Source organism: Nocardiopsis akebiae (genome assembly GCF_018316795.1).
Taxonomy (GTDB): Bacteria; Actinomycetota; Actinomycetes; order Streptosporangiales; family Streptosporangiaceae; genus Nocardiopsis; species Nocardiopsis dassonvillei.
This window is the reverse complement of the sequence record NZ_CP074132.1, coordinates 4,990,758-5,221,443: the sequence shown is the minus strand read 5'-3', so window position 1 is coordinate 5,221,443 and position 230,686 is coordinate 4,990,758. Positions and strand designations below refer to the sequence as shown.

Below are 230,686 nucleotides of genomic sequence, written 5' to 3'. Positions count from 1 at the left end.
AGGCGGTTGATCGTGCGGCACAGCGTCGACTTGCCGGAACCGGACGGCCCGATGACGACTACCACCTCGCCGGAGTTAACCGTCAGATCGATGTCGCGGAGCACGTGCAGGTCGCCGAAGTGCTTGTTGACGTTCTCCAGCACGACGAGAGGAGTTGAGGTCATGTTGGGGAACCTAATGGGTCCATGTTGCCGTGTCATCACGAAATCGCCGTCCGTCTGTGGAGTAGCAGACTTGTTACGGCGTGATCGGCGAAACTGTTATGGGTTTGGACGGTTGAATGACCGTTTGTCGCTCCACGTCGCGGTTCCGTTCTCCAGCGTCTCACATCGGCCACTTCCGGACGCGCTCCGCCTCCCCGTCCGCCGCGGCGCCCCGTGGAAGGCCCCGGGCGGGGGAAGCGGGTTCCTCCCGGGGTCTCCGCGCGGTCCACGGCACCGGATAGCCTGGTCCCGTGAGCCAGAGTCGTACCTACCAAGTGCGGACCTACGGCTGCCAGATGAACGTCCACGACTCCGAGCGCCTCTCCGGTCTGCTGGAGGACGCTGGGTACGCGCGCGCAGCCGAGGACACCACCGCAGACATCGTCGTCTTCAACACCTGTGCGGTCCGGGAGAACGCCGACAACCGCCTGTACGGCAACCTCGGGCACCTGCGCCCGGTCAAGGACGCCAACCCGGGGATGCAGATCGCCGTCGGGGGCTGCCTGGCGCAGAAGGACCGCGGTGAGATCGTGCGCCGCGCGCCCTGGGTCGACGTCGTGTTCGGCACCCACAACATCGGCTCCCTGCCCGCCCTGCTGGAGCGCTCCCGCGTCCAGCGGGAGGCGCAGGTGGAGATCGCCGAGTCCCTGGAGCACTTCCCCTCCACACTGCCCAGCCGCCGCGAGTCCGCGTACGCGGCGTGGGTGTCGGTCTCCGTGGGCTGCAACAACACCTGCACCTTCTGCATCGTGCCCGCGCTGCGCGGCAAGGAGCAGGACCGCCGCCCCGGCGACGTGCTCGCCGAGGTGCGCGCCCTGGTCGACGAGGGCGTCAGCGAGATCACCCTGCTCGGCCAGAACGTCAACGCCTACGGCAGCGGCTTCGGCGACCGGCAGGCCTTCTCCAAGCTGCTGCGCGCCTGCGGCGAGATCGAGGGGCTGGAACGGGTGCGCTTCACCTCCCCGCACCCGCGCGACTTCACCGACGACGTCATCGAGGCCATGGCCGAGACCCCCAACGTCATGCCGCAGCTGCACATGCCGCTCCAGTCGGGGTCGAGCCGGGTCCTCAAGGCCATGCGCCGCTCCTACCGCCAGGAGCGCTTCCTCGGCATCGTGGAGAAGGTGCGCGCCGCCATGCCGCACGCCGCGATCACCACCGACATCATCGTGGGCTTCCCCGGCGAGACCGAGGAGGACTTCCAGGAGACGCTGCACGTGGTCCGCGAGGCGCGGTTCTCGATGGCGTTCACCTTCCAGTACTCCAAGCGCCCCGGGACCCCCGCCGCGACCATGGAGGACCAGGTCCCGCCGGAGGTGGTCAAGGACCGCTACCAGCGCCTGGTCGACCTCCAGGACCAGATCTCCTGGGAGGAGAACCAGAAGCTGGTCGGCCGCGAGGTCGAGCTGCTGGTCGCCGAGGGCGAGGGCAGGAAGGACGGCGAGCACCGCCGACTGTCCGGCCGCGCCCCCGACAACCGCCTCGTGCACTTCGCGGTCGGTGACGGCGACGACCCCCGCCCCGGCGACACGGTGACCGTGGAGGTCACCTACGCCGCCCCGCACCACCTGGTGGCCGACTCCGGTGTGCGCGCCCTGCGGCGCACCCGCGCGGGCGACGCCTGGGCGGCCCGCAACGGCCGACCGGCCCAGGAGGGCAAGCCGCAGGTGCTCCTGGGCATGCCCCGGATCGGCGTTCCGGCCGAGGAGCCGGCCCCGGCGGGCGGCTGCTGCGAGATCTGACCCCGAGACCGCACCGGCAGCGGCCCCGGCGCATCGGCGCCGGGGCCGCTGCCGCCCGCGCGGCCGGGCCGACGGCCGTCCCGCCTCGGCTCCGGCGGGAGCCGCGCGGAGCGGGCTTGCCGGCCGGGCCTCAGAGCTGGACGGGCAGACTGTCCAACCGCATCGCGCCCGGCACCCGTCCGGGCAGGGGCTCGCGGCCGGGGGCCGGGGACAGGCCGGGGTGGGCGGCCAGCAGGGAACCGACCGCCACCTCGCCCTCCTGGCGGGCCAGGGCCGCGCCCAGGCAGTAGTGGATGCCGTGGCCGAACCCCACGTGCTCCTCGCCGGGCCTGCCCTGGTGGCGGGTGATGTCGAACCGGTGCGGGTCCGGGTGGACCCTCGGGTCGCGGTTGGCGCCCGCCAGGACCGCTATCGCCCGCTCGCCCGCGGCCACGCGGCCGCACCTGAGTTCGACGTCCTCCGCCGCGTACCGCGCCTTGGAGATCACGGCGGTGCCCCCGTAGCGGAGCATCTCGTGCACGGCGGAGGGCAGCAGCCCGGGGTCGTGCCGCAGCATCTCCCACTGGGCCGGGTGGTCGAGCAGGGCCCGCACCCCGTTGCCCAGCAGGTGCGCGGTGGTCTCGTGCCCGGCGATGACGAGGGTGAACACCAGGGTGATCAGCTCGCTCTCGCTCATGCGCCCGCCGTCCTCGTCGCGCGCCCTGACCAGGGCGCCGAGCAGGTCCCCGCTCGGGCGGGCCCGGCGCTCGGCGAGCATCCCCTCGACGTGGCCGATCATCTCGCCGAGAGCGTCGTTCATCAGCTCGGGCCTGGTGGGGTCGAACCGGGACAGCTGGTCGCTCCACGCCCGCCAGGTCCCGCGGTCCTCCTCCGGAACGCCGACCAGGTCGCAGATGACCGCGATCGGCAGCGGATAGGAGAAGTGCGGCATGAGGTCCACGACCCCGTCCCGGTCGGCGAGGTCGGGCAGCCGCGCGAGCAGGTCGTCGGTGATGCGCTGGACCGCGGGCCGCAGTTCGTTGACCCGGCGCACGGTGAAGGTGCGCGAGACCAGCTTGCGCAGCCGGGTGTGGTCGCCGCCGTCCTTGTCCAGGAGGGACTCGGTCAGGTAGGTGATCAGATCGGGGCGGATGCCCAGGCCCCTGAGCGCGTCGGAGCGGGTGGTGGAGGCCCGGTCCCCCGGCACGTTCGCGGGGTCCAGCACGAAGCGCCGGTCACTGAGGATGGTCCGCACGTCCTCGTCGTCGACGAAGAGGACGGCCTCCCGGGTGTCCACGAACAGGGCCGGTGCCGAGCCGCCCGCGGCCCGGACCCGGTCGATCACGGAGAGGGGGTCGGCGGTGAACTCGGGGGAGCGCAGGTCGATCACTTCGTCGGACGGGGTCGCGGCTGTCATGGGCCCTCCTCTGGGGCTCAGGTGGAGCGTGTCGTCTGTTTCTGCCGGGTGATCTCCGAGTACAGGCGCTCGTCCAGCGCGGAGAAGAGCGCCAGGGCCCTGTCCCGGGCCCGACGGGTGTCCTCCGGGGAGGCGTCCTGTTCCAGGAGCAGACGGATGCTCCTGGCCATGAGTTCGGCGCGCGTGCCGTGGTCGGGCACGCGCATGCCCTGGCTCTCCAGCACCGGGGGTGTGACCAGGTGGCCCATGACCAGGGAGTTGTAGGCGTACAGCTGTTCGTCGGGGGAGCGGTCTCCGTTGAGCAGGCCGTGCCCGCGCAGGATGTCCCAGTAGGTCCGCAGGGCCCTCTGCCGCTCCCGGACGGTGTCGCCGACCAGGGCGGCAGCGTCGCGGGAGAGGTTGCCCAGGGTCTCTGTTCCGTTGGCGAACAGCGCTCGGATGGTCGGCGAGTCCAGGTGGAACAGGTAGAGGGCGCGCGCGACCTCGCTGGGCCGGACGTTCTCGGGTGAGGCCCGCATGGAGTCCAGGATCTGGCGCAGCACGCCGAGCTGCGCCCGCATGACCACCGTGAGTAGGAGCGCCTCCTTGGTGGAGAAGTGCAGGTAGACGGTCCCCTTGCCGATCTTGGCCCGCCGGGCGACGTCCTCGATGGTGATCTTGCGGTGCCCCCAGGCGACCATCAGCTCCTCCGCCGCGTCCAGGATGCGGTCGGCGCGCAGTTCGCGCTCGCTGGCGGTCGGGGGTGTGGATGGGGCCACGGTGTACTCCTGCGAGTCGAGGGCATGCGAGGTGCTGCTGACCACGCTTGTTGACGCCGATGACCATATCTCCACCTCCCCCTCTCTGACTGTGTGACCAGATTTCAAAACTGGTCACACAGTCAAATTAGGCCACCAGGGAGGCGGGGGCAAGGGTTTTCGGGAGGGAAGGCCGGAAGCGGGTCGTACAGGACCGACGACCGGGCCCTTGGCGGGCCCGGCCGTCACGTGCGGGCGGGTGTGCGGCGGACGCGGAACCGCCGCGGGGTCACCGCGCGGAGCGGGGCACCCAGGTCGACACGTCCACCAGCGCCTCGCCCGGCTCGTCCGAGGTCCCCGACAGCGCCCGCTCCACCTGGGCCAGAGCGCGTTCCACCAGGTCGGGGGAGTCGTAGGGGAGCCAGCGCACCCGCGGGTCGCGCCGGAACCACGACTCCTGGCGGCGGGCGAACCGGCGGGTGGCCTGTGCGGTGTCCGCCTTGGCCTCCTCCTCGGACAGTTCGCCGTCCAGCTGGGCGAGTGCCTGTGCGTAACCGAGCGCGCGCGAGGCGGTCCGGCCCTCACGCAGCCCGAGCTTGTCCAGCTCGCGGACCTCCTCCAGCAGGCCCTGCTCCCACATGCGGTCCACGCGGGTGCCGATGCGCTCGTCCAGTTCGGTGCGCGGAGCCGTCAGGCCGATCTGCGTGCACGGGTAGAAGGAGGTGTGGTCGGGCAGGTTCGCGGTGAACGGCTCCCCGGTCAGCTCGATGACCTCCAAGGCGCGCACGATCCGCCGCCCGTTGCCCGGCAGGATGGCGCGGGCCGCCGCGGGGTCGGCCTCGGCCAGGCGGGCGTGCAGCACGCCCGGGCCGACGTCGCCGAGCTCCGCCTCCAGGCGCGAGCGGACCGCGGGGTCGGTGCCGGGGAAGTTCAGGTGGTCCAGGACCGCGCGCACGTACAGGCCCGAACCGCCGACCAGGACCGGAATGACGTCGCGGTCGGCGCACTGCTCGACGCGGTCGCGGGCCATGTCCTGGTAGCTGGCCACGTCCGCGGGCTCGCTGACCTCCCACACGTCGAGCAGGTGGTGGGGCACCCCGCGTCTCTCGGCGCCGGTGAGCTTGGCGGTGCCGATGTCCATGCCGCGGTAGAGCTGCATGGAGTCGGCGTTGATCACCTCGCCCCGGCGTCCCGTGCGCTCCTCCAGCCGCAGCGCCACCTCGACGGCCAGGTCCGACTTGCCCACAGCGGTCGGGCCGACGACCGCGATCACCTTGATCATTCCTTCAGCGTAGTCAGCCCCGGGCCCGGCCGGACCGTCGAGCGGCGGACGGGGGAGGTGGCCGTCCGCGCCTAGGATGGTCGGCATGCGATTCGCCAAGGGCCACGGAACAGAGAACGACTTCGTGATCCTCCCCGACCCCGACGGGGAGCTGGACCTCACGGAGGAGGCCGTCCGCCTGCTGTGCGACCGCCGGGCCGGGATCGGCGCGGACGGCGTCCTGCGGGTGGTGCGCACGCGCGCCCTCGGTGAGGCCCTCGCCCCGGCCGCCCGCACGGCCGAGCGCTCCGAGTGGTTCATGGACTACCGCAACGCCGACGGGAGCGTCGCCGAGATGTGCGGCAACGGTGTGCGGGTCTTCGCCCGCTACCTGCTGCACGCCGGGCTCGTCGAGGGAGACCGCTTCGAGGTGGGCACCCGCGACGGGGCCAAGGAGGTCCAGGTGGAGGCCGACGGCGGCATCACCATAGACATGGGCCGCGTGGAGATGCAGGGGACCTCCTCCGCCAAGCTCGCCCGGCAGGTGGTGCACGGTGAGCAGATCTCCGTGGGCAACCCGCACCTGGCCTGCGAGGTGGCCGTGCCGGTCGTCGAGGTGGACCTGAGTGAGCTGCCGGTGCTGGACGTGGAGGCCTTTCCCGCCGGAGCGAACGTCGAGGTGTACCGCGAGGTGGCTCCGGGCGTGCTGGAGATGCGCGTGTACGAGAGGGGATCCGGGGAGACCCGCTCCTGCGGGACCGGGATCGTCGCCGCCGCTGCCGCCGCCACCCCCCGTGGGGAGAGCGCGACCTGGAGGGTGCGGGTCCTCGGGGGCGAGTGCACTGTTCTCCTGGACGCGGACGGCGCGAGGCTGAGCGGCCCGGCCGTCATCGTGGCCGAGGGTGAGACGAGCCTGATCTGACCCCCGGATGAGGTCGCGAGCCTCAGCCGGAGGGTTGAGGGCGCGTGGTCGCGCTCGACCACCACGGCTCGCCCCGCCGACCCCGAACGCTCACCGGCGCCCTAGCAGCTGCCCGATGGTCAACCCTCGCAGTGAGGCGTCCAGTACCCGGGCGGTGTGGGTCACCGCCACCGGCGAGCCCGCGCGGTCCATGGCGGAGGCTATCTGGAGCGAGCACCCCGGGTTCCCCGACACCAGGACGTCTGCGCCGGTGGAGGCCACGTCCCGCCCCTTGCGGTCGCCGAGCTCGCGGGCGGCCTCGGGCTTGAGCAGGTTGTACACCCCCGCCGAGCCGCAGCAGATCTCGCCGTTTGGCAGGTCGGACACGCGCAGCTCCGGAATCCCCGCGAGCAGGGCGCGGGGCGGCCGGGTGACGCCCTGGCCGTGGGAGAGGTGGCACGCGTCGTGGTAGGCCACGTGCAGGGGGAGGGGATGTCGCTCGGCCCGCGGTCCCAGCTCCACCAGGAACTCGGTGAGGTCCGCGACCAGCTCGGCCTGGGCGCGTCCCCGGCGCACCCAGGCCCGGTCCGCGCCCGCCTCGGCCAGGGTGCGGTCGAAGTGCTTCATGCCGGACCCGCACCCGGCCGAGTTGACTACGATCCGGTCCACCCGCTCGCGTTCGAACACCTCGATCAGGCTCCGGGCTAGGTCGGCCGACTCCTCCATCCGCCCGGCGTGCCCGGACAGGGCCCCGCAGCAGCCCTGGGCGCGGGGGATGACCACGTCACAGCCCTCCAGGGCCAGCACCCGCGCGGTCGCGGTGTTGACCTCGGGGAAGAACGCGCCCTGCACGCAGCCCACCAGCATGCCCACCCGCGTCCGTGCCCGCCCCACCGCGGGCACCAGCTCCGGCAGGGCGGGAGGGGGAGACGACAGCGGCGGCGAGATGCGCTCCATGGTGGCCAGGGCCGGGGAGACCCGCTCCAGCAGCCCCGTGCGCCGCACCAGCGAGGAGACGCCGCTGGCCTGGTAGGCGCGCAGCGGTCCGCGCAGCAGCCCCAGCCTGCGCCGGTACGGGAACAGCGCGAAGACCGCCCCGCGCAGCGCCCGCTCGCCCGCGGGCCGCTCGTGCTCCCTCTCCACCCGGTGCCGGGTGGTGTCGATGAGCGCGTCGTAGGCCACCCCCGAGGGGCAGGCGGACACGCACGCCAGGCAGCCCAGGCAGTTGTCGAAGTGTCCGACCGCGGCCTCGGTCAGCACGTCCTCGTCGTGCGTCTGCGCCATCAGGTGGATCCGCCCGCGCGGCGAGTCCATCTCCTGGCCCCACAGCACGTGCGTGGGGCAGGTGGGCAGGCAGAAACCGCAGTGGACGCAGTCGTTGAGCAGGTCGGAGAACAGCCGGTCGCGCTCGTCCGCGGTCGTCGGGTCGGTCACGGGCCCTCCAAGGGTGTGCGCACGTGTTCAGATGCCCCCCGCGAAGCGCCCGGGGGCCAGGCGGTGTCCGGGATCGAGGGAGTCCTTGACCGCCCGCATCAGCGGCAGTCCGGCGACCTCGCCCCACAGGTCCACACCGGCGGCGTGGACGTGCGGTTCCGCGCGCAGCAGGGTCATCGTCCAGCCGGGCACCGAGCGCACGCCGTCGAGCACGGCCGCCACCTCGGCGGCCCCGGCGCCCGGCGGGAAGGACGCGTACAGCGCGCCCGCCCGGGCCGAGCCGCTGACGTCCGCGCCGGACAGGTCGTGCACCCGCACCGCGGCCCGCACGCTCTCGGCGGGCGGCACCGACACCAGGGCGAGCGTGCCCTCGGCGGGCAGTACGCCCCAGCCCTCGGGCAGGGCGTCGGCCACCTCGGGCTCCGCGCCGGTGGCCGCGGCGATCTCGGCCACCCGCGACCCGACGCCGTCCGGGGTGCCCTCCAGCGCCACCCGCAGGCTCGCCGAGGGCCAGTCCAGCTCGACCGCCGCGGGCGTCGCCGTGCATCCGCGCAGTGCCTTCAGCAGGCTGTCGGCGTGTTCGGCGGAGGACGCGGGGAGGGTGAGCACGCGCAGGGCCCGGGGGAGCGGGTGCAGGCGGAAGGCCACCGAGGCGATCACGCCCAGGGTGCCCAGGCCGCCGGTGTGCAGCTTGGCCAGGTCGTACCCGGCCACGTTCTTGACCACCCGGCCTCCGCTGCGAGCCACCACGCCGTCGGCGCGCACCACCGTCATCCCGATGACCAGGTCGCGAAGCGCTCCGGTGAGCAGGCGGCGGGGGCCGCTCACGCCCGTGGCCACCATCCCGCCCACGGTGCCGCCCGTGCGCACGGGGTCCGCCGACAGCCGCTGCCCGGCGGCGGCCAGCACGTCGTACAGTTCGGCCACGGGGGTTCCCGCGCCGACCTCCACCACCAGGTCGCCCGCGATGTGCTCGATCCACGACAGGTCCGCGGTGTCCACGAGCAGGTCCAACCCGCGCGGGAGGCCGCCCCAGTCCAGGGCCGTGCCCCCGCCGCGCGCGACGACGGTCAGGCCCCGCCGGGCGGCGGACGCCATCACCCGGCCCAGAGCCCGGGTGTCGGCGGGACGCGCCACGCGCGCGGGGACGAGGCCGCCCACCGCGTCGGCGCCGGTCCCCTCCCGCTGGGCGCCGCCCCGGGCGTCCGGTCCCTCGACGAGTGTCACGCGTTCTCCCCCCGTGCCCGCGGTCCGCCCGCGCTTCAGAACTGCTCGGCCCTTCCCGCCTCCACCAGCGGGTGCACTCCCGTGCGCACCCCGGGCCGCTCGCCGCACAGGCGCGGGGTGGGCAGCAGCTTGTCCGGGTTGGCGATCCCGTCCGGGTCCAGGGCCCGACGGAACAGGTCGAAGGTGGCCAGGTCGTCGGGGCCGTACATGCGCGGCATCTTGCACGCCTTGTCCACGCCCACCCCGTGCTCGCCGGTGATGGAGCCGCCGTGTTCGATGCACAGGTCCAGGATGGCTCCGGAGACCTCCTCGGCCCGCTCCGCCGCGCCCGGCTCCGCGTCGTCGAAGAGCACGAGCGGGTGCAGGTTGCCGTCCCCGGCGTGGAAGACGTTGGCGACGCGGATACCCGAGGCCGCCGACAGTTCGGTGATGCGCCGCAGCACCTCGGGCAGGGCGGTGCGCGGCACGACGCCGTCCTGGACGATGTAGGCGGGGCTGATCCGGCCGACGGCGGCGAAGGCCGACTTGCGGCCCTTCCAGATCCGGGCGCGCTCGTCGGCGTCGTCGGCGGTGCGGGTCTCGAAGGCTCCCGCCTCCGCGCAAAGCCGGGTGACCTCGGCGAGCTGCGCCTCGACCTCCTCGGCGGGCCCGTCCAGCTCCACGACCAGCACGGCCGCGGCGCCCGCGGGGTAGTCGCAGGCCACGGCCCTCTCGGCGGCCTCGATGGCCAGCGCGTCCATCATCTCCACGGCCGAGGGCAGCACCCCGGCGGAGATGATGGAGCTGACCGCCCGGCCGCCGGCGTCCATCGAGGCGAACGCCGACAGCAGGGTGACGGTGCGTTCCGGCGACCGGGTGAGGCCGACGGTGATCCGTGTGGCCACGCCCAGGGTGCCCTCGGAGCCGATGAAGGCCCCGACGAGGTCGTAGCCGTGCGCGCCTGGGTTCTTGCCGCCCAGGCTCACCAGCTCGCCGGAGGGGGTGACGATGTCCAGGCCGCGCACGTGGTTGACGGTGAACCCGTACTTGAGGCAGTGGGCGCCGCCGGAGTTCTCTGCGACGTTGCCGCCCACGGAGCACACCTGCTGGCTGGAGGGGTCGGGCGCGTAGTAGTAGCCGTGGGGCGCGGCGGCGCGGGTGACGTCCAGGTTGGCCACACCGGGTTCGACGACCGCGCACTCGTTCTCGACGTCGATCTCCAGGACGCGGCGCATGCGCGAGGTGACCAGCAGGACGCCCTCGGCGTGGGGGAGCGCGCCCGCGGACAGGCCGGTGCCCGCGCCGCGCGGGACGAAGGGCACGCCGTTCTCGGCGCACAGGCGTACGACGGCGGCGACCTGGTCGGCGGTGGTGGGCAGCACCACGACGCCGGGGAGGGCGCGGTGGTGGGGCAGCCCGTCGCTCTCGTAGGTGCGGCGCCGGGCGGTGTCGGTGAGCACGCCGTCCTCGCCGCAGATCCGGCGCAGCCGCGGGACGAGTCCGGCCACGGCCGCCTGCGCCGTATCGGTCTCGGACATGGGCGCCTCCCGGTTCCACCTGCGCGGACACGGACGGTCCCGCCCGCTCGCGGACGCGACCTCGCAATGTGAACGTACGACTGCACCCCTCGCGTAGGCAAGGGGTGCAGTGGAAGTTGTCTTCCGTGTTATGAAATCAGTGTCGGGTCACGGCATGCGCTCGTAGGCGGGCAGCGTCAGGAAGTCGACGTACTCGTCGGCCAGGGCCACCTCGGTGAAGAGCTCTCCGGCCTGCTGGTACAGGTCCTCGTCGAAGTCCGCGCCCAGCTGCTCGCGGATGGCGGCTAGCTCCTCGTCGATGATTCCCCGGACCAGGTCGGCGGTGACCTTGGGGCCGTTGTCGAGCGTGATGTCGTTGTGCAGCCACTGCCAGACCTGGGAGCGGGAGATCTCGGCGGTCGCGGCGTCCTCCATGAGGTTGTGGATGGCCACCGCGCCGTTGCCGCCCATCCACGTCGCCAGGTACTGCAGGGCGACGTTGACGTTGCCGCGCAGGCCCGCGAGGGTGACCCCGCCCGGGGTCCTGTCCACGGCCAGCAGGTCCTCGGCCGAGACCTCGACATCGGGGCGCTGCTTGTCGATCTGGTTGGGGCGCTCGCCCAGGACGCCGTCGAAGACCTCCATGGCCACCGGGACCAGGCCCGGGTGCGCGACCCAGGAACCGTCGAAGCCGTCGCCGGACTCGCGGGACTTGTCGTCGCGGACCTTGGCGAAGGCGGTCCTGTTGACCTCTTCGTCCTTGCGGGAGGGGATGAAGGCCGCCATGCCGCCGATGGCGTGGGCGCCGCGCTTGTGGCAGGTCTTGACCAGCAGTTCGGTGTAGGCGCGCATCATCGGCGCGGTCATCGTGACGGCGTTGCGCTCGGGCAGCAGGAACCTGCGGCCGCGGGTGCGATGCGTCTTGATGATGCTGAACAGGTAGTCCCAGCGGCCCGCGTTGAGGCCCGCGGAGTGCTCGCGCAGCTCGTAGAGGATCTCCTCCATCTCGAACGCGGCCGGGATGGTCTCGATGAGGCAGGTCGCGCGGATGGTGCCGCGCGCGATGCCCAGGCGCTCCTGTGCCAGGACGAAGACGTCGTTCCACAGGCGCGCCTCGAGGTGGCTCTGCATCTTGGGCAGGTAGAAGTAGGGGCCCCTGCCCTTGTCGATCTGGCGCTGGGCGCAGTGGAAGAAGTAGAGGGCGAAGTCCAGCAGGCCGCCGCTGACGCGCTCGCCGTCCACGAGGACGTGCTTCTCGTCCAGGTGCCAGCCGCGCGGGCGGACGACGACGGTGGCGAGCTCGCCGTCCTCCTTCAGGGCGTAGGCCTTGCCCTGGGGGGAGGTGAAGTCGATGGTGCGGTCGAGGGCGTCGCGCAGGTTGAGCTGGCCCCCGATCATGTTCTCCCACAGCGGGGTGTTGGCGTCCTCGAAGTCTGCCAGCCACACCTTGGCGCCTGAGTTGAGCGCGTTGATGGTCATCTTGCGGTCGGTGGGGCCGGTGATCTCCACTCGGCGGTCCGTGATGCCCGGGGCGGGAGGGGCGACCCGCCAGCTGTCGTCCTCACGGATGTGCTTGGTCTCGGGGAGGAAGTCGAGGTCGGCTCCGGCCGAGATCTGCTCCTGCCTGGCCACCCGGGCCTGTAGGAGCTCCTGACGGCGCGCCTCGAAGGCGCGGTGCAGTTCGGCGACGAGGGCGAGGGCGTCCTCGGTGAGGATTTCGTCGAACCGTTCGTGGAGGGGGCCGGTGATCTCGACCCCGTGCGTGGCGCCCATGGAAAACCTTCCGCAATACGAAATAAGCTTCTGGTATGTGGAAAACGAAGCTACCGCCCGGTTCGCGGACGGTCAACGTCGCGCGTGTCTCACTGACCGGGGAGTTTCCCTGGACGGGAAGGTCGCGAAAACTTCTCCCGCGGCGTCGGCGCCCGTCGTCGGGACGGACACGGGACCCGGCTCGGGTCCCGTGGAGTGTCGTGCCCGCCGTGCCCTGCGATAATTCAGGTGCCCCCGTGGAGGCGAGATGCCACCATCGACAGGGCACCCGCCACCGCCCGGTCGCGGGAAGAATCGGGACGGCGGCCACGTTGACCCACCTGGAGGGATATGAATACAGCTGACACCCGCGGAAGCGTCCACGACGGCCACGAGGCCGAGGACGCGTTCCGCGAGGCGATCACCGTCGGGGACGGGGTCGACGCACACGACGCGTCCCGCGAGGCCGGGGCCACCGGCGGTGACCGCTACGACGACCCGGACAACGCCCCCGACCAGGGCGAGATGGAACTCGCCGAGCGCCACGCGCTGCGCCGGGTTCCGGGACTGTCCACCGAACTCACCGACGTCACCGAGGTCGAGTACCGCTCCCTGAGGCTGGAGCGCGTCATCCTCATCGGCGTGTGGACCAGCGGCTCACAGACCGACGCGGACAACTCGCTCACCGAGCTCGCCGCCCTGTCCGAGACCGCGGGCGCGCTCGTGCTGGAGGGGGTCACCCAGCGCCGCTCCAAGCCCGACCCCGCCACCTACGTCGGCAAGGGCAAGGCCGCCGAACTGCGCGACATCGTGGAGGCCACCGGCGCCGACACCGTGATCTGTGACGGGGAGCTCACGCCCGGCCAGCTGCGCCAGCTGGAGGACGTGGTCAAGGTCAAGGTGATCGACCGCACGGCCCTGATCCTGGACATCTTCGCCCAGCACGCGCGCAGCAGCGAGGGCAAGGCCCAGGTCGAGCTCGCCCAGCTCAGCTACCTGCTGCCGCGACTGCGCGGCTGGGGTGACGCCCTGTCCCGTCAGGCGGGCGGCTCCGGCGGCGGTGGCGCGGGCGGCGGCGTGGGACTGCGCGGCCCGGGTGAGACCAAGATCGAGACCGACCGTCGGCGCATCAACGACAAGATGGCCAAGCTGCGCCGCCAGCTCGCCCACATGCGCACCGCCCGCGACGTCAAGCGCGACGTCCGGCGCACCCGCTCGGTGCCGTCCGTGGCCATCGCCGGGTACACCAACGCGGGCAAGTCGAGCCTGCTCAACCGGCTGACCGGTGCCGGAGTCCTGGTCGAGAACGCCCTGTTCGCCACCCTGGACCCGACCGTGCGCCAGGCCCGCACGCCCGACGGCCGCGGGTTCACGCTCAGCGACACAGTCGGCTTCGTCCGGCACCTGCCGCACCAGCTCGTGGAGGCCTTCCGCTCCACCCTGGAGGAGGTCGCCGACTCCGACCTGGTCCTGCACGTGGTCGACGGGTCCCACCCCGACCCCGAGAGCCAGATCAGCGCGGTCCGGCACGTCTTCGCCGACATCGACGCCGGTGACGTGCCCGAGCTCATCGTGGTCAACAAGGTGGACGCCGCCGACCCCGACGTGCTCAAGGCGCTGCGCACCCGCTACCCGGACATGGTCGAGGTGTCGGCCCGTACCGGCGAGGGCGTCCCCGCGCTGGTGGAGGCGGTCGCCGCGGCGCTGCCCGAGCTGGCGCACGAGGTCCGGGCGCTCGTCCCGTACTCGCGGGGCGACCTCATCGCCCGGATCCACGAGGAGGGGCGCATCCTCAGCGAGGAGCACACCGCCGAGGGCACGGCGATCCACGCCTTCGTGCCTGCCCTGCTCGCGGGCAGACTCGACGAGTACACGCCCAGCACGGCCTGAGGCACGCGCGGCCCGCCGCGCACGGCCGGGGCGCCCCCTCACCGGGCGCCCCGGCCCCGCCGTGTCCGGAGGCGGGCCCCGGCGGCGCACGGACGCCTCCCCGTCCGGTCGGCGCACGCGAACACCCAGACCACCGGGGCCGCCGATGGCACCGGTCACCCGGTGCGCTCGCGGCCTTTGTCGGGCGACCGTCCTATTCGTCCTTCCGGGGAGGTGTACACGGAGTCCGCGGATGGACTACGGTTTTGGAGCACTGGCCGCCAGTGGCCGCTGTCCCGCGACAGCCGCCCCCTGTACCACTGTCACGGCACCGCGGCGGCCGCAGGCCGCCCCACCGGCTCCGTCGGACCGCTCCAGATACGAGGTCGCCATGCCCGCCCGTGTATCCCACGACCGTGTCCCGCAGTCGCACCGGTTGACCTGACCGGCGAGGGCGGACGACCCCATGACGGCGGTACTCCTCAGCAACATCGGTCGGCTGTGGACCGGGAGCGAGCTGATCACCAAGGCCGCGCTCCTGATGGACGACGACCGGGTGGCCTGGGTCGGGCCCGCCGCCGAGCTCCCCCAGAGCGTCCCGGGCGTGGTGGACGACCTCACCGACGTCGACGACGTCGTCAACATCGGCGGCGGCATGATCACCCCCGGGCTGATCGACGCCCACTGCCACCCCGTGTACGCGGGGGACCGCTACGCCGAGGTCAACATGTGGGCCAAGGGCGCCTCCAAGGGGGACATCTTCGCGGCCGGGGGCGGTGTCTCCACCACCGTCACCATCACCCGCGGTACCGACCCCTGGACCCTGTGCAACGCGGTCCGCGAACGGCTCCGGCACTGGGTGCTGACCGGTACCACCACCGTGGAGGCCAAGACCGGCTACCACCTGACCAGGGACGGCGAACTGGCCGACGTGCGCCTGCTGCGCTCCCTGGAGGAGGAACCGGGCATGCCGCGCCTGCACGTCACCTTCTTCCCCGCGCACGGGGTGCCGCCCGAGTTCTTCGGCAGACCCAGGGAGTACGCGGCCACCGCCGCCTCCTGGCTCAACGACGCCGCGCTGGCCGGTGCCGACGGGGTGGACGTGTACTGCGACAACCAGCAGTTCACCACCGAGGACGCCCGCATGCTGCTGGGGGTGGGCCAGACCGCGGGACTGCGCACCACCCTGCACGCCTGCTCGCGCCCCCGGCACGGCGCCGTGCGCATGGCCGCCGAGATGGGCTGCTCCTCCGTGGACCTGCTGCACGAGACCGACGAGCAGGACGTCCTGGCGCTGGCCGCCACCCGCACGCCGGTGGTGGCCTGCCCGACGACCTCGCTGCACGAGCGCCGCACACCGCCGGTGCGTGCGCTGCTCGACCACGGCGTGCCCATCGGTCTGGGCACCGACCACAACCCCGGCCAGTCGGGCACGATGTCGATGCCCCTGGTGATCTCGCTGGCCATCTCCATGTTCGAGATGACCGTGCAGGAGGCCCTGCACGCCGCCACGGTGGGCAGCGCACGCGCCCTGGGCCTGACCGACCGGGGCGTGCTCGCGCCCGGCAGCCTGGCCGACCTCGTCCAGTGGGACGCCGACCACGAGGGCGCCTTCGCCTGGTCGATGGGCCTCAACACCCTGCGGGTGTGGCAGGGCGGCAGGACCATCCGCTGAGGCGGCGCCTCCGCCGCCCGAAGCGGCCCTTCGGGCCCGCCGCTAACGCCTGCCGCGGGCCCGGGCGATCTCGATGACGGCCCGCTCCAGCGCGTACTCGGGGTCGCGTCCGGCGCCCTTGATGAGCGCGTCGGTCTCGGCGACCACCGCCATGGCGCGGGTGACGCCCGCCGGGCTCCACCCCCGCGCCTGCTGACGCAGGGTCCGCAGCTTCCACGGCGGGACCCTGGCGCGCTTGGCCAGGTCCGCCTCGGACATGCCGCGCGGCGGCTGGGCGGCCACGGCGATACCGCGCACCGCACCGGCCAACGCGCTGTTGATCAGCACCGGGGCCGTACCCACCGCCAGCGACCAGCGCAACTGCTCCAGCGCCTCGGGCAGGCGCCCCTCCACGGCGCGGTCGGCCACGGTGAAACCCGACGCCTCCGCCTTGCCGGAGTGGTACCTGGCCACCGCCGCGGCGTCCACCCGGCCCTCGGTGTCGGCGATCAGCTGGGTGCAGGCCGCCGCGATCTCGCGCAGCTCGCTGCCGACCGCGTCCACCAGCGCCTGCGCGGCGTCGGCGGTGATCTGGCGTCCCGCCTGGGAGAACTCGCCCTTGACGAAGGCCACCCGCTCGGCGGGTTTGCTCGGCCCCTTGCAGTCCACGCGGTGGGCACCCGCCTTGACCGCTGCCTGGAGCAGGGCCTTGCCCTTGTTGCCGCCCGCGTGGGTGAGCACGAGGTTGACGTCGTCGGCCGGGTCCCCGAGGTAGTCGGTGACGGTCGCCGCCAAGTCCTTGGTCAGGTCCTGGGACGAGCGCAGCACCACCACCCGCCGATCGCCGAACAGCGAGGGCGAGGTCACCTCGACGAGCGTGGACATCCCCACCTGGGCGGGCAGCAGGTCGTGGACGTCCACGCCGGGGTCGGCCTCGCGGACCGCCGCGACGACGGAGGCGACGGCCCGGTCGACGAGGAGTTCCTCGTCCCCGACGATGATCGTGAGCAGGGCGGGTGCAGGCATACACAGAGGATGCCACGCCCCACCGACCAGCCGGACGCCCGTCGCGCGCCCGGCGGGCACGCGACCGTCACATGGTCGGCGGGCGCGCTCCCGCCCCGTCGCCCGCACCGACCGTGACCGGTGAGCCCCGTACGCGGTGCCTCCCGCTCCCCCACCCCCTCACCGTGCCGTCCTCCGCCGCCCCGCCCCCCAGGGCGCCGCCTCCTACCGCGCGGGGTCGGGCCCGCGCACCACGGCCTGCCCGGGCCCGGAACCGCCGCCGTCCAGCACGGCCGCGTCCCCGTCCCGGTCGGTGCGCAGGTTCACCCGCGCCACCCGTTCCAGGATGTTCCAGGTGAACGGCGCCGGATGCCCGTAGGTGTTGTCCGCGCCCACCGAGGTCACCGACACCACCGGGGCGGCGGCCTCCAGGAAGGCCGGTTCCTGGCTCCCCGCCCCGTGGTGGGGCACAGCCAGCACGGTCACCCGCAACAGGTCGGCGTCCGGTCCCTCCAGCAGCCTTCTCTGCGCCTCCTCCTCGATGTCCCCGGTCAGCAGCACCGTCAGCGCCGCCCCGTCCGCCCGGACCACCACCGAAGTGTCGTTCACCGAGCCCGTGAAGCCGGGCACCGGCCACAGCACGCGCAGCAGCCACGTTCCCACCCTCAGCCGCTGGCCCCGTTCGGCCTCCAACAACCGCACCCCGGCGTCGGCCAGCAGCCGCCCCGTGGCGCTCTCCCCGAACCCCGGCGGCGCCAGCGCGGTCCCCACACTCCGGTGCCGCAGCACCCCGGGCGTGCCGTCCACGTGGTCGGCGTGGTCGTGGCTCAGAATCAGCAGCGGGACTTCGCGCACCCCCAGCCGCCCCAGGCAGTCGTCCACCCTGTCCGGGTCCTCCCCTGTGTCGGCGACCACCGCCGATCCCCGGCCCGCCGACAGCACGAAGGCGGTGCCCTGACCCACGTCGCACGCCACCAGCGCCCATCCCGGGGGCGGCCATCCGCCCGGCACGCACCGCGCGGCCAGGGCCAACAGCAGCACGGCCGCCACCACGGCTGCCACGACACGGCGCAACCGCCCGTGCGTGAAGACCAGCGCCGCCAGCACCGCGGCCAGTACCAGCCCTCCCACCGGATCCGACCGCCACGCCAGCGCGCCGTGCGGAACACGCGCGCCCGCACCGGCCACCGCCGCGATCCACGACACCCCCAGCCCGGGCAGGTGCGCGGCCACCGCCGCCGCCCCCGGCCACACCAGGGCCAGGGCCGCCACCGCGGTCCCCGCCACCGTCACCGCCGCGACCACCGGAGCGGCCAGCACGTTGGCCGGAACCGCGATCCACGACAGTTCGCCCGAGAGCAGGACCAGCACGGGGGAGACCGCCACCTGCGCGGCCAGGGCCACCGCCAGCGCCTCCGCCACCGGACGCGGCAGGCCCGCCGACCACGCCCGCGTCCACGGCGGCACCAGAAGCAGGATGCCCGCGGTCGCCAGCACCGACAGCGCGAACCCGAAGGAGGCGGCCAGTCCCGGGGCGACGAACAGCACCCCGACCACCGTGACGGCCAGCGCACCGAGTCCCGCGTGGGCGCGCCCGGTGGCCAGCGCCAGCAGACCCAGCGATCCCATGAACGCCGCGCGCACCACGCTCGGCTCCGGGCGGCACACCAGGACGAACACCCAGATCACCGCCGCGCCGCCCGCCACCGAGCACCACGGGGGCGCCCGCAGCAGCCGGGAGGCCGCCAGCACGAAGCCGGTGAGCACCGCCAGATTGGCTCCCGAGACGGTCAGCAGGTGCGTCATCCCGGTCTCCCGGAAGTCCTCGGCGGTCTCCGGCGGCACCCCGGACGCGTCGCCGACGATCAGCGCCGGGAGGAGCCCGTCCTCGGGCCGGGACAGCCCGGAGGAGGCCTCCCGCAGGCGCTCCCGCACCAGGTCGGCGAAGCTCTGCAGACCGCCGGGCCGCCCCACCTCCTCCGGCGGCCCGCGTACCAGGACCAGGGCGGCGGTGAGGGGGTCGTCCTCCGTGCCGAGGAAGACGCCCCGCGCCCGGAAGGTCTGCCCGGGCAGCAGTTCGCGCCAGTCCTCCTCCTGGGCCAGGACCACCACCGGCGCCGCGGACACGCGCTCGGTCCCCCCGGACCGCACCCACGCGGTACGGGCGTCGATCACCCAGGCCGCCCTGCCCGGCCGGGGAGTCCCCGACCGCGGCCGCGGATCGGACGTCACCACCGCCTCGAACTCCGCCTCGCGCCCATGCTCGGCGGCCTCCACGGCCGCGCTCCGCTCCACCCGGTGCACCTGCACACCGGCCACCGCCGCCACCGTGGCCACACAGGCCAGCGAAGCCGCCGCGGTGAGCGCCACCGCCTCCAGGGGCGCACGCGCGGCCGTCAGGAGCGCCACCGCAGCGCCCGCCCCCGCGATCCCGGCCAGGGACCAGGCGACCCACGGCGGGACGGCGAGCGCCGCCAGCGCGGCCACCCAGGCCGTCGCCGCGGGCGCCAGCAGGCGCGGATCGGGTGGCTTGTCCAGTCCGTAGGCGTCCGTCCCCAGCCATGTGGCCACCGCCGCTCACCCCACCGTCACGTGGGGTTGGAGGTCGGCGAGGATCTTGTCGCCGATCCGGTCCACGTTGACCAGGTCGTCGACGCTGCGGAAGGGGCCGTGCTCCTCGCGGTAGGAGACGATGTTGTCGGCGATCACCGTGCCGATCCCGGGCAGTGTCTCCAGTAAGGCCCGGTCCGCCCGGTTGATGTCCACCAGCCCTCCGGCGCCCTGGGGACCGCTTCCGGTGACGCCCGCGCCCGCGGGCACGGGGACGCCCACCAGGACCTGTTCGCCGTCGACCAGCGGACGGGCCAGGTTGAGCAGGTCGAGGTCGGCGTCGGGCAGCGCGCCACCGGCCTCCTCCACGGCGTCGGCCACCCGCGACCCCGAAGGGAGCGTGTACAGCCCGGGGTCGGACACCTCACCGCCCACGTGCACCACGAGGTCCTCCTCCGGGGCCGCGTCCCCGGCCCCTCCGCTGTCCGCGCCCCCGGCCTCCGTCCCCGCCTCCCGCGCCGGGGACTGCGCGCCGTCGCCCTCCGCCGCGGGTACGTGCTCGGGCGCGGCACGGGTGACCATCTCGGGGGCGGGCACCGTGGTCGGCCGGTGGTACAGGGCCAGCACCAGCACGACGGCCAGGGCGCCCAGCACGGCCAGGACGATGACCGCCCGCCGGGACAGCGCCGCCCGGGGCGGCCACCGCCGGGCCAGCCGTTCCAGGAGCGGGCCGGAGGGCTCGGGGCCGAACTCCGCGTACCCCGACGGCGGGCGTTCCGGGCGCCGGTGCCGTCCCCCCGCCGGGTCGGGCCACGGGCCCGGACCGGGAGTGCCCTCCGACGCGCCGACACGACGGGCGGACGGGACGGTTCCGCGGTCCGGGGCCTCCCCGGTGCCCCGCTTCGCGGACCCCCCGGAACCCGCGGGCCTTCCGCCCCGGTCATCCCCGCAGGTCCGCGGTAGGGGCACGGTCGCCGGTCCGGTCCGGTCCTCCCCGGACGGATTCCGCGCCGCCGTCGACCCGGCCGGAGAGGGGCGCGGGGGAGCGGCCGCGCCGAGCAGGTCGTCGGGGTGGCGCTCGGGCCAGGACTCCGAGGGCACGGGACCCGTGCCGGGAGCGGGCGGCGTGTCCGGAGGACGGCGGCTACCGGCCTCGGCGCCTCCCGGGGGCCGCCGCCTTCCGGTCGTCCCCCGGGCGGGCCCGGCCGAGAAGCGGCCTTCCTCCCCGGGGACGGTCGTGCCCGGGGCGTCCGGCCTGGTCCGGCTCCGGCCCGGGCGGTCACCGGAGGCGTTCCCGCCCCGGTGCTCTGGGGCAGGAGCCCGGGCCCCGGCGCCCTCCGGGGCGTCCGGCCACCGGCCCTCGGGGGCCGGACCCCCGCGCGAAGCGGCCTCGGGGCGGCCCGCGCCCTCCGGGCGGGGCTCGCCGCCGGACGCCGCCGACCGGTACGGGGCGTGCGTCCCGGCCACCGCGTACGGCGCGCTCGGGATCGGCGGGACACCGAGGGCAGGCGGCGCGGGTTGCGGGTGCGAGCGGTGGATACGCGCGCGCAGCCGCCGGGCGGCGGGTGAGGCGTCCAGGGTGAGCGCGCGGAGCCGGTCCTGCTGGTCGGTCGAGGGGGAGTGGCGCCGGTTGCGGCGCGGAACAGTCATAAGACCACGTTAGGAAGCCGGGAACGCTGTGTCAGCAGCCGATTCCAGGCTGTGGACAACCCTCGTCCGGGCTTCCGCGCCCAGCGCGGGGGCGGCGGGGGACAACGCCGGGCGCACGAGAAAACCCGGCCCGGTGCACGTGCACCGGGCCGGGTCGAGCCTCAGTCTCAGGCGGACTGCAGGGCGTGCAGACGCTTGGCGATCGCGCTCTTGCGGTTCGCGGCCTGGTTCTGGTGGATGACGCCCTTGCTGGTGGCCTTGTCCAGCGCGCGAGCGGCGGCGCGCTGGGCGACGGTGGCCTTCTCGACGTCCCCGGCCTCGGCAGCCTCACGGAACTTGCGGACGGCCGTCTTCAGCGAGGAGCGCACCGCCTGGTTGCGGACACGAGCCTTCTCGTTCTGCCGAATGCGCTTCTTCTGCGACTTGATGTTCGCCATGCGAAAACGTGCTCCAGTTGATCTTGGTCATCGCGCCGACCGGACCAGGCGGCCCGACCCGCGGGCAGCCGTTCCGCGAGGGGCCGGCGTGGGCGCCGACGCAGGGTGTGTGAGTCCACAGGGCCCGAGGCCAATGTGGAAGTCCGAGACACGGACTTCCAGTATGCCTCACACGGGGTACCGCTCAGGCACCACCTGCCCCCATGGAATCCGTGACGATGCCGGGAGGACGTTTGCGGGGGCTCTGCCACGTACCGTTGCGGTCCCGTGCGGCACACGCGCGGAGCGGCGGCGACTCCACCGCCCCGTCCACGGGTCTCCGGGGAGCGCCGCTCAGGACAGCAGCCACCCCTCCGTGTAGGCCGTCACGTCCTCCTCGGTCGCCTCGTCCCCCAGGTAGAAGGCCACCCCCAGGGTCATCCCCTCCGGCGGCCCGGCCTCGGTCACGCCCAGTCGGACGGCCTCCAGCGCGGTCGCCAACGACTCGTCCGACTCCTCCGGAGCCCACTCGCCGTCGCCGTACGCGGGCAGCCCGAACCGCACCGCCACGCCCTCGTGGGCGCGCAGGGCCGTCACCGCCTCGGTCACCTGCCGCACCATGAACCCGCCGTACAGCGCGTCGCCGGGCATCCCCGCGCCCACGCCCGGCAGCACCACCTCGTCGGCGTGCTCGGCCACCCGGTCCAGGTAGCCCTTGGACCAGTACTTCTCCCCGCGCTCCATGACGAAGGAGGGCACCCGTCCGCCCGGCACCAGCTCCACGTGGTGGGCCTGCACCGACAGCACGGGTTCCCCGCCGAGCTCCTCGCGCACCATCGACACGAGCGTGGGCATCGACGGGTCGTTCACGGTCACCGGACGGATCTCCAGGTGCACGCCCGCGAACCCGTCCGCGGCCACCTCGGCGACCGCCGGGGCGAGCGCCGCGCGGGCCTGTTCGCCGAGCCGGTCCCGCAGCAGCGAGGACCCGCTCTCCACGTGCCGCAGCCACGCCAGCGCGCGCACGTCGGGGTACTCCCGCTCCAGCCAGGACAGCAGGGAACCGGTGTCCTCCACCCGCTCGACCGCGCCCTCGGCGTCGATCTCGCCCGCGTACACGTACACCGTGTCCACCCCGCCGGTGTCGAGCACCCGCGCCAGGGGGCCGGTGTCCTCCCAGGAGCCCACCCACGCCGCGTCGGAGCCCCGCGAGGCCGCCCACGGCTCCGGTTCACCCGAGAACTGGAAGGCCAGCAGGGCCCCAGCGCCGACCACCACGACCGCGATCGCGGCCACACCCGCCAGCAACCGTGTCAACAGCCACTTCAACCGCCCGCTCCTCCCACGTCCGGACCGCGGGCGATCCCCGCCCGCCACCGCCCCCGACGGCGGCGCCGCGCGCCCGGCGCCCGCCCGCACGGCCCGTTCCCGGTCCCGGGTCACATAATCTGGACACCAGACCCGCGCCCCATACTGCCGCACGGGCCGCTGCCGTCACCGAGAGAGGGCACCCGGCCGCCGTGGGATGATGGACGACGCCGTCGGCCCCCGCCGCGGCGGGGCGACACCGCCGCCAGGCGCACACGACCCGGACCCGACCTGTGAACGGAGCACGGTGGCACAGCCGAACTGGACCGATCCCGCGCTGATCCGCAACTTCTGCATCATCGCGCACATCGACCATGGCAAGTCGACGCTGGCCGACCGGATGCTCCAGATCACCGGTGTCGTCGAGGACCGCCAGATGCGCGCCCAGTACCTGGACCGCATGGACATCGAGCGCGAGCGCGGCATCACCATCAAGTCGCAGGCGGTGCGCATCCCCTTCACCGCCCTCGACGACCGGACCTACACGCTCGACCTCATCGACACCCCCGGGCACGTCGACTTCACCTACGAGGTCTCGCGCTCCCTGGCCGCCTGCGAGGGCGCCGTCCTGCTGGTGGACGCCGCGCAGGGCATCGAGGCGCAGACCCTGGCCAACCTGTACATGGCCCTGGAGAACGACCTCACCATCATCCCGGTGCTCAACAAGATCGACCTCCCGGCCGCGCAGCCGGAGAAGTACGCCGAGGAGCTGGCCGGGATCATCGGCTGCGAGCCCTCCGACGTGCTCAAGGTCAGCGCCAAGACGGGCGAGGGCGTCGAGGAGCTCCTCAACGAGATCGTCAACCAGATCCCGCAGCCCGTCGGCGACGCCGACGCCCCGGCCCGCGCGATGATCTTCGACTCGGTCTACGACACCTACCGGGGCGTGGTCACCTACGTCCGGGTGATCGACGGCAAGCTCAGCCCGCGCGAGCGCATCCAGATGATGTCCACCCGCGCCTCGCACGAGATCCTGGAGATCGGCGTCAGCTCGCCCGAGCCCACCAAGTGCGACGGTCTGGGGGTGGGAGAGGTCGGCTACATCATCACCGGCGTCAAGGACGTGCGCCAGTCCAAGGTCGGTGACACCATCACCTCCCTCAACCGGCCCGCGACCGAGATGCTGTCCGGGTACCGCGAGCCCAAGCCCATGGTGTTCTCGGGCCTGTACCCGATCGAGGGCACCGACTACCCGGTGCTGCGCGACGCCCTGGAGAAGCTCCAGCTCAACGACGCCGCCCTGGCCTTCGAGCCGGAGACCTCCGCCGCCCTGGGCTTCGGCTTCCGCTGCGGCTTCCTGGGCCTGCTGCACCTGGAGATCACCCGGGCCCGCCTGGAGCGCGAGTTCAACCTCGACCTCATCTCCACCGCCCCCAACGTCATCTACCGGGTGGACATGGAGGACGGCACCGAGCACGTGGTGACCAACCCCAGCGAGTTCCCCGCCGGGAAGATCGACTCCATCTACGAGCCCATGGTCAAGGCCACCGTTCTCAGCCCCGCCGACCACATCGGCCAGATCATGGAGCTGTGCCAGGAGCGGCGCGGCGACCTCCAGGGCATGGACTACCTGTCCGAGGACCGCGTGGAGATGCGCTACACGCTGCCCCTGGCCGAGATCGTCTTCGACTTCTTCGACCACCTCAAGTCCCGTACCAAGGGCTACGCGTCACTGGACTACGAGCCCACCGGCGAGAAGGCCTCCGACCTGGTCAAGGTGGACATCCTGCTCCAGGGCGAGGCCGTCGACGCCTTCTCCGCCATCGTGCACAAGGACAAGGCCTACGCCTACGGCGTGGAGATGACCAAGAAGCTGCGCGAGCTCATCCCCCGGCAGCAGTTCGAGGTGCCCATCCAGGCCGCCATCGGCGCCCGGGTGATCGCCCGCGAGAACATCCGCGCCATCCGCAAGGACGTGCTCTCCAAGTGCTACGGCGGCGACATCAGCCGTAAGCGCAAGCTGCTGGAGAAGCAGAAGGAGGGCAAGAAGCGGATGAAGATGGTCGGCCGGGTCGAGGTGCCCCAGGAGGCCTTCATCTCCGCGCTGTCCACCGACACCGGCGGCTCCGACGACAAGAAGAAGAAGTAGTCCCGCCCGCACACGGCGGACGTGGAGGGGGCGCCCCGAGCCGGGGCGCCCCCTCCGCGTTCTCCTCGGTACCGACCGATCAGCCCTTGACCGCTCCCGCGGTCAGTCCCTCGGTGATGTAGCGCTGGAGGAACCAGAACACCGCCAGGGTGGGCAGGGACAGCATGATCGCGCCCACCGCGAACATCCCGAAGTTGGCGTTGCGCTGCGAGGCCACCAGCTGGTACAGGCCCAGGCCCAGCGTCTTGGCGTCGGTGTCGCGCAGGAACACGCTCGCCATCAGGAACTCGTTGATCGTGGAGATGAACACCAGCAGGCCCACGATCGCCAGCACCGGCGTGACCAGCGGCAGCATGATCCGGAAGAACACCTGCGCGTGCGAGGCCCCGTCCATCTGCGCGGACTCGTCCAGCTCCTTCGGCACGGTGTCGAAGAAGCCCTTCATCAGCCACGTGTTGATGCTCAGCGCGCCGCCCAGGTAGACCAGCAGCAGCCCCCACCGGGTGTCGAAGCCGATCGACGGGTAGTACTCGCCGATCGTGGAGAACATCAGGTAGATCGCCACGATCGCCAGGAACTGCGGGAACATCTGGATCACCAGCAGCCCGATCAGCCCCACCCGGCGGCCCCGGAACCGCATGCGGCTGAACGCGTACGCGGCCAGCGCCGACAGCAGCACCGTCACGGCCGCGTTGGCGAAGGCGAAGAACAGCGAGTTCGCGTACCAGGTGGTGAACGGGGTGTTGCTGAACAGGTCCACGGCGTTGTCCAGGCTGGCCCCGGTCGGCCACAGTCGCGCGCTGGACAGCGTGCCCAGCGGGTTGAGCGCCGCCGACACCACGAACAGCACCGGGAAGAGCGCGAACGCCACGACCAGCAGCATCACCACGTGGCGCCAGCCGTACCTGCGGGCCCACAGGCCCAGACGGACTCCGGTACCGCGCCGGTGGGGCGCGCGCACCGCGTCCGGGGTCGCGACCGCCATCAGTCCACCTCCTTGAGGGCCTTGCTCCTGCTGAGGCTGACCACCGACATCACCGACACGATCAGGAAGATCATCACCGACAGCGCCGCCGCGTACCCGTACTGGGCGGTGGCCTCGTTGAAGGCGAGCCGGTAGGTGTAGGTGATGAGCAGGTCGGTGGCCCCGGCCGTCGGGCTCTCCGGGGAGAAGGGCCCGCCCTGGCTGATCAGCCACACCGCGTTGAAGTTGTTGAAGTTGAACGCGAACGTCGAGACCAGGATCGGCGTCATCGCCACCATCAGAAGCGGCAGGGTGACGTGGCGGAAGGCCTGCCAGGGGCCCGCGCCGTCGATCTGCGCCGCCTGGCCCAGCTCGCGCGGGACTGCCTGGAGGGCTCCCGTGGCCACCAGGAACATGTACGGGTAGCCCAGCCAGACGTTGGCCAGGATCACCGCCGCCCGGGCCGACCACGCGTCGCCCAGCCAGTCCACCTCCAGGCCGAGCACCCGGTTGAACAGGCCGAAGTCGGTGTTGAACATGTCCCGCCACAGCAGGAACATGGCCAGCGAGCTCATCGCGTACGGCAGGACCACCAGGATCCGGTACACGACCTTGCCGCGCAGCCCGGGCACGTGCAGGGTGAGCGCGATCGCCAGGCCCACCACGAACACCAGGAAGGTGACGGAGGCGGCGAAGGCGATGTTCCACACCAGGATGCTGAAGAACGACGACGCGAAGGTCGGGTTGAACAGGAAGCGGGCGAAGTTGTCGAAGCCCACCCCGACCTGCCAGCCCTGGGCCAGCCGCTCCCCGTCCTCGTTGTAGAACGCGCCCCGCTCGTCGTCCGCGCGGTAGACGATCCCGGTCTCGGCGTCGGTGACGCAGTCGCACCCGGCGTCGTAGGCGCGGGTCGCGGTCCCCTCGAAGGCGGTGGACAGGCCGCTGGAGCGGATGCCCGTGCCGCTGCCGGTGGGCACCGCGAACGCCTGGAGCTCGTCGCTGCGCGCGTTGACCTGGGTGGGGGACAGGATCGTGTACCCGAAGGCCTCGGTGATCTTGCCCGAGGGCTCCACGGTCGCGCCGTCGAGCTCGCTGAGCCCCTCCTCGGTCCCGGCGTAGGCCTGTCCCTCGGGGTCGGTGAGCAGGAAGGCCAGCTCACCGGTCTCGGGCGAGCCGGTGACCGCCACGGTCAGGGTGTACTCCTCGGCCCCGTCCGGACTGCTCACCGAGTAGGCCTCGATGGAGGCGATGGCCTGTTCCTTGTCGCTCCGGTGGCCGTCGCTGAGGTTGGTCACCGAGGTGCTCATCGTGTAGAGCACCGGCAGGATCTGGAAGGCGGTCAGGAACAGCACGCCCGGGACCAGGTACTTGGCCGGGACGGTGCGCTTGGACAGGTAGACCCGGTAGACGAGGCCGACCACGGCCACGACCAGGCCGATGCCCCACCAGTTGCCCGCCACGTACAGGGGCAGCACCGCCCACACGCCCAGGGCTGTGAACAGGCCCAGCAGGGCGATCTTGACCAGCTGCCCGGCCAGTGAACCGTTCCCGGCGAACCGGCCGCCCGGGAGGGGCGTGCGGGCGGGCGCCCCCGGTGAGGGAGCGCCCGCTGTCTTGTTGGACGCCACCGCTACTCGCCGATCTGCGAGGCGATCGTTTCGTGGGCGGCCTCCATGGCCTCGCGCACGTCATCGCCGGCGACGACGGCGGCCTGGGCGATGCCGAGCGGCTCCCACGTCTCGCCCATCTCCGGGATGGAGGGCATCGGCATGCCCTCGGCCCCGGCCTCGGAGATCGCGGCGATGGCGGGGTCGTCCGCCGAGACGCTCTCCAGGGCCTCGGTCTGCACCGGCATGCGGGGGTCGGCCTCGTAGAGGCTGAGGACGAAGTCGGTGTCGGTGACGTAGTTGGTCACGAACTCCTGGGCCAGGGCGCTGTTGGCACTGCCCTCGGTGACGAAGAACGCCTGGTAGCCGATGTAGGGGCTGGCGGGCTCCTCGCCCTCGAAGCCGGGGATGGGGCTGATCTCGTAGTCGACGCCCGCCTCGTTGGCGTCGGCGACGTTCCACGGGCCCGCGACGAAGAAGGGGGCCTCGCCCTCGTAGAACAGGGAGGCGTCGTTCTCCAGGGTGATGGAGCGGCGCAGCACGCCCTCTCCCGCCTCGCCGTACTCGGCGACCTTCTCCATGGCCTCGATGGACTCGTCGGTGCCCACGCCCAGGTCTGTCGGGTCCCAGTTGCCCTCCTCGTCCTGGCCGAAGAGGTAGCCGCCCGCGGAGGTGAACAGGGCGTTCATGCGGTAGGGGTCGCCCTCCTGACCCACGGCCATGGACAGGACCTCGCTGGTCTCACCGGAGTCCTTGAGCTCGGTGCCGACCTCGACCATCTCCTCGAAGGTCGCGGGGGCGTCCGGTGCCAGGTCGGTGTTGCGCATGAGGAAGATGTTCTCCTGGGAGTAGGGAACACCGAAGAGCTGGCCGTCGTAGTCGAGGGCCTGCAAGGAGGTCTCGTCCAGGCCGGAGGCGCGGTCCTGGGGCAGCTCGATGGGCTGCACGGCGCCGTTGCGCACCAGGTTGCCCGTCCAGTCGTGGGCGCCGATGAAGACGTCGGGGGCGTTGCCGGCCTGGTGGGCGTTGAGCACGTCGCCCTGGATGTCGCCGAAGGTCAGGCCCTGGACCTCGACCTCGATGCCGTTGGCCTCGGCGAACTCCTGGGCCGCCGCCTCGATGGCGTCGGCGCGCTCGGGGTCGGACCAGATGACGAGGCTGCCCTCGGCGGAGGCCTCTCCGCCCTCGTCGCCGCCACTGCACGCGGTCGCCATCAATGCGATCGCGGCGATGCCCGTGACCGCTCGTGCGCTGCGGAATCTCATGCTGTCTTCCTTCCGGGAGGCCGTGCTGAGGGGGTCGCGCATGCGTTCCGGCCGTCGAGGGCATGCGTGGTGATGTGACGCTAGCAATAACTTGCAAGCTTTGAAAGAGTTTGCGGACCTCCCGCATAAAGATGTGGAAACGCCACGGAAACGGGGGCGTGACATCGTGCGCTGGGTAGCGGCGCGGTGACCGTTCGCTGATCGATCCTGTGATGGTCGGCGATTTCGTAACACCATTGAACACGCCGTAGTGGACCACTCGAACCCCGCTCGGGTCCGGTCCGCCCGGGGAGCGTTCCCGCCCGGGCGCACGGGGAGCGCGCATCTGCCCGCCGCTGGGGTCGGCGCGCGGCGGGCCGTGGCGTCGCGGCGCAGGGGGCGGGCCCCGCGCGGAGCGCGACCGCCCGCCCGCGGGGGTGGTGTGAAGCGTGCTTGCGGCGGCGACCGGGCGTCCGTGGAACCCGGGCCGCCGGAGGGTACGGAGGGGGTCTCCCGGAGCGCCCAGGTGTCAGCGAAGGGGTGCTGAACCGCGTCGGCCCGCGCCGCGGGCGGCGCCGGACACCGTGTCCGGGGCCGCCCGCGCGGGCTCAGCCGCGCAGCCCTTCAACCGCTCGGCTGCTCAGCCGCGCAGCCACACCGCCGTCTCGGCGGGCAGCGTCAGGGCGCCCCCGGAGGGCTCGCCCACCGGTCCGCTGGCCACGAGCACCTCACCGTCGGCCGCGAGCTCCACGGCCTCCCCGGTGAGGTTCACCGCGACGCGAACGCCCGGCTCGCGCTCGAAGTACAGCACGCCGTCGGGCGCGTCCAGCCAGGCCATCGAGCCGTCGCCGAGCGCGTCCAGCTCCCGGCGCAGTCGCAGCGCCTCCGTGTACAGCTCCAGCGTGGAGCCCTCCACCCCGCGCTGGGCGGCGCGCGACAGGGCGCCCCAGCCCTGGGGCATCGGCAGCCACGGAACGCTGCCCTCGGGGCCGAACCCGTACGGCGCCCGGTCGCCGCCCCACGGCAGCGGCACCCGGCAGCCGTCCCGGCCGCGGTCGGTGCGGCCCGAACGCTCCCAGGTAGGGTCCTGCAACGAGTCCTCGGGCAGGTCGGTGACCTCGGGCAGCCCCAGCTCCTCGCCCTGGTACAGGTACACCGAACCCGGCAGGCCCAGCATCAGCAGCGTCGCCGCGCGCGCACGGCGCAGCCCCTGCTCGCCGCCGCCGAAGCGGGTCACGTGGCGGGTCACGTCGTGGTTGGACAGCACCCACGTGGTCGTCGCGCCAACCGCGCTGTTGGCGGCCAGGGACACGTCGATGACCTCGCGCAGGCGCCCGGCGTCCCACGGCGCGGTCAGGTACTCGAAGTTGAACGCCTGGTGCAGCTCGTCCGGGCGCAGGTAGCGGGCCACCCGCTGGGCGTCCTCCACCCAGGCCTCGGCCACCAGGGCGCGGTCGCCCGGGTACTCCGCGGCGATCCGCGCCCAGCGGCGGTAGATCTCGTGCACGCCGTCCTGGTCGAAGTAGGGCAGCGAGGTGCTGCCGTCGAGCATGTCGGCCTTGGCGTCCTCGGCGATGTCGGGCATCGCCGGGTCCTTGACCATGCCGTGCGCGACGTCGATGCGGAACCCGTCCACGCCCCGGTCCAGCCAGAAGCGCAGAACGTCGTCGAACTCGTCGTGCACTTCCTGATTGGTCCAGTCGAAGTCGGGCTGCTCGGGATCGAACAGGTGCAGGTACCACTGCTCGGGGGTGCCGTCGGGCCGCTTGAGCCGGGTCCAGGCCGGGCCGCCGAAGATCGACTTCCAGTTGTTCGGCGGCTCCTCCCCGTCGGGTCCCTTGCCGTCCCGGAAGACGTACCGCGAGCGGGCGTGTCCGCCCGGCTCGGCGGCCGCGGCCTCCTTGAACCACCGGTGGGCGGACGAGGAGTGGTTGGGCACCACGTCGATGATCAGGCGGATGCCCATCCCGTGGGCGGTCTCCAGGAGGGCGTCGAAGTCCTCCAGGGTCCCGAAACGGGGGTCGACGTCGCGGTAGTCGGCGACGTCGTAACCGCCGTCGGCGAGCGGGGAGACGTAGAACGGCGTCAGCCAGATCGCGTCCACCCCCAGTTCGGCCAGGTGGGGGAGGCGCTCGCGGATGCCGGCGAGGTCGCCCTCGCCGTCACCGTTGGAGTCGGCGAAACTGCGGACGTAGATCTGGTAGATCGCCGCGTCGCGCCACCAGTGCGTCTGAGGCTCCATCAACGGGGGTCCTTCCCTGTGACGAGTGCAATTTCTTGCGCAAGATTACCGCCAATTTTCGGCCATGTGACGACGATCTCGACTAGAGTTGCGCCCATGGGTCCACGACTTGCCGACATCGCGCGGCACGCAGGCGTCAGCGAGGCCACCGTCTCGCGGGTGCTCAACGACAAGCCGGGCGTCGGCAGCGACACCCGCAAGGCCGTCCTGACGGCGCTGGACGTCCTCGGCTACGAGCGCCCCGCCCGGCTGCGGCAGCGCTCCGCGGGACTGGTCGGCATGGTCATACCCGAGCTGGAGAACCCCGTCTTCCCGATGTTCGCCCAGGCGGCCGAGGGGGCGCTCGCCCAGCGCGGGTACACGCCGGTGCTGTGCACCCAGACCCCCGGCGGGATAACAGAGGACGAGTACGTGGAGCTGCTGCTGGAGCGCAACGTCTCCGGCATCCTCTTCGTCTCCGGACGCCACGCCGACACCACCGCCCCCCACGAGCGCTACCACGCCCTGGTCTCGCGCAGGCTCCCGATCGTGCTGGTAAACGGGTACGCCGACGCCATCCCCGCCGCCTTCATCTCCTGTGACGACCGGGAGGCCGGGCACCTGGCCGTCAACCACCTGGTCGCCCTCGGCCACACCCGCATCGGCTTCACCAGCGGCCCCGAGCGCTACGTCCCGGTCCGCCGCAAGCTCGACGGGTACCACCGGGCCCTGGCTCAGCACGGCCTGGACGGTGAGGACCTCGTGGAGCTGTCGCTGTTCGGCGTGGAGGGCGGCCACGCCGCCGCCACCCGGCTGATCGAACGCGGCGTCACCGCCATGGTCTGCGGCTCGGACATGATGGCGCTGGGCGCCATCCGCGCCGCCCGCCAGCGCGGCCTGAGCGTCCCCCGCGACTTCTCCGTGGTGGGCTTCGACGACTCCCAGCTCATCGCCTTCACCGACCCTCCGCTGACCACCGTCAGACAGCCGGTCAACGCCATGGCGCTGGCCGCCGTGCGCGCCCTGTGCGACGAGATCGCCGGACACCCCGTCTCCCACACCGAGTACGTCTTCGACCCCGAGCTGGTCGTCCGCGGCTCCACCGCGATCGCCCCCGCCAGGAACCACGCTCCCCTCACCCGGGTCGACGCCGCCCCCGCGCACGCCCGGGCGGAGCGTCCCAGGGTCTGACCGGGCACTCCTCACCACGGCCCCCACCACCCGATCCACGCGCCCCGTTCTCCGTCCCCCGATCCCGTACCCCCGCCTCCCGGCCCCCGAACCCGCACCCGGTCCCGAGCGTCCGACGCGGGGGACCGGGGCACACCGGCCGGTCGGCGACACTGGAGGCATGCCTTCCGTTGCCCTCGACGGCGATCCCGTACCGAGCACCGGCGAACTGCCCGGGCCGTCCCTCGCCGAACTCGGCGGGCGGCCCCTCGGGTTCTACGTCCACGTGCCCTTCTGCGTCACCCGTTGCGGTTACTGCGACTTCAACACCTACACGGCCGAGGAACTGGTCTCCCGCGACGGCACCGCCACCGCCTCCCGCGAGACCTACGCCGACCAGGCGGTCGCGGAGGTCGCGCTGGCCGACCGGGTCCTGACGGGGGAGCGGCCGCCGGTCAGCACCCTGTTCGTCGGCGGCGGCACGCCCACCCTGCTCCCGGCCGAGGACCTGGGCCGCGTGGTCGCCGCCGTGCGCGAGCGCTTCGGGTTCACCCCCGACGCCGAGCTGACCACCGAGGCCAACCCCGAGACGGTCACCCCCGACTACCTCGCACGGCTGCGCGAGGCCGGATTCACCCGCGTGTCCTTCGGCATGCAGAGCGCCCGCGAGCACGTGCTGCGGGTGCTGGAGCGCGGCCACACGCCCGGACGCCCCGAACAGTGCGTGGAGTGGGCGCGGCGGGCAGGGTTCGAGCACGTCAACCTCGACCTGATCTACGGCACTCCCGGGGAGGGCGACGAGGACTGGCGGGCCTCACTGGAGGCCGCGGTCTCCGCCGGACCCGACCACGTCTCGGCCTACTCGCTCATCGTCGAGGAGGGCACCCGCCTGGCCGTCCACGTGCGCCGGGGCGAACTCGCCGAGCCCGACGACGACACGATGGCCGACCGCTACCTCATGGCCGAGGAGGTCCTCACCGCGGCCGGGTTCAGCGCCTACGAGGTGTCCAACTGGGCGCGCACCGAGCAGGGCCGCAGCAGGCACAACCTCCTGTACTGGACCGGCGGCCACTGGTGGGGAGTGGGTCCGGGCGCGCACAGCCACGTGGGCGGCACCCGCTGGTGGAACGTCAAGCACCCGGCCGCCTACGCCGCCCGCCTGGCCGCCGGGCACAGCCCCGGCCTGGCCCGCGAGGTGCTCACCGAGGAGGAGCGCCGCTTCGAGCGCGTCCTGCTGGAGCTGCGAGTGGAGGGCGGGTGCCCCCTGGACCTGCTCGAACCGCACGGCCGCGACGCGGCCAAGCGGGCCGTGGCCGAGGGCCTGCTGGACGCGGACGCCCACGAGGAGGGCCGCGCGGCCCTCACCCTGCGCGGGCGCCTGCTCGCCGACGCCGTGGTGCGCGACCTCACCTGAGCCCCTCCACCAGGGCGCGGACACGACGAGGGGGCCCGGCCGACGGCCGGGCCCCCTCGCGTTCGCCGAAGTGCCGGACTACTTGATCCAGCTGACGTTGAACGGGTAGCGGTACCACTCGCCCCGGTTGGCGGCCACACCGCCGATGATGCCGAGGGCGATGGCGGCGATCCAGCAGACGAACCAGGTCAGGAAGCCGATGATGACGATCATCAGGACGCTGGAGACCAGGTAGCCGATCAGGATCAGGAGCTGGAAGTTCAGCGCCTGAGCGGCCTGGTTGCGGACGAAGGGCGACTCGTCCTTCTTGACGAGGAAGATGATCAGCGGCACGAGCCAGCCGATGATGCCGCCGCCCACGTGGGCGAACATCGCCATCTGTCGCTCGTCGGGGCTGGGCTGGCCGGTCGTGGCCGAGGAGGGGCCGTAGGCGCCGTGCGGGGGCTGGCCGTAACCGCCCTGCTGGTAGTGGGACTGGTAGCCGCCGGTCTGCTCGTACCCGGGCTGGCCGGGGTAGCCGCCGGGCTGGCTCGGATATCCGCCGGACTGCTCCTGGTAGCCGGGCTGGTCGGGCGGGGGCGGGTAGCCGCCCTGCTGGTAGCCGGGCTGGCCACCGGTGGGGTGACCGTGCTGGGAGGGGTAACCGCCGGAGTCCTGGCCGGGCTGCTGACCCTGGCCGTAGGGGCCCTCGGAAGGGTTGTTGGGATAGGACATGTTGGGTTCCTTCGTGCGGATGCGCTCGGACTGCGTGCGGGAGCGGATCACTTCAACAGGCGGATGCTCACCGGGTAGCGGTACCACGTCCCCTTGTTGGCGCCGTTGGCGCCCAGGACGCCGAACACGATAGCGACGACCCAGATCAGGGCGACCAGGAGGGATCCGATCCAGGACAGCTCCGGGAAGAAGATACCCAGGCCGATGAAGGCCACCCACGCGAAGAGGTAGGGGATCAGCAGGGTGAGCTGGAAGTTGGCCGCCTCGGACGCGTGGTGGCGCACGAACGGCGACTGGTTGCGCTTGGCGAAGTAGACGGCCAGCGGCGGGATCCAGCCCAGGCAGGCGATCACGAAGCCCGACAGGTGGGCGAGCATGGCCACGAGCGTGCTGTTGTCGCCGCCCGGCACGCCCTGCTGGGGCTGACCCGGAGCGCCCGGCTGCCCGTACGCCGCGGGGGCGCCCGGGTAGGGCTGCTGCTGGCCCGGGACGGGCTGGCCGTAGACCCCCTGCTGGGGCTGTCCGTACTCGCCCTGCTGGGGCTGCGGCTGGCCGTGGGGCTGCTGTCCGTACCCGGGCTGCGGGGCGTAGCCGGGCTGCGCGCCGGAGGGCTGCCCGTAACCCGGCTGCGCGCCGGAGGGCTGCGCTCCCGGGGTCTGGCCGTAGCCCTGGTAGCCCTGCTGCGCCTGGTCGGACTGCGGGGCGTACGGGGACTGCGCGCCGGATGGCTGGCCGTAGGCGGGCTGCGCCCCCGGGGTCTGGCCGTAGCCCTGCTGCCCGTAGCCGGGCTGCTCGGGGGACCCCTCCGGCGGGGCGAAACCGGGCTGCGGCTGGCCGTGGGGCTGCTGTCCGTACCCGGGCTGCGGGGCGTAGCCGGGCTGTGCCCCCGAGGCCTGGCCGTACCCGGGCTGGGCGCCGGATGGCTGGCCGTAGGCGGGCTGCGCCCCCGGGGTCTGGCCGTAGCCCTGCTGCCCCTGCTCGAACTGCGGAGCGTAGGGCGACTGCGCTTCCGAGGACTGGCCGTAGGCGGGCTGGCCCTGGTCGGGCTGGGGAGCGTACGGCGACGGGGCGCCGGGCGGCGGTGCGAAGTCGGGCTGCGCTCCCGGGGTCTGGCCGTAGCCCTGGTAGCCCTGCTGCGCCTGGCCGGGCTGCGGGGCGTACGGGGACTGCGCGCCGGATGGCTGGCCGTAGGCGGGCTGCGCCCCCGAGGGCTGCTGGCGGTGGTCCTGGTCGGGCTGCGGAGCGTAGGGCGGCTGCGCACCGGACTGCTGCCCGTAGGAGGGCTGCTGGCCGGGTTCCGGCTGCGGGGGCTGCTGTCCGTACTCCTGCTGCCCGTCCTGCCCGTGGTCCGGCTGCTCTCCCCGGTGGGGATCCTCCGGGGGCGGGGGGTTCGTCGGGGTCTGGCTCATGCTCTTCCTTGGCTCCGCTGATGAGGGGGAGGTTCCTGTACTACCGTGCTGTACCGACGACCGCGCGGGCCGGAGGCGGGCGACCTCGGCGCCGGACACGGGGACCGGAGCCTCGCCCGGGTCAAATCCTAGGTCCTGCCGCTCCCCCCGCGCTCGGCGCTCGCTAGGGAGCGTCCGGGTGCGGCCCGGTGACGAAGTCGATCAGCTCCTCCACCCGGCCGAGCAGAGCCGGCTCCAGATCAGCATAGGTACGGACCGAGCCCAGGATCCGGCGCCACGCCTCTCCCGTCTCCATCCGCCAGCCCAGGGCGCTCACGACCCCCTCCTTCCAGGGGACGCCGCGCGGCACCTCGGGCCACGCACCGATCCCCACCGAACCCGGCCGGACCGCCTGCCAGACGTCGACGTAGGGGTGTCCGGCCACCAGCACGTGCTCGCCGCGCACCCGCTCGGCGATCCGCGTCTCCTTGGAACCCGGCACCAGGTGGTCCACCAGGACGCCCAGCCTCCTGCCGGGCCCGGGTGAGAACTCCGCCACGATCGAGGGCAGGTCGTCGACCCCCTCCAGGAACTCGACGGCCACCCCCTCCACGCGCAGGTCGTGGCCCCAGACCTTCTCCACCAGCTCGGCGTCGTGGACGCCCTCCACGTAGATCCGGCTCTCCCCGGCCGTGCGCGCCCTCGCGCCCCGCACCGCCACCGACCCGGAGGCGCTGCGCAGCGGCCCCCGCGCCGCCGGGGCGGGGCGCACCAGGGTCACCGGCTCGCCGTCGACCAGGAACGCGGCCGGGGCGAGGTCGAACACGCGGCGGCGGCCGTGCCGGTCCTCCAGCGTGACGGTGGCCTTGTCCCAGGCCACCACCGCCCCGCAGAACGCCTCCCCGGCGTCCTCGACGACCAGTTCCCGTTCCAGGTGCACCTCAGGGACCGCCTTCTTCTTCGGGCGGCGCCAGTCCCCGGCGAGCACGTCGCGGCCGTAACGGCCGGTTCCCTTGGTAGCCACGGTCGTGCAGTCTACTGGTGGCGCGCGCCGGCGCCCCGTCGACCGCGACGCGCGCCGCGGGCCCGGCGGGGACAGGGGCGACACCGCCGCGCCGGGGCCCGGCCGACCGCGGGTAACCGTCAGGGTTTGCGGCCGGGCATAGACTTAGCACTGAGGACCATGGAGTGCCAGGAGGTGGCGAGTGCTGGATGAGCGCAAGCTCGCGGTCCTGCGTGCCGTCGTCGAGGACTTCGTCAACACCAACGAGCCCGTGGGTTCCAAGGCCCTGGCCGACCGGCACAGGCTCGGCGTCTCCCCGGCGACCATCCGCAACGACATGGTCGCCCTGGAGGAGGACGGCTACATCGCGCAGCCGCACACCAGTGCCGGACGCGTTCCCACGGACAAGGGGTACCGGCTCTTCGTCGACCGGCTCTCCTCGGTCAAACCGCTCTCCAGCGCGGAGCGGCGCGCCATCGAGTCCTTCCTCACCGGTGCCGTGGACCTCGACGAGATCGTCGCCCGGACCGTGCGGCTCCTCGCGCAGCTCACCCGCCAGGTCGCGATCGTCCAGTACCCGTCGCTGACCCGCTCGTCGGTGCAGCACGTGGAACTGGTCCCCCTCGGGGGGCAGCGGATCATGATGGTCGTGATCACCAACACGGGCCGGGTCGAGCAGCGTGTCATCGACGGCCTGGGAGAGGTCCACGAGGCCGCCGTCGACGACCTGCGCGCGATGTTGAACCGGGCCATCGCCGGACGCCACCTCGGCGACGTGCCCGACGCGGTGGAGGACCTGCCTCCGCAGGTGCCGCCCGAACACCGCCAGATGGCGGTGTCGGTCCTCTCCGTCCTGCTGGAGAGCCTCGTCGAACGGCACGAGGAGAAGATCGTCCTCGCGGGGACGGCCAACCTCGCCGCCGTCGACTTCGCCGCCAGCCTCAGGGACGTCCTGGAGGCGCTGGAAGAGAACATGGTCCTCATCCGTTTGCTGGGAGAGGCCAAGGACCCGTCGATGCTCACGGTGCGCATCGGCGCGGAGAACTTCCACGAGGGCCTGAGGTCCACCTCCATCGTGTCGGCGGACTACGGTGTGGGAAACCAGTCGCTCGCCAAGATCGGTGTGGTGGGACCCACCCGGATGGACTACCCGGGGACGATGGGAGCAGTACGCGCCGTGGCTCGCTATGTCGGACAGATTTTGGCAGGACAGTAACCCAGTGGCCAGAGACTATTACCAGGTTCTCGGAGTGCGTCGCGACGCGTCCAAGGACGAGATCAAGAAGGCCTACCGGCGGCTCGCGCGCGAACTCCACCCGGACATCAACCCGGACCCCGCAACCCAGGAGCGCTTCAAGGAGGTGACCCAGGCCTACGAGGTCCTCTCCGACGAGAACAAGCGCCGGATGTTCGACATGGGCCAGGACCCCTACGCGCCCGGCGGCGGCGGGGCCGGGGGCTTCGGCGGCGCGGGCGGGTTCGCCTTCGACGACATCATGAACGCCTTCTTCGGCGGCGGCCAGCCCGGCGGGCGCGGCCCCCGGGAGCGGGTCCGCCGCGGGCGCAGCATCAAGATCCGCGTCGAACTCGACCTGGTGGAGACCGCGTTCGGCGTCAGCAAGGAGATCACCTTCCCCACCGCCATCCTGTGCGAGACCTGCCAGGGCGAGGGGACGGCGGCCGGTTCGCACCGCACGACCTGTGAGATGTGCCACGGTCAGGGCGAGGTCTCCCAGGTCACCCGCTCCTTCCTCGGCCAGGTCATGACCTCCCGTCCCTGCCCCCAGTGCTCGGGACAGGGCTCGGTCATCACCAACCCCTGCGGCGACTGCGCGGGCGAGGGCCGGGTGCGCGAGAAGGTCACCCGCACCGTCAAGATCCCCGCGGGCGTCGACGACGGCACCCGCATCCAGCTCGCCGGGGAGGGCGAGGTCGGCCCCAACGGCGGACCGCGCGGCGACATCATCCTGGAGATCATCCAGCGCCCGCACCCCACCTTCGAACGCCGCGGCGACGACCTGCACTGCACGGTGACCGTCCCCATGACGGCCGCCGCGCTGGGCGCCTCCTTCGCCTTCGACACCCTCGACGGCACCGAGAACATCGACCTGCGCCCGGGCACCAACTCCGGCCACGTCATCACCCTCCCCAACAAGGGCGTCAGCCACCTCGACGGCGGCGGCCGGGGCGACCTGCGCATCCGCGTGGACGTGGAGACCCCGAGCAGGCTGGACGAGGAGCAGGAGGCCCTCCTGCGCAAGTTCGCCGAACTGCGCGGCGAGGACCAGACCCCGGGACGCTTCAGCCCCGGACACGGCGGGTTCTTCTCCAAGATCCGCGACGCCTTCGGCGCCAAGTGACGCCGCCGGTCTTCCTGGTCGAGGCCGCCGACCTGGCGGCCGACCGGGTGACGGTGGACGGCGCGGAGGGCCGCCACGCCGCCGTGGTGCGCCGCATCCGGGAGGGCGAGACCGTCGACCTCTCCGACGGACGCGGCCTGCGCGCCCGCTGCACGGTGACCGCCGTGGGACGCGACCACATCGTCTGCGCGGTGGCGGAGCGCCGGGAGGAACCGGCGCCCCGCCCCCGCCTGACCGTGGTCCAGGCACTGCCCAAGGGCGACCGGGGCGAACTGGCCGTGGAGATGATGACCGAGGCCGGAGCGGACGCGGTCGTGCCCTGGGCGGCGGAGCGCTGCGTCACCCGCTGGAAGGGCGACCGCGCCGCCAAGGCGCTGGCCAAGTGGCGTGCGACCGCCCGAGAGGCGGCCAAGCAGGCCCGGCGTGCGCGGCTGCCCGAGATCGCCGACCTCGCCGACCGCACCGCCGTGGTCGAACTGCTGGCGGGGGCGGACCTGGGCGTCGTGCTGCACGAGGACGGCGCCGGCCGCCTGTCGCAGCTTGAGCTGCCCGCGGGAGGGGGCGCCGGAGTCGTGGTGGTGGTCGGTCCCGAGGGCGGCTTCTCCGACGCCGAGTTGGAGGCGTTCGACGCCGCGGGCGCGGTCCGGGCGCTGCTGGGACCGAGCGTGCTGCGCACCTCCACCGCCGGGGTCGCCGCCCTGTCGGTGCTCCAGTCCCGCACCGGCCGCTGGTAGGGCGCACGCCCCGGTCCCGAGCACGTGAGAAGAGGCGCCCGGATACGTCCGGGCGCCTCTTCTCATTCTCACGTGCTCTTGTGGCCGGCTCCCGCGCGTGGGGAGCGGGGCCCCGACGCGCGACGGTGACGGGCCGCCTCGGAGGGGCGTGTCAGCTGCCGGGAGCCGTCTTGGCGCCGTTGTCGCCCCCGGTGGTGCCGGTGCCGCCCGTGCCGGTTCCGTCGCCTCCGGTTCCGCCGCCCTCGCCGCCGGTGCCGTCACCGCCGCCGGAGGGCTCCTCGCCGCCGGTCCCACCGCCGTTGTCGCCGCCGCCCTCCTCACCCGTGGACCCGTCGCCGGCGCCGCTGCTGGGCTCGTCGGTGGGCTCGCACTCCTCCTCGGAGGCGGCCTTCTCGTCCTTCTCCTCCTCGGAGCTGGACGGGGTCGGGGAGACGGGCTCCTCGGGCGTCGGACACGTGGTGGCGGCCGTCACGCCCTCCTCGGAGGGAGCGGGCTCCTCCTCGTCGTCCTCCGGAGTGGGGGAGGAGGCCGGGTCGCGCGGCGGCTCCTCCCCCTGCTGGGTGGTGCCGTCCACGGAGCCGGTGGAGGGTTCGGGAGCGGCCACACCGCCGCCCTCGCCCTCCTCCCCGGCGGGCGCGCCCTCGCGGTCTGCGCCCGCGGGGACGATCTCCAGCACGTGGTCGCGGACCTGGGGGCTGGAGATGACCACGGATCCGGCGATCAGGGCGGCTCCCGCCACCGCCACCGCCGGACGTAGCCAGGGCATACCGAACCAGGCCGAACCGCGGTTGCGCTCGGTGCGCTCACGGATCAGGTTCAACGCCTCGGGAGAGGTCGTGACCGCGTCGGCCTCGGCCTTGAGCAGGTGGCGCAGCTGCTCCTCGAACGGGTCGTTCGTGGGGTTCGTGGGGCTGGTCATGTCGTTTGCTCCAGAACAGAGCGGAGCGCGGAGATACCGCGGGACGTGTGGCTCTTCACCGCGCCCCGGCTGATCCCCATGGCGTCCGCGATCTGTGCCTCGGACAGGTCGCCGTAGTACCGGAGCACGATGGCCTCTCGCTGACGGGTGGGTAGTTTGCGCAGGGCGCGGATGACGGCTTCGCGCTCCAACAGGCTCAGCGCGCCGTGTTCCGCGCTGGGGGCGTCGGGCAGGGCCTTGGGCGCGTGCTTCTCCACGACCGCCCTGTGGCGGAGCACGGACCGGGCCTTGTTGACCACGGCCTGGCGCAGGTAGGACAGGGCCTTGTTCGGGTCGCGCAGGCGGCGCCACGCTCCGTGCATGGCGACGAACGAGTCCTGGACGACCTCTTCCGCGGTCGCGTGGTCGCGGACCAGCAGGGCGGCGAGCCGAACGAGCGGACGGTAGTGCTCCCGGTAGAGCTCCGTCACGGCGTGGTCGGCGTCCCACTCCACCGAGAGCGGTGCCGTGGTGGCACCGGCCACCATGGTTTCTGTCGTCACATCAGTTCGACGCACACCCTTGTCGCGGGGTTTACGAAAGGGCATACCTCTTCTTTTCCAGGTAGACGTGCGTTTCAATCCGAACACGCGGGAATATGGCCGGGGCCGGACGGAGCCGACGACCTGGCGCGCACGGGTGGAAAGCCTATCGCGCCCGGGACGCCGGGCGTTGCCGAACCCGCTCGCCCGCGGTGCCCCGCAGGCCTTCCGCCGTCGGCCCGCCCGACGGCGACCTGCGGCATCATGGTCCCGGACGAAACCGGGAAGGCGGCCGTTCCCTCGGCCGCGCAGACGGAAATCAAGGTGAGCGATGGTCCAGGACGACTGCCTTTTCTGCAAGATCGTGAAGGGGGAGGTGCCCGCCGAGATCGTGCGCGAGAGCGAGCGCGCGGTCGCCTTCCGCGACATCAACCCCCAGGCGCCCACGCACGTGCTGGTCATCCCGCGCGAGCACTACGCCAACGCCGTCGAGGCCGCCGCGGCGGACACCGGCCTGCTCGACGAGATCGTCCGGGTGGCGCACGAGGTGGCCGCGGACGAGGACGTCGCCGACCAGGGCTACCGGCTGGTGTTCAACACCGGCAGCGGCGCCGGGCAGACGGTCTTCCACCTCCACGGGCACCTGCTCGGCGGCCGCGGGCTCAACTGGCCCCCCGGGTAGGAGGCGCGGAACCGGTCCGGTCCGGCCCGCGGACGCCCCCGACCCCGTCCCTCCCGGACGCCGTCCACAGGCGGAGATAACGGATCGAGTCGGGCGGAGACAGCTTGGTAGACTCGTCGTTGTGGGCTTCGAGGGTTCGGTGTGACCGTTGGGAACACCGGCGCGCAAGCTCCGACCGGGTGCCGTCCGCGGCGCCGGGACCGTCCACCAGGTGCGCCTCCCGCAGGGGTCGGGCAGGCGCCCGACCGAAGGGTAGGGACAGCGGCCGCACGGCCTCACCATGTCCGAGACAACGCACACGCACCCGCCGCGGGACACCCAGGTCAAGGTCGTGGTGCCCGACGAGCACACGATGGTCAGCCTGCTGGGCTCCAGGGACGAACTCCTCAGGGCGTTGGAGCGGGCCTTCGACAGCGACATCCACGTGCGCGGCAACGAGTTCACCATCAGCGGCTCCCCGGAGGAGACCGCCGTCGTGGTCCGCCTCGTCGAGGAGCTGATCGAACTCGCCAAGAGCGGCACCCACGTCACCCCCGACACCATCGAACGCATGGTCCACATGCTGCGCTCGCCCGGCGCCGAGCGCCCCGCGGACGTGCTGACCACCAACATCCTGTCCAACCGCGGCAAGACCATCCGTCCCAAGACGCTCAACCAGAAGCGCTACGTCGACACCATCGACCAGCGCACGGTGGTGTTCGGCATCGGTCCCGCCGGTACCGGCAAGACGTACCTGGCCATGGCCAAGGCGGTCAAGGCGCTCCAGGACAAGGAAGTCAACCGGATCATCCTCACCCGCCCCGCGGTGGAGGCCGGTGAGCGGCTGGGCTTCCTGCCCGGCACCCTCTACGACAAGATCGACCCCTACCTGCGCCCGCTCTACGACGCCCTGCACGACATGCTCGACCCCGACTCCATCCCCAAGCTCATGGCGGCGGGGACCATCGAGGTCGCGCCGCTGGCGTACATGCGCGGCCGTACCCTGAACGACTCCTTCATCATCCTGGACGAGGCCCAGAACACCTCGCCCGAGCAGATGAAGATGTTCCTCACCAGGCTCGGGTTCGGCTCCAAGATCGTGGTCACCGGCGACGTGACCCAGGTCGACCTGCCCGGCGGGCAGACCAGCGGTCTGCGCACCATCGAGTCCATCCTGCGTGACATCGACGACATCGCCTTCTGCCGCCTGAGCAGTGAGGACGTCGTCCGGCACAAGCTGGTCGGCAAGATCGTGGACGCCTACGGGCGCTACGACGCCGCCCAGGGCGACGCCCGGGACGGCAGGGGGTCCGCCGGGGGCGGCCGCTCCCGCCGCGGGTCCGCGCGCCGCGGTGCCCCCGACACCCCGGCGGAGCCGGGGAGCGCCGGTGACGGGGAACAGGCAGACTGAGACGGGGGGTGTCCCGCCGGAGCCGAGACGGCCCGGGGAGCACGACCCCACGGCGTTCGAACCGGTGGACCCGCCGCAGGCGGGTCCACCGGTTCGGTTGCCGCGGGCGCGCCGGACCGGCGCGCCGCACCACCGGCCGGGCGCGCCGCCCGGCCCCGCGATCCCTAGGTAAGGCAGCCGCAACCATGAGTATCGACGTCGCCAACGAGTCCGGCGTCACCACCGTGGACGAGGAGAGGCTCTCCCGTCTGGCCCGTCACGTGCTCGACGCCATGCGCGTCCATCCGCTGGCCGAGCTGTCCGTCGTGCTCGTGGACGAGGAGCCGATGGCCGACCTGCACGTGCGGTGGATGGACGAGCCCGGCCCCACCGACGTGCTCTCCTTCCCGATGGACGAACTGCGCCCCGGCGGCCCCGGCCGCACGAGTGAGCCGGGCGTCCTGGGTGACGTGATCATCTGTCCGCAGGTCGCCGAGCGCCAGGCCGAGAAGGCCGGGCACGGCACCGAGGCGGAGATCGACCTGCTGTGCACGCACGGCATCCTGCACCTGCTGGGCTACGACCACGCCGAGCCCGAGGAGCACAAGGAGATGTTCGGCCTCCAGGGCGAGATCCTCGCGGCCTGGCGCGAGCGCGAGGCGGCCGGGGCCGAGGGGGATGAGAGCGCCCGATGACTCCGTCGGCCTGGCCTGACATCGCCCCGCTGACCACCGGTGAGCCCGTGGAGTGGATCAGCGCGTTCGCGGTCGCCCTGGTGCTGACCGCCGTCGCGGGCTTCCTGGTGGCCGCGGAGGTCGCCGTCACCCGGGTGATGTCCGTGGGTCTGCCCGAGGCGAGCCCCGGTGAGCGCGTGGCCAAGGCCGGGCGCCGCTGGGAGCGGGTGTCCGCGGACCCCACCCGCCACCTCAACGTGCTGCTGTTCCTGCGCGTGGTGTGCGAGGTCTGCGCGGTGCTGGCCGCCGCCGTGGGCATGGTGTTCCTGCTGGGGCTCGGCTGGCCCGCGCTCGTGCTGACCGCCGCGGCGATGGTCGTGGTGGAGTCGGTGCTGATCGCGATCGCGCCGCGCATCCTCGGCCGCCAGTTCTCCGGGGCCTTCGCGCGCGCCAGCGCGGCGGTGGTCTACCCGGTCCAGGTCGTGGTGGGCCCCATCGCCCAGCTGTTCGTGGGGGCGGGCCGCGCGCTCACTCCGCGCGCCAAGGGCGACCGCGAGGGCCCCTTCAGCACCGAGGTGGAGCTGCGCCAGCTCGTGGACCTGGCCGAGCGGGGGGAGGTCATCGACCCCGAGGAGAGCCAGATGATCCACTCGGTGTTCAAGCTCGACGACACGCCCGTGCGCGAGGTGATGGTGCCCCGCCCCGACATCGTGTTCACCAGCCGCGGGGCCGACGCCGACGCGGTGCTGACCCTGGCGCTGGCCAGCGGTTACTCGCGCATCCCGGTGACGGGTGAGGACGAGGACGACGTGGTCGGCATCGTCTACCTCAAGGACCTGGTGTACCAGCTGCGGGACCGCTGGGCGGCGGCCGCGGGCACCGACGACGAGGTGCCGCTCACCGCGGGCGACGTGATGCGCCAGGCGAACTACGTCCCCGACACCAAGCCCATCGACGAGCTGCTGCGCGAGATGCAGCAGCAGCGCAACCACGTCGCCGTGGCGATCGACGAGTACGGCGGCACGGCGGGCCTGGTGACCCTGGAGGACATCGTGGAGGAGATCGTCGGTGAGATCACCGACGAGTACGACCACGAGATCCCGCCGGTGGCCTGGCTCGACGCGGACCGGGTGCGGGTGACCGCCCGCCTGCCGCTGGGCGAGCTGGACGAGCTGTTCCCGGACCGGGACCTGGACGTGGCGGACGTGGAGACCGTCGGCGGACTCGTGGCGTTCGTCCTGGGCCGGGTGCCCGTGGGAGGGGACCGGGCCGAATACGCTGGTCTCCGACTCACCCTCGAAGGCAAGAGCAGCCGCCGGAGCCGGATGACCACGGTCCTGGTGGAACGCCTGCCCGCCGACGCCGCAGCGGCGCCGGAGGAGGGCGACGACGACGTGAGGAGTACGGAGCAGTGACGGAGACGACGGGGCTCGGCCCCGAGGACGGCAAGCTCATCACGCTCGCGCGGGCCTCCAGGGCCCGCAACGCGGCGGCGGAGGGCGCGGCGGTGCGCGACGAGACCGGGCGCACGTACGTGGCCACGACGGTGTCGCTGCCCTCGCTCCGGCTGTCCGCGCTCCAGGCGGCCGTGGCCGCGGCGGTCTCCGGTGAGGCCACCGCGCTGGAGGCCGCCGTGGTGGTCACCGAGGCCGCGGAGCTGACCGAGGACGACCGCGCGGTGGCGGACGACCTGAAGACCCAGGTGGTGGTGATCGCCGCCCCCGACGGGGTGCCCGCGAGCATCACCCGGCGCTGAGAAGGACCCATGAACGAGCTCGACCTGGAGAAGCTGCGCGTACCGCTGGAGACGCCCTCCCACCCCGAGGGCTTCCGCAGCGGTTTCGCGTGCTTCGTGGGCCGCCCCAACGTGGGCAAGTCCACCCTGATGAACGCGCTGGTCGGGCAGAAGGTGGCGATCACCAGCAACCGGCCCCAGACCACTCGGCGCACGGTGCGCGGGATCGTGCACCGGCCCGACGCGCAGCTGATCATCGTGGACACGCCCGGCCTGCACAAGCCGCGCACCCTGCTGGGTGAGCGGTTGGACTCGCTGGTGCGGTCCACCCTGGTCGAGGTGGACGTGATCGCGTTCTGCCTGCCCGCCAACGAGCCGATCGGGCGGGGCGACACCTACATCGCCAAGGAGCTGGCGGAGCAGACCAACACCCCCGTGGTCGCCCTGGTCACCAAGACCGACCTGGTGGACCGGGACGCCGTGGGCCGTCACCTGATGGCGGTGAACGAGCTGGGCGACTGGGCCGACATCGTCCCGGTCTCGGCCCGGGGGGGCTTCCAGCTGGAGACCGTCACCGACGTGCTGTGCTCGCACCTGCCGGAGGGGCCGCCGCTGTACCCGGACGGCGACCTCACCGACGAGCCGGACGAGATGCTGGTGGCGGAACTGGTGCGCGAGGCGGCCCTGGAGGGCGTGCGCGACGAGCTGCCGCACTCCATCGCGGTGGTCGTGGACGAGATGTACGAGCGCGAGAACACCCGTCCGGGCAAGGAGCTGGTGGACATCTACGCGTCGCTGTACGTGGAGCGCTCCAGTCAGAAGGCGATCGTGATCGGCTCCAAGGGCTCGCGCCTGCGCGACGTGGGTTCGCGGGCCCGCAAGCAGATCGAGGCCCTGTTGGGCCGCCGGGTGTTCCTGGACCTGCGGGTGCGGGTGGCCAAGGACTGGCAGCGAGACCCCAAGCAGCTGCGCAAGCTGGGCTTCGACCAGCCCACCTGACGGGCTGACCGCGGGGCCGCCGGTGCCGCGTGCGGGCACCGCCGTCGGCCGGGTGCGCGGGGGCGCGCCGAACGGGCCGGGCCGGGAGGGACCCCGGCCCGGTTCGTCATGTCTGGTTGTTGAGGTCGGTGGCCAGCAGGGCGGCGCAGCGCCGCACGATGGGGGCGGCGCGGTCCACGAACTCCCAGCTCACCCGGGCCTCGGGGCCCGACACCGACACGGCCATCCCCGAGGGCGCGCCCGCGACGGGGACCGCCACGCAGCGCACGCCGACCTCCTGCTCGCCGTCGTCCACGGCGAAGCCCTGTGAGCGGACCCGGCGCAGCTCCGCGAGGAAGGCGTCGGGGTCGGTGATGGTGCGGTCGGTGGCGGCGGGCATGCCGGTGCGGCGGACCGTGGCCAGCACCTCCTCGTCGTCGAGCTGGGACAGCAGCGCCTTGCCCACGCCCGCCGAGTGCGGCAGCACGCGGCGCCCCACCTCGGTGAACATGCGCATGGAGTGTTGCGAGGGCACCTGCGCGACGTAGACGACCTTGTCGCCGTCGAGCATGGCGAGGTTGGCGGTCTCGCCCAGGTCCTCCACCAGCTGCGCCAGGTGCGGGCGGGCCCAGGTGCCCAGCATCTGCGAGGCCTTGTCGCCCAGCCCGATCAGCCGGGGTCCCAGCGCGTAGCGGCGGGAGGGCAGCTGGCGCACGTAACCGTTGCCGACCAGGGTGCGGATGATCCGGTGGATGGTCGGCAGGGGCAGCCCCGAGGAGTCGGCCAGCTGGCTCAGCGAGGTCTCGCCGCCCGCCTCGGCCATGATCTCCAGCAGTGAGAAGGCGCGGTCGAGGGACTGCACGCCGCCGGGGCGTCCGCGTTTGCCCTGTTCTTCAGGGTGTAGAGAGGTCTGTGGGGCTGACAAGGATCGTGCTCCCATGCTGAGGGCCGTGGGTTCGGGGTCCTGCCTCCGCGGGGGAGGACGGTTTCCGGCTCACTGTCTTCTATAGCACGTGGAACGGCGGTGTTCCGGTGGTCCGGAAACCTGCGTCCCGGGATCTTGGACACCTCGGGCTCCCTTGTTATTCCGGATAGCAAAAGTTAATATCCACGATAGGAAAAACTAGCCTGGGAGGGGACATACACGTGCAACAGGACCGGTCCGAGAACCGCCGCAGGGAACCCGATCTCGGCCTGGACGTGCTCACCGCCGGGCTGAACGCCCGCTTGGCCGACGCCGACGCCCGGCTCGTGCGCGACTACCCGGGCTCCTCCGGCGCCCGCCAGCCGGTGCACACCGTCTACGTTCCCGCGGACCGCGTCCGGGCCGGCCTGGTCCGGGAGTGGGGCGAGGCGGCCCTGCGCAGCCTGGACGAGTACGCGCCCGACGCCGCTGCACTGGCCGCAGCCACCGGTGTGGACGAGGACGCCGTGGCCGGGGTCCTGCCCCGCCTGCGGGACAAGCTCGTCCGCGAGCCGGTCGAGGACCTGCGCGTGGACCTGGAGGACGGCTACGGCGACCGGGGCGACGCGCGGGAGGACGGAGACACCGTCGCCGCCGCCCGTGCCCTGTGCTCCGACATCGAAGCCGGACAGGCCCCGCCCGTTCTCGGCGTCCGGACGAAGGGCATGGAGGCGGCCGGACGCGCCCGCGGCGCCCGCAGCCTCGCGCTGTTCCTGCACACCCTCCTGGAGGGGTTGGGCGGCCTGCCCGACGGGCTCGCGCTCACCCTGCCCAAGATCACCTCCGTGGAGCAGGTCGAGGCGATGGTCTGGCTCACCGAGGAGCTGGAGCGGCGCCTGGAGCTGCCCGAGGGGCGGCTGCGCTTCGAGTTGCAGATCGAGACCCCGCAGTCGGTCCTGCTCCCCGACGGCACGGTGGCCGTCGCCCGCATGATCGGCGCCGGACAGGGCCGGGTCAGCGCCCTGCACTACGGCACCTACGACTACAGCGCCGCCTGCGGGATCACCGCCGCCTACCAGAGCATGGCCCACCCGGTCGCCGACCACGCCAAGGCCGTCATGCAGGTGGCCGCCGCCGGAACGGGCGTGTGGCTCTCCGACGGCTCCACCAACGTGCTGCCCGTGGGCTCGGCCGAGGAGGTGCACGCCGCCTGGCACCTGCACGCCTCCCTGGTCCGCCGCTCCCTGGAGCGCGGCTTCTACCAGGGCTGGGACCTGCACCCGCACCAGTTGCCCACCCGCTACCTGGCCACCTACGTCTTCTACCGCGAGGCCTTCGCGCCCGCCGCCGTGCGCCTGCGCGCCTACCTCGGCGCCGTGTCCGGCGGCGTGCTGGACGAGCCCGCCACGGCCCAGGCGTTGGCCGCCGCCCTGGTGAGCGGGGTACGCTGCGGGGCGCTGGACGAGGCCGAGGTGGCCGACGCCGCCGGAACCGACACCCGCACACTCGTCGACCTGGCCGGCCGACGGGTGGGACAGGAGCAGTGACGCAGATGACCCAGCACGATCTCGCCGTCCGCGCCCGCCGCGCCCTCACCCCCGAGGGGGAGCGGCCCGTCACCGTCGGGGTGCGCGACGGGCGCGTGGTCAACGTCCTGGAGGGGGAGTCCGCGCCGCTCATCGCCCGCCGCGAGATCACCCTGACCGAGGACGAGGTGCTGCTGCCCGGCCTGGTCGACACCCACGTGCACGTCAACGAGCCCGGGCGCACCGAGTGGGAGGGCTTCGCCACCGCCACGAGGGCCGCCGCCCTGGGCGGGATCACGACCCTGGTCGACATGCCGCTCAACAGCGTGCCGCCGACCACCACCGTCGCCGGGCTCGACGCCAAGCGGGCCGCCGCCGAGGGCAAGCTCGCCGTGGACGTGGGCTTCTGGGGCGGGGCGGTGCCCGAGAACAGCCGCTCCGGAGCCACCAAGGAGCTCGCCGCGCTCTGGGAGCACGGGGTGTTCGGGTTCAAGGCGTTCCTGTCCCCGTCGGGGGTGGAGGAGTTCGGCCACCTGTCCCCGGAGGAGCTGTACTCGGCCGCGGAGGCGATCGGGGAGTTCGGCGGACGGCTCATCGTGCACGCCGAGGATCCCGGCGTCCTGGAGGGGGCGCCGCCCGCGGCCGGGCGCGACTACGCGGGCTTCCTGGCCTCGCGGCCCGACACCGCCGAGAACGAGGCGATCGCCCGGGTGATCGACGTGGCCAGGGCCACCGGCACCCACGCGCACGTGCTGCACCTGTCCAGCGCCTCCGCGCTGCCGCTGATCGCCCGGGCCAGGGCCGAGGGCGTGCCGCTGACGGTGGAGACCTGCCCGCACTACCTCACCCTGGAGGCCGAGGGCGTGCCCGCGGGGGCCACCCAGTACAAGTGCTGCCCGCCCATCCGGGACGCGGCCAACCGCGACCTGCTGTGGCGCGCGCTGGCCGACGGGCTGATCGACTGCGTGGTCAGCGACCACTCGCCCAGCACCCCCGACCTCAAGGACCTGGACACCGGCGACTTCGGCACCGCGTGGGGCGGGGTGTCCGGCCTCCAGGTGGGCTTCTCCGCGGTGTGGACCGAGGCCCGCCGCCGTGGCGGCTCCCTGGCGGACGTGGTGCGGTGGATGTCGTCCGGGCCCGCGCGGGTGGCCGGACTGCTCGGCAAGGGCGCCATCGCCGAGGGCGCCGACGCCGACTTCGCCGTGGTCGCCCCGGAGGAGTCCTTCCGGGTGGACGTGCGCGCGCTGGAGCACCGCAACCCGGTGAGCCCCTATGACGGGGCCGAACTGCTCGGGCGGGTGCGCCGCACCGTCCTGCGCGGCCGGGACGTGGGGCCCGGGGACAGGGCCGGGCGGATGCTGGTCCGCCGGTAGGAACGGCGACGGGCCGCCGCCGGGGCGTTCCCGGCGGCGGCCCGGTCGTTCGCGCGGGTGTCAGCCCCGCAGCTGGTGCCAGCGGTCGCGGAGGCGTTCGGCCCCGGCCGTGGTCAGGGAGCCGAAGACGTTGAGGCGTGCGATGCCGCCGTCGGGGTACACGTCGGTGCGCACGTGGGTGGCGGTGACCGGTGTGTCCAGGACGAAGCGGTGGGCGCTGTCGGGCTCCAGCCGGGTGCGGGGGACGATCTCGAACCACGCGTCGGGGGCGTCGGAGTGCGCGTCGCGCCCCAGGACCGCCACCCAGCCCGCCGCGTTGCCCTTGAGGTAGGCGGTGTCCAGCTCCAGGGCGCGGACGGTGGCCTGGGCGGTGAGGCGGAAGCGCACCCAGTCGTGCTCGGTGTCGCGGCGGCGCCGGTTCTCCCAGCCGTCGTCCATCTTCTGCGAGCGGCCGGGGGCGATGATGTTGTCCGGCGAGGAGTAGAAGCGGTCCGAGGCGTCCTCGACCATGCCGCCGTTGACCAGGGCGGCCACGTCGAAGCCGCCGAGGGCGGTGAGCCAGTCGGGGTCGGGCACGGGCTCGCCGTACACGCGCAGCCGGGCCACGCCTCCGTCGGGGAACTGCTTGAGGCGCAGGTGGGTCCACCGGCGCCCGGCGTCCACCTCGAAGGCGTTGGCGGCGTGCCCGTACACGAAGGCGCGGGGGACGATCTCGGTCCACTCCGCCTTGAGCAGCTCGTCGGTGGTGGGGGTGCCCTCCAGGTGGACGGCCTCGACGCTGACCTCGCGGGGGTGGTTGCCGCGGAAGTGCGCGGTGTCCACCACCACGCCGCGGACCAGGCCGGGCAGGCCGAGGCGGACCAGGGCCCAGTCGTGGTCGTCGGCCGCGGGGTGGGGCTGGTCGCCGCTCACGCCGCGGCGCCTGCGGGTCTCCCAGCCGTCCATCACCTTGCCCTTGTGCCCGAAGGCGTGCGGGTCGAACACGGCCGGTCCGGGCAGCAGCAGGTTCTCGCGCTGGGCGAAGAACTCGTCGTTGGCCGCCACGACCCCGGCGCCCAGGCGCCGGTCGGCCAGGTCGACCAGGGCCGAGAAGTCCAGGTCGGCGCCCCGGTAGTCGGCGTAGGGGTCGCCGCCCGCGTAGGGCCGGGCGTTGTAGGCACGCGGATCGGTGGGCTGGGCCCCGCTCATGTCTCTCCCGAAAAAGTGGACGTGTCGGACATGTCCAGAGTCCCAAGAGAAAATGATTACTTCCAGCGAAAGTTTCTGATCACTCTGTTCAGTTGAGCTGAACAGATGGGCCGCCCAGGTCCGCTGCGGTGTCGGCCAGGGCGCGCAGCACCACCGCGACCTGGGGGCGCCCGCCCGCCCCGGAGCGCACGGCGGAGACCACGTGGCGGCGCGGCTGGTCGGAGCGCAGCACCCGCAGACTGACCCCGGGGGTGCCGTCCGCGGCGGCCAGCCGGGGGACCAGCGCGACGCCCATGCCCGCCGCCACCATGTCCAGGATGGCCCTCCAGTCGGAGGCCACGTGCGCCTGCTCGGGGACGAACCCCGCCTGGGCGCACGAGGCGACGGTGATGTCGCGCCAGGGGCCCGACGCCCCGTAGATCCACGGCTCCCCGGCCAGGTCGCGCAGGCGCAGGGCGCGGGAGTCGGCCAGTCGGTGGTGGGCGGGCAGGGCCGCGTCCAGGGGGTCGGTGAGCAGCTCTCGCCGGTCGTAGCGCCCGTCGTGGCCGGTGGGGGCCTCGGCGGCCAGGGACAGGCCGACGTCGATCTCGCCCGCCGACAACAGGTCGTAGACCTCGGCCGCCTCGGCCTGGTGCACCCGCGTGGTCAGGCCGGGGTGGGCGCGCCGCAGGGCGCCCAGCGCGGGCACCACGAGGCTGGGGATGGCGGTGGCGAAGGCGCCCACGCGCACGTGCCCGGCCTCGCCCCGGGCGAAGCCCTCCAGCTCGGCCTCGGCCCGCTCCAGCTGGGCCAGGACGATGTCGGTGTGGCGCAGCAGTGCGTGCGCCGCGTCGGTGAGGCGGACCCGCCGCCCGTGCGCCTCCAGCAGGGCGACCCCCACCTGTTGGGAGAGGGAGGAGAGCTGCTGGGACACGGCGGAGGGGGTCATGCACAAGGCCTCCGCCGTGGCCCGGACGGTCCCGAACTCCTCCAGGGCGCGCAGGACGCGGAGTTTGCGAAGGTCCCAGTCGGTCACCCTCTCAGGCATACCATTCAGCCGCCCTGAACGGAACGCCGGTGTCCGCGGGTATCCCGCGGACACCGGCTCCGGAGGGCGGGGGCGCGGCCCCCGGCCCGGCGACGGATCAGGCCCGGGGCTTGTCCAGGGGTTCGGAGCCCCCGTCGCGGTAGGCCTCCCGGGCCTGGTCGGTGTACTTGGCCTCCCCGGGACCGGCGCTGCCTATCTCCTCGGCGTCGATCTCGGCCGGGGCGGCGGAGCCCCCGCGGCCGACCACGTTGAAGCACACGTTGAGCACGATCGCCACGACGGCCGCGCCGATGATGCCCGAGTGCGCCACCAGCTCCACCGACTCGGGCAGGAACGCGTAGAAGGTGGGGTAGGCCAGCGGGATGACCGCCACGCCCACGGAGGCGGCCACCAGCACCAGGTTGAGGTTGTCGGTGAAGTCCACCTTGGCCAGGGTCTTGACGCCGCTGGCGGCCACACTGCCGAACAGAACCAGGCCCGCGCCGCCGAGCACGGGCGTGGGGATGGCCGCCATGGCGCCGCCCAGCACCGGGAACATACCCAGCGCGACGAGGATGCCCGCGCCGGTGGCCACCACGTAGCGGCTGCGCACCTTGGTCAGGGCCAGCAGTCCGATGTTCTGCGCGAAGGAGCTGGTGGGGGTGGCGCTGAAGATCGGTCCGATGAGCGAGCCGCTCACGTCGGAGCGCAGGCCCGCCGAGATGCGCTTGGCGTCCACCTTCGAGCCGGTGATCTCACCGACCGCGATGATGTGCGAGGCCCCCTCGGTCAGGACCACGAGCATGATGACGCACATGGTGACGACCGCGGCGACCTCGAACCGGGGTGCGCCGAAGTAGAACACCGAGGTCGGGTCGAACACGAGGTCGGCCTCGCCCACCCGGCTGAAGTCGGCCATGCCCAGGGGGACGGCCACCAGGGTGCCCACGAGCAGGCCCAGGAGGATGGACAGGCGCCCCCAGATACCGGGCAGGACCCGGGAGCCGAGCACGATCACCCCCAGGGTGAGCCCGGCCAGCCCGAGGTTGGCCAGGGGCGCGGCCGGGACCGCGGAGCCGTCCTCCAGGTTGCGGACGCCGCCGTCCATGATCCACCGCGCCGCCACCGGCATGAGGCTGACGCCGATGACGGTGATGATGGTGCCCGTGACGATGGGGGGGAAGAAGCGGATCAGCTGCCCGAAGAACGGCGTCAGCGCCAGGGCGAAGAGCCCGGCGGCCAGGGAGGCGCCGAAGGCCACGGGCAGGTTCTCGCCGTCCTGCCCCGCGGCCAGGGAGGTGATGGCGCTGACGGGGACGAAGGAGCAGGCCACCACGATCGGCATCTGCGCGCCGACGCGCCGGTGGCCCACGGTCTGCATGAGGGTGGCGAACCCCGCCACGAGGAGCGCGCCGCTGACGAGGATGCCCATGGCGGCGGGGTCGTTCGCGAGCCCGGCGGCGGCGCCGATGACGAGGGCCGGCGCCACCGCGCCGGCGTACATGGTGAGGATGTGCTGGAGCCCGTAGACCAGGAGCAGCCGCGCGGGCAGCTTCTCGTCCTCGGGGCGGGGGGAGGAGGCGGCGTTCGTTGTGGCCGAGTCCTTCGCGGACGGACTGTTCGACATGGCCAGTTTCCAGCCTTTGCGATCGGCGGCCGCCCCGGAGGGGGCCGAACTCTCGGGCACGCGGCCCGGTGGTGTCGCACCGGCCCGACACCTCCGTCAGGGGGCGCCGGGGCCGGGGAGGGCCCGCCGCGGCGGGCCAGGGCCCGTGGCACGGCTGTGCGCGCGGGTCGCGGGAGTGTCGGTGCGCGTGCCCGGCGGGGTGCCGGGGCCGCGGACGGGACCGCGAGGAGAGGGCGGTCCCGCCCGCGGGGCACCCGACGGAGCGCTCACCGGGGAGCGCCCGGACACGGGGCGGGACAGGGCTTGTCCGGGGCGCCGGGAGCTGCCGCCCCGATGGCGTCGTCCGGGGGCTGTTCTTTGAACCCGCCTCAGCTCGTGGGGGGTGGTTCGGGCGCTCGGACACGGACCGAAGCGAAGCGGGGGTCCAAAGAACACTGCCTAGACGAAGCCGGGGACGGTCTTCCAGGCGTCGCCGGGCTCGGGGGCGTCGTCGCGCTCCACGGTGGCCTCGATCTTGCCGTAGGGCCGGTCGGCGGCGAAGAAGACCTCGTTCGGGTTGTCCAGGCCGAACGGGGACAGGTCCACCAGGAAGTGGTGGTTGTTGGGCATGGAGAAGCGGATCTCGGCGATCTCCGGGTGCGCCTCCAGGACGGCCTTGCCCATCTCGTAGAGGGTCTGCTGCAGCGCCAGGCTGTGGGTCCGGGCGAAGGCGTCCAGGCACAGGGCGCGCACCGAGGCGTAGGCCTTGTCGAAGTCGTGCTCCACGCCCACGTAGCGCCAGCGGGCGGTGACGTCGGTGGCCAGGATCCGGTCGGTGGTCTCGGGCAGCGTCGTGTACCTGGTCTTGGGGAAGCCGTGGAACTCCGAGCCGGTGGACTTGAGCACGGACAGCCCCTCGAAGCCCGAGACCACCCACTCCCGGCCGCCCGTCTTGGTGACGACGGCGGTGCGGGTCTCCGCGCCCCTGCGCGAGAACGCGTGGTCGTGCGGCCCGGAGGAGGTCTGGATCCGCTCCCAGGAGTACTCCTGCACCTCCTGGCGGGCCCCGTGCACGTACTCGTGCTCGTCCACGAAGTGGCGGGCCAGGCGCAGCGCGAAGTCCTCGACGGCGCCGACGCCGCCCCACTCGCGGGCCTTGGCGTAGACGGTGTTCTTCTGGGTGTCGGTCGGCAGGCAGGTGCTGTTGTCGCCGAGGGTGTGCACCGTCTCCAGCTCTCCGCGCAACTGGGAGGTGACGTTGACGTCCTTGATCCGGTGCACGTCGGTGTCGCGGTCGACGTGGACGAGGCGGACCTCGGCCTTGCCGTACTGGTTGTCTCCGAGTCGGATGCCCATCAGGGTGAACTCCATCCGTGTGATGCGTGAAGTCGTCATCGTTCGCGCCGTGGCGCAGTGCTACGAGGGAGGACCGCTGTGGTCGTGCGGAAGGACCTGTCGCGCACTCGAAGATTCAGGCTTGCCCTGGCCGGCGAGGATCTCCTGCCCGCCGCTCCCTTCCCGGTCGGCCGTGCCGCCGCGGTGGTCTGTGTGGGTGGTGCCCAGGGGGAGGACGCGTGGCGCCCGCCGGTCTAGGAACCCCGGTAGGTCGAGTAGGCGAACGGGCTCAGCAGCAGCGGGACGTGGTAGTGGGCGTCCTCGTCGGCGAGGTCGAACACGATGGCGACCTCGGGGTAGAAGCCGTGCTGGCCGGTCGACGCGAAGTAGGCGCCGGTGTCGAAGACGATCCGGTGGAAGCCCGCGGGGAGCCGGTCGGGGCCCAGGTCGGGCACGCGCCCGTCGTCGTCGGTGCGGCCCTCGGCGACCGTCCGCCAGGACCCGGCGCCGTCGGCGGCCTCAAGCCGCACGGGCACGCCGCGGGCGGGGCTGCCCAGGGCGGCGTCCAGGACGTGGGTGGTGACGTGGCTCATGCGTCCTCCAGGAGTTTGACGAGGCGTAGTCCGGCGATCCGCCGCAGCTCCCCGCCGACCACGGCCAGTTCGGTGCCGCGGTCGTTGGACAGGCGTGCGACCAGGTCGGCGAGGAGTTCGCGGCTGGAGCGCCCGCTCGCGCAGACGAGGTAGATCTGCCCGAACCTGTCCTCGTACTCGCGCTGGGCGTGGGCGAAGATCCGCTGGACGCGCACGGAGGCGTCGTCGGTGCCGGAGGCGAAGGCGGACTGCTCCCCGCGAGACCAGGCGGCCTCTGCGCCGGCGCCCTCGGCCTTCTCCCCGATGCGGGGGTGGCGGGCCAGGGCGGAGGCGACCTCGTCGGCGGTGACCGCGCGCGCGTGCCCGTCGGCCGAGGCCAGCAGGGCCGCGCGGTCGGGGAAGGGCGCCTCGGACGCGACGGCCGCGACCCAGCGGTCCACGTCCAGGCACTGCGCGAGCGCGGCGCGCAGCTCCTGTTCGGGCAGCGCGTTCAGGCGGGCCAGGCCGGGGTCGGACCCGCTCTGCGGCTCCTCCGGGGTGCTCATGTGGTCTCCCCTGACTTGGCGCGGACCCCGGGTTCCCGTCCGTGGGACTGCGTACCGCCGTGGCCCCGCCAAGGATTTTCGTAGTGCAGATAGCTAATTCCGTATTACGGATTGGGGGGACTCTAGTTGATGCGAGTGTGACCTTGTCAACACTCGCAAGGGGAGATCTGCGAAAAATAACCCGATCTGTGTCCGAGCACAAAGAAGGTCCGACCTTCTTGTCGTCACCCAGGGTTCGGGCCGGGCTTCGGGGGGTTCGCGGGGCCGGTGGGGTCGGGGCGGCGTCGGGGGTGCGAGGGGGTCGGTCTCCGGAGTGGTTGACAAGCGGGGGTGGCCCGGCACACACTTCAATCATTCCTTAAAGCGAAAACTACTTTCCATATTGTGGAAGTAGATGCTGGAGGCAAGGTATGAGCCACACCCTGGGGTACACGGTGAACTGCTCGCTGCTGTTCACCGAGCTCCCCCTCAACGACCGCCCCCGGGCGGCGCGGGAGGCGGGCTTCGACGCCGTCGAGTTCTGGTGGCCGTTCGAGAGCCCGACCCCGCCCAAGGACGAGGTCGACGCCTTCGTCTCCGCCCTCGACCGGGCGGGTGTCCGTCTCAGCGGCCTCAACTTCTTCGCGGGCCAGCTGCCCGGCCCCGACCGCGGCGTGCTCTCGCACCCCTCGCGCAGCGCCGAGTTCCGCGCCAACATCGACGCCGTGGTGCGCATCGCCGAGCGCACGGGAGCCACGGGCTTCAACGCCCTCTACGGCCTGCGCCAGCCGGGTGTGGACCCCGGCGAACAGGACCGGACCGCCCTGGAGAACACCGTCGCGGCGGCCGAGGCCGTGGCGGCGGTCGGCGGCACCGTCCTCATCGAGCCCATCAGCGGGGCCGAGAGCTACCCCCTGACCACGGCCGCGGACGGGCTCGCCTTCGTCGCCCGGGCCGGGGAGGCGGGCGCGGACAACGTCGCCCTCCTGGCGGACCTGTACCACCTCGCCGTCAACGGCGACGACTTCGCCGCCGCGGTCCGCGACCACGCCGCCGAGTTCGGACACATCCAGATCGCCGACACCCCCGGGCGCGGCGAGCCCGGCACGGGACGGCTGCCCATCGAGGAACTGCTCACCGCAGCCCAGACCGGGGGCTACGGGGGGCTCGTCGGCCTGGAGTACAAGCCGACCGTGCCCAGCGCCCAGAGCTTCGGCTGGCTCAACTGATCCCCCAGCCGCGAACCCCGCCACCAGCCGCACGGCACCAGCAGCACAGCACCAGCCGCACACCAGTCACGAAGGGGGCCCTCGTGCCCGTCAAGAAGATCGCCTTCATCGGCCTGGGGATCATGGGTCTGCCCATGGCCGTCAACCTCGTCCGCGCCGGGTACACCGTGACCGGCCACAACCTCAGCCCCGAGCGCGTCGACGCGCTGGTCGCCGAGGGCGGCCTGCGCGGGGGCAGCGTCGCCGGGGCCGTCGCCGACGCCGACGCCGTCATCACCATGGTCCCGGACTCCCCGGACGTGGAGGAGCTCATGCTCGGCCGTGGCGGTGTCTTCGAGAGCGTCAAGCCCGGCACCCTGGTCATCGACATGAGCACCATCCGCCCCGACGTGTCCCGCTCGGTGGCCGGGGCCGGGGCCGAGCGCGGCCTGCGCGTCCTGGACGCCCCCGTCAGCGGCGGCGAGGCGGGCGCGGTCGAGGCCAAGCTCTCCATCATGGTCGGCGGCGCCGCGGAGGACTTCGAGGCGGCCCGGCCGCTCTTCGACGTCCTGGGCACCACCCCGGTCCTGGTCGGCCCGAGCGGCTCCGGCCAGACCGTCAAGGCGGCCAACCAGCTCATCGTCGCGGGCAACATCCAGCTCCTGGCCGAGGCCCTGGTCTTCCTGGAGGCGCACGGGGTGGACACCGAGTCCGGCCTGGAGGTCCTGGGCGGCGGGCTCGCGGGCAGCACCGTGCTCCAGCGCAAGGGCGCCGCCATGCGCACGCGCGACTTCACCCCGGGCTTCCGGATCGCCCTGCACGACAAGGACATGCGCATCGTCACGGACTCCGCGCGCGCCGCCGGGGTCGCGATCCCGCTGGGCTCGCAGGTCGCGCAGTACGTCGGCGCGCTCAAGCACCAGGGCCACGGCGGCCTCGACCACTCCGCGCTGCTGAAGATCGTCGAGCAGCTCTCCGACCGCTCCGAGAAGTAGCGGACCGTCCCTTTCCGGACGCGAGCGCCCGCACCCGGCCCCGAGCCGTCCGTCCCGGTGTTGGCCGCACCGGCGGACACGGCCCGCGCGCCGTCCGGGCCCACCCGCGGGCTCTCCCGCACCCCAGCGGCACCGCGGCACCACCCCTAGCACCCAGCTTCACCACCACACAGCCACCAGCACCCCTAGCACTGAAGGGTTCGCTTCCCATGCCACAGATGCCCGCGATGAACGCGGTCGTGGAGGTCCTCAAGGACGAGGGCGTCGACACGGCCTTCGGCTGCCCCGGCGCGGCCATCCTGCCCCTCTACAAGGCGATGGAACAGGTCGGCGGCATCGAGCACCTGACCGTCCGCCACGAGGAGGGCGCCACCCACATGGCCGACGGCTGGTCCCGGACCACCGGCAAGGTCGGCGTGGCCATCGGCACCTCCGGCCCCGCCGGGACCAACATGATCACCGGCCTGTACACGGCCATCGCGGACTCGGTCCCGATCGTGTGCATCACCGGCCAGCAGCGCACCGACCTGCTGGACAAGGAGGGCTTCCAGGCGGTCGACATCGTCGAGATCGCCAAGCCCGTCACCAAGTGGGCCGTCCAGGTCAAGGAGGCCGCCACCGCTCCCTGGATCTTCCGCGAGGCGTTCCGGATCGCGCGCGAGGGGCGCCCCGGCCCCGTCCTGGTGGACATCCCGGTGGACGTCGCCCGGCGGCTGATCGACTACGACCCCGCCATCGACGCCCCGCTGAAGGTCAACGCCGTCGAGCCGCACCAGCCCCGGGTGGAGCGCGCGCTGGACATGCTGCTGGAGGCAGAACGCCCCCTGATCCTGGCCGGAGGCGGCGTGATCACCGCCGAGGCCTCCGACGACCTGCGCGCGCTGGCCGAGCACCTCCAGGTTCCGGTGCAGGTCACCCTCATGGGCAAGGGCTCCTTCGACGAGGACTCGCCCCTGTACTCGGGCATGACCGGCGTGCAGACCTCCCAGCGCTACGGCAACGCCTCCTTCCTGGAGTCGGACCTGGTCCTGGCGGTGGGCGCGCGCTTCGCCGACCGCCACACCGGGCAGATCGACGTCTACCGGGGCGAGCGCAGGTTCATCCACGTCGACATCGAGGCCACCCAGATCGGCCGGGTCTTCGAGCCCGACCTGGGCGTGGTCTCCGACGCGCGGCTGTTCCTGCGCGAGCTGCTCGCCGCCGCGCGCGCCCGCGGCGCCAGGGCCCGGGTGCGGCCCTGGATCGACCGGGTCGCCGAACTCAAGGCCACCCTGACCCGCCGCGAGGACTTCGACACGGTCCCGGTCAAGGCGCCGCGCGTCTACAAGGAGATCAACGAGGTCTTCGGCGAGGACACCTACTTCGTCACCGCGATCGGCCTGTACCAGATCTGGGGAGGCCAGCACCAGAAGGCGTACAAGCCGCGCCACTACCAGATCTGCGGCCAGGCGGGCCCGCTCGGCTGGGAGATCCCCGCCGCGATCGGCGTCAAGAAGGCGCTCAAGGACACCGAGCCGGACGCCGAGGTCGTCGGGATCGTCGGCGACTACGGGTTCCAGTACATGGTCGAGGAACTGGCCGTGGCCGCCCAGTACGACGTGCCCTACGTCATCATCATGCTCAACAACGAGTACCTGGGCCTGATCCGCCAGGCCTCGATCCCGTTCGACATGAACTACCAGGTGGACATCCACTACGACGAGTACGGAACCGACAACGTCAAGCTCATGGAGGCCTACGGGTGCTCCGGGCGCCGCGTCGTGGAGCCCGGTGAGATCCGAGAGTCCCTGGAGTGGGCGCGCAAGCAGGCCCAGGCCACGTCGCGGCCTGTGCTCGTGGAGATCATGATCGAGCGCGAGGCCAACACGCCGCACGGGCCCGCGATCGACGCGGTCCGCGAGTTCGAGCCGGTCCCGGGGGCCTGACCGCGGGTGTGCCCCGTGCGGAACGCCTGCCACAGTGGACCAAACGGGGCACACCGGACACAGGTGAACCCGCCGTTACAGGTTTGTGTCCGGAGTGTTTCGCGACGTGCGTTTTCTCCCGCCCGCACCTGCGCAAACGTGGAGTCACCTTGACGACGGAGCCGCCGTGCCAGGGAGCGGGAGAACGCAACGGAGCCGTCGTCGGCACTCTCGGAAGTTGGAAAAGCATGTCCCCCCACGCGCGTTTCCTCTCTGCGGCCGCCCTCACGGCCGTCGCGCTCGCCTCCTCCGCCTGTTCCTCCCAGAACGGGTCCGAGGAGGAGTTCCAGGAACTCCTGGCGGAGAGCGGTCTGCCCGGTGACGAACTCAGGATCACGCCGCCGGACTCCGAAGGGTTCTGGTGGGCCACCTACGAGGCCACGCAGGACTGCCAACTGCAGTTCAAGTGGAACGGCACCGACCCGGTGCTGGTCTACGGGGCCCAGACGGACGGCTACCTGGAGCTGGCGCCGGACGAGACCTACGTGGAGTCCTTCGGCCAGGGCAAGGTCCAGCAGGCCTGCCAGGGGGATTTCTGACCGCCCCGGCCCCGGGCGCGCCGCCCGGGGCCGGAGGCCTCAGCAGCATTGGGCGTCCCCTCGCCGACACGGTGCTGGTGCGCACGCCACCAGGTGGTGAACCAGGTTCCGGACTTGGGGCCGGTACGACAGGTCCTCCGCCCTGTCACGCGGGCGATCGTCTCGAAGCCGTTGTCGCAGTGCACCAGTGTGAGCCGGGGAGTTCGGAACAGGCGGCCACCAAGAGGTCCACGGGGCCAGCGCTGCGGTGCTCGTCTCGTGAGGTGAGGACGCGTTGGACCTCCCACGTCCGTCGATAGTCCCTGTCATCCAGATCGACAGGAAGGAGCATCCTGTTGAGCAGGGACACGATGCGATCTCGGTGACTGACGGACCGCGCACTGTACAGGAACTCCAGTTCGGTCACGGGACAGACCGCGACCACTCCGTTCGTGATCGCGTCGTCCCACTCCGGAGAGCCTGCCTGCTCGCAGACACGCGCGAGGGCACTCGTGTCCACGAGGTAGCGGGCTGGGCTCACCGGCGACAGTTCCTCTTGTCGGAGAGGGCCTCCAGGTCCACTCCACCCTCGGCCGCGAGCTCGCGCATCTCGGAGAGCGCCGCGGAGCGGCCAAGTCTCTTCACGGCGTCCCGCAGGGCTGTGTTCACCGTGTCTTTCCCGGTCTTCGTCCCGTACAGCTCGGCGGCTCCGGTGAGTGCCTCGTCATCGACATCGATGAGAACCTTGGTCACGGCAGCCTCCGTATATATCGACGTGAGAAAGGCATGTCTTTCTTGTGCGGCCGTGCCCCGGATTCCGGGAACCCGGACAGTCGACACCGGCCCCGGGGCGGCGGCGCGCGTGCTCGACCTGGCGAAGTGCGTACCCGGTCGACGGCCCCGCGGCGGTTCCTCCTAACGTGAGTGCGTTCCCGAGGGCACGGCCCCTCCCGACCCGCACACCACGGAGTCCGCCTTGAGCGACCTGTTCGATCCCGTCCGGATCGGCCGCCTGCACCTGCCCAACCGCCTGTTCATGGCCCCGATGACGCGCTCGCGCTGCCGCGGGGGCGTGCCCGGTGACATCACCGTCGAGTACTACGCCCAGCGCGCCTCGGCCGGGCTGATCATCACCGAGGGCGTCCAGCCCAGCGTCCGCGGGCAGGGCTACACCGACACCCCGGGCCTGCACAGCGACGAGCAGGTCGCGGCGTGGCGGCGCGTCACCGACGCCGTGCACGAGCGCGGCGGGCACATCTTCGCCCAGATCATGCACTCGGGCCGGGTCGGCCACCCCAGCCTCTACCCCGACGGCGGCCTGCCCGTCGCTCCGTCCCCCGTCGCCTCGGGCGCGTCCATGTACGACGGCAGGCAGAAGCTGGCGCACCCGGTGCCGCGCGAGATGACCGCCGCCGACATCGCCCAGACCCTCGCCGACCACGCCGCGGCCGCGCGCAACGCGATCGCCGCCGGTTTCGACGGGGTGGAGCTGCACGGCGGCAACAGCTACCTCATCGAGCAGTTCCTCTCCGACGGCAGCAACCGGCGCACCGACGGGTACGGCGGCAGCGCCGCCAACCGCGCCCGCTTCGCCCTGGAGGCGGTGGACGCGGTCGTCGAGGCCGTCGGCGCCGACCGCGTCGGCCTGCGCGTCTCCCCGGCCAGCAGGCTCAACGGCATCAGCCAGAGCGACCCCTTGGAGCAGTACCTCGCGCTCCTGGACGGGCTGCGCGGCCGTCCCGGGCTCGCCTACCTGCACCTGACGGAGTCGGCCTCGGCCGAGTACACCGACGCGCTGCGCAAGGAGTGGCCGGGGACCTTCGTCCTCAACCCCGCCTCCGGCACCGACACCGGGCCCGCCGCCGCGGTCCTGGCCGAGGAGCGGGCGGACGCCGTGGCGATGGCCTCGGCCTGGATCGCCAACCCCGACCTGCCCGCCAGGATCAGGACCGGCGCTCCCGTCGCGGTTCCCGACCGGGCAACCTACTACGGCGGCGACCACCGCGGCTACACCGATTACCCGGTCCTGGACGCCTGACGCGAAATCCCGTCGACGGGACCGGCCCGGCCGCCGGCGCGCGGTGACCGCGCTGCCGGCGACGGCCTCGGGTGTTGGCCGCACCCCGGGTCCCGTCGACGGGATCTGGAACAACCCCCCTAGCACTGAAGGGTTCACCGAAAATGTTACAGACACCCCGCCGTTCTCTTGAGGTCGAGGTACCGGTAAAGGGACGGATTCCGCCCGGCGCGCCCTCCGTGACGAGGATTCCCAGGTCATGTGACGCGCATCCCGACATGTGGACACCGGGTACCAGTTCCGGCGGGCCGTCTGCTAGCGTGAGGACCGTTATGCTGCGCGAGCTGCTTCTCCTTAGCGGCCGCGGCGGGGGTCGTTAAAAGGTCGGCTCCCTCGCCGCGGGACTTCGGCTTGTCCTGGTCGACCATGACCAAGCGCCAGATCCACCCGAGGAGCCACCGAGATGGTGCCGCAGCAGAAGCCCAGCCCCATGCCCTTCCACCGCTACAAGCCCTTCGCGCCGGTGGACCTGCCCGACCGCACCTGGCCGTCCAAGAGCATCACCGAGGCCCCGCGCTGGCTGTCCACGGATCTGCGCGACGGCAACCAGGCGCTGATCGAGCCGATGGACCCCGCCCGCAAGCGCGAGATGTTCGAGCTGCTGGTGCGGATGGGCTACAAGGAGATCGAGGTCGGCTTCCCCGCCGCCAGCCAGACCGACTTCGACTTCGTCCGCTCCCTGATCGAGGGCGACGCGATCCCCGACGACGTGCAGATCTCGGTGCTGACCCAGGCCCGTGAGGACCTCATCGAGCGCACCGTGCAGAGCCTGGTCGGGGCCAGGCGCGCCACCGTGCACCTGTACAACGCCACCGCGCCCACCTTCCGCCGCGTCGTCTTCCGCGTGGACCGCGAGGCCTGCAAGGACATCGCCGTCCAGGGCATCCGGCACGTCATGCGCTTCGCCGAGCAGTACCTGGGCGAGACCGAGTACTTCGGCTACGAGTACTCGCCCGAGATCTTCGTCGACACCGAACTGGACTTCGCCCTGGAGGTCTGCGAGGCCGTCATGGACGTCTGGCAGCCCGGCCCGGGCCGCGAGATCATCCTCAACCTGCCCGCGACCGTCGAGCGCTCCACGCCCAACGTCTACGCCGACCAGATCGAGTGGATGAGCCGCAGCCTGTCCCGGCGCGAGCACGTGGTCGTCTCGGTGCACCCGCACAACGACCGCGGCACCGGCGTGGCCTCGGCCGAGCTGGCCGTCATGGCCGGGGCCGACCGCGTCGAGGGCTGCCTGTTCGGTCACGGCGAGCGCACCGGCAACGTCTGCCTGGTCACCCTGGGCATGAACCTGTTCAGCCAGGGCGTGGACCCCAGGATCGACTTCTCCGACATCGACGAGATCCGCCGCACCGTCGAGCACTGCACCCAGCTGCCGGTCGCCCCGCGCCACCCCTACGGCGGCGACCTGGTCTACACCGCCTTCTCCGGCTCCCACCAGGACGCCATCAAGAAGGGCTTCGCCGCCCAGCAGGAGGCCGCCGCCGACGCCGGGACCCCGGTGGAGGAGTACGTCTGGGACGTGCCCTACCTGCCCATCGACCCCAAGGACGTGGGCCGCAACTACGAGGCGGTCATCCGGGTCAACAGCCAGTCCGGCAAGGGCGGCGTCTCCTACATCATGCAGCGCGACCACTCGCTGGACCTGCCGCGGCGCCTCCAGATCGAGTTCTCCCAGGTCATCCAGAAGTTCACCGACGCCGAGGGCGGCGAGTTCGCCGCCGGGCGCATCTGGGAGATCTTCTCCCAGACCTACCTGGCCGAGGGCGGCCCGGTCGCGGTGCTGGCGCACCGCTCCACCACCGACAGCGACGGCACCTACCGGATCGAGGCCGACGCCCGGGTCAACGGTGAGATCCGCGAGCTGACCGGCACCGGCAACGGCCCCATCTCCGCGTTCTGCGACGCCCTGACCGGCGTCGACGTCAAGGTCCGCGTCATGGACTACGTGGAGCACTCCATGGGCGGGGACGGCGACGCCCGCGCCGCCGCCTACGTGGAGGCCGAGATCGACGGCCGCGTGGTGTGGGGAGTGGGCATCCACAGCAGCATCACCACGGCCTCGCTCAAGGCGCTGTGCAGCGCCATCGCGCGCGTCTGACACGCGCACGCCAGAGGGAGCGCGGGGCCGCGACCGCCGGGTCGCGGCCCCGGCCCGTTCCCGGCAGCTGTGAAGTGTTCCGCTGAGGCTTTCGGATCAGCGAGCGGCCGTCCGGGCAATCTCTCGCAAGACTGTTCGCGCAGGTCGGCCTGATCGGCTTCTCAAGCCAAACCGGCGCAGCGAGAGGCAGCCCGGTGGTCGCGCGGGCCGGGAACGCTCCGAGGAACACGACCTAGAGCAGGCCGAACGGCCCGGGGTCGGGCAGGCCCAGGGTCGCGCACGACTCCCGGTGCGCGCCGGCCAGCTCGCCCAGCGCGACCGGTCTGCGCGAGGTCGCGGCCATGTCCTGGCGCGCCTCGGCCGTCCAGGGGGAGGGGCGCAGCGACAGCCCCCGCGCCAGGTCCAGCGCCTCGGCCTCCTCGCGCCAGCCCGGCCAGCGCAGGGCGCGGTAGAAGTCCTCCAGGTGGCCGTCCAGCAGCCACAGCAGCCAGCCGGAGTAGGCCGTCTCCAGCGGCTCCCACTCCAGGGAGTCGGGCGCGAAGTAGACCATCTCCCCGGGCCTGCCGGGATAGTCCCCGCCCTCCGCCGCGGGCCCGTTGAGGGCGAACACCCCGCCCAGCACGTCGTGGGCGACCACCAGCCGCGGCGGCGGGCCGTACACCACCGCCGCGCTCAGGTCGTTGACCTCGCCCAGACCGGGCAGCTCGGCTCCGCCGCCGCCGTGGACGCGCAGCCACCCGCCGTCGAGGATCAGGCCGCCGGACTCCAGCGCCATCGCGCCCAGGAAGGACCGCGCGGTCACCTGGAGGCGGTGCAGGCACGTGCGGCCCCGCTCGGGGTCGACGGGCAGGGCCCGTACGGCGGCCCCGCCCCGCTCCAGGCGTTCGGACAGCAGCGGCCAGGCGGGTTCGTCCACCTCGACCAGTTCACTCAGCTCGCGCACAGGGCCACCTCCCGTCGGGCCGCGAAGGGTCGCGACGGCGGTCCACACTACCGGTCGGCGCCGACGCGTCCGCCGAGGCCTCCGGGAGGGCGAACGGGGCGGCACGCCCTTCGAGCCGCTGACCGCGCGCGTGCGCCCGGCCTCCAGCGCGGCCCGGCAGCAGCACTCCGCTCGCGCACGCGGGGACGTCCTCCCGGGAGGGGAGGACGTCCCCGCGTGCGCGAGCCGGAGGTCACTCCCAGCCGAACATCTGGGTCCAGGCGCTGCCGGACTCGCCGACGCCGATCGCGACCAGGTCGCAGTTGAGGATGTTCCTGCGGTGCCCGTCGCTGTTCATCCAGGCGTCCATCACCTGCTGGGGGCTGGTCTGCCCCTTGGCGACGTTCTCCGCGCCCCAGGCGTCGTAGCCGTGGCGGTCGGCCCGGTCCCCGGGGCCCTCGCCCTCGGGGCTCTCGTGGCTCATGTAGTCGCGCCGGTCCATGTCCTCGCTGTGCTCCTGGGCGGCGGCGGTCAGCCGCGAGTCCACCCGCAGCGGGCCGCAGCCGGCGTCCGCGCGCTGGGCGTTGACCAGGGTCACGACCTGGTCGGTCGACCCGGCCGAGGGGGCGTCGAAACCGCTGTCGCCGCCACCGCCACCGCCGTTGCCTCCGCCGTCACCGCCGCCCGAGCCGCCGCCATCGCCGGACTCCGAGCCGCCGCCGTCACCTCCACCGGTGTCCTCGTCCCCGCCTTCCTCGGCCAGGGAGGAGGCCTGCGCGCTCTGCGGCTCGCCGCCCTCCCCGGAGGGCGCGGGCTCCCGCTCCGGCGCCGCGGTGGGCGAGGCGAAGAAGTCGGCGTCCTCGGAGGCCTCGGGCACGAGCGAGTCGTCGGTGACCGCGGTGCCGAGCCCTCCCTCCCGAGCCTGGCCGTCCGCCGCGTTCTGGAAGGGGCTGAGGCCGGTCTCCGCGCCGGTGAACAGCAGTGCGCCCGCCACGACCAGGCCGACGGGGACCGCGGCCATGGGCACCGCGAGCGGTATCGAGCGCAATCCGCGCCCGGTGCGGCGGTGTCGGTCGGCGCTCTTCCTGCGCCTGCCTCGGCGACCACGCGCCATGGGGCCCTCCTCGGGAAGTGGGACGTCGGGGCACGGGCGCGACGGGGCGCCGCTCGCGCGGGGTCCGCGCTCCGGGCGGCCCTCGCTCGTGCCCCGCGGGTCTCGGGTGAACCCGTGTCGGGGAGCGCGCGGGATGCGCGCGGCTGCTCCGGGAGAGTGCCGCGGGGGAAGGGCGGCGGGCCCGACGCGGAGCGCCTAGCGCGTGAGAGTAGAGCAAATGTCGCAAAAAGGGAAACCAAACTGTAATAAAGCTGGTCATAGAGGGGTTTCGTGCTGCACCGTCCGCGTGGACGGTCCGCGGCATCCGCGACAATGGGGGTGTGAGTCTCTACCGCGACGAGGGTGTCGTCCTGCGCAACCAGAAGCTGGGCGAGGCCGACCGCATCATCACCCTCCTGACCCGGCGCACCGGCCTGGTCCGCGCCGTCGGCAAGGGGGTGCGCCGCACCAAGTCCCGCTTCGGCGCCCGCCTGGAGCCGTGCACCCACGTCGACCTCCAGCTGCACGCGGGCCGCACGCTGGACGTGATCACCCAGGCCGAGACCGTGCGGGCCTACGGCGAGGCGGTGGTGTCGGACTACTCCCGCTACACCGCCGCCACCGCGATGCTGGAGACCGCGGAGAAGGTCGTCTCGGTCGAGAAGGACCCGGCGCTGCGCCAGTTCCTCCTGCTCATCGGCGCGCTGCGTACCCTGGGCGAGGGGAGCCACGACTCCCGGCTGGTCCTGGACGCCTACCTGCTGCGCTCGCTCGCGGTCGCCGGGTACGCGCCCTCCCTGGCCGAGTGCGCCCGCTGCGGCAGCCGGGGGGAGCACCGCGCGTTCGCGGTCCACGCCGGAGGTATGGTCTGCACGGTGTGCCGTCCCCACGGCTCCGTGCACCCGTCACCGGACACGCTCCGACTCATGTCGGCGCTGCTCGGAGGGGACTGGGAGAGCGCGGACGCCAGCGAGGACAGGCAGCGCTCCGAGTGCAGCGGGCTGGTCGCGGCCTACCTACAGTGGCACCTGGAAAACGGAATCCGATCACTGCGCCATGTGGAGCGTTCTTGAGTCTGTTCAGCTTCGACACCGGTAAACGGCGGGAGTACTCCGCGCCCGTTCCGCACCCCAGCGGCGCGCGTCCCCCCGAGCTCCCCGCCCAGCTGGTGCCCCGGCACGTGGCCGTGGTCATGGACGGCAACGGCCGTTGGGCCAAGGAGCGCGGGCTGGCGCGCACCGAGGGGCACAAGGCCGGTGAGTCCTCGCTCTTCGACGTGATCGAGGGCGCCCTGGAGATGGGCGTGGCCAACCTGTCCGCCTACGCCTTCTCCACCGAGAACTGGAAGCGCTCGCCCGACGAGGTGCGCTTCCTCATGGGCTTCAACCGCGACACCATCCGCAGGCGCCGCGACGAGCTGCACGCGCGGGGGGTCCGCGTCAAGTGGGCCGGGCGCGCGGGGCGGCTGTGGAAGAGCGTCATCCGCGAACTCCAGGACGCGGAGGAGATGACCAGGGACAACACCGCCCTCACCCTCCAGTTCTGCGTTAACTACGGCGGCCAGGCCGAGATCGTCGACGCCGCGCGCGAGCTGGCCCGCAGGGCGGCGGCGGGCCTGATCTCCCCGGAGAAGATCACCGAGGACACCCTCGCCCAGTACCTCTACGCCCCCGACGTGCCGCCCGTGGACCTGTTCGTGCGCTCCTCCGGCGAGCAGCGCACGTCCAACTTCCTCCTCTGGCAGTCCGCCTACGCCGAGTTCGTCTTCCTGGACACGCTCTGGCCCGACTTCGACCGCCGCGACCTGTGGCGGGCCTGTGAGATCTACGCGAGCCGGGACCGCCGCTACGGCGGTGCCGTGCCCAACCCCGTGGCGGAGGAGAAGAAGTGATGGCAGGTTCGGACGGTCCGCTGCTCAGGCCGGGCATGTCGCTCGTCTCGGTGGGGGACAGCTTCACCGAGGGCGTGGGGGACCCCTACCCTGAGCCGGGCGCGGGCTTCCGCGGCTGGGCCGACCGGCTGGCCGAGCACCTGGCGGACGACCTGGGCGAGGTCCTGTACGCGAACCTGGCGGTGCGCGGCAAGCTCATGCGCCAGATCGTCACCGACCAGCTCCCGCCCGTCCTGGAGATGTCCCCGGACCTGGTCACCCTGAGCGCGGGCGGCAACGACCTGCTGCGCCCGGGCGGGGACCCCGAGCGGATGGCCAGGATCCTGGACCACACGGTGGGCCGCCTGCGCGCCGCGGGGAGCCAGGTCGTGCTCTTCACCGGCGTCAACGTCACCACTGGTTACATGCGCGGCACCATCGGCCTGTTCGCGCGCTACTACATGCACGTGCGCGCCGTCGCCGACAAGCACGGCTGCCTCCTGGTGGACCAGTGGCCGATGCATGTGCTCACCGACCCCCGCGCCTGGGACGAGGACCGGCTGCACATGTCCCCCGAGGGGCACCGCCGCCTGGCGCTGCGCGTGGCCGAGGTGCTGGGCGTGCCGGTGACGGAGCGCTGGGACGAGCCGTGGCCGCACAGTGAACCGGTCGGCTGGGCCCGCGCGCGCCGGGAGGACCTGACCTGGGTCAGGGAGTCGCTCGGCCCGTGGATCGGCCGCCGCCTGACGGGGCGCTCCTCCGGTGACACGGTCACGGCCAAGCGCCCGGAGCTGTCCCGGATCACCAAGGACCGCTGACCGCGGCCGTCCCGGTGTGAGGTGGCTCCCAAAACGCCGGAAACGATCAACCTACTGTCGCGTAACCCTGGCGCGGAGTTGGATGATCGGGCACTATGAGCGGTTTTGGGACGAACTTGGTGCACCAGGACATCCTGTCCTACGTCGCCCTCGGTGACAGCTTCACCGAGGGCATGAGCGACCCCTACCCGGACGGCGGCGGCGCGCCCGACGGCCGCTACCGGGGGTGGGCCGACCGTCTGGCCGAACACCTCGCCGACCACGTCGCCGAGGTGCGCTACGCCAACCTCGCGGTGCGCGGCAAGCTCATCGGCCAGATCGCCGAGGAGCAGGTCCCCCGCGCGGTGGAGCTCTCGCCGGACCTGATCACGCTGTGCGCGGGCGGCAACGACATCATCCGCCCCGGCAGCGACCCCGACGCCGTGGCCGTGGCCTTCGCCGCGGCTGTGGAGGAGCTCAGCCGGACCGGCGCGCGCATCGTGGTCTTCACCGGGTTCGACACCAACTGGCAGCCCGTGATGCGCCACATGCGCGGCCGGATCGCCACGTACAACATGCACCTGCGCGCCATCGCCGACCGCTACGGCTGCGACGTCGTGGACGTGTGGAGCATGCGGGTCCTGGACGACGCCCGCGCCTGGAGCTGGGACCGCCTGCACCTGTCCCCGGAGGGCCACCGCCGTATGGCGCTGCGCGTGGCCGAGGTGCTCGGAGTGCCCGTGGAGGGCGACTGGAAGCAGCCGTGGCCGCCCGCCGACCCCCGCGACTGGCGCTCCGCCCGTCAGGAGGACCTGCACTGGGCGCGCGAGTTCCTGGTGCCGTGGATCGGCCGCCGCCTCACCGGTCGCTCCTCGGGGGACAACGTCAGCCCCAAACGCCCCAGCCTGGACCCGCTGCGCCGGGACTGACGCCCCGCGGGGCGCCTCGCGCACGACGCGTCGGCGCTCCGGGCGCGGACCCGCCGGGCGGGGGCGGCCCCGACAGCGCCCGGCCGCCCCCGCCTAGGAGCAGTTGGCGCAGGTCCCGAAGACCTCCACGGTGTGCGTCACACCGGTGAAGCCGTGCTTGGCGCCCATCTCGGCGGCCCACTTCTCCACAGTGGGCCCCTCGATCTCCACCGCGGTCGCGCACACCCGGCACACGATGTGGTGGTGGTGGCTCTCGGTACCGCACGCCCGGTAGACGGCCTCGCCCTCGTCGGTGCGCAGCACGTCCACCTCACCGGAGTCGCTCATCGCCTGGAGCGCCCGGTAGACGGTGGTCAGGCCGATCTTGGAACCGTCGGCGCGCAGGTCCGCGTACAGGTCCTGGGCGCTGCGGAAACCGTCGGAACCGGTCAGCGCCTCGCGGACCGCTTCGCGTCGTGTACTCATGGTCTCACCCTCCCCCGCTCAGTCTGGGGCATCGTACCGGTCGGACTCCCACCTGCGGGATCGAAGGCCGCCGCGGAGCGGCGCCCCGAGGCGCGGCGCAGCACGCCGCCGACCGCCACGGCCAGGCCGAAGGCGGCCAGTGCCAGCAGCACGATCGTCGCGCCGGGGGAGAGTTCGGCGTAGAAGGACGTGGTCAGGCCGCCCACCGAGGACAGCAGTCCGATCAGCACGGCCAGGACCATCGTCACCCGGAAGCTCCTGGTGAGCTGCTGGGCGGCGGCGACCGGGACGATCATCAGCGCGCTCACCATGAGCACGCCCACCACGCGCATCGCGATCACCACCGTCAGCGCGGCGGTCACGGCCAGCAGCACGCTCAGGAAGCGCACCGGCAGCCCGTGGGCCCGCGCCACCTCCTCGTCCTGGCACAGCACGAACAGCTCGCGGCCGAAGACCGCCACCACCGCGATCACCCCGGCGGTGAGCACGCCCACCACCCACAGGTCGGACTCCTCCACCGTGCTCACCGAGCCGAACAGGTAGGAGACCAGCGTGGCGTTGCTCGCCCTGGGCGTGAGCCCGATGAGCAGCACGCCACCGGCGATGCCGCCGTAGAACAGCAGCGCCAGGGCCACGTCCCCGCTCGTGCGGGCGCGCACCCGCACCAGTTCGATGAGCACGGCGCCCAGTGTGGCCACCACGGCCGCGGTGAGCACCGGCGAGGTGCTGGTGAGCAGGCCCAGCGCCACCCCGGTCAGGGCGACGTGGCCGATCCCGTCGCCCAGCAGGGCCAGGCGCCGCTGGACGAGGTAGGTGCCGATGATCGGGGTGACCAGGCCCACGAGCACCGCCGCGACCAGCGCGCGCCGCATGAACTCGTAGTGGAGCAGCTCAGTCACGGCCGGGTACCTCGAGTCGGATCATCTCCGCGGCCGTGGAGCCCGCGGAGTCGGGAGCGTTGGGGTCGGGGTGGGGGTGCTGGTGCTCGTGTCCGGGCCGGGCGCACGCGCCGGTGGGCGCGGGCGCGGCGCCGTCGTGCACCACGCGGCCCGACTCCAGCACCACTGCGCGCTCGATCACGTTCTCCAGGGGGCCCAGTTCGTGCAGCACCAGGACCACGGTCGCGCCGCGCCCGCGCAGGCGGGCGATGGTCTCGGCCAGCGCGCGCTGGTTCTCGGCGTCCACACCGGCCATGGGCTCGTCCATGACGAAGGTGTCGGGCCGACCGGCCAGGGCGCGGGCGATGAGCACGCGCTGCTGCTGGCCGCCGGAGAGCTCGCGCACCGCGTGGCGGCCCCGGTCGGCCAGCCCGACGGTCTCCAGGGCCTCGTCCACGGCCGCGCGGTCGGCGCGGGTGGGCAGGGACAGGCGTCGGCGCGAGGCGACCTGGCCGGAGGCGACGATCTCGCGGACGGTTGCGGGGACGGCGCCCCCGGCGGTGAGCCGCTGGGGCACGTAGCCGATCCGCCGCCAGGCGCGGAACCGGCGCAGCGGGACGCCGTGCACCAGGACCTCGCCGGAGGTCAGGGGCACGATGCCCAGCATCGAGCGCATCAGGGTGGACTTGCCGGAGCCGTTGGGGCCCAGGACGGCCATCGTCTGGCCCGCGGGCACGTCGAGGCTCACACCGTCGAGTACGGGGACGCCGTCGTAGGCCACGCGCGCGTCGACGGCCTGGAATGCGGGCGGCGCGTCGCCCGCGACGGCCGTGAACTGGTCAGACACGGTTCCATTATCACGAAAACGAAAATGATTGTCAAAATATGGCGGATTCGTGATCTTTTCGGTGCGGTCGTCTCAGTAGCCCAGGATTCGCGCCACGGCCAGCACCAGCACGACCACCACCATGAGCACCCGCGCGGCCCGCGGCTGGCCGCCGAGGGACGGCCAGGTCAGGAACGCCAGCCACGCGACGAACGCGGCGACCAGCAGCAGGCACACCGCGCCGACCGGGCCGGGCGCCACCAGCCCCGCGATGAACAGGGCGCCCACCACCAGCGGCGCCAGCCACCGGGGGCCCTGGTGCAGCCACACGAGGGGCACCGCGCTGCGCTCCTCCACCGCCCTGCGCAGTCCGCCCGCCCTCCTCGCGAGGGGGGATCCCCCCTCGCGCCGGGGTCGGTCCTGGTCTGGACGCCGCTTCTCGTCACCGTGTTCGGGAGGGGCCATGCTGTCCGTGTCCGCTTCTGGTCCGTGCCGCCGCCGGACAGGCCCGCGCGGGGGCGCGCCCATCCCGAAAGAGGTGGGCGGCGGGCCACCGGGCCTGTGATACTTGTGTCCTGAACCCTAGTGCAGGACCCCGGCCCGCCGCCGGGCGCCGGCGCTGCTGCGCCGAACACCCCCTCCCGCCTTCCGCGTGGCGCACAGCCATCGGTACCGTGTTGACTCTGAGTCACAAAATCCACACTCGCAGTCGTCAGTCGTCTGATGTACGCGGCCAGCGCGCCCAGTCGCCCGCGCGGCCCGTCGAACCCTCCGGAGGGTGTCAACTTCCGTGCCCGAAGCCACTGTCATCGTGACGTTCGACGTCACCGAGCCCCACCTGCAGCACTGCCTCGACTCCCTGGCCCGCCAACGCGACGACGGCGGGACCGGCGAGCACCGGGCGGACGCGCAGGTGGTCCTGGTCCCCGTACGCGACGGCGACCGCCTCAGCGCCGAAGGCGCCGGGACCGAGGACGGGTCCGCCTCCGAGAGCACCGACACCGACAACGGAGGCGACGAGGACCCCGCCGAGAACGCCGGGGCCGACGCCCGCGGGGAGGAGAACGAGCAGGGGGACGAGGCCGTCGAACCCGCCCGCGAGGACGCGCTCGCCCTGGCCGCCGCGTTCGCCGCCTCACCGCCGCCCGGCCTCACCGCCACGCTCCTGACCGGCGAGCCCGCCCCCGACCGCCCCGCCGCCCGCGCCCGCGGCGCCGCCGCCGCGCACGGCACCCACCTGCTCTTCCTGGAGGGCTCCGACGCCCTCACCGGCTACGCCCTGGCCTACCTCCTGCGCAGCGCGGGCGACACCCGCTCGGACCTGGTCGTCGGCAACGCGTACAGGTTCGACGAACTGGGCGCCTCCCCCTCCAAGGCGCACCGCAGGTACTGCGGAAGGCACCGCATGGCGGAGGACCCCCGCGCCGTCCCCGGACTCGCCGCCGACGCCACCCTGGGCAACAAGCTCTGGCGCCGGGAGTTCTGGAACTCCCTGCCCCACCACTCCCTGGACCCCGAGGACGCGGACCTGGGCCTGCGCCGGGCCGCCCTGTCCGCGGAGACCGTGGACACCCTGCCCGGCCCCGTCCTGCTCATGCGCCGCCGCGAGGCCGCCCGCCCGTCCCTGGACAAGGCCGCGCTCACCCGGCGCCTCACCGCCATGGGCGACCTCGCCGCCGGCCTCGCCAGCGCCGACAGGGAACTGTGGGACCGCACCCTGCTCGGCGGCGAGCTGCACCAGCTCCTGCTGCGCCTGGACGACGCCGGGGAGGAGGCCCGCGAGGCCGCCGTCGACCTGCTCAACGCCTACCTCGACCACGTGCCCGCGCGCATCCTGCGCGGCCTCAACGTGCTCGACCGCCTCCTGTACCACCTGGTGCGCAGACGGCGCACGGCCGACGTCCTGGAGGTCGCGACCTTCGCCAAGAGCGTCGAGATCAAGAAGGCCAGCGTCGTGCGGCGGGGCCTGGGCTACTACGTCCGCTACCCCTTCTTCGAGTCGCAGGACCCCGAACGGGCGGTGCCGCGCGAGGTGTACCGGCTCGGCGAGGACATCCGGGTCCGCCAGAAGACCGAGGACGTCCGCTGGTCGAACGGCCGCCTGCACGTCAGCGGCCGTGTCGGCATCCGCCACCTGCGCGCCCGCAGACGCTGGCAGCAGCACCTGGCGGCCTTCGCGGTCAACACCTCCACCCGCCGCCGCGTCCGCGTGCCCGTGCGCGTGCGGCTCGCCGCCGAGTACCGCCTCCCCGACGTCATCGACGCCGCCCGCCACGACCACGGGGGCTTCACCGTCATCGTCGACCCCCGCAAGCTGCGCTCCTCCGGCGGGTGGGAGCCCGGCGACTGGAAACTGGAGCTGGTCGTCCTCAACCGCGGGATCACCCGCCGCAGGATCGTCGCCAACCCCGTCCCCGGGCCGCCCGAGCGCCCCGGCTACCACCGCGTGGACGGGGACGTGTGGGTGCGCCCGCACTGGAGCAGGGACCGCCAGCTGCTGATCAGCGTCGAACCGGCCCGCGCGCGCGTGGCCGAGCACCGCTTCGACGCACGCACCGGTGTGCTGGAGCTGGAGGGCGAACTGGTGTCCGCGCCCGCGGCCGAGGCCACCGGGCTGCGCCTGACCCGCCGCCCCGGCACCGCCGCGCTCACCTACCCGGCCACCGTCCACGGCGGCCGCGTCACCGCCCGCGTGCGAGCCGACGAGCTCTTCGACCGCGGCGTCGCCGAGTGCGGCGGCGTGATCCGCCAGGAGGAGTGGGACGTCCACCTGGTGACCCCGGACGGCCAGGCGGTCGCCCTGATCCTGCCCGACGAGACGGACACCGCCGCCTACGCGGCCGAGGACGGCCACCGAGAGCTGGCCGTGCTGCGCACCGCGACCGGTCACCTCAAGCTGCGCGCGGGGCACGCCCGGCCCGTGGTCGACCGCGCCCGCTGGGAGGGCCGCGCCCTGCTGCTGGAGGGGGAGTTCTCCGCCGACGCCGACCTGGACCTGGTCGCCCGGGCGCGCGGCCGCGACGAGGAGCACCCGCTGCGGGTGGAGCGCTCCGGCAGCCGCTTCACGGCCCGCTTCGCCCCCGCCGACGTCCCCACCCTGTCCGGAGAGCTGTCCCTGCCCGCGGGCGCCTACCAGCTGTGGGGCCGGGTCGGCGACGCCGCCGTGGGCGGCGCCGACGCGACGGACGTGGGCGTGGAGTTCTCCGACGCGCTCTTCCCCGACCTGCCGCTGGAGATGCAGACCGGCGAGCGCTCCTACACCCTGTCCTGCCAGGGGCGCGGTGCGCCCGTGCTCCATGTGGGCAGCGACCTGCGCGCCGCCGAGCGAGGCACCTTCGCCCAGCGCGAGCTGCGCGAGAGCCACTACCCGGCCCGTCGCCGCGAGCCCGTCGCCGAGGGCGTGCTCTTCGACAGCTACACCGGCCGCCAGTACTCCGACAGCCCGCAGAGCGTCTACGCGGAGCTGCGGGGGAGGGCTCGCTGGGCGCGGTACCCGATGTCGTGGCTGGTCGCCGACGGCCAGGTGCGCCTGCCCGACGACCTGACCGCCGTGCGGCACCGGGGCCGGGAGTACTACGAGGCGCTGGCCCGCACCCGCTACCTGGTCACCAACTCCCGCCAGCCCCCGTGGTTCCACCGCCACCCCGACCAGGTGGTCGTGCAGACCTGGCACGGCTCGATGCTCAAGCGGATCGGCTTCGACGTCGAGAACATCCGCGGCAAGTCGCGCGACTACTTCGACAAGCTCGCCTGGGAGACCGCGCAGTGGGACTACCTGGTCTCGCCGAGCCCGTGGGCGACCCCGATCCTGCGCAGCGCCTTCCGCTTCGAGGGCGAGGTGCTGGAGACCGGCTACCCGCGCAACGACATCTTCTTCGCCCCGGACCGCGAGGCCGTCGCCGAGCGCACCCGGCGAAGGCTCGGCCTGCCCGAGGGCAGGAAGGTGGTCCTGTACGCGCCGACCTGGCGCGACGACAAGTACTACACGCGCGGCAGGCACAAGCTGGACCTGCACCTGGACCTGCGCCGGATGTACGACAAGCTCGGCGACGACCACGTGCTGCTGGTGCGCAGGCACCCGCGGGTGGTGGACAGCGTGCCCATCGTGGGCAGGGACTTCGTCCACGACGTGTCCCTCTACCCGGAGATCATGGAGCTCTTCCTCATCACCGACGTGCTCATCACGGACTACTCGTCGATGATGTTCGACTTCGCCAACACAGGGCGGCCGATGCTCTTCTTCACCTACGACCTGGAGAGCTACCGGGACAACCTGCGCGGGTTCTACTTCGACTTCGAGGAGACCGCGCCGGGCCCGCTGCTGACCGAGTCCGACCAGGTCGTCGAGGCCCTGCTGGACATCGACGAGGTGGCCCGGCGCAGCGGGGACGCCTACCGCTCGTTCGTGGAGCGGTTCTGCCCCCTCGACGACGGCCGGGCCGCGGCCCGCGTGGTGGACCGGGTCTTCGGCCGGGGGTGATCCGGGACCCGTGTCCCGGGGGCCGCGTCCCCCCGGGACACGGCGCCGGGTCGCGCCTCGGGCCTCCGGGGCCTCCCGGGGACCGCACCCCGGGACGAGGGCCGCCCGGATCGGGATCCGCGCCTGTGGACAACCGCCCGGCTGCCTCCCGGGTGGGCCACAATGGGACCGTGATCGTCATCACCCGCTACTCCGTGCCCGAGGCCGACACCGCGGCCTTCCAGACCGACGCCGCCGCCGCGATCGATGTGCTCTCCCGCCGCCCCGGCTTCCGCGGCCACCGGGTGGGCCGCGCCGCGGACGACCCCTGCCTGTGGACCGTGGTCACCGAGTGGGACGGCGCCGGCTTCTACCGCAGGGCCCTGTCCGACTTCGACGTCAAGGTCAACGCCGTGCCGCTGCTCTCGCGCGCCATCGACGAACCCACCGCGTTCGAACTCGTGACCGGGGGTGAGGCCCCGGCCTGAGCCCTCCGGTCGGTTTCCGCACGCTTGGGGGCGGTCTCCGCACCTCCGGGGACGGTTTCCGCACCCCTGAAGAGGGTTGCCGCACCCTCGAAACGTGCGTGCGTGCACCCTTAGTTGCTCTAGCCTGGACGGACGAGGTCGTCGCTGTTGCCGCTCCCTGGTTTCGGCGGCGCCGCGTTTCCACACCAACCGATGTATCGCGCACGCGATCCACCGACACCCAGCCGGATGGAGAGTTCCCCATGGCCGCCAAGTCAGAGGCAATGGACGCACTGGTCAACCTCGCCAAGCGCCGAGGTCTGGTCTACCCCTCCAGCGAGATCTACGGGGGTCTGCGAGCCGCCTGGGACTACGGCCCCCTCGGCGTCGAGCTCAAGAACAACGTCAAGCGCCAGTGGTGGCGCTCCATGGTGCAGGAGCGCGACGACATCGTCGGCCTGGACTCCAGCGTCATCCTGGCCCGCGAGGTCTGGGAGGCCTCCGGCCACGTGACGGCCTTCGTCGACCCGCTCACCGAGTGCCAGTCCTGCCACAAGCGCTTCCGGGCGGACCACCTCGTCGAGGCCTACGAGGAGAAGCACGGCCACGAGCCCGCCGAGGGCCTGGCCGCCATCGCCTGCCCCAACTGCGGCGCCAAGGACTCCTTCACCGAGCCGCGCATGTTCAACGGCCTGCTGCGCACCTACCTGGGCCCGGTCCAGGACGAGAAGGGCCTGGCCTACCTGCGCCCGGAGACCGCCCAGGGCATCTTCATCAACTACAAGAACGTCGAGCAGAGCGCCCGCCGCAAGGTGCCCTTCGGCATCGGCCAGATCGGCAAGTCGTTCCGCAACGAGATCACCCCGGGCAACTTCATCTTCCGGACCCGCGAGTTCGAGCAGATGGAGATGGAGTTCTTCGTCAAGCCCGGCAGCGACGAGGAGTGGCACCAGCACTGGATCGACATCCGCCACCAGTGGTACGTCGACCTGGGCATCGCCAAGGACAACCTGCGCCTGTACGAGCACCCGCAGGAGAAGCTGTCCCACTACTCCAAGCGCACCGTCGACATCGAGTACCGCTTCAACTTCCAGGGCTCGGAGTGGGGCGAGCTGGAGGGCATCGCCAACCGCACCGACTACGACCTGCGGACCCACTCCGAGGCCTCGGGCGCCGACCTGTCCTACTTCGACCAGGAGAGCAACGAGCGCTACATCCCCTACGTCATCGAGCCCGCGGCCGGTGTCGACCGGGCGGTGCTCACGTTCATGCTGGACGCCTACAACGTGGACGAGGCGCCCAACGCCAAGGGCAAGCTGGAGAAGCGCGCCGTCATGCGCCTGGACCCGCGCCTGGCCCCGGTCAAGGCCGCGGTGCTGCCGCTGTCGCGCAACGCCGACCTCTCGCCCAAGGCCCGCGACCTGGCCGCCAGGCTGCGCAAGCGCTGGAACGTGGAGTTCGACGACGCCGGTGCGATCGGCCGCCGCTACCGCCGCCAGGACGAGATCGGCACCCCCTTCTGCGTGACGGTGGACTTCGACACCCTGGAGGACGACGCGGTGACCGTGCGCGAGCGCGACACCATGTCCCAGGAGCGCGTGTCCCTGGACCGCGTGGAGACCTACCTGTTCGAGCGCCTGCCCGGCTGCTAGGCACCGGACCGAGGAGGGCCGCTTTCCCCCGCCGGGGAGGGCGGCCCTCGTGCTTTCCGGGGGCCGTCCCATCCGGCGGGGGCGGGCCAGGGCGCCGAACCGGCGGGGTGGGAGGCTCGGCGCCATGGGAAACATCCATGACGCCATCAATGACCGGCTCGCGCGCTTCCTCCTCGCGCAGCCGGTCTTCTTCGTCGGCACCGCACCGCTCGCCGGAGACGGCCACGTCAACGTCTCACCCAAGGGGATGAGCGGGACGTTCGCCGTGCTGGACGACCACCGGGTGGCCTACCTCGACTACACCGGTTCCGGTGTCGAGACCATCGCCCACCTTCGGGAGAACGGTCGGATCGTGCTGATGTTCTGCGCCTTCGACGGGCCGCCGAACATCGTCCGCCTCCACGGCACCGGCCGGGCCGTGCTCCCGGAGGAGCCCGGGTTCGACGGACTGCGCGCACACTTCCCCAAGGAGCGCACCCTCGGCCAGCGCGCGGCCATCGTGGTCCACGTCCGGCGTATCTCCGACTCCTGCGGGTTCTCCGTGCCGCTGATGGACCTGCGCGGCGACCGGGACCTGTTGGACCGCTACCACGAGCGCCGCGACCCCGCCTACTTCGACGACCACCGGCTCACCCGCAACTCCGCCAGCGTCGACGGACTGCCGGGCCTCCCGCCGACCGCCTGAGGGGCGGGCTCGGGGTTTAGGGCACGGCGAGACGGCCGGACCCGGGGGGATTGGATTCCGGCCGCCTCTTCGGCCCCCCGGCCGCACACGACCGCGGGAACCGGTTCTCAACCTAGCGGTAGGGGGTGCGCGTTACGCGGTCGTTTGGTGTGTCTTGTCCTGTCGTGTGAGCGAATCGTGACGCCGACGGAGACCGGACTCGATACCTCGTTCTTCTATGCCTAGCTCTGCTAGGGTAATTAACCCTAGCGGAACTAGGTATAGGAAGTGCGCGTGCACATCGACAAGGACCTGGTCGCGGCGTCGGCCACACCGCTCGTCCTGGGCATCCTGGCCGAGGGCGAGTCCTACGGATACGCCATCGTCAAACGCGTCAAGGAGCTCTCCGACGGCCGGATGCAGTGGACGGACGGCATGCTCTACCCCCTGCTGCACCGCCTGGAGCGCAACGGCTACGTCCGGGCGTCCTGGGGCGCGTCCGAGACCGGGCGGCGCCGCAAGCACTACGCGATCACGGAGGCCGGGCTGGAGACGCTGGCCGAGCGGCGGAAGCAGTGGGGAGTCGTCGCCGACGCCCTCCAACAGGTGTGGCAGGCCGCGTCGCGCCCACCGGTCCTCGGGGACGCCGCGGCGGGGGGGATCGCCTGATGAGCGGGAACACACGCGGTGGGGTTCTGGAGGAGCAGATCGACCAGTGGCGCGGCTTCGTGTGCCGCCGCCGGGCCATCTCCCCCTCCGACGTCGAGGAGATGGAGGACCACCTGCGCGAGCAGATCGCCGACCTAGGGGCGAGCGGCCTGGACGACGAGGAGGCCTTCCTCGTCGCGGTCCGGCGCATGGGCAACCTGGACGAGGTTTCGCGGGAGTTCGCGCGCGAGCACTCCCACCGGCTCTGGAAACAGCTGGTCCTCGTCCCCGAGGCCGAGGACGGGGCGGGCGGACTCGCGCGCTGGCGCGAACTCGGCACGGTGCTCGCGTTCGCGCTCGGCGCGGGGCTGGCGGTCAAGCTCCTGTTCACGGCGGTCGACGACGAGTTCGCGCAGTTGCGCAACGTCGCCTTCGTGGTGCTCCCGTTCCTGGCGGGGTGGTTCGCCTGGAAGCGGCGGGTCACCTGGCGCGTGTGCGCGGCGCTGGCCGCCGTCGCGGCGGTACCGGCCCTGGCCGTGAACCTCTACCCGTTCGAGGCGGCCTCCGGGCAGTTCCCGGGCCCCGGCATGACCGCCGTGCTCGCGTTCACGCACGCCCCGGTCCTGCTGTGGCTGCTCGTGGGCGTCCTGCACACGGGCGGGCACTGGCGCTCCCACGACCGGCGCATGGACTTCGTGCGGTTCATGGGCGAACTGGTGATGTACCTGGCGCTGATCGTGCTGGGGTCCGCGGTCCTGGTCGGCCTCACCTTCGGGGTGCTCTCCCTGGTGGAGGTCGACCTGGAACCGTTCATGGAGGACTGGCTGCTGCCGTTCGGCGTGCCCGGCGCGCTCCTGGTGGCCGCGTGGCTGGTGGAGGCCAAGAAGAGCGTGGTGGAGAACATCGCGCCCGTCCTCACCCGGGTCTTCACGCCTCTGGCGGTCCTGATGCTGCTCGCGGACCTGGTGGCGCTCCTGGTGAACGGTCCGCTGACCACGGTGGACCGCGAACTGCTCATCATCATGGACGCCGTTCTGGTGCTGGTCCTGTTCCTGCTGCTGTACTCGGTCTCCGCCCGCGCCCCGCTGTCCCCGCCGGGCGTGTTCGACTGGCTCCAGCTCGCGCTGGTCGGGGCGGCGCTCGCGGTGGACGCCGTCGCGCTGACGGCGATGCTGACCCGCATCGCCGAGTTCGGGTTCACCGCCAACAAGACCGCCGCGCTCGGCCTCAACCTCGTGCTGCTGGTGCACCTGGCGTGGTCGGCGTGGCTGATGGCGGGTTTCGTGCGGGGCACCCGCCCGTTCGCCGCGATCGAACGGTGGCAGACGGCCTACCTGCCGGTCTACGCGGTCTGGGCGGCTCTGGTCGTGGTGGTGTTCCCGCCGGTGTTCGGCTTCGCCTGAACCGGGCGGCGGCCACGCCCCCGCGCTGGTCCGGCCTCCTCCCGGAAGGGGCCCGGTGCAACGCGGGGGCGTGGCCTGTCAGCCCGTCGTGCGGACCGCGGACGGCAGCTCCGTCGCCGTGCCTGTTCTTTCAGCCCGTGGTGTAGACCACGAAGGACACCGCGACATAGTGGCAGACGAACGCCGCGATGGTCAGCGAGTGGAAGATCTCGTGGAAGCCGAACCAGCGCGGCGCAGGGTCGGGCCGCTTGAGCCCGTAGACCACCGCACCGACGCTGTAGAGCACCCCGCCCACCAGGACGAGGATCCACGTCGCAGGGTGGGTGCCGCCGATCAGCTGGGGGATGAACAGCACCGCCACCCAGCCGATGCCCAGGTACAGCGCGGTGGACAGCCAGCGCGGCGCGTTGAGCCACAGCATCTTGAAGCCGACCCCGGCGATCGCCCCGCCCCAGATCAGCGCGAGCATGGCGGTGCGCAGCGTGCCTTCGAGCACGAGCAGCACGAACGGCGTGTAGGTGCCCGCGATGATCAGGTAGATGTTGGAGTGGTCCATGCGGCGCAGCACCTTCTGCGCGCGCGGCGACCAGCGCCCCACGTGGTAGACCGCCGAGGTGGCGAAGAGCATCACCGCGCTGAGCGCGTACACGGCGCTGGCGATCATGGCGGGCACGGTGGGGGACAGGGACACCAGGACGATGCCCGCCGCCAGGGCGAGCGGAGCCGTCCCCAGGTGCAACCAGCCGCGCAGCCGCGGTTTGACCGCCTCCAGCAGGTCCTCGGCCGCCGCCGCGGCCCTCTCGGGCACGGACGCGTCCGAGGGGGCGTAGGACCCCGGTTCGCGCCCACCCTCGCGCGGGGCCCCGCGGTCCTTCCGGTCGGTCTCCGTGCGCCCGGTACCCCGCGCCTGTTCCTCCGACACGCTGCACTCCTCCATCCCGCGGTCCGCCCCGCTGCGGGCCCACCCGAAGCCTAACCTACGGCTCCGTAGGTTACTGACTGGTAGTCCTGTGTTTCGCGGCACAGGCATTCTCCCGTGGCGGGTGTGACGCAGGATTGGTCGTGTGTGCTCTCGGGGCGGCGTTCACCGGGAACGTGGGGTCTCCGGTCGCATCACCAACTCCGTGAACAGCGGTTTCGTCTCCGTCGGTGGATCCGCTCGCCGGATCGGAGCGTTCGGCGGCTTCTCTTTCTCTGAACCATTGGTATAGACCTCTTTGATAGCTGTGAACTGGGAATATGTAGAAAAAAGGGAGTTCATGGGCGAGTGATGATGCGGAGTGTGGATAGAGTCGCGCCCATCCGGGCACAGGCGCCGACCCAGCGCTGCGCCGCCGAGAAGCGAGGGAGCACCCCCGTGGCCAAGTACGTCTACGCGTTCACCGAGGGCAACAAGGACCTGAAGGATCTCCTCGGCGGCAAGGGGGCCAACCTCGCCGAGATGACCAACCTCGGCCTGCCCGTTCCCCCCGGGTTCACCATCACCACCGAGGCGTGCCGCCACTACCTCTCCCACGGCAGCATGCCCGCCGGACTCGACGCCGAGGTCGAGGCCGGCCTCCAGGAGCTGGAGAAGGCCATGGGGCGCCGCCTGGGCCAGGCCGACGACCCGCTCCTGGTCAGCGTGCGCTCGGGCGCCAGGTTCTCCATGCCCGGCATGATGGAGACCGTCCTCAACATCGGCCTCAACGACGAGTCCGTCGCGGGCCTGGCAGCCCGGGGCGGCGACGAGCGCTTCGCCTGGGACTCCTACCGGCGCCTGATCCAGATGTTCGGCAGGACCGTGCAGGGCATCGACGGCGAGCTCTTCGAGGACGCCATCGAGCAGGTCAAGGCCGCCAAGGGCGTCACCAGCGACCTGGACCTGGACGCCGCCGACCTGCGCCTGCTCGTGGACCGCTTCAAGGAGGTCGTGCGCGAGCGGACCGGCGGCCCCTTCCCGAGCGACCCCCGCGAACAGATGGTGCTCGCGGTCCGGGCGGTCTTCGACTCCTGGAACGCCCCCCGCGCCGTCCTCTACCGCCGCCAGGAGCGCATCCCCGCCGACCTCGGCACGGCCGTCAACGTCTGCTCCATGGTCTTCGGCAACCTCGGTATGGACTCGGGCACCGGCGTCGCCTTCACCCGCGACCCCGCCACCGGCCAGCCCGGCGTCTACGGCGACTACCTCCAGAACGCCCAGGGCGAGGACGTGGTGGCCGGGATCCGCAACACCGTCCCCCTCGCCGACCTGGAGGGGATCGACGCCCCCAGCTACGGGGAGCTGATGGGCATCATGGACACCCTGGAGAACCACTACCGCGACCTGTGCGACATCGAGTTCACCATCGAGCGCGGCAGGCTGTGGATGCTCCAGACCCGGGTGGGCAAGCGCACGGCCGCCGCCGCGTTCCGCATCGCCGACCAGCTCGTGGACCAGGGTCTGATCACCCTGGACGAGGCGGTCCAGCGGGTCACCGGCGACCAGCTCGCCCAGCTGATGTTCCCCCGCTTCGACGAGGAGGCCCTCTCCGGGACGGACGTCCACCGCCTCGGCCGCGGCATGAACGCCTCGCCCGGCGCCGCCGTCGGCAAGGCCGTCTTCGACTCCTACACCGCCGTCAAGTGGTCGCGCAGCGGAGAGAGGGTCATCCTGTGCCGCCGCGAGACCAACCCCGACGACCTGGAGGGCATGATCGCCGCCGAGGGGATCCTCACCAGCCGCGGCGGCAAGACCTCGCACGCCGCCGTGGTCGCCCGCGGCATGGGCAAGACCTGCGTGTGCGGCGCGGAGGAGCTCGACATCGACACCAAGAACCGGCGCATGACCGCGCCCGGCGGCGAGGTGGTCGAGGAGGGCGACGTCATCTCCATCGACGGCACCAGCGGCGAGGTCCTCCTCGGCGAGGTCCCCGTGGTGGACTCGCCCGTCGTGCGCTACTTCGAGGGCGAGATCGACCCCGCCTCGGACGAGGCCGACGACCTCGTGCGCTCGGTGGACCGCCTCATGCACTACGTGGACGCCGCCCGCCGCATGCGCGTGCGCGCCAACGCCGACACCGCCGAGGACGCCGCCCGGGCCCGCCGCATGGGCGCGCAGGGGATCGGACTGTGCCGGACCGAGCACATGTTCCTCGGCGACCGCCGCCAGCTCGTGGAGCGGCTCATCCTCGCCGATACAGAGGAGGAGCAGGAACAGGCCCTCGACGCGCTGCTGCCGCTCCAGCGCGAGGACTTCGGCGGCATCCTGGCGGCCATGGACGGCCTGCCGGTGACCGTGCGCCTGCTGGACCCGCCGCTGCACGAGTTCCTGCCCGACATCACCGAGCTGTCGGTGCGCGTGGCCGTGGCCGAGGCGCGCGGTGAGAGCCACGAGAACGACCTGCGGGTGCTCCAGGCGGTGCACAAGCTGCACGAGCAGAACCCGATGCTGGGTCTGCGCGGCGTGCGCCTCGGACTGGTCGTGCCGGGGCTGTTCACCATGCAGGTGCGCGCCATCGCCCGGGCCGCCGTCGACCGGATCGCGGCGGGCGGGCGCCCCCGCCCCGAGATCATGATCCCGCTGGTGGGCACGGTGCAGGAACTGGAGATCATCCGCGAGGACGCGCTGCGCGTGCTGCGCGAGGTGGGCCGGGAGAGCGGCGTCGAACTCGACTTCCCCGTCGGCACGATGATCGAGCTGCCCCGCGCCGCGCTGACCGCCGGGCAGATCGCCGAGAACGCCGAGTTCTTCTCCTTCGGCACCAACGACCTCACCCAGACGGTCTGGGGCTTCTCGCGCGACGACGTGGAGGCCTCCTTCTTCTCCGCCTACCTGGAGAAGGGCGTGTTCGGGGTCTCGCCGTTCGAGTCCCTGGACGTGGACGGCGTGGGCCGCCTCGTGCGCATCGCGGCGGAGGAGGGGCGCGCCGCCCGTCCGGGCATCAAGCTCGGGGTGTGCGGCGAGCACGGCGGCGACCCCGCCTCGGTGCACTTCTTCCACCGCGTGGGCCTGGACTACGTCTCCTGCTCCCCGTTCCGGGTGCCCGTCGCCCGCCTGGAGGCGGGCCGGGCCGCCGGACGCACCGCGCCCTGACCGGCCCGAGGACGCACGCGGGTGCGGCGGTCCCCGCGGACCGCCGCACCCGCTTTCCCCCACCGCGCCAAGGCGGCGGAAGTCCCTGCCCTGAGGGGGGAACGGCGCCTCCCCGACGCCCTAGACTCGTCCCGGTCAGCCGCACGCGCGGGAATGCACTGTGATCTGTTCGTGATGTATTCTGGCCGCCAGCCGGGCCACCACTTCCCCGCCCGCCTCCCCGTGTCCGCGAAACCGCGTACGGGGTGCGCTGACACCACCCTCCGCCACGGTCCTCTCACGGGCCGAACCGCTGAGAACCAGCGGTGGGCGGAGGCCGTCCCAGTGGGGGTGACACGCCCCCCCGACCAGAGAATGCGCGGAGGTGAGCCGGTGCGAACGGCGAACGACGGCCGCGGCGACGAGCCGTGGAGCGACCCGACCACCGCCCCCTCGTCCGACGACGAGGCCACCCAGGTCTTCTCCCGGGAGGCCCACGTCCCGGCCTCCTCCGGCGCCGAGGGCGCCCACGCGTTCTCCGCCGACGACACCACCCGCGCGTTCTCCCCCGACGACGAGACCACGAGGGAGTTCCGGCGCGACGAGGTCCTGGCGCCCGGCGCGACCGCCCCGCAGGGCGTGTCCGCCGACCGCCCGGCGGCCGAAGACGCCGTCTTCACCCGCCGCTTCGTCCGCGACCGCCCCCGGCCCCGCACCCGCGTGTCCCCGCCCCCGGAGCCCGCCCTCCCCGAGGAGGGGTTCCCGGAGGAGGAGCTCCCGCGCGCCCCGGAGCCCGCTCCCCGCCGCCGGCCCGAGCCGCCGTCCTTCTCCCGGCCGCGCCCGCGCCGCCGCGTCCGACGCCGCTTCCGCCTGCGCTGGCTTGTCAGCCTGCTGCTGGTCACCGCCCTGGCCGTCCCGGTCGGCACCTGGTCCTGGGTCTGGTACGTGGCCCGCCAGGACGAGCGCACCACCTCCGACGCCATCGTCGTGCTCGGCGCCAGCCAGTACAACGGCGTGCCCTCGCCCGTCTTCGAGGCGCGGCTGCGCCACGCCCAGGTCCTCTACCTGGAGGGCGTGGCCCCGGTCATCGTCACCGTCGGCGGCAAGCTGCCCGGCGACAACTTCACCGAGGCCGCCTCCGGGCGCAACTGGCTGATCGAGGTGGGCGTCCCCGGCTCCCAGATCATCGCGGTGGAGGAGGGGCGCGACACCCTCCAGAGCATCGACGCCGTCGCCGGGGTCTTCGAGGCCAACTCCTGGGACACCGCCATCCTCGTCTCCGACCCCTGGCACAGCCTGCGCTCCGAGCGCATGGCCGCCGACCACGGCATCGAGGCGGGCACCTCGCCCTCGCGGTCGGGACCCGCGGTCATCGAGCGCCGCACACAGCTGTGGTACATCACCAGGGAGACCGCGGCGCTCTGGTACTACTGGATCTTCAACGACAGCAGCGACATCCAGGTCGATGCCGCCTGACCAGCGCGGACGGCGCCCGGGTCGTGGCTGGGAAGTAGGCTGGCAGACACCATGACGAACAACCCCCGCGAGGGCGGAGCACTCGGCTACACCGACGAGGACACCGAGCGCATGGCCCTGGAGAACCGCAAGAACCGGGCCCGCGACCCCTTCGAACGGGACCGGGCCCGGGTCCTGCACAGCGCCGCCCTGCGCCGCCTGGCCGCCAAGACCCAGGTCGTCCAGCCCGGTGTGAGCGACTTCCCGCGCACCCGCCTCACCCACTCCCTGGAGTGCGCCCAGATCGGCCGCGAACTCGGCCAGGCCCTGGGCTGCGACCCCGACCTGGTGGAGGCGGCCTGCCTGTCCCACGACCTGGGGCACCCGCCCTTCGGCCACAACGGCGAACGCGCCCTGGACGAGGCCGCCGCCGACTGCGGCGGGTTCGAGGGCAACGCCCAGAGCCTGCGCCTGCTCGTGCGCCTGGAGGGCAAGGTCATCGACCCCGACGGGCGCAGCGCGGGGCTCAACCTCACCCGCGCCACCCTCGACGCCACCGTGAAGTACCCCTGGCTCCGGGGCGAGGGCGGCGACACCCACAAGTTCAACTGCTACCCCGACGACACCGAGGTGTTCGACTGGCTGCGGCGGGACGCGCCCCCGGGACGCACCTGCTTCGAGGCGCAGGTCATGGACTGGGCCGACGACGTCGCCTACTCCGTGCACGACGTCGAGGACGCCCTGCACGCCGGGCTGGTGGACCCCGCGGCGCTGCGCGGCTCCGCCGAGCGCGCCGAGGTCGTGCGGATCGCCGCCGCCGACTACTGCGACGCCGACCCGGCCGAACTCGACGAGGTCTTCACCGGCCTGATCGCCCACCCCGCGTGGCCGCGCGAGTTCACCGGCGACCTCGCCTCGCTCGCCGCGCTCAAGAACCTCACCAGCGGGCTCATCGGCCGCTTCTGCCGGGCCGCGGAGGAGGCCACCCGCGCCGCGTACGGTCCCGGGCGCCTCACCCGTTACGGCGGCGACCTCCTCGTGCCCCGCCGCCCCCTCCTGGAGTGCGCCCTGCTCAAGGCGGTCGCCGCCCACTTCGTGCTCTCGCGGGAGGAGGCCCGGGTCTACCAGGCAGAGGAGCGCCGCCTGATCACCGAGCTGGTCGGCCTCCTGTGGAAGAACGCCCCCGAGGGCCTGGACCCGCAGTTCCGCGCCGCCTTCACCGGGGCAGCCGACGACTCCGCCGCCCTGCGCGTGGTCATCGACCAGGTCGCCTCGCTCACCGACACCTCCGCGACCGCGCTGCACGCCGGTCTCACCGGCTGAGCGCGGAGCCGCGCCCGCGTGCCCGGACCCCTTCACCCTGGTTCCCCCGATCGGGGTGAAGGGGGGTTGACTTCACTGATGTGAGCGCTAACAATGTTGCGCACATCACAGAAGCCCCCCTTCCCGTGCCCGGAGGTGTCGTCCCGGTGAAACCCCCAGGTGGCCGTACCCCCGTCATGGCCGACGTGGCCCGGCTGGCCGGAGTCTCCCACCAGACGGTGTCGCGCGTGGTCAACGGCCACCCCAACGTCCGCGAGGAGACGGTGCTGCGGGTGCGCGACGCCATCGAGGAGCTTGGCTACCACCGCAACTCCACCGCGCGCGCCCTGGTCACCCGCCGCACCAACGTGCTCGGCGTCATCGCCTTCGACCCCACGCTCTTCGGCCCGGCGCAGACCCTGGCGGGGATCGAGCGGGCCGCGCGCGAGGCGGGCTACTTCCTGAGCATGGTCAGCCTCGACGACGTGTCGCCCGAAGGAGTGGTCGCGGCGGCCGACTACCTGATCCAGCAGTCGGTCGAGGGCTGCGTGGCGATCGCCCCCCAACGCGCCCTGGTGGAGGCGCTGGCCGCGCTGCCCGGCCCCGGCCCCCTGGTCGCGGTCGAGGGCGGCGAGGGCTCGGGCCTTCCCGTCGTCTGCGTCGACCAGGTCCAGGGCGCCCACGACGCCGTCCGCCACCTGCTCGACCTGGGCCACACGACCGTCCACCACGTGGAGGGCGATCCCCTGTGGCTGGAGTCCGCGGCCCGGGTGGTCGGGTGGCGCCGGGCCCTGGAGGAGGCCGGGGCGCCGGTCCCCGAACCGCTCCAGGGGGACTGGAGCCCCCGGTCGGGCTACGAGCTGGGTCTGGCTCTGGTGCGCAGGCGCGCCGAGGGGGAGCGGGTCACGGCGATCTTCGTGGGCAACGACCAGATGGCCATCGGCGTGCTGCGCGCGCTGCACGAGGCGGACCTGCACGTCCCCGGCGACGTCAGCGTGGTCGGCTTCGACGACGTTCCCGAGGCCGAGTACCTGACCCCGTCCCTGACCACCGTCCACCAGGACTTCGCGCAGGTGGGCCGGGAGAGCCTGGCCCTGCTGCTCGCCGAGATCGCCAGGGAGGGACCGGCCGACCCCTCCGGGGCCGAGCGCCGGGTCGTCCCGGCGCGGTTGCGGGTGCGCGGCAGCAGCGGGCCCCCGCCGCCGTGACCCCCTGAGACCTCCCTGTCCGCCCCCTCACGGAGGAGTTTTCCTTGGCCCAGAATGTTAGCGCTAACAATTCACGTTCGCCCGACCCGGTGGTCGTGGGCGTCGACTTCGGCACCCTCTCCGGCCGCGCCGTCGTCGTCCGGGTCCGCGACGGCGCCGAACTCGGCTCCGCCGACTCCGTCTACCGGCACGGCGTCATCACCGCGCACCTGCCCGGATCGGCCGACCCCCTCGAACCCGAGACCGCGCTCCAGCACCCCGGGGACTACCGCGAGGTCCTGCGCACCGCCGTCCCCGAGGCGCTGCGCGCCGCCGGGGTCGCGCCGGAACGGGTCGTCGGCGTCGGCACCGACTTCACCGCCTGCACGGTCCTGCCGGTGACCGCTGACGGCACGCCCCTGTGCGAGCTGCCCGACCTGGCCCGGCGCCCGCACGCCTGGCCCAAGCTGTGGCGCCACCACGCCGCCCAGCCCGAGGCCGACGAGATCAACGCCCTGGCCGCCGAGCGCGGCGAGAAGTGGCTGGCCCGCTACGGGGGGAAGATCTCCTCCGAGTGGGAGTTCGCCAAGGCCCTGCAGGTCCTGCGCGACGACCCCGGCGTGTACGAGCGCGCCGACCGCTGGATCGAGGCCGCCGACTGGATCGTGTGGCAGCTGTGCGGACACGAGACCCGCAACGTCGCCACCGCCGGCTACAAGGGCATCCACCAGGACGGCGCCTGGCCCTCGGCGGACTTCCTGGCCGCCCTCGACCCCCGCTTCGCCAGCTTCGCCGAGGACAAGCTCGCCCACCCCCTGTCCCAACTCGGCGACCGCGCGGGCGGCCTCACCGCCCGCGCCGCGGCCTGGACCGGGCTGCCCGAGGGCGTCCCCGTCGCGGTCGGCAACATCGACGCCCACGTCACCGCCGCCACCGCCCAGACCACCGGCAACGGCCGGATGCTCGCCATCATGGGCACCAGCACCTGCCACGTCATGAACTCCGACGTCCTCGCCGAGGTCCCGGGCATGTGCGGCCTGGCCCACGGCGGCATCACCCCCGGAGCGTGGGGCTACGAGGCGGGCCAGAGCGGCGTCGGCGACGTCTTCGCCTGGTTCGCCGACTCCTACGTACCCCCCGCCTACCACGACGAGGCCCGCGAACGCGGCCTGTCCGTGCACGACCTGCTCTCGGAACGGGCCGCCGGCGCCGCGGTGGGGGAGCACGGGCTCCTCGCCCTGGACTGGCACAGCGGCAACCGCTCGGTCCTGGTCGACCACGACCTGTCCGGCGTGCTCGTCGGCCTGACCCTGGCCACCCGCCCCGAGGAGGTCTACCGCGCCCTGGTCGAGGCCACCGCGTTCGGCACCCGCACCATCGTCGAGGCCTTCGCCGACGCCGGGGTCCCCGTGCACGACCTCACCATCGGCGGCGGCATGGTCCGCAACCCCTTCGTCCTCCAGGTCTACGCCGACGTCCTGGACCGGCCGCTGCGCGTCGTGGCCTCCGAGCACAGCTGCGCGGTGGGGGCCGCCATCCACGCCGCGGTCGCCGCCGGAGCCCACCCCGACATCCACGCCGCCTCCGCCGCCATGGGCGGGGTGCGCCGGGAGACGGTCGACCCCGACCCGGCCCGGGCCGCCGCCTACGACGGGCTCTTCGCCCTCTACACCGAACTCCACGACCACTTCGGCAGGGGCGGCAGCCGCAGCCTGCACCGCCTGCGGGCCCTGCGCAACGCCGCCCTGGCCGCCGCCAGCGGCGGGGAAGGAGAACGATGACCGCCCCCACCCCCACGGCAGTCCCCGAGGAGCACCGGGAGGAGGTGGAGCGCCTGCGCGCCCTGGTGTGCGCCCTGCACGCCGAACTGCCCCGGTGGAACCTGGTCACCTGGACCAGCGGCAACGTCTCCGCCCGCGTCCCCGGCGCCGACCTGATGGTGATCAAGCCCAGCGGCGTCTCCTACGACGACCTCTCCCCGGCCGACATGGTCGTCTGCGACCTGGACGGCCGCCCGGTCGAGGGCCCGCACAAGCCCTCCAGCGACACCTCCGCCCACGCCTACGTCTACCGCGCCCGCCCCGACGTCGGCGGCGTCGCGCACACGCACAGCCCCTACGCCACCGCCTGGGCCGCGCGCGGCGAGGCCATCCCCTGCGCCATCACCGCGATGGCCGACGAGTTCGGCGGCGACATCCCCGTGGGCCCGTTCGCCCTCATCGGCGGCGACGACATCGGCAGGGGCGTGGTCGCCACCCTGGAGGGCCACCGCTCGCCCGCCGTCCTCATGCGCGGCCACGGCGTGTTCACCGTCGGAGCGGGCGCCGGAGCGGCGGTCAAGGCCGCCGTGATGTGCGAGGACGTCGCCCGGACCGTCCACATCGCCCGCCAGGGCGGCCCCCTCCAGCGCCTTCCCCAGGAGCACATCGACGCTCTCCACGACCGTTACCAGAACGTCTACGGCCAGTAGGGCGCGTCCGGCCCCGCCCCGCCGCACGACACCCCCGGCACCCACCGAACACGCGCTAAGGAAGCACCGTGACCGTACCCACGCCCCCCGCCACCGACCACCCTCCCGTGCGCGCCCGAGCCCCCCGCGTCGGCCTGCTCGGCATCATGCAGCCGCTCTACGACGACATGATCCCCGGCATCACCGAGCACCAGGCGGCCTACGCGGCCCGGGTGGCCGAACGCCTCTCCGGCGTCGCCGAGTGGACCGTCGCCCCGCCGGTTCGCGGGCGCGCCGACGCGGAGGAGGCGATCCGCGGCTTCGAGGCCGCCGGACTCGACGGGGTCCTGGTCGTCATGCTCACCTACGGCCCCTCCCTGCGGGTCACCCGCGCGCTGGCCCGCGCCAACCTGCCCCTGGCGCTGGCCAACATCCAGCCCGACCCCGCGGTGAGCCCGTCCTGGGACATGGACGACATGACCTACAACCAGGGCATCCACGGCGCCCAGGACACCGCCAACGCCATGGTGCGGGCGGGGCTGCCCTTCGAGGTCCTCACCGGCGAGTGGCAGAGCCCGGAGTTCGCCGCGCGCGTGGACCGCTGGGCGCGGGCGGCCCGCGCCGTCACCGCCCTGCGCGGGCTGCGGGTCGGCGTGTTCGGCTACCCCATGAACGGCATGGGCGACGCCCGGGTGGACGAGACCGCGCTGCTGCGCAGGCTCGGCCCCGAGGTCCACGTCATCGCGCCCGGAGCCCTGCACCGGACCATGGCCGACCTGCCCGGACAGGCGGTGCGCGACCTCATGGCCTGGGAGGACGGGGCCCTGGAGGTGGACGGCCGCCTGTCCGAGGAGGAGCGCGAGGACCACGCCCGCATGCAGTTGGGCATCGAACGGCTGCTGGAGGAGGCCGGGTGCGGCGCCTACTCCACCCACTTCGACGCGATCGGGGAGGACGGCCGCTTCTCCCGGCTGCCGATGGCCGCCGCCTCCACCCTGATGGCCCAGGGGTACGGGTTCGCCGGCGAGGGCGACGTCCTGGCCGCCTCGATCGTCTACGCCGGGCACCAGCTCGCCGGGGACGGCCACTTCACCGAGATGTACGCGATGGACTTCCCCAGCGACTCCATCCTCATGAGCCACATGGGCGAGGGGAACTGGAGGGTGGCGCGCGAGGACGAGCCCGTCCGGCTGGTCAAGCGCCCGCTGGGCATCGGCGGCCTGGACGACCCGCCCACCATCGTGTTCCGCTATCGGCCGGGTCCGGCCACCCTGGCCTCCCTGGTCGCCCTCGGCGGAGAGGAGTTCCGCCTGGTCGTGGCCGAGGGCGAGGTCATCGACGCACCCGAACTGCCGTCCCTGGAGATGCCCTACGGCCAGTTCCGCCCCGACACGGGCGTGCGGGCATGCATGGACGCCTGGCTCCGCGCGGGCGGCACCCACCACATGGTCATGAACACCGGGGCGCGCGCGCAGGACTGGCGGGTCCTGTGCGAGCTGGCCGGAATCGAGTACGTCCGGGTCTGACCCGGACGCCCTGCACCCCGGCGCGCCCCGCCCCGACCAGCCGGAAACGACCGCAACCCCCCCGGCGCGCATCCGCGCCCGGACCACCCCCGGAAAGGCGAACGCATGACCCCCCAACCCCGACGCACACCCCTTCTGGCAGCCGCGCTGTGCGGCACGCTCCTGCTCACCGCCTGCGGTGGCGTCGGCGACGCCGCGCGGCCCGAGGGCGAGGCCGGCGTCGTCGGCATCGCCATGCCCACCCAGTCCTCGGAGCGCTGGATCAACGACGGCGAGAACATGGTCGCCGAGTTCGAGGCCCGCGGCTTCGGCACCGACCTCCAGTACGGCGAGGACGTCGTGGAGGACCAGGTCTCCCAGATCGAGAACATGATCACCCGGGGCGCCGACGTCCTGGTCATCGCCTCCATCGACGGAGAGGCCCTCGGCGACGTGCTGGACATGGCCGCCTCCAGCGACATCCCCGTCATCGCCTACGACCGCCTCATCCTCGGCAGCGAGCACGTCGACTACTACGCCACCTTCGACAACTTCCAGGTGGGCGTCCTCCAGGGCGAGTACATCGTGCGGGCCCTCGACCTGGAGAACGAGGAGGGGCCCTTCAACATCGAGCTGTTCGGCGGCTCGCCCAACGACAACAACTCCTCCTTTTTCCTCGACGGGGCGATGTCGGTGCTCCAGCCCCACATCGACGACGGCCGCCTCGTCGTCCGCAGCGGCCAGACCTCCATGGAGCAGATCGCCACCCAGGAGTGGTCCGGCGCCATCGCCCAGGACCGCATGGACAACCTGCTCAGCGCCCACTACTCCGACGAGGAGGTGCACGCGGTCCTGTCGCCCTACGACGGCATGAGCCTCGGCGTGATCGAGTCCCTGCGCGCAGTCGGCTACGGCACCGAGGCCCGTCCCCTGCCCGTCATCACCGGACAGGACGCAGAGGCCGCCTCGGTCCGGTCCATCATCGCCGGGGAGCAGACCCAGACCGTCTTCAAGGACATCCGGAGCCTGGCCACCCAGACCGCCGACATGGTCGAGGCCCTGGTCCAGGGCGAGGAGGTCCCGGTCAACGACACCGAGAGCTACGACAACGGCGTGAAGGTCGTCCCCTCCTACCTGCTCGACCCCGTCTCGGTGGACGCCGACAACTACCACGAGGTCCTGGTCGAGAGCGGCTACTACGAGGAGGCCGAACTCCAGTGACGGCGGAGGAGAGGCGGCCCGCCCCCGGCGGGCCGCTCCTGACGATGCGCGACATCAGCAAGGACTTCCCCGGGGTGCGGGCCCTGGACGGGGTGTCGCTGACCGTCGGCCACGGCCGCGTCCACGCCCTGATGGGGGAGAACGGCGCGGGCAAGTCGACGCTGATGAAGGTGCTCAGCGGGGTCCACCCCACGGGCTCCCACAGCGGCGAGATCCTCATGGACGGGCAGCCCTGCGCCTTCTCGGGCGTGGCCGACAGCGAACGCGCGGGCATCGCCATCATCCACCAGGAACTCGCCCTCATCCCGCAGCTGTCCATCAGCGAGAACGTCTTCCTCGGCCACGAGCAGGCCCGCTACGGCGTCCTGGACTGGGGCGCCACCCACGCCCGGGCCCGCGAACTCCTGCGCCGGGTCGGCCTGGACGAGAACCCGGCCACGCCCGTCTCGGCGCTGAGCGTGGGCGCCAGACAGCTCGTGGAGATCGCCAAGGCCCTGGCCAAACGGGTGCGGCTGCTCATCCTGGACGAGCCCACCTCCGCGCTGAACGAGGCGGAGAGCACCCGGCTGCTCGAACTCCTCCTGGACCTGCGCGACCAGGGCGTCACGTGCATCCTCATCTCACACAAGCTCGGCGAGGTGGTGCGGGTGTGCGACGAGGTCACCATCCTGCGCGACGGCCGCGCCATCGAGACCCTCGCCGTGGAGCGCGACGCCGACGGCAACCCCTCGATCGACGAGGACCGCATCATCCGCGGGATGGTCGGCCGCGCGCTGGACCAGCGCCACCCGCCGCGCACCGGCCAGGTCGGCCGGGTGCGCTTCGAGGTCCGCGACTGGACGGTGGACCACCCCACCCAGGCCGGTCGGCGCGTGGTGGACGGGGTCGGCCTGACCCTGCGCGCCGGGGAGGTCGTGGGCATGGCCGGCCTCATGGGCGCCGGGCGCACCGAGTTCGCGATGAACCTGTTCGGCCGCTCCTACGGGCGCCGCGTCCGCGGCACCCTGCTCAAGGACGGCGCCGAACTCTCGACCGCCAGCGTCGCCGACGCCGTCCGCGGCGGCCTCGCCTACGTGCCCGAGGACCGCAAGACCCTCGGTCTGATCCTGGACGACGACATCCGCCACAACACCACGCTGGCGGCCCTGGACCGCGTGTCCGCGCGCGGCGTCCTCGACCCCGGCCTGGAGGCGGTGGAGGCCGCCAGGACGAGCGAGAGCATGCGGGTCAGGAGCCGGGGCACCACCCAGACCGTGCGCACCCTCAGCGGCGGCAACCAGCAGAAGGTCGCCCTGGGCAAGTGGATGTTCACCCGGCCCGAACTGCTGATCCTCGACGAGCCCACCCGCGGCATCGACGTCGGCGCCAAGTACGAGATCTACCTCATCATCCGCCGCCTCGCCGCGGAGGGCGCCTGCGTGCTGCTGATCTCCTCCGAACTCCCCGAGATCCTCGGCATGTGCGACCGGATCTACACGATGTGCGAGGGACGCATCACCGGAGAGGTCCCCGGTGAGGGGGCCGACCAGGAAACCCTCATGAGACTGATGACGCGAACCGGGGGACACCCGTGAAAGAGCCCACCGCAACCTCCCGACTCTCCCGGCTCGGCGGCGCGCTGACCCGCGGCAACTCCCGCCAGTACGGCATGGCCGCCGCCCTGGTGGCCATCATCGTGCTGTTCCAGATCCTCACCGGGGGCCTGCTCCTCACCCCGCTCAACGTCACCAACCTGATCATGCAGAACTCCTACATCCTGATCCTGGCGATCGGGATGATGCTGGTCATCGTCACCGGCCACATCGACCTCTCGGTCGGCTCGGTGGTCGCCTTCACCGGCGCGGTGTCGGCCATCATGCTCACCTCCTGGGGGCTGCCCACGGTCGTGGTCGTGCCCGTGGCACTGCTGCTCGGCGCGCTCATCGGCGCCTGGCAGGGATTCTGGGTGGCCTACGTGCGGGTCCCGGCCTTCATCGTCACCCTCGCCGGGATGCTCGTCTTCCGCGGCGCGACCCTGGCCGTCCTGGGCGGGGAGTCCGTGGCGCCGCTGCCGCCCTCCCTGCGCGACATCGCCAGCGGGTTCCTGCCCTGGCAGACCGGGGACGGCCTCCACCCGCCCACCCTGCTGCTGGGCGCGGCGGGGGCCGCCGCCCTGGTGTGGATCCAGTGGCGCTCCCGGTCCCGCTCCATCGGGTACGGGCTCCCGGTCCAGCCCGCACCGGTCACCGCCGCCTCCTCGGCCGTGATCGTCGCGGCCATCCTGGCGTTCACCTACGTGCTCGCCGACTACAACGGGCTGCCCGTCGTGGGCGTGCTGCTCGTCGCGCTCATCGCCGGGTACTCGTTCGTCATGCGCTCCACGACCATGGGCAGGAGGGTCTACGCCGTCGGCGGCAGCGAGCAGGCCGCCGCGCTGTCGGGCATCCGCACCCAGCGCACCACGTTCTGGGTGTTCGTCAACATGGGCGTGCTCTCGGCGCTGGCCGGGCTCGTCTTCACCGCCCGGCTCAACGCCGCCACGACCGGCGCCGGGACCATGTTCGAACTCGACGCCATCGCCGCGGCCTTCATCGGCGGCGCCTCCGCCTCCGGGGGCGTGGGCACCGTCGTCGGAGCCGTCATCGGCGCCCTGGTCATGGGCGTGCTCAACAACGGCATGTCCCTGATCGGCCTGGGCGTGGACTGGCAGCAGCTCATCAAGGGGCTGGTGCTGCTCCTGGCGGTCGCCTTCGACATCTACAACAAGCGCCGCGTCAGCGCCGGGCCCGTCACCGTCTCCGTCCCCCCGCCCTCCTCCGGGGCGAGCCGGGGCGGGGACGGGTCCCAGGGCCCGCCGCCCACGGCGGACCGGGCCCGGGCCTCCTCCTGAGGAGACCGCCTCCGGGAGGTCCGGGGGCCTACTGGTACCCCCGGATCTCCCGGAAGACCTGCTCCAGGTCCTGCTCGCGGGCGTCGAACACCCGGCCGCCCGTCAGCTCCGCCAGCTCCGGTCCCACCCGCTCCACGTCCTCGGACCGCAGCGCCGCGCCCGTGTCGGCCATGGCCGAGGCCACCCCGATCAGCGCGGAGAAGCCCGAGTTGGAGGTGCCCGGGTTGGTCATCCCGTAGGTGAAGCCCTCCTCCGCGACCGCCCGGTGCACGTCCGACCAGGTCACCTCCGCGCCCCCGTCCCAGCCCAGTTGCCGTGCGCGGTCGGCGTCCACGCCCAGCACCACCGGGGAGAGCATGACCGGCGTCTCCTCGTGCATCGCAGACCGGCCCCCACCGTCCAGGTTGAGGTAGCGGTTGGAGGCGAACCACACCGCGTCGTACTCCCCGCCCTCGCCCTGTCGGTCGCCCGCGGCGATCCGGGCCATGCCGTCCAGCGTGCCGGTGTACTCCAGCTCCACCGTCACCCCGGTGCGCTCTCCGACCTCCTCCAGCAGCGGTTCAAGGTCGGCGATCTCGCTCCCGGCCAGGATCCGCAGCGTCGCGTCCGTGCTCTGCTCGGGCGCGGAGCAGCCCGCCGCCGCCAGGGCCGCGGCGAGCACCGCCGCGCACGTGCCGTGGCCGGACGTGTGGGGGAGTCCGCGCACCTGTGCCGAGCGTCTCTGATTAGCCTGGTGATCCGATAGAAGACATCGTGCCCGCTAACGGGATCTGCCACCGTGGTGGGGTGGCGTGGGCGTGCAGGTGGAAACCCGCGCCCAGCGCCGCCCCTCTCGGTCTGCGCCGAGTGATGGGTGGGCTGATCGTGTTCACGCCCTGGTGCCGGTGGGCCGCGCGGGGCAGCCGGGACCGGTCCGGTGGTGCGTGCCCCTCCGGACGCTGACCCGCCCGACCGTGTGGTCTGACGGGGGAGGGTGCCCTGCGTCGCCTGGGCGCGGGGCGTGTGAGTCGTCGCCGGGTCGGTCCGGTCTTGGACCGGTCCCCCCGACGGGTCTTCGTGGTGGCCGGTGCGGTGACCACCGCGCGGGTTTCGAGGGCCTCCACCACCGTACGGATGCCCATCGCCTCCGTGGCGCGGTCGGTGACGGTTCTGGCCTGGTGGGTCAGGCCGCGTGCGGCCACGCGCTGCCAGGCTCCGGCGTCGCGGTCGCCCTGCCACCCGCAACCGCCCCGGTCGGGACACAGGGCCCATCTCCACCCCGGTGCGGGCTGGTCGGGTGCTCTGCGGTGCTGAAGCGGGGCCAGACAGCGGGGGCAGCGCCTGGAGGTGTTCTTCGAGGGCACGGTGACCACCGCGATCCCCACCTCGGCGGCCGCATGGCGCATCCGCTCCACGACGCGTCCGCGCACCTGCTGGGACAGGCGGATGTTCATCGTGCGCCCCATGCCCCGCGCCTCCATCGAGCGCAGGTCCTCCACGAAGATGACCGTGGCCCCGGCGGCGATGGCCTGGTCCACCGCCCACCGGGCAGCGGAGGCGGCCAGGGCGTCGTTGAGACGGGAGCGCCTGTCGGACACCCGCCGGGCCTCTTCTGTCAGGACGGCGTGTTTGGTGTGCAGGGGATGTGCGGTGTCTCCGCCGGTGAGGCGTTGGTAGTGGTCGGTCTTGGCGTGCAGCAACTCGCCCTGGCGGCGCAGCCGGTGCTGCTTGGCCAACACCCCAGAGGCCCGGAACACCGCGCCCGAGCCCAGCGCGGTGATCGTGCCGTCGTGGTGGAGGCGGGCAGCGCCCCCGGACAACAGGGTGTTCATACCCCAGTCCACACCCAACGCGACCGTGTGCCCGCCGGGCTTGGCCTTGGGCACAGCGTGGCTGTAAGCGAGATCGGCCCGCACCCGGCCGCCCTGCGGGCGCAGGGTGGGCAGGTGCAGCACCGCGCCCGGGGGGACGGTGGGCGGCAGCGTGAGGGGACAGGCCACCCACGTCCAATCGGCATACGTGCGCGGGTCGGAGCGGGTGGGCAGCTTGAGCCGCAGCAGAACCCGGCCCGGATCGCTCTCATGGCGTTCCAGACTCGCCTGCTGGGCATCGCACGCCGACAGCACCAGCATCCGCGCGGTGCGGGGCACACCCTCCAACTCGAACAGGTCGACCGGCATTCGGCCGTGCTTGCGGGCGAACGCGGTGATCTGCCGGGTACGGGAACCGATGATGGTGGAGGGCAGGTGCTCTCCGCCGGGCACCCGCGCACGGACCCGGTCCCACTCGGCGGGGGTGCGCCGGGCGGGATCGGCGGGCCAAGCGGCCAGCACCCCCGAGGTCAGATCGACGCGCCACTGCGCCGAGCGCAAAGCCCGCCCGGCCATCTCCTGGGCCATGCGCACGATCCGGTCGTTGACCCGCACACCCTGCGGCAGTGCGACGGTCCAGCCCAGGCGGCGCAGCGCCATCCACGCGTTCGACGGCAGCGGCCGCCCAGCCGCGTCCACCCCGGACGCCAGCGCGCTCACGTCAACGGCGTTGAAGCGGGCCTGCAACAGTTCGGTCGCCATGGCGGAGACCAGGTCGGCGCACCAGTCCACCCGCTGGGCCACCACCTGGGCGGACACGAGTTCGCCGGTTCTCTCCTCCACCCCAGTGCGCAGCACGACCGGGGCGCACGCGGTACGTGAGATCTGACCCGGGGCGAGAGGCACCTTGCGGCTCACCGGGCACCATCTCGACCCACCAGGGCCGACGCGTCCCGTCCGGGACGGGCGGCCTCTACGACCGCCCACCGTGGAGGGGTCGGGCCGTGTGTCGGGAATCGGGTGCGCATGAGGGTGAGCATGGCACGGAGTACGAACACGCGTGGGAGGCTTCGGGGAATTCCCGTGCTGTGGTGGGCTCTGCGGCCTGCTGCGCTGGCTTTGGGTGGGGTGGTGGCTCTGGCGTTCTGGCCGGAGCCTGGTGCGTCTCCCGATCCAGGGCTCACCGGCGCGGAACCGACCGGAAGGTGGCCGCTCGGTGGCGCGGCGGGGAAATCCGGGCACCGGCGCCGCCGCGCCTCGGGGGAGGGCCCTCACGGCGCGGGGACGGGCGGGACCGCGGACCGGACCGCGGACGGCGGTCCGGGTGTCGGCGGGGAGAACTACCCTGGAGTCCGTGGCAGGCCGGATCAGAGACGAAGACATCGCCCTCGTACGCGAGCGCGCGCCCATCGCCGACGTGATCGGCGAGTACCTCCAGCTCCGCAACGCCGGGGGCGGGTCGTTGAAGGGACTGTGCCCCTTCCACGACGAGAAGTCCCCCTCCTTCAACGTCACCCCCTCCAAGAACCTGTTCTACTGTTTCGGCTGCGGGGAGGGCGGGGACACCATCTCCTTCCTCCAGAGGATCGACAGCCTCAGCTTCACCGAGGCCGTCGAGACGCTCGCCCGCCAAGCGGGCATCACCCTGCGCTACGAGGAGGGCGGGCGCAGCGCCGCCAGGCACGACACCGGCAAGCGCCAGCGCATGCTCGACGCCCACCGCGCCGCCGCCGAGTTCTACGCCGAACAGCTCCTCTCCCCGGGCGCGGTCACCGCCCGGCGCTTCCTGGACGAGCGCGGGTTCAACCGCGCGCACGCCGAGCACTTCGGCCTGGGCTACGCCCCCGCCGGATGGGAGAACCTCACCGCGCACCTGCGCCGCAAGGGCTTCACCGACGCCGAGCTGGTCGAGGGCGGCCTGGCCAGCCAGGGGCGGCGCGGCGCCTACGACCGCTTCCGCAACCGGCTGCTGTGGCCCATCCGCGAGGTCACCGGCGAGGTGGTCGGGTTCGGCGCCCGCAAGCTCGACCCCGAGGAGGACGGTCCCAAGTACCTCAACTCCCCCGAGAGCCCCGTCTTCCACAAGGGGCGGCTGCTGTACGGGCTCGACCTGGCCAAGCGCAACATCGCCCGGGAGGGCAAGGCGGTCATCGTCGAGGGCTACACCGACGTCATGGCCTGCCACCTCGCCGGGGAGGACACCGCGGTGGCCACCTGCGGCACCTCCTTCGGCGAGGACCACGTCAAGATCCTGCGCCGCATGCTGCTGGGCCGCACCAACCAGAGCGGCCGGGTCGTGTTCACCTTCGACGGCGACAAGGCGGGCCAGAAGGCGGCCGTGCGCGCCTTCGCCGAGGAGCACGGGTTCGCCTCCGAGACCTTCGTCGCCGTGCAGCCCGACGGGCTCGACCCCTGCGACCTGCGACTCCAGCACGGACCGCAGGCCGTGGTCGACCTCGTCAAGGACGCCGCCCCGCTGTACGAGTTCATGATCCGCAACGTCATGGAGAGCTACGACCTGTCCACCCCCGAGGGCAGGATGGCCGCCCTGGACGCCGCCGCCCCGGTGGTCGCCAGCATCCGCGACGAGGGCGTGCGCCGCGACTACGGCAGGAACCTGGACCGCTGGATCGGCATCCTGGACGAGGCCTTCGTGCTGCGCCGGGTCAACCAGCACATGCGCGGCGCCCGGGGCCGCGGCCCCGGGCAGCGGACGGCCCCCGCGCGGCCCCTGCCCACCCCGGACGCGCAGGAGGCGCCCTACAACCCGGGCGACCCCTCCGTGCAGCGCGAGCGCCAGGCGCTCAAGATCGCCCTGCAGTTCCCCTCGCTGGCCGTGGGCTTCGACGCGTTCACCGAGGAGGACTTCACCGTCCCCCAGCACCGCGCGGTGCTGGGGCTCATCACCGCCGCGGGCGGGGTGACCGCCGCGCACGACCCCGCCGCGTGGGTGAACGGCCTGCGCGAGGCCGCCCCCAATGACGCCCAGCGTGATTTCCTCACCCGTTTGGTTGTGGAACAGCTGGAGTTCTACGGAGAACTCGACGAGCATTACGCCCGGCAAATACTGGGCACAATCAAGACTCATTCCATCAACCGGCGCGAGTCAAACCTGAGATCGGAACTGTCCCGGCTGGAGGGAACTCCGCAGGTGGAGGAGCAACAGCGGCTACTGACCGAACTCATGGCGCTCCAACAGCAAAAACGCGCTCTCCAGGAGATGTGACGGAGCGGTATGTAGCACCGGGGTGACAATAGTAGTTCTCCCTTCCCGGGTGCCCTGAAGGGCACAATGGGCGCGTGGCTCCAACAGTTGTGACCAACGAAACGCCGTCCATTCGACAGGTGGTCCGGCTGCTCCCCGACACGGGGCCCATCAGCCGTGAAGAGGTGGCCTCGGCCCTGGACCGGCTGGACGCGCCCCCGGACTACCTGGACCAGGCGGTCGCACACCTGGCCCGGATCGGCGTGGAGGTCTCGGGCCCCGACGACACCGGTTCGGAGGACCCCGGCCCCGTCGTCGTCGACGGCGGTCGGCGCTCCGGGTCGGACCTGGTCCGCCTCTACCTGCGCGAGATCGGCCGGGTACCGCTGCTGAGCGCCGAGCAGGAGGTCGAACTGGCCAAGGCGATCGAGGTCGGCCTCTACGCGCAGCACTGCGCGCCCGCGGAGGGCGTGCGCACCGCCGAGGAGCTGGCCTGCCTGGTCGAGGAGGGGCTGCGGGCCAAGAGGAGCCTGATCGAGGCCAACCTGCGCCTGGTGGTGTCCATCGCCAAGAGGTACATGGGCCGGGGCCTGCTCCTGCTCGACCTCGTCCAAGAGGGCAACCTCGGCCTGATCCGCGCCGTGGAGAAGTTCGACTACGGCAAGGGCTTCAAGTTCTCCACCTACGCGACGTGGTGGATCCGCCAGGCCATCACGCGGGCGATCGCCGACCAGGCGCGCACGATCCGCATCCCCGTGCACATGGTCGAGACGATCAACAAGGTCGTCCGGGTCCAGCACCAGCTGCACCAGCAGCTCGGCCGCGAACCCAGCGTCGAGGAGATCTCCTCGGCCGCCGGGTTCGTCGGCCAGCGCGTCGTGGAGATCCAGCGCATCGCCCGGGAGCCCGTCTCGCTCCAGTCTCCCATCGGCGAGGAGGAGTCCGACTTCGGCGACTTCATCGAGGACTCCGACGCGGTCGCCCCCGTCGAGGCGGCGGCCTTCACCGTCCTCCAGGAGCAGCTGGGGGCCATCCTCGGCGGCCTGTCCGAGCGCGAGCGGCGCATCATCCGGCTGCGCTTCGGGATGGCCGACGGCCACCCGCACACGCTGGAGGAGGTGGGGCGCGAGTTCGGGGTGACCCGCGAGCGCATCCGCCAGATCGAGGCCAAGACACTGGCCAAGCTCCGCCACCCCTCGCGGGCGGGGAGCCTGCGCGACTTCATCCGCACCGACTGAGTGCGCACCGGCTGAGCGGCGGCACGGGGCGCTCGTCAGCGCACGACCGGGTCCGGACCGTCCGCGGTCACCACCAACGCGTGGGCCGCCCCCGGGGTTCCCGTCCGGCGGACGATCGGCCTGATGTGGCCGAACCGGTGTCGACCCGCCTCATCCGACGGGCTCGGCGTCTACCGTCGTAGGTGTGAGAACCACGCCAGCCCCGTTGGACGGCGCGCCGACCCCGCGGCGCCGACCCCTGCTCGTCCTGGGCGCGGTCGTGGCCGCCGCAGCACTGATCACGGGGGTATTCGTGGCCGCGACCGGAAGGAACCCCGAGCGCATCGGGTACTTCGCCGACTGGAACGTGGCCAACCGCGGCTACACCGTCAAGGAACTTGAGAACAGCGGGGCCCCCGAGCACCTGACCCGCCTGATGTGGGCGTTCGGCGACATCAGCTCCGAGGGCCTGTGCCACGTCCCGGGCACCCACGACCAGCCCTGGGAGCTGTACCAGCGGCGCTACGACGCCGACGAGAGCGTCAGCGGGCGTGCCGACGAGTACGAGCAGGAGCTCGCGGGCAGCCTCAACCAGCTGCGCCAGCTCCAGGAGGGACACCCCCGCCTGCGGGCCAGCCTGTCCCTGGGCGGCTGGAACTGGTCCACGCACTTCTCCACCGCGGCCCGCACCCCCGAGTCCCGGGAGGCCTTCGTGGCCTCCTGCCTGGACCTGTGGCTGCGCGGCGACCTGCCGGTGTCCGGGGGCGAGCCGCAGGGCGGCGACGGGGCGGCCGCCGGGATCTTCGACGGCATCGACCTGGACTGGGAGTGGCCCGGGGGAGGGGGCCACGCGGACAACGTGGAGCACCCCGACGACGCGGCCAACTTCACCCTCCTGGCGGCCGAGTTCCGCCGCCAGATGGACGAGCTGTCCCGGCAGACCGGCGAGGAGTACGTCCTGTCCGCCTCGCTGCCCGGCGGGGCCTCGGCCGGCGAGGCCTACGACGCGCGTGTCTTCGAGTACCTGGACTTCGCCACCGTGCAGGGCTACGACTTCGCCGGTCCGTGGAGCGAGCGGACCGCCTACCACTCCAACCTGTACACCTCCGACGCCGACGCCAACAGCGTCGACCGTGCCGTGCGGCGCTACGTGGACCTGGGCGCGCCGCCGGACCGGCTCGTGATGGGCGTTCCGGCCTTCGGCCGCGGCTGGCGGCTGGAGGACCCCTCCGAGCCCGGGCCGGGACAGCCGGTCGCGGGGCCCGCGGAGGACCGCTACGACGGCCCGACCATGGCCTTCTCCGAACTCCAGGAGATCGAGGGACCCCGCGCCCTGGACGAGGACGCGGGCGCCTCCTGGGTCCTGGACGGCGACGAGTGGTGGGCCTACGACGACCCCGAGGTGATCCGCCTCAAGGGCGAGTACGTGCTCGAACAGGGGCTGGGCGGGCTCATGGTGTGGAACCTGGACATGGACCCCCGCGGCGAGCTGGTGCGGGCCATGGACGAGTCCCTCGGGGGCTGACCTCCGGGGCGTACGGCGCGGGCACCGGTTCCGGAGGAACCCGGGCACCGGCCCCGACCCCGGGCTCCGACCCCACGCCCCCGATCCCCGTCCCCCGTGCTCCCGGCTCCGGACGGCGCGGCGCGGCGGGGCGGTGCGGACGGGCAGCGCGGCACGCTTGCGGCGCCGCGTCCGCAGCCGCCACGCTGGCACCATGGCCGACCCGCACAGCAGCACCACAGCCCGAACCGACGTCGCCGCCCTGCGCCGCGACCTGGAGAGCCGTGTCCGGGGCACGGTCGCCTTCGACGCGGGCACCCGCGCCCTCTACACCTCCGACGCCTCCAACTACCGCCGGGTCCCGCTGGCCGTGGTGGTCCCCGAGACCGTCGAGGACTGCGTGGCGGCGGTCCGCACCTGCGCCGAGCACGGTGCGGCGATCGTGCCCCGGGGCGGCGGCACCTCCATCGCGGGCAACGCCATCGGCACCGGCGTCGTCATCGACACCTCCCGCCACCTGCGCGCCATCGAGCACATCGACCCCGTGGCGCGCACCGCCACCGTGCAGCCCGGCGTCATCCTCGACGACCTGCGCCGCGCCGCCGCCGAGCACGGGCTCACCTTCGCCCCCGACCCCTCCACCCACAGCCGCTGCACCGTGGGCGGCATGGTCGGCAACAACGCCTGCGGCTCCCACTCGGTCGCCTGGGGCACCACCGCCGACAACATCGTCTCCCTCGACGTGCTGCTCAGCGACGGGACCCGGCTCACCGTCGGCTCCAGCGACGGCGACGAGCAGCACCGCGCCCTGGCCGCGCGCCCCGGACGCGAGGGGCGGATCCACGCCGCCCTGGCCCGCCTCGTGGACGCCCACCGCGCCGAGCTGCGCACCGCGATGCCCGACTTCCGCCGCCGCGTGTCCGGCTACTCCCTGGACCGCCTGCTGCCGGAGAAGGGCCGCGACGTCGCCGCCGCCCTCGTGGGCACCGAGGGCACCTGCGTGTTCGTCCTCGGCGCCACCGTGCGCCTGGTCGAGTCGCCGCCAGCCCGTGCCCTGGCCGTCCTCGGCTACCCCGACGCCCCCGCGGCCGCCGACGCCGTCCCCGACCTGCTCGGCCACGGTCCGCTCACCGTCGAGGGCATCAACCACCGCATGGTCGCCTCCCTGGACCGGTTCGGCTCCGGCCCGCGCGTACCGCTGCCCGAGGGCGGGGCCTGGCTCCTGGTGGAGGTCGCCGGGAAGGACCCCCAGGACGCCGCCGACGCCGCGGAGGGCATGCTCGCCGCCCTGTCGGGCGCCTCCCGCCCCCGTGACGCCCTCGTCGTCTCCGACCCCGCCCACCAGAAGGCGCTCTGGCGCATCCGGGAGGAGGGCGCCGGGCTCACGCAGCGCACGCCCTCGGGGGCCGAGGCCTGGTCGGGCTGGGAGGACGCCGCGGTGCCGCCCGAGAACCTGGGCGACTACCTGCGCGACTTCGAGGCGCTCATGGAGCGCCACGGCCGTTTCGGCGTGGTCTACGGTCACTTCGGCGACGGCTGCCTGCACGTGCGCATCGACTTCGAGCTCACCACCGAGCGGGGGCGGCGCGAGTACCGGGAGTTCATGGAGGAGGCCGCCGACACCGTGGTCCGGCACGGCGGCTCCCTCTCGGGCGAGCACGGCGACGGCCAGGCGCGCTCGGAGCTGCTGGCCCGCATGTACCCGGCCTCCCTCATCCGCGCCTTCGGCGAGTTCAAGCGGATCTGGGACCCGGCGGGTCTCATGAACCCCGGCGTCATCGTCGATCCGCTGCCGCTGGACTCCGACGTCCGGGTGGCCGCCGTCCCCGGCCCCTCCGGTCCCGGCCCGGTGCTGCCGCTGCTCTCGCGGGCCGAACTGGCCTACCGCGAGGACGACGGCGACCTCGCCAAGGCGCTGCGCCGCTGCTCCGGGGTGGGCAAGTGCCGCCGCCAGGAGGGGCCGGGCGTCATGTGCCCCAGCTACCAGGTCACCCAGGAGGAGAAGCACTCCACCCGAGGCCGTGCCCACCTGCTGTTCGAGATGGCCAGCGGCGACGTCATCACCGACGGCTGGCGCTCGGAGGAGGTGCGCGAGAGCCTGGACCTGTGCCTGTCCTGCAAGGGCTGCCTGAGCGACTGCCCGGTCAACGTCGACATGGCCTCCTACAAGGCCGAGTTCCTGCACCAGCACTACCGGGGCAGGGTCCGCCCGGCCGCCCACTACTCCATGGGCTGGCTGCCCCTCTGGGCGCGCCTGGCCTCGATCGCCCCGGCCGAGGCCGACCGAGCCGCCCGGATGCCCGGGGTGTCGCGCCTGGCCAAGAGGATCGCGGGCGTGGCCGCCCAGCGCGACCTGCCGTCGTTCGCCCGCACCACCTTCACCCGCGCGTTCCGGCGCCGCGCCGCGCGCGGGCGGGCACGCGTCGGCGGACCGAGGGTGGTGCTGTGGCCGGACACCTTCGGCAACCACCTCAACCCGAACGTGCCCGCGGCCGCCGTGCGCGTGCTGGAGGACGCCGGGTTCACCGTGGTGCTGCCCCGGGGGCCGGTGTGCTGCGGCCTGACGTGGGTGTCCACCGGGCAGCTGGACACCGCCCGCGCGGTGATGCGCCGCGCGGTGCGGGCGCTGGAGCCGCTGGTGGAGGAGGGGCTGCCCGTCGTGGGCCTGGAGCCCAGCTGCACCGCCGCGCTCCGCCACGACCTGGTCGAACTGCTCCCGGGGGAGCGGAGCGAGCGGGTGGCCGCGGCCGTGCACACCCTCGCGGGTTTCCTCAACGAGTACGCGCCCGACTGGCGGCCGCCCCGGATCGCGGCCTCGGCCCTGGCGCAGGTGCACTGCCACCAGCACGCGGTGATCGGCTTCGACGCCGACCGCGAGCTGATCGCCCGCGCGGGGATCGACGGCGAGGTGCTGGACTCGGGCTGCTGCGGGCTGGCGGGCGACTTCGGGTTCACCGAGGGCCACTACGAGGTCTCCGCGGCCATCGGCGAACGCGAGCTGCTGCCCCGCGTGCGCGGCGCCGCCCCGGACACGCTGGTGCTGGCCGACGGCTACAGCTGCCGCACCCAGATCGAGCAGGGGGCGGGCCGCCGGGCGCTGCACCTGGCCGAGGTGCTGGCTCGGGGGCTGGCCGAACGCGATGCGCGGGAGTCGGCCGGGCGGCCCGGCCGTGTGTGACTCCTGTCGGGTCCTGAGGCTTGTGTGACCCTGCCGACATCCCCGGCGGGTTCCCGCAGTTCCGGGCCCCCGGGGGAACGCTTCCGGCGGTGGCCCGGAGGCTGAGCCTTTCGCCGGACCGCGTCCGTGGCTAGGGTGACCGTGCGTTCTGGCGCGGGCCCCGCCCGTGACCCCCGGGTTCCGCGGACCGGGCCCCGCACCGGGCGCGAGCACCTACCGTAGGCGTCGTCCCGCCCGCGCGGCGGGACCGCCGACCACCAGGCGGCGGAACACCCCACCGCCGCAGAACGGGGTTCCTCCATGTCCACACCCACCGGACTCCGCGCCGCCGCGGCCGTCGGCCTGACGGCGCTCCTGGCCGCGGGCTGCGCGAGCCAGGGCGGCGGCGAACTCGCCTCGTCCACCTCCTCCACCGCGGACACCGCCGACACCGCCGCCGGGGCGGCGGCCTTCGAGGGCTTCCCCGAGGGCACGCTGGACTACCAGCTCGGCGCCTCCTACGCCCCGCCCTCCGGCGTGGGTACGGTGGTGCGCGACTCCACCTCCGAACCGGCGGAGGGGACGTACTCCGTCTGCTACGTCAACGGCTTCCAGACCCAGCCCGGCGACCTGGAGTGGTGGCTGGAGGAGCACGCGGACCTGATCCTGCGCGACGCCTCGGGCGAGCCCGTCGTCGACGAGGACTGGGCCGACGAGCGCCTCCTGGACACCTCCACCGAGGACAAGCGCTCCGACATCGCGGCCGTCCTCGGCGAGACCATCGCCGACTGCGCGGACAAGGGCTTCGACGCGGTCGAGTTCGACAACCTCGACTCCAACCTGCGCTCCCAGGGCCTGCTCACGATCGACGACAACCTCGCGCTGGCCGCCGAACTGGTCGAGATCACCCACGGACACGGCATGGCCGCGGGCCAGAAGAACGCCGCCGAGGACACCGAGCGCGGAAGGGACGAGGTCGGCTTCGACTTCGCCGTGACCGAGGAGTGCGCGGTGTGGAACGAGTGCGAGGCCTACACCGGCGTCTACGGTGACAACGTCCTGGCGGTGGAGTACCCCCACGCGCTGGAGGAGGCGGGGATGACCTTCGAGGAGGCCTGCGCCGCCCCGGGCGCGCCCTCCCGGATGATCCTGCGCGACCTGAACCTGGTCGGCCCCGGCCACGGGGACTACGTCTACGACGTCTGCTGACCGGTCCCGGTCGTCCGGTGCCGGGCGCGCGGGGCCTTCCCGCCGCCCGGTACCGGCCGGACGGCGAGGGGTCCTCGGACGCGGCTCACACGCCCATCTGGTCGTGGAGGGCGTCCAGGGAGCGGGAGACGGCGTCTGGCAGGCGCGGATCCCGCTCATCCACCCCCTCACCCAGGTGGATGCGCCAGGCCACCTCGGCGCCGCCGGGAGCCCGCCGCGCCACCAGGCGAAAGCCGGTGGAGGAGTCCGGGTCGGGGAAGGGCACGAAGCGGTTGACCAGGATGGTCGCGGTGACCCGCTCGGAGACGGTCTCGGCCAGGCGGCGGTAGTCCACGCCGCCGGCGCCGGGGTCCGAGCGCAGCCGCACCGTGTGCTCACCCGCGCCCTCCTCCAGGAAGGTGAAGGCGTCGGGGCTCCAACTGGCCCGGTCGATGTCCTGCCAGGGCACCGCGCGCCCGTCGGGCAGGTGCAGGGCGCGGGTGGTGGCGGCCAGGAGGGGCGCCGCCTCCCCGGCCGGAGAGGCGACGGGCGCGTGGGCCAGCACACGCTCGCCCCGCTCCAGCCGGGCGCGCAGCGCGGCGGGCACGCCCCTGGAGAACAGGGCCACTAGCGTTTCCCGCCGTTGCCGGGGGAGCCGTTCCCGTCCGGAGGCTGGGTGCCGTTGGACCTGTGGTTCTCCCACTCGACGAGTTCGACCTCCTCGTCGGTGGGCCGCGCGAGGAAGTCGCGCACGGACGTGACCGGCATCTTGTCCACGGCCTTGTCGTAGACGGTGCGGCCCGCGTTGCTGACCTGGGCGCCGACCAGCCCGGCGACCTCCTGGACGACCGGGCTGTCGGCCACCTTGCGCGCGGTGCGCGCGAGCTGCTCGTAGCGGGCCCTGCCCGCCCGTGCTCCCAGGACGTAACCGATGGCGAGTCCGGCGGCGAACGTGATCCGGTAACGCATGGTCTACCTCTTCACCCTTTGGAGACGATCGGCGTGATCCGTGCTCGACGTTACCCCGTCGCGACCCCGCCACACATGCCGACACCGGTCACGAGCACTCCGCGGGGACGCTAGGCTTGACGTGTCACCGCGGCCCGGCCGTGGGGCACACGCCATCCCGCGTAGCTCAATCGGCAGAGCAGCCGGCTGTTAACCGGCAGGTTATTGGTTCGAGTCCAATCGCGGGAGCGCTCGCAGGGCCCGTCGGAAGCATCCGGCGGGCCCTCGGCCTTTCCGCGGCCGGGCGGGCGACCGGAGCCGGTGCGCAGGTGCGAAAACACGTCGCGAGCACCCTTCGGAACGCGCTAGGCTAGGGGACGTCGCCGAGCCCCCGGGGTTCGGGGACGGGTGCTATCCCGCGTAGCTCAATCGGCAGAGCAGCCGGCTGTTAACCGGCAGGTTATTGGTTCGAGTCCAATCGCGGGAGCAGCAGGACAGGGTCCTTTCCCCACAGGGAAGGGGCCCTGTCGTTTTCGTACCCGGGCCTTCCGGTGCACGGAAAGCACTGGTGCCCGCACAGGGCGCCGCGGTCCCCGGAATCCCGGTCACCTCGGCTGTCACACGAGTCCGTGCGTCGGTACTTCGTTGCCGCAGGTTTTCCGGCAAACTTCCGTGTCTCCACGGGAAGTCCGCACGCGGCGGACGCGGCGTGCGCTGTGCTCCGGCCGGCCGGTGCCGACGGAGTGTTCTGCGGTGACGGCACGCCTGTGGGCTCCGGGTCCGGTCCGGCCGGTTGCCCGGTCGCCGGGACGGCGGCGTGGTGCGTTGGACGGGGCCGCGGTCGGAAGGCCACGGCCCGGGGCGGTATGCGCCCGGTCTTCGGCGAGGAGGGCGGCACCGGGTCCGCGCCCGTGCTCTGGGGCGCCATCCGTCGGTGCCGGGGCTCTGGGCCGGGGCGGCCTGGTCGTCCCGCCGGACATCCACCATCCGCGCCGGCGGTTCGGGGCCGCTGGAGTACTCCGAGGGTTCCCGTGGTCGGGACACGGGACCGCTCGGTGTCGGGGCCACTGGGCTGAGTGGCCTGGTGTGCGCGGTGGCGGACCTCGCCCGCTGCCGGTCCGGGCGGCTGCGACGCGGGGCGGAGGTGACGCCTCAGATTCCGGCGACTCCGCCGAGGAGCAGGCGGCGGTTGCGCTGGGGCATCTGGTAGCAGCCGGGTACCGGCGGGGCCACGGGCAGCGTGCGCCACCGCTGGACCTCGATCACGCCGGGCTCGGCGACGCGCCAGCCCTCGAAGAAGTCGAGGATGGCCCGCCGGGAGCGCCAGCGGCCGGAGCGCAGGCGCTCGGCGAAGACCTGCTCCAGTTGCTCGGCCCGCGCCGCGTCCTTGGGGAAGACGGCGGAGTCGGGTCGGCAGTAGTGGCTGAGGACCATGTGGCTGCCGGGAGCCAGGGCGTCGCGCAGGGCGGCGATGTGCTCGGCCGGGTGGTCGGCGTCGGAGGTGTGCGTGACGGCGCCGGTGAGCAGCAGGCCGACGGGCTCGTCCGGGTCGAGGAAGCTCCGGGTCTCGGAGCTGTCCAGGAGTTCGTCCGGACGGGTGAGCGAGGCGCGCACCGCGGTGGTGGTGCGCCGGTCGCGGAGCAGGGCGAGGTGGTGGGTCAGGACCACCGGATCGTCGGTGGCGTAGACGACGCGCGCCCGGGGGTCGCTCTCGTGTGCGATCTCGTGCGGGTCGCCCGGTGCGGGCAGCCCCGCGCCGAACTGGATGAACTGCCGGATGCCCAGGTCCGCGCACAGGTGGCGGACGGCGCGCTGGAGGAAGGCCCTCTCGCCCAGCACGAGGTCCTGGAACCCCGGCGCGGCTCGCTCCGCCCTGCTGGCCAGGTCCCGGTCCGCCTCGAAGTGGTCCTTGCCCTTGAGGTGGAAGGAGTGCAGCCGGGCCACGCTGGGCCGGGTCAGGTCAACGGCGGGCGGTGGGTGGGCGCGGACGTGTTTGCCCCCCGCCTGCCTCAGGAAAAGGGGGGAAGTGAATCGAGACATCGCCGTCCTCTTGTCTGAGGTGGGAAGAGTGGTCGACCACTGGATTGTATTCCGCGTGAGCGGTGTTGTTAACCGAGTCACAGACTCCGGTCATAAAAATCGGTGTTCGCGATGCCCGGGAAGTACTGCGGGGTGCGGCGAAGGGCGGTCCTGGGTGAGCTAGGGGTTATACACCTAATGTCCATTATGGGAGGAATCGGGATGTGCTCCGGAGGCCGCAAGCCCGTGACTACGGGCTTCCGGGGTTCCGCGAGCGCGCGTGTGTGTGGCGGTGGAGACGTGCGGGTAAGGGTGGTTGTGCCCCGCCCCGGAGCAGAGCCGCGGGCTCCTTCCCCGTGCGGGAACGGCGAAAAGCGCTCCCCGCTCATATCGGAGGGAAATTCCGCGCACGTAGTCGCCACCTGCGGAAATTCCTTGGCGCGCCCAGGAATGCGGCGCAACCGGTGAACGGCGGCGCGGCGGTCCGAAAACGCCGGCACACCGCTCGGACGCCGCCCCTTCCAGCCGCTGAACCCTCCCGTCACGGGCTCTCGCGGACGCGGGCACCCCTCGGACGCGGGCGTCCCCGGGCACGGACGGCTCTCCTTACGCGGGCACCCCTGTACGCGGACACTCTCCGGGCGCGGACCGCCAGGCCCCGCGCCGTGGCCTAGCCTGGTGCCATGGACCGCCCGTACACCATCCTCAGCTGCGCCATGTCGGTCGACGGACGCATCGACGACGCCGGGCCCGAGCGGCTGCGCCTGTCCAACGAGGCCGACTTCGCCGAGGTCGACGAACTACGGGCGGAGTGCGACGCCATCCTCGTCGGCGCGGGCACCCTGCGCGCCGACAACCCCAGACTGCTGGTGCGCTCCCCGCTGCTGCGCGAACGCCGCCGGGAGGGCGGGCGCACCGAGCACCTGCTCAAGGCCCTGGTCACCCGCAGCGGGAAGTTCGATCCCGCGGCCCGCTTCTTCTCCACCGGGGACGCGGGAGCCGTCGTCTACACCGGCGGCGCGGGCGTGGACACCGCCCGGATCGCGCTGGCCGACCGCCCCGCCGCCGACCCGCCCGCCGAGGTCGTGGACGCCGGGAACCCGCCCACGGCCAAGGCCGTGCTGGCCGACCTGGCCGCCCGGGGCGTCGTCCGCCTGCTGGTCGAGGGCGGCGGGCACATCCACACCCTCTTCCTCACCTCGGGGCTGGTCGACGAGCTCCGGTTGGCGGTGGCCCCCTTCCTGGTGGGACAGGAGGACGCCCCGCGCTTCGTCGTACCCGGGACCTTCCCTCAGACCCCCGACGCGCCGATGCGGCTTGTTGAGGCCAGGGCGCTGGGCGACGTGGCGGTCCTGCGCTACCGGCTGGACACGGGGGAGCGGGCGTGAGCGCCGGTCCGCCCCCCGCCGAGGGGGAGCCCGACGCCCGGTGGCTGCGCCGTACCGTCGAGCTGTCCCGCTCCTGTCCGCCCTCGGACACGGCGTTCTCGGTGGGCTGCGCCGTGGTCGCCGCCGACGGCACCGTCCTGGGCGAGGGCTACTCGCGCCGTGACGACCCGCACGACCACGCCGAGGAGGCGGCCCTGCGGGAGGTGGACGCCTACGACCCCCGGCTGGCCGGAGCCACCCTGTACTCGTCCCTGGAACCGTGCAGCTCCCGTGCCTCCCGGCCGCTGTCCTGCTCGGCGCTGATCCTGGCCACGCCCGTCGCGCGCGTGGTGTTCGCCTGGCGCGAGCCCTCCGTGTTCGTGGACTGCGACGGCGCCGAGCGCCTGCGCGCGGCGGGCCGGACGGTCGTGGAGCGGCCCGACCTGGCCGCTGGAGTGCGTGAGGTCAACGCCCACCTGCTGGGCTGAGCGGGAGCCCGGTGGACGGCGGCCGCGTCATCTGAGGTTGCCCGCGTAGGAGTACAGGCGGCGCGTCCGGGCCTTGGTCTCCTCGTCCTCGTAGGGGTTGGTGACGCGGGCGTGCACCGCCCCGGAGAAATCGTCCCACTGCTGGGCGCTCATCCGGGGCGCCCTGGCGTCGAGGTGGCGCATGGCGACGGGCTCCTCCATCTCCAGGAGTTCGTCGAGTACGTCGCTGGCCGACACCGACCTGCTCAAGGAGCCGGCGACCTCGCGAACCCTTCCGGCGAACTCCTCGTCCCTGGACATCCGGCGGGCGACGTAGGCGGCGGCCGCGGCGCCTCCCGCGGCGACGGCCCAGGCGATCAGGGGAAGGGGCATGGTCGAACCTCCTGTGTGTGAAGGTCCGCACGACCGCTGGAACGGGAGGGGTCGGCGGGTAGGGGAGCGGGTCCGGCGGCGCCGGACCCCGTGTCGTCCTTTCTACCCGCCGGAGGCGGCCCGACCCGGGTTGTCCACAGGCCGGAACCGGGGGTGGCGTCGCCCATGGCCGCGGGTGTCTGCTTGATACAGGGGCCCACCCCCCCGGACGGCATGAGCGTGCCCGGAAACGGCCGCTCCCGCTCGGCCAGCGGTGTCCGCGCGCCCAGCGGTGCCCGCGGCCGACCGCGTTCACCGCGGTGGCCGGTCACACCCTTCAACCGGTCGCACCCGTCAGCAGGCCATACCTGCCGACCGGTCGCACCCGTGAACCGTCCACCGTCCGCTGCCGCGGCCGGTGACGCTACCGCCCCCTACAGCCGGTCCACGTCCGCCACGTGCACCACCGCGCGCCCCTCGGCGTCGGACGCGGCCAGGTCCACCTCGGCGCTGATGCCCCAGTCGTGGTCGCCCGCCGGGTCGGCGAAGACCTGGCGGACCCGCCACAGCTCCGGCTCCTTCTCGATGAGCAGCATCGCCGGGCCGCGCGCGTCCGGACCGGTCCCGATCGCGTCGTGCTCCTCGAAGTAGGCGTCCAGGGCCTCCTCCCAGGCCTCGGCGTCCCACTCCCCGTCCTCGTCCAGCCGCCCGAGTTCGTCGTGGCGGCGCAGGGCGGCCAGCTCCACGCGGCGGAACATCTCGTTGCGCACCAGCACCCGGAAGGCCCGCTCGTTGGTGGTGACGGGCCGCACCTTCTCCTCGGCGGCGGCCGCGTCCTCCGGAACCTCCGCCTCGGGGTTGGTCAGCTGCTCCCACTCGTCCAGCAGGCTGGAGTCCACCTGGCGGACCAGCTCGCCCAGCCACTCGATGAGGTCGCGCAGCTCCTCGGTCTTGGCGTCGTCGGGCACCGTCTGGTTGAGCGCCTTGTACGCGCTGGCCAGGTAGCGCAGCACGAGTCCCTCCGAGCGGGCCAGCTCGTAGAAGCCCACGTACTCGGTGAAGGTCATCGCCCGCTCGTACATGTCCCGGGCCACCGTCTTGGGCCGGAGCGGGTGGTCGCCCACCCACGGGTGACCGCGCCGGTACACCTCGTAGGCGTGGCCGAGCAGCTCCTCCAGCGGCTTGGGGTAGTCGACCTCCTCCAGCCGCTCCATGCGCTCGTCGTACTCGATGCCGTCCATCTTCATCTGCTGGACGGCCTCGCCGCGCGCCTTGTTGAGCTGGGCGCCCAGGATCTGCCGCGGGTCGTCCAGGGTGGACTCCACCACGCTGAGTACGTCCAGCGGGTACGTGGGCGACTCCTCGTCCAGAAGGTCCAGCGCGGCCAGCGCGAACGTGGACAGCGGCTGGTTGAGCGCGAAGTCGGCCTGGAGGTCCACGGTCAGCCGCGCGGTGCGCCCCTGCGCGTCGGGCTCGGGGAGCGCCTCCACGATTCCGCCGTCCAGCAGCGACCGGTAGATGGCGATGGCCTCGCTGATGTGGCGGCGCTGCCTGGGGCGGTCGTCGTGGTTCTCGGTGAGCAGGTGCTTCATGGCGGGGAAGCAGTCGCCCGGGCGGGCGATCACGCTCAGCAGCATGGCGTTGCTGACCCTGAACCGCGAGGTCAGGGGCTCGGGGTCGGACTCGATGAGCTTGGTGAAGGTGGCCTCGTCCCAGGAGACGAAACCCTCCGGGGCCTTCTTGCGCACCACCTTGCGCCGCTTCTTGGCGTCGTCGCCGACCTTGGCCAGCGCCTTCTCGTTCTCGATGACGTGCTCGGGCGCCTGGGCCACCACGTTGCCCACGGTGTCGAACCCGGCGCGGCCCGCGCGCCCGGCGATCTGGTGGAACTCGCGGGCGCGCAGGCGGCGCACGCGCACCCCGTCGTACTTGCTCAGCGCGGTGAACAGCACCGTCCGGATGGGCACGTTCACGCCCACACCCAGGGTGTCGGTGCCGCAGATCACCTTGAGCAGCCCCGACTGCGCCAGGCGTTCGACCAGGCGCCGGTACTTGGGCAGCATGCCCGCGTGGTGCACGCCGATGCCGTGCCGCACGTAGCGGGACAGGTTGCGACCGAACTTGGTGGTGAACCGGAAGTTGCCGATCTCCGCGGCGATCGCCGCCTTCTCCTCCTTGGTGCACATGTTGATGCTGGTCAGAGACTGCGCGCGCTCGACCGCCTGCGCCTGGGTGAAGTGCACGATGTACACGGGGGCGTTGCCGCTGCCGAGCAGTTCCTCCAGCGTCTCGTGCAGGGGGGTGACCCGGTAGTCGTAGTAGAGGGGGACTGGGCGCTCGGCCGAGGCCACCACCGCGGTGGAGCGCCCGGTGCGCTTCTCCAGGTCCTCCTCGAAGCGGCTGACGTCGCCCAGGGTGGCCGACATCAGCAGGAACTGCGCCTGCGGCATCTCCAGCAGCGGCACCTGCCACGCCCACCCGCGGTCGGGCTCGGCGTAGAAGTGGAACTCGTCCATGACGACCGTGTTGATGTCGGCGTTCGCGCCCTCGGCCAGGGCGATCTGTGCCAGTACCTCCGCCGTGCAGCACACGATGGGCGCGTCGGCGTTGACGCTGGCGTCGCCGGTCATCATGCCGACGTTGTCGGTGCCGAAGATCTTGCACAGGTCGAAGAACTTCTCCGACACCAGCGCCTTGATGGGCGCGGTGTAGAACGCGCACTCGTCGCGGGCCAGCGCGGCGAAGAGCGCGCCGGTCGCCACCATGCTCTTGCCCGAGCCGGTGGGGGTGTTGAGGATGACGTTGGACCCGGAGACGACCTCGATGAGGGCCTCCTCCTGGTGCGGGTAGAGGGTGAGGCCCCGCTCCTCGGCCCACAAAGCGAACGCCTCGAAGAGGGAGTCGGGTTCTGGTTCGGCCGGAAGCACATCGATGAGACTCACGGTCTCTATACTGCCTGCTTCCCGGCCCCCTTGGGGACGGTGGCCGCCGCACGCGGGGCCTGGGGCCCGCGACGACGACGGGCGCACCCCGCGCGGGGTGCGCCCGTCACGTCACCGGTGTCCCGGTGCGCGTCGCGGTGCTCAGACCAGGCCGAGCTGCTTGACGGTGTCGCGCTCCTCGACCAGCTCCTTGACGGAGGCGTCGATGCGGGCGCGGGAGAAGTCGTCGATCTCCAGGCCCTGCACGATCTCCCACCTGCCGCCGCGCGAGACGACCGGGAAGGAGGAGATGATGCCCTCGGGCACGCCGTAGGAGCCGTCGGAGGGGATGGCCGCGGAGGTCCAGTCGCCCTCGGGGGTGCCGTTGACCCAGTCGTGGACGTGGTCGATGGCGGCGTTGGCGGCGGAGGCCGCCGAGGAGGCGCCACGGGCCTCGATGATCGCGGCGCCGCGCTTGGCGACGGTCGGGATGAAGTCGTTCTCCAGCCAGGCCTGGTCGCCGACGGCCTTGGCCGCGTTGGCGCCGTTGACCTCGGCGTTGAACACGTCCGGGTACTGGGTGGCGGAGTGGTTGCCCCAGATCGTGAGCTTCTTGATGTCGTTGATCGACACGTCGAGCTTCTTGGCGAGCTGGGTGAGCGCGCGGTTGTGGTCCAGGCGGGTCATCGCGGTGAAGCGCTCGGCCGGGACGTCCGGGGCGTGGCTCTGCGCGATGAGGGCGTTGGTGTTGGCGGGGTTGCCCACCACCAGCACGCGGATGTCGTCGGCCGCACCGGCGTTGATCGCCTCGCCCTGGGGCTTGAAGATGCCGCCGTTGGCCTCCAGCAGGTCGCCGCGCTCCATGCCCTTGCCGCGCGGGCGGGCGCCGACCAGCAGGGCGACGTTGGCGCCCTGGAAGGCCTGGGTGGCGTCGTCGAAGATGTCGATGCCCTGGAGCAGCGGGAAGGCGCAGTCGTCCAGCTCCATCGCCGTGCCCTCAGCGGCCTTGACGGCCTGCGGGATCTCCAGCAGGCGCAGCTTCACCGGGGTGTCGGCGCCGAGCAGCTGGCCGGAGGCGATCCGGAACAGCAGCGCGTAGCCGATCTGGCCGGCGGCGCCGGTGACGGTGACGTTGACGGGTGCTTTGGACATGACGTGAACTCTCCCTGACGACGTTTCGCGACCCGCGATGCTCACAACGGGTTCGACGCGGCTTCTGTACCGGGCGCTGGGGGCCGTCCAGGCGCGCGCCGCACCTCACCACCCTAGACCGCGCGCTCACGCGTGCTGTGACCCAGGTGCGCGGTACGTGTCTTCGCGCCGTCCCGGGCAGGCGGTCGGGAGACCCTGTCCGGTAACGGATTTAGGGCGGGGAAACGTCGGACCCACCCTGTTAGGATGGCGTTTGCCGATCACGGCGGGCCGGTAGCTCAGTTGGTTAGAGCAGGGGACTCATAATCCCTGGGTCGCGGGTTCGAGTCCTGCCCGGCCTACCCTCTCCGAACACGAAAAAAGCGCCTCCCACCTGTGCATACAGGCAGGAGGCGCTATCGCTTTCCCTACGGTTGGCTACGGGCTTCTACGGTCTGGTCCGGTTGCCCACGCTGAATACACGTTGAAGTTTCAGAAGCCCTCGAACCCGGCCGCGGCCCGGCGGCGCGCCTCCTGTTCCCGGCCCTCCAAACAGCGCGCATAAACACGAAGCAGGACATCGACGCTGTGTCCGGCCCATTTCGCCACCTGGGGAGGGTCGATTCCCTCGTTCAACCATGTGGAGACGCAGGCGCTGCGCAGGTCGTAGGGGCGCCGGGCCAGGGGAGTGTCGAGCTGGTCCCTGCTGAGGGCCGCCTGCCGGGCCCTGCGCCAGGCCTTGGAGTAGGTGCTGGTGGCCAGCTGCCGACCCCGCTCGCCGAAGAACACCAGACCGTTCGGCCCCCTCTCCTCCCGCTGGCCGTGCTCCCACAGGATGCGGCTCAGCAGCGGCAGGCAGGGGACCGGCCGGGTCTCGCCCTCCGCCCGCCCCTTGGGCGGCCTGGTGTCCCGCTGACAGCCGCTGTCCGTCCACCGGCGGCCTACGTCAGGGGCGACCTCCCGCACCGTGATCTCACCCCAGGCGTCCTCGGGAGCGACCCACCCACCCGTTTTCTGATCCCGGGTAAAAACGGGCAGCTTCACGTCGGACCAGAGCAGATTCACGGCTTCCTCGGGCCGCAGCGCGGCGAAGTACATCACCGCGAAGAAGGGCCTCAGAAGCTCACCGCTGCGGTTCTCCGCGGCCAACGCGTCCAGCAGCTTCCGGGCGAGCGCGGGGCTGGGCACCGACCGCTCGTCGACGACGTTGTTGACCTTCGGCGGCGTCCATTTGATCGCACCCGCGGGATTGCGGTGGAAGCTCACCGGATTCGCCTCCAGATGACGGCGCTCCACAGCGTAATCCAGGCAATGCGACAGGATCCGCTTGCCCTTCACCGCCGACTTGGCCCCGAGGCTTCCGCCGCCGTTCTCGGGCAGCTTGCTGGTCACCTCGGTCAGCGCCCTCCGGGCCACGGCCGGGTCGCTCAGCCGCTGTACGGGCAGAGTGTGATCTTTCAGCCATGTCAGCGCCTGCTCGATCTCCGGCGGGCGCTCCCCGTCCCGGTGCACCTTGTTGAGAGCCCAGTTCCGCATGGCCGTTCGCAGCAGGTCATCGGAGGGGCGGTCGGTTGCTTGGTCGTTCACCAGGGCGACCGTGGCCTTGGCCAGGTACTTGCCCCGGTCGAGGCGGTGACTCGCGGAGACGCCCCAGTGGGCGTCCACGTAGTCGCACACGAAGGAGAACCAGGAGACCTCTGAGATCTTGTCCGCCTCCGCCGGGTCCTTCCAGGAGGCGGGCCGCCCCGTGGTGAGGCTGAACGCCTCACCACGGTTGGTGGCGGCCACCAGCTCGGATCGGAAGGAGTCGGCCATGGCGGCGGTGCTGTGCGGTTCACGGAACCCGTTCTCCCCGACCCGCCAGCGCACGGTGTGCGTGGTCTTCCGCTTGCCCCTGTAGACCTCGATCTTCTTCCAGATCCGAACGTCGTAGGTGGTGGAGTCCATCAGGAGGCGTCCTCCAACGCGGCCATGTACTGCTCGAAGGTCGACCGGCGGATGCGGAGCTGGCCGTTGGGCAGCTTGGCGCACTTGGGTGCCCGCCCCTTGGCCCGCCAGTCGTTGAAGGTGGACCGGGCGATGCCCAGCTCCTCGCAGAACTCGTCCACGGTGAGCCAGTTCCGGGAGCGCTGCGCCGGGATGCGGAGGGCCTTAGTGCTCATTCGGGTGATACCTCCAGGTAGACGCGGACGTGGCCGGGGTTGTGGCGGCTCGGGTAGCGCCCAGAGGGGTCGGCGGAGGCCAGCGCGGTGGTAATGGCGTCCACGACCCGGGCCACGGCCTCCGGCGGTCCGATCACGCGGACCCTGGCCAACTCCAGGCGCGGCTTGCGGTGGTCGGTCATGCTGGGAGTGCCTTTCCTTCGGGTTGGGTGCGGCCCCGGCGGGTGCTTGGCGGTACGAGCCGGGGCCGCTTCTTGTGAGCGCGGTCAGGTGCGGTGGCGGTGTGCGCAGATCGTGCACACCGTCGGGTGCGTGGTGGCCTCGAAACGGCGGAACGTGGACCCGCAGGAGGTGCACCGGCCGCTCTCCACCGGTTCGCCGGGCGTCTTTTCAGAGAGTGCGGGGAAGCCAGCCTCCGCAGGCTCCGTAGCCTCCGCGACCTTCTGTGACCTGCGGTGATGCGCGGAGTCTGGTGCGGAGGCTGCGGAAGCCGGAGCCTGCGCGTCCGACGGGTCGGATGTGACTCGCTGGTCAAAAAAAGGGGCGTCCTGCCTGGTCACCGGGGTGGCCGGGGCAGGACTGGCGTGCGGAGCCTGCTGCGGAGGCTGTGGATCTGGGCTCTCCAGGCTGTGGGCGGTGAAGGTGTAGAGCTGGCGGCGGTGCCGGTCCTGCGAGCGCCCGGCCTCGGCCACTGTGATGCCGATGCTGCGCAGCACCGGAGCATCGCGCTTGAGCTGGCCGGAGGCGCGGGTGGCGTCCACCGGCCACGAGCGCGGCCGCGGGTCCGGCGCGTCGATGAGGGCCAGGAGCTGGCTGATGGAGCCGGTCCACTCCTGCTGCTGGTCGACGAAGTCGGCCACCGCGCTGGTGAACGGCTTGGCGTCCAGCAGGTCGGCGGTGGTGACCTGTGAGGCGGTCAGGTAGGTGTCCAGGGTGTTCCACCCCGTGACCGTGTCCAGGGCTCCGAGGATGCGCGCGAAGTCGGCCATGCGGGGCAGCTCGGCCAGGTGCGTGGTGGGCAGTTCGGCCAGCACCTTGCACAGCAGGTCGAGCAGTGCGGCCCGGATGGCGGGCGCGTCGCGGTGGTAGGCGGCGGCGACCTCGCTGTGGGCGCGGCGCTGCTCCTTCTTGATGGGCAGGAACTCCACCGTCAGCATCCGCTCGGACAGGTCCGAGGCCAGGGCGCCGGTGTCGATCGAGGTGAGCGCGATCAGCCGCCGGAAGCTGAGCACCGACACGTCGTCGTCGGAGTACAGGGCCCGGTCGACCAGGCCGTCGCCGGTGACGGCCTTGCACAGGGTGTCGGAGAGCCACATCGGGATCGTGGAGACGTTGTCCAGGCACACCGCCCAGGAGGCACTGGCCACGGTGGCCCAGGTCTTGATGTCGCGGGGCAGGGAGCGCAGCGCCGCCGGGCTGGGGTCGAGCAGGTTGATCAGCATCTCCAGCGCGGTGGACTTGCCGGTGCCCTGCTCGCCCTTGCCGCCCAGGATCGGGTGGGGCAGGTCGGGCATCATCCCGGCCACCATCCACCCGACGATGAGCCGGAACGAGGGCTCGTCCACGTTGAGCAGGTCCCGCAGCGCGGCCAGGCCCTGGTCGGTGTGCCCGGCCGGGCCGGGCTCGGACATGGGGCTGGTCAGCTTGGTGCGCCGGAACAGCACCGGGCTGTGTTCGGCGACGTGCCAGCCGCCGGGGCCGGCGACCACGCACCGCCCGTCCGGGGTGCCCAGGTCGATGACGACCTGTTCCGCGGTGTCGGTGCGGTGGGTGGCCAACCGCAGGTGGATGGGTTGGGGTTGTTGGTCCATGGCGCGTCCTTCCAGGACGGAGATGGCGTCGGTCAGCGCGGACTGGGAGGGCACCGAGTGGTGCTCTGCGTAGTACTGGCGGGCCAGTTGCACCCGCAGCCCGTCCTTGCGCAGGAGCGGGAAGGCGACCCGGGGGCCGCCGCGGCGGACCGCGTAGGTACGGCCGTCGTCTCCGGCCACGACGTCGACGTGCCGGTCAGCCAGTTCGATCAGCAGGGTGGCCTGGCTCGGCTTCTTGTCTTTGTCGTCGCTGGAGTTCATCTAGGCGGCCCTCCGGGGCGGTCGTCGGTTGCGGTTGGTGCGGCGGGCCTCGCGCAGGCCCTTGGCCAGGCCGGAGCGGATCGTGGCGTCGATCTCCCGGACGGGGTTGGGCTCGCCTGCGGCGTTGGCGTCCAGGGCGGCGCCTCGCAGCGCGTCCTGGATCCAGGCGGTCTCCAGCAGGCCTTCGCGGGCGAGCTGGCCCAGCGAGGCAGCGGCGATGTAAAGGCTTTCGTTGCGGGTGCCGGGCGGGGCGTCGCGAACCCTGGCTAGCTCTCCGGTCACCGCCGCCTTGACGTAGGCGACCCGGCGGCGGTCGTCGCGGGCCACGTCGGCGAACACGTCGCTCGCGGGCCCCGGAGACAGAACCGGCGCGGCGGCGGGCCGATCCGGGGAAACGGGCCTGCGCAGCAGGCTCCCTATCCATTCCGGCAGGTCGGCCGGGTCCTCGCGGTCGGTGACCTCGTAGCGGCCCGTGCCGTCTGCGGCTGTGACCGGGCAGCCGGGGCCGACCACGTACCCGCCGTGGGCGCGGGTGTCAATCAGCCAGCCCAGGCTTCCGGAGGTGTTGCCCAGCCGGGGCCCGGCGGGGTGGGTGAAGTACAGGTGCGTTCCGCCCCGGCGGGTGCGCACGGTGAAGGTGTCCGTGGGCAGGGCCTGTCCGGCGCGTTCGGCGAGCACGGCCAGGACGTCGGCGCCGTCGGTGACCCCGGGCAGCGCCCACTCGGGCGGCGGGGTCTGGTCGGGCTTGGGTACGTCCAGGTCGACCACGACCAGGCGGGCGGGGCCGGTGGCGATGCCGTAGTTCGCCCGGGGACACTCCCGCCACCAGGACCGGATCCGGTCGGGATCGGTGGTCGCGGCCTTCTCCCAGGCCCGCACCAGCGGGGGCTTCTTGGAGTTCGGGGTGAGCGGGAAGACGGGCCAGCCGCGGCGCGCGGCGGCCAGGGCGTAGTCGAGTGGAGTGAACGCAGTCATCTCTCTCCTCACAGGCGGGTGCTGTCATGGAGAAGGGGGCGAAACGCCAAGGTTGTGACGTCCCGACCCCTTCTTTTTCGCTCAGGTCCATCACGGCGGTGTCCCTGGCCTGCACAAAGGGGAAGGGGCCGGTCCGTCACCTCGTGACGCTCCGGCCCCGGTCGCCCTCGCAGGCGGTGGGTTCAGGACTGGTCGATGAGCCAGTCGGGGAGCTGGCGGGGTGCCAGGGTGACTGTCACCCGGTCGCTGGCCTGAGCGGCGGTGACCATGGCGGTGGCGACGGCGGCGGTATTGGTCGCGTCCAAGCCCACGAGCGTGTCCCGCAGGTCCACCGGCTCACCCGTTCCGAGGGAGGCGGCGATGCGCAGCACGGCAACCTCGGAGGAGGAAGCGGGCAGCGCGTCGGCCAGGGCCCGAACCGTTTCCTCCCAGTCGATGATGGCGACGGGCCGGGTGGGGTCGGACAGCTCCTCGGACGGGACGATGTCCACGCACCGGTCGAGGAAGTCCCGGCGGGCCAGCCAGGACTCGTGTGCGATGAGCAGTTCGACGGCCGCTCGGTCGGCGGCGAATCCGTCGGCCCAGTTGCGCAGGCTCTGAACCAGGTTGGGGTTGGTCATACTGGAAGTTCTCCTTCGGCATAGGGAGAGGTGGCCCCGGCCGGGCTTGGCAAGGCGTAGGCCGGGGCCGCTTGTATGGCGGACCGGGTGGTCCCCCCGATCCGTCCCGCAGGACGGGCGGGACGGACCAGAGGCACCAGGCGGTCAGCCGTGGATGTGCTTGTGGAAGGCGCGGAACGCCATGGCGAAGGCCTTTCGTGCAGGAGATGACGAACCCCCGCCCGGGGTGGGTCCCAGGCGGGGGTTCGGGGGTGGCCCTAGAGGCCTTAGAAGGCCAAGAGAGCAGGTCACATAGGGTTTTGGTGTCTAGTGGCAGGGCCAAGGATCTAGGCCCTGAGGGGCTAGTTCTAGGCCCCACCAAGGGGGTGTTCTAGACCCTCTCCAGGGCCGCCAGGACGGCCTCCTTCTCGTATCCCTGGCGGGTCGTCTTGGTGGCGGGATCCTCGATCTTGGCGGCCCACACCCCCTTGGACACGACTCCCAGAGGACGCAGCATCTTCGCCAGCGTTTCCTGGGTCAGGTCGGCGAACTCGTCGGTCTTGGCCAGCCGGGCCACGAGCATGTCGGAGTGGACCTTGTCCGCCTCCCCCATCGCTCCCAGGACCGCGTTGAGCAGACGCACGTCGGTGCGCTCATCGCTCTTGGGTAGGGTCCCAGCCTCCTTGCGCAGCGCCCAGGCGCGGTCCGCGATGGCCTGGAGCTCCCCGCGGTCGGGGTCGATGAAGGCCGCACGCGTTTGCACCGGGCTGCTGCCCTCAGCCAGGACGTAGCCGGCACCGCGCTGGTCGGGCTCGAACAACGCCGCGCTGTAGCCGCGCCCGGCCCACCCAGTGCCGAGGATGGTGTCGGAAGCGGCCGGGGTGGTGCACCGCAGCGCCCACCGGATGGACAGGATGTCGCGCAGCCGGGTCGGGACGACCTCAGCGGCGGGCCGCTGGGTGATGACGCCGGTGATGATCCCGGCCGCGCGGCCCCGACCCACGATGTCGGCCAGCGCGGTCATGAACTCCTTGTCGGCTTTGGTGTCGCCGGAGGCGGACCAGAACTGGACTTCGTCGATGTGCACCACGATCGGGTGCAGGTCGTACTTCTTGGCGATGGCCTCGGTGACCTTGGGGGCGCCGATCTTGCGCAGGATCTTGTAGCGGCGGTCCATCTCCGCGATGACCTCGCGCAACATCGCGATCATGGCCTCGGGGCGCTTGTCGGTGAGCACGAACTTGGCCATGGGCTCCCACACCATGAGGTCGAACCCGAACTTGCCGTCGGCCAGGTAGACCTGTGTCCTGGGGTCGAGGAAGAACCAGGCCAGCACGTTGTTGGAAGCCACGCTCTTACCGCCGCCCGGTTCCCCGCCGATCATGTAGGAGCGCTCGACCATCTTGAACTCCACAGCCCGGCCGCGGGCATCGCGCCCAGCGAAGAGCTTGTCAGTCCAAAAGTTCACCTTCTCCGGCGCCCGGGTGGCCAGCGGGTTCTCCACTCGCGAGCCCTGCATGGGGTCCTCATCAGCCACCCACAGGCGCACCCGGCCGTTGTGGCCCTTGACCGGGTCCAGGGCGACTTGGACCTCGTCCACACCGATCGCTCCGGCCAGTTCCCCGCGCTTCTTGGTGGCGTTCTTGTAGGTGGTGCCCGGGGGCAGCTCCAACGTCGCCTCCCACGCGCCATCGGTGCGGGTGACCGGGCCGACCACGCGGATCTGGTCGACCTGCTTGGCCAGCTTGGCGGCCACGAAGACCCGCTTGACCTCCTTGCCGGAGGGGGAGCCGCCCAGGGCGGCGTGCCCGGTCTCCGCGTCCCCCAGCGCGGCGCGGCGCCGCTCCAACCCTCCGGCCACGGCCAGGACCATGAGCAGCGCGATGATGGGCACGGCAGGGGTGAGTAGGAACCAGGCCGCGGTTCCGGCGACGGCGGTGGTGCCGGCCCCGGTGAGCACGACGTTGCGGCGCTTCTTGCGGGTGGTCAGCACCAGCTCGGGCTTGACGGCCAGCTGGGTGTCGAGTTCGGCGGCGGTCATCCACCGCCACACGTGCCCGGCCCCGCGGGCGGTGCCCACGCTGCCGTAGACCAGTTCGTGCTTGAGCACCGCCAGGGCGAGCTTGTCGGGCCGCTTGGCGACCTCCCCGGCCTTGTGGGCGGCGGTGCGCACGGAGGCGGGCATGGCCACGGCGCGGGATTTGGGGCGCAGGGCGACCTCGGTCGACGGTGCGGGCTCCTTGGGCTCCTCCTGGTCCTCGTTGTCGGTGACGATCTCGGCGTCCACGACCTCCGACTCCTCCCCGACTTCCGGCGACGGGCGGCCGGGGAAGGCGATGACCTCAGCGTCGTGGATCTCGGTGTCGTCGGGTTCGCGTTCGGGGTGGGTGGCGGACATGCTGGTGGTGCCTCTCTGGTGAGGTGCGGGCGGCGGCGGATCTTGGCGGTGAGGCCGACGCCCGCTTGGTGGTGGGTGGGTCAGTAGTCGTTGATGTCGAAGTCGGTGGTGAACTGCTCAGCGCTGTCCAGGCCGCCCTGGACGAACTCGTAGATGCCGATGAACGGCCCCGATGCGGCCAGCCACAGGCAGGGCACCAGCAGCGCTAGCCACGGGGTCAGGCCCCGGGTGCCGCCGTCCTTGAGCTCGAAGGTCACCCAGGCTGTGCCCACGACTGCGATGAGGGTGGCCAGGCCGTCGAAGGTGGCCGAGTCCAGGCTGCGCACTCCGGCCACGGCGTAGGGGGCGATGAAGGGCACCACGGCGAGCCCGGCGATGAGCGAGGTCAGGGTGAGCATCCGGCCCCGCTTGCCGAAGATCAGCAGCGTGATGGCGAGCCCGGTCGCGACCAGGGCGACGATCCCGCTGGCCATACAGGCTCCTTCCTGTGTAGGGCGGGCCCGGCCGTGCGGCCAGGCCCGGTGTGGATGAGGGTCAGCGGGAGCGGGTCTCGTCGCGGTGGCCGGAGATGACCAGGCCGATACCGAGGGCTAGAACCAGACCGAGGATGAGCAGCTCGAACACGGTGTGTGCCTTTCTGGTGAGGTGGGGTGGTGGCGGATCGGTTGGCGGTGAGGCCACCACCCCGGGATGTGGGTTGTGCTGGTCGGAGAAGACGGTGGTCAGAACAGGGGCAGCTGGTCGGCGCACAACGCGCACACATCCCAGCCCGCGACGCGGTGGCGCTTGTCTCGGCACCGTTCGGAGGGGTCAACGGTGGCCTCGAACTCCAGGTGGTAGCGGTAGCGGTCCTCGACCTTGAACCGGTAGTGGGACTCGAAGACCGGCATGTCGCAGGTGCACCGCATCTGGTACACCCAGGACTCGCCCTCTCCGAGGTCCCCGATGGTGCGGGTGATGCTCGGACGGTGGCGGATGGTCTCGGTTCGCGCGCTCACCGGTCATCTCCCGCAGCGGGGGCGCACTCGCGGCAGGGCGTGTAGCCGAACTCCCCCAGGAAGCTCCACCACAGGCCGCCCCGGCCCCCGCAGGCCACGCACAAGCCCTGTGCCTGGCACTGCTGGGGGCTCAGGCCGGAGTTGCGCCGGACCCATGCGGCGTGGTCGAACCCCGGCGGGGTCGGCCGCGACCAGGCGGCCGGGCGGGGATGACGCTGGATCATCACCGACCCTCCCGGATGGCACGCAGGTGACGCTTGACCGTGGACTCACCCAGCCCCAACGCGGTCGCGATCTGAGCCGGACCGTCATCGGGGTGGGCGTACCAGTAGTCCGCGACGCGCTTGCGGGTCTGCGCTCCGGCCGCACGGCGGGCCTGAACGGCCGGTGCGACCCCGGGGGCCACATCGGCGCTCTGCTCCGTCCCGGGCTCGTGGCGTTCTCCCTGGTCAGTGTCGATCTGGCCCCTGGCCTGGCCCCGGTAGCGGGCCTGCATCCGCTCGTAGGCGTCCTGGACTTCCTCCCGGGTCGGGATACCGCTGTGACCCGGGGCCGGACCGTCGTGGTCCGGACCGGACCGATCCGGGGCCACACCACCACCGGCCGGACCGTCGTGGTCTGCCAGGAACGCCGCGATCTGGTCGGCCATCACGTCGCCCTGCTCAGACAGCCACCGCTCACCGGAAAGGGGCGCGGGCGTGCCCTGGCCCTGCTTGTGGTCCTCACCCATGGCGACCCGGCGCAGCTCGTTCTCGTCAGCGGCGCCGACCTCGACCAGGGCGTCAGAGATCGCGGTGGACAGAGTCGCGGTGGCCACGTAGGCGGCCAGCGACCAGGCGGCCGCTCCGAGCGAGCAGATCGCGCCGACGGGGCTGCCCATGGTGGCCAGCACCGCGCTGGCGGCCAGCGGCACCCCGATCAGCAGCCAGAACACCACGGCCTGCCAGGGTTCCAACTTGACCTCGCGGGAGGCCAGACGCCCCCGGAGCACGATCATCGCGGTGGACAAGATGGTGAGCCCGGCCTCGACCAGGTAACCCAGACCGGTCGGGGACTCCCCGGGGCGGGACTGCAGCCAGGCCTCGATGGCCATGCCCGACCCGATGCTGAGCAGGACCGACAGCACCAGGCAGCCGACCATGTAGCGGGTCCGGCTCACGGTCAGCGCGGCCACCGCACGGCCCGGGGAGGTGGTCTCCCGGGCGGCCTGGATCGCTTCGAGAGTGCGTTCGGCGGCCGCAGCCCGGGAGTCGGCGACCCGCCCCCGGCGCATGGCCCGCTTGTGGTCCAAATCCAGAGCGTCGCGCTGCTGCTGGATGCGTAGGGCGTCGGCGTGGCCCCGGGTGGCGGGGTTGGTGCGCGGGTCGTTGAGCAGGTCCTGGTTGGTGATGCCGACCAGGTTGCGAGCCTGCTCGACCTGACGGGTGACGTCGGCGGCCACGTCCGGGGCGTCGCCTTTGTGCTGGAAGAACTTCATCGGGTCCCCTCCTTCGGGGCCGGCGCGGTCAGGGAGAGCGGGCGGGCAGCGAGGTCGGCGGCTCCATCCAGGACCAGGACGATCCCGGCCAACGGCAGGGCGACCAGCCGCAAAAGCGCCACGGCCAGGACCAGGAACAGAGTGAGCAGGACCGCGAGGAAACCCACGGTCTGGATGCTGTGGATCGTGGTCACCGGTGCTCTCCTCCGTTCTGGCGGGCGCCGATGGCGCGGAGTTCGGCCAGGTCGGCGTTCTGGTCGGGGAGCAGCCCTCCGGTCAGGTGCCGCAGGAGCGCGTACACCACCCCCAGCGCGCACGGGATGAGCAGAAGCGTCAGCAGCAGGGTCATCGCCGCGCCCCCTTTCGGGGCCTGGTCTTGCGAGGGGTTTGGGTGACGGTCAGTCGGGTGCGGCGCCAGCGCCGGAGCGTGGTCCGGGGACGGCGCGCGGTGCGGCGCACCCGGGTGATGGCAGCGGCGGCCAGGACACCCAGCAGCACCCCGAGGGCGGCGTACAGAAGCGGTTCCATCAGCGCTCCTTGCGCAGCGGGTTGGCGGGGGTGAGCAGCAGGGCGGCCAACGCCAGGTAGGCCAGGACGATCGCGACAGTGAGCACCATCAGGCAGCGCTCCTCAGGTCCAGCGCGGCCGGGCCGCCGTCCGGGGCGGGCAGGTTACCGACCAGGTCCGCGAGGATGTCGGCGGCGGCCGCGTGGCGGGCGGCGTAGGCCTCGAAGGTCTCACCGGGCAGGGCCGGGGCGAACAGCTCGCTAGCCAGTTCGGGGTCTCCCAGCAGGCCGGTCAGTTCCTCAGGGGCCGGGGCGGGGGTTCGGGTGGCGCTCGGGAACGGCAGAATGGTCGGCATCGGGACGGTCCTCTCAACGGAGTGGTCTCGGTAAGGAGGCCTCCGCGGGGCGCAATCCCGCGGAGGCCTTCGTCGTCGGTGGGAACGGTGTGGTGTTCAGGCGCCGCGCTGCTCGGTCTCCAGGCGGTCGATCTCGGCGGTGAGTCGGTCGCGCTCGGCCCGCAGCAGAGCGAGCTGGTCGATCGCGCCGGTGACCACCAGGCGGCCCTGGACCAGGCGGGCGGTGTATCCGGCGGCCGCGACCAGGTCGCGGGCCTCGGAGCGGAAGCAGGAGTGGATCTGCAGCATCGCCCCGGCCCGGCACAGCCGCGAGTCGAGCACGATCCTGCTGTTGGTGGACGCCATCTCGGCCGTGGCGACGATGTCGACCAGGTCAGCGTCGGTGACGGGCATCGGACGGACGGACTGGGTGTCGGTGGCCTTCATCAGGTGATCCCTTTCTGCGCGGTCGAAGCGGGGCGTGTGTCCCCCACACCCGCCCCCAGAACTGGGGCGGGATAGGCGTCACACGCCCTCAGGCGCTCTGGGGCTGGCGGGCGAGTCGGCGCCGCCCGTGGCGGGAGGCGAGGATCGCGGCGACCATGAGCATCACGGCCAGGGCGACGAGCACGGTGAGCATCAGCCCGGTCGAGGCCATCACCAGGGCGCTGATCGCGATCCAGAGCGTGTGCCAGTCCTGATCCATCCGGTACGCGCCCGTGCCCAGGGAGGGGTTGTCGTCGTGGCCGGGGCGCGGTGCCCCGAGGGCGGCGAATTCGGTCTTGCCGATCGCGCGGTAAAGGCCAGCGGCGGTGAAGCGCCGGTCGAACCACCAGTGGGACCAGGCGGTGAGCGCCAGCCCGGCCGCGACGGCCAGGGGGTGAACGCTCAGCCCGGTCACCGCGACCACCGCCAGGACGGCGGCGGCCTGGAAGGCGACCACGACCGCCACGTGCTTGGTGCACGCCATCCGGCCCGCGTGGTCGCAGCCGCCCTTGGTGGCGGCCCACTGCGAGGACTGGAAGGGGTGGTCGGCCAGTAGGTGTGCCGGATAGCTGGCGGCGGCCAGCACGGCGAAGACGACAGCGTCGGCCTGGGGCATGATGGAAGGACCTCTCTGTTTGTTCAGGTGAGGGCCGGGGGCCGCCGCGCCGTGGAAAGTGAGGCGGCCCCTCGGTGTGTGCGGGGTCGAACTGGCTACAGGTCAGCGTCGGAGATCCAGCCGCGGTGACCGCCGCCGATCTCGGTCGTGCCGTCGCTGTAGGTGCGGGTGGTGAAGCCCTTGGCGTCGATCGTCTGGCCGGTCATTTTGCGGCCCTTGCGCTCGTTCTCGTCCTGGCGGTTGAGCTCGTCCTTCAGGTACTTGGCGAACTTCTTGTCCATCTCGTTCCTCTCCTGAGGTTCGTGTTGCCTAGTGGGTGTGCTTCTCGGCTGAGGTCAGCCGAAGTGGATTCCGCCGGAGATGGTCCCGGCCTGGACGACGCCGCCACGGTGCTGGACCTCGGTGGATCCGTCCTCGTAGGTGATGACGGTGACACCGTCCTTCGTCTCGATCGACTGGACGTCTTTCTTCTCCTTGGCCATGTCGGCCCCTTCCTGTGTGGGTGTGGACCCGGGTGGTCCCTGCCGTGTCCCTCATCCGTGTTGTGCCGGGGAGGGGCAGGACAGGCACCCCAGGGGTGCGGCGCGGCCATTCCTCGCGGCCCCGACCGTTCGGGGCGGCGCACCCTTGTCGGGGTGCCGTGGCCACGTCTTCCCTTCGCCGTCCCTTGAGAGCTCGGGATGGGGTCAGGGCGTGCGCGCTATGTGCCTCAAGGGCTTGTGAAAGCTCGTGCGCTCCGGGATTCCACGCGGTGGACAGGGCTCTGCCCTGGTCACCGGAGTCCTCTTCCGGGCTGCGGCCTGTGGCCGTGAAACTGTTATAGCACGCGAACGTTTGGCGTACTAGTACAGTTGGCATATGCATTGAGTACGCGCGTGTTGAAGGTCGCAGAGCCCCAGCTCACATGGCCGACATACATGCGTACTAGTACACTGATCATGTTCACCACGAAGGAGCCACACGTGTCCCCTCAGGTCCAACGCACCGACCCGCCCTACATGCAGGTCGTCAAGCACATCAAGGCCGAGATCGAGTCCGGTGTCCTCCCCGACGGGGAGAAGATCGACTCGGTGCGCACCATCGCCGCGAAGTGGAAGATCTCGCTGGCGACCGCGACCAAGGTCGTCGGGACGCTGAAGGCTGAGGGCCTCGTGCGCAGCGAACCCGGCCGGGGCAGCATCGTCACCCGCGACCAGGCCGCGGACAGCGCCAAGGACCGTGTGGTCCGCAGCCTGGAAGGCCGGATCTACGCGGCGAACGAGCGTGCGGAGATCCGCGCGGCCGAACTGGTGCCGGCCCCCGAGGAAGTCGCGGACGCCCTCGGCGTGCCCGCGGGCACGAACGTCATCCGGCGCCAGCGGGTCACCCTCCGGGATGACGTGCCCTCCTCGGCCAGCACGTCCTGGTTCAGCGGAGAGCTGGCCGAAAGCGCTCCGCTGCTCCTGGAAGCGAAGCGGTTGCCCCAGGGCACCCCGAAGTACGTCCAGGAGAAGACGGGGCTCACCCCCGCTACCGGCAAGGACCAACTCCGCGCCGACATCGCCTCGGAAGAGGACTCCGCGGCGCTGGGCATCCCGCTGGGTTCCCCCGTACTGCGCAAGCAGAACTGGGTGTTCAACGCCGACGGCGACGTGATCGAGTTCGGCCAGTCCGTCTCCGTGGCCCGTCGTTGGGCCACGTACAACTACGAGATCTCCAGGTAGGAGCGACATGGAACTGCTGCACTCGGGCAAGGTGCGCGACGTCTACGCCGACGGTGACGACCTCATCCTGGTGGCCTCGGATCGCGTGAGCGTCTACGACGTCGTGCTGCCCACCCCCATCCCCGACAAGGGCAAGATCCTCACCCAGCTCTCGCTGTGGTGGTTCGAGCAGCTTGCCGACGTGGTGCCCAACCACATCATCTCCGCCACCGACGTTCCCGAAGAGTGGGCCGGACGGGCCGTGCGCTGCCAGAAGCTCACCATGCTCCCGGTCGAGTGGATCGCCCGCGGCTACCTCGCGGGCCTCGGGCTCAAGGAGTACGAGAAGCAGGGCACGGTCTCGGGGGTCGAGCTCCCCGAGGGCCTGGTTGAAGCGTCCAAGCTTCCGGAGCCGATCTTCACCCCCACGACCAAGGCGACCGAGGGCCACGACGAGTTCATCACCTTCGCGGACGTGGTCGAGGAGATCGGCCAGGAGACCGCCGACCGCCTGCGCACGGTGACCCTGGACGTGTACAAGCGCGGCGCTGAGATCGCCGCTGAGCGCGGCATCATCATCGCCGACACCAAGCTGGAGTTCGGCCGTGCGGCGGACGGCACGCTCGTGCTCGCCGACGAAGTGCTGACCTCAGACTCCTCACGGTTCTGGCCCGCGGACGACTGGCAGCCGGGCAGGCCCCAGCACGCGTTCGACAAGCAGTTCGTCCGGGACTGGTCCAGTACCGTCACCGACTGGGACCGCACCCCTCCCGGCCCCGAGATCCCGGATGAGATCGTGGAGGCGACCCGAGCCCGGTACATCGAGGTCTACGAGCGGATCACTGGGAAGCGCTGGGAGGCGTGAGCATGTATCAGAGCTACGATCGCAACAAGCTCGTGCGGCAGGTGCGGGAACTCCTGGAGAGCGAGGGGCTTCAGCCGGTCGCGCAGGACGACCCGAAGCCTGAGCAGGCCGCCATGCTGATGCTGCGTTCCTTTGGAGTCGCACCCGTGGTCGACCAGGTGGAAGCCCTCAGGGGGTCGTTGGACCGCACGTGGGAAGAAGCCGATGAAGCACGAGCAGAACGCCTGTAGAAGCGCGCCCTCTAACCGTTAAGTATGAGAGAGCCCGGGTGCGTGCCCGGGCTTCTTTCTGTCGTAGGCCCTGTATGAGCCAAAGGCGAAGGATTTTCCGGGCTAGCCGTTAGGGGCCAGCAGTCTCTGTTGACTTGGTAAGTCCAACTTCTATATGGTCGTAGTGCCACCATCTCTCCCTGTGCATTCTTATCCGTGTTGAGAGATGGGCGCAGAGAATGCAGTGCTTAAATCATTGGCCCCTGTTCATTCTTTTTGTTTACTCGTGGAACGTTATCTTCTTGTCCTGTAGGGTTCATTCATAATTAGAGTCGGACTGCCTTGGAATCTTATTCATCTCCGCCGCAGATTCTTGGGCTAATTGCAAGATCAAAGGTTCGGGTACATCCTCTTCTCTGGCAAAAGACCCAAGGACGTTTTGGGCTTCCATGCAGGTTGCAGTAATCATTGCAGCGCGAAATCCCCATCCTCGTTCTTTGCCATCGGGATGGCGGCTTCCGAAGCTGGTTGCGCAAGCGGCTTCTATTTGATCTCGGACCTTTTTGTTGGTTAAGCGAAATGCACAGATGCGGATCCTGCCGATCGCTTCGTCTATCTCCGATTCGGGGGCAGATTCTCTGTGTCGAACCAGCATCTGAAGTTGGTGAAGTTCGAGCATGATCTTGTCCACTGCTTGGTGTGACAGATCGTCCTTGCGCTGTGCTTTGGCCAGCTTGGCGTGCTGTTTTTGCTGGTAGACCACCACTAGGAATGTGGCAATGCCGCCGATTGCGGCACTGCCCAGACTTACGAGGGTTACCGGTATCTCCGTGCTCATAGTATCCTTTGTGGAGAATTTAATTCCATGAAATTCTAGCGTAATCTCGATTCGCTTCTCTCTGGAGCACCCCAGATGGATTGGCGAACTTCTTCTCTAAAATTCTTCTTGCCTTCAACGGCTTCCTTCAAAATCCCCTTGGGTTGGGGGATGGGCTCCCCGCGAAGATAGCGCCCCAGGAAATCTTGGATTTCATAAATTGAAAGCATGACTCGGAAGTCAGGTCTGTTGAATGTGGAGCTCAACTCTCCTTGTAGTTCTGGGTGTGCGCCGAGTTTAAACGTGCAGATGGCCTCAATAACCTCGCGTAGGTCAGCGTGAGGGATGCGGATAAGCCAGAGAAGGATCGTATCCACTTGTTCATCCATTTTGGGTGTCCAGTGGAAATCTTCGCCTTGAGAGATTGCCAAATTTTTTACTTCTTGTGTCTGACGCAAGATATTGTCGATCGCTTGGTGGGCCATCTCGGTCTGACGTTGGTGAGTCATCTGCTTGGCCTGGCGCTTCTGCTGATACACCACGCCTGAGAACGTTGCGAGACCACCAAGCAGTGCGCCACTCAGAGCACCACCTGCGCCAATCAAGCCCACCAGGATTTCAGGTGTCATGCACTCTCCCACTGTTCGTTCGGCCATTGCCGAGTGGCCTCGTTGGAGGTCTGCTGCAAGCTGAGCGCCCTCTTGCACACGATCGGTTCGTGCAACGTGCGCAGGTTGGCGATGACCCAGTGCCAGTAGCCGGAGATCGCCTACGAGCTTGGGTGGTTGTGCGAGCAGCCGACCACGTCAACGATTCCGACGATGGCGTTCGGAACGAGGTTCCCTGAGGCAGGGAATCCCACCCGTATTCTCTAAAAAGGTGAGGAGCGCAGCAGGAGCCCTGCTAGCTCCAAGCGATGTTCAGGAGTCTGCTGCGGCCAATACGCGGCCAAGCTCGGTCACAGCCAAACTAGTTTTAGTGTTCACGCAGGTCAAGGAGGCGCCCGTGAGGGATGGTGTGATCGCATGAAAAGCGGAAGCTCGTGGATGGCTATCCCCGCATTCGCGGGGAGCAGCCGCTGGCGCCCCGCTGGAAGTTCTCCAGGCTGGGTCCATCCCTGCATGCGCGGGGAGCAGGAGGAGGGCATCGCCCTGCGCCACATCTACATGGGACCATCCCCACGTGTGTGGGGGGAGCAGAAGTAGGCCGCGCCCGTCTGGTAGCCCTGTTCGGGATCATCCCCGCGTGCGCGGGGAGCAGAGACCGCCATCCGGCGCGGGTCCGTGGCCCGCGGGCCCGCAAGATCGGCCACTTCCTCGATGACTGGGGACCATCCCCGCGTGCGCGGGGAGCAGTCGATGGTGGCGGCCTCGTCCAGGACCAGGACGGGCCCATCCCCGCGTGCGCGGGGAGCAGCTGATGGCGGACTGGCTCAGCCTGACGGACGCGGGCCCATCCCCGCGTGCGCGGGGAGCAGCGATGCAGATCTGGGTCTCTCCGGCCATGTCAGGGCCCATTCCCGCGTGCGCGGGGAGCAGTCGGTCAGCGGCCACGGCGTCGGGCGAGCCTGGGGCCCATTCCCGCGTGCGCGGGGAGCAGCAGCAGCGCGAGCACTCCCTGGTCGTCGGTGTCGGCCCATTCCCGCGTGCGCGGGGAGCAGACTCACTGACATGGGAACTTACCAGCGGCAAGCAGCCGTTTTTCCAACTTCTTGAGAAACAGATATTTCGCCCACGGGTATAGGTCCGAGCTTCTGGTGCCTTCATACCTCACTTGCACCCGACCCCGCCAGATGGCCCTGACGTGCAGAGCTAGCCAGTGGGGGGCGAATGTAGGTGCGGAGGCTATCCCGGAGCCTGCGGAGGCTGGCGGAGGCTGGCCCTCACGCCTAGCCTCCGCGTCATCGCCGCAGATCAGGGGAACTTTCAAGGCACATGCGGAGGCTGCGGAGGCTGCGTTTCCTTACTCTCTAAGAAGGTGAAGAGCACAGCAGGAGCGAGCCCCCCACTGGCTAGCTCCTCCTGGCCGCGCTCCTTCCTCGCGCCGACTGCTGAGCCCGGCCGCCAGGAGCAGACGGCCGCCCCCGCAGTGGTGTCCACGGTGAATACACGTTGAAAACCCGGACGTCCACCGCACCCCGATCGCTCCGACGCAGGTCAGAGTGGGTGTGATGGCCTGACGGTCCGTGGACTCATAATCCCTGGGTCGCGGGTTCGAGTCCTGCCCGGCCTACCCTCTCCGAACACGAAAAAAGCGCCGCTGACCTGTGGATACAGGGCAGCGGCGCTTTCTTTGCCACGGGCCTGTGCCCGGAAACCGCCTGCGCGGTCCGCGGGCGCGCAATAGGCGCGCGAGTTCGTGCGGCGCGCGGTCGGCCGCCGTTCCTCGGCGCGGCGGCCGACCGTTCCGGCCGAAGGCGCCGGACACGCGCCCACGTGCTCCGTCGCCCCCCCGGCACCCCCTGTGGCCCGCTGTCCTCCTGGTGCGGGCCGGGGAGGCGGCGCCACGGCCCCGGGGCCGTGGCGTCCGTTTCTTCGTCTGTATTTTGTCTACTTATAGGGCCTTTGGTATGTTCTCCTCTTCCGGGGAAGTCCTCGCTGCGGTATCCGAATAACGGACGTCCGATTTTCCGGGCTGACGTCGGGCGAATATGGCGGCACTCCTGCCCGAATCCGAAGCTCCTGCGGGTTTTCCCGTTCCGTGCAGGTCGCAGGCCATACGACCCGCCGTCCAGTGCATCCCGGAACCTCCGCGGTCGGCGGAGGCGGCTCGTTTACACTGGCGGCCGTTCCGAGGGGCGGTGGCCCACGTCTCAACAACCACGGCGCGCGCGGCGGCGTCCGACAGTCGGTGGACAGATGCATTCGGGGGAGAGGCGAGCGTTGGGAGCGGACGGCACACGGCGGCGCGGAACCCACCGGTACGGGGCGGAGCTCCGTCCCAGCCTGCTGCGCGGCCTGGCCGCGGCGGCCGCGGCCGTACTCCTCGTGGTCGTGGTCAACACCGCCGTCTTCCGGGACGAGGGCGCCGGGCCCCCCGAGTCCAGGGAGCAGACCGTCCCCGCGGTGAACGCCGTCCCCTTCAGCGGCCTCGTCGACCGGATCGGCGTCTCCCGGGACACCTCCGTCGCCACCGTAGACCTCGACGGCTCCGGGAACAGCCTGTCCTCCCAGGCGCTGGCCGCCGCCGGGTGGACGCCCGGCCGCGAGGTGGTCCTGCTCGGCACGCCCATGGAGCTGCCCGACTACGCCCCCGGCCGCCCCGACCACCTGGTCTCGGACGGCCAGTTCCTGCGGCTCGCGGACGAGCGCTACCGGTCGCTCACCTTCCTGGCCACCGCGACCCGCACCGACGGCGCCCAGACCGAGGTCACCGGAACCGGCCGGGTGGTCTACGCCGACGGCCGGGAGCAGGAGTTCACCCTGTCGGTGCCGCACTGGACCGCCGGGCCCGCGAGCGAGGCCGCGCTCACCCTGCCCTACGCCAACTCCGCGCGGCACACCGGTCCCAGCCCCACCCTCGGGGCGGCACGCCTGTACGCGCGCGGCGTCACCGTGGACCCCGCCCGCGAGATCTCCCACGTGGTGCTGCCCGAGACCGCTGACCAGGCGGGCCGCATCCACGTGTTCTCCGTGGGCGGGCGCGCCGCGGACACGGAGTGGACGGGCACCTGGGCGCGAGCCACCTCCGGCTACATGGAGGTGGGCCCCTGGCAGGACCAGACCCTGCGGCTGTCGGTGCGCACGACCACCGGCGGCCACACGGTCCGCATCCGCCTGAACAACACCTTCGCCGCCGCCCCCGTCACCGTGGGCGCGGCCTCCGTGGCACTGCGCGGAAGCGGCGCCGCCTCCCGCGGCGCCGCGGTCCCGCTCACCTTCGAGGGGCGCTCCGACACCGTCATCCCGGCCGGGGGACAGGTGTTCAGCGACCCCGTCGAGATGCTCCTGCCGCCGCAGACCGACGTGCTGGTCAGCGTCCACCTGCCCGAGCGGGTGACCACCGCGCCGGTGCACTACGCCTCGGTGGACACCAACTACACCAGCGCGCCCGGAAGCGGAGACCTGACCCTGGAGACCACGGGGGAGCCGTTCACCGGCCGGGTCGCGCAGTGGCCCTTCCTCACCGCGGTGGAGGTCTCCGGAGGGCCGGGCGCGATCGCCGCCTTCGGCGACTCCATCACCGACGGGATCCGCTCCACCCCCGACGCCCACGCCCGCTGGCCCGACGTGCTCAGCGCCCGGCTGTCCGAGCAGCCGGGGCTGCCCAACCCGGGCGTGCTCAACCTCGGTGTGGCCGGGAACCACGTGATCCGGGACGGCTATCCGGGCGAGGGCGTCTCCACCAACCCCACCGGTGTGGCGCTGACCCACCGGGTGCACCGGGACGTGCTGGCCCAGAGCGGGGTGAGCACCCTGGTCGTCTTCGCGGGGATCAACGACCTGCGCTGGAGCACCCCTCCCGAGTCGGTGATCGCCGGGATCGAGGAGATCGCGGGGCTGGCCCGCGGGAACGGCATGCGGGTGTTCGTGGCCACGCTCGGCCCCTGCGGGGGCGAGACGCGCTGCACCGAGGAGGTCGACCGGGCCCGCCAACAGGTCAACGACCACCTGCGGGCGCAGGCTGACGACCCCCTGTCGCCCTTCGACGGGGTGTGGGACTTCGACGCGGTCCTGCGCGACCCGCAGGACCCCAGCCGCATGCTGCCCGCCTACGACTCGGGCGACCACCTCCACCCGGGGGACGCCGGACTGCGCGCGCTGGCCGAGTCGGTGGACCTCTACCAGCTCGTCGGCGGCTAGGGGGAGGGCCCGGCACGGCGCACGGCACCCGCCGTGGCCGTCCGGTCAGCGCGGGCACCCCAGGTGGTGGTGGAGCACGAGGTCGACGTGGACGGCGGCGAGGTCGTCCAGGCTCAGCCCGGCCCCCGGGTCGTACCAGTGCAGCAGGGAGTCGAAGGTCCCCAGCACCTCGTCGGCGACCCGCCCGGGCTCGCGCACCCCGAAGTCCCCGCGGGTCACGCCGTCCAGGATGATGCCGCGCACGTGCTCGCGGTACGCCCGCGTCAGGGAGGTGACCTCGCGGTGGCGGGCCGGGTGGATGGCGCGCAGCACCGGCAGCAGCTGGTGCCCCAGCGCGGTCGCCGCCCGGTGCCGCCAGCCGGTCTCCACGTGCCGTCTGACCAGGGTGGACATGCGTTCCGTCGCGGGCCGGTCCGGGCGGTCCGCGGCCAGTTGCCCGTGCACCCGCTCCCGGGTGGAGCGCAGCACGACGGCGTAGGCCAGGTCGAACCGGGTGGGGAAGGCGCGCCTGAGCGCGGCGGGGTCGGCCCCGGTCTCGTGCGAGATCCGGGAGGTCAGTTCGGACATCGCCAGGCCTTGTGGGCCGTGCTGGGCGAACAGGTGCGCCGCGCAGTCCAGGACGGGTGCCGTGGTGCGGAGCGCGTGAGGGGATGTGTCGGCCGTCATGTGGTGTCTCATCGCTCGGAGTACGCCCCCGGAAGGGGTGGGAGGGCGTGTGGTCTTTCACCGGATCGGTTCCGCGACCCCCGTTCTCAGACCGGACCGGCGGCCGGTGCCCGCCGCTCCCGGCCGCTGGTCAGCGACACCAGGTCCTCGATCCGCTCGGTGGCCAGCGCGTCCACGCCCATGCCCACCACGCGCGCCATCTCGGGGAAGTCGTTCACCGTCCACGCCGTGACGAGGTAACCGCGCAGGTGCATCTCCGAGACCAGTTCCCGGGTCAGCAGCGTGTAGTGCGTGCCCAGGAAGGTCGGGCGCAGGGTCCGCACCGCGTCCTCGGGCGGCGGGCCCGGCTTGTCCCAGGCCAGCATCAGCCGGGCCTCGGAGCTGCGGCCGCGCAGGGCGTCGAGGGTCTCGGTGGAACCGGTGAAGAGCACCTGGTCGCCGAACCCGCGCGCCCGCAGCAGGCTGTCCGCCGCCAGCGCCGCCTCGGGTGCGCCGGCGTCCACGAGCAGGGGAGGGGGCGCGTCGCCGGTGTACTCGGCGAGCACCTCCATCAGGGTGGGCACGCGCCGCTCCACGTCGTCGCGGGCGGTGGCGATCTCGGCCAGGGTCAGATCCCCCACCGGCCGGGGCGGGGAACCGGGAAGGGCCACGAGCCGTTCGTCCACCAGGACGGGATAGCCGTCGGAGGTGAGGTGGACGTCGATCTTGACCAGGTCGGCCCCGGCACGCGAGGCTGAACGCAGGGCCGGGAGGGTGTTTCCCGGGAAGCGTGCGGTGTCTCCGCGCAGTGCGATGGACAACGTCATGTCGTCAAGGGTGGCAAAGACTTCCGCTTTACGTGGTGCAAACAGGAAAAACGCCCGCCGGGGCGGGCGCGGACGGGCGTGCGGCGCCCCGCCCGCAACGGTGTTGCCGTTGCGTGGCGCCGCGATTGCGAGCGGACTCACGTCGTCGGGGACGCCGACGGGGTGCGGCGAGCTGGGAAACTTTGTTACACGGCGTCGTGACCGCACGGTGCCCCATGACCGTCCCTGGAGTGTGAGGCGAACGATGATTCCGGACCAGAGACGAGAGCACATCCTCAAGCTCCTTCAGGAGCGCCACGTGCTGAGCATCAACGAGCTCACGTCGATGCTGTCCGTGTCCCACATGACGGTCCGGCGTGACATCCAGGCGCTGGAGAACGACGGCAAGGTGCTGTCGGTCACCGGGGGAGTGCGGCTCGCGGCGCGGCTCAAGAGCGAGCCCTCCTACCTGGCCAAGGCGCAGCTGGAGGTACCCGCCAAGCGGGCCATAGCGCGCGCGGCGGCCGACCTGGTCCGGGAGAACTTCACCATCTACCTGGACGCGGGCACGACCACGCTGCAGATGGTCCCGCTGCTCACCGACAAGGTCGGTCTCACCGTCATCACCAGCGACTTCAACGTCGTGGGCCACCTGATGGAGTACCCGGGGATCGAGCTGATCCACACCGGCGGGGTGGTCTCGCACTCCGACCACTCCTCGGTCGGGCGCTTCACCGCCGACTTCCTGCGCCAAGTGAACGTCGACCTGGCCTTCATCGCCAGCAGCTCCTGGGACGCCGAGCGCGGGTCGACCACGCCCTCCGAGGCCAAGGTGGTCGCCAAGCAGGCGCTGCTGCGGATCGCCTCCAAGAGCGTGCTCACGGTCGACAGCACCAAGTACGGCAAGTTCGGCACCTTCAGGGTGGCGAGCCTGGAGGAGTTCGACCTGATCATCACCGACGACCGGCTCCCGCGCTCGGCCGTGGACGACCTCGCCGAGCGCGACGTGCGCCTGAAGCTGGTCGAGGTGGAGTAGACAGGGGTGTCCGCCGGGTTTTCCGGAGGCTCGGGGTCCGGGCCCGCTCCCCGGTCGGCGGCGCGCGGCCGGGGCCCGGGCCGCGGTTCCGCGCGGCTCAGTCCTCGTCGGCGTCGAGTTCCGCGTGGGCGAACAGGGCCAGTTCGGTGCCGTCCGGGTCGTAGAAGAGCAGGGTGGAGCCCTCCTCGCCGTGCATCACCGGGGAGTGCTCCACGTCCATCTCCGCGAAGCGCTCCTCCCAGGCCTCCAGTTCACCCAGGTTCTCCACGCCCAGGGTGAGCCGGTCCAGGCCGCAGTGCCTGCGGTCGAACCTGCCCTTGAAGTTGTCGCGGTGCTGGATGAGCGCCAGCAGCAGCCCGGAGGCCGGGTGCTGGCACTCGGTGCGCCGTGTGCCCTCGTGGTCGCGCTTGCCGAGGACCCGGAAACCCAGGACCGTGCGGTAGAAGCGCACACTCTCGTCGCGGTCGCGGACCGACAGGGTGACGCGGGCGAGCCCGTTGAGCTGGGGCACGGGCACCTCTTTGCGGCGGGGGCCGATGGTGGCCAGTAGATCGAGCACGATCATCGAGCCTAGGTCGGAGTCAGAATGATGGGTCCCTCTTTAACGCGGGTTTAACGCCTGATGTTCCCCGAATCACCCCGACACACCCCCTGACCTCCTCCGTCACCCCTCTCAGGCGCCCGGAGTGGAACGTGTCACCGTCGCCGGAGAGGACGGTTCGCCGCGCACGTACCAGCGGGCCCGCATCACCAGGACGGTCACCGCGAAGGAGAGCAGGCCGCCCATCGTGGCCAGCACGAACGCCCCCTGGTGGCCGTACGCGTCGGCCAGGACGCCCGCGATCGACGACCCCAGCGCCTGGCCCAGGATCAGGCAGCTCAGGACGACGGCCATCGACTGCGACAGGCGGCTGGCCGGGGCGGCCCTCTCGATCAGCCCGAACAGGCTCACGATGTGCGGGCCGATCGCGGCGCCCAGGACGAAGATGGCCACCGCCATGGCGGCCGCGCCGTGGGCCGCGTACAGCGGCAGGGTGAGCAGGAACAGCGCGCCCGCCGCGATCCGGGTCCGCGCGGTGAGCGGGAAGCCCACGGGCACGGAGGCCATCAGCAGGCCCGCGACGGCGCTGCTGGTACCCATCACCGCGTACATCAGCCCGGACAGGTCCCCGTGCCCGGAGGCGGCGGAGAACGCGGTCACGCCGGTGGACATGCCGCCGAAGAACAGGCCCTGGCAGAACATGGGGACGGCCAGCACCAGCAGCGCGGGCGTGGCGATGCGGCCCCCGGCGCCCCGTACCGGCGGGGTCCCGGGCGGCGCTGTGGGGTGCAGGGCGAACACGGCCCCGAACACGCCGATGAGCACGGCCGCGCCCAGTACGCTCGCCGCCGGGGAGAGCGTCACGGTGAGCAGGCCCACCAGGGCGGGGCCCAGGACGAACGCGGCCTCGTCCAGCACGCCCTCCACCGACATCGCCGCGGACACCGAACGCTCGCGCTCCTCGCCCCGGTGCGGTCCCCGCCGGATGAGCACCACCCAGCGCGTGCGCGCCATGGGGCCGATCTGGGGCATGCACAGGCCCGCCACGGCCGCCAGTACGGCCAGGACCGGGGCGGAGGCCTCCGCCAGGACGGCGGTCACGAGCACGGTGATGAGCACGGCGTCCACGAGCGAGGTGACCAGCACCGGGACGCGCTGCCCGCGCCGATCGGCGAAACGGGCGATGACGGGCCCGCCCACGGTCTCCCCGAGCGCGAAGGCGCCGGTCACCGCACCCGCGGCGGCCACGCTCCCGGTCGTGGTGGTGACCAGGGTGAGCAGGCCGATCAGGGACATGGAGATGGGCAGGCGGGCGAGGAAGGTGCTCAGCAGCAGCGGCCACCCGGCGATGTGGTGCATGCGCCGCAGCGTGTCCAAAGGTGACATCCGGCCCCTGTCCGCGGTCGTGGTCGCCGACCCCCGGATCCCGGCGCGGCCGTACGGCTCGGGTCATCGCGAAAGGGCCAAAATTCATCCCATGATATGGCCGTCGTCGGTGGGCGGGCCCCCGCGGCGCCCGCACGGGGGCTTTCGGTTCCCGGTGGGACTCCCGGCACCCGCGCGGGGGCTTCCGCGACCCCGGCGGGCCCCGCGGCGTTCCCACCGGGGCCGCCGCGCGGGGAGGGGCGGGCGCGGGAGCCGACCGCCGGAAAGGGGTGGCCCCACCCTGACTTTCGACGGTGCCGCCGACCCGCCCCCGATGTGTAGGTTCACCCGCATGGACCTCTCCGTACCGCGCGCGGGCCTTCGGCGTGCGCTGACCCCGCTCGGGGGCTGGACCACCAGGGGCGCCGTCTGGCGCGACGTGCTGTTAGGTGCCGCGATCGCCGCCCTGTGCCTGGGGGAGATGTTCATCCGCTGGCGTACCGGGGAGACGTCGGCCGCCGAGGCGCTCGCCACCGCGTGCGCCGCGGTGGCGCTGACCGCGCTGACCGTGGTGCTCTGCCGCCTCTACCCGCTGCTCGCCTTCACCGTGGCGCTGATCGGCTCGTTCTGGGTGTACGGCTTCAGCGTCCTGCTGCTGTGCGTCGCCTACCTGGTGGGCCGCCGCGTCCCCACGGTGTGGTCGGCGCTGGTGCTCTTCACCTCCGTGACCGTCGTGTGGACGGTGGCCGGAGCACTGCTGTGGCCCGAGGTGCCGGCCGCCTGGCCCGCCACAGTGAGCACCGTCGTGTTCACCACCGTGCTCCCCTGGCTGGTGGGCGTCTACCGGCGCCAGCACGTGGCCCTGGCCGAGGCCGGATGGGAGCACGCCCGCCAGCTCCAGCGCGAGCACCGCCTCACCGTCGACGAGGCCAGACTGCGCGAGCGCTCCCGCATCGCCCAGGACATGCACGACTCCCTCGGCCACGAGCTCAGCCTCATCGCCCTGCGCGCCGGGGCCCTGGAGGTCAGCCCCGACCTGGACGAGGAGCACCGCCGCTCCGCGTCCGAGCTGCGGATCACCTCGGTCGACGCCACCCACAGCCTGCGGGAGATCATCGGCGTGCTGCGCGCCGACACCGAACCCGCGCCCATGACCCCCGCGGGCGAGGGCGTCCCCGCGCTGGTCGAACGCGTCCGCGACTCCGGTATGCGGGTCGTGCTGGTGCGCGACGGCGACACCGGCGGCCTGCCTCCGATGGTCGACCGCGCGGTCCACCGGGTCGTCCAGGAGTCGCTCACCAACGCCGCCAAGTACGCTCCCGGCGCCGACGTGACCGTGTGGCTGACCGCCAGCGCGGAGCGGGTGGAGGCCAGGGTCACCAACTCCGCGCCCCCGGGGCCGCGCCCCGACACCGGCCTGGGCGGCAGGCGCGGACTCATCGGCCTGCGCGAGCGCGTCCGCCTGACCGGGGGCTCCTTCGCCGCCGGGCCGAACGGCGACGGCGGCTGGGAGGTCTGCGCGACCATGCCGCTGGACGGAACCGCCGGTGCGGGGCCCGACGAGGACGGGGAGGCGGCCCAGATCGACCAGCTCCAGCTCGCCGCCAGCCGCCGGGTGCGCGGCTGGACGATGGTCCTGGCCCTGGTCCCGGTCACCGCCGCCGCGGCGATCGTGCTCGGGCTGGGCTGGATCGGCGTCACGAACGTGGAGAGCAGCACCCTGGACCCCGAGGAGTTCGCCGCCCTGACCGTCGGCGACCCCCAGGCCGAGGTCGAGGCGGCCCTGCCGCCGAACTCGGTGTACATGGACGCGAGCGTGCTGGCGCAGGACGCCGTCCCTCCGGGAGCCACGTGCAGCTACTACCGCAGCGACGGCGTGTTCTTCGGCGAGGAGACGTTCTTCTACCAGCTCTGCTTCTCCGAGGGGCGGCTGCTGACCAAGGGCGAGGCGCCGCTACGGTGACCACGCGAACCCGCGACGGACACAGGGGAGAGGGACACACGTGATCAGGGTGCTGCTCGCCGACGACGAGGCGATGATCCGCGCCGGGGTACGGGCGATCGTGCGCAGCGATCCGGGGATCGACGTGGTGGCCGAGGCCGCGGACGGCCGCGAAGCCGTGGACCTGGTGCTCTCCCACCGCCCCGACGTGGCGCTGCTGGACATCCGGATGCCCCGGATGGACGGCCTCGCCGCCACGTCGGAGATCCGCAGGGTCGCGCCCGAGACCGCCGTGGTCATCCTCACCACCTTCGGGGAGGACAGCTACATCTCCCAGGCGCTCGGCGGCGGCGCCAGCGGCTTCCTGCTCAAGGCGGGTGACCCGCGCGAGCTGATCGCCGGGGTGCACGCGGTCGCCGACGGCGGCGCCTACCTGTCCCCCCGGGTGGCGCGCCAGGTCATCGCCCGGTTCGGCGGGCCCCGGGCCGCCCGGGAGGCGGCGGCCGTCGCCCGGGTCGAGGAGCTCACCCAGCGCGAGCGCGAGGTGCTGGCCCTGGTGGGGGCGGGCCTGTCCAACGCCGACATCGCCGACCGGCTGTTCCTCGTGGAGGGCACAGTCAAGAGCTACGTCAGTGCCATCCTCAACCGGCTGGAGATGCGCAACAGGGTGCAGGCGGCCATCCTCGCCCACGAGGCCGGACTCGTGGACACCTCCGACACCTGACCCGGTGCCGGGCGGACCCGCCGCGACGGGGGGAGAATGGGGAGTATGGACGACGCGTGGCTGGAAGCCGCCTGGCGCGGACTCGCCGGGGACGCACCCGAGGCGGTGGCGGTCGGCGCCGAACTCCTGGGCCGCTGGAACGAGCCGCACCGCCGCTACCACACGCCCGCCCACCTGGCGGCCGTGCTGCGCGCGGTCGACCTGCTGCTCCGCGAGGAGAGGGTGCGCGACGCCGACCTCGTGCGGTACGCGGTCTGGTTCCACGACGCCGTCTACGAGGGGGCCCCGGGTCGCGACGAGCGCGAGAGCGCGCGGCTCGCCGAGCGGCTGCTGTCCCTGACGGGGATGGGAACCGCGCGGGTCCGCGAGGTCGTGCGCCTGGTCGGGGTGACCGCGACGCACCGGCCGGGCAGGTGGGACGCCGACGGCGCGGTGCTCTGCGACGCCGACCTGTCGGTGCTGGCCGCCCCCGCCGACGAGTACCTGGCCTACACCACGGCGGTGCGCGCCGAGTACCGGTACGTTCCCGACGAGGACTTCCGCGCGGGCCGGACCGCGGTGCTGCGGTCGCTGCTGGAGGCGCCCCACCTGTTCCACACCGCGGCCGGGCGGGCGCGCTGGGAGGCGCGGGCCCGGGTCAACGTGCTCGCCGAACTCGACCGGTTGAACGCCCCGCCCCCGGTGGAGCCGCCCCCGCCCTGAACCGGCCCGGTCAGGCCGTGCCGGTCGGCCGGGCGGCCTTGGGCCGCCGCAGCCCGGACGCGCGCAGGCGCGTGACCAGCTCGCGCCCGCTGACGTGCTCGGCGCCCAGCTCCAGGGCCCGCGCGTGCATGTGCTCGGGGACGTCGTAGTGGTCGCGTTCGAACGCCCGCGGGTCCACCCCGAGCGCACGGGCGAAGGCGTGCAGCTCCTCGTAGGAGCTGTCGCTGACCAGGTGCGCGAACAGCCAGCCGCGCGGCCCCGGCCAGACCGGGGTGTCGATGAGAACGCTCATCCCGAAACTGTAGGGCCTGTCCGGGCCGGACCGGCGCGGCCCGTCGCCGCCCCGGCCCCGTCCCCTCCGACCCGCCTCAGGCGCCCAGGCCCCCGTCCACGGGCACGATCGCGCCCGTCACCATCGAGGCCCGGTCGCTGAGGAGCCACGCGGCCACCTCGGCCACCTCGCGGGGCTCGGCCAGGCGGCCGAGCGGGGTCGCCGCCCTGTTGTGCTCGATGACGCCGGGGGACACCGCCTCCCACGCGTCGAGCATCTCCGTCGCGGTACCGCCGGGGGTGATGCCGTTCACGCGGATACCCTGTCGGGCCCAGGTCACGGCGGCGGACTCGGTGATGCTGTTGAGCGCGCGCTTCATCGCGCCGTACGCGGGCAGGGCGGGGTTGGCGCGGCGGCTGCCGACGCTGGAGGTGTTGACGATCGTCCCGCCGCCGCTTCGGCGCATGAGCTCGGCCTCGGCCGTCATCGCGGTCCACTGCCCCCGGAAGTTCACCGTGAACTGCGTCTCGACGTCATCCTCGCTCGTCGTGTCCAGCGGGCCGGGCCGCTGGACCGCCGCTCCGTTGTTGAACGCGCCGTCGAGTCCGCCGTGCAGTTCCCCGACGCGCCCGACCGCCGCTCGGATGCTCGCCCGGTCGGCCAGGTCCATGGTCACCGCCTCCGCGTCGCCGCCGTCGGCGCGGATCTCGGTGACGATCCGTTGCAGGGCGTCGGCGCCGCGTGCGGCGAGCACGACGGCCGCGCCCTCCCTCGCGAAGAGGCGGGCGGCGGCCGCTCCGATCCCCCGGCTGGCGCCGGTGATGAGGACGACCTTGCCGGTGAGCAGGCCGACGGGCGGGATGTCGATGCTGTTCGTCATGGTGACAGTGTCGGCTCGGCCTTCGGACCGGATACAGGTACAGGCGGTACCAGGATCCGCCGCCGCGCGGCGTGCAGAATCGGGGTATGGACAGACGGGAACTCGGGGCCTTCCTCCGCAGCCGCCGCGAACGGCTGCGGCCGTCGGACGTCGGCCTCCCCTCGGGCCCGCGTCGGCGGACACCGGGTCTCCGCCGCGAGGAGGTGGCGGTCCTCGCGCACATCTCCACGGAGTACTACGTCCGGCTCGAACAGGCCAGGGCGCCGCGGCCGTCGAGCGAGGTCCTCGCCGCGATCGCGGGCGCGCTGCGGCTCACGGACGCCGAGTCCGACCACCTCCACGTCCTCGCTGGCACCGCGCCGAACCGCACCCGGCTGCACCGGCGCGACGTGCGCCCCAGCATCCTCGCCCTCCTCGAACGCCTGCCCTCGACGGCAGGGATCGTGATGTCCGCCGTGTTCGAGGTCCTCGCCTGGAACGACCTCGCGGCCGCGCTCATACACGACTTCGGCGGACTCACCCCGAAGGAGCGCAACCTCGCGCGCCAGGCGTTCCTCGGGCCGACGCGGCCCGGCACGGCGCTGTACGGGGAATCCGACGCCGCCGGCTTCCGGCACCACGTGGTCATGGAGCTGCGTGCCGCCCTCGCCCGCTACCCGGAGGACCCCGCGGTGACCGGCCTCGTCGACGAGCTCCGCGAGGCCAGCCCCGACTTCGTCCGGCTCTGGGAGCGGCACGACGTGCAGGCCGCGCGGACGCTCACCAAGACCTTCCGGCACCCGGTCGTCGGGGAGGTCACCGTCGACTGCGACGCGCTCGCGCTCACCGACCGCGACCAGCACGTGGTGCTCTACAGCGCGCCGCCGGGGTCCTCCGGCGCCGAGGCCCTGGCCCTGCTGGGCGTCCTCGGCGCCGGGTCCGGCGTCGGACCGCGGTGGCGCCGAGCGGCCGGGTGACCGGCCCGCCGCCGACGCGGGCGTCAGCGCGGGCGGTCCGGCCGCGCTCCCTGAGGTCAGGGCCGCCCGGTCACCGGGGCGCTCACCGGACGCCAGGGCACGGGGCTGGACATCACCATGGTGCTGGAGGGGCGGCCGTGCTCGGCGAGCCTGTCGATGACCTCCTCGAAGTGCTCCATGGAGCGGACCGCGATGAGCAGGACGCAGCAGTCGTCGCCGGTCACCCGGTGCACCTGGAGGATCTCCGGCATCGCCAGCGACGCCTCGTCGCGCAGCAGGCAGTGCGCGCCGAAGCACTCCATGCGCACCAGGGCGGTCACGGGCAGTCCGGACGCGGCCGGGTCCACGTGCGCGTGGTAGCCGGTGATCACCCCGCGGTCGGTCAGGCGCCGTACGCGGTCGGCGACGGCGGGCGCGGACAGGTTCACCCGGCGGGACAGTTCGTTGAAGGACAGGCGCCCGTCCCGCTGGAGCTCGGCGAGGATGCGCTGGTCGACGCTGTCCAGCGGGGTTGCCAACCGTGAGGCCATGCTTTGCGTTCCCAAAGTCGAGAGTCACAACGACTTACGAATGCTAGGCCAGTGTCCCCTTCGCGTGTGCGACGGCCCTTCCTGTTCGGGGCACGGGTGCCCGATGATGTCACCTCACGCGCCCGGCGGCCGTGCGCGGGGGCGGACCCCTCCGCCCGAGGCGCCGCGGACGCGCCGCCGTACACGCGATCGCGACAAGGGGTTTCGCATGCTCACCACGACCGCCCAGCAGTGTCCGTACGCCGGTGACCCCGGCGGGGCCGAGGCGGACCGGAGCGCCGGGGACGACAGCCCTACCCTGTCCTTCGACCGTGCGACCCCCTACGTCGACTACGCCGGCATCGACACCCTGCTGTCCCTGCAGAAACCGCGCACCGCCGAGCCCGCCGAGCCCTCGTTCATCATCGCCACCCAGGTCATGGAGCTGCTGTTCGCCCTGGTGCGGGAGCGCTGGGAGGCCGCCCGCGACGCGCTGGAGGCCGACGACGTGCCCGGCGCCCTGGCCTGGCTGCGCCGCGCCCGCAACGCCCAGGACGTGCTCAACGACTCCTGGGGCCTGCTCGCCGACATGACGCCCACCGAGTTCAACCGCTTCCGCGACTCCTTCGGCGAGGCCTCGGGATTCCAGTCCTACGGCTACCGCAAGCTGGAGTTCCTGCTCGGCAACAAGTCCGCCGCCATGATCCGCCCGCACAAGGCCATGGACGGCGTCGTCGGCGACCTCACCGCCCTGCTGGAGCGGCCCGGGCTCTACGACGCGGTGCTGCGGCTGCTGCACCGCCGCGGCCTGCCCGTCCCCGAGGACCGCGTCGAGCGCGACTGGACCCTGTCCTACGAGGCCAGCCCCGGCGTGGAGGAGGCCTGGAAGGCCGTCTACGCCCACGACGCGCCCGGCAACGAGCTGTTCCTGCTGGCCGAGGCGCTGCTCGACGTCGCCGAGCGGGTCACCCGGTGGCGCCAGCGCCACCTTGTCGCCGTCAAGCGCACCCTGGGCGGCAGGCCCGGCAGCGGCGGCTCCAACGGCCTGAACTGGCTGGCGCGCAACGCCGAGCAGGACGTCTTCCCCGAGCTGTGGTCCCTCCGCAGTACCGTCTGACCCGTTCCCACCCGCTGCCACGAGGAAGCAGGACCCCGATGACCCCCGCCACCCGCGCGGACTGCGTCGCGCTCGACGCGGCCGACCCCCTCGCTCCCTTCCGGGAGGAGTTCGTCCTCCCCGAGGGTTTGGTCTACCTGGACGGCAACTCGCTGGGCGCGCTGCCGCGCTCCACCCCCGGCCGGGTAGCCGACATGATCGAACGCGAGTGGGGGCGCGACCTCATCCGCAGCTGGAACGACGCCGGGTGGTGGGACAAGCCGCGCACCCTGGGCGCCAAGATCGCGCCGCTGGTCGGCGCGGCGGCCGACGAGGTGGTCGTCGGCGACGGGACCTCGGCCAACCTGTTCAAGACCCTGGTCGCGGCGCTGCGCGTGTCCGACCGATCCGTGGTGCTGGGCGAGGCGGGCAACTTCCCCACCGACCTGTACGTCGCGGAGGGCGCGGCCTCGCTGACGGGCGCCACGCAGAGGCGCGTGGACCCCGACGGTCCCGGGCTGGCCCGGGACCTGGAGCGGGGCGACGTCGCGGTCCTGCTGCTCAGCCACGTGGACTACCGCAGCGGCACCCTGCGGGACATGCCCGGCATCACCCGCCTGGCCCACGAGCACGGCGCCCTGGTGGTCTGGGACCTGTGCCACAGCGCGGGCGCGGTCCCCGTCGACCTGTCCGGCAGCGGCGCCGACTTCGCGGTGGGGTGCACCTACAAGTACCTCAACGCGGGTCCGGGCGCCCCCGCGTTCCTGTACGCCGCCCGCCGCCACCACGCCTCTGTCGACCAGCCCCTGAGCGGCTGGCACGGGCACGCGCGCCCCTTCGACTTCGCCGCGGACTACGAGCCCGCCGAGGGGGTGTCGCGCTTCCTGAGCGGTTCGCAGCCGCTGGTGGCCGACGCCGCCCTGGAGGCGAGTCTGGACGTGTGGGCGCGGGCGGACATGGAACTGGTGCGCGCCAAGAGCCTGGCCATGACCGACCTGTTCCTTGAGCGCGCGGCCCGGGCGGGGATCTCCTCGATCACCCCGGCGGAGCACGCGCGGCGCGGCAGCCAGGTGGCCCTGGTGCAGCCGGAGGAGGGTGCCGGGTACCCGATCGTGCAGGCGCTCATCGCGCGCGGTGTGGTCGGTGACTTCCGCGCCCCCGACGTCATGCGGTTCGGGTTCACCCCGCTCTACCTGCGCTACGTCGACGTGTGGGACGCCGCGCAGGCCCTTCTGGAGGTCGTGGAGACGGGGGAGTGGCGCCAGGAGCGCTTCTCCCGCCGGAGTCAGGTGACCTGAGACCCGGCGGCCGGCAGCGGGGCCGGGCCGCCGGACCGTCGTGGCGGCCCGGCTCGGCGGCCGGGCGGCCCTCCGGTTCCTTCGCCCGTGCCCGGAGCCGGTCGGGGCGGCGCTGACCGTTCCCGCATGCGTGTTCTGCGTGGCCTTGACCACTTTGGCCGGTAACCCGCGTCCTCCCCGTACGCCGCCGCGGCCCGGGGCGCGGGGCTCCCCGCGCCGTTCCACCGACGTCCGCGCGCTGGTGGAGCCGGGACTATGACGAGGGCCACGGAAGGGCCCCTCCACTGCCCCGGGGCGGTCCGTAAATCCCCTGCCACCGGCACCTTTCGCGTTTTCGGTCCCTCGCGCGCCCCGTTTCGTAACGTATTGCGAGAGACACGCAAAGTCATTTTACCTCGGGGGATTGCGCGCTTTGCCTAAACGTGGGTTAGTGTCCTCGTGATCGGTTCGTTATTGCTGTTTGGCGAACCGATGCCGAGCCCTTGACCGGCCGAGAGCCGCAAGGGAGTCGAGACCTCTTTCCCCGGGGACAGGGCCGCGCGAATCCACGCGCCTGCGCCAGCGGAGAAGCCGAATCCCATCGGTGCATCCCGTTCCCGCCCGCCACTCGCCGCCAGCGACGCGGGAGAACCCTGCCTTGACCACGCCCTCGCGGGGGCGCACCGAGCGTGCCCGCACGCCGGGCGAGTCATGCCCGCGGTCTTCTCGGCCCTGTCGTCAACCTGGCTTCCTACTTATGAGCAACGACACTCCCATTCAGCACGGCGAAGTTACCGCGACCTACTTCTGGGACGACGGTTCCGGCATCAACGGGGACACAGGAGCCCCCGCGAGCGGGGAACCCATGCAGAAGGGCCTTTTCTCCAGCCCCAGTTGGCCGCTCGGCACCGAGGGCTATGTCGTCTACGAGGGCAAGAAAGCCGAGTTCTTCATCGGCGACCGGGGCCCGGGCGCCCCCTCCGAGGGCTGTGACGTCCTCCTCGACATGGACGGCAAGACCTTCGCCGAGATCACGGGCGAGAGCTGGAACGACAGCGACTACACCGTCAGCGGCGGCAACGGCCACCTCGAGGTGGAGTACTACATCACCGAGTGGGGCGACGGCGCGGGCACCGAGGGCGCACCGCACCCCTTCCAGCAGCCCGGCAACAAGTGCGAGGACGCGGTCTCCCCGATCCCCGAGGACGCCCTTCCCGAGGAGGAGACCGAGGAGCCCGCCGAGGAGAGCGCGCAGAAGACCGAGGAGAGCGAGGAGCCCGCCCCGAAGAAGGCCGAGGGCGAGCCCGAGCAGAGCGCCAAGGAGGAGCAGCCCGAGGAGGGCGCCGCCGAGGACGGGAGCGAGGACGGCGACGGCGGCGTGACCGCCGAGACCGCGGCCAACGACCTGTCCGGCTTCCAGCTCATGGGCTCCGACGGCGTCATCAGCGGCACCGGGCTGCTGGCCCTTGCCCTCATCCCGGCCGTGCTGCTCGCCGTGCTCTTCGCCTGGACGCGCCGCCCGTCCGGCGCCCACGCCGGGGCCGAGGACGACGGCGGAAGCCTGACGGACGCGAGCAGCGGCCGCCACAGCCTGGGCACGCGGCTCAACTCCGTGATCGACAGGCTGCGCGGCGGGCGCTGACCCGTACAGGGAGGCCCGTCGGCCGGGACGCGTGTTCCCGCGCACCGCGGGGGCCGCGGCCGACCGGCCGCGGCCCCCGTTCGCGTTCGCGGCGGGAAGGTCCGCACCGGACGTTCGCCGTTCAGGCCTCCCGCGGCCCGTGGGCCGGGGCCGGGCGCCGGTCCACGAGGCGCACCGGTTCCGTTGAGGGCAGTGGAGGAGCCTGGCCGGATCGCTCATCGGTGTGCTTCATGTCTTGAATATGAGGTGAATCACCCCATATTGTCGATAAGTCCATCCGGATACTGGACGAACTGCCCAGTAGTGCGGCGCGACGGCCCGGATGTTCTCCGTCGATGATCGTGTGAGCGGTATGAGGTAGGGCACATGGCCGTGCAGTTGGACGACACCGACCGTCGCATCATCTCCCTGCTCCGCGACGACGGGCGCATGTCCATCCGCGCGGTCGCCGAACAGGCGCACATCTCCCGCGCCAACGCCTACTCGCGCCTCGAACGCCTGCGCTCGGAGGGCGTCATCCGCGGCTTCACCGCCGTCATCGACCCCGAGAAGTACGGCACCGCCCTGTCGGCCTACGTGTCGGTGCGCATCGAGCAGCACTCCTGGGAACGCTTCCGCGGCTACCTGCGCGACATCCCCGAGGTCGACCACGCCGCGCTCGTCTCCGGGGACGTGGACCTGCTCCTGCTGGTCCGCGTCGCCGACGCCGCGGCCCTGCGCACCTTCGTCCTCGAACGCCTCCAGCGCATCCCCGAGGTCAAGAGCACGCAGACCATGTTCATCCTGGACGAGCCGCCGCTCTAGACGGTGTTTCTTGGGCCTCCGCTCCGTCCCGACCCTCGCCCGCCGCCACCCCCAACCGACGCCCGCGGCGCGGTTCCCCTCACGGGAACCCGTCTCCGGCCCCTCCAGAACCCCGTGGGAGCCCGAACTCACCCCCACGAGCTGGGGCCGGTCCAAAGGACAGACCCCAGGCGGGCCGGGGCGAAAGGGGCCACTGCCCCTCGAAGCGGCCCTTGGGGCGGCGCCGGGACGGGTCCTACTCTGGGCCCCATGCCTGAGTACCGCGTGGTCGACGCCTTCACCGACCGGCCCCTGGCCGGAAACCCCGCCGCCGTCATGGTCCTGGACGAGGCCTACCCCGACGACTGGGCCCAGGGCGTGGCCGCCGAGTTCAACCTGTCCGAGACCGCCTTCGCCAGGCCCGTGCAGGAGCCCGGGGCCGACTACGAGCTGCGCTGGTTCACCCCCACCGTCGAGGTCGACCTGTGCGGGCACGCCACCCTGGCCACCGCGCACACCCTGTCCGAACTCGGTGTCCCCGGCCCCTACCGCTTCACCACCCGCAGCGGCGTCCTCACCGTCACCGAGCGGGACGGGCGGCTGTGGATGGACTTCCCCGCCGCGTGGCCCAAGCGCGTCGATGAGCCCGAAGGGCTGGCCGAGGCCCTGGGCTCGCGCCCCCTGTGGACCGGCCTGGGCCTCGGCGGCCAGGACCTGCTGGTCGAGCTCGCCGACGAGGAGGCCGTGCGCGGACTGTCGCCCGACATCGCCGCGCTGGGGCGGATGCCGTACCACCTGGTCATCGTCACCGCCCGGGCCGACGAGGGCCCCGACTTCGTCTCCCGCGTCTTCGGCCCCAACATCGGCGTGCCCGAGGACCCCGTCACCGGCAGGGCGCACACCGTGCTCACCCCCTTCTGGGCCGACCGCCTGGGCCGCAGCGAGCTGAGCGCCCACCAGGCCTCCGCGCGCGGCGGCGACCTGCTGGTGGAGGAGCGCAACGGGCGCGTGATCATCGGCGGCGAGGCGGTCACCGTGGCCACCGGCACGCTGCTCCTCTAGGCCCCGGCCATCCCCCCCAGGGCGCGGGTTCCGGCCGTGCGGGCCGCGGGGCCGGGCGGGGACCGAATGTGAGCGCGGGGACGGAGGAATCCGGGTTTCCCCCTCACGGCGACCCGAGTTCCGGTAGAACTGGTCCGAGGCACCTCCCCACCCCTCCCGGGGAGGTGCCCGCCGCGGCCCCTCCGGCACACCCCCTTGGTATCGGGGGGCCGCGGCGCACCCCCCGGGAGGACCGGCCCCGCCGCCCCAGCGGGGCCGGTCCTCTCCGGCGGACGGCCACCGTTGCGGCGTTGCCGGCGGAGCCGTCCCACCGGCGCCGCCCGCCCGGGCGGGCGGGACCGCGGAATTCAGGGCGCGCTGAACCCCCGGTCCTCGTCCGGGCGGGCGACGACCGGAGCGCCCGGTGCGGTCGTCCACAGGCCCTCTGCGGCGGATCGGCGGAACACCCTCCGGGGACCGGTCCCGCCGCCCCGGCGGGACCGCTCCCTCACTCCGCCCGGGACAGGAGGAGCGAGGAGTTCTGCCCGCCGAAGGCGAAGGAGTTCGACAGTGCCAGTCCGTCGGGCATCTGCTGCGGGTCCCCCAGGAGCAGGTTGAGGTCGATGTCGGGGTCCACGTCGTCCTTGCCCACGTTCAGGGTGGGAACGGCCACGCCCCTGCCGAGGCTGAGCAGGCAAACGATCGCCTCCAGCGCGCCCGCCGCTCCGAGCGGATGGCCGTAGTACGACTTGGTCGACGACACCAGCGGCCGGTGCGGGAACAGGGCCGCGATCGCCGACGCCTCCGTCCGGTCGTTGAGCTGGGTGGACGTGCCGTGCGCGTTGACGTATCCGACCTCGGACACCCCGTGTTCGGACCTCGGCGCGAACAGCCCGGCCATCGCACGGGTGACTCCGTCCAGGTCGGGGGCGAGCAGCGAACCCGCGTCCGAGGTGCCGTGGTAGCCCACCACCTCGCCGAGGACGGGCGCGCCCCGCCGCCGCGCGTGCTCCCACGACTCCAGGACGAGGACCCCGGCGCCCTCAGCCATCACGAACCCCGAGCGGTTACCGGAGAAGGGCACCGACGCGCCGTCGGGATCGGACGAGGACGTCATGGCGCCCAGCTTCCTGAACGGTTCGAGGACCTGGTCGATGACACAGGCCTCAGCGCCTCCGGCGACGGCCACTTCCAGGTCGCCCGCGCGCACCCTCCGGAACGCCTCGCCGATCGCCACGCTGCCCGAGGCGCACGCGGAGGCGTAGCTGAGCGCCTCTCCCCGCAGCCCGAACTCGATGGAGATGTTCGCCGCGATCATGTTCATGAGCCCCTTGGGCACGATCAGGGGGGAGATCTCCCGCACCCCGTGGACGGCCCCGTCGCCGAACTCGGAGGCGAGGGTCTGCACACCTCCGATCGAGCTGCCCATGAACAGGCCCGCCCCGTGGAGCACCTCGGGCAGATCGAGCAGGCCCGCACCGGTCAGGGCCTCCTCCGATGCGCGCAGCGCCAGGCGGGTGACCCGGTCGGTGTGGCGGCGGACGCGGGTGGGGAACCCCTTCTCCCAACCGTCGGGCACCCGGGCGACGAGGGTCACGCCCTCGATGTCCGGTTCGGTGAAGTTCGTCCGGCCGTTGAGCAGCGATCCCCAGAACTCCTCCGTGTCAGCGCCGATCGGGCTCACCACGCCGGTACCGGTCACCACGACGCGTCGTTTCGTTTCGGACACCATCAACTCCTTCTCAGGCGGGATCGCGACCTGATGAGGACGACCGCGAACAGCACGAGCACGGTCGAGCAGGTCAGGGCGAACGGCAGATAGGACGTGCTCGCGGGGACGAAGGTGACGAAGGTGGACATGATCCGGTCGAAGAACGCCCGGACCACGGCCGAGGCGGCGAACGCGGTCAGAGCGACGAGCGACACGACCAGGGGGACCGTGTAGCCGAACACCGCCCGGTTGAGGACGCCGGGCGAGTAGCCGTTCATCCGCATGATCCGGACGAACTCTCCCTGGGTGGCGAAGGTGAAGCGGTAGATGGACAGGAGCATGATGGCCAGAAGGGCCACCGCGATACCGATGAGCAGCGACACCTGGATGTTGATGATCTCGACGATGCTCTCCCCCGAGGAGGCGATGCTCTCCCGGGAGACCGAGGGGACCGCGTCGTGCAGGTCGGGGTGGCGCGACCCGGTGAAGGCGACCGGGACGGACGGGGCCTGCGTTCCGGAGTCCTCGATCCGCTGGTCCTCGGGGACGTACACCAGCGCGGAGGTCGCGTTGTCGGTGACGGCGCCGACCTCCAGCGTGTACTCGGCCTCGCCCTCGATGTCGGTGAAGCGGAGCTCGCCGCCCTCGCCCACCCCGTACTTGTCGGCGAACGCTTCGGTGACGGTGGGTTCGTCCACCTCACCGAAGAAGCGCGAGTCCGACGGTACGGAGAACACCATCTGCGCGACGTGCTCGTCGTCGTACAGGGTGGTGAGCCGGGCGAGTTCGTCGTCGTCTCGTTCCGGGCCCGCTTCGGCCACGGCGTCCGGGAGCACGTACATGTACTCGTAGTCGGTGTCCGTTTCGAGCATCGCCACGTACTCGTCCACCGAGATCTTCAGCATGAACGAGAAGTTCACGAAGAGGCTGACGATCAGCACGAGCGCGACCAGGGACAGCGGCTCCCGGGGGTTGCGCAGGGCCTTGACCAGCCGTAGCCGCAGCCCGAAGTCTGGGATGAACCGCAGCCCCGAGGTGGACACACGGGGCTCCCGGCGTGCCCTGCGGCGCCGGCGGGGCCTTCGGTGGACCGTCCGGTAGCAGGCGTAGTCCACGAGGAGCAGCACGGCCAGGGTGACCAGGGAGACGGCGACCAGCACCGGGACGTCGACCGAGAGCGGCGGATAGTTGTAGAGCCTGCCGTTGATCGACATGATCGGTGTCGCCGCCACCGCCGTCAGGGCCGTGCACACGGCCCAGGCCGCGACGAGTACGAGCACCGTCTCGACCCGGTAGTGCCCGCGCAGGCGGGAGGCGAGCCCGAGCCGTTCGAAGGTGGCGATGTCGCGTCGTTCCCTCCTGCGTGTCTCGAAGTGGTACACGGACACCAGGGCGACGATGATGGCCGTGAAGATGACGAAGATGAGCGCGGCCAGGTCGCGCGGGGCGGCGGAGTCCCCGATGACCTGCTGGATCCTGGAGTTGTTGTCCGAGTCGCGTATGAGCGAGGGGGCGTACTCGTCGATGACGGACGCGACGTCGGTGCGCTCGTCGAAGGAGAACTGCCGGGTGGCCTCGTCGAGGAACTCCCCGTCGAAGGTGTCGCCGGTGACGAACGCCATGCCGAAATCGTCCGCGTTCGGCTGGAGGACCAGTTCGCTGCTCTTGGTGGTCATGTAGTCGGGTGCGGTCGCGAAGCCGACCACTTCGAGGTCGAGGGACCCGACGGTGACGCGGTCGCCGACCTCCAGCCCGTGGGCGTTGGCGTACTGCTCGTCGAGCAGCACGTCGTCGTCGGCCTCCAGGTCCCGTCCGGCGACCACCGCGTGCAGGTTGATCGACTCCCGGGGAGGGAACAGCCGCAGAGTGGAGTCGTCCGGTCCCGGCACGTCGGCGCTGAGCACCGACTCCACTCCGTCGGCCACCTCACCCCGTACCTGTTCCCCCTCCCCGCCGTCGGCGACGAGGAAGTACCCCTCCTCCTGGTTGTTCTCCTCGGCGAAGCGTTCGAGGTCGCCGAGCACGCTCGTGGACGCCACGAAGAAGGAGTTGCTCAGGGTGAACCCGATGACCGTGATGAGGAAGAGGGTCACGAGCTCGGGCCAGTTGCGTTTCGCTCGTCGCCGTACGCGCTTGCGCAGCGTGTCGCGGAGGGCGGGGCTCACCATGCGACCGACGAGGCGTCCACGGGAGCCAGGCCCCGGTCGTCGGAGACGACACGGCCGTCGTGCAGGCGCACGACCTGGTGGGAGATCCCCGTGACCAGCTCGTTGTGCGTGATCATCACGATGGTGACACCGAACCGCAGGGTCAGGTCCTGGAGCACCGAGAAGACCTCGCGGGTCGACACCGTGTCGAGTGCGCCCGTGGGCTCGTCGCAGAACAGGATCGCGCACTCCTTGTTGAGCGCCCTCAGGATCGCGCACTTCTGCCGCTGGCCGCCGGAGCACTCACCGGGGAAGCCGTCCACCACGCCGCGCAGGTTCCAGCCGTCGATCAGCTCGTCCACCTTCGGGACGAGCGGCCGGTCGAGCACGATGTTCTCGTGCAGCGTCAGGTCCCCGACCAGGTTGTACTCCTGGAAGACGAACGCGATCTCGTCGCGGCGGAAGCGGTCGACCTCCCGGCGCGACAGGGAGTGGACGTCGCGGTCGGCGACGGTGACGGTGCCGGAGTCGATCCCCTCCAGGCCGGACAGGCAGTTGAGGAGCGTGGACTTCCCGGAACCGGACGGGCCGAGGATGGTGCACATAGTCGCCTCCTCGATCTTCAGGGACACCCCCTTGAGCACGGTGGTGCCGTGCTCCCCGCCGACGGGGAACGACTTGACCAGGTTCTCCGCCGCGATCACGAGGCGCCCTCCGCCCGCCGCACGAGCAGGAAGTACGAGTAGTACATGCTGTCGGCCGGAACGATCTCCTCCACGGCCAGGCCGGCCTGCGAGAGCTGGTCCTGGAGTGTGCTCCAGTAGGCCACCGACCGGAAGTCCGACAGCACGCGGTTGAGGAGGGCCTCGGCCTTGACCAGGGAGTTGCCCACACCGGACAGGTAGAGCTGGGTGTTGGGCACCGGGGAGGTCGAGCGTACGAGGACCTCCTGGACGTCCTCGAAGTCGGGGAAGTACTGGCCGATGACGTAGGTGCCCGTCGGCGACAGGACCTCACGGACCCGGCGGAAGAACGGGACGCGTTCCTCCTCGGGCATGTAGAAGATCATGAAGCTGCTCAGGACCATGTCGAAGCGGTCGGTGGTGCCGTGGTCGGTGAACCGGACCGATTCCACGCGTGTGTTCGGGTGCCCGGACAGCCGCTGGCGCGTGGCGTCGGCGACCTTCACCTGGGGTTCCAGCCCGACCACCCGGGCGGTGGGCAGGGTGGAGAGCACCGAGCTCATGTGCAGGCCGTCACCGCAGCCGATGTCCAGGACCGACGCGGGTGAGAGACGGCGGCAGAGCCGTTCGAACGAGCGCTTCGTGTAGAGCTCGTAGGCCAGGGCCCCGAGGTCGGAGTAGAACTTCTCGGAGAAGGAGGGCGCTACCTGGGCGTCGAACCTCATGCCCTCCAGTTCGAGGATGTACCGGCTGAGGACGATCAGGTACCGCACGTCCGGCCGGTGGAGCGGCCCGGACTCCCCGTCCGCCCCGGCCTTGCGGATGAGCCCTCGGACGAACACGTAGTCCTTCTCGGCTTCGGCGCGCGGGCGCGTGGCCGAGTCGCCGCCGAAGCCGGGGAATCCGGTGGTGTAGGCGGGTTCGGGGACGACGGCGCCGTCCACCCTTGCGGCGACGCCCAGTTCCAGGGCGAGCCGGAGGAAGTCGTCGAGGATCCGGGGGTCCGTGTCCGGGCGCGCGGACAGGTCGCCGTCGGGGAACTCCCGGTCCATGAGGGTGAGCACGATGTGCCGGAGGAACCCCTGGAGCTTGGACAGGAGGAGGAGCTGGAGCAGGGGTCCGCCGCGCAGGCCCAGCCCGTTCGCCGCCGCCAGCGCCGCGCGGACGACGTGCGTCTGCCGGGAGCGGAGCGCCAGGTCGTGCCGCCTGAGGGCGATCTCGCTGTGCCTCATCGGGCGGCCTCCAGCTCGTTCAGGGCCTTGAAGGTCACCTCGAGGTCCTCCTCGGTGTGCAGGCGGGACAGGAAGAAGCGGAGCCTGGCCTCGTCCTCCCGGACCGCCGGGTGCTGGATGGGCGCCACGTTGATGCCGCTGACGTGCAGCTGTTCGGAGAACCTCAGGGCGAGGGCGGAGTCGCCGGTGATGAGCGGGACCACGGGCGTTCCCCCGCTCTTGCCCGTGTCCAGGCCCATCTCCCTCAGGGCGCCGAGGAAGCGCTGGGAGATCCCGTGCAGCTCGTCGATCCAGTGGGGGTTCTCCTGGCACAGCCGGATCGACTCCAGGGCCGCAGCGGTGTTGGCGGGGGTCATACCCACGCTGAAGACGAAGCCGGGGAGGTTGTAGCGCAGGTACTCGACGAACCCGCGGCTTCCGGCGATGTAGCCTCCGCAGCTGTTGAAGGCCTTGCTGAGGGTGCCCATGTGGATGTCGACGCGGCGCGGGTCGACACCGAAGTGGCTGGCCACACCGCGGCCGGCGCGCCCCACGGTGCCGATCGAGTGGGCCTCGTCGATCATGAGGAAGGCGTCGTGGTGCTCCTTGATCCGTAGCAGCTCCGGCAGGGGGCACAGGTCGCCGTCCATGCTGTAGACACCCTCGACGACGATGACGACGTTGCGGAACCTGGGGCGCAGCCGTGCCAGCTCCTGTTCCAGGTTCTCCATGTCGTTGTGCTTGAAGGGCTTGCGCTTGGCGTCGGAGAGCAGCGCGCCCTGGATGAGGCTGTTGTGGGCCAGGGAGTCGTGGAGGATCAGGTCGTCCTCCCCGAACAGGTGCCCGAGGATGTTGACGTTGGTGCTGTGCCCGCCGACCTGCACGAGCGCGTCGTCCACGCCGATGAAGTCGGCGATCGTGCGCTCCAGTTCCCCGTGGAGACCGATCTCGCCGCCGATGAGCCTGCTCGCCGAGACCGAGGTCCCGTGCTCCGCGACGGCGTCGTCGACGGCCTTGCGGATTCGGGGGTGGCCGTTGGTGCCGAGGTAGTTGTAGCTGGAGTAGTTCACGAACGTGCGGGCGCCGACACTGATCGTGTTCGCGGCGACTCCGCGGTAGGCGGCGAAGTAGGGCAGGTCCTCCTGCCCGCGGAGGAAGTCCCCGAACTGGACGATCCTCTCCATCCGTGCGATGCCCTCGGGAGCCGCCGGGGCGTCCGCCGGGGTGTCCTCGACCAGTGCGTGCAGACGGAGTTCGAGGTCGGCGTAGGTGATGTCGTCCTGGAAGTCCTCCCACGGGTCGATCGCGCGGATCCGGGGATAGTTCTTGGCGAGGCTGGAGACGAGGTCCATGATCATGATCGAGTCGAACCCGAGGTCGTCGATCATGAGTTTTCCGGGGTCGATTTCGTGGGTTTCGTACGAGGCTATTTCGGCGACGGTTTTGAGCAGATCGGTACTCATGTTACTCGTGTGACTCATGGGGGCTCCAAGTCGTTCTTCACGGCTTCTGAGACACGTGTTCGTGAATGTGTTCCGCTGCTGATGCCGCCCCGTCGACTCCGGAGAGGAGTCCGCGGAGTTCCTGGGCGCGGGAGCGGGTGTAGGGGTCTGTGAGGACCTTCTCCACGGCATTCCGGAAAGAGTTTCCGGAAACGTTCCCGGGGGAGACGGCGACGGCGTTTCCGAAGCGGACGCAGTCCGCCACGTTCCACCGCTGCTCCATCTGCAGGCCGATTCCGACGAAGGGTTTTCCGGTCGTGACCGCGGTCTGCACGGTCCCCTCGCCCCCGTGGATCACGGAGGCGTCGATGAGGTCGCCGAGCAGGTGTGCGGGGAGGAGGTCGCGGACGTGGATGTTGTCCGCGACCTCGGGGAGGTCGCTCTCCTTCAGGTAGGAGGCGACGGGGGCGATGACGGTGACGGGCATCCGGGAGAGCTCGGTGAGTACCCGGAGCACCACCTCCCGGTTCCCCGAGCTGCCCATGGCGAAGTAGACCACCGGGCGTTTCGCCCGTGCCGAGGCCTCGGCGACGCGGACCACGTCCGGAGGGACCTCCCGGTCGATCCGGGCGAAGACCGGGCCGACCAGGCGGTAGTTCGCGGGCATCCGGTAGGGGCGCAGGTAGCAGGAGAGGGAGGTGATCAGGTTGAGGTCGGCGTCGAGCGCCTGGACGGTGCGACCGGGCAGCCCGACCCCGTGCTCGCGCGCGACCGCCCGGAAGGCCGCGGGCTTGTAGGTGGTCATCCGGGCGGCTTCCCGCAGGAGGGCGGCGGCGCCGGTGTTGACCGCCCGGGGGAGCGGGCCGCCCCCTTCGACGAGCGGCAGCGACCGCGTCTGGAGGATGTGGGGCCAGCTGTAGGCGAAGGGCTTGACGTAGACGAGCGGCACGCCGGCGGCACGGGCGGAGACGAACTGGCTGAGCGTCGTGCCGATCACGACCGCCGCCGGGCGCAGCGTGCTGATGAGGGCGAGTTCGCTGGCGACGCGGGTGCGGAGCATCGCGGTGGTGAAGGGGTGCCGGACCGCCTTCCCCTGATCGACGCGGATCAGCTGGTCCGCGTCTTCGTCGGTCAGCGCGGGGGTCAGGCGGTGAAACGTGAACCCGGCCTCTCCAATGAGGCCCGAGTATCTTTCGGAATACCCGGAAAAGACGCATTCATATTTTTCGCGGAGGTGCTTCGCTACCTCGATGGACCGGGTTGTCTCCGCGAGATTGAATGTCTCGGGGGCGAACAATATAACGCGCACCAGTAAACGCACCTAAGCAAAATTTATGGGACGCCAACGAAAGTAGCATTGGCGAATATAAGCGTCAAATGTGACGCGGATCACACCAAAAGTCTCATGTTTTGGAGGGCCAGGTGGGGAAGGCGTGGGGCGGGGTTGTTCTGCCGGGCCCGTGCGTGTTCCCTGGTAAAGGTTTTCCGTCCTCGGGGCGGAGGAATCGGTGGATTCACGTTCCGCTGTCACTTCTTGCAGTATTTCGACCACGAAGAGAAGTGTTGGATTCGTGTTTCTCGCTTTTCCGCGGTCATGTTGCGCGCTTGTTACCGCGAGGCGTCTTCAGTGTGCCGCTGCCGGGTCGCGGGGTGTTCGCAGCGGTGCACCGCCCGGGCGGCGGGCGGGACCGCGGCGTCCCGGGCGCGCCGATCCCCGTGTCCCCGTCCGGGCGGGCGACGCCCGGAGCGCCCGGTGCGGTTGTCCACAGGCCCTCTGCGGCGGATCCGCCCAACGCCTAACCTGGCCGGAACAGAGGAAACAGACGTCTGGGGGACAGCGATGACGGGACGGTACGGGGGCGGCCAGGGGCGCCGGTACGGGGGCGGCGGAGGCCGAGGCGGCGGGCGCGGGCCCGCGCCCGAGCCGATCCGCGGCGTCCGCGACGGGGCCCGGCTCTCCGAGGAACTCCTGCGCATGGACGGCGCCTCCTACGGCCGCTACAAGTCCCTCAAGGGGGACTGGGACTTCGGCGACTTCACCCTGACCGTGCAGCGGGTCCAGGCCGACCCCTTCGCGCCGCCCTCGCGGGTGCGCGTGCTCATCCCGGACGCCGGCATCCCCAAGAGCGCCTGGGGCGACCCGGTGCGCCGCCGCGCCACCGCCGACTACCTGGGGCGGCGCGCCCGCCGGCTCCTGCGCGGATCGCTGCTCAAGATCGACACCGGCGGCCAGGAGGTGATCGAACGCTCCTCCTGCCAGCTCACCGACGGCGGCATCGACCTGCGCATCGGCATCGACCTGCCCGGCAACGGCCGCCGCGTCGACGGCCGCACCGCCGAGCGGGAGCTGTGCCGCACGCTGCCCGGCCTGGTGGACGACCTGGACTGGGAGGAGGTCGACACCGAGGAGGCCGCGGCCTTCGCCGACAGCGTCGCCGACACGGTCGCCCTGCGCTCCCGGCTGGAGGAGAGGGGACTGGTGGCCTTCGTCGCGGACGGCGCCGTGCTGCCCCGGCGCAGCGGTGTCAGCGACGAACCCATGACCGGCGGCGCCGTGCCCTTCGCCTCCCCCGAGGGCCTGCGGGTCAGCGTCGACCTGCCGCACCGGGGCACGGTGAGCGGCATGGGCATCCCCGAGGGCATCACCCTCATCGTCGGCGGCGGCTTCCACGGCAAGTCCACCCTGCTGCACGCTCTGGAGCGCGGTGTCTACGACCACGTTCCCGGCGACGGCCGCGAATTGGTGGTGACCAGGGACGACGCCGTCAAGATCCGTGCGGAGGAGGGCCGCAGGGTCGAACGCGTGGACGTGAGCGCCTTCGTGCGCAACCTCCCCACCGGCGCCGACACGAGCGACTTCCGCACCGAGAACGCCTCCGGGTCCACCTCGCAGGCGGCCAACATCTGCGAGGCGGTCGAGGCGGGGTCGCGCACGCTGCTGGTGGACGAGGACTCCACCGCCACCAACCTGATGATCCGCGACGAGCGCATGCAGGCCCTCGTGCACGGCGACCGGGAGCCCCTGGTCCCCTTCATCGACCTCGTCCGGCCCCTGCGCCGCGACCACGGGGTGTCCACGGTCCTGGTCATGGGCGGCAGCGGTGACTACTTCGACGTCGCCGACCACGTCATCATGCTCGACGCCTACCACCCGCACGACGTCACCGAACGGGCCCGCGGGCTCGCCCACGAGCGCGTGGACGCGGACTTCGCCCTGCCGCGCCCCCGCGTGGTCGACCCCGCCTCCGTTGACGACAGCACCTCGCGGGGCCGTGGCCGGATCAAACGCCGCGACATGGACGTGCTGGTGTTCGGCGACCACGACGTCGACGTGCGCGCGGTGGAGCAGTTCGTCGACCCCGGACAGATCACCGGCGCAGGACTGGCCCTGCGCGAGCTGGTCGCCGGACGCCACCTGGACGGCGACCGCACCCTCGCCCAGGCGCTCGACTCCCTGGAGGAGGCCCTGGACAGAAAGGGCGTCACCCTGCTGGGCTCCGACTTCGGCGGCGACTACGCCCTGCCCCGCCGCTTCGAGGTCGCCGCCGTCCTCAACCGGTTGCGCTCGCTGCTGGTGGCCGACCCGCGGTGAGCCGTCGGAGCGCGGGCCGGGCCGGGCCGGGGTGTGGCGGTCCTCTCATGCCCCGGTTGCAGGAAGCTCCCTCCGCCGGTCGGGGTTGGTAGGGGTGTGGGTGAGCGTCCTCGCACGGCTCAGCCGGTCGGAGGTGCTCATTGCGCGCCGACCGGCGGCGGTGGTGCCGTGGGGCGCGAGCGTCCTCACGCGGCTCGGTCGCTGGGCTGGCAGGTCGGTATTCTGGAGAAGCAGGGCACAGCCTCCCAGGCGGTGCGAATCGGGCCCTACCGGCCGTACTCCGGTGTCCGACCGCCGCGTGAGCGCGACCCTGTGACCCCGACCAGTTTTGGAGACGAGAACCCGGTGCGTGACTCCGCAGATCTGTACGAACTCCACCCAGGCTTCGAGGATGTCGCCGGACTGGCGATGCTGGTCTGTCTGGACGGCTTCGTGGACGCCGGACACGCCGGGCGCCAGATGATCACGTCGCTGTTCGACCGGTTCACCGCGGAGGAGGTCGCGACCTTCGACGCCGACCGCCTCGTGGACTACCGCTCGCGCCGTCCGACGATGACCTTCGTCGAGAACACCTGGACCGCCTACGACGCGCCCAAGATCGCCCTGTACCGGATGCACGACGACGAGGGCGCCCCCTTCCTGGTCCTGCACGGCCCGGAGCCGGACCGCGAGTGGGAGGCCTTCGTCGCCGCCGTGGGCAGCCTCGTCGACCACTTCTCCGTCACGCTGTCCGTCAGCGTCCACGGCATCCCCATGGCGGTCCCGCACACCCGGCCGGTCACGGTCACCCCGCACTCCACCCGCCCCGAGCTGGTCGAGGGGCACACCCCGTGGATCGGCCGCGTCGAGGTGCCCGGCAGCGCCACCTCACTGCTGGAGTACCGGCTCGGCGAGCGCGGCCACGACTTCGTGGGCTACGCCGTCCACGTGCCCAGCTACCTGGCCCAGGCCCAGTACCCGCGCGCGGCCATCGCCGCCGCCGAGTACGTGGCCGGGGCCACCGGCTTGGCCCTGACCACCACGGAGATGGAGGAGGTCGCCGCGGCTACCGACGTCGACATCGCCGAACAGGTCATGGCCTCCGAGGAGATCCAGCGCGTCGTGGCCAACCTGGAGCGCCAGTACGACGACATCATGTCCTCGCGGACCGACCCCCAGGAGCGTCCCACGCTCCCGCTGGCCGACGACGACGCCCAGCTGCCCACCGCCGACGAGCTCGGCGCCGAACTCGAACGCTTCCTCGCCGAGCGCGAGGGCGAGGGAAACGGATGACCGTGTTCTACCAGATGCTCTTCCGCTCGGTCCTGCGCCACATGGACGCGGAGAAGGTCCACCGGCTCAGCTTCGCCGCCCTGCGCGGCGTGACCTCCCTGCCCGCCGTGGCCTCCGCCATGAACGGTGTGCTCGGGCCGCGCGAGCCGGAGCTGACCGTGCACGCCCTCGGGCAGGAGTTCCCCGGCCCGCTGGGGCTCGCGGCCGGTTTCGACAAGAACGCGGAGAGCCCCTCCGGGTTGGCCGCGCTCGGCTTCGGCTACGTGGAGGTGGGCACCGTCACCGCCCAGCCCCAGCCGGGCAACCCCCGGCCGCGCCTGTCCCGGCTGGTGGCCGACCGCGCGATCGTCAACCGCATGGGCTTCAACAACGAGGGGTCTGCCCTGGTCGCCGAGCGCCTCCACCACCGGCGCGGCGGCCGCCGTCCCGTGCTCGGCGTCAACATCGGCAAGACCAAGGTCACGCCCGAGGAGGAGGCCCCCGCCGACTACGCCCTCAGCGCCCGGCGCCTGGCCCGCTACGCCGACTACCTGGTGGTCAACGTCAGCTCGCCCAACACCCCCGGACTGCGCAACCTCCAGGGCGTGGAGCAGCTGCGCCCGCTCCTGGCCGCCGTGCGCGAGGCCCTGGCCGAGGCCGGCCGCCCGGACCTGCCCCTCCTGGTGAAGATCGCCCCCGACCTCGCCGACGAGGACGTCGACGCCGTCGCCGACCTCGCGCTGGCCGAGGGGCTCGACGGCATCATCGCCACCAACACCACCATCTCCCGCGAAGGTCTGACCACCCCCGCGGCGCAGGTGGAGGCGGCCGGTGCGGGCGGCCTGTCCGGCGCCCCCCTCAAACGGCGCTCCCTGGAGGTGCTGCGCCGCCTGCGCGCCCGCGTGGGCGACCGGGTGACCCTGATCGCCGTCGGCGGGATCGAGACGCCCCTGGACGCCTGGTTCCGTATCCGCGCGGGGGCCAGCCTCGTGCAGGGCTACACCGGTCTCATCTACGGCGGCCCCCTCTGGCCCCGTCGCATCAACCGCGGCCTCGCCCGGCTGGTGCGGGCCTCCGGCCACCGCTCCATCAACGAGGTCGTCGGAGCCGACGTCCCCGCCCCGGTCGCCCCGGCTGCTGGTGGCGGGCAGGTGTCGGACCCCGCCGCGGCCACCGCCGGGGGCTGAGCCCGCAGTCGGAGCCCGCACGCGCGGACCCGTCACCGACGAGGCCGCTCGCGGCCCCGCCGCCCGGGGCCGCATCCGCCATCGAGGGGCGCGGCGCCACCGCACGGACGCGGCGGCCGGTGGGACACGCCACCGGCCGCCGACGCGCGTGCCGGTCCCCCCGGGCCTCAGGAACCGGCGGGCGCGGACAGCCCCTCGGGCGGGTAGCTCTCACCGGCCTCCGGGCCTTCGTAGACCTGGCTGACGGTCGCGAACTCGTACCCGTCGGCCCGCAGCCGCTCGATGATCTCGGGGACCGCGGCCAGGGTCGGCTCCAGGGTGTCGTGCAGCAGCACCACGCCCCCCGGTCGGGCCCCGCCCACCACGCTCTCCACGACCTCGTCGCGGCTCATGCCGGTCCAGTCCTCGCTGTCCTGGCTCCACAGGATCTCGGCCATGCCCTGACGGCCGATCTCCTCCAGTACCTCCGGCGAGCTGTCGCCGAACGGTGGCCGGAACAGCTCCACGGTGTGCCCCGTCTGGCGGCGCACCATCGCGCTCACCGCGGCCACCTGGTGGGCCAGCTCCTCGCCCTCGAAGGACTCGGGCATGCGCTCGTGCAGGTGGTTGTGGCTCCCGATCTCGTGCCCCTCCGCGTAGATCTGACGCGTGACGCTGGGCCGGGTCAGCGCCGGGTTGCCGTTGAGGAAGAAGGTGGCCGCCACCTCCTCCTCCGCCAGCAGGTCCAGCAGTCGCGGAGTCGTCGCGACCGGTCCGTCGTCGAAGGTCAGCGCGATGCACTTGGCCTCGGCGCAGTCCAGGTCGGGGTCTCCCGCCGAGACCACCCCCGGCGCCCGCGGCTCGGCCGGGGGCCGACTGTCGGGCGCCTCCACGGTCAGCACGGGCTCCTCCGCCATGGCGGCCTCCCGCGCCCGCTCGCCCAGGCCGGACAGCAGGGGCGCGGCCTCCTCGGCGGGCACCACCGCGACCATCCGCCCCGGCGCCGAGGACGGGGGGTGACCCTCCACTACCGGGGACAGGTCCCCGTCGTCGAACTCCACCACCAGGTCCCCGTCGGCGTTGAACCCCATCGAGTCGTAGGTGCGCATCACCGGGTGCAGCCCCCGCGCGTCCACCGACTCCTCGTCGGCGAACGAGGCCCGGACGATTCCGTTGAGCTCCCGGAGCGCCGCGTCGTCGGCCAGCAGCTCCGTGGAGTAGGCGGTGCGGCCGGTGGACGCGTCGTACCAGTACGTCCCGTACCCCTGGCGCAGCCCGTGGAAGTCCTCCTCGGTGCGGACCAGGCGCACGCCCAGAACCCCGTTCGCGGCGGCGACCACCTCCCAGTCGACGCCCAGGTTCACCGGGTCCCGGCTGGCGCCCCGGTAGTCGCGCACCTCCCGGTCCACCCGGGCGGCCAGGTCCTCGGCGAAGGCGTCGGCGCCCGCGAACACGGGGTAGGCGACGTCGATCGTGAGCCCCCCGGGCTTGTACGGGTGGTCCTCGAAGTCGGAGGCGTCCCCGCGCCACTCGGTGACCCCGTCCCCCGGCTCCGCCGCCACCACCGTGATCAGTTCCGGGTCCTCACCGCCCCCGGAGGCGATGCCCTGGGTGCCGCACGCGGCCAGGGGCAGGACCAGCGCGGCCAGCGCCGCCCCGGGCCACCGGGCTCTGCGCTCCCACGGCCGGTTCCCCCCGGCCCCGGGGCAGGGGGCGGCCTCGTTCGGGTGGACTCGAGTCGACGACAACACCGGACTCCCTCATCCCTCATCCCTCAGCGGGTGGCCAACACGGCTGCTGCTGGGAGCAACATAGGGGACGCCCCCACCCGTCCCGGGGCGGTGACCACATGTGGTCACCGCCCCGGGACGGGCGACGCGCCGGAGACCGGGGACGCCCGCGCGGGGCGCCCTACCGGCACCGCACGGTGCCCTCACACGGCTCCGCGCCCCGTGTGTCCCACCGGCCGCGGCCCCGAAGCCCTCCCGGGCCCATCCTCACCCCGGACCGCCCGCCGCGCCGTGACGCCGCGCCCTCAGACCCCCTCGGAAGCCTCCTCGGCCCCCTCAGCGGACTCCTCGGAGGGCTCGGCGCTCTCCTCCGGGGCGTCGGGGAACCCGTCCATGTAGGTCTCGCCGGGGGCCGTGGTCCCCAGCAGCTGGGACACCGTGACCATGGTGTACCCCTGCTCGTGCAGTTCCCGGATCGCCGTGCGGGAGGCGTCGACGGTGGTGCCGTGGATGTCGTGCATGAGGATGATCGCCCCGTCCGAAGCGCCCTCCAGCACCCGGTCGTGGATCACCGGGGCCTTGCGGTCCTTCCAGTCGAGGGTGTCCACGCTCCACAGGATCTGAGCCAGGCCCATGTCCGCGGTCACCGAGGCCACGCCCTCGTCGGTCGAGCCGTAGGGCGGACGCATGAGGTCCATGGTGTAGCCCGTCTCGCGGTACACCAGCGCCTGCACGACGTCCAGGTCCGCGCGCACCCCACCCGCGCCCAGACCGGCCAGGTCGGGGTGGTTCAGGGTGTGGTTGGCGATCTCGTGTCCCTCGGCGTAGGCGCGCCGCACCGTGTACGGGTGCTCCATGACGGGGTTGCCGGTGACGAAGAACGTGGCCCGCGCGTCGTACTCGGCGAGGGCGTCCAGCAGTTCCGGGGTGCGTCCGCCGGGGCCGTCGTCGTAGGTCAGCGCCACGCACTTGGTGCCGGGGTCGGAGCAGTCGACTCCGGGGTCCACCGCGGGCACCTGTCCGGGTACGGCGCCGTCCCCCTGGCCGTCCTTGTCGGCCCGGGGCGGGGCGGCGATGGAGAAGTCGTCCACGCCCACGGTCGCGGCGTCGCGCACGCGCAGGCCCAGTTCCGACAGCAGGCCCTCGGCCCGACCGGCGGCGACCACCGCGCGCGTGCGGCCCTCCTGCGCCGGGGCGACCTGCCCGGCGTCGAACTCCACGACCAGGTCCCCGTCGGGGTTGAACCCCACCGAGTCGTACAGGGAGCTGATCGGGTGGATGACGTCGGGGTCGGCCGGGCCCTCCCCGCTCCCGACGGCGTCGCGCACCAGGCCGTTGAGCTCCTCCAGCTGCTCCTGGCCGCCGACCAGCGCGGTGGAGGGGTGGTGCGCCGCGGTCTCGGTGTCGTACCAGTAGGTGGTGTACCCCTCCCGGGACCCCTCGGAATCGGTCTCCACCCGGGTCACGCGGACCCCGAGCAGGCCGTCGCGCGCCGCGGTCAGGTTCCACCCCGCCTCGAAGGAGACCGCGCCGGGGTTGGCCGCCTCGAAGGCGTGCACCTCGTCGGTCAGCTCACGCTCCAGGAAGTCGGCCAGCGGCTCGGCGTTGGGGATCACCGGGTATGCCACCGAGACGGAGATCTCCCCGTCGTAGGCCAGTTCGGCCTCCTCCACGCCCGCCACGGCGGCCGCGTCCACCTCGGTGAGTCCGTCGGGTTCGCCCGAGGCCGGGGGCGACGGCTCGCTCTCGGAGAGCGGCGCTCCCTGCGTCCGCGCCCCGGGTTCGGGCTCGCCGGAGGAACGGGTGGCCAACAACACCATGCCCGCCAGGATCGCCAGGGCTACCACGACCGTGATCAGGGGGTGGTCCGGTGCCATGGCGAGGCGGGGCTGCTTATTCACGAGGGAATCTCCACGTTCATCGCTCAGACGAACGTCCGCGGGGAGCAGAGAGGGCTCACCCGCGCAACGCTTGACTTCGTGTGTGACGCCGACCTGAGGACGGGGGTTCTCACCGTCCGGACCGTGCGCATGGGGCCGCATGCCGGGTACAGGGGCGAAGGGGGCCCTCCCTATACTTGCAGCCGTGGAAGGTACATGATCCACCCCCGCGTCCCGGGTCCGGCCCGGAACGAACGGGGCGGAACCATGTCGCAAGAGGGAACCCGGTGCGAGTCCGGGACTGCCCCGCAGCGGTATGGGGGAACGAACGTCGCCATGAGCACTGGTAGCGCCGGTCGCAGAGACCGGAAACCGGGAAGCGGCGGCCAGTAGGAGGAGCGGTGTCCGCACCGCCCGCGCCCCCGAGTCCGAAGACCTGCCTCCACCCGGCGACGCGCCCGCGGCGCCGGTGGTCCCGCGCCCCGAGGGAGGGCCGGAGGCGGTGGCAGGTCCGGTGCGCGCCCGCGGCGCGTCCGTCGGCGTGCCCGCCCCTCTCCTCCTCCCCGCGGCCGGTACCCGGCTTTCGACGAGGGAGAGAAGCTCATGACCACGACCCCCGCGCCTTCCGCGGCCCCGGGCGGACCACGTCCCTCCGTGCGCTCGACCGTGCACGGCTACCCGCGCATCGGCCCCGACCGCGAGCTCAAGCGCGCCTGCGAGTCGCACTGGAGGGGCCGCACCACCGCCAGGGAACTGGACGAGGTCGCCGCCGACCTGCGCCTGGGCGTCTACGCCCAGCTGCGCGAGGCCGGTGTCGACGACATCCCCTCCAACACGTTCTCCTATTACGACCACGTGCTGGACACCGCGGTCCTGTTCGACCTGGTCCCCTCCCGCTTCGCCCCGCCCGCCGCGGCGCCGGACCGTGAGGAGGAGCTGCGCCGCTACTTCGCGCTCGCCCGCGGCGAGCAGGGCGCCCCTCCGCTGGAGATGACCAAGTGGTTCGACACGAACTACCACTACCTCGTCCCCGAGCTCTCGCCCGGCACCCGTCCGCGCCTGGTCGGCGACAAGCCCGTCGCCGAGTTCCGCGAGGCCGCCGAGGCGGGCTTCCACACCCGCCCGGTCCTGGTCGGCCCGCTCACCTTCCTACTGCTGGCCAAGCCCGCCGAAGGCGCCCCCGAGGGCTGGGAACCCGTCCAGCTGCTCGACCAGCTCCTGGACGCCTACGCCCAACTGCTCGGCGACCTGCGGGCCGCGGGCGCCACCGAGGTCCAGCTGGACGAGCCGATCCTGGCCACCGACGAGGGCCGCGCCGCCGTCGGCCACCTGGAGCGCGCCTACCAGCGCCTGGGCGCGGTCACCGACCGGCCCTCCCTGCTGGTGTCCACCTACTTCGGCTCCATCGGCTCCGCGGCGCTGCGCGTCCTCAAGGAGTCCGCGGTCGAGGCGGTCGGCCTGGACCTGGTCACCGACGACGAGGGCGTGGACGACCTGGTGCGGATCTCCGGCCTGGGCGCCACCCGCCTGGTCGCGGGGGTGGTGGAGGGGCGCAACGTCTGGCGCACCGACATCCCGGCCGCCGTCGCCGTGCTCGGCACCCTGCTCGCCCTCACCGACGAGCTGACCGTGAGCACCTCCTGCTCCCTGCTGCACGTGCCCTTGGACCTGGACGCCGAGACCTCCCTGGCCCCCGAGCTGCGCGGGGCCCTGGCCTTCGCCCGGCAGAAGGCCAGGGAGACGGCCCTGCTCGGCCGCGTGCTGTCCGAGGGGGCCGAGGCCGAGTACACCGGACGGGGCGGCGTCCGTCCCCCCGCCTTCACCGACGCGCGCGTACGCGCCCGCCTCGACGCCCTGGGCCCGGACGCCTACGAGCGCCCGCGCGAGCGCGGCAGGCCCACCGACACCCCGCTCACCACGACCACCATCGGTTCCTTCCCCCAGACCGCCGAGCTGCGCCGCGCCCGCGCCGCGCACCGCAGGGGGGAACTGGCCGAGGACGCCTACAAGGCCGTCCTGCGCGAGGAGATCGACCGGGTCGTCGCGCTCCAGGAGGAGATCGGCCTGGACGTGCTCGTGCACGGCGAGCCCGAGCGCAACGACATGGTCCAGTACTTCGCCGAGCAGCTGGAGGGCTACGCCACCACTGAGAACGGCTGGGTGCAGTCCTACGGTTCGCGGTGCGTGCGCCCGCCGATCCTGTTCGGCGACGTCTCGCGCCCGGCGCCGATGACGGTCGAGTGGACCACCTACGCCCAGTCGCGCACCGACAAGCCGGTCAAGGGCATGCTGACCGGTCCGGTCACCATGCTCGCGTGGTCGTTCGTGCGCACCGACCAGCCGCTGGGCGAGACCGCCCGCCAGGTGGCCCTGGCTTTGCGCGACGAGGTCGCCGACCTGGAGCGCGCCGGGATCCGCCACATCCAGGTGGACGAGGCGGCCCTGCGCGAACTGCTGCCGCTGCGCTCGGAGCACCGGGCGCGGTACCTGGACTGGGCGGTGGGCTCCTTCCGCCTGGCCACGTCGGGGGTGTCGCCGTCCACGACCGTCCACACGCACATGTGCTACTCCGAGTTCGGGCTGATCGTCGGCGGCATCGAGGCGCTGGACGCCGACGTCACCAGCGTGGAGGCCGCACGCTCGCGCATGGAGCTGGTACGGGACCTGGGCGAGCGGGGCTACAGGCGCGGGATCGGCCCGGGCGTGTACGACATCCACTCCCCCCGGGTGCCCTCGGTGGAGGAGATCGAGGGGTCGCTGCGGCTGGCGGTCGCGCACATCGACGCCCAGAACCTGTGGGTGAACCCCGACTGCGGCCTCAAGACGCGCGGTTACGCCGAGGCCGAACAGGCCCTGCGCAACATGGTCGAGGCGGCCCGCCGGGTGCGCGCCGACCTGGCGTGAGCCCGGCGGTGTTCTTTCGGACCCCCGCTTCGCTCCGTCCCACCCGTCGCCCGCCACCGCCCTCAACGGACGCCCGAGGCGCGGTCCTGCTCGCAGTCCCACCTCCAGAACCCCGTTGACGCCCGAACCGGCCCCCGCAAGCTGAGGCCGATCCGAAAAGAGTTCCCGGGAGGCTGACGCACGGGAGGGGCCGCGGCGTTCGCCGCGGCCCCCTCGTGCCGTGTCCGGTCAGCCGCCTCAGGCGCCGACCAGGGCCAGCGCCTCGGCGCCGGCGTTGAGCATGATCTCCTCGACGTTGTCGGGCATGACCAGGTCCTCGGCGGAGGCGTCCTCGGTGAAGGGCGGGTGCATCTGGTACTGGACCCGGATGTTGAGGTTGGCGCTGCGGATCACCAGCGTGGCCTCGGGGATGTCCTCACCCAGGAAGTCGTACTTGGTGAGGACGTAGTGGGCCTCGTCGCCGAGGTCCACCTCCTTGTCCTCCTCCACATTCGCGGCGTCGTAGAAGGTGTTGTAGTCACCCTCGCCCCTGAGCTCCTGCACCGCGGTCTGGAAGTCGCTGGTGGCGGCCTCGACGGAGTCGGCGGCGGAGTAGGGGACCTGGTAGCTGATCTCGAACATCGCGTAGCTCTCGGAGGGGTTGCCCTCCGGGGCGGCGCCTTCGAGGCTCTCGCAGTAGGAGTTGTTGTCCTGGACGTACTTGTCGCCCTCGTCCTGGATCAGGAAGTCGGAGAGCACCTGGTCGGTGAAGGCCTGGCAGGGCTCGGCGGGGACGGCGTAGGGGGGCTCGCCCGCGGGGGCGGCGTCGGTGTCGGGCTCGGCCGTCTCACCGCCGCCGGTGGTCTCCTCCGTGCTCGGGGCGGGCTCGGGCTCGGGGGAGACGGTCTGCTGACCGCTGCCGTTGGTGACGAGCACGACCAGGACCGCGATGACCAGGACGACGATCACGGCGCCGCCGCCGATCACGACCCACAGGCCCGCCTTGTTGCCGCCGCCCCGGGGCTGCTGCGGCGGAGGGGGGTACCCGGGGCCGCCGGGACCGCCGCCGTAGGGCGGCTGGCCGCCCGCGTACATCTGCTGGTCCGGGGCGCCGGGGAAACCCGCGGGACCGCCGTAGGGCGGTTGGCCGCCGGTGTTGGGGTCGCCGTAGGGGCCGCCGTGGGGCGGTTGGCCGCCGGTGTTGGGGTCGCCGTAGGGGCCGCCGTGGGGCGGTTGGCCGCCGGTGTTGGGGTCACCGTAGGGGCCGCCGGGACCGCCGCCGTAGGGCGGCTGCCCTCCGCTGCTGTCCCCACCGCCGTATGGGTTCTGCGGCGGCTGGTTGTATGGTCCGTTTTCGCTCATGGCTCCCCTCGCCCGTGTGTGATGACCGTGTTGTCTGGGACGCGTGTGTGCGCCGTTGGGTTCTCACGACTTCCCGTGCGGCCCCGGAAGGGGCCACGGTGGCCGTGTGGGGGAGGCGCACCTGTCGCCACTGCCGTCCCGCGGGCGAGGGCGGGGGAGTGGGCGGGCGTTCCCCGCCTCCGTGCGGAGGTTGCGGTGGACCGGGGGACCGGCCACCGGGGCGGTGGCCGGACGGAGCCGAAGGCGTCCTTCGGTCCGGGCCGGGACGTGTGCATCCTAGCCGTGAGTGGTGTCCCCTGGGCAGGTCAGACCGGGGGTAGCGGGGCGAATCGTCACTGTTTTGTGTCGGTTGTGCAGGAACTCATCCCGCACGTGACGCAATCGTGACGCCGTTCCCCGCGCGGTCGCGCCCCGCGCGGGGTAATGGGGCGTCCGTCCAGGGCGCCGCCGGATCAGAACATCGAGATGTGCACGTGGTCGAAGTGGTTCTCGGTGATGCTGCCGCGGTCGGCCATGTCGCGCCAGCCCTCGTCGCCGCGGCGGATGTCCCAGATCTGCTGCCGGTAGATGATGTACATGATGCCGAGGCGGTCGGCGTTCTCCTGGGCCCACTCGGCGATCGCGTAGCCGCGGTCGATCTGCTCCTGAGAGGGCGTGTTCCCGTTGGGGTCCACCATGAAGTCGCAGGCGCGGCCCTTGGGGTGCTCGCCGACCACCCAGCCGCCGACCGCCCGGTAGCAGCCCACGCCGCCCACGTCCCTGCCCTCGCCGAACTCCTCGATGATCAGCTCGCGCATCTGCTCGGTGCGCGGGGTGATGTTGTACTGGCCGCCCATCGGCTGCACGGGGTGGTCCGCGATCATCTCCTGGACCTCCGCGCGGCGCCCCTCCAGCTCGTCCAGGTCCTCCTCGGCCGCGGCCAGCTGCTCCTCGGCGTTCTCCTGCGCGGTCTCGTCGCGCTCCAGGGCCTGGCTGAGCTGGTCGATCTTGTCCTGGTTGCTGGTGGACAGGTAGTCGATCACCACCGCGCGGTCGATGATCTCGTCGGGGTCGGCCTCGACGAACAGCGACATGGACAGGCCGATCCCGCTGCTGGTGTAGGTGGCCACCGCCAGGGCGCGCACCTGCTCGCGCGCGTCCTCCACGTCCTCGCGGGTGCTCTGGGCCCGCTCCTCGGCGCGCTCGGCCTCCTGGATGACGCCCTCCATGTCGCGCAGTTCGCCGTTGAACTCCTCGCTCAGGGTCTCCGCGCGGTCCTGGAGGGTGCTCATGTCCTCCGGCTCGGCGGGCACCGGCGCAGCCACCGCCGTGCCCTGGGGTGCGAACAGGAAGCCGCCCAGCACGGCCAGCGCCAGCGCGGTCACACGCGCGCGGCCCGGGCGCGCAGCGGCGGCGAGGAGCGCCGCCAGGGCCCGGGCGTGGTCCGGCCAGCTGGATTCGGGAGGGTCGGGAGCCCAGAAGTCGGCGAATTCGTCCACTCGGCTCAGGTCGTCGGGCTGCACGGTGCGGTCGCTCCTCGGGCCCGCGCGGCCCCCGGGCACGGGGGCTGAGCGGGCACTGTTTCTCGTCGTTTCCCCAGCGGGGCCGACAGCCGCGGGAGCGGCCTCCGGCCCTGGCCTCCCGCGCACACCCGGGAGCCGGGGGCGAGAGTAAAGGGACCGTCACGAGTGTAGGCACTCGCGCGGTTATTCGGGAGGGACGGGACGAATCCACCGTGCCGCGAGGGCCCCGATGTGGTGGAGGTAACCCGATCCGAACAGCGAAATCGGGTGAACCGACCCTTTTCCCCGTGGTTGAGTAGGAAACGTGAAGGCTTGTGCGCACGACCCAGCGACCACCGCGCCCACGCGGTCGGACACCGCCGAGCGGTGTCCTCCGCTGCCCGGCGGGCGCGGTCGTGTCCGCCCGGTCCCGTGTACCCGCCCTCAGCCCCCGGACACCGGGGGCTGAGGCCCCCTCTCGAACCGGCCCCGGTCCGCGGGTCGGTTCGGGCGCCCACGGGGTTCTGGAGGTGGCTGAGGCGGGTTTCCGCGGGGAACCGCGCCGTAGGCGTCCGTTGAGGACGGTGGCGGGCGAAGGGTGGGGCGAAGCGGAGCGGAGGTCCCAAGAGGCACCGACGCCGAGGTCGGCGCGTCCCCCGACCGGCCGTCCCGCGCGGGCGGGCCGCCACCGGCCCCGGCGCGCCGCCGCCCGCGCCCGCGGGGCGCTTCCGTACGCTCGGACGCGGGCGACGGGCCCGCGCCGGACCCCGCCGGGCGCCACACCACCGCCAGACGTCGATGGGAACACCGTGATTGACGCAGTGGGCCTCCACAAGGCCTACAGATTGAAGAAGCACCGGGTGACCGCCCTGGACGGGGTCGACCTGCACGTCGAGCCCGGCGAGATCTTCGGTGTGGTCGGCCAGAGCGGCGCGGGCAAGAGCACCCTGCTGCGCTCGGTCAACCTCCTGGAGCGCCCCGACGCCGGAACGGTCCGGGTCGACGGCGAGGAGCTGACCGCGCTGCGCGGCGCGCGGCTGCGGGTCGCCCGCCGCCGCATCGGCATGGTGCACCAGCACTTCGCCCTGCTGTCCTCACGCACCGTCGCGGGCAACGTGGCCTTCCCCATGGAGGTCTCCGGCGTCGACCGCGCCCGCCGCAGGGGGCGCGTGGGCGAACTCCTCGAACTCGTGGGCCTGGGGGACAAGGCGCGCGCCTACCCCTCCCAGCTCTCCGGAGGCCAGAAGCAGCGGGTGGGCATCGCCCGCGCGCTGGCCTCCGACCCCAAGGTGCTGCTCAGCGACGAGGCCACCTCCGCGCTCGACCCGGCCACCACCGACGCCATCCTGGCCCTGCTGCGACGCCTGCGCGACGAACTGGGCCTGACCATCCTGCTGATCACCCACGAGATGGACGTGATCAAGAGGATCTGCGACTCCGCGGCGATCATGGAGAACGGCGCGTTCCTGGAGTCGGGCCGGGTGCTCGACCTCATCGGCACCCCCGGCTCGCTGCTGGCGCGCTCGCTCTTCCCGCTGCCCGCGCACGGCGGGCCCGACACGGTCTACGTCACCTACCCGCGCTCCTTCGACGAGCCGCTCATGTCCGAGCTCACCCGCCGCTTCGACGTGGACGTCAACATCCTGGGCGGCGGCGTGGAGGAGGTCGCGGGGCAGTCCGTGGGCCGCCTGAGCGTGGACCTGCGCGGCGACCGCCGCGACCAGGCGCTCGCCTACCTGTCCGAGCACGGCCTGCTGGTCGAGGAGGCCCGCAAGTGAGCACCGACCCCACCGACGTCCCGCACCTCGCCGCCGCCACAGGGGGAACCGGTCCCTGGGACGCCGTCGTCGCCTTCGTCCAGGCCTGGCCCGCCATGTGGCCCGACCTGTGGCTGGGCACCCTGGACACCGTCTACATGGTGTGGTGGGCCACCGTCGTCAGCGTCCTGTTCGGCCTGCCGCTGGGCGTGCTGCTGGTGGCCACCGACCGGGGCGGGCTCATCCCCGCACCCGCGGTGCGCGCCGTGCTCAGCGCAGTCGTCAACATCGGCCGCTCCCTGCCGTTCATCGTCCTGATGGTGGCCGTGCTCTCCCTCACCCGCCTGCTGGTGGGCACCACCCTGGGCCCCACGGCCGCGATCGTTCCCCTGAGCATCGGGGCGATCCCCTTCTTCGCCCGCCTGGTGGAGACCTCCCTGCGCGAAGTGGACCGCGGGGTCGTGGAGGCCGCGCACGCCATGGGCACCCGCCGCGTCACCATCGTGGGCAAGGTGATGCTGCCCGAGGCCATGCCCGGCCTCATCGCGGGCCTGGTGATGACCGTGGTCACCCTCATCTCCTACTCGGCGATGGCCGGCGCCATCGGCGGCGGCGGTCTGGGCGATCTGGCCATCCGCGAGGGCTACCAGCGCTTCAACGACCACTACCTGTGGGCCACCGTCATCCTGCTCATCGTCATCGTGCAGATCGCGCAGAGCCTGGGCGACCTGCTGGTGCGTCGCCTGGCGCGGCGCTGAGGCGACGGGGTACACCAGAGAACGACCCCCTCCCCCCACGAGTTGTCCCGGCGACACGGAGGGAGACGGCGATGACCGAGTACGCGAGGAGGCGCGCGGTGCGGGCCGCCGCCGCGGCGACGGCGGTGGCCCTGTTGGCGGCCTGCGGCAGCCCCAGCGAACGGGCGCGGGAGGAGACCGGCGGGGAGGACGCGACCGTCCTGCGGATCGGCGCCACGCCGACGCCGCACGCCGAGATCCTGGAGTTCGTCGACGAGAACCTGGCGGCCGACGCGGGGCTGGCCCTGGACGTGTCCGTCTACACCGACTACAACCAGCCCAACGCGGCGCTGGCCGAGGGCGAACTGCACGCCAACTACTACCAGACGCGGCCCTTCCTTGAGGAGTACCTCCAGGGCAACCCGGACGCCGACCTGAGCTACGTGACCGACGTGCACCTGGAGGCCTTCGGCGTCTACTCGCAGGAGCTGACCGACCTGGCGGACCTGCCCGAGGGCGCGCAGATCGGCGTGCCCAACGACACCTCCAACATGGGCCGGGCGCTGGACCTGCTCGACACCGAGGGGGTCATCACCCTGGCCGACACGGGCGAGGAGGCGCCCTCGGTCGACGACATCGAGGACAACCCGCTCGGCGTCACGGTCACCCCGGTGGAGGCGGCCCAGCTGCCGCGCTCGCTCCAGGACCTGGACGCGGCGGTGGTCAACGGCAACTACGCCCTGGAGGCCGATCTGGTCTCCACCGCCAACGTGCTGGCCTGGGAGGAGACCGAGGACAACCCCTACGCCAACGGGCTGGTGGTGGCCACCCACGACATCGGCGACGAGGAGATCGCCCGGCTCGACGAGCTCCTGCACAGCGCCGAGGTGCGCGCGTTCATGGAGGAGCGCTGGCAGGGCGTCGTGGTCCCCGTCGGCGGGGAGGGCACCTGAGGGCGGCATCGCCGAACCGTCTCCGGCACCGCCTGCCCGTAACGTTTGGATTGCGGTGCCGAGGCTGTTGATTGACATCAAGGTACTTCTCTGTTTCTTTTATGGGAGCGCTCCCAAAACGATGTCCCCTCGTCATGGAAGGTGCGTACACCAGCAGTGAACAACCGCAACGATTTCCCTGAGGGCTTCCTCTGGGGGGCGGCCACCGCCTCGTTCCAGATCGAAGGCGCCACGACCGCCGACGGCCGCGGCCGCAGTATCTGGGACACCTTCGCCGAGACCCCCGGCAAGGTCCTGGGCGGAGACACCGGCGACCCCGCCGACGACCACTACAACCGCTACGCCGACGACGTCGCGCTCATGAGCCAGCTCAACCTGGGCGCGTACCGCTTCTCCGTCGCCTGGCCGCGGATCATCCCCGAGGGCACCGGCGCCGTGAACCAAGCCGGGATCGACTTCTACGACCGCCTGGTGGACACCCTCCTGGCGGCCGGGATCCAGCCCTGGGCGACCCTCTACCACTGGGACCTGCCCCAGCCGCTGGAGGACGCGGGGGGCTGGCCCCACCGCGACACCGCCTACCGCTTCCGCGACTACGCCCAGGTCGTGGCCGAGGCCCTCGGCGACCGCGTCAGCAACTGGATGACCATCAACGAGCCGTGGTGCTCGGCCTTCCTCGGCTACGAGAACGGTCACCACGCGCCGGGCCACAAGGACCCGGCCGCGGCCCTGGCCGCCGCCCACCACCTGCTGCTGGGCCACGGCCTGGCCGTCGAGGCGATCCGCTCCACCGGGCACCCCGCCCGGGTGGGCCTGGCCCACAACCAGGCGGTCATCCGCCCGCACGGGCCCAGCGCCGCGGACGCCCGCGCCGCCCGCCGCGCCGACGGCGTGCGCAACCGCGTCTTCACCGACCCCCTGCTCAAGGGCCGCTACCCCGCGGACGTCAGGGAGGACCTCGCCGGCGTCACCGACTTCTCCTTCATCCAGGACGGCGACCTGGAGATCACCTCCGCCCCCCTGGACTTCCTGGGCGTCAACTACTACTCGCCCGAGTTCGTCGCCGCCTCGGCCAAGGGCCTGGACCCCGCGCTGGTCAGCGGCGAGGGCGGCGCCTGGCTCGGCGCCGAGCCCGAGGAGGTGCACGTCTCGCAGGGGCTGCCCGTCACGCACATGGGCTGGGAGATCGACCCCACCGGCCTGTACGACGTGCTCTCCCGCCTGGCGGGGGAGAGCGGCGGCATCGACCTCTACGTCACCGAGAACGGTTGCGCCTTCGAGGACACCGTCACCGAGGCCGGCGAGGTCAACGACACCGACCGGATCGACTACTACGAGGGCCACCTGAGGGCGGCCAAGGAGGCCGTCCTGGCCGGAGTGCCCCTGCGGGGTTACTTCGCCTGGTCGCTCCTGGATAATTTCGAGTGGGCGTGGGGATACTCCCGCCGGTTCGGCATCGTGCACGTCGACTACGAGACGCAGCGCAGGATCATCAAGGACAGCGGTCACTGGTACGCCGAACTGGCCAAGACGGGGCAGTTCCCCGAGCGCCGGTAACGCGTCCCGTGGACGCCGCCCGCCGCGCGGCGGGCGGGTGCCCGCGGAGGAGGTCCTGCGCACCGCGGAAGGACCGTGGGGTGTCCCGAGGGGCACCCCACACAGTCGTTCCGGGCGGGTATGACCGTGGATGCCCGTCGCACACGCCGCCGCCCCGGGGAAGCAGTCCCCGGTACGGCGGGACACGATCCCAGAGGGAGCCTCGAAGTGGCCAAGACCGGTGCTGGTCGGAAGCGTCCGACCCTGGAGATGGTGGCGCAGCGCGCCGGGGTCGGACGAGGGACCGTCTCGCGGGTGATCAACGGGTCCGCGCAGGTGAGCCCCCGCACACGGGAGGCCGTGCACGCCGCGATCGCCGAACTCGGCTACAGCCCGAACCAGGCCGCGCGCACCCTGGTCACCAGGCGCACCGACACGATCGCGCTGGTCGTCTCCGAGCCCCGGGACCGGCTGTTCTCCGACCCCTTCTTCGCCGACATCATCCGCGGCGTGAGCTCGGTCCTGCACGAGCGCGACCTCCAGCTCATGCTCACCACGGCCCGGACCGAGGCCGAGCACAAGCGCGTGGGCGACTACCTCAGCGGCTTCCACGTGGACGGCGCGCTGCTGATCTCCCTGCACAGCGACAACCCGCTCTCGGCCCGCCTGGCCGAGGCCGGGGTGCCGGTCGTCCACGGCGGCCGCCCGCACTCGCCCGAACAGCCCGCGCCCTACTGCGTCGACATCGACAACATCGGCGGGGCCCGGATGGCCATCCGCCACCTCCTGGAGCGCGGCTGCCGACGGGTGGCCGCCATCACCGGCCCCCTGGACATGAACGCCGGTGTGGAGCGCCTGCGCGGCTACCGCGAGGTCATGGCCGCCGCCGGGCTGGAGGTGGACGACCGGCTCGTCGTGCAGGGCGACTTCAGCGTGGAGGGGGGAGCCGAGGCGATGGAGCGGCTCCTGGACACCGGGCTGGAGCCCGACGCGGTGTTCGCCGCCTCCGACATGATGGCGCTCGGCGGGCTGCGCGTGCTGCGCGCACGCGGTCTGAGCGTGCCGGGGGACGTGGCCCTGGTGGGCTACGACGACACCGTCATGGCCCAGCACAGCGACCCGCCGCTGACCACCGTCCACCAGCCCACGGTGCAGATGGGGCAGGAGATGGCGCGGCTGCTGGTGGACGTGGCGATCCCGCGCACGGCGGAGGCCGAGACCGTCATGCTCGGCACCCACATGGTCGTGCGCGAGTCCGGCTGAGCCGCGGGGCCTCCCGGCGCCCCCCGAGCCCGCGCACGCGCCCTCCCGCAGCGCTCTGACCCGCCCGTTCACGCCCTCCCGGGTGGACGCGGCGCGGTGACTGTGCAAGGCTGGTCGCGATTTCGCGGGAGACGGTGGGAGCGCATGGAGCGGGAGCCGACACACAGCCGGTGTGCGATTTCCTCGTGCGGATGGTGCGAACGGGACGGCGTCGAGTGCCGGTTCTGCTCCGGCACGGGCTGGTGGCGGCCCGAGCGGCCGCATCGCGACGGCAGCGGGGTGATCGTCTGGCTCCGCGTCGACGAGCCCTGCCGCGGGTGCGCGGGCACGGGCAAGGAACACAGTCCCACCGCCGCCCTCTGAGCGGGGGCGCGCCGCCCCTTCCGCGGTGGACAAGGAGAAGCACATGCGCTGGGTGACCTATCTGTCGCCGAGCGGCGGCAGCGAGCGCGCCGGAGCCCTGGACGACGGCGACGTGCTGGGCAGCCCCGACCCCGTCCGCCTCGCCGACCTGCTGGAGGCGGGCGCTGACGCCCTGGCCGGGGCCCACGAACGCGCCGTCGCCGCGCCGATCGAGATCATCGTCGAGCCGGAGGCGCGCATGTGCGCCCCGCTGGTCCCGGCCGAGCCGGTGCCGGTCCGGGCGGGCGACGACGTCTGGCGGGTCCCCCCGGAACTGGTGCGGGGCTCGGACGACGCCGTGCCGCCCCGGGCGAGGTCGGCCCGCGTGGGCGTGGCCGCCGTCGCCGGGGGAGGGGCGCCGGTGAGCGCCTACACGCCCGCCTGCCTGTGGCTGGACGGCGAGGGGCAGCCGGTTCAGCTGACCCTGGGGCCGGTGCTGACCACCGCCGACGAGCTGCCCGGGCAACCGCTGAGCGTGAGCGCCTCGGTGGAGGAGGGGGAGTTGGGCCGCGGCCTGGCCGACCCCGCGCACGAGTGGCTGGTGTCGGGCCCCGGGCGGGTGCGCGCGCTGCTGCCGGTGGCGACACCGCCGCTGGAGACAGACGACGAGCTGTTCGTGGACGCCGACGTCCTGGGCACCTTCGAGGTCCGGGTCGGTTCCCAGGTCTGACCGCGACCGCGGGCGGACACGCGTGTTCCCCTTGGGCCTCCGCTTCGCTTCGGCCCGTGTTCGGGCGCCCAAAGAGCGGGAACCTTCGGCGCCTACACCGGGTTGGCTCGTTCCTCGCAAACCCGCCTCCGGCACCTCCGGAACCCCGCGGGCGCCCGGACGACCCCTCAGTGCCTGAGACCCGGTTCGAAGAACTGGCTCTACGGGGTGAACTCCCAGTGCCAGGGCTCGAAGCCGCCCCGGGCCCAGGGCGGGTTGTGCCAGCCGTGGGCGGGCGCGTGGGCCAGCATCCACTGGTGCTCGGCGGTGCCGAGGCTGTTCACGCCGCCGCACAGGTCCACGGCCAGGCCCAGGCCGTGCTGGCTGGTCCCGGGCCGGGCGGCCATGCCGGGCAGCATCTCCTGGAACAGGCGCACCTGTTCGTGGTAGGGCCGGTAGGAGTCGGCCACGCACATCGGCCGTCCGAACGCCTCGCGGTAGTCCCCGTCGAGTTCGATGAAGGCCTCGGCCGCGTCGGCGCGCAGCCGCTCGCCGGGCTGGGGCAGGGGGCACAGCACAGACTCCGGTATCCGCCCGTTGGCGTGCGCGGTCGCGACGCCCCCGGTGCAACCGTGGCCGGCGCTTTCGTCGGCCGCGATTTCCTCCCCGCCCTCCTTTTCCTTCTCATCATCGTGCCAATAGCCATTGTCGTCTTTTTCGTCCTCCGCCGAAACGGCGGTGACGGCGGCCTCCGCCGACCCCCCGGAGGAGTTCGCCGCCCGCGCGTCGCGCAGGGCCTCCTCGCGGCGCCTCTCGGCGGCCTCGGCGTCGCGCACCTCCGCGAGCCGGGCCTCCAGCCGGGTCTGCTCCTCCAGCAGGTCCTCCAGGGCCGCCTCCTGGTCGGCTACGGCCTCCACCGCGTCCTCCCGGGCGCTCTCGGCGTCCTCGACCGCCTCGGCCTGCTCCGCCTGCGCGGTCTCGGCGATCCCGGCGAGGGTGTCGGTGGCCACCCGCGCTGCCTCGGCGCGGCCCACGTCGGCCTCCCGGTGCGAACCGAGCAGGGTGAGGTAGGCGCCCCGTTCGAGCATCCCGGCGGGCCCCTCGGGTCCGGCCCAGGCGGTGACCATGCCCAGCCCACGGCCCTTGTAGGCGGTGGCGGCCTGCCGGGCGGCGGCCAGACGGGCCGCCTCGCCGCGCTCGTCGGCCTCTTCCGCGCGCTCCCGCGCCTCGCCGCTGCGCTCGGTCAGCTCGGTGAGGCGTTCGCGCTCGGCCTCGTAGTGCTCGATCTTCTCCGACGCCTCCCGGCGCAGCGTCTCCATGCCCGCGCGCAGCGCGGCCAGTTCCACCTGTACGCTCCCCAGCGCGGTTCCCGCCGAGTCGCCGCCGGATGCGGCGCCGGGCGCGGCGGTGGAGAGGCAGAGCAGTACCGCGAGGCCGGCCGGGAGCGCGGTACTGACCGAAAAGGCGCGCACGGAGGGTCCGCGGGTTTTCCCGCGGCCCGGACCCTCCGCTTTCCAGATGTCACCGAGCGTGTTCGATTCAGGGCGTGACGAGGTACGCATTTCCGCTTCCTCCCCGGGACCTGCGTCTACCGTCTTGTCACGATGTCATGTCAGTGGGGTGTTGATGGGGAAGCTGGCGGTGTGTCCAAAAAGTTACCTCAGTCCCGGGGTGGTTTCGGACGCTATCCCTGACCTGCTGCATCGGCCATAATGCCGACAATGGCGGGCATTATGTACCGTTCGGGGGAAGAAGATCCCGCCGATCGCCGTCAAACAGCCGAAGCGAGTCCTTCGCGCCCATTGGTACGCTATCCACCGCACGCGCACCTACGGAGATCTTCGGGTGCGCGGCTCCTCTCATCCCAGGCGAGTCCAGCGGACAGTCTTCACATCTCCCCACATTCCCGCCGCTTCCGGCTCGGCGGACCTCCTGGTCTGTACCGGTTTCCCCGAAGAGCCTTCGGACGGAGCGGTCAACCCCTGGGGTCCAACCAGCCGCTCGAAGCGGTGACACGAAAGGTTGCGAGGGTCCGTGTCGACACGAGCGACGAAAAACGGGGCCGGCGCGCAGAGCGAGGCAGCGCAGGCCGAACATGCCGATGCCACGCCCAAGCGCAGAGCCGACTGGTGGCGGCCACGTAACTGGCGGGTGCGCTCCCGACTGGTGGCCCTCATCGTCATCCCCACCGCGGTAGCCCTGGTACTCGGCGGCCTGCGGGTCTACGAGGCGGCGGTCTCCACCGTCACCCACGCGCACATCCAGGACCGCGCCGAGGTCGGCGTCCTCATCGTGGAGCTGGCCAACCAGCTCGGCCACGAGCGCAGCGCCAGCGCGGTCTACATCTCCGACAACGCCGACCCCGCCCGGCGCTCGGACGAGCTGCGCCAGCGGATGGAGGAGGAGCGCGACGCCTCCCGCGATCTGCAGCAGACCCTCACCGCCCGCCTGGACGACATGGGCGAGGTGGACAACGAGACCGCCACGAGCCGCCTGACCAGCATGCGCACCCAGCTCTCCACGCTGGACGCCCTGCGCACCGAGGTCGACGAGACCCGTATCACCGTCCTGCCGGTGGTCACCAAGTACCGCACGATCACCCGCTCGATGACCGAGTTCAACCAGACGATGGCGGACGAGACCGGCGACACCGACCTGCGCGAGAGCGTGCGCACGCTGACCGCGCTGTCCACCGCCCGGGACCAGCTCTCCTACGAGACCGCGCTGATGGGCCACTCCCTGGCCCGCAACACGATGACCGGCGGTATCGCCGAGGCCATCGACTCCGCGCGCGCCCGCTACGAGAGCGAGATCTCCAACTTCGTCCAGGCCGCCTCCGAGGAGCAGCGGCAGATCTTCGACGACAACTTCACCGGCCTGGAGGTCAGCCAGGTCTCCACGATGCGCATGCGCGTGATGTACCGCGCCGACCGCGGCGACGACCTCACCGGTGTGACCGCCAACGACGGCCCCGAGGACTACCGCGAGATCGCCGACGTGGCCCTGGGACGCCTCCAGACGGTCGAGGAGGGCATCGCCGAGGGCATCGCGGCCGACGCCGACTCCCTGCGCGACGAGGCCATGGGCCGCGCCCTGATCGACCTCTTCGTCGTCGCGGCCGTGCTTCTGGCGGTCTTCGTCCTCACCTCCCTCGTGGTCCGCTCCCTGGTGCGCCCCCTGCGCGCACTGGAGGACGGCGCGCGCCGGGTCGCCGAGCGCGACCTGCCCGACGCGATCAACCGGATGCAGGAGGCCGGGACGGTCCCCGAGAACGTCAAGGTCACCCCGATCGAGGTCGACACGCACGACGAGATCGGCGAGGTGGCCCGCGCCTTCGACGACGTCCACCGCGTCGCGCTCACCCTGGCCTCCGACGAGGCCGCACTGCGCAGCAACGTCAACGCGATGTTCGTCAACCTGTCCCGCCGCAGCCAGACCCTGGTGGAACGGCAGCTGCGCCTCATCGACGGCCTGGAGCAGTCCGAGCAGGACGCCGACCGCCTCTCCGACCTGTTCCAGCTGGACCACCTCGCCACGCGCATGCGCCGCAACAACGAGAACCTGCTGGTCCTGTCCGGCCAGGACAACACCCGCAAGTGGGCCCAGCCCGTCCCGCTGGTCGACGTCCTGCGCGGCGCCGTCTCCGAGGTCGAGCAGTACGAGCGCGTCAACGTGCGCGCCCCCTCCCACATCTCGGTGCTCGGCCGCCCCGTCAACGACGTCATCCACCTGGTCGCCGAGCTGGTGGAGAACGCCACCTCGTTCTCCCCGCACGACACCGAGGTCCTGGTCAGCGCCAAGACCCTCGACAACGGCGGTGTCCAGGTCGACGTCACCGACAGCGGCATCGGCATGGCGCCCGAGGACATGGCGGCGATCAACGCCCGCCTGGCCGCCCCGCCGGTCATCGACGTCGCGGTCTCGCGCCGCATGGGCCTGTTCGTGGTCTCGCGCCTGGCCCACCGCCACGGCGTCAAGCTGCGCCTGGAGGAGGCCCACGGCGGCGGAACCACCGCGCACGTCATCTTCCCGCCCGACCTGCTGATCACCCCGGTCGAGGGCCAGCACGCCCTGGGCGGCGCGGACAGCCGCCCCGAGCTCACCTCGGGCGCGCCCAACACCTACGCCGACGCCGAGGCGGCCTTCGCCTCCACCCCGGCGCCCGTCGAGCCGAACGACCCATGGCAGACCCAGGAGAGCGGCAGCGTCCCCGGCGACCTGGGCGGCCTGCCCAGGCGCCAGCCCACCGGATCCCACACCGAGGAGCACCCGCCCAGCGGCCAGGACCTGTGGGGCAACACCAGCACCGGTTCGGTGTGGGACACCACCAGGGGAGCCGGGACCACCGGAGGTTCCCCCGGCGGCGCCAACGGCCGTCCCGTGGTCGACCCCTACGACGCCTCCGAGGACGACGAGCCCCAGCGCCCGCAGCCCGAGACCGGCGGACGCAACTTCTTCGACCCGAGCCCCCGCGGCGACTCCCTCGGCGGCGGCTCCGTGGGCCGCTCGTCGGACACCGGGTCCTTCAGCAGGCCCTCCGACACGGGCGCCTTCCGCCGCCCCACCGGAGACACCGGCGAGTTCCGCCGGCCCGCCACCGACACCGGCGCGTTCCGCTCCACGGCGAACGAGTCCTACGACGCGTTCGGCGGCGCGGGCGCGCACTCGGGCGGCCACACCGGAGCCCCCGCCGGCAACGGCGCGTCCTCGGGCAGCGGAGCCTTCTCCGACAACGGCTCGGGCCACGCGTTCGGCGGCCGCGACACCGGCGCCCACGAGCGCCCCGCGGCCCGCGAGCGCGACGACAACACCGAGACCTTCCCGGCGGTCCCCTCGTCCCAGGACGGCGGAAACTGGCGCTCCGGCGGTATCGACTCCCGCGAGGGGTACGGCTCGACCGCCTACCTCTCCCGCCGCTACGGTGGCGCCCAGGGGCCGAACAACACCGTCGTGCCGCCCACCCCGTCGGGTGCGGAGAGCGACTCGCTGCCGATCTTCGACGCGATCGAGTCCAACTGGTTCAAGCGCCGCAGCGGCGGCCCCACGGTGGACACGACCGAGACCGGCCCGATCCGGCAGGTCCCGGCGGCCCAGGAGCAGCGCCCCCCGGCCAGCACCGACCAGGCGCCCCGCTCCACCCAGGAGTGGACCTCCGAGGCCGACCGCGGCTGGAAGGCCGCGCGGACCGCGGCGGAGCCCAAGGCGGACGGACTGACCACCTCGGGCTTGCCAAAACGCGTTCCCAAGGCAAACCTTGTTCCGGGGACGGCGCCCAAGCCGGAGAACTTCAAGCAGATGCCCACGCGCAGCGCGGACCGCGTCCGCAACCGCTTCTCCGGTTTCCAGAAGGGCGTCCGCGAGGGACGGGACCGGCTCGGGGAAGGCTCGACGGAGGGGTGACCTCAGTGGAACCTGGCGGGACGGGGTCCCCCTTAATCCCGGGGGCTGGATGCAATAGCATCTACCGAGCTTCTCGGACGCGTCTTACCCACAGCTCGACGAGAGCAGAACACCAGACTCCCGGCCACCCCCACGGGAGGGGCCGGGCAGTTCGTAGAGGCAGTGCTGTCACATGCCGTGCCGGCGGTAGCAGTGCCCAGAGACCAGCCGGCGAAACTGGACAGGAGATCAGATGAGTCGACAGGTGAATGAACTCAACTGGTTGATCACTGACTTTGCCGACCGCGTCCCCGACGTAGCCCACGCGATCGTCGTCTCCTCTGACGGCCTTCCGTTGGCCTCGTCGGCGGGCTTCCCAGCGGACCGGGCCGACCAGCTGGCGGCCATCGCCTCCGGTCTGTCGAGCCTGACGCAGGGCGCTGCCCGGGTGTTCGAGGGTGGAGCGGTCGCCCAGACCGTCGTGGAGATGGAGCGGGGGCTGATGCTCATCATGGCCATCAGCGACGGCTCCTGCCTGGCGGTCCTGGCGTCGGCTGAGAGCGACCTGGGCCTGGTCGCGTACGAGATGACCCTGCTCGTCGAGCGGGCGGGGCGGGCGCTGACACCAACGGCGCGCACCTCGGGAATCCACTGAACCACCACCGACAGGAGGAAGTGGTGGCACCTCACAGTAGAGATGCCGGGAGCGCCTCGTGGTTCGGACAACAGCCGAGCGGTCCCCCCACGGGGGGAATGCCGGCGGTTCCGGGCGGCGGAGATGTTCCCCGACCAATCCAACAACCGTACGACCAACGATCCGCTGCGGGGAGCGCGCCCAGTTCTCTGGTCCGTCCCTACGCGGTGACCAAGGGCCGCACCAAGCCGAAGTCGCAGCTTCCCCTGGAAGCCCTGATCTCGGCCACCGCGGCGGCCCGCAACGAGTCTGGGACGCTGACGCCCGAATGGCAGGCGATCAGCGACCTGTGCCGGGAATGGCGTTCCGTGGCGGAGATCTCCGCGCTGTTGCGGATGCCGCTCGGTGTGGCGCGGGTGCTTGTGGCGGACATGTCCGAGCAGGGACTGGTCCAGATCAGGTCCTCGCTCAACAACGACGCCCGTCCCAACACCAACCTGCTTGAAAGGGTGCTCAGTGGACTTCGCAAGCTCTAGCCCAGCCGAGGAAGGCGGTGCTGGGGGGAACGCGATGACGTCGGTCAAGATCGTCGTCGCCGGGGGCTTCGGTGTCGGGAAGACGACATTCGTTGGCTCCGTCTCCGAGATCGTGCCGCTGACCACCGAGGCGGTCATGACCAGCGCCAGCGTCGGGGTGGACGACCTCGCCAAGACGCCGGACAAGCAGACCACCACCGTGGCGATGGACTTCGGCCGAGTCTCCCTCGACTCCGACCTGATCCTGTACCTGTTCGGCACCCCCGGACAGCACCGGTTCTGGTTCATGTGGGACGACCTGGTCAAGGGCGCCATCGGCGCCGTCGTCCTGGTGGACACCCGCCGTCTGGCGGACTGCTTCCCCGCGATCGACTACTTCGAGGAGGCGCGTCTGCCCTTCATCGTGGGGATCAACGGGTTCGACGGCTACTACCCCCACGCGGCCGACGAGGTCCGGGACGCGCTGACGCTCAGCCCGGAGATCCCGATCGTCCAGGTGGACGCCCGTGACAAGGCCTCCACCAAGTCGACGCTCATCACCCTCGTCGAGCACGCCATCACGGTGGGGGACCCCGAGGGCGCGGCCGGACAGCCCACTTCCACGGGCGGCCAGAGCTCCTGGCGCTAGGAGGGCCACCCGGGCCGGGGTCCCGCACAGAGCACGGCCCGGTTCCCGTCGGACGGGAACCGGGCGTCCGTGCTGGCATCATGGCGCCATGAGCTCTTCCTCCCAGCCCGACCCGGGGGCGATGACCCGGCGGTTCCGCGAGGTGGCCGAGCGCGTGCTCGACTCCCTGCTCCACGACGCCCCCGAGTGGGCGCTGGACCTGGGAGACACCCGTGGCGCCTCCCGCCTGTCCGACCGCTCGGTCGAGGCCGACGTGCGCCGCGTCTCCGTGCTCACCGACGCCCTCGGCTCCCTTGACGAGATCGACCCCGACCTCATCCCCGCCGGTGACCGGGTCGACCTGGAGGTGCTGCGTACCCGCGTCAGCGCCGACCTGTGGCACACCGCGGAACTGCGCCCGCACACGTGGGACCCGCTGCTGTACTCGCCGGGCGAGGCCCTGCACGCCCTCGTGGAGCGCGAGGTCCTGCCACTCCCCGAACGCCTGTCGGCGCTCGCCGCGCGCTGCGCGGCCCTGCCCGACCACCTCGCCACCGCGCGCTCGCGCCTGTCGGAGGGCCCCGGCATGTCCCGCGTGCACGTGGAGACGGCCCTGGCCCAGACGGCCGGGGCCCGTGCCATGCTGGTCTGCGACGTGCCCTCGGGAGCGGCGCCCCCCGCCCTGGAACCGGCCCGCGAGGCCGCCCTGGCCGCCGTGGAGGAACACGCCGCCTGGCTGCGGGACCGTCTGGAGACCGCCACCGCCGACCCCCGTCTGGGCGAGCGCGACTTCGCCGCCCAGCTCTGGTACACCCTCGACTCCGAGCTCTCGCCCGAGGCGCTGCTGGTGCGCGCCGAGAGCGACCTGCTGGCCACGGAGGAGGCGATCGCAGAGGCGGCGGCGGAGTACCTGGGCGGGGCGCGCCGCCGGGAGGGGGTGGCCGAGGCGCTCGCCGAGCTGGCCGCACGGGGCGCCACCGACGCCGACACCGTCCGCCCCGCCTGCGCCGACGCCCTCCTGCACCTGAACGAGCGGGTGCGCGCCCTGGACATCGTGACGGTCCACGACGACCCGGTCCGGATCGTGCCGATGCCCGAGGCCCGCCGCGGGGTGTCGGTGGCCTACTGCGAGCCCCCCGGCCCCCTCGACCCGGGGTCCGGGGAGCAGCCGACCCTGGTCGCGGTGGCCCCGCCGCCCGAGGACTGGCCCGCCGAGCGCCGGGAGTCCTTCTTCCGCGAGTACAACGCGGTCATGCTGCGCGACCTCATGGCCCACGAGGCCGTTCCGGGTCACGCGCTCCAGCTCGCCCACGCCGCCCGGCACGAGGGCGGCACCCGGGTGGGCCGGGCCCTGTGGAGCGGCACCTTCGTGGAGGGCTGGGCGGTCTACGCCGAGGAGGTGCTGGCCCGCCACGGCTGGTCCGGCGACCGGCGCGAGGACCTGGCGCTGCGCCTGGTGCAGCTCAAGATGCGCCTGCGGATGATCATCAACGCGATCCTGGACGTGCGCCTGCACACCGGCGACATCACCGAGGCCGAGGCGATCTCCCTGATGACCCAGCGCGGGCACCAGGAGGAGGGCGAGGCCGTCGGCAAGTGGCGCCGCGCCCAGCTCACCAGCGCCCAGCTGTCCACCTACTACGTGGGCTACGCGGAGGTCTCCGACATCGCCAGCGACCTCGCCCTGGCCCGGCCCGCGCTCACCGAGCGCGAGCGCCACGACGCTATGCTCGCCCACGGCAGCCCGCCCCCGCGCCACCTGCGCACCCTGCTGGAGCTGTAGGGACGCAGCCACCCGCCCGTAGAGGGCGCAGCGGCGGTGCGCCGTGGAGGGCCGGGGTGGAACGTCCTGTGGCCGCTCGCCCGTGGGGGTTGGCGTGGAGCGTGACGGTGCCTGCGTCAGCGACCAGGAACCGTCGGCCCCGCAGGGCGAGGTGCGCTGAGGAACCCACCCGGCCGCCCCCGCCCGTCTGGCGCGGCACCCGCCCGTGTCACGCCGATCTCGGCCCCGAGGCGAACACCCGCCCGGACGGGCACTCCGGCCGCCCTCCGCGCGTTGGTACACCGGCGGCCGTGACAGGCCCGACCGGTCCCCGTTGGTTCCCGCGGACACCCTCGGATGCCCGCGGAGTTGTCCACAGACCGGGCCGGGGTCGGCCCGCGGTCGCCGTCGCGCTTCTATGCTGGAGGCGCGAGAGAGTACGGACAGGCGACGGAAACGGACGAGCCATGCGCGGTGCCGACGACGAGCACGGAGACGTTCCCGGCGACCCTCCCGCCGTGGGGACGGGGAGCCCCGACGGCTGGGAGCGGCTGTGGACACCGCACCGCATGGCCTACATCAAGGGCGAGGGCAAGCCCAGCGGCTCGCGCCCCGAGGACGGGTGTCCCTTCTGCCTAGCCCCCGGACTGTCCGACCCCGAGGGACTCGTGGTCGCCCGTGGCAAGTCGGCCTACGCGGTTCTCAACCTCTACCCCTACAACAGCGGCCACATCCTGATCTGCCCCTACCGCCACGTGTCCGACTACACCGCCCTGGACGAGGAGGAGACCGCGGAGGTGGCCGCCCTCACCCAGGCGGGCATCCGTGCGCTGGGCGCGGCCTACGGACCGCAGGGCTTCAACGTCGGCATGAACCTCGGCGACGCGGCCGGTGCCGGGATCGCGGCCCACCTGCACCAGCACATCGTCCCCCGCTGGGGAGGCGACGCCAACTTCATGCCCGTGATCGGTCTGACCAAGGTGCTGCCCGAGATGCTGGAGCAGACCCGGTCCAAGCTGGCCGCGCACTGGCCCACAGAGTAGGCCGCACCCGCGGGAGCACGCGAAACGCCCCCGGACGCCGCTCCGCCCTCCCGCTAGCCCACCCGCGCGGCCCCGCCCGCCCAACCCGTCCAGTCCGCCCGAGCCGCCCCGCCCGCGCGATTCCGACTTCCGCGAGCTCCCGACTCCCGCAGTCGGGCTCCCACCTCCTCGGTGGACCCCCGCCCCCGCCGGTGCGGTTCCCACCTCCACGACCGTTCCCGCCCTACGATTCCAAGAAGACATGCTGAGAATCCTTCGCCCCATGGTCTCCCGGGTCACCACTCCGCTCGGCCGGAGTCTGGCCCGACTCGGCCTCACACCGAACATCGTCACCATCGTCGGCGCCCTCGGCGTCGTCGTCAGCGCCCTGTTCTTCTATCCGCAGGGGCAGCTGTACGCCGGGTCGGTCGTCGTCACGGTCTTCGTGCTCTTCGACATGCTCGACGGGGCCGTGGCCAGGGCCCGCGACAGCGCCAGCGCGTTCGGCGCCTTCCTCGACTCCAGCCTCGACCGGGTGGCCGACGCCGCCATCCTCTCCGGGCTCCTGTGGTGGTTCATCGGTGGGGGCGACGACCCCCTGCTCGCCGGACTCACCCTCTTCTGCCTGGTCAGCGGTTTCATGGTGTCCTACATCAAGGCGCGCGCCGAGGGCCTGGGCGTCAACTGCGACGTCGGCGTCGCCGAGCGCACCGAGCGCCTGGTGGTCATCCTCGTCGCCGTGGGCCTCGGCGGCCTGGACGTGCCCTACGTCCTCGCGGGCGGCCTGTGGCTGCTTGCCGCGATGAGCCTTCTCACCGTCCTCCAGCGCCTGGTGGAGACCCGCGCCCGCCTCAACGACCCCGACTACGTCGAGGGCGCCGCGGGGACCGGCGAAGCCTGAGGGCACCAGGCAACGGGGAGAACGGCGAACGGGGAGACGACGTGGACGAACGCACGGCCGACCTGGCCTACACGGCGGGGTGGGCGATGATCCGCCGCACGCCCGAGAGCGCGGGGCGGGCGCTGTTCCGACGCCTGGCCGACCGCTCCTGGCGCGCCCACGACGAGAGCACGCGCGGCCTGGAGCGCAACCTGAGGCGCCTGGTCGGCCCCGGGGCCACGGACGCCCAGCTGCGCGCGCTCTCCCGCGCGGGCATGCGCTCCTACATGCGCTACTACTACGAGATGTTCCGCCTTCCCGCGATGAGTGAGGAGTACGTCCTGGGCCGGACCCGCGCCACCGGGATCGAGGTCCTGGAGCAGCACGTCCGATCGGGCCGAGGCGTGGTCGCCGCCCTGCCCCACATGGGCAACTGGGACCACGCCGGAGCCTGGATCGCCCTGAGGGGCACCCCCCTGACCACCGTCGCGCAGCGGCTGCGCCCCGAGAGCCTGTTCCAGCGCTTCACCGCCTACCGGGAGTCCCTGGGCATGGAGGTGCTGCCGCTGACCGGAGGTTCGAACACCGTGGGCACCCTGGCCCGGCGGCTGCGCGAGGGCGGACTGGTGTGCCTGCTCGCCGACCGCGACATCAGCGGCACCGGCCTGGAGGTGGACTTCTTCGGGGAGCGTGCGCGCGTGCCCGCCGGGCCCGCCGCGCTGGCCCTCAACACCGGCGCCGCCCTCATGCCGGTCTCGCTGTGGTACGACGGCCCGTATTGGAACATCCGGGTCCACGACGAGATCCCCGTCTCCGGGGGTGCCACCCGCGCCGAGCGGGTCCAGGCCACTACCCAGGAGCTGGTCCGCGTCTTCGAGGGGGCGATCGCCGAGCACCCCGAGGACTGGCACATGCTCCAGCCGGTGTTCAGCGCCGACCACGCGCGCGCCGCGCGCGTGGCGACCGCGGAGACCGCTGCGCCTCTGGCGGCGGACGAGAGCACCACGCGGGACGGGCCGGGCGACGGCACCGCACCGGGCACGCGGGACGGGTTCACCGCGGCGAACGGGGTAGGGGCCCCTCAAGGCAGCGGGGCGAGGCCCCCCGGACGAGACGAACGGAACGGGTGACCGTGGGCATGCGGGTCGGCCTGGTCTGCCCCTACGCCTGGGACGTCCCAGGCGGGGTGCAGCAGCACGTCGGCGACCTCGCCGAGGCGCTCACCGGCATGGGGCACGAGGTGTCGGTACTGGCGCCGGTGGGCGAGGCGGCCACCGGCGCCCTGCCGGACTACCTCGTTCCCGCCGGAAGACCGGTCCCGGTGCCCTACAACGGCTCGGTGGCCCGGCTCACCTTCGGCCCCAGGGCCGCCTCGCGGGTGCGCCGGTGGATCGCCGAGGGCGGGTTCGACGTCCTGCACATCCACGAGCCCTCCGCGCCGAGCGTCTCGCTGCTGGCGTGCTGGGCGGCGGACGGCCCCGTGGTGGCCACCTTCCACACCGCCAACCCCCGGTCGCGGGCGATGGCGGTGAGCTCCCCGGCGCTGCGTTCGGCGATGGAGAAGATCAACGGCCGCATCGCCGTGTCCGAGGCCGCCCGGCGCACCCTGGTCGAACACCTGGGCGGCGACGCCGTGCTCATCCCCAACGGGGTGGCGGTGCGCAGGTTCGCGCACGCCGAACCCCTGCCCGGCTGGCCGGGGGAAGGCGGCTCGATCGGCTTCCTGGGCCGTCTGGACGAACCCCGCAAGGGGTTGGGCGTCCTGCTGGAGGCCTTCGTGCTCATGGCCCCCGAACGGCCCGGACTGCGCCTGATGGTGGCCGGTCCCGGCGACGCCTCGGCCGCCATGGAGGCCGTCCCCGGGCACCTGCGCGAACGCGTCGTGCTGCTCGGGCGCCTGGACGACGCCGACAAGGCGCGCGCCTACCACTCCGCCGACGTGTTCTGCGCGCCCAACCTGGGCGGGGAGAGCTTCGGCATCGTGCTGACCGAGGCGATGGCCTCGGGCGCGGCCATCGCGGCCAGCGACATCCCCGCCTTCGCCGCGGTCCTGGACGGCGGTGCCGCCGGGGAGCTGTTCGCCGCGGGGGACCCCGCCCACCTGGCCGAACGCGCCGGTGCGCTGCTGGACGCCCCCGGGAGGCGTGCAGAGCTCTCGCGCGCGGCCCGCCGAGCCGTGCGCGCCTACGACTGGGACACCGTGGCAGCCGACGTCGCCCACGTCTACCGGACCGTCCTGCTGTGGGACGGGGACGGCCACTCCGCCGGGGTGGGCCTGGACGGCGGACACCGGGCCACCGCCCTGCTGCGCCGGGGGACGACGTGACCGGGGCCGTCGCAGCGGTGGCGTCCGCTGCCGAGGCACCCGCCCCGGTGCCGCGCACGCCCGGCCCCGCGGAGCGGGGTGAGCGGCCCTGACCGAGGACGTCCTCTTCGCCGCCACCGTCGTCGGCATCCTCCTGGCCCTGGTGCTGTTCGGCTTCTACCTCTCCTGGCGGGCCAACCGCCTGCACCGCCTGCACCACCGGGTCGACACCGCACGCGCGGCCCTGGAGGCCGCCCTGGAGCGGCGCCTGGCCGCCGCGTCGGCGCTGGCCGCCGCCGACGGCACCGACGCCACGCGCGCCCTGCCCGGGGCCGCCGCTGCCGCCGACGGAGCGCGCGACCGGCAGCGCGAGCTGGCCGAGAGCGCGCTGTCGCGCACGCTGCGCGCGGCACTGGAATCTCCGGGGCCACTCGGGCGTTCTGACATGCTGCGGCCCCATCTGATCGAGGTGGAGGCCGCCGCCAAGGGCGTTCACATGGCCCGCACGTTCTACAACGGCGCGGTCTCCGACACCCGCCGCGCCCGCCGTTCCCGGCTCGTCCGGACGTTCCGCCTGGCGGGCACGGCGCCCCTGCCGGACTTCTTCGAGATCGACGACCAGCCGCCGCGGATCCCGATCCTCCCCGTCGGCCCCGACACCCCGTAGATACGGGCCCCGGGAAAACACCGATCTGGCCAAAACCCTCGAAAGGGGGTGGAAGTAGGATGGGGGGCTGGTCGACCAGGGTGCGCGGCGCCGACGGTGTCCGCGTACCGCCTCGTGGGGCCGCCGACTCCGCTGCCCGAGAGCAGCCCTCAGCAGAACCGAGACAACGGGAGTCCACCACCGTGGCCAACAACGCACCGAACACCTCCGACAACGCCGTCGGTACCGAGCGTGTCAAGCGCGGCATGGCCGAGCAGCTCAAGAACGGCGTCATCATGGACGTCGTCACGCCCGAGCAGGCCAAGATCGCCGAGGACGCCGGAGCCGTCGCGGTCATGGCCCTGGAGCGCGTCCCCGCCGACATCCGCAGGGACGGCGGCGTCGCCCGCATGTCCGACCCCGACATGATCGACGGCATCGTCGAGGCCGTCTCCATCCCGGTCATGGCCAAGGTCCGCATCGGCCACTTCGTCGAGGCCCAGGTCCTGGAGTCGCTCGGCGTCGACTTCATCGACGAGTCCGAGGTCCTCACCCCGGCCGACGAGGCCCACCACATCGACAAGTGGGCCTTCACCGTCCCCTTCGTGTGCGGGGCCACCAACCTGGGCGAGGCGCTGCGCCGCATCGCCGAGGGCGCGGCCATGATCCGCTCCAAGGGCGAGGCCGGAACCGGCAACGTCGTCGAGGCCACCCGCCACATGCGTTCCATCCGCGGTGAGATCCGGCGCCTGGGCACCCTGGACGAGGCGGAGCTGTTCGGCGCGGCCAAGGAGCTGCGCGCCCCCTACGAGGTCGTCAAGGAGGTGGCGGCGCTGGGCAAGCTCCCCGTCCCGCTGTTCTCCGCCGGAGGCGTGGCCACCCCGGCCGACGCCGCGCTCATGCGCCAGCTCGGCGCCGAGAGCGTGTTCGTCGGTTCGGGAATCTTCAAGTCCGGCGACCCGGCCAAGCGCGCCGACGCCATCGTGCAGGCCACCCTGCACTACGAGGACCCCGCGGTCATCGCGCGGGTGTCCCGCGGCCTGGGCGAGGCCATGGTCGGCATCAACCTGGACGAGCTGTCCGACTCCCAGCGCTACGCCGGCCGCGGCTGGTAGCCGCCGCCCGGCGGACGCCTCCCGCGTCCGTCGTTCGGGTGGCGGGGCCGCAGCCGGCCCCGCCACACGCGCTCGACAGAACACGAGCCTACGTCCACGAGTGAGGCCGTACTTGACCGCCACACCCACCATCGGCGTCCTCGCCCTCCAGGGCGACGTCGCCGAACACCTGCGCGCGCTCCAGGCCCTGGACGCGCACACCGTGAAGGTGCTCTCCCCCGACCAGCTCGACGCCCTGGACGGGCTGGTCCTCCCCGGCGGGGAGTCCACCACCATGTCCAAGCTGGCCGTGCGCTACGGCCTGATGGAACCGCTGCGCAAGCGGATCGCCGCGGGGATGCCCGCCTACGGCACGTGCGCCGGGATGATCATGCTCGCCGACCGCATCCTGGGCGGGACCGCCGACCAGCAGACCGTCGGCGGGATCGACATGACGGTGCGCCGCAACGCGTTCGGACGCCAGACCGAGTCCTTCGAGGCCGCCGTGGACATCGACGGCCTGGGGGGCGACCCCTTCGACGCGGTGTTCATCCGCGCGCCCTGGGTGGAGTCGGTCGGGTCCGGGGTCGAGGTGCTCGGCGCAGTGCCCGGCCCCGACGAGGCCGGTAGGATCGTCGCCGTACGGCAGGGCGGCCTGTTGGCCACGTCCTTCCATCCCGAACTGACCGGCGACACGCGCATCCACCGCCTCTTCGTCGACATCGTGAAAGGACATTCATGAGCGGCCACTCCAAGTGGGCCACCACCAAGCACAAGAAAGCCGTCATCGATGCCAAGCGCGGCAAGCTCTTCGCCAAGCTGATCAAGAACATCGAGGTGGCCGCGCGGACCGGCGGTGGAGACCCCGACGGGAACCCCACGCTCTACGACGCCATCCAGAAGGCGCGCAAGAACTCCGTGCCGCTCGACAACATCGAGCGCGCCCGCAAGCGCGGCTCCGGTGAGGAGGCGGGCGGCGCCGAGTGGCAGACCATCATGTACGAGGGCTACGCCGCCGGTGGCGTCGCCCTGCTGGTGGAGTGCTTGACCGACAACCGCAACCGCGCCGCCTCCGAGGTGCGCGTGGCCGTGACCCGCAACGGCGGCAACATGGCCGACGCCGGTTCGGTGTCCTACCTCTTCAACCGCAAGGGCGTCGTCATCGTGTCCAAGGAGGGCACCACCGAGGACGACGTGACCCTGGCGGTGCTGGACGCCGGTGCCGAGGAGGTCGAGGACCTGGGCGACGTCTTCGAGATCGTCTGCGAGGCCACCGACCTGGTCGCCGTGCGCACCGCGCTCCAGGAGGCGGGCATCGAGTACGACTCCGCCGACTCCAGCTTCCTGCCGACCATGGAGGTCCCGGTCGACGCCGAGACCGCCAAGAAGGTCATGCGGGTGGTGGACGCGCTGGAGGACTCCGACGACGTGCAGAACGTCTTCACCAACGCCGACATCCCCGACGAGGTCATGGCCGAGATCGGCTGACTTCCCGGTCAGGCGACCTCCCGCAGCAGGTCGCGAACGCGCGCGGGCGCCTCGTGGAGTGCGAGGTGGCCCGCGCTCGCGATCGTGCGCACGTCGGTGCCCAGGAGTCTGCGCACCGCGCCGCGCAGCAGCGAGGGTGTGAAGACGCGGTCGTGGGCCCCGGTGGCCACCGTGACGGGCGTGCCCGACCAGTCCCGGAAGTCCTCGCCCCGCAGTATGCCCGGGACCGGGCTGGGGCGGCAGTGCCGTCCGACCAGGGTCGCCCACTCCGTGAGCGCGTGGGTCGCGCGGCCCGCGGCGACGGGCCCGCTGAGCAGGCCAAGGAGCCGCGAACTGGTCCGCTCGCCCGGTGAGAGCCGCCAGGAGAACGTGGCGCGCAGCCTCTCCCCGTCCATGACGGGGGCCGCCAGGCCCGCCGGACCGACCAGCACGAGCCCCGCCACCAGCGGTGAGGGCGTCGCCGCCAGGGCGGCCGCGGCACCCGTGGAGTGCCCGAGCAGGATCACCGGTTCGGAGGTCACCCGGGGTAACAGCGCGTCCAGCCAGGAGCCGTAGGCGTCCGCCCGGCCGAGCAGGGGGCGCCGGGAGTCGCTCGTGCCCGGGTGTCCGGGCAGGTCGGCCAGGAGCACGGTCCGGTCGGCGCTCAGCACCCGCGCGGCCGCGACCAGGTTCGCCGACCCCAGGAGGGCCCCGGACAGCAGCAGGACGGGGGTCCCCGGTCCGCCCGGCAGGACGTGCACCCGAGTCGCGCGTCCGGCGGCGGTCACCGCCCCCGGCGACCGCAGGTCGCGGGCCCCGCCCAGTGCGCGCTCGCACCAGGAGCGCACCGCGATCTCACCGGTGTCGGACCGGTAGATCCGGGTGAGGGACAGCGTGGACATCGTTCACCTTCTCGTGGCAGGTACGTCCCCGCTCTGGAGCCGGGACGCGGGGCGGGGCGGGCGGGAACCGCGTGCGCGGGGCGGGGCGCCTTCGTCGACGCCTTGGCCGCAGACGCCGGAACAGGAATCCCGCGCCCAGGGGCTGGTTGCCCGTACGGCACGACCGCCTCTACGCGACGTCGGACCCCGCGCGAGCGGGAGCCGGTGGGCGGGTGGGCCCGCCCACCGGCTCCGCGTTCGGAGTTCCCGCACGCGAGGACCGGTGCCCCTCTGGGACACCGGTGCCAGCGGTAGGAGGTCTCAGCGCAGCGGGTCGAGCGCCTCCAGCGCGCCCGGGCTGACGCCGGTCGCGATCTGCTCGGCCAGGAGGTCGCCGGTGACCGGGCCGTGCGTGAGCCCCCACATGCCGTGGCCGCCCGCGACGAAGACTCCGGGGGTGCGGGTGGCCCCCACCAGTGGCACACCGTCGGAGGTGACCGGTCTGGGACCCACCCAGGCGTCGGTGCGCTCCCGCCAGCGCACCCCCCTGAGGTAGGGGGTGGCCGAGCGCTCGACGGCCTCGATCCGCCGCGGGACGAGCGCGTCGTCGGGGCCGCGGAACTCCATCGTTCCGGCGACCCTCAGCGCCCCCTGGTAGGGGGTGCACGCCACGCGGGCCTCCGGCAGGTAGACGGGGCCGGTCACCGGCTCGTCTGTGGGGACGGTGAAGGAGTAGCCCCTCCCGGCGCGGACCCGGGCGCGCACGCCGTGCTCGGAGGCCAACCGGTCGAACCAGGCGCCCGTGCACACCGCGACCGCGTCCGAGCGCAGCCGTTCGCCGTCGCCGGAGACGGTGACGACCGCGCCGCCCTCCCGTTCGACGCCGACCGCCTCGAACCCGGTGCGCACCCGACCGCCGCGCTCGCGCACCGAGGCCGCCAGGTTGCGGACGAGGGCGCCGGGGTCCACGTGGCGCTGTCCGTCCAGGCGCACCGCCGCCCCCACGGCCCCCGAGGCGTGGGGGAGGACCTCGCGGACCGCCGCCCCGGTGAGGGCGGTGTGGTCCACGTCCAGCCCCGAGACAGCGATCCGGTCCAGTTCGCGCAGGAGCGCGACGGCCGAACGCGGGGATCGGAACAGCGCGGTGACGGGCGCGGGGACCGCGGTGGTCTCCACGCCGCCCCTGGCCAGGGCGTCGAAGGCGTCCAGGGCCCCGGTGTTGAGGGGCAGGTTGGCGCGTACGGCCCTCTCCCAGGCGTCCCAGCGGCAGTGCGCGGCGAAGCGGGCCAGGAACAGCCACAGGTCCGGCGAGGGGGACGGCGGAACCGACAGGGGCGCGTCGCGGTCGAGCAGGGAGCGCAGGCCGTAACGCAGCACGCCCGGCTCGTTCAGGGGGATGGCCAGGCCCGGCGAGAGCCATCCGGCGTTGCCCCACGAGGCCCCGGAGCAGACCCCGTCCCGGTCCACGACGGTGACGCGGACGCCGCGCTCCTGGAGGAACCAGGCCGTCGACAGGCCGACCACCCCCGCGCCCACGACCAGCACGTGCTGGACCCCGCCGACACGCCCCACGTCCGCCATCGCCCCTGTTCCCCCTGTTCACCGTGTCCGTCGGTCCCCACCATGCTCGCTTTCCGCCGTGGGGGCCTTGTCAGGGGGTGACAATCGGATGCGGGATTGCTGTGCCGTTCGGACAAGGGGGCGGCGGGGTCCGCGTCAGGGCAGGCGGGAGAGCACCTCGGCGGTGAACTCGTCCGTACCCGCGCTGCCGCCCAGGTCGGCCGTGCGCACGGGGGAGGAGGCCAGCACGCCGCGGACCGCGTCCATGACCTGCGCGCCCGCCTCCGGGTGGCCCAGGTGGTCGAGCATCATCGACGCCGACCAGATGGCCCCCAGCGGGTTGGCCAGCCCCTTGCCCGCGATGTCGGGCGCCGAGCCGTGCACCGGCTCGAACATCGACGGGTACTCGCCCTCCGGGTTGAGGTTGGCCGACGGCGCCACCCCGATGCCGCCCGCCACGGCCGCGGCCAGGTCGCTGAGGATGTCGCCGAACAGGTTCGAGCCCACGATGACGTCGAACCGGGCCGGGTCCAGGACGATCTTGGCGGCCAGTGCGTCGACGTGCTCCTGCTCCCAGGCCACCTCCGGGTGGAGCGCCGCGCGCTCGGCCACCAGCTCGTCCCAGAACGGCATGGTGTGCACGATGCCGTTGGACTTGGTGGCCGAGGTCAGCCTGCCGCCGCGCCGCCCGGCCAGGGCGAAGGCGTGGTCGAGCACCCGTTCCACGCCCCTGCGGGTGAACACCGACTCCTGGAGGGCCGCCTCGTACGGGGTGCCCTCGTGGATCCGTCCGCCCACGCGCGAGTACTCGCCCTCGTTGTTCTCGCGCACGACCACGAAGTCGACCTCGCCGGGCAGCGCCCGCGCGACCGGGCTGGGCACCCCCTCCAGGACGCTGATCGGCCGCAGGTTGACGTACTGGTGGAAGCCGCGGCGGATGGGGACGAGCAGCCCCCACAGCGACACGTGGTCGGGGACGCCGGGCCAGCCCACGGCGCCCAGCAGGACGGCGTCGTGGTGGCGGATCCGGTCCAGGCCGTCGTCGGGCATCATGGCGCCCTCGGCCAGGTAGCGCGCGCAGGACCAGTCGAACTCGTCGTAGGAGAAGGAGAGCGCGTGGTGGGCGCCGACCCGGTCCAGGACGGCCCTGGCGGGCGGCAGGACCTCCTTGCCGATGCCGTCACCGGGGATCGTGGCGACGCGGTAGTGCTTCATGGCGGTGTCCTTCCGTGGGGCGTACGGGGTGTTCGGGGGCGTTCGAGTCCGACGGGGCCCTCCTCGTCCCGGTGGGGCCGGTCCGCCCCGCCGGGACCGGGAGCGACCGGGGAGGGCCCGGGGTCGGAGGGTGCGCGGGAACCGGGCTCGGGACGCGGCGGCCGCGCCCGGCCCGCGGGGGCGTGCTCAGGGCGCGGGGTTCCCGCCCAGGAACGCGCGCAGGTGCCGTGCCGCGGCCTCGGGCGCCTCCTCTGGCACGTAGTGGTCGCAGTCCAGCGCGTGCCCCCGCACGTCGCGGGCGTACCCGCTCCAGGCGTCCGCCACGTCGTAGTGGCGGCCCACGAAGCTGTGCCGCTCCCACAGCAGCAGTACCGGGCACTCCAGGAGGCGACCGGCGTCGGCCCGGTCGTGCTCCAGGTCGACGGAGGCAGCCGCCCGGTAGTCCTCGCAGGAGGCGTGGATCGCGGCCGGGTCGCTGAAGCAGCGCACGTACTCGTCCACGGCGGCGGGCGCGAAGGGGGTGCCGCCGCGGTGGCGGGCGTTCAAGCGGGTGCGGACCCAGAAGTCCGGGTCCTGCCCGAGGAGGTGCTCGGGGATGCCGTCGCCCGCCGCGAGGAAGAACCAGTGGTGGTACCCGAGGGCGAACCCGGCGTCGGCGTGCTCGAAGGCGTACCGGGTCGGCACGATGTCCAGCGCGCACAGCGCCGTGACCGCCTCCGGGTGGTCCAGGGCGAGGCGGTGGCCGACCCGGCCGCCGCGGTCGTGGCCCGCCACGGCGAAGGAGTCGAAGCCCAGTTCGCGCATGACGAGGTACTGGTCCCGCGCCATGGCCCGCTTGGCGTAGGGTGCGTGCCGCTCGTCGGAGGCGGGCTTGTCGCTGTCCCCGTAGCCGCGCAGATCGGTCATGACCAGCGTGAACCGGTCCGCCAGGAGCGGTGCGACGCGGTGCCAGATCAGGTGTGTCTGCGGGTAGCCGTGCAGCAGCAGGAGCGGGGGGCCGTCCCCGCCCACGCGGACGTTGACGCGCACACCCCCGGCGTCCACGGTGCGGCGGGCGAACCCGGAGGGGAGGAGGTCGCTCATAGGCGGATTCCAGCAGGCCGGGGGCGCGGGCGTCCAAGACCGGCTGTCGATATCGTTGATAGGTCCGGCCTATAAGGAGGATCGGTGGACGTCCGGCGACTGGAGTACTTCCTGGCCGTGGTCGACCACGGCGGAGTGAACCGGGCGGCCTCGGCCCTGTACCTGTCCCAGCCGTCCCTGTCCCAGGCGGTCCGGGCCCTGGAACGCGACCTGGGCAGCGACCTCTTCCACCGCATCGGCCGCCGCGTGGTGCTGACCGATGCGGGACGCGCGCTGATCGAGCCCGCCCGCGAGGCGGTACGCGCCCTGGACCTGGCCCGCTCGGCGGTCGAGTCGGTCCGGGAGCTGCGCGGCGGACGGGTGGACGTGGCCGTACTGCCCACCCAGGCGATCGAGCCGCTGACCGGCCTGGTGGCGGGCTTCACCCGGCGCCATCCGGAGGTGTCGGTGTCGGTCCGGAGCGCGCTGACCACGCGTGACGCCGTCGAGATGGTGCGCACCGGCGCCTGCGAACTCGGCGTGGTGGCCACCTCCGAGCCGTTCGCGGGTGCGGGGGTGCGGGCCCATCCGCTGGCGCGCCAGAGCTTCGTGCTGCTCGCCCCGCCCGACGGGCCCTTCGCCGCGGGGGAGCCCGTGCGCGCCGAGCGCCTGGAGGGGCAGAGGCTGATCGTGGGCCAGCACGGCTCGGGCATGCGCCGGTTCGTCGACGAACTGGTCGCGGACGGCTTGGACGCCCGGGTCGCCGTGGAGAGCGAGCACCGGGTGTCCCTCCTGCCGCTGGTGCTGGGCGGGGCAGGGATCGCCGTGGTCACCGACGCCTGGCGGGACCTTGCCGAGCGGGCCGGGGCGCTGGTGCTGGACCTGGAGCCCACCGGCCACCTGTACGTGTCCCTGGTCAGCAGGAGGGGGCCGCTCACCGCGGCGGCGGAGGCGTTCGTGGCCCACGCGGTGGGCCGATCCCGCCTCGCGCCAGCCGGTCGGACGGTCGGCGGCTGAACGGTCGCACCGCCCGGGTCCGTGTCCGGCAGGGCACACGGCGGGGCCGGTCGAGCGGGTGCTCAGCCGACCATGTCGAAGGCGGAGACCACCCTGGTCGGGCGCAGCCGCACCGCGAGTTCGCCGGGCACGCCGTTGCGCCGCCCGAACTCCTCGGCCCGCTCGGGCCCCACGTAGCGGCGGGCGATCGCGGTCGCGGTGCGCACCAGCTCGTCGGGGTCCTCGGACACGACGGCCTCACCCTGCACCTGCACGAAGGCGTACGGCGGCTCGGGAAGGTCCACGGTGAGCGCCACCCTGGGGTCGCGCGCGATGGACCGGCCCTTCGCGGTGGAAGCGCCGGTGTTGAAGACGACGTCGCCGTCCTCGACGACGAACCACACCGGCGCCGCCAGCGGCCGTCCGTCCGAGGCGGTGTAGGCGAGCATGCCGGTGCGGGTGCCCTGGAGCAGGAAGTCGCGGACCCGGGGGTCGGAGAGAGAAGTCACGGACCCACGCTAGTGGGCGGGTTCCGATCCCTACGGGAGGAAGGGGCGACGGGGTGCCCGCGTGTCGGCGCGCCCGCGCGCATCGGTACGATCCGCGCAACACGGACGTCCGCCGAGGGCGGTCGGACACGGGAGAGGGGTGCCATGGACGGGGTCGTGCCGGACGACGGGACGTGGCGGATCGGTGCCCGTGAGGGCGTCGCCCTCTCGGCGCGCTGGTGGAAGTGGGTGTGGTCGGCGCCGGAGGGGTGCGACCCGGTCCGGGACGCCACCGGCGAGCACGCGGCCCGCAACCAGCCGGACGACCTGTGGTTCCTCGCCGGTACCTACGGGGGCAGGGTCGTGCGCCGGTGCGAGGTGCCCGCGGGGCGCCCCCTGTTCTTCCCGGTGTTCAACATGCAGTTCCCCTTCGAGTACTCCAGGGAGCCGATGGCCATGCCGGTCGCGCGGGCCGACGCGCACCTCAACGGCGTCGCGCTGCCGCTGGAGGAGGTCCAGGGGGTGTTCCGCAGCCCCCTGTGGGTCCGTCGGCACAGCTGGGGGCTGTGGGGCGCGGTCTCGCCCCTGAGCCCCGGCGGGTACGTGCTGGAGATCAGGGCGGACGACGGCCGGGGCTTCCGGGTGGACACCACCTACCACCTGACCGTCGTCTGAGGCCTGCGGGACGGCGCGATGGGTCCGCGCCACGACCTCCGGTCACGCTGCCCGCACCGCTCGGCACGCGGACCCCGCCGGAGGCGCGCCGCGGGTCGGGCGGGAACAGCCCCCGGGGTCCTGGACGCCTCCTCGGTACCTTCGCCGGTCGGGGGATTCGGAGGGCGGCGAGGAAGCGCACCGGGACGTCTCCCCGGTACCGCCGTCCGCCGGAGCGGAGCCCGCCGGCCGGTCAGACACGCGACGGAACGCGGGCGTCGGCACGGGTCGGACCCGAGAACACCGCCTCCAGGGGCAGCCCCAGCTCCTCACCGACGGCCTCGGCGGGGGAGTCGGGCGCGGGGGCGAGCACGGGCCGCGCCGCCGACAGGGCGCGGGCCAGGCGCTCCTGCCGGTCCAGGCGCGCCGCGGCGTCCCTCAGCGCCGCACCGGTCACGGCGGCGCCCGGCCCGCTGGGCGCCGGGGCCGGTGCGGGAACCGGTTCCAGGCTCGACCCGTCCGGCGCGGTGTAGCCGGTGCACCAGCGCAGTCTCCCTCCCGCCCGCGCGGGGGCGTCGGCGTGCGTGACCACCAGCGAGTCCACCCCGCCGGTGGCGGCGAGCGCGTAGCGGTGCGCCACCGCGTCGAAGTGCCCGACCCGGAACTCTCCCTGCCACGGGTGCGTGCCGTTGTGCGCCTCGGCCAGCACAGCGCCCAGTTCCGGGTCCTCGGCCACGAGCGGGCCCGCGCCGTGCCGGGTGGTGTAGGCGCGCACCACACCGATCCGGCGGACGTCGCCGGGGCGCCCGGCTTCGGCCAGGAGCGCGAGCGGGTTCGCCGTGGTCGTCGTGGACCAGGTGGTGTACGGGTGGAACCCGTGCCACTCGTCCAGCAGCACCCCCTGCGCCCCCTCGAACACCACGGGGGAGCGGGCGAGCAGCCGGGGCAGGTGGTCCTCGTCCACCAGCCGCACCCGCCGCGCGAAGGCCTGGTAGGCCTCCACGCACTCCTCGACGTCCGGCTCGGGGTCGGGCCGGGCCCCGGCACCGCGGTCCGGGGCCGCGCCGGACCCTGTCACCGCGCCGGAGGCCGCCGACGGCCCGGTTCCGGCCGCCGTGCGCCCGGGGCCGGGGCCCGCGCCCGGGGGCTCCAGGGAGCGTCGCACCGCGTGCAGGTGGTCGGCCAGGCGGCGCAGCTTGCGGCGCAGCGCGTCCGGCCGCGCGCAGTCACCGGCGGTCGGCGCGTCATCGGGGCGGGCCAGGGCGTAGGCCACGGTCTCGCCCACCCCCATCCCGCACGAGCCGTGCCGGTCCTCGCCCCGGGCCCGCTCCCGCGCCCGGTTGGCCGCCCGGTGCCACGGGGTGCTGATCAGCGCCCGGCGGTCCACGGTTACCAGCGCGAACGGGTCGGGCACGCCGAGCGAGGCCAGGTGTCCGGCCTCGGCGGCCAGGGCGAAGGGGTCCACCACCATCCACCGCGACAGGTGCGTGGGCACCGGACCGCCGGGGGCCAGCGTGCCCGCGCCGAACTGGGCGAACGTGTGGTGGCGCCCGTCGGGGGTCACCACGTTGTGCGCGGCCTGGGCGCCCCCGTTGGCGCGCACGACGGCGCCGAAGCGCCGCCGCGCGCACAGCAGGTCGACCGTCACGCCCTTGCCCGCGTCGCCGAACCCCAGGTCGACGACGACGGCGTTCCCGTCGGCCCACGGGGCGGTCGCGCCGGTCACAGCCGGTCCACCCCGCCCGCCCCGGCCGGGCCGCCGAGCCCGGTCGGGGCGTCGGCCACGACCACGGAGCCGCGGCTCCCGGACAGCGTCCGCAGTGCCCTGCCCACCGCCTCGCCCGCGTCCGAGCCCGCCTCGGCCAGGTCGGCCAGGCCCTCCTCCAGGTCGATGGCCTCCTCGGCGAGTCCGACGGTGACCGCGATGGTCTCCGACACCGCGTCTAGGTCGTCCAGGTAGACGACGTTCTGGCCCAGTTGGGTGTCCCAGAAGCCGCGCACCTTGTCGTTGTGGAAGTGCCCGCTGCCGGTCGGCATGATGAAGTACACCTCGAAGCTGCGCCGCAGCTCGGCCAGGATCCGCGGGAACGGGATGTCCTCGGTGATGTCGTCGCCGATCACCTCGCGCACCTCCCGCGCCTTGACCGCCCCGTAGGCCATCTCGTCGCCGATGATGAAGAGGTGGCCGCGCCGTCCGCGCTTCTCCAGGCAGTCCATGGAGGTGTGCCGGGCCATGAAGTACATGGCCAGCTCGTAGGACTCCATCACCTGGCCGCCACCGCCGCCCTCCAGCAGGATGTTGCCCAGGTCGTCCTCCAGTTCGTTGCCGGACTCGAACTGCCCCACCTGGAGCGGGGCCCGGTCGCACGTGGCGTCGCCGATCGCGCCGAAGAGGATCTGCGGGTCCTGCACGTACCCCTTGCGCAGCAGCAGGCCGAACAGGTCGGGCAGCTTGGTCTGGAGTACGCGCGGCACGTTGCGCATGGACCCGGTGACGTCGAAGAGCACCGAGATGGCCAGCGACTCGGGGTGTTCGGCGGAGTCGCGGCTCTCGCGCACGCCCACCCCGCGGGGGTCGAGGCTGTCGTGGACCCGCCAGGCGCTGCGCGGGGTCGAGGCGAGCACGTCGTCGGTGTAGCCGAAGCTGCTGGAGCCGACGGAGGAGTTGTAGGCCTGGCGCGCGTGGTACGCGTCGGTGGACCAGTGGCTGCTTCCCATGGGGTTCTCCTTGGAACGGGGGCGGGCGGATCGGGCCGCCGGGGCCGGGGCGGGGTTCGTGAGGGGGACGGTGGTCGGGGAGGGGGTTCAGGCCCCGGCGGCCGGTGCCGGGTCCGGCATGGTGAAGGGGCGGAACCGGCGCGGTCCGTAGAGGCGTTCCAGCACGTCGTCCAGTTCGCAGAGGAGGGCGAACCCGTCGCGGGGCCGCCGCTCGGGGGCGGGCAGGGTGCAGCCGCGCGCGAAGGACCGCAGCTGCGGGGGCAGGCGGCCCCCGGTGACGTACTCCACGCACCGGGTCGCCATGTGGATGTCGGTCTGGGCCAGCGCGGGGCGGCGGGCGGCCACCTCGGGCGGGTAGAAGTCCGCGCGGCCGGGCACCATCGCCGGGACGTGCGGCGCGGTGCGCGGGGCGTGCGCCGTCACCGAGTAGCACCAGTCGACCAGGACCAGGCCGTGCTCGGCCGGATGGATCATCACGTGCTCGGGCACGACCGCGCCGTGCACCACCCCCGCCAGGGCGGCGTTGCCGACGGCGACCAGCAGCCGCCGCCACATCCACGCCGCGTCGCGCGGATCGACGCCGCCGGGGTGGGCGCGGCGCACCTCGGTCAGCGTGTGGAAGCCGTGCAGCCGTCCCAGGACGTTGGCCCGCCGCTCCGCGCCGGTGGCGGCGTCGCGGTGCTTGAAGGACTCCACCAGTTCTGGGACGAAGGCCCGGTAGCGCTCGTGGCCGTGCTCCCGGATACGGCGCAGCGCGGTCGCCTCGGCCTCCAACAGGTCGTTGTCGCGGGGTGCGCGGGGCAGTTTGAGCACCGCGTCGCGCCACTCCGGCGCCCGGTAGCGCACCGGGTGCAGGTCGGCGACGTCGCCGCGGGCCAGCCGCTCCCGGCCGATCCGGTAGGTGTGCGCGCCGGTGGCCAGCGTGAGGTCGTCCAGGCGCAGGTCGCCCGCGGCCATCGCCCGGTACAGGTCCCACAGCCGGGAGAGCCGGGTGAAGGGGCCCGCGCCGCTGCCGGGCGGCGCCGTGTCGGGGTGCAGCGCGCGGGCCAGCTCGCGGTGGCGGGCCGTGGCCGCGGGGGGTACGCCGCCGCCCTCGGGCAGCGGGCCGAACAGCTCCACGGGGTCGCCCGCCAGGGCGACCCGGCGCTCGGCGTCCCCGAAGGCGGGGCCGGTGGCCGTCATCGGACTCCTCTCGGGTGTCACTGCGTGCTCCGCAGCAGGGGAGGGTGCAGCAGGGCGGCGCCGCCCGCGCGGTAGAGCCGGGCGCGCCGTCCGCCGCCCGCGCCGCCGCGCTCGGCGAGTTCTCCGGTGTCCTCCACGAACCCGGGTGCGGCGAGGATCTTGCGGTGGAAGTTGGCCGCGTGCAGGGACTGGCCCCACACGGCCTCGTACACCTCGCGCAGCGCCGTGATGGTGAAGGCGGGCGGCAGGAAGGCCGTGGCCAGCGGGGTGTACTCCAGCTTGGAGCGGGCGCGCTCGACCGCGTCGGCCAGGAGGCGGCCGTGGTCGAAGGCCAGGTCGAGCCCGGGGCGGGCGCCGTCGCCGTGGCCGAGGTCGCGCCAGGGGATCCAGGCGGCCTCCTCGGTGCCCCGGCCGGTGTGCGGGTCGGGCAGGTCGGGGGCCAGCAGGACGTAGGCGACCGAGAAGACGCGCATGCGCGGGTCCCGGTCCCGGGCGCCGTAGGTGCCCAGCTGCTCCAGGTGCAGTTCGGTGGGCAGCAGGGTCTTCTCCGAGAGCACGCGCAGGGCGGCGTCGGGCAGGTCGGGGTCGGCGGGGCCGTCCGGTCCGTCCTCGGCCCGGACGAACCCGCCCGGCAGCGCCCACCAGCCGCGCTGGGGGTGCTCGGCGCGGCGCGTCAGCAGCACGTGCGGCACGCCCGAGCGGATGGTGAGGGCGACGACGTCGACGGTGACCGCGGCCGGGGCGAACACGTGGGGGTCGTAGTCGGCGAGGAACCGGCTCTCGCCCTCCTCGTTGCGCGGATCGGCCACGTGCGCCTCCAGTTGTCCTCAAGTCGAGTATTTCTCTTTCTGAGAGCAACTTAGCACGCGCTCGGTGTCCCGTCCATCCCTTTTCTCCGGAAGGCGAAGCCGTGGCGCGACCCCGGACCGTGCGGCCGCGCCCGGCCGGGCGACTACCCTCGCGTCAGGGCTGCTCCCGGTCGCGGCGGGCTCCGGCCCCGCGGGCGCCCCCGGGGACACGACACGCCCGGGCGGGCCGGCGGCGGGCGTCGTCGCCCGCCGCTAGCATGTGGGCGAACGGACGTTCGAGAGGGCGAGGGTGAGGCGCGTGCGCGTGTTGGGGATCGACCCCGGGCTGACCCGGTGCGGTGTCGCCGCCGTCGAGGGCGCCATCGGCCGACCGCTCGCCCTGCTCGGCGCCGACGCCGTGCGCACCAGCCCCGACACCGACCTGCCCCACCGGCTCGTGGGCATCGAGCGCGGCATCGAGGAGTGGCTGGACCGCTACCAGCCCGACGCCGTCGCCGTCGAGCGCGTCTTCGCGCAGCACAACCTCAGCACCGTCATGGGCACCGCCCAGGCCAGCGGCATCGCCCTGGTCTGCGCCGCCCGTCGCGGCCTGCCCGTGGCCATGCACACCCCCAGCGAGGCCAAGGCCGCCATCACCGGCAACGGCCGCGCCGACAAGGCGCAGGTCGGCACGATGGTGGCGCGTATCCTCGGACTCGACGGACCCCCCAAGCCCGCCGACGCGGCCGACGCCGTCGCCCTGGCCATCTGCCACATCTGGCGCGGCGGGGCCCAGGCCCGCGTCGCCCAGGCCCAGCAGGACTTCGCCCGCAAGGTGGAGCTGGCCCGCCGCACCCGCGGCCGCTAGCGCCCCGCCCCCAGGAAGGAGAGGGGCACCGTCCCCGGTGCCCACACCAGATGATCGCGTTCCTCACCGGCCGGGTGGCCGCACGCGGCGCGGGCACCGCCGTCATCGACGTCGGCGGGGTCGGCATGACCGTGCAGTGCACGCCCTCCGCGCTCTCGCGCCTGCACGTGGGCGAGACCGGGACAGTGGCCACCAGCCTCGTCGTGCGCGAGGAGTCCCTGACCCTGTTCGGGTTCGCCGACGACGACGAGAAGCACCTGTTCGAGCAGCTCCAGACCGCCTCCGGCGTCGGTCCCCGCCTGGCCCTGGCCATGCTCTCGGTCCACAGCCCCTCCAGCCTGCGCCACGCCGTGTCCGCCGAGGACACCACCGCCCTCACCCGCGTGCCCGGCATCGGCAAGAAGGGCGCCCAGCGCATCGTCCTGGAACTGCGCGGCAAGCTCGACGCGCCCGTGCTCACCGACGGCACCCTGCCCGGGTCCGAGGCCGCCGGGCCCGGTGGCGAGCCCAACGGCGCCTGGCGCGGACAGGTGGTCTCCGGCCTGGTCAACCTCGGCTGGTCGGCCAAGGACGCCGAGGCCGCCGCCTCCGCCGTGGCGACCGAGGCCGAGCACACCGACGACGTCGCCGTCCTGCTGCGCAGCGCCCTGCGCAGGCTCAGCCGGGCCTAGGAACAGGGAGGAAACCCCGTGTACGATTTCCACGAGGAAGACCCCCGCGGCCCGGCCCCCGCCGGGCCCCCGCCCTACGAGCGCGACGCGGTCTCGCCCGACGCGGGCACGGACGAGCGCCAGATCGAGGGCGCCCTGCGCCCCCGCGCGCTGGACGAGTTCGTCGGCCAGGAACGCGTGCGCGAACAGCTCTCCCTGGTGCTGCACAGCGCCAGGCGGCGCAACCGGGCGCCCGACCACATCCTCATGTCCGGCGGTCCGGGCCTGGGCAAGACCACCCTGGCCATGATCATCGCCGCCGAGATGGGGGCCCCGCTGCGCATCACCTCGGGCCCGGCCATCGAGCGCTCCGGGGACCTGGCCGCGGTGCTCTCCACCCTCCAGGAGGGCGAGGTGCTCTTCCTGGACGAGATCCACCGCATGGCCCGCCCCGCCGAGGAGATGCTCTACGTCGCGATGGAGGACTTCCGGGTCGACGTCGTGGTCGGCAAGGGCCCCGGCGCCACCGCCATCCCGCTGGACATCGCGCCGTTCACCCTGGTCGGGGCGACCACCCGCGCGGGCATGCTGCCCGCGCCCCTGCGCGACCGCTTCGGGTTCACCGCGCACATGGACTTCTACACCCCCGGTGAACTGGAGCTGATCCTTCAGCGCTCGGCGGGCCTGCTCGGCGCGCCCCTGGACGCGGACGCCGCCGTGGAGATCGCCGGGCGCTCGCGCGGCACCCCCCGGATCGCCAACCGGCTGCTGCGCCGGGTGCGCGACTACGCCGAGGTGCGCGGGGACGGGCGGCTGTCGCTGGACACCGCCCGCGCCGCCCTGGAGCTCTACGAGGTGGACGAACTGGGCATGGACCGGCTGGACCGGGCCATCCTCGACGTGCTCATGAGGAGGTTCCGCGGCGGCCCGGTCGGCCTGTCCACGCTGGCGGTGTCAGTGGGGGAGGAGGCCGAGACGGTGGAGACCGTCGCCGAGCCCTTCCTGGTCCGCTCCGGATTCCTGGCCCGCACCCCGCGCGGTCGGGTGGCCACCCCGCAGGCCTGGGCGCACATGGGCCTCACCCCGCCTCCGGACGCGGCCTTCGGCGCGGCGGCGGCCAACGGCGGCACCACGGGTAACTCCGCCCCCGCGGGCAGCGCGGGTCACAACGGAGCGGCGGGCCCCTGACCGGTGCGTCTGACACGCAGCCCCGGTCCGGGCACAATGGGTTCCGGCCGCGCGGATCGGGGACGAACCGTTAACACTCCGATCTCCTCCGGTGGGATGCCGGTGACCCACGCCACGTAAGCTGGGACGAAACAGCCGATACGGGGCACGACTCCGTACGTGTCGTCCGACACCGGTGGAACGACTCGGCCCTCTGGCGCGTTGTACGTGCCGGACAGGCCCGGACCACGCGGTTCGTGCCGATGCGAAGAAGGTGGCCGTCGCGGTGTCCCATCCGACAGCGGTCGGCCACACGACGAAACGTCAGGAAGGACGCCCCCGTGCAGGGCCTTTACCACCTCGCTGCCGAAGGAGAGCCCACCGGTGGGCTCTTCAGCATGCTGTTCCCGTTCCTGCTGATCCTCCTGGTGTTCTGGCTGCTCTTCTGGCGCCCGGCCCAGAAGCGCCGCCAGCAGGAGACGCAGATGCACAACGCCCTGGTCCCCGGTGTCGAGGTGATGACCAAGGCGGGCATCTTCGCCACCGTCGTCGAGATCCACGAGCAGGACGTCCTGCTGGAGATCGCGCCCGGGACCCGAATCCGCATGCTCAAGGCCGGTGTCGGAGAGGTCGTCACCCCGGCCGCCGACGACACGCCGGTGGAGGACCGCCCCGACTTCGGCGACGACGACAAGCCCAAGGGCTAGACGTACCTCCCCGGGCCTCCGCTCCGCCTTGGCCCGCCCGTCGCCCGCCACCGCCCGCCGGGGCGCTCCGCGCCGAAGGGGGCCGGTGCCCCCGGCCGGCGCCGCGCGCGGTACTCTCCCGGTTCGGGCGCCCGGGCCTCATCGGGCCCGCGCCCCGCGCGGTGAGCGGACGGCCCGCGCGCGTTCGACCCCGGTACCGGCCCCCGCGCGGGGGCCGGTACCGCCGTGTCCGGCCGTCCGGACCACGGGTAGCCGCCGCGGCTCCCGCGAGGGCCCCGGCCCCGACAGCACGAGAAACCAGCAGAAGGCCCATCCCACATGCCCGACGACACCGCCACCGCGGCGCCCGTCCCCAGCCCGGAGCTCGTCCGGTCGCACATCCGCGACATTCCCGACTTTCCGCAGCCCGGCGTCCTGTTCAAGGACATCACGCCGCTGCTCAACCACCGGGAGGCCTTCGCCGCCGCCGTGGAGGGCCTCGCCGCGCCCTTCCGCTCCGCGGGGGTGGACCACGTGGTCGGACTGGAGGCGCGCGGGTTCATCTTCGGCGCCCCGGTCGCCATGGCGCTGGGCTCGGGCTTCGTCCCCGCGCGCAAAGCCGGGAAACTGCCCTCACGGACCATCGGTCAGGCCTATGATCTGGAGTACGGTACCGCGACCGTCGAGATCCACGCCGACGCGGTCTCCCCGGGCAGCCGTGTGCTGATCGTGGACGACGTCCTCGCCACCGGCGGCACCGGCAGGGCCGCGGTGGACCTGGTCCGCAAGGCGGGTGGTACGGTCGTGGGATTCTCCGTCCTGATGGAGCTCTCCGCGCTCCGGGGACGGGACAGGGTGCCCGACGTGGAGCTGCACACCCTCCTCACGGTCTGATCCGGCCGACCCGCGCCGCGGCCGACGCCCCTCCCCGCGGGGAATGCGCGACGGCCCGTCATCGTTGACGTACTCCACCACCGGGGGTGAACCCCCGGTGGCCAGTGTCACACCCGCCGCCGGGCGCGGCGGGAGCGGGGAGGCCGAGGCCGTTCCCGGTGGGAACGGCCCCACTAGACTGGTGGGAGAGGTACCGCGGCGGCCACGTCACGACTGGCCCTGATGACACGCACGTGCACCGGTGGAGCCGGGCGGCGCTGACGGCGCCCGCGCGACCGGACGGATCCGCGGGAGGTAGGCATGCCAAGCGAAGTGGTTTCGACCGGGGCGGTACCGACGGGCGAGACGCGGCGGGACGCCTCCCAGGAACCGCGGCCGAACACGCCCCAGGGGCACGCGGACGGCACCGGCGCGCGGGGCGCCACCACAAGTCCACAGGGAGACCGGCCGGAGGGCGCCGCGAACGGAGCGGCGCCCTCCGACGTCTCCGGAGCGGGGGCCACGCGTCAGCCGTCCCCCTCCACCACGCCCTCCACGGTGCGAGTACGCAGAAGGCTCGCCCGACTCGGCGCCCAGCGGGGAGTGACGATGAACCCGGTGCTCGAACCACTGATCAAGACAGTGCGGGCCACCCATCCCAAGGTGGACGTGCGGCTGGTCGAGCGCGCCTACGAGGTCGCGGCCCACCACCACCGCGACCAGAAGCGCAAGAGCGGCGACCCCTACATCACCCACCCGCTCGCCGTAGCCACGATCCTCGCCGAGCTGGGCATGCAGGAGGCCACCCTGGCCGCCGCCCTCCTGCACGACACCGTCGAGGACACCGACTACTCCCTGGGCGACCTGCGCTCGGACTTCGGCGACGAGATCGCCGAGCTGGTCGACGGGGTCACCAAGCTCGACAAGGTCAAGTACGGCGAGGCCACCCAGGCCGAGACCGTGCGCAAGATGGTCGTGGCCATGGCCCGCGACATCCGCGTACTGGTCATCAAGCTGTGCGACCGGCTGCACAACATGCGCACCCTGCGCTACCTGCCCTCCCGCGCCAAACGGGAGAAGAAGGCCCGCGAGACCCTGGAGATCTTCGCCCCCCTCGCCCACCGGCTGGGCATGAACACCATCAAGTGGGAGCTGGAGGACCTGGCCTTCGCCACCCTCTACCCCAAGCGCTTCGACGAGATCGCCCGCCTGGTGTCCGAGCGCGCCCCGCGCCGCGACGTCTACCTCCAGGAGGTCATCGAGGCGGTCTCGGCCGACCTTCGCGAGTCCAAGCTCAAGGCCACCGTGCGCGGACGGCCCAAGCACTACTACTCGATCTACCAGAAGATGATCGCCCGCAACTGCGGCTTCGACGAGATCTACGACCTCATCGCCGTGCGGGTCCTGGTGGACAGCGTCCGCGACTGCTACGCGGCCCTGGGGACCATCCACGCGCGGTGGAACCCGGTGCCCGGCCGGTTCAAGGACTACATCGCGATGCCCAAGTTCAACATGTACCAGTCGCTGCACACGACGGTCATAGGGCCCTCGGGCAACCCGGTCGAGCTCCAGATCCGCACCCGCGCGATGCACCGGCGCGCCGAGTACGGCATCGCCGCGCACTGGAAGTACAAGGAGGACCGGGGCAGCGGGGGCGAGAACAAGCCCCGCGGCAGCTCCGACATGCAGTGGCTGCGCCAGCTCATCGACTGGCAGCAGGAGACCAAGGACCCGGGCGAGTTCCTGGAGTCGCTGCGCTTCGACCTGTCGGTGCAGGAGGTGTTCGTCTTCACCCCGGGCGGCGACGTCATCTCGCTGCCCCAGGGCGCCACCGCCGTGGACTTCGCCTACGCCGTGCACACCGAGGTCGGCCACCGCACCGTGGGCGCCCGCATCAACGGCCGCCTGGTGCCGCTGGAGAACGAGCTCCACAACGGCGAGACGGTGGAGATCCTCACCTCCAAGACGCCCGACGCCGGGCCCAGCCGGGACTGGCTGAACTTCGTCAAGAGCGCCCGGGCGCGCAACAAGATCCGGCACTGGTTCACCAAGGAGCGCCGCGAGGCCGCGATCGAGCAGGGCAAGGACGAGATCGCCAAGGTCATGCGCAAGCAGGAGCTTCCGGTCAAGCGCCTGTTCAGCGGTGAGGCGATCATCGGCCTGGCCAGCGACCTGCGCTACCCGGACGTGGACTCTCTGTACGCGGCGGTGGGGGAGCGCCAGGTCAGCGCCCAGCACGTGGTCGGCAAGCTCGTCGACTCCATGGGCGGCCTGGAGAGCCACACCGAGGACATCGCCGAGTCGGCGCTGCCCACCAAGGCGGCCACCCGCCAGCGCCAGCACGGCAACCCGGGCGTGGTCGTGGAGGGCGACGCCGACGTGTGGGCGCGCCTGTCCAAGTGCTGTACCCCCGTGCCGGGCGACGAGATCGTCGGCTTCGTGACACGGGGCAACGGGGTGTCGGTGCACCGCCGGGACTGCGTGAACACCGCGACGCTGGACACCGACCGCATGGTCAAGGTGGAGTGGTCGCCCACCGAGGACTCGATGTTCCTGGTGGCGCTGCACGTGGAGGCCCTGGACCGGTCCCGGCTGCTGTCCGACATCACGCGGGTGCTGAGCGACCAGCACGTCAACATCCTGTCGGCGACCGTCCAGACCAGCCGCGACCGCGTGGCGCAGAGCCGCTTCACCTTCGAGATGGCCGACCCCGCCCACCTGGGCAGCGTGCTGCGCGCGGTGCGGGGCGTGGACGGCGTCTACGACGTCTTCCGCGTCCGCAGCTGACCCGGCCGCGGGCACGGGGGACACGGCGCTCCCGCCCCGGTGCCGCGGGGCGGCGCGGCCGGGCCCCGGGCGCCCGTGCGGGGAGCCCGGGGCCCGTGCGCGCCGGTCAGATGCGGATCGTGGTCGAGCGCACGATCTCGAACACCGGGTGGCGGTCGGCCTCGGCCGCGAACGCCTCCTCGGGGGCGTCCGGCGGCGTCTCGAAGTACAGGCCCACCACGGCGGAGCGCGGGTGGTCCAGGTACTCCTTGAGCAGCGGGGCGGCCTCCTCTGCCCCCAGTTCGCGCACGCTGATCAGCTCGATCCAGCCGCCCTGGCGCAGCGTCGCGAAGCCGTCCTCGCGCAGGTTGCGGACCCAGTCCACCTCCCCGTAGGGGGAGACCAGGAACCGGCCGCGGTCGCTGTCCAGCACACTGAGCGGGATGGTGCGCAGGAAGCCCGACTTGCGCCCACGCGTGGTGAGCAGGTGCAACTCGGGCAGGCACACCCCGTACTTGACGAAGCCGCTGACGACGGCGTTGGCGGTCCGCCGCAGCCCCGTCATCTCGAACCGCTTCGTCGGCTCGTTCCCCATCTCGGCAACTCCCTCGCTCGGCTGCTTCCCATTCTGGCGGCTGCGCGCGCCCGGCGGCACCGGGGGAGGCGCGCGACCCGCGGCCGGTCCCCGCGGACCGGCCCGGATCAGGGATCCGATCCGGGAACCGGGGAGGCGGCGCCGTTCAGCGGAAGGCCGAGATCCCCGTCACCGACTGGCCGATGCTGAGCGCGTGGATCTCCTCGGTGCCCTCGTAGGTGGCGACCGTCTCCAGGTTCGCCATGTGCCGCATCACCGGATACTCCAGGGTGATGCCGTTGGCTCCGTGCACCGAGCGCGCCGCCGCGGCCACCCGCTGGGCGGCGGCCACGCACGAGAGCTTGCCGAAGCTCACGTGGTTGTGGTGACACCGGCCCTCGTCCTTCAGGCGCCCGATCCGCAGCGCGGTCATGGCCGCCTGGTTGACGTCCACCACCATGTCGGCGAGCTTGCGCTGGGTCAGCTGGAACCCGGCGATCGGCCTGCCGAACTGCTCGCGGCTCAGCGCGTACTCCAGGGCCGCCCCGTAGCAGGCGCGCGCGGCGCCGGCCGCGCCCCACACGATGCCGTAGCGGGCCTCGTTCAGGCACGACAGCGGCGACCCCAGGCCGCGAGACCCCGGCAGCACCGCGTCGGCGGGCAGGCGCACGCCCTCCAGCACCAGTTCGGAGGTGATCGACGCACGCAGGGACAGCTTGCGGTGGATGACGTTGGCCGAGAACCCGGGCGTGTCGGCGGGCACCACGAACCCGCGCACGCCCTCGTCGGTGGCGGCCCACACCACGGCCACGTCGGCGACCGAACCGTTCGTGATCCACATCTTGGTGCCGTCGAGCACCCAGTCGCCCCCGTCCCTGCGGGCGCGGGTGCGCATCGAGCCGGGGTCGGAGCCGGAGTCGGGCTCGGTCAGCCCGAAGCAGCCGATCGCCTCACCTGCGGCCATGCGCGGCAGCCACTCCTGCTTCTGCTCCTCGGAGCCGAACTTGTGGACGGCCGCCATCGCCAGCGAGCCCTGTACCGACACGAAGCTGCGCAGGCCCGAGTCCACGGCCTCCAGCTCGCGGCAGGCCAGACCGTAGGCGACCGCGCTGGATCCGCCGCAGCCGTAACCCTCCAGGTGCATGCCCAGCACCCCGAGGGAGCCGAAGGCCCTGGCCAGCCCGCGCGGGTCGGGCAGGGTGCCCGCCTCGAACCACTCGGCCACGTTCGGCGCCAGCTCGCGCGCCGCGAAGTCGCGCACGGCGTCGCGGACGTCGCGCTCGGTGTCGGTCAGGTCGGCGTCCACCGCCAGGAAGTCGTGCGGGTCCGGGGCGGCGGGTTTGCGGGAGTCGCTCAAGGTGGGTGTCCCTTCGTGGTGCCGACGGCCGGTGCGGCCGTGCGGGATGTGGACGGTGTCCTCGGACCCGGGTGCGGGACCCGGAAGAAGGACGGCGGTCGTCTCGGGGCCGGGTGCGGCGCCCTGACCGGCTCCGGGGCGCGGTCGGGCGGGTCCGGTGCGCCCCGCCCGGTCCTCAGGGCAGGTCGGGTTGCTGGACGGCGCCGCGCGCGACCATCGCGTCCGCGTCGGCCCCGTCCACGCCGAGTTCGGCCAGGACCTGCCGCGAGTGCTGCCCCAGCAGCGGCGGCGCGGAGAGCGGCGGCGGGGTGCCCTCCAGGCGGAACCCCGCGCGGACCTGTTCGATCAGCCCGGCGGTGGGGTGCTCCACGGTGCGCAGGACGTCGTCGCCGCTGGCGTCGGCGGTGCGCAGCGCGTCCAGCACCCCGCGCACCCGCCCCACCGGGACCCCGGCCCCCACCAGCAGCTCCATCCAGTGGTCGGCGGGTCGGGAGCGCAGGGTCGCCGACAGGGCGCCGACCAGCTCCCCGCGGTGCGCCACCCGGCCGGGGTTGGTGGCGTAGCGCGGGTCCGCGCCCAGGTCGGGGCGGTCCAGGGCCGTGCACAGCCGCTGGTACAGGGCGTCGTTCCCGGCGGCGACGACGATCTCGGCGTCCGCGGTCGGAAAGGTCTGGTAGGGCACGATCGTGGTGTGCGCGTTGCCTACCCGGGCGGGTTCGGCCCCCGTCACCAGCGCCTGCTGGGTGAGGTTGACCAGGCCGGAGAGGGTGGAGTTGAGCAGCGACACGCTGATGTTCTCGCCGCGCCCGGTGACGCGGGCCCGCATGAGCGCGCCCAGGATTCCCACGGCGGCGTTGAGTCCGGTGAGCACGTCGGTCAGGGCCACGCCCACCTTGCTCGCCGGTCCCTCCGCGGGCCCCGTGGTGGCCATGAGCCCGCTCTCGGCCTGCACCACGATGTCGAAGCCGGGGCGCGTCGCGGGCTCGTGCTCGGGCCCGAACCCGCTCACCGAGCAGTACACGACGGCCGGGTTGCGGGCGCTGACGGCCTCGTAGCCGAGACCGAGCCGGTCGATGACCCCGGGCCGGAAGTTCTGGACGACCACGTCGGAGGACGCGCACAGCTCCTGGACCGCTGCCAGGCCCCCGGGGTCCTTCAGGTCCACGGCGAGGCTGCGCTTGTTGCGGTTCACCGACAGGAAGTAGGCGGCCTCGCCGTGCCCCTCCGCTCCGGCCTCCCCGGCCCAGGGCGGCCCCCAGGAGCGCGTGTCGTCGCCGCGCCCCGGCTGTTCCACCTTGACCACCTCGGCGCCCATGTCGGCGAGCAGCATGGTGGCGTAGGGGCCGGCCAGCACGCGGGACAGGTCGGCGACGCGCACGCCCGCCAGCGGCAGCGGCGCGGCCCCGGTCGCGCTTCCGGTTCCGGTCCCGGTCGGGGAGCCGGTCCCGCTTCCGTCCCCGGCGCCGGTTCCGGCCCGGGTCCCGGCGGGGCTCCCGTTCGCGAAGAGGTCGTCGGTCACGTCCGCGCCTCCTCCCCGGCCTCGGGGTCCACTGGCAACTGGTCGCCCTCCCTGAGCTGGCCGTAGGTCTCCAGGCAGCGGCGCAGGGCGGTGGTCAGCGCGGCGCCGGACTGGCCCGCGTACCGGGTCTGCACCCGCCGCACCAGTTCGGCGACGTCCCCTGTCACCGACTCCCCCTCGACCAGAGCGCGGAAGAAGTCCCTGGCCAGCTCGGTGAGCAGGGTGGTGTCCGCGGCGACGACGCGCCCGTCTGCGGTGTCCACGGCCAGCACGACGCCGAGCCGCTGGTACTGGGAGTGGCTCGCCACCGAGTCGGGCAGGCGGGCGTAGCCGGACACCAGGACGACCCTGGGATTGCGCAGGACCTGCTGGATACGGTCGTCGCCGTACAAGGTGCACACCTCTCGCTCACGGGCACGCGAAAACTCCGACGCTCTGGAGTCTCGCGCCTGGAGGGCGGCCGGGGGAAACCGGACACCCGCGGCGTGAGGGCAGGCAGGCACAAGTATGTCCCCACCGCGCGCACCGCTGTCAAGCGGCTCGGTGGCCCGGGCCACATCCGGTCCCCCTGCCGCGGGCCGGAGGGCTGTGTTAGTGTGCCTCGCAGGTCACGAGTACCAGCGTCAAGCCCCGGCTAGCTGGTCGGCAACCCTCCTACCGCGGTGGGGTGCCCCGGGTGAGGACCAGGTCCCGACACGACCGTGTCGGACAAGCGCGGACCCCTGAGGCGTTACCGGAGTGACATCTCCGCGGGTCCCACGACCCACAGGAGAGGTGCTTCCATGACCACTGCCGTCCCCGTCCACGCCGCCCGTTCCGCCGAGCCCCCGGCCGACGCCGCCGAGTGCACCGTCGTCACCTCCGACGAGGGCGTCCCCCTGGTCACCGGCGGACGCGTCGAGTACGCCAACTTCGACTACGCGGCCAGCGCCCCGTGTCTGACCCCGGTGGCCGAGGCCCTGTCCGCCGCGCTGCCCTACTACGCCAGCGTGCACCGCGGCGCGGGCCACCACTCCCAGGTCAGCACCGACGCCTACGAGCGCGCCCGCCGCAGCGTCGCCCGCTTCGTGGGCGTGCGCGCACAGCCCGCCGACGCCGTGGTGTTCGTGCGCGGCACCACCGACGCCCTCAACCTGCTGGCCCGCTCGGTGCCCGAGGGCTGCACGGTGGTCGTGTTCGAGTCCGAGCACCACGCCAGCCTGCTGCCGTGGGAGCACCCCGCCGCCCGCGCCGGACGGGTGGTGCGCCTGCCGCTGCCCGCCTCCCCCGAGGACGCGGTGGAGGCCGCGCGCGCCGCGCTGCGCGGGGCCCCCGAGGGCCCGCGCCTGCTGTGCGTGACCGCCGCCTCCAACGTCACCGGCGAGATCTGGCCGGTGGAGGAACTGGTGGAGGCCGCCCACGCCGAGGGCGCCCGCGTGGTCGTGGACGCAGCCCAGTACGTGCCGCACCTGCCCTTCAGCCTGGAGGGGACCGGCGCCGACTACGTCGCCCTGTCCGCCCACAAGCTCTACGCCCCCTTCGGCTCCGGGGTGCTGGCCGGCCGCGCCGACTGGCTGCGCGAGGCCGCGCCCTACCTGTCCGGCGGCGGGGCCACGCGGCTGGTCGGCGAGCACGACGTGGTGTGGAACGACCTGCCCGCGCGGCACGAGGCGGGCAGTCCCAACGTGCTGGGCGCCGTAGCGCTGGCAGCCGCCTGCGACGCCCTCGCCCCCGCCACCCAGGAACTCCTGCACGTGCGCGAGTCGGCGCTGCTGGAGCGGCTGCGCGAGGGGCTGACGGCGGTCGACGGCGTCACCGAGCTGACCCTGTGGGGCGGGGACCACCCGCGGGTGGGCATCGTGTCGTTCACCGTGGACGGCCTGCCCGCCGACCTGCTGGCCGCGGCCCTGTCCGCCGAGTACGGGATCGGGGTGCGCGACGGCCTGTTCTGCGCCCACCCGCTCACCCGGCACCTGCTGCCCCGGGGCCACGGCCAGGCGGTGCGGGCGAGCCTGGGGGTGGGTACCACGCGGGAGCACGTGGACCGCCTCGTCGGCGCGGTCGCCGAACTCGTGGCCCGCGGACCGCGCTGGGAGTACGCCGACTGCGACGGCCGCCTCGCCCCGGTGCCCGACCCCGCGCGGGTGCTCTGACGGCGGTCCCGGGAGCGGGTGCGACGGCTGCTCGGAAGGGTTCGGCCGGGCGCCGCTACAGCTGGCTGTAGCGGCGGTCGGCGGGTGAGCGGGATGTTTCGGCGGGCCGCGCCTCCGTAGCGTCGGAGACGACACGGCGGGCGGTACACCGGCCGTGTCCAGTCACCCACCGAACCCCGGGAGCAGCCGTGTCCGACGACCCCTACCGCATCGACGCTCCGATCGCTGGAGCCCCGTCGTCCTCCGTTCCGCAGTCGTCCCCCGCGCCCTCCCGACCCCGGCGCACACCCGCCCGCCGGGCCCTGCTGGTCCTGCTCGGGGTCGTCCTGGCGGGGACCGCCACGGTCAACGTCGCGCTGTCCCTGCTCGGCCACGAGCTGATCGGGTCGGCCTTCGGACTCGCGGCGCTGGTCTCGCTCGTCGCGCTGGTAGTCCTGGTCCGCGGGGGCGACCGGTGAGCGGAGCGGAGGAGAACGCCACCGCACCGGCCCCCACCGCACCGGGTTCCGCCGGTCCGGACGCCGACGGAGAGGCCGTCCGGCTCACCGACGTCCACCGCGTGTACTCCGACGGCGAGGGCGTCGTCTCCGCCCTGGCCGGGGTGTCGCTGGGGGTGCCCCGCGGTTCCTTCCTCGCCGTCATGGGGCCGTCCGGATCGGGCAAGAGCACCCTGCTCAACTGCGCGTCCGGCATGGACCGCCCCACCTCGGGATCGGTGGCGGTGGGCGGGACCGACGTCGGCTCCCTGCGCGAGCCCCGGCGCACCGAGTTCCGCCGCGAGCGGATCGGCTTCGTGTTCCAGTCCTACAACCTGGTGCCCACGCTCACCGCGGAGGAGAACATCACCCTGCCGCTGCGTCTGGCCGGACGGGCCCCCGACCGGGGCTGGCTGCGCGCGCTCGTCGACCGGACGGGTGTGGGGCGGCGGCTGCGCCACCGGCCCACGGAGCTCTCCGGCGGCCAGCAGCAGCGGATCGCGATCGTGCGCGCCCTGGCCTCCCGGCCCGACATCGTCTTCGCGGACGAACCCACCGGAGCGCTCGACGGCGCGACCGCCGACAGCGTCCTGGGCCTGCTGCGGGAGGTCGTGGACGAACTCGGCCAGACCGTCGTCATGGTGACCCACGACCCCAAGGCCGCCGCCAGGGCGCACGCCACCGCGGTCATGGCCGACGGCCGCCTCGCCGACGTCCTGCGCGCCCCCTCCGCGGCGGACCTGGCCGGACGCCTGGCCTCCCTGGAGACGTCCGGGACGGAGGCCGACCGATGACGGCGACCCCCGGACCGGGTCCGCTCTCCGCACCCGCGTCCGGCCCGGATCCCGTCGGCGGACGCGGCCCCCTCGCGCTGAAGCTGGCGCGCGGCCGTGCCGGAGTGCTGGCCGCCGTCGCCGTCGCGGTCCTGGGCGGATCGGCGTTCGTCACCGTCGGCGGCGTGCTGGCCGACACCGGGCTGCGCTCGTCGGTCCCCGCCGAACGCCTCCGGGGCGCGGACGCCGTGGTCACCGCACCCCAGACGATCGAGCAGGCCGAGGACCTGGACCTGCCCCTGCCCGAGCGGGCCGGACTGCCCGAGGAACTCACCGCCCGGCTGGCCGCGCTGCCCGAGGTCGGCGCCGCCGTCGGAGACGTCGGGTTCCCGGCCGCCGTGCACACCGGGGAAGGGGTCGCCACGGGAGCCGACCCCCGCACCACCGGCCACGGGTGGTCCTCCGCCGCGCTGCTGGAGGACGCCGCCTTGGAGGGGGAGGCGCCGCGAGGGCCCGGGGAGGTGGTCCTGGACTCCGCCACGGCCTCGGCCGCTGGTGCCGGGGTCGGCGACCGGGTGCGGGTCACCGCGGCGGGGCGCACCGGCTACCACCGGATCTCCGGGGTGCTGGACACCGGCGCCACCGTGGTCCTGTTCTCCGACGACACCGCCGCCGACCTGGCCGGGCGCACGGAGGGCCCGCGCGAGGGCACCGTGGACCTGGTGGGCCTGCGCGCCGCGCCCGGCGTGTCGCAGGAGCGGTTCACCGGGGCGGTGGAGGCCCTGACGGGCGAGGACGCGCTCGTGCTGACCGGGGACCGGATCGGCGACGCCGAGTCCCCGGCCGCCGGAGCCGCACGCGGTGTCCTGGTCGCGGTGGCCGGTTCACTCGGCGGAGTCCTGGTGATGACCATCGGCCTGACCGTCGCCGGAGCGCTGTCGGTCTCCGTAGCCGCCCAGCGCCGCGACCTGGCGCTCCTGAGGGCCGTGGGCGCCACGCCCCGGCAGGTACGCCGCCTGGTCGCCGCCCCCAACGTCCTCGTCACCCTGGCGGCCCTGCCCCTCGGCGTGGCCGGCGGCTACCCGCTGGCCGGGGTCGTGCTGGACTGGTTCGCCTCCCTGGGGCTGGTGCCGCCGGGTCTGCCGCCGGTGTTCGGGCCGCTGCCCGCCCTGGCCACGGCGGTGCTGATGGTGCTCGCCGTGTGGCTGGCCTCGCTGGCCGCGGTCGGCCGGACCGCGGCCGCCCCGCCCACCGACGCTCTCGCCGAGTCCGTGGCCGAACCCCGTGTTCCCGGCAGGGCGCGGACCTGGACGGGGGCGGCGCTGCTCCTGGCCTCGGTGGGGGCGTCGGTCCCGGCGCTGGTGCTGGGCGACGAGATGGCGGCGGTCGCCCCGGCCTCGGCCAGCCTGCTCGCGGTGGTCGGGCTGGCCCTGGTCGGCCCCGCACTGCTGCGGGCGGTGAGCGGGGCGCTCGGCCGCCGTCTGCCCGCGCGCTCCTCCGCCCTGACCTGGCTGGCGGTGCGCAACCTGCACGGCCACTCCCACCGGGTGGCGGGCGCGGTCAGCGCGCTGGCGATGCTGGTGGCCTTCGCCCTCAGCCAGGGCTACGTCAACACCACGCTGCTGGCCGCGCAGACGGAGCAGCGCGAGGACGGGGAGCTGGCCGCGATCACGCTGACGGCGCCCGCGCTCGGCGGGCTCCCGCGGGGACTGGCCGAGGCCGTCCGGGAGGACCCGTCCGTCGCCGCGGCCGTCACCGCCACGCCGACCACCCTCGTGTGGACCACCCGGCTGCCGTTCGAGGAGGGGGTGGTGCACCAGGAGACGCCCGCGCTGGTCCTGGGGCCGGGCGCTCCGGATGTCGTCGACGCGGGCGTCACCGAGGGCGACCTGGGCGCGCTGACCGGCGACACCGTCGCGCTGGGCGCGCGGACCGCGCGCTCCCTGGGTGCGCAGACGGGCCAGAGGGTGACGTTCCGGATGGGGGACGGGGCCGAGGTCAGCGCCGAGGTGGTCGCGCTGTACGAGCGCGAGCTCGGCTTCGGCCGGGTCCTGGTCTCGCGGGACCTGGCCCGGGGGCACCTGACCGGTGACCTGCCCGCCGAACTGCGGGTGCTCGCCGAACCCGGGCGGGAGCCCGAGGTCCGCGAGACCCTCGACGGTCTGGC

198 protein-coding genes, 3 tRNA genes, 1 pseudogene, 1 CRISPR repeat array and 2 riboswitches (2 of these 205 only partly in view) are annotated in these 230,686 nt (G+C 72.5%); of the genes and pseudogenes, 104 read left to right on the top strand and 98 right to left on the bottom strand.

Going from position 1 to position 230,686, the window contains the following annotated elements:
• A protein-coding gene (locus KGD83_RS22355; protein ID WP_013151724.1) for an amino acid ABC transporter ATP-binding protein crosses the window boundary here: on the bottom strand, positions 1-164 show its beginning. It extends 580 nt beyond the left edge of the window; only the first 164 of its 744 coding nucleotides appear in the window; its start codon is at positions 162-164; its stop codon lies off the left edge, out of view.
• A 314-nt stretch (positions 165-478) separates the two neighbouring features.
• On the opposite strand from KGD83_RS22355, the gene miaB reads away from it, so the two are divergent.
• Complete coding sequence (gene miaB, locus KGD83_RS22350; protein WP_256448872.1) at positions 479-1,945, top strand: tRNA (N6-isopentenyl adenosine(37)-C2)-methylthiotransferase MiaB; 1,467 nt, start codon at positions 479-481, stop codon at positions 1,943-1,945.
• A 130-nt stretch (positions 1,946-2,075) separates the two neighbouring features.
• Here miaB and KGD83_RS22345 read toward each other — a convergent pair whose 3' ends face one another.
• The 3 genes from KGD83_RS22345 to miaA all read right to left on the bottom strand — a co-directional run bounded on the left by KGD83_RS22345 (position 2,076) and on the right by miaA (position 5,360).
• Entirely contained in the window at positions 2,076-3,341 is a 1,266-nt protein-coding gene (locus tag KGD83_RS22345) for a cytochrome P450 family protein (RefSeq protein WP_212641020.1), read from the bottom strand.
• Between the two features lie 17 nt (positions 3,342-3,358).
• Positions 3,359-4,144: a TetR/AcrR family transcriptional regulator gene (locus KGD83_RS22340; protein ID WP_212641019.1), complete on the bottom strand. Its 786-nt coding sequence runs from the start codon at positions 4,142-4,144 to the stop codon at positions 3,359-3,361.
• 223 nt (positions 4,145-4,367) lie between these two features.
• Positions 4,368-5,360, bottom strand: coding sequence for a tRNA (adenosine(37)-N6)-dimethylallyltransferase MiaA (gene miaA, locus KGD83_RS22335; protein ID WP_212641018.1), 993 nt, complete (start codon positions 5,358-5,360; stop codon positions 4,368-4,370).
• A 76-nt stretch (positions 5,361-5,436) separates the two neighbouring features.
• Here miaA and dapF point away from each other — a divergent pair, with 76 nt between their 5' ends.
• Positions 5,437-6,261, top strand: coding sequence for a diaminopimelate epimerase (gene dapF, locus KGD83_RS22330; protein ID WP_212641017.1), 825 nt, complete (start codon positions 5,437-5,439; stop codon positions 6,259-6,261).
• Positions 6,262-6,351: 90 nt separating this feature from the next.
• Here the strand turns inward: dapF and KGD83_RS22325 are convergent, their stop codons facing one another.
• From KGD83_RS22325 to aceB, 4 genes are all read right to left on the bottom strand, one after another.
• A complete protein-coding gene (locus tag KGD83_RS22325; protein ID WP_212641016.1) occupies positions 6,352-7,674 on the bottom strand; it encodes a (Fe-S)-binding protein in 1,323 nt (440 codons plus the stop codon).
• 27 nt (positions 7,675-7,701) lie between these two features.
• Positions 7,702-8,901, bottom strand: a complete 1,200-nt coding sequence (locus tag KGD83_RS22320; RefSeq protein ID WP_212641015.1) for an FAD-binding oxidoreductase — start codon at positions 8,899-8,901, stop codon at positions 7,702-7,704.
• A gap of 35 nt (positions 8,902-8,936) precedes the next feature.
• Positions 8,937-10,418 carry an FAD-linked oxidase C-terminal domain-containing protein gene (locus KGD83_RS22315; RefSeq protein ID WP_212641014.1) on the bottom strand — a complete coding sequence of 494 codons (1,482 nt, stop codon included), beginning with the start codon at positions 10,416-10,418 and terminating at the stop codon, positions 8,937-8,939.
• A gap of 147 nt (positions 10,419-10,565) precedes the next feature.
• A complete protein-coding gene (gene aceB, locus KGD83_RS22310; protein WP_212641013.1) occupies positions 10,566-12,170 on the bottom strand; it encodes a malate synthase A in 1,605 nt (534 codons plus the stop codon).
• 330 nt (positions 12,171-12,500) lie between these two features.
• Here aceB and hflX point away from each other — a divergent pair, with 330 nt between their 5' ends.
• Positions 12,501-14,039, top strand: coding sequence for a GTPase HflX (gene hflX / locus KGD83_RS22305; protein ID WP_212641012.1), 1,539 nt, complete (start codon positions 12,501-12,503; stop codon positions 14,037-14,039).
• Positions 14,040-14,484: 445 nt separating this feature from the next.
• Positions 14,485-15,693, top strand: coding sequence for an amidohydrolase family protein (locus KGD83_RS22300; RefSeq protein ID WP_212641011.1), 1,209 nt, complete (start codon positions 14,485-14,487; stop codon positions 15,691-15,693).
• Positions 15,694-15,735: 42 nt separating this feature from the next.
• On the opposite strand, the gene holA is transcribed toward KGD83_RS22300, so the two are convergent.
• The 5 genes from holA to KGD83_RS22275 form a co-directional block, all read right to left on the bottom strand.
• A complete protein-coding gene (gene holA / locus KGD83_RS22295) occupies positions 15,736-16,698 on the bottom strand; it encodes a DNA polymerase III subunit delta (protein ID WP_212641010.1) in 963 nt (320 codons plus the stop codon).
• A gap of 204 nt (positions 16,699-16,902) precedes the next feature.
• A complete protein-coding gene (locus tag KGD83_RS22290) occupies positions 16,903-19,248 on the bottom strand; it encodes a ComEC/Rec2 family competence protein (RefSeq protein ID WP_212641009.1) in 2,346 nt (781 codons plus the stop codon).
• A 6-nt stretch (positions 19,249-19,254) separates the two neighbouring features.
• The gene (locus KGD83_RS28810; RefSeq protein WP_249351993.1) at positions 19,255-20,877 is read right to left on the bottom strand and encodes a ComEA family DNA-binding protein; all 1,623 of its coding nucleotides are present in this window, start codon (positions 20,875-20,877) and stop codon (positions 19,255-19,257) included.
• 167 nt (positions 20,878-21,044) lie between these two features.
• Positions 21,045-21,314: a 30S ribosomal protein S20 gene (gene rpsT, locus KGD83_RS22280; protein ID WP_212641008.1), complete on the bottom strand. Its 270-nt coding sequence runs from the start codon at positions 21,312-21,314 to the stop codon at positions 21,045-21,047.
• Between the two features lie 333 nt (positions 21,315-21,647).
• Positions 21,648-22,622, bottom strand: coding sequence for a hypothetical protein (locus tag KGD83_RS22275; RefSeq protein ID WP_212641007.1), 975 nt, complete (start codon positions 22,620-22,622; stop codon positions 21,648-21,650).
• 286 nt (positions 22,623-22,908) lie between these two features.
• Here KGD83_RS22275 and lepA point away from each other — a divergent pair, with 286 nt between their 5' ends.
• Positions 22,909-24,750 carry a translation elongation factor 4 gene (gene lepA / locus KGD83_RS22270; protein WP_212641006.1) on the top strand — a complete coding sequence of 614 codons (1,842 nt, stop codon included), beginning with the start codon at positions 22,909-22,911 and terminating at the stop codon, positions 24,748-24,750.
• Positions 24,751-24,829: 79 nt separating this feature from the next.
• Here the strand turns inward: lepA and KGD83_RS22265 are convergent, their stop codons facing one another.
• The 4 genes from KGD83_RS22265 to KGD83_RS22250 form a co-directional block, all read right to left on the bottom strand.
• Positions 24,830-25,735 (bottom strand): sugar ABC transporter permease, encoded by a 906-nt coding sequence (locus KGD83_RS22265; protein ID WP_212641005.1) that lies wholly within the window; start codon positions 25,733-25,735, stop codon positions 24,830-24,832.
• On the bottom strand, positions 25,735-27,342 hold the full coding sequence (locus tag KGD83_RS22260; RefSeq protein ID WP_212641004.1) for an ABC transporter permease subunit: 1,608 nt from the start codon (positions 27,340-27,342) through the stop codon (positions 25,735-25,737). The genes KGD83_RS22265 and KGD83_RS22260 overlap by 1 nt, the downstream gene beginning before the upstream one ends.
• A 2-nt stretch (positions 27,343-27,344) precedes the next feature.
• Positions 27,345-28,586, bottom strand: a complete 1,242-nt coding sequence (locus KGD83_RS22255; RefSeq protein ID WP_212641003.1) for a sugar ABC transporter substrate-binding protein — start codon at positions 28,584-28,586, stop codon at positions 27,345-27,347.
• 619 nt (positions 28,587-29,205) lie between these two features.
• A complete protein-coding gene (locus tag KGD83_RS22250; RefSeq protein WP_212641002.1) occupies positions 29,206-30,807 on the bottom strand; it encodes a glycoside hydrolase family 13 protein in 1,602 nt (533 codons plus the stop codon).
• A gap of 96 nt (positions 30,808-30,903) precedes the next feature.
• On the opposite strand from KGD83_RS22250, the gene KGD83_RS22245 reads away from it, so the two are divergent.
• Both KGD83_RS22245 and hemW read left to right on the top strand, forming a co-directional pair.
• On the top strand, positions 30,904-31,977 hold the full coding sequence (locus KGD83_RS22245; protein ID WP_071621567.1) for a LacI family DNA-binding transcriptional regulator: 1,074 nt from the start codon (positions 30,904-30,906) through the stop codon (positions 31,975-31,977).
• A 160-nt stretch (positions 31,978-32,137) separates the two neighbouring features.
• The gene (hemW, locus tag KGD83_RS22240; protein WP_212641001.1) at positions 32,138-33,370 is read left to right on the top strand and encodes a radical SAM family heme chaperone HemW; all 1,233 of its coding nucleotides are present in this window, start codon (positions 32,138-32,140) and stop codon (positions 33,368-33,370) included.
• A 78-nt stretch (positions 33,371-33,448) separates the two neighbouring features.
• On the opposite strand, the gene KGD83_RS22235 is transcribed toward hemW, so the two are convergent.
• From KGD83_RS22235 to KGD83_RS22225, 3 genes are all read right to left on the bottom strand, one after another.
• Positions 33,449-34,084, bottom strand: coding sequence for a DUF4870 domain-containing protein (locus KGD83_RS22235; RefSeq protein ID WP_212641000.1), 636 nt, complete (start codon positions 34,082-34,084; stop codon positions 33,449-33,451).
• A gap of 47 nt (positions 34,085-34,131) precedes the next feature.
• On the bottom strand, positions 34,132-34,461 hold the full coding sequence (locus KGD83_RS29180; RefSeq protein ID WP_212644558.1) for a DUF4870 domain-containing protein: 330 nt from the start codon (positions 34,459-34,461) through the stop codon (positions 34,132-34,134).
• Positions 34,462-35,656: 1,195 nt separating this feature from the next.
• Positions 35,657-36,496 (bottom strand): DUF3097 domain-containing protein, encoded by an 840-nt coding sequence (locus KGD83_RS22225; RefSeq protein ID WP_212640999.1) that lies wholly within the window; start codon positions 36,494-36,496, stop codon positions 35,657-35,659.
• Positions 36,497-36,677: 181 nt separating this feature from the next.
• Between KGD83_RS22225 and hrcA the strand changes: the two genes are divergently transcribed.
• From hrcA to KGD83_RS22210, 3 genes are read left to right on the top strand one after another with little or no spacing between them, the layout of a single operon-like run.
• Positions 36,678-37,691: a heat-inducible transcriptional repressor HrcA gene (gene hrcA / locus KGD83_RS22220; protein WP_212640998.1), complete on the top strand. Its 1,014-nt coding sequence runs from the start codon at positions 36,678-36,680 to the stop codon at positions 37,689-37,691.
• Between the two features lie 4 nt (positions 37,692-37,695).
• Complete coding sequence (dnaJ, locus tag KGD83_RS22215) at positions 37,696-38,835, top strand: molecular chaperone DnaJ (protein ID WP_013151754.1); 1,140 nt, start codon at positions 37,696-37,698, stop codon at positions 38,833-38,835.
• Positions 38,832-39,569: a 16S rRNA (uracil(1498)-N(3))-methyltransferase gene (locus KGD83_RS22210; protein ID WP_212640997.1), complete on the top strand. Its 738-nt coding sequence runs from the start codon at positions 38,832-38,834 to the stop codon at positions 39,567-39,569. Before dnaJ ends, KGD83_RS22210 begins: the two co-directional genes overlap by 4 nt.
• A 151-nt stretch (positions 39,570-39,720) precedes the next feature.
• On the opposite strand, the gene KGD83_RS22205 is transcribed toward KGD83_RS22210, so the two are convergent.
• Both KGD83_RS22205 and KGD83_RS22200 read right to left on the bottom strand, forming a co-directional pair.
• Positions 39,721-40,488 carry a hypothetical protein gene (locus KGD83_RS22205; protein WP_212640996.1) on the bottom strand — a complete coding sequence of 256 codons (768 nt, stop codon included), beginning with the start codon at positions 40,486-40,488 and terminating at the stop codon, positions 39,721-39,723.
• Entirely contained in the window at positions 40,485-41,015 is a 531-nt protein-coding gene (locus KGD83_RS22200) for a SigE family RNA polymerase sigma factor (RefSeq protein ID WP_013151757.1), read from the bottom strand. Before KGD83_RS22200 ends, KGD83_RS22205 begins: the two co-directional genes overlap by 4 nt.
• Before the next feature lie 325 nt (positions 41,016-41,340).
• On the opposite strand from KGD83_RS22200, the gene KGD83_RS22195 reads away from it, so the two are divergent.
• The 6 genes from KGD83_RS22195 to era all read left to right on the top strand — a co-directional run bounded on the left by KGD83_RS22195 (position 41,341) and on the right by era (position 46,468).
• The gene (locus KGD83_RS22195; protein WP_212640995.1) at positions 41,341-41,691 is read left to right on the top strand and encodes a histidine triad nucleotide-binding protein; all 351 of its coding nucleotides are present in this window, start codon (positions 41,341-41,343) and stop codon (positions 41,689-41,691) included.
• A 280-nt stretch (positions 41,692-41,971) separates the two neighbouring features.
• Positions 41,972-43,081 (top strand): PhoH family protein, encoded by a 1,110-nt coding sequence (locus tag KGD83_RS22190; protein WP_212640994.1) that lies wholly within the window; start codon positions 41,972-41,974, stop codon positions 43,079-43,081.
• Between the two features lie 185 nt (positions 43,082-43,266).
• A complete protein-coding gene (gene ybeY / locus KGD83_RS22185; RefSeq protein ID WP_013151760.1) occupies positions 43,267-43,755 on the top strand; it encodes an rRNA maturation RNase YbeY in 489 nt (162 codons plus the stop codon).
• Entirely contained in the window at positions 43,752-45,149 is a 1,398-nt protein-coding gene (locus KGD83_RS22180; protein WP_212640993.1) for a hemolysin family protein, read from the top strand. The genes ybeY and KGD83_RS22180 overlap by 4 nt, the downstream gene beginning before the upstream one ends.
• A complete protein-coding gene (locus tag KGD83_RS22175) occupies positions 45,146-45,490 on the top strand; it encodes a hypothetical protein (RefSeq protein WP_047870134.1) in 345 nt (114 codons plus the stop codon). The genes KGD83_RS22180 and KGD83_RS22175 overlap by 4 nt, the downstream gene beginning before the upstream one ends.
• A 9-nt stretch (positions 45,491-45,499) precedes the next feature.
• The gene (gene era / locus KGD83_RS22170; RefSeq protein ID WP_212640992.1) at positions 45,500-46,468 is read left to right on the top strand and encodes a GTPase Era; all 969 of its coding nucleotides are present in this window, start codon (positions 45,500-45,502) and stop codon (positions 46,466-46,468) included.
• A 106-nt stretch (positions 46,469-46,574) separates the two neighbouring features.
• Here the strand turns inward: era and KGD83_RS22165 are convergent, their stop codons facing one another.
• Positions 46,575-47,309, bottom strand: a complete 735-nt coding sequence (locus tag KGD83_RS22165; RefSeq protein ID WP_212640991.1) for an IclR family transcriptional regulator — start codon at positions 47,307-47,309, stop codon at positions 46,575-46,577.
• Positions 47,310-47,593: 284 nt separating this feature from the next.
• Between KGD83_RS22165 and KGD83_RS22160 the strand changes: the two genes are divergently transcribed.
• Together KGD83_RS22160 and allB are read left to right on the top strand one after the other, a co-directional pair.
• On the top strand, positions 47,594-48,898 hold the full coding sequence (locus KGD83_RS22160; RefSeq protein ID WP_212640990.1) for a DUF6986 family protein: 1,305 nt from the start codon (positions 47,594-47,596) through the stop codon (positions 48,896-48,898).
• A gap of 5 nt (positions 48,899-48,903) precedes the next feature.
• Complete coding sequence (allB, locus tag KGD83_RS22155) at positions 48,904-50,253, top strand: allantoinase AllB (RefSeq protein WP_212640989.1); 1,350 nt, start codon at positions 48,904-48,906, stop codon at positions 50,251-50,253.
• A 60-nt stretch (positions 50,254-50,313) separates the two neighbouring features.
• Here allB and alc read toward each other — a convergent pair whose 3' ends face one another.
• The 6 genes from alc to uraD form a co-directional block, all read right to left on the bottom strand.
• The gene (alc, locus tag KGD83_RS22150) at positions 50,314-51,441 is read right to left on the bottom strand and encodes an allantoicase (protein ID WP_212640988.1); all 1,128 of its coding nucleotides are present in this window, start codon (positions 51,439-51,441) and stop codon (positions 50,314-50,316) included.
• Positions 51,442-51,529: 88 nt separating this feature from the next.
• The gene (locus KGD83_RS22145; RefSeq protein ID WP_249351991.1) at positions 51,530-52,468 is read right to left on the bottom strand and encodes a LysR family transcriptional regulator; all 939 of its coding nucleotides are present in this window, start codon (positions 52,466-52,468) and stop codon (positions 51,530-51,532) included.
• 97 nt (positions 52,469-52,565) lie between these two features.
• Positions 52,566-54,074 (bottom strand): nucleobase:cation symporter-2 family protein, encoded by a 1,509-nt coding sequence (locus KGD83_RS22140; RefSeq protein ID WP_212640987.1) that lies wholly within the window; start codon positions 54,072-54,074, stop codon positions 52,566-52,568.
• 438 nt (positions 54,075-54,512) lie between these two features.
• Positions 54,513-55,409 carry a factor-independent urate hydroxylase gene (gene pucL / locus KGD83_RS22135; RefSeq protein ID WP_212644556.1) on the bottom strand — a complete coding sequence of 299 codons (897 nt, stop codon included), beginning with the start codon at positions 55,407-55,409 and terminating at the stop codon, positions 54,513-54,515.
• Between the two features lie 233 nt (positions 55,410-55,642).
• Complete coding sequence (gene uraH, locus KGD83_RS22130; protein WP_212640986.1) at positions 55,643-55,981, bottom strand: hydroxyisourate hydrolase; 339 nt, start codon at positions 55,979-55,981, stop codon at positions 55,643-55,645.
• Positions 55,978-56,526, bottom strand: a complete 549-nt coding sequence (uraD, locus tag KGD83_RS22125; protein ID WP_212640985.1) for a 2-oxo-4-hydroxy-4-carboxy-5-ureidoimidazoline decarboxylase — start codon at positions 56,524-56,526, stop codon at positions 55,978-55,980. The genes uraH and uraD overlap by 4 nt, the downstream gene beginning before the upstream one ends.
• 410 nt (positions 56,527-56,936) lie before the next feature.
• Here uraD and KGD83_RS22120 point away from each other — a divergent pair, with 410 nt between their 5' ends.
• The 4 genes from KGD83_RS22120 to KGD83_RS22105 all read left to right on the top strand — a co-directional run bounded on the left by KGD83_RS22120 (position 56,937) and on the right by KGD83_RS22105 (position 61,211).
• A complete protein-coding gene (locus KGD83_RS22120; protein ID WP_212640984.1) occupies positions 56,937-57,734 on the top strand; it encodes a hydroxypyruvate isomerase family protein in 798 nt (265 codons plus the stop codon).
• An 83-nt stretch (positions 57,735-57,817) separates the two neighbouring features.
• Positions 57,818-58,708 carry a 2-hydroxy-3-oxopropionate reductase gene (locus KGD83_RS22115; protein ID WP_212640983.1) on the top strand — a complete coding sequence of 297 codons (891 nt, stop codon included), beginning with the start codon at positions 57,818-57,820 and terminating at the stop codon, positions 58,706-58,708.
• A gap of 209 nt (positions 58,709-58,917) precedes the next feature.
• Positions 58,918-60,633 carry a glyoxylate carboligase gene (gene gcl / locus KGD83_RS22110; RefSeq protein ID WP_212640982.1) on the top strand — a complete coding sequence of 572 codons (1,716 nt, stop codon included), beginning with the start codon at positions 58,918-58,920 and terminating at the stop codon, positions 60,631-60,633.
• Between the two features lie 227 nt (positions 60,634-60,860).
• Positions 60,861-61,211 (top strand): hypothetical protein, encoded by a 351-nt coding sequence (locus KGD83_RS22105; protein WP_212640981.1) that lies wholly within the window; start codon positions 60,861-60,863, stop codon positions 61,209-61,211.
• Between the two features lie 145 nt (positions 61,212-61,356).
• Here the strand turns inward: KGD83_RS22105 and KGD83_RS29175 are convergent, their stop codons facing one another.
• The gene (locus KGD83_RS29175; RefSeq protein ID WP_338036963.1) at positions 61,357-61,710 is read right to left on the bottom strand and encodes a PIN domain-containing protein; all 354 of its coding nucleotides are present in this window, start codon (positions 61,708-61,710) and stop codon (positions 61,357-61,359) included.
• 17 nt (positions 61,711-61,727) lie between these two features.
• A complete protein-coding gene (locus KGD83_RS22100) occupies positions 61,728-61,943 on the bottom strand; it encodes a type II toxin-antitoxin system VapB family antitoxin (protein WP_212640980.1) in 216 nt (71 codons plus the stop codon).
• Positions 61,944-62,166: 223 nt separating this feature from the next.
• Here KGD83_RS22100 and KGD83_RS22095 point away from each other — a divergent pair, with 223 nt between their 5' ends.
• On the top strand, positions 62,167-63,228 hold the full coding sequence (locus KGD83_RS22095) for an alkene reductase (RefSeq protein WP_212640979.1): 1,062 nt from the start codon (positions 62,167-62,169) through the stop codon (positions 63,226-63,228).
• A 442-nt stretch (positions 63,229-63,670) separates the two neighbouring features.
• Entirely contained in the window at positions 63,671-65,371 is a 1,701-nt protein-coding gene (gene leuA / locus KGD83_RS22090) for a 2-isopropylmalate synthase (protein ID WP_212640978.1), read from the top strand.
• Positions 65,372-65,603: 232 nt separating this feature from the next.
• On the opposite strand, the gene KGD83_RS22085 is transcribed toward leuA, so the two are convergent.
• Positions 65,604-66,314 (bottom strand): DUF2625 domain-containing protein, encoded by a 711-nt coding sequence (locus tag KGD83_RS22085; protein WP_212640977.1) that lies wholly within the window; start codon positions 66,312-66,314, stop codon positions 65,604-65,606.
• Between the two features lie 232 nt (positions 66,315-66,546).
• Entirely contained in the window at positions 66,547-67,407 is an 861-nt protein-coding gene (locus tag KGD83_RS22080) for a CAP domain-containing protein (RefSeq protein WP_249351990.1), read from the bottom strand.
• 320 nt (positions 67,408-67,727) lie between these two features.
• Here KGD83_RS22080 and recO point away from each other — a divergent pair, with 320 nt between their 5' ends.
• The 4 genes from recO (at position 67,728) to KGD83_RS22060 (ending at position 70,982) form a co-directional block, all read left to right on the top strand.
• The gene (gene recO, locus KGD83_RS22075) at positions 67,728-68,459 is read left to right on the top strand and encodes a DNA repair protein RecO (RefSeq protein WP_212640976.1); all 732 of its coding nucleotides are present in this window, start codon (positions 67,728-67,730) and stop codon (positions 68,457-68,459) included.
• Positions 68,456-69,277, top strand: a complete 822-nt coding sequence (locus KGD83_RS22070) for an isoprenyl transferase (protein ID WP_212640975.1) — start codon at positions 68,456-68,458, stop codon at positions 69,275-69,277. The genes recO and KGD83_RS22070 overlap by 4 nt, the downstream gene beginning before the upstream one ends.
• Positions 69,277-70,074 (top strand): SGNH/GDSL hydrolase family protein, encoded by a 798-nt coding sequence (locus KGD83_RS22065; RefSeq protein ID WP_212640974.1) that lies wholly within the window; start codon positions 69,277-69,279, stop codon positions 70,072-70,074. The genes KGD83_RS22070 and KGD83_RS22065 overlap by 1 nt, the downstream gene beginning before the upstream one ends.
• A 95-nt stretch (positions 70,075-70,169) precedes the next feature.
• The gene (locus KGD83_RS22060) at positions 70,170-70,982 is read left to right on the top strand and encodes an SGNH/GDSL hydrolase family protein (protein ID WP_212640973.1); all 813 of its coding nucleotides are present in this window, start codon (positions 70,170-70,172) and stop codon (positions 70,980-70,982) included.
• A 93-nt stretch (positions 70,983-71,075) separates the two neighbouring features.
• Here KGD83_RS22060 and KGD83_RS22055 read toward each other — a convergent pair whose 3' ends face one another.
• The 4 genes from KGD83_RS22055 to KGD83_RS22040 all read right to left on the bottom strand — a co-directional run bounded on the left by KGD83_RS22055 (position 71,076) and on the right by KGD83_RS22040 (position 73,616).
• Entirely contained in the window at positions 71,076-71,447 is a 372-nt protein-coding gene (locus KGD83_RS22055; protein WP_212640972.1) for a Fur family transcriptional regulator, read from the bottom strand.
• Entirely contained in the window at positions 71,444-72,346 is a 903-nt protein-coding gene (locus tag KGD83_RS22050) for a metal ABC transporter permease (protein WP_212640971.1), read from the bottom strand. Before KGD83_RS22050 ends, KGD83_RS22055 begins: the two co-directional genes overlap by 4 nt.
• Positions 72,339-73,172 carry a metal ABC transporter ATP-binding protein gene (locus KGD83_RS22045; protein ID WP_212640970.1) on the bottom strand — a complete coding sequence of 278 codons (834 nt, stop codon included), beginning with the start codon at positions 73,170-73,172 and terminating at the stop codon, positions 72,339-72,341. Before KGD83_RS22045 ends, KGD83_RS22050 begins: the two co-directional genes overlap by 8 nt.
• Before the next feature lie 72 nt (positions 73,173-73,244).
• On the bottom strand, positions 73,245-73,616 hold the full coding sequence (locus KGD83_RS22040) for a DUF6703 family protein (RefSeq protein WP_212640969.1): 372 nt from the start codon (positions 73,614-73,616) through the stop codon (positions 73,245-73,247).
• Between the two features lie 325 nt (positions 73,617-73,941).
• Here KGD83_RS22040 and KGD83_RS22035 point away from each other — a divergent pair, with 325 nt between their 5' ends.
• From KGD83_RS22035 to KGD83_RS22010, 6 genes are all read left to right on the top strand, one after another.
• Complete coding sequence (locus KGD83_RS22035; protein ID WP_212640968.1) at positions 73,942-77,631, top strand: CDP-glycerol glycerophosphotransferase family protein; 3,690 nt, start codon at positions 73,942-73,944, stop codon at positions 77,629-77,631.
• 170 nt (positions 77,632-77,801) lie between these two features.
• Positions 77,802-78,098 carry an antibiotic biosynthesis monooxygenase family protein gene (locus KGD83_RS22030; RefSeq protein ID WP_212640967.1) on the top strand — a complete coding sequence of 99 codons (297 nt, stop codon included), beginning with the start codon at positions 77,802-77,804 and terminating at the stop codon, positions 78,096-78,098.
• Between the two features lie 242 nt (positions 78,099-78,340).
• Positions 78,341-79,729, top strand: coding sequence for a glycine--tRNA ligase (locus tag KGD83_RS22025; RefSeq protein WP_212640966.1), 1,389 nt, complete (start codon positions 78,341-78,343; stop codon positions 79,727-79,729).
• Between the two features lie 124 nt (positions 79,730-79,853).
• Positions 79,854-80,414, top strand: coding sequence for a pyridoxamine 5'-phosphate oxidase family protein (locus KGD83_RS22020; protein ID WP_212640965.1), 561 nt, complete (start codon positions 79,854-79,856; stop codon positions 80,412-80,414).
• A gap of 273 nt (positions 80,415-80,687) precedes the next feature.
• Positions 80,688-81,062 (top strand): PadR family transcriptional regulator, encoded by a 375-nt coding sequence (locus KGD83_RS22015; protein ID WP_061078415.1) that lies wholly within the window; start codon positions 80,688-80,690, stop codon positions 81,060-81,062.
• Positions 81,062-82,444 (top strand): permease prefix domain 1-containing protein, encoded by a 1,383-nt coding sequence (locus KGD83_RS22010; protein ID WP_212640964.1) that lies wholly within the window; start codon positions 81,062-81,064, stop codon positions 82,442-82,444. Before KGD83_RS22015 ends, KGD83_RS22010 begins: the two co-directional genes overlap by 1 nt.
• Before the next feature lie 130 nt (positions 82,445-82,574).
• On the opposite strand, the gene trhA is transcribed toward KGD83_RS22010, so the two are convergent.
• Positions 82,575-83,381, bottom strand: a complete 807-nt coding sequence (gene trhA / locus KGD83_RS22005; RefSeq protein ID WP_212640963.1) for a PAQR family membrane homeostasis protein TrhA — start codon at positions 83,379-83,381, stop codon at positions 82,575-82,577.
• A gap of 420 nt (positions 83,382-83,801) precedes the next feature.
• On the opposite strand from trhA, the gene ppdK reads away from it, so the two are divergent.
• The 10 genes from ppdK to mmsB all read left to right on the top strand — a co-directional run bounded on the left by ppdK (position 83,802) and on the right by mmsB (position 98,465).
• Positions 83,802-86,498, top strand: a complete 2,697-nt coding sequence (gene ppdK / locus KGD83_RS22000) for a pyruvate, phosphate dikinase (RefSeq protein WP_212640962.1) — start codon at positions 83,802-83,804, stop codon at positions 86,496-86,498.
• Positions 86,499-86,870: 372 nt separating this feature from the next.
• A complete protein-coding gene (locus tag KGD83_RS21995) occupies positions 86,871-87,953 on the top strand; it encodes a YdcF family protein (protein WP_212640961.1) in 1,083 nt (360 codons plus the stop codon).
• A gap of 51 nt (positions 87,954-88,004) precedes the next feature.
• Positions 88,005-89,255, top strand: a complete 1,251-nt coding sequence (locus tag KGD83_RS21990) for a deoxyguanosinetriphosphate triphosphohydrolase (RefSeq protein ID WP_212640960.1) — start codon at positions 88,005-88,007, stop codon at positions 89,253-89,255.
• A gap of 176 nt (positions 89,256-89,431) precedes the next feature.
• Entirely contained in the window at positions 89,432-90,442 is a 1,011-nt protein-coding gene (locus tag KGD83_RS21985) for a LacI family DNA-binding transcriptional regulator (RefSeq protein WP_212644554.1), read from the top strand.
• Positions 90,443-90,531: 89 nt separating this feature from the next.
• Complete coding sequence (araB, locus tag KGD83_RS21980) at positions 90,532-92,202, top strand: ribulokinase (RefSeq protein WP_212640959.1); 1,671 nt, start codon at positions 90,532-90,534, stop codon at positions 92,200-92,202.
• A complete protein-coding gene (locus KGD83_RS21975; RefSeq protein ID WP_212640958.1) occupies positions 92,199-92,891 on the top strand; it encodes an L-ribulose-5-phosphate 4-epimerase in 693 nt (230 codons plus the stop codon). Before araB ends, KGD83_RS21975 begins: the two co-directional genes overlap by 4 nt.
• Positions 92,892-92,959: 68 nt before the next feature.
• Positions 92,960-94,396 carry an L-fucose/L-arabinose isomerase family protein gene (locus KGD83_RS21970; protein WP_212640957.1) on the top strand — a complete coding sequence of 479 codons (1,437 nt, stop codon included), beginning with the start codon at positions 92,960-92,962 and terminating at the stop codon, positions 94,394-94,396.
• 105 nt (positions 94,397-94,501) lie between these two features.
• Positions 94,502-95,596, top strand: a complete 1,095-nt coding sequence (chvE, locus tag KGD83_RS21965) for a multiple monosaccharide ABC transporter substrate-binding protein (protein ID WP_212640956.1) — start codon at positions 94,502-94,504, stop codon at positions 95,594-95,596.
• Positions 95,597-95,640: 44 nt separating this feature from the next.
• Positions 95,641-97,170, top strand: coding sequence for a sugar ABC transporter ATP-binding protein (locus KGD83_RS21960; RefSeq protein WP_212644553.1), 1,530 nt, complete (start codon positions 95,641-95,643; stop codon positions 97,168-97,170).
• Complete coding sequence (gene mmsB, locus KGD83_RS21955; RefSeq protein ID WP_212640955.1) at positions 97,167-98,465, top strand: multiple monosaccharide ABC transporter permease; 1,299 nt, start codon at positions 97,167-97,169, stop codon at positions 98,463-98,465. Before KGD83_RS21960 ends, mmsB begins: the two co-directional genes overlap by 4 nt.
• Before the next feature lie 91 nt (positions 98,466-98,556).
• Here the strand turns inward: mmsB and KGD83_RS21950 are convergent.
• Both KGD83_RS21950 and KGD83_RS21945 read right to left on the bottom strand, forming a co-directional pair.
• Positions 98,557-99,171: pseudogene (locus KGD83_RS21950) on the bottom strand (hypothetical protein); the annotation flags it as partial.
• A 19-nt stretch (positions 99,172-99,190) separates the two neighbouring features.
• Positions 99,191-101,173 (bottom strand): zinc ribbon domain-containing protein, encoded by a 1,983-nt coding sequence (locus KGD83_RS21945; protein ID WP_212640954.1) that lies wholly within the window; start codon positions 101,171-101,173, stop codon positions 99,191-99,193.
• Positions 101,174-101,609: 436 nt separating this feature from the next.
• On the opposite strand from KGD83_RS21945, the gene dnaG reads away from it, so the two are divergent.
• The 5 genes from dnaG to KGD83_RS21920 all read left to right on the top strand — a co-directional run bounded on the left by dnaG (position 101,610) and on the right by KGD83_RS21920 (position 110,547).
• The gene (gene dnaG / locus KGD83_RS21940) at positions 101,610-103,481 is read left to right on the top strand and encodes a DNA primase (protein WP_212640953.1); all 1,872 of its coding nucleotides are present in this window, start codon (positions 101,610-101,612) and stop codon (positions 103,479-103,481) included.
• Positions 103,482-103,600: 119 nt separating this feature from the next.
• Complete coding sequence (rpoD, locus tag KGD83_RS21935) at positions 103,601-104,698, top strand: RNA polymerase sigma factor RpoD (protein WP_212644552.1); 1,098 nt, start codon at positions 103,601-103,603, stop codon at positions 104,696-104,698.
• A 184-nt stretch (positions 104,699-104,882) separates the two neighbouring features.
• On the top strand, positions 104,883-106,202 hold the full coding sequence (locus tag KGD83_RS21930) for a glycoside hydrolase family 18 protein (RefSeq protein WP_249351989.1): 1,320 nt from the start codon (positions 104,883-104,885) through the stop codon (positions 106,200-106,202).
• A gap of 193 nt (positions 106,203-106,395) precedes the next feature.
• Positions 106,396-109,359 carry an FAD-binding and (Fe-S)-binding domain-containing protein gene (locus KGD83_RS21925; RefSeq protein ID WP_212640952.1) on the top strand — a complete coding sequence of 988 codons (2,964 nt, stop codon included), beginning with the start codon at positions 106,396-106,398 and terminating at the stop codon, positions 109,357-109,359.
• 300 nt (positions 109,360-109,659) lie between these two features.
• Positions 109,660-110,547 (top strand): endo alpha-1,4 polygalactosaminidase, encoded by an 888-nt coding sequence (locus tag KGD83_RS21920; RefSeq protein WP_212640951.1) that lies wholly within the window; start codon positions 109,660-109,662, stop codon positions 110,545-110,547.
• An 85-nt stretch (positions 110,548-110,632) separates the two neighbouring features.
• Here the strand turns inward: KGD83_RS21920 and KGD83_RS21915 are convergent, their stop codons facing one another.
• A complete protein-coding gene (locus tag KGD83_RS21915) occupies positions 110,633-111,154 on the bottom strand; it encodes a hypothetical protein (protein WP_212640950.1) in 522 nt (173 codons plus the stop codon).
• Positions 111,154-111,495, bottom strand: a complete 342-nt coding sequence (locus KGD83_RS21910) for a hypothetical protein (protein ID WP_212640949.1) — start codon at positions 111,493-111,495, stop codon at positions 111,154-111,156. Before KGD83_RS21910 ends, KGD83_RS21915 begins: the two co-directional genes overlap by 1 nt.
• Positions 111,496-111,650: 155 nt before the next feature.
• Here KGD83_RS21910 and KGD83_RS21905 point away from each other — a divergent pair.
• Together KGD83_RS21905 and KGD83_RS21900 are read left to right on the top strand one after the other, a co-directional pair.
• Positions 111,651-111,723 (top strand) — tRNA-Asn (locus tag KGD83_RS21905).
• Between the two features lie 165 nt (positions 111,724-111,888).
• A tRNA-Asn gene (locus KGD83_RS21900) sits at positions 111,889-111,961 on the top strand.
• A 665-nt stretch (positions 111,962-112,626) separates the two neighbouring features.
• Here the strand turns inward: KGD83_RS21900 and KGD83_RS21895 are convergent.
• On the bottom strand, positions 112,627-113,514 hold the full coding sequence (locus tag KGD83_RS21895; RefSeq protein ID WP_212640948.1) for an SAM-dependent methyltransferase: 888 nt from the start codon (positions 113,512-113,514) through the stop codon (positions 112,627-112,629).
• 662 nt (positions 113,515-114,176) lie between these two features.
• Between KGD83_RS21895 and KGD83_RS21890 the strand changes: the two genes are divergently transcribed.
• Both KGD83_RS21890 and KGD83_RS21885 read left to right on the top strand, forming a co-directional pair.
• Positions 114,177-114,881 carry a RibD family protein gene (locus KGD83_RS21890; protein ID WP_212640947.1) on the top strand — a complete coding sequence of 235 codons (705 nt, stop codon included), beginning with the start codon at positions 114,177-114,179 and terminating at the stop codon, positions 114,879-114,881.
• Positions 114,878-115,348, top strand: a complete 471-nt coding sequence (locus tag KGD83_RS21885) for a cytidine/deoxycytidylate deaminase family protein (RefSeq protein WP_212640946.1) — start codon at positions 114,878-114,880, stop codon at positions 115,346-115,348. Before KGD83_RS21890 ends, KGD83_RS21885 begins: the two co-directional genes overlap by 4 nt.
• A gap of 27 nt (positions 115,349-115,375) precedes the next feature.
• Here the strand turns inward: KGD83_RS21885 and KGD83_RS21880 are convergent, their stop codons facing one another.
• The 3 genes from KGD83_RS21880 to KGD83_RS21870 form a co-directional block, all read right to left on the bottom strand.
• Positions 115,376-115,720, bottom strand: coding sequence for a hypothetical protein (locus KGD83_RS21880; RefSeq protein WP_212640945.1), 345 nt, complete (start codon positions 115,718-115,720; stop codon positions 115,376-115,378).
• A 413-nt stretch (positions 115,721-116,133) separates the two neighbouring features.
• The gene (locus KGD83_RS21875; RefSeq protein WP_212644550.1) at positions 116,134-118,626 is read right to left on the bottom strand and encodes a DEAD/DEAH box helicase; all 2,493 of its coding nucleotides are present in this window, start codon (positions 118,624-118,626) and stop codon (positions 116,134-116,136) included.
• Positions 118,627-118,782: 156 nt separating this feature from the next.
• Positions 118,783-119,772 carry a malate dehydrogenase gene (locus KGD83_RS21870; RefSeq protein ID WP_212640944.1) on the bottom strand — a complete coding sequence of 330 codons (990 nt, stop codon included), beginning with the start codon at positions 119,770-119,772 and terminating at the stop codon, positions 118,783-118,785.
• A gap of 267 nt (positions 119,773-120,039) precedes the next feature.
• Here KGD83_RS21870 and KGD83_RS21865 point away from each other — a divergent pair.
• Positions 120,040-120,113 (top strand) — tRNA-Ile (locus KGD83_RS21865).
• 130 nt (positions 120,114-120,243) lie between these two features.
• Here the strand turns inward: KGD83_RS21865 and KGD83_RS21860 are convergent.
• The 19 genes from KGD83_RS21860 to KGD83_RS21770 form a co-directional block, all read right to left on the bottom strand.
• Complete coding sequence (locus KGD83_RS21860; protein ID WP_212640943.1) at positions 120,244-121,698, bottom strand: tyrosine-type recombinase/integrase; 1,455 nt, start codon at positions 121,696-121,698, stop codon at positions 120,244-120,246.
• Complete coding sequence (locus tag KGD83_RS21855; protein ID WP_212640942.1) at positions 121,698-121,913, bottom strand: helix-turn-helix transcriptional regulator; 216 nt, start codon at positions 121,911-121,913, stop codon at positions 121,698-121,700. The genes KGD83_RS21860 and KGD83_RS21855 overlap by 1 nt, the downstream gene beginning before the upstream one ends.
• Positions 121,910-122,095: a hypothetical protein gene (locus KGD83_RS21850; RefSeq protein WP_212640941.1), complete on the bottom strand. Its 186-nt coding sequence runs from the start codon at positions 122,093-122,095 to the stop codon at positions 121,910-121,912. The genes KGD83_RS21855 and KGD83_RS21850 overlap by 4 nt, the downstream gene beginning before the upstream one ends.
• A gap of 84 nt (positions 122,096-122,179) precedes the next feature.
• Positions 122,180-123,985, bottom strand: coding sequence for an ATP-binding protein (locus tag KGD83_RS21845; RefSeq protein WP_212640940.1), 1,806 nt, complete (start codon positions 123,983-123,985; stop codon positions 122,180-122,182).
• Positions 123,986-124,960, bottom strand: a complete 975-nt coding sequence (locus tag KGD83_RS21840) for a bifunctional DNA primase/polymerase (RefSeq protein WP_212640939.1) — start codon at positions 124,958-124,960, stop codon at positions 123,986-123,988. It lies immediately after the preceding gene.
• 182 nt (positions 124,961-125,142) lie between these two features.
• Positions 125,143-125,580, bottom strand: coding sequence for a hypothetical protein (locus KGD83_RS21835; protein ID WP_212640938.1), 438 nt, complete (start codon positions 125,578-125,580; stop codon positions 125,143-125,145).
• 370 nt (positions 125,581-125,950) lie between these two features.
• Entirely contained in the window at positions 125,951-127,957 is a 2,007-nt protein-coding gene (locus KGD83_RS21830; protein ID WP_212640937.1) for an FtsK/SpoIIIE domain-containing protein, read from the bottom strand.
• 80 nt (positions 127,958-128,037) lie between these two features.
• A complete protein-coding gene (locus KGD83_RS21825) occupies positions 128,038-128,430 on the bottom strand; it encodes a hypothetical protein (protein ID WP_212640936.1) in 393 nt (130 codons plus the stop codon).
• A gap of 249 nt (positions 128,431-128,679) precedes the next feature.
• The gene (locus KGD83_RS21820; protein ID WP_212640935.1) at positions 128,680-128,955 is read right to left on the bottom strand and encodes a hypothetical protein; all 276 of its coding nucleotides are present in this window, start codon (positions 128,953-128,955) and stop codon (positions 128,680-128,682) included.
• Positions 128,952-129,179, bottom strand: a complete 228-nt coding sequence (locus KGD83_RS21815; protein ID WP_212640934.1) for a hypothetical protein — start codon at positions 129,177-129,179, stop codon at positions 128,952-128,954. The genes KGD83_RS21820 and KGD83_RS21815 overlap by 4 nt, the downstream gene beginning before the upstream one ends.
• On the bottom strand, positions 129,179-130,432 hold the full coding sequence (locus tag KGD83_RS21810; protein WP_212640933.1) for a hypothetical protein: 1,254 nt from the start codon (positions 130,430-130,432) through the stop codon (positions 129,179-129,181). The genes KGD83_RS21815 and KGD83_RS21810 overlap by 1 nt, the downstream gene beginning before the upstream one ends.
• Positions 130,429-130,626 carry a hypothetical protein gene (locus KGD83_RS21805; protein WP_212640932.1) on the bottom strand — a complete coding sequence of 66 codons (198 nt, stop codon included), beginning with the start codon at positions 130,624-130,626 and terminating at the stop codon, positions 130,429-130,431. Before KGD83_RS21805 ends, KGD83_RS21810 begins: the two co-directional genes overlap by 4 nt.
• Positions 130,623-130,781, bottom strand: a complete 159-nt coding sequence (locus tag KGD83_RS21800) for a hypothetical protein (RefSeq protein ID WP_212640931.1) — start codon at positions 130,779-130,781, stop codon at positions 130,623-130,625. Before KGD83_RS21800 ends, KGD83_RS21805 begins: the two co-directional genes overlap by 4 nt.
• On the bottom strand, positions 130,778-130,960 hold the full coding sequence (locus KGD83_RS21795) for a hypothetical protein (protein WP_212640930.1): 183 nt from the start codon (positions 130,958-130,960) through the stop codon (positions 130,778-130,780). Before KGD83_RS21795 ends, KGD83_RS21800 begins: the two co-directional genes overlap by 4 nt.
• 88 nt (positions 130,961-131,048) lie before the next feature.
• Positions 131,049-131,294, bottom strand: a complete 246-nt coding sequence (locus KGD83_RS21790; protein WP_212640929.1) for a hypothetical protein — start codon at positions 131,292-131,294, stop codon at positions 131,049-131,051.
• Between the two features lie 96 nt (positions 131,295-131,390).
• Positions 131,391-131,720 carry a hypothetical protein gene (locus KGD83_RS21785; protein ID WP_212640928.1) on the bottom strand — a complete coding sequence of 110 codons (330 nt, stop codon included), beginning with the start codon at positions 131,718-131,720 and terminating at the stop codon, positions 131,391-131,393.
• 88 nt (positions 131,721-131,808) lie between these two features.
• On the bottom strand, positions 131,809-132,375 hold the full coding sequence (locus KGD83_RS21780) for a DUF3307 domain-containing protein (RefSeq protein WP_212640927.1): 567 nt from the start codon (positions 132,373-132,375) through the stop codon (positions 131,809-131,811).
• A 95-nt stretch (positions 132,376-132,470) separates the two neighbouring features.
• Positions 132,471-132,656: a hypothetical protein gene (locus tag KGD83_RS21775; RefSeq protein WP_212640926.1), complete on the bottom strand. Its 186-nt coding sequence runs from the start codon at positions 132,654-132,656 to the stop codon at positions 132,471-132,473.
• A 54-nt stretch (positions 132,657-132,710) separates the two neighbouring features.
• The gene (locus KGD83_RS21770) at positions 132,711-132,857 is read right to left on the bottom strand and encodes a hypothetical protein (RefSeq protein WP_212640925.1); all 147 of its coding nucleotides are present in this window, start codon (positions 132,855-132,857) and stop codon (positions 132,711-132,713) included.
• A 480-nt stretch (positions 132,858-133,337) separates the two neighbouring features.
• Here KGD83_RS21770 and KGD83_RS21765 point away from each other — a divergent pair, with 480 nt between their 5' ends.
• Genes KGD83_RS21765 through KGD83_RS21755 form a run of 3 tightly spaced genes read left to right on the top strand, consistent with a single transcriptional unit; the run spans position 133,338 to position 135,152 of the window.
• Entirely contained in the window at positions 133,338-134,078 is a 741-nt protein-coding gene (locus tag KGD83_RS21765) for a GntR family transcriptional regulator (protein WP_212640924.1), read from the top strand.
• A gap of 7 nt (positions 134,079-134,085) precedes the next feature.
• On the top strand, positions 134,086-134,922 hold the full coding sequence (locus tag KGD83_RS21760; RefSeq protein ID WP_212640923.1) for a phosphoribosylaminoimidazolesuccinocarboxamide synthase: 837 nt from the start codon (positions 134,086-134,088) through the stop codon (positions 134,920-134,922).
• A gap of 2 nt (positions 134,923-134,924) precedes the next feature.
• Entirely contained in the window at positions 134,925-135,152 is a 228-nt protein-coding gene (locus tag KGD83_RS21755; protein ID WP_212644549.1) for a hypothetical protein, read from the top strand.
• 295 nt (positions 135,153-135,447) lie between these two features.
• Here the strand turns inward: KGD83_RS21755 and KGD83_RS21750 are convergent, their stop codons facing one another.
• Together KGD83_RS21750 and KGD83_RS21745 are read right to left on the bottom strand one after the other, a co-directional pair.
• Positions 135,448-135,969 (bottom strand): hypothetical protein, encoded by a 522-nt coding sequence (locus KGD83_RS21750; RefSeq protein WP_212640922.1) that lies wholly within the window; start codon positions 135,967-135,969, stop codon positions 135,448-135,450.
• A gap of 35 nt (positions 135,970-136,004) precedes the next feature.
• The gene (locus KGD83_RS21745) at positions 136,005-136,577 is read right to left on the bottom strand and encodes a hypothetical protein (RefSeq protein WP_212640921.1); all 573 of its coding nucleotides are present in this window, start codon (positions 136,575-136,577) and stop codon (positions 136,005-136,007) included.
• A 603-nt stretch (positions 136,578-137,180) separates the two neighbouring features.
• Positions 137,181-137,608: a CRISPR direct-repeat array (repeat unit 28 nt; unit sequence GGCCCATTCCCGCGTGCGCGGGGAGCAG).
• Positions 137,609-138,806: 1,198 nt separating this feature from the next.
• Between KGD83_RS21745 and KGD83_RS21740 the strand changes: the two genes are divergently transcribed.
• Positions 138,807-140,750, top strand: a complete 1,944-nt coding sequence (locus tag KGD83_RS21740) for an SGNH/GDSL hydrolase family protein (protein WP_394358081.1) — start codon at positions 138,807-138,809, stop codon at positions 140,748-140,750.
• Positions 140,751-140,795: 45 nt separating this feature from the next.
• Here the strand turns inward: KGD83_RS21740 and KGD83_RS21735 are convergent, their stop codons facing one another.
• Positions 140,796-141,416 carry a TetR/AcrR family transcriptional regulator gene (locus KGD83_RS21735; protein ID WP_212640919.1) on the bottom strand — a complete coding sequence of 207 codons (621 nt, stop codon included), beginning with the start codon at positions 141,414-141,416 and terminating at the stop codon, positions 140,796-140,798.
• 86 nt (positions 141,417-141,502) lie between these two features.
• Positions 141,503-142,222, bottom strand: a complete 720-nt coding sequence (locus tag KGD83_RS21730; protein WP_212640918.1) for a glycerophosphodiester phosphodiesterase — start codon at positions 142,220-142,222, stop codon at positions 141,503-141,505.
• Between the two features lie 244 nt (positions 142,223-142,466).
• Here KGD83_RS21730 and KGD83_RS21725 point away from each other — a divergent pair, with 244 nt between their 5' ends.
• Positions 142,467-143,237 carry a DeoR/GlpR family DNA-binding transcription regulator gene (locus KGD83_RS21725; protein WP_013151829.1) on the top strand — a complete coding sequence of 257 codons (771 nt, stop codon included), beginning with the start codon at positions 142,467-142,469 and terminating at the stop codon, positions 143,235-143,237.
• Positions 143,238-143,334: 97 nt separating this feature from the next.
• On the opposite strand, the gene KGD83_RS21720 is transcribed toward KGD83_RS21725, so the two are convergent.
• Positions 143,335-143,802, bottom strand: a complete 468-nt coding sequence (locus tag KGD83_RS21720) for a VOC family protein (RefSeq protein WP_212640917.1) — start codon at positions 143,800-143,802, stop codon at positions 143,335-143,337.
• A gap of 108 nt (positions 143,803-143,910) precedes the next feature.
• Positions 143,911-145,164 (bottom strand): MFS transporter, encoded by a 1,254-nt coding sequence (locus KGD83_RS21715; protein WP_212640916.1) that lies wholly within the window; start codon positions 145,162-145,164, stop codon positions 143,911-143,913.
• Between the two features lie 331 nt (positions 145,165-145,495).
• Here KGD83_RS21715 and KGD83_RS21710 point away from each other — a divergent pair, with 331 nt between their 5' ends.
• Genes KGD83_RS21710 through KGD83_RS21700 form a run of 3 tightly spaced genes read left to right on the top strand, consistent with a single transcriptional unit; the run spans position 145,496 to position 148,511 of the window.
• On the top strand, positions 145,496-147,106 hold the full coding sequence (locus KGD83_RS21710; RefSeq protein ID WP_212640915.1) for a sensor histidine kinase: 1,611 nt from the start codon (positions 145,496-145,498) through the stop codon (positions 147,104-147,106).
• A gap of 40 nt (positions 147,107-147,146) precedes the next feature.
• Entirely contained in the window at positions 147,147-147,809 is a 663-nt protein-coding gene (locus KGD83_RS21705) for a response regulator transcription factor (protein WP_212640914.1), read from the top strand.
• A 45-nt stretch (positions 147,810-147,854) separates the two neighbouring features.
• Positions 147,855-148,511 carry an HD domain-containing protein gene (locus KGD83_RS21700; protein ID WP_212640913.1) on the top strand — a complete coding sequence of 219 codons (657 nt, stop codon included), beginning with the start codon at positions 147,855-147,857 and terminating at the stop codon, positions 148,509-148,511.
• Positions 148,512-148,521: 10 nt separating this feature from the next.
• Here the strand turns inward: KGD83_RS21700 and KGD83_RS21695 are convergent, their stop codons facing one another.
• Both KGD83_RS21695 and KGD83_RS21690 read right to left on the bottom strand, forming a co-directional pair.
• Positions 148,522-148,803 carry a DUF4031 domain-containing protein gene (locus KGD83_RS21695; RefSeq protein ID WP_212640912.1) on the bottom strand — a complete coding sequence of 94 codons (282 nt, stop codon included), beginning with the start codon at positions 148,801-148,803 and terminating at the stop codon, positions 148,522-148,524.
• 76 nt (positions 148,804-148,879) lie between these two features.
• Positions 148,880-149,662, bottom strand: coding sequence for an SDR family NAD(P)-dependent oxidoreductase (locus tag KGD83_RS21690; RefSeq protein ID WP_212640911.1), 783 nt, complete (start codon positions 149,660-149,662; stop codon positions 148,880-148,882).
• Positions 149,663-149,748: 86 nt separating this feature from the next.
• Here KGD83_RS21690 and KGD83_RS21685 point away from each other — a divergent pair, with 86 nt between their 5' ends.
• Positions 149,749-150,618 (top strand): helix-turn-helix transcriptional regulator, encoded by an 870-nt coding sequence (locus tag KGD83_RS21685; RefSeq protein ID WP_212640910.1) that lies wholly within the window; start codon positions 149,749-149,751, stop codon positions 150,616-150,618.
• 56 nt (positions 150,619-150,674) lie between these two features.
• Here KGD83_RS21685 and KGD83_RS21680 read toward each other — a convergent pair whose 3' ends face one another.
• Complete coding sequence (locus KGD83_RS21680) at positions 150,675-151,148, bottom strand: Lrp/AsnC family transcriptional regulator (RefSeq protein ID WP_212640909.1); 474 nt, start codon at positions 151,146-151,148, stop codon at positions 150,675-150,677.
• Positions 151,149-151,356: 208 nt separating this feature from the next.
• On the opposite strand from KGD83_RS21680, the gene KGD83_RS21675 reads away from it, so the two are divergent.
• From KGD83_RS21675 to KGD83_RS21655, 5 genes are all read left to right on the top strand, one after another.
• The gene (locus KGD83_RS21675; RefSeq protein WP_212640908.1) at positions 151,357-152,244 is read left to right on the top strand and encodes a tryptophan 2,3-dioxygenase; all 888 of its coding nucleotides are present in this window, start codon (positions 151,357-151,359) and stop codon (positions 152,242-152,244) included.
• 38 nt (positions 152,245-152,282) lie between these two features.
• Complete coding sequence (gene kynU, locus KGD83_RS21670) at positions 152,283-153,521, top strand: kynureninase (RefSeq protein WP_212640907.1); 1,239 nt, start codon at positions 152,283-152,285, stop codon at positions 153,519-153,521.
• Between the two features lie 736 nt (positions 153,522-154,257).
• Complete coding sequence (locus KGD83_RS21665) at positions 154,258-155,142, top strand: hypothetical protein (RefSeq protein WP_212640906.1); 885 nt, start codon at positions 154,258-154,260, stop codon at positions 155,140-155,142.
• Positions 155,143-155,508: 366 nt separating this feature from the next.
• Positions 155,509-155,946, top strand: a complete 438-nt coding sequence (locus KGD83_RS21660; RefSeq protein WP_047868273.1) for an Lrp/AsnC family transcriptional regulator — start codon at positions 155,509-155,511, stop codon at positions 155,944-155,946.
• A 249-nt stretch (positions 155,947-156,195) separates the two neighbouring features.
• Positions 156,196-156,987 carry a PhzF family phenazine biosynthesis protein gene (locus KGD83_RS21655; RefSeq protein WP_212640905.1) on the top strand — a complete coding sequence of 264 codons (792 nt, stop codon included), beginning with the start codon at positions 156,196-156,198 and terminating at the stop codon, positions 156,985-156,987.
• A 487-nt stretch (positions 156,988-157,474) separates the two neighbouring features.
• On the opposite strand, the gene KGD83_RS21650 is transcribed toward KGD83_RS21655, so the two are convergent.
• The 6 genes from KGD83_RS21650 to KGD83_RS21625 form a co-directional block, all read right to left on the bottom strand.
• Positions 157,475-158,698 (bottom strand): beta-ketoacyl-[acyl-carrier-protein] synthase family protein, encoded by a 1,224-nt coding sequence (locus tag KGD83_RS21650; RefSeq protein ID WP_212640904.1) that lies wholly within the window; start codon positions 158,696-158,698, stop codon positions 157,475-157,477.
• On the bottom strand, positions 158,698-160,845 hold the full coding sequence (locus tag KGD83_RS21645; RefSeq protein ID WP_212640903.1) for an ABC transporter permease family protein: 2,148 nt from the start codon (positions 160,843-160,845) through the stop codon (positions 158,698-158,700). The genes KGD83_RS21650 and KGD83_RS21645 overlap by 1 nt, the downstream gene beginning before the upstream one ends.
• Positions 160,839-161,528: an ABC transporter ATP-binding protein gene (locus tag KGD83_RS21640; protein WP_212640902.1), complete on the bottom strand. Its 690-nt coding sequence runs from the start codon at positions 161,526-161,528 to the stop codon at positions 160,839-160,841. The genes KGD83_RS21645 and KGD83_RS21640 overlap by 7 nt, the downstream gene beginning before the upstream one ends.
• On the bottom strand, positions 161,525-162,739 hold the full coding sequence (locus KGD83_RS21635) for an SAM-dependent methyltransferase (protein WP_212640901.1): 1,215 nt from the start codon (positions 162,737-162,739) through the stop codon (positions 161,525-161,527). The genes KGD83_RS21640 and KGD83_RS21635 overlap by 4 nt, the downstream gene beginning before the upstream one ends.
• Entirely contained in the window at positions 162,736-164,106 is a 1,371-nt protein-coding gene (locus tag KGD83_RS21630) for an aminotransferase class I/II-fold pyridoxal phosphate-dependent enzyme (protein WP_249351988.1), read from the bottom strand. Before KGD83_RS21630 ends, KGD83_RS21635 begins: the two co-directional genes overlap by 4 nt.
• A 112-nt stretch (positions 164,107-164,218) precedes the next feature.
• Complete coding sequence (locus KGD83_RS21625; RefSeq protein WP_212640899.1) at positions 164,219-165,469, bottom strand: glycosyltransferase; 1,251 nt, start codon at positions 165,467-165,469, stop codon at positions 164,219-164,221.
• A gap of 531 nt (positions 165,470-166,000) precedes the next feature.
• Here KGD83_RS21625 and KGD83_RS21620 point away from each other — a divergent pair.
• The 3 genes from KGD83_RS21620 (at position 166,001) to KGD83_RS21610 (ending at position 170,190) form a co-directional block, all read left to right on the top strand.
• On the top strand, positions 166,001-167,752 hold the full coding sequence (locus KGD83_RS21620) for an ABC-ATPase domain-containing protein (protein ID WP_212640898.1): 1,752 nt from the start codon (positions 166,001-166,003) through the stop codon (positions 167,750-167,752).
• 345 nt (positions 167,753-168,097) lie between these two features.
• Positions 168,098-169,024, top strand: a complete 927-nt coding sequence (locus KGD83_RS21615) for a proteasome assembly chaperone family protein (RefSeq protein ID WP_212640897.1) — start codon at positions 168,098-168,100, stop codon at positions 169,022-169,024.
• The gene (locus KGD83_RS21610) at positions 169,021-170,190 is read left to right on the top strand and encodes a quinone-dependent dihydroorotate dehydrogenase (RefSeq protein ID WP_212640896.1); all 1,170 of its coding nucleotides are present in this window, start codon (positions 169,021-169,023) and stop codon (positions 170,188-170,190) included. The genes KGD83_RS21615 and KGD83_RS21610 overlap by 4 nt, the downstream gene beginning before the upstream one ends.
• A 167-nt stretch (positions 170,191-170,357) precedes the next feature.
• On the opposite strand, the gene KGD83_RS21605 is transcribed toward KGD83_RS21610, so the two are convergent.
• Positions 170,358-171,917 carry a polysaccharide deacetylase family protein gene (locus KGD83_RS21605; RefSeq protein ID WP_212640895.1) on the bottom strand — a complete coding sequence of 520 codons (1,560 nt, stop codon included), beginning with the start codon at positions 171,915-171,917 and terminating at the stop codon, positions 170,358-170,360.
• Positions 171,918-172,204: 287 nt separating this feature from the next.
• The gene (locus KGD83_RS21600; RefSeq protein WP_212644548.1) at positions 172,205-173,776 is read right to left on the bottom strand and encodes a polysaccharide deacetylase family protein; all 1,572 of its coding nucleotides are present in this window, start codon (positions 173,774-173,776) and stop codon (positions 172,205-172,207) included.
• A 280-nt stretch (positions 173,777-174,056) separates the two neighbouring features.
• Positions 174,057-174,217: riboswitch (cobalamin riboswitch) on the top strand.
• A 165-nt stretch (positions 174,218-174,382) separates the two neighbouring features.
• Between KGD83_RS21600 and metE the strand changes: the two genes are divergently transcribed.
• A complete protein-coding gene (gene metE / locus KGD83_RS21595; RefSeq protein ID WP_212640894.1) occupies positions 174,383-176,683 on the top strand; it encodes a 5-methyltetrahydropteroyltriglutamate--homocysteine S-methyltransferase in 2,301 nt (766 codons plus the stop codon).
• Positions 176,684-176,920: 237 nt separating this feature from the next.
• Here the strand turns inward: metE and KGD83_RS21590 are convergent, their stop codons facing one another.
• A complete protein-coding gene (locus KGD83_RS21590; RefSeq protein WP_212640893.1) occupies positions 176,921-178,024 on the bottom strand; it encodes a DUF3558 domain-containing protein in 1,104 nt (367 codons plus the stop codon).
• 452 nt (positions 178,025-178,476) lie between these two features.
• The gene (locus KGD83_RS21585; RefSeq protein WP_212640892.1) at positions 178,477-179,526 is read right to left on the bottom strand and encodes a coiled-coil domain-containing protein; all 1,050 of its coding nucleotides are present in this window, start codon (positions 179,524-179,526) and stop codon (positions 178,477-178,479) included.
• An 800-nt stretch (positions 179,527-180,326) separates the two neighbouring features.
• Between KGD83_RS21585 and KGD83_RS21580 the strand changes: the two genes are divergently transcribed.
• From KGD83_RS21580 to KGD83_RS21555, 7 genes are all read left to right on the top strand, one after another.
• The gene (locus KGD83_RS21580; protein WP_212644547.1) at positions 180,327-181,283 is read left to right on the top strand and encodes a methionine ABC transporter ATP-binding protein; all 957 of its coding nucleotides are present in this window, start codon (positions 180,327-180,329) and stop codon (positions 181,281-181,283) included.
• Positions 181,280-182,020 (top strand): methionine ABC transporter permease, encoded by a 741-nt coding sequence (locus KGD83_RS21575; protein WP_212640891.1) that lies wholly within the window; start codon positions 181,280-181,282, stop codon positions 182,018-182,020. The genes KGD83_RS21580 and KGD83_RS21575 overlap by 4 nt, the downstream gene beginning before the upstream one ends.
• Before the next feature lie 71 nt (positions 182,021-182,091).
• Entirely contained in the window at positions 182,092-182,952 is an 861-nt protein-coding gene (locus KGD83_RS21570; protein ID WP_212640890.1) for a MetQ/NlpA family ABC transporter substrate-binding protein, read from the top strand.
• Between the two features lie 156 nt (positions 182,953-183,108).
• Positions 183,109-184,509, top strand: a complete 1,401-nt coding sequence (locus tag KGD83_RS21565; RefSeq protein WP_212640889.1) for a GH1 family beta-glucosidase — start codon at positions 183,109-183,111, stop codon at positions 184,507-184,509.
• A gap of 207 nt (positions 184,510-184,716) precedes the next feature.
• Positions 184,717-185,751 (top strand): LacI family DNA-binding transcriptional regulator, encoded by a 1,035-nt coding sequence (locus KGD83_RS21560; protein ID WP_212640888.1) that lies wholly within the window; start codon positions 184,717-184,719, stop codon positions 185,749-185,751.
• Positions 185,752-185,895: 144 nt separating this feature from the next.
• On the top strand, positions 185,896-186,114 hold the full coding sequence (locus tag KGD83_RS28795) for a hypothetical protein (protein ID WP_026337935.1): 219 nt from the start codon (positions 185,896-185,898) through the stop codon (positions 186,112-186,114).
• Positions 186,115-186,157: 43 nt separating this feature from the next.
• Positions 186,158-186,823 (top strand): hypothetical protein, encoded by a 666-nt coding sequence (locus KGD83_RS21555; protein WP_212640887.1) that lies wholly within the window; start codon positions 186,158-186,160, stop codon positions 186,821-186,823.
• A gap of 200 nt (positions 186,824-187,023) precedes the next feature.
• Here KGD83_RS21555 and KGD83_RS21550 read toward each other — a convergent pair whose 3' ends face one another.
• Positions 187,024-188,274: a M15 family metallopeptidase gene (locus tag KGD83_RS21550; protein WP_212640886.1), complete on the bottom strand. Its 1,251-nt coding sequence runs from the start codon at positions 188,272-188,274 to the stop codon at positions 187,024-187,026.
• A 679-nt stretch (positions 188,275-188,953) separates the two neighbouring features.
• Here KGD83_RS21550 and KGD83_RS21545 point away from each other — a divergent pair.
• From KGD83_RS21545 to KGD83_RS21485, 13 genes are all read left to right on the top strand, one after another.
• A complete protein-coding gene (locus KGD83_RS21545; protein ID WP_212644546.1) occupies positions 188,954-192,202 on the top strand; it encodes a sensor histidine kinase in 3,249 nt (1,082 codons plus the stop codon).
• Between the two features lie 232 nt (positions 192,203-192,434).
• On the top strand, positions 192,435-192,836 hold the full coding sequence (locus KGD83_RS21540; protein WP_013151865.1) for a roadblock/LC7 domain-containing protein: 402 nt from the start codon (positions 192,435-192,437) through the stop codon (positions 192,834-192,836).
• A gap of 98 nt (positions 192,837-192,934) precedes the next feature.
• Positions 192,935-193,351: a DUF742 domain-containing protein gene (locus tag KGD83_RS21535; protein WP_223839293.1), complete on the top strand. Its 417-nt coding sequence runs from the start codon at positions 192,935-192,937 to the stop codon at positions 193,349-193,351.
• A gap of 34 nt (positions 193,352-193,385) precedes the next feature.
• Positions 193,386-193,979: a GTP-binding protein gene (locus tag KGD83_RS21530; RefSeq protein WP_013151867.1), complete on the top strand. Its 594-nt coding sequence runs from the start codon at positions 193,386-193,388 to the stop codon at positions 193,977-193,979.
• A 121-nt stretch (positions 193,980-194,100) separates the two neighbouring features.
• A complete protein-coding gene (locus KGD83_RS21525) occupies positions 194,101-195,741 on the top strand; it encodes a DUF885 domain-containing protein (RefSeq protein WP_212644545.1) in 1,641 nt (546 codons plus the stop codon).
• Between the two features lie 446 nt (positions 195,742-196,187).
• A complete protein-coding gene (locus KGD83_RS21520) occupies positions 196,188-196,763 on the top strand; it encodes an HIT family protein (protein ID WP_212640885.1) in 576 nt (191 codons plus the stop codon).
• Between the two features lie 262 nt (positions 196,764-197,025).
• Positions 197,026-197,643 carry a phosphatidylinositol phosphate synthase gene (gene pgsA / locus KGD83_RS21515; RefSeq protein ID WP_212644544.1) on the top strand — a complete coding sequence of 206 codons (618 nt, stop codon included), beginning with the start codon at positions 197,026-197,028 and terminating at the stop codon, positions 197,641-197,643.
• A 41-nt stretch (positions 197,644-197,684) separates the two neighbouring features.
• The gene (locus KGD83_RS21510; protein ID WP_212640884.1) at positions 197,685-198,752 is read left to right on the top strand and encodes a phosphatidylinositol mannoside acyltransferase; all 1,068 of its coding nucleotides are present in this window, start codon (positions 197,685-197,687) and stop codon (positions 198,750-198,752) included.
• Between the two features lie 8 nt (positions 198,753-198,760).
• On the top strand, positions 198,761-199,948 hold the full coding sequence (locus KGD83_RS21505; protein WP_212644543.1) for a glycosyltransferase family 4 protein: 1,188 nt from the start codon (positions 198,761-198,763) through the stop codon (positions 199,946-199,948).
• A gap of 142 nt (positions 199,949-200,090) precedes the next feature.
• Positions 200,091-200,594 (top strand): hypothetical protein, encoded by a 504-nt coding sequence (locus tag KGD83_RS21500; protein ID WP_212640883.1) that lies wholly within the window; start codon positions 200,091-200,093, stop codon positions 200,592-200,594.
• Between the two features lie 182 nt (positions 200,595-200,776).
• Positions 200,777-201,688, top strand: coding sequence for a pyridoxal 5'-phosphate synthase lyase subunit PdxS (pdxS, locus tag KGD83_RS21495; protein WP_212640882.1), 912 nt, complete (start codon positions 200,777-200,779; stop codon positions 201,686-201,688).
• A 112-nt stretch (positions 201,689-201,800) separates the two neighbouring features.
• Positions 201,801-202,409, top strand: coding sequence for a pyridoxal 5'-phosphate synthase glutaminase subunit PdxT (pdxT, locus tag KGD83_RS21490; protein WP_212640881.1), 609 nt, complete (start codon positions 201,801-201,803; stop codon positions 202,407-202,409).
• Positions 202,406-203,155 carry a YebC/PmpR family DNA-binding transcriptional regulator gene (locus tag KGD83_RS21485; RefSeq protein WP_212640880.1) on the top strand — a complete coding sequence of 250 codons (750 nt, stop codon included), beginning with the start codon at positions 202,406-202,408 and terminating at the stop codon, positions 203,153-203,155. The genes pdxT and KGD83_RS21485 overlap by 4 nt, the downstream gene beginning before the upstream one ends.
• A gap of 8 nt (positions 203,156-203,163) precedes the next feature.
• Here KGD83_RS21485 and KGD83_RS21480 read toward each other — a convergent pair whose 3' ends face one another.
• The 4 genes from KGD83_RS21480 to KGD83_RS21465 all read right to left on the bottom strand — a co-directional run bounded on the left by KGD83_RS21480 (position 203,164) and on the right by KGD83_RS21465 (position 207,873).
• Positions 203,164-204,036 carry an alpha/beta fold hydrolase gene (locus tag KGD83_RS21480; RefSeq protein WP_212640879.1) on the bottom strand — a complete coding sequence of 291 codons (873 nt, stop codon included), beginning with the start codon at positions 204,034-204,036 and terminating at the stop codon, positions 203,164-203,166.
• A 300-nt stretch (positions 204,037-204,336) separates the two neighbouring features.
• A complete protein-coding gene (locus KGD83_RS21475) occupies positions 204,337-205,596 on the bottom strand; it encodes an NAD(P)/FAD-dependent oxidoreductase (protein WP_212640878.1) in 1,260 nt (419 codons plus the stop codon).
• A 135-nt stretch (positions 205,597-205,731) separates the two neighbouring features.
• Positions 205,732-206,790, bottom strand: a complete 1,059-nt coding sequence (locus KGD83_RS21470; protein ID WP_212640877.1) for a tartrate dehydrogenase — start codon at positions 206,788-206,790, stop codon at positions 205,732-205,734.
• A 186-nt stretch (positions 206,791-206,976) separates the two neighbouring features.
• Positions 206,977-207,873 carry an alpha/beta fold hydrolase gene (locus tag KGD83_RS21465; protein ID WP_212640876.1) on the bottom strand — a complete coding sequence of 299 codons (897 nt, stop codon included), beginning with the start codon at positions 207,871-207,873 and terminating at the stop codon, positions 206,977-206,979.
• A gap of 84 nt (positions 207,874-207,957) precedes the next feature.
• On the opposite strand from KGD83_RS21465, the gene KGD83_RS21460 reads away from it, so the two are divergent.
• Positions 207,958-208,869 (top strand): LysR family transcriptional regulator, encoded by a 912-nt coding sequence (locus KGD83_RS21460; protein WP_212640875.1) that lies wholly within the window; start codon positions 207,958-207,960, stop codon positions 208,867-208,869.
• A gap of 62 nt (positions 208,870-208,931) precedes the next feature.
• Here KGD83_RS21460 and KGD83_RS21455 read toward each other — a convergent pair whose 3' ends face one another.
• On the bottom strand, positions 208,932-209,357 hold the full coding sequence (locus tag KGD83_RS21455) for a PPOX class F420-dependent oxidoreductase (protein WP_212640874.1): 426 nt from the start codon (positions 209,355-209,357) through the stop codon (positions 208,932-208,934).
• A 144-nt stretch (positions 209,358-209,501) separates the two neighbouring features.
• On the opposite strand from KGD83_RS21455, the gene KGD83_RS21450 reads away from it, so the two are divergent.
• Positions 209,502-210,011 (top strand): hypothetical protein, encoded by a 510-nt coding sequence (locus tag KGD83_RS21450; RefSeq protein ID WP_212640873.1) that lies wholly within the window; start codon positions 209,502-209,504, stop codon positions 210,009-210,011.
• A 232-nt stretch (positions 210,012-210,243) separates the two neighbouring features.
• Here the strand turns inward: KGD83_RS21450 and KGD83_RS21445 are convergent, their stop codons facing one another.
• The 4 genes from KGD83_RS21445 to KGD83_RS21430 form a co-directional block, all read right to left on the bottom strand.
• Positions 210,244-211,716 carry an adenylosuccinate synthetase gene (locus KGD83_RS21445; RefSeq protein WP_212640872.1) on the bottom strand — a complete coding sequence of 491 codons (1,473 nt, stop codon included), beginning with the start codon at positions 211,714-211,716 and terminating at the stop codon, positions 210,244-210,246.
• On the bottom strand, positions 211,713-212,708 hold the full coding sequence (locus KGD83_RS21440; protein WP_212640871.1) for a hypothetical protein: 996 nt from the start codon (positions 212,706-212,708) through the stop codon (positions 211,713-211,715). The genes KGD83_RS21445 and KGD83_RS21440 overlap by 4 nt, the downstream gene beginning before the upstream one ends.
• An 87-nt stretch (positions 212,709-212,795) precedes the next feature.
• On the bottom strand, positions 212,796-213,890 hold the full coding sequence (locus KGD83_RS21435; RefSeq protein WP_212640870.1) for a molecular chaperone DnaJ: 1,095 nt from the start codon (positions 213,888-213,890) through the stop codon (positions 212,796-212,798).
• Positions 213,891-213,907: 17 nt separating this feature from the next.
• Complete coding sequence (locus tag KGD83_RS21430) at positions 213,908-214,699, bottom strand: NUDIX hydrolase (protein ID WP_212640869.1); 792 nt, start codon at positions 214,697-214,699, stop codon at positions 213,908-213,910.
• Positions 214,700-214,997: 298 nt separating this feature from the next.
• Here KGD83_RS21430 and ruvC point away from each other — a divergent pair, with 298 nt between their 5' ends.
• From ruvC to KGD83_RS21400, 6 genes are all read left to right on the top strand, one after another.
• Positions 214,998-215,546 (top strand): crossover junction endodeoxyribonuclease RuvC, encoded by a 549-nt coding sequence (ruvC, locus tag KGD83_RS21425; RefSeq protein ID WP_212640868.1) that lies wholly within the window; start codon positions 214,998-215,000, stop codon positions 215,544-215,546.
• A 50-nt stretch (positions 215,547-215,596) separates the two neighbouring features.
• Complete coding sequence (gene ruvA, locus KGD83_RS21420; RefSeq protein ID WP_212640867.1) at positions 215,597-216,217, top strand: Holliday junction branch migration protein RuvA; 621 nt, start codon at positions 215,597-215,599, stop codon at positions 216,215-216,217.
• Positions 216,218-216,235: 18 nt separating this feature from the next.
• Complete coding sequence (gene ruvB, locus KGD83_RS21415; protein ID WP_212640866.1) at positions 216,236-217,384, top strand: Holliday junction branch migration DNA helicase RuvB; 1,149 nt, start codon at positions 216,236-216,238, stop codon at positions 217,382-217,384.
• Positions 217,385-217,704: 320 nt separating this feature from the next.
• The gene (gene yajC, locus KGD83_RS21410; RefSeq protein ID WP_249351987.1) at positions 217,705-218,070 is read left to right on the top strand and encodes a preprotein translocase subunit YajC; all 366 of its coding nucleotides are present in this window, start codon (positions 217,705-217,707) and stop codon (positions 218,068-218,070) included.
• 318 nt (positions 218,071-218,388) lie between these two features.
• The gene (locus tag KGD83_RS21405; RefSeq protein WP_212640865.1) at positions 218,389-218,943 is read left to right on the top strand and encodes an adenine phosphoribosyltransferase; all 555 of its coding nucleotides are present in this window, start codon (positions 218,389-218,391) and stop codon (positions 218,941-218,943) included.
• Between the two features lie 588 nt (positions 218,944-219,531).
• Positions 219,532-221,709, top strand: a complete 2,178-nt coding sequence (locus KGD83_RS21400) for a RelA/SpoT family protein (protein WP_212640864.1) — start codon at positions 219,532-219,534, stop codon at positions 221,707-221,709.
• Between the two features lie 106 nt (positions 221,710-221,815).
• Here KGD83_RS21400 and KGD83_RS21395 read toward each other — a convergent pair whose 3' ends face one another.
• The 4 genes from KGD83_RS21395 to KGD83_RS21380 all read right to left on the bottom strand — a co-directional run bounded on the left by KGD83_RS21395 (position 221,816) and on the right by KGD83_RS21380 (position 225,530).
• Positions 221,816-222,283: a nitroreductase/quinone reductase family protein gene (locus tag KGD83_RS21395; protein ID WP_212640863.1), complete on the bottom strand. Its 468-nt coding sequence runs from the start codon at positions 222,281-222,283 to the stop codon at positions 221,816-221,818.
• Positions 222,284-222,428: 145 nt separating this feature from the next.
• Positions 222,429-223,619 (bottom strand): acyl-CoA dehydrogenase family protein, encoded by a 1,191-nt coding sequence (locus KGD83_RS21390; RefSeq protein ID WP_212640862.1) that lies wholly within the window; start codon positions 223,617-223,619, stop codon positions 222,429-222,431.
• A 175-nt stretch (positions 223,620-223,794) separates the two neighbouring features.
• Positions 223,795-225,138, bottom strand: coding sequence for a CaiB/BaiF CoA transferase family protein (locus tag KGD83_RS21385; protein ID WP_212640861.1), 1,344 nt, complete (start codon positions 225,136-225,138; stop codon positions 223,795-223,797).
• Positions 225,135-225,530 carry a DUF3870 domain-containing protein gene (locus KGD83_RS21380; RefSeq protein ID WP_212640860.1) on the bottom strand — a complete coding sequence of 132 codons (396 nt, stop codon included), beginning with the start codon at positions 225,528-225,530 and terminating at the stop codon, positions 225,135-225,137. The genes KGD83_RS21385 and KGD83_RS21380 overlap by 4 nt, the downstream gene beginning before the upstream one ends.
• 214 nt (positions 225,531-225,744) lie before the next feature.
• Positions 225,745-225,859: riboswitch (SAM riboswitch) on the top strand.
• Between the two features lie 61 nt (positions 225,860-225,920).
• Between KGD83_RS21380 and KGD83_RS21375 the strand changes: the two genes are divergently transcribed.
• From KGD83_RS21375 to KGD83_RS21360, 4 genes are all read left to right on the top strand, one after another.
• Positions 225,921-227,270 carry an aminotransferase class V-fold PLP-dependent enzyme gene (locus KGD83_RS21375; protein WP_212640859.1) on the top strand — a complete coding sequence of 450 codons (1,350 nt, stop codon included), beginning with the start codon at positions 225,921-225,923 and terminating at the stop codon, positions 227,268-227,270.
• A gap of 188 nt (positions 227,271-227,458) precedes the next feature.
• Positions 227,459-227,728, top strand: coding sequence for a hypothetical protein (locus tag KGD83_RS21370; RefSeq protein ID WP_212640858.1), 270 nt, complete (start codon positions 227,459-227,461; stop codon positions 227,726-227,728).
• Complete coding sequence (locus KGD83_RS21365) at positions 227,725-228,540, top strand: ABC transporter ATP-binding protein (RefSeq protein ID WP_212640857.1); 816 nt, start codon at positions 227,725-227,727, stop codon at positions 228,538-228,540. Before KGD83_RS21370 ends, KGD83_RS21365 begins: the two co-directional genes overlap by 4 nt.
• A protein-coding gene (locus KGD83_RS21360; RefSeq protein ID WP_212640856.1) for an ABC transporter permease crosses the window boundary here: on the top strand, positions 228,537-230,686 show its 5' portion. Its footprint extends 433 nt past the window's final position; only the first 2,150 of its 2,583 coding nucleotides appear in the window; the start codon lies at positions 228,537-228,539; its stop codon lies beyond the right edge, outside the window. Before KGD83_RS21365 ends, KGD83_RS21360 begins: the two co-directional genes overlap by 4 nt.

Bases quoted from the DNA above. Each gene is read 5' to 3' on its own strand.
- KGD83_RS22345 (WP_212641020.1), bottom strand. From the start codon at position 3,341: ATGACAGCCGCGACCCCGTCCGACGAAGTGATCGACCTGCGCTCCCCC.
- miaA (WP_212641018.1), bottom strand. From the start codon at position 5,360: ATGATCAAGGTGATCGCGGTCGTCGGCCCGACCGCTGTGGGCAAGTCG.
- dapF (WP_212641017.1), top strand. From the start codon at position 5,437: ATGGTCGGCATGCGATTCGCCAAGGGCCACGGAACAGAGAACGACTTC.
- KGD83_RS22315 (WP_212641014.1), bottom strand. From the start codon at position 10,418: ATGTCCGAGACCGATACGGCGCAGGCGGCCGTGGCCGGACTCGTCCCG.
- aceB (WP_212641013.1), bottom strand. From the start codon at position 12,170: ATGGGCGCCACGCACGGGGTCGAGATCACCGGCCCCCTCCACGAACGG.
- hflX (WP_212641012.1), top strand. From the start codon at position 12,501: ATGAATACAGCTGACACCCGCGGAAGCGTCCACGACGGCCACGAGGCC.
- KGD83_RS22300 (WP_212641011.1), top strand. From the start codon at position 14,485: ATGACGGCGGTACTCCTCAGCAACATCGGTCGGCTGTGGACCGGGAGC.
- holA (WP_212641010.1), bottom strand. From the start codon at position 16,698: ATGCCTGCACCCGCCCTGCTCACGATCATCGTCGGGGACGAGGAACTC.
- KGD83_RS28810 (WP_249351993.1), bottom strand. From the start codon at position 20,877: ATGACTGTTCCGCGCCGCAACCGGCGCCACTCCCCCTCGACCGACCAG.
- rpsT (WP_212641008.1), bottom strand. From the start codon at position 21,314: ATGGCGAACATCAAGTCGCAGAAGAAGCGCATTCGGCAGAACGAGAAG.
- KGD83_RS22265 (WP_212641005.1), bottom strand. From the start codon at position 25,735: ATGGCGGTCGCGACCCCGGACGCGGTGCGCGCGCCCCACCGGCGCGGT.
- KGD83_RS22255 (WP_212641003.1), bottom strand. From the start codon at position 28,586: ATGAGATTCCGCAGCGCACGAGCGGTCACGGGCATCGCCGCGATCGCA.
- KGD83_RS22250 (WP_212641002.1), bottom strand. From the start codon at position 30,807: ATGGAGCCTCAGACGCACTGGTGGCGCGACGCGGCGATCTACCAGATC.
- KGD83_RS22245 (WP_071621567.1), top strand. From the start codon at position 30,904: ATGGGTCCACGACTTGCCGACATCGCGCGGCACGCAGGCGTCAGCGAG.
- hemW (WP_212641001.1), top strand. From the start codon at position 32,138: ATGCCTTCCGTTGCCCTCGACGGCGATCCCGTACCGAGCACCGGCGAA.
- KGD83_RS22235 (WP_212641000.1), bottom strand. From the start codon at position 34,084: ATGTCCTATCCCAACAACCCTTCCGAGGGCCCCTACGGCCAGGGTCAG.
- KGD83_RS29180 (WP_212644558.1), bottom strand. From the start codon at position 34,461: ATGCTCGCCCACCTGTCGGGCTTCGTGATCGCCTGCCTGGGCTGGATC.
- KGD83_RS22205 (WP_212640996.1), bottom strand. From the start codon at position 40,488: ATGACCAGCCCCACGAACCCCACGAACGACCCGTTCGAGGAGCAGCTG.
- KGD83_RS22200 (WP_013151757.1), bottom strand. From the start codon at position 41,015: ATGGTGGCCGGTGCCACCACGGCACCGCTCTCGGTGGAGTGGGACGCC.
- KGD83_RS22195 (WP_212640995.1), top strand. From the start codon at position 41,341: ATGGTCCAGGACGACTGCCTTTTCTGCAAGATCGTGAAGGGGGAGGTG.
- KGD83_RS22190 (WP_212640994.1), top strand. From the start codon at position 41,972: ATGTCCGAGACAACGCACACGCACCCGCCGCGGGACACCCAGGTCAAG.
- ybeY (WP_013151760.1), top strand. From the start codon at position 43,267: ATGAGTATCGACGTCGCCAACGAGTCCGGCGTCACCACCGTGGACGAG.
- KGD83_RS22180 (WP_212640993.1), top strand. From the start codon at position 43,752: ATGACTCCGTCGGCCTGGCCTGACATCGCCCCGCTGACCACCGGTGAG.
- era (WP_212640992.1), top strand. From the start codon at position 45,500: ATGAACGAGCTCGACCTGGAGAAGCTGCGCGTACCGCTGGAGACGCCC.
- allB (WP_212640989.1), top strand. From the start codon at position 48,904: ATGACCCAGCACGATCTCGCCGTCCGCGCCCGCCGCGCCCTCACCCCC.
- alc (WP_212640988.1), bottom strand. From the start codon at position 51,441: ATGAGCGGGGCCCAGCCCACCGATCCGCGTGCCTACAACGCCCGGCCC.
- KGD83_RS22145 (WP_249351991.1), bottom strand. From the start codon at position 52,468: ATGCCTGAGAGGGTGACCGACTGGGACCTTCGCAAACTCCGCGTCCTG.
- KGD83_RS22140 (WP_212640987.1), bottom strand. From the start codon at position 54,074: ATGTCGAACAGTCCGTCCGCGAAGGACTCGGCCACAACGAACGCCGCC.
- pucL (WP_212644556.1), bottom strand. From the start codon at position 55,409: ATGGGCATCCGACTCGGAGACAACCAGTACGGCAAGGCCGAGGTCCGC.
- uraH (WP_212640986.1), bottom strand. From the start codon at position 55,981: ATGAGCCACGTCACCACCCACGTCCTGGACGCCGCCCTGGGCAGCCCC.
- uraD (WP_212640985.1), bottom strand. From the start codon at position 56,526: ATGAGCACCCCGGAGGAGCCGCAGAGCGGGTCCGACCCCGGCCTGGCC.
- KGD83_RS22120 (WP_212640984.1), top strand. From the start codon at position 56,937: ATGAGCCACACCCTGGGGTACACGGTGAACTGCTCGCTGCTGTTCACC.
- gcl (WP_212640982.1), top strand. From the start codon at position 58,918: ATGCCACAGATGCCCGCGATGAACGCGGTCGTGGAGGTCCTCAAGGAC.
- KGD83_RS22105 (WP_212640981.1), top strand. From the start codon at position 60,861: ATGTCCCCCCACGCGCGTTTCCTCTCTGCGGCCGCCCTCACGGCCGTC.
- leuA (WP_212640978.1), top strand. From the start codon at position 63,671: ATGGTGCCGCAGCAGAAGCCCAGCCCCATGCCCTTCCACCGCTACAAG.
- KGD83_RS22080 (WP_249351990.1), bottom strand. From the start codon at position 67,407: ATGGCGCGTGGTCGCCGAGGCAGGCGCAGGAAGAGCGCCGACCGACAC.
- KGD83_RS22065 (WP_212640974.1), top strand. From the start codon at position 69,277: ATGGCAGGTTCGGACGGTCCGCTGCTCAGGCCGGGCATGTCGCTCGTC.
- KGD83_RS22060 (WP_212640973.1), top strand. From the start codon at position 70,170: ATGAGCGGTTTTGGGACGAACTTGGTGCACCAGGACATCCTGTCCTAC.
- KGD83_RS22055 (WP_212640972.1), bottom strand. From the start codon at position 71,447: ATGAGTACACGACGCGAAGCGGTCCGCGAGGCGCTGACCGGTTCCGAC.
- KGD83_RS22040 (WP_212640969.1), bottom strand. From the start codon at position 73,616: ATGGCCCCTCCCGAACACGGTGACGAGAAGCGGCGTCCAGACCAGGAC.
- KGD83_RS22025 (WP_212640966.1), top strand. From the start codon at position 78,341: ATGGCCGCCAAGTCAGAGGCAATGGACGCACTGGTCAACCTCGCCAAG.
- KGD83_RS22020 (WP_212640965.1), top strand. From the start codon at position 79,854: ATGGGAAACATCCATGACGCCATCAATGACCGGCTCGCGCGCTTCCTC.
- KGD83_RS22010 (WP_212640964.1), top strand. From the start codon at position 81,062: ATGAGCGGGAACACACGCGGTGGGGTTCTGGAGGAGCAGATCGACCAG.
- trhA (WP_212640963.1), bottom strand. From the start codon at position 83,381: ATGGAGGAGTGCAGCGTGTCGGAGGAACAGGCGCGGGGTACCGGGCGC.
- KGD83_RS21990 (WP_212640960.1), top strand. From the start codon at position 88,005: ATGACGAACAACCCCCGCGAGGGCGGAGCACTCGGCTACACCGACGAG.
- KGD83_RS21985 (WP_212644554.1), top strand. From the start codon at position 89,432: ATGGCCGACGTGGCCCGGCTGGCCGGAGTCTCCCACCAGACGGTGTCG.
- KGD83_RS21975 (WP_212640958.1), top strand. From the start codon at position 92,199: ATGACCGCCCCCACCCCCACGGCAGTCCCCGAGGAGCACCGGGAGGAG.
- chvE (WP_212640956.1), top strand. From the start codon at position 94,502: ATGACCCCCCAACCCCGACGCACACCCCTTCTGGCAGCCGCGCTGTGC.
- KGD83_RS21960 (WP_212644553.1), top strand. From the start codon at position 95,641: ATGCGCGACATCAGCAAGGACTTCCCCGGGGTGCGGGCCCTGGACGGG.
- KGD83_RS21925 (WP_212640952.1), top strand. From the start codon at position 106,396: ATGGCCGACCCGCACAGCAGCACCACAGCCCGAACCGACGTCGCCGCC.
- KGD83_RS21920 (WP_212640951.1), top strand. From the start codon at position 109,660: ATGTCCACACCCACCGGACTCCGCGCCGCCGCGGCCGTCGGCCTGACG.
- KGD83_RS21910 (WP_212640949.1), bottom strand. From the start codon at position 111,495: ATGCGTTACCGGATCACGTTCGCCGCCGGACTCGCCATCGGTTACGTC.
- KGD83_RS21895 (WP_212640948.1), bottom strand. From the start codon at position 113,514: ATGTCTCGATTCACTTCCCCCCTTTTCCTGAGGCAGGCGGGGGGCAAA.
- KGD83_RS21890 (WP_212640947.1), top strand. From the start codon at position 114,177: ATGGACCGCCCGTACACCATCCTCAGCTGCGCCATGTCGGTCGACGGA.
- KGD83_RS21880 (WP_212640945.1), bottom strand. From the start codon at position 115,720: ATGCCCCTTCCCCTGATCGCCTGGGCCGTCGCCGCGGGAGGCGCCGCG.
- KGD83_RS21870 (WP_212640944.1), bottom strand. From the start codon at position 119,772: ATGTCCAAAGCACCCGTCAACGTCACCGTCACCGGCGCCGCCGGCCAG.
- KGD83_RS21860 (WP_212640943.1), bottom strand. From the start codon at position 121,698: ATGGACTCCACCACCTACGACGTTCGGATCTGGAAGAAGATCGAGGTC.
- KGD83_RS21855 (WP_212640942.1), bottom strand. From the start codon at position 121,913: ATGAGCACTAAGGCCCTCCGCATCCCGGCGCAGCGCTCCCGGAACTGG.
- KGD83_RS21850 (WP_212640941.1), bottom strand. From the start codon at position 122,095: ATGACCGACCACCGCAAGCCGCGCCTGGAGTTGGCCAGGGTCCGCGTG.
- KGD83_RS21845 (WP_212640940.1), bottom strand. From the start codon at position 123,985: ATGAACTCCAGCGACGACAAAGACAAGAAGCCGAGCCAGGCCACCCTG.
- KGD83_RS21840 (WP_212640939.1), bottom strand. From the start codon at position 124,960: ATGACTGCGTTCACTCCACTCGACTACGCCCTGGCCGCCGCGCGCCGC.
- KGD83_RS21835 (WP_212640938.1), bottom strand. From the start codon at position 125,580: ATGACCAACCCCAACCTGGTTCAGAGCCTGCGCAACTGGGCCGACGGA.
- KGD83_RS21830 (WP_212640937.1), bottom strand. From the start codon at position 127,957: ATGTCCGCCACCCACCCCGAACGCGAACCCGACGACACCGAGATCCAC.
- KGD83_RS21825 (WP_212640936.1), bottom strand. From the start codon at position 128,430: ATGGCCAGCGGGATCGTCGCCCTGGTCGCGACCGGGCTCGCCATCACG.
- KGD83_RS21815 (WP_212640934.1), bottom strand. From the start codon at position 129,179: ATGATCCAGCGTCATCCCCGCCCGGCCGCCTGGTCGCGGCCGACCCCG.
- KGD83_RS21810 (WP_212640933.1), bottom strand. From the start codon at position 130,432: ATGAAGTTCTTCCAGCACAAAGGCGACGCCCCGGACGTGGCCGCCGAC.
- KGD83_RS21800 (WP_212640931.1), bottom strand. From the start codon at position 130,781: ATGACCCTGCTGCTGACGCTTCTGCTCATCCCGTGCGCGCTGGGGGTG.
- KGD83_RS21795 (WP_212640930.1), bottom strand. From the start codon at position 130,960: ATGGAACCGCTTCTGTACGCCGCCCTCGGGGTGCTGCTGGGTGTCCTG.
- KGD83_RS21790 (WP_212640929.1), bottom strand. From the start codon at position 131,294: ATGCCGACCATTCTGCCGTTCCCGAGCGCCACCCGAACCCCCGCCCCG.
- KGD83_RS21785 (WP_212640928.1), bottom strand. From the start codon at position 131,720: ATGAAGGCCACCGACACCCAGTCCGTCCGTCCGATGCCCGTCACCGAC.
- KGD83_RS21780 (WP_212640927.1), bottom strand. From the start codon at position 132,375: ATGCCCCAGGCCGACGCTGTCGTCTTCGCCGTGCTGGCCGCCGCCAGC.
- KGD83_RS21775 (WP_212640926.1), bottom strand. From the start codon at position 132,656: ATGGACAAGAAGTTCGCCAAGTACCTGAAGGACGAGCTCAACCGCCAG.
- KGD83_RS21770 (WP_212640925.1), bottom strand. From the start codon at position 132,857: ATGGCCAAGGAGAAGAAAGACGTCCAGTCGATCGAGACGAAGGACGGT.
- KGD83_RS21760 (WP_212640923.1), top strand. From the start codon at position 134,086: ATGGAACTGCTGCACTCGGGCAAGGTGCGCGACGTCTACGCCGACGGT.
- KGD83_RS21755 (WP_212644549.1), top strand. From the start codon at position 134,925: ATGTATCAGAGCTACGATCGCAACAAGCTCGTGCGGCAGGTGCGGGAA.
- KGD83_RS21750 (WP_212640922.1), bottom strand. From the start codon at position 135,969: ATGAGCACGGAGATACCGGTAACCCTCGTAAGTCTGGGCAGTGCCGCA.
- KGD83_RS21745 (WP_212640921.1), bottom strand. From the start codon at position 136,577: ATGACACCTGAAATCCTGGTGGGCTTGATTGGCGCAGGTGGTGCTCTG.
- KGD83_RS21740 (WP_394358081.1), top strand. From the start codon at position 138,807: ATGCATTCGGGGGAGAGGCGAGCGTTGGGAGCGGACGGCACACGGCGG.
- KGD83_RS21735 (WP_212640919.1), bottom strand. From the start codon at position 141,416: ATGACGGCCGACACATCCCCTCACGCGCTCCGCACCACGGCACCCGTC.
- KGD83_RS21730 (WP_212640918.1), bottom strand. From the start codon at position 142,222: ATGACGTTGTCCATCGCACTGCGCGGAGACACCGCACGCTTCCCGGGA.
- KGD83_RS21725 (WP_013151829.1), top strand. From the start codon at position 142,467: ATGATTCCGGACCAGAGACGAGAGCACATCCTCAAGCTCCTTCAGGAG.
- KGD83_RS21720 (WP_212640917.1), bottom strand. From the start codon at position 143,802: ATGATCGTGCTCGATCTACTGGCCACCATCGGCCCCCGCCGCAAAGAG.
- KGD83_RS21715 (WP_212640916.1), bottom strand. From the start codon at position 145,164: ATGTCACCTTTGGACACGCTGCGGCGCATGCACCACATCGCCGGGTGG.
- KGD83_RS21710 (WP_212640915.1), top strand. From the start codon at position 145,496: ATGGACCTCTCCGTACCGCGCGCGGGCCTTCGGCGTGCGCTGACCCCG.
- KGD83_RS21700 (WP_212640913.1), top strand. From the start codon at position 147,855: ATGGACGACGCGTGGCTGGAAGCCGCCTGGCGCGGACTCGCCGGGGAC.
- KGD83_RS21695 (WP_212640912.1), bottom strand. From the start codon at position 148,803: ATGAGCGTTCTCATCGACACCCCGGTCTGGCCGGGGCCGCGCGGCTGG.
- KGD83_RS21690 (WP_212640911.1), bottom strand. From the start codon at position 149,662: ATGACGAACAGCATCGACATCCCGCCCGTCGGCCTGCTCACCGGCAAG.
- KGD83_RS21685 (WP_212640910.1), top strand. From the start codon at position 149,749: ATGGACAGACGGGAACTCGGGGCCTTCCTCCGCAGCCGCCGCGAACGG.
- KGD83_RS21680 (WP_212640909.1), bottom strand. From the start codon at position 151,148: ATGGCCTCACGGTTGGCAACCCCGCTGGACAGCGTCGACCAGCGCATC.
- KGD83_RS21675 (WP_212640908.1), top strand. From the start codon at position 151,357: ATGCTCACCACGACCGCCCAGCAGTGTCCGTACGCCGGTGACCCCGGC.
- kynU (WP_212640907.1), top strand. From the start codon at position 152,283: ATGACCCCCGCCACCCGCGCGGACTGCGTCGCGCTCGACGCGGCCGAC.
- KGD83_RS21665 (WP_212640906.1), top strand. From the start codon at position 154,258: ATGAGCAACGACACTCCCATTCAGCACGGCGAAGTTACCGCGACCTAC.
- KGD83_RS21660 (WP_047868273.1), top strand. From the start codon at position 155,509: ATGGCCGTGCAGTTGGACGACACCGACCGTCGCATCATCTCCCTGCTC.
- KGD83_RS21655 (WP_212640905.1), top strand. From the start codon at position 156,196: ATGCCTGAGTACCGCGTGGTCGACGCCTTCACCGACCGGCCCCTGGCC.
- KGD83_RS21650 (WP_212640904.1), bottom strand. From the start codon at position 158,698: ATGGTGTCCGAAACGAAACGACGCGTCGTGGTGACCGGTACCGGCGTG.
- KGD83_RS21645 (WP_212640903.1), bottom strand. From the start codon at position 160,845: ATGGTGAGCCCCGCCCTCCGCGACACGCTGCGCAAGCGCGTACGGCGA.
- KGD83_RS21635 (WP_212640901.1), bottom strand. From the start codon at position 162,739: ATGAGGCACAGCGAGATCGCCCTCAGGCGGCACGACCTGGCGCTCCGC.
- KGD83_RS21630 (WP_249351988.1), bottom strand. From the start codon at position 164,106: ATGATCGACGACCTCGGGTTCGACTCGATCATGATCATGGACCTCGTC.
- KGD83_RS21620 (WP_212640898.1), top strand. From the start codon at position 166,001: ATGACGGGACGGTACGGGGGCGGCCAGGGGCGCCGGTACGGGGGCGGC.
- KGD83_RS21610 (WP_212640896.1), top strand. From the start codon at position 169,021: ATGACCGTGTTCTACCAGATGCTCTTCCGCTCGGTCCTGCGCCACATG.
- KGD83_RS21600 (WP_212644548.1), bottom strand. From the start codon at position 173,776: ATGGCACCGGACCACCCCCTGATCACGGTCGTGGTAGCCCTGGCGATC.
- metE (WP_212640894.1), top strand. From the start codon at position 174,383: ATGACCACGACCCCCGCGCCTTCCGCGGCCCCGGGCGGACCACGTCCC.
- KGD83_RS21590 (WP_212640893.1), bottom strand. From the start codon at position 178,024: ATGAGCGAAAACGGACCATACAACCAGCCGCCGCAGAACCCATACGGC.
- KGD83_RS21570 (WP_212640890.1), top strand. From the start codon at position 182,092: ATGACCGAGTACGCGAGGAGGCGCGCGGTGCGGGCCGCCGCCGCGGCG.
- KGD83_RS28795 (WP_026337935.1), top strand. From the start codon at position 185,896: ATGGAGCGGGAGCCGACACACAGCCGGTGTGCGATTTCCTCGTGCGGA.
- KGD83_RS21555 (WP_212640887.1), top strand. From the start codon at position 186,158: ATGCGCTGGGTGACCTATCTGTCGCCGAGCGGCGGCAGCGAGCGCGCC.
- KGD83_RS21540 (WP_013151865.1), top strand. From the start codon at position 192,435: ATGAGTCGACAGGTGAATGAACTCAACTGGTTGATCACTGACTTTGCC.
- KGD83_RS21535 (WP_223839293.1), top strand. From the start codon at position 192,935: ATGCCGGCGGTTCCGGGCGGCGGAGATGTTCCCCGACCAATCCAACAA.
- KGD83_RS21530 (WP_013151867.1), top strand. From the start codon at position 193,386: ATGACGTCGGTCAAGATCGTCGTCGCCGGGGGCTTCGGTGTCGGGAAG.
- KGD83_RS21525 (WP_212644545.1), top strand. From the start codon at position 194,101: ATGACCCGGCGGTTCCGCGAGGTGGCCGAGCGCGTGCTCGACTCCCTG.
- KGD83_RS21520 (WP_212640885.1), top strand. From the start codon at position 196,188: ATGCGCGGTGCCGACGACGAGCACGGAGACGTTCCCGGCGACCCTCCC.
- pgsA (WP_212644544.1), top strand. From the start codon at position 197,026: ATGGTCTCCCGGGTCACCACTCCGCTCGGCCGGAGTCTGGCCCGACTC.
- KGD83_RS21505 (WP_212644543.1), top strand. From the start codon at position 198,761: ATGCGGGTCGGCCTGGTCTGCCCCTACGCCTGGGACGTCCCAGGCGGG.
- KGD83_RS21485 (WP_212640880.1), top strand. From the start codon at position 202,406: ATGAGCGGCCACTCCAAGTGGGCCACCACCAAGCACAAGAAAGCCGTC.
- KGD83_RS21480 (WP_212640879.1), bottom strand. From the start codon at position 204,036: ATGTCCACGCTGTCCCTCACCCGGATCTACCGGTCCGACACCGGTGAG.
- KGD83_RS21475 (WP_212640878.1), bottom strand. From the start codon at position 205,596: ATGGCGGACGTGGGGCGTGTCGGCGGGGTCCAGCACGTGCTGGTCGTG.
- KGD83_RS21470 (WP_212640877.1), bottom strand. From the start codon at position 206,790: ATGAAGCACTACCGCGTCGCCACGATCCCCGGTGACGGCATCGGCAAG.
- KGD83_RS21465 (WP_212640876.1), bottom strand. From the start codon at position 207,873: ATGAGCGACCTCCTCCCCTCCGGGTTCGCCCGCCGCACCGTGGACGCC.
- KGD83_RS21450 (WP_212640873.1), top strand. From the start codon at position 209,502: ATGGACGGGGTCGTGCCGGACGACGGGACGTGGCGGATCGGTGCCCGT.
- KGD83_RS21440 (WP_212640871.1), bottom strand. From the start codon at position 212,708: ATGGGAAGCAGCCACTGGTCCACCGACGCGTACCACGCGCGCCAGGCC.
- KGD83_RS21435 (WP_212640870.1), bottom strand. From the start codon at position 213,890: ATGACGGCCACCGGCCCCGCCTTCGGGGACGCCGAGCGCCGGGTCGCC.
- ruvA (WP_212640867.1), top strand. From the start codon at position 215,597: ATGATCGCGTTCCTCACCGGCCGGGTGGCCGCACGCGGCGCGGGCACC.
- KGD83_RS21405 (WP_212640865.1), top strand. From the start codon at position 218,389: ATGCCCGACGACACCGCCACCGCGGCGCCCGTCCCCAGCCCGGAGCTC.
- KGD83_RS21400 (WP_212640864.1), top strand. From the start codon at position 219,532: ATGAACCCGGTGCTCGAACCACTGATCAAGACAGTGCGGGCCACCCAT.
- KGD83_RS21395 (WP_212640863.1), bottom strand. From the start codon at position 222,283: ATGGGGAACGAGCCGACGAAGCGGTTCGAGATGACGGGGCTGCGGCGG.
- KGD83_RS21375 (WP_212640859.1), top strand. From the start codon at position 225,921: ATGACCACTGCCGTCCCCGTCCACGCCGCCCGTTCCGCCGAGCCCCCG.